General features: G+C 62.7%; 204 protein-coding genes, 3 rRNA genes, 1 other RNA gene and 3 pseudogenes (2 of these 211 cut by a window edge). 134 read left to right on the forward strand and 77 right to left on the reverse strand.

Features of this window, described 5'->3' with window-relative positions:
- The 3 genes from KU43P_RS00625 to rrf (KU43P_RS00635) all read left to right on the forward strand — a co-directional run.
- Positions 1-531, forward strand: a 23S ribosomal RNA gene (locus tag KU43P_RS00625) (it extends 2,361 nt beyond the left edge of the window).
- 136 nt (positions 532-667) lie between these two features.
- A 5S ribosomal RNA gene (gene rrf, locus KU43P_RS00630) occupies positions 668-783 on the forward strand.
- 109 nt (positions 784-892) lie between these two features.
- A 5S ribosomal RNA gene (gene rrf / locus KU43P_RS00635) occupies positions 893-1,008 on the forward strand.
- 144 nt (positions 1,009-1,152) lie between these two features.
- On the opposite strand, the gene KU43P_RS00640 is transcribed toward rrf (KU43P_RS00635), so the two are convergent.
- The 4 genes from KU43P_RS00640 to KU43P_RS00655 all read right to left on the reverse strand — a co-directional run bounded on the left by KU43P_RS00640 (position 1,153) and on the right by KU43P_RS00655 (position 5,972).
- Positions 1,153-3,567, reverse strand: a complete 2,415-nt coding sequence (locus KU43P_RS00640) for a TonB-dependent siderophore receptor (RefSeq protein ID WP_317663690.1) — start codon at positions 3,565-3,567, stop codon at positions 1,153-1,155.
- 168 nt (positions 3,568-3,735) lie between these two features.
- A complete protein-coding gene (locus tag KU43P_RS00645; RefSeq protein WP_411567231.1) occupies positions 3,736-4,713 on the reverse strand; it encodes a FecR domain-containing protein in 978 nt (325 codons plus the stop codon).
- Positions 4,697-5,200: a sigma-70 family RNA polymerase sigma factor gene (locus tag KU43P_RS00650; RefSeq protein WP_317660590.1), complete on the reverse strand. Its 504-nt coding sequence runs from the start codon at positions 5,198-5,200 to the stop codon at positions 4,697-4,699. The genes KU43P_RS00645 and KU43P_RS00650 overlap by 17 nt, the downstream gene beginning before the upstream one ends.
- Before the next feature lie 82 nt (positions 5,201-5,282).
- Positions 5,283-5,972, reverse strand: coding sequence for a GntR family transcriptional regulator (locus KU43P_RS00655; protein WP_317660591.1), 690 nt, complete (start codon positions 5,970-5,972; stop codon positions 5,283-5,285).
- Between the two features lie 274 nt (positions 5,973-6,246).
- On the opposite strand from KU43P_RS00655, the gene lapG reads away from it, so the two are divergent.
- Complete coding sequence (gene lapG / locus KU43P_RS00660) at positions 6,247-6,939, forward strand: cysteine protease LapG (protein WP_317660592.1); 693 nt, start codon at positions 6,247-6,249, stop codon at positions 6,937-6,939.
- Positions 6,940-6,949: 10 nt separating this feature from the next.
- Positions 6,950-8,896, forward strand: a complete 1,947-nt coding sequence (gene lapD, locus KU43P_RS00665; RefSeq protein ID WP_317660593.1) for a cyclic di-GMP receptor LapD — start codon at positions 6,950-6,952, stop codon at positions 8,894-8,896.
- Positions 8,897-8,964: 68 nt separating this feature from the next.
- On the opposite strand, the gene KU43P_RS00670 is transcribed toward lapD, so the two are convergent.
- Entirely contained in the window at positions 8,965-9,306 is a 342-nt protein-coding gene (locus KU43P_RS00670) for a tryptophan synthase subunit beta (protein ID WP_317660594.1), read from the reverse strand.
- A 214-nt stretch (positions 9,307-9,520) separates the two neighbouring features.
- Here KU43P_RS00670 and KU43P_RS00675 point away from each other — a divergent pair, with 214 nt between their 5' ends.
- The gene (locus KU43P_RS00675; RefSeq protein WP_317660595.1) at positions 9,521-10,468 is read left to right on the forward strand and encodes a DUF4434 domain-containing protein; all 948 of its coding nucleotides are present in this window, start codon (positions 9,521-9,523) and stop codon (positions 10,466-10,468) included.
- A 30-nt stretch (positions 10,469-10,498) separates the two neighbouring features.
- Here the strand turns inward: KU43P_RS00675 and KU43P_RS00680 are convergent, their stop codons facing one another.
- The 11 genes and pseudogenes from KU43P_RS00680 to wecB form a co-directional block, all read right to left on the reverse strand.
- Positions 10,499-11,626 (reverse strand): acyl-CoA dehydrogenase family protein, encoded by a 1,128-nt coding sequence (locus KU43P_RS00680; RefSeq protein ID WP_317660596.1) that lies wholly within the window; start codon positions 11,624-11,626, stop codon positions 10,499-10,501.
- A gap of 6 nt (positions 11,627-11,632) precedes the next feature.
- On the reverse strand, positions 11,633-12,292 hold the full coding sequence (locus KU43P_RS00685; RefSeq protein WP_317660597.1) for an alginate O-acetyltransferase AlgF: 660 nt from the start codon (positions 12,290-12,292) through the stop codon (positions 11,633-11,635).
- The gene (locus KU43P_RS00690) at positions 12,289-13,761 is read right to left on the reverse strand and encodes an AMP-binding protein (protein ID WP_317660598.1); all 1,473 of its coding nucleotides are present in this window, start codon (positions 13,759-13,761) and stop codon (positions 12,289-12,291) included. The genes KU43P_RS00685 and KU43P_RS00690 overlap by 4 nt, the downstream gene beginning before the upstream one ends.
- Before the next feature lie 31 nt (positions 13,762-13,792).
- On the reverse strand, positions 13,793-14,026 hold the full coding sequence (locus tag KU43P_RS00695; protein ID WP_317660599.1) for an acyl carrier protein: 234 nt from the start codon (positions 14,024-14,026) through the stop codon (positions 13,793-13,795).
- 18 nt (positions 14,027-14,044) lie between these two features.
- Positions 14,045-15,622, reverse strand: coding sequence for an MBOAT family O-acyltransferase (locus KU43P_RS00700; protein WP_317660600.1), 1,578 nt, complete (start codon positions 15,620-15,622; stop codon positions 14,045-14,047).
- Positions 15,612-16,739 carry an alginate O-acetyltransferase AlgX-related protein gene (locus KU43P_RS00705; protein ID WP_317660601.1) on the reverse strand — a complete coding sequence of 376 codons (1,128 nt, stop codon included), beginning with the start codon at positions 16,737-16,739 and terminating at the stop codon, positions 15,612-15,614. Before KU43P_RS00705 ends, KU43P_RS00700 begins: the two co-directional genes overlap by 11 nt.
- 3 nt (positions 16,740-16,742) lie before the next feature.
- Positions 16,743-17,738 (reverse strand): alginate O-acetyltransferase AlgX-related protein, encoded by a 996-nt coding sequence (locus KU43P_RS00710; protein ID WP_317660602.1) that lies wholly within the window; start codon positions 17,736-17,738, stop codon positions 16,743-16,745.
- A gap of 12 nt (positions 17,739-17,750) precedes the next feature.
- Complete coding sequence (locus tag KU43P_RS00715; RefSeq protein WP_317660603.1) at positions 17,751-20,531, reverse strand: NfrA family protein; 2,781 nt, start codon at positions 20,529-20,531, stop codon at positions 17,751-17,753.
- Positions 20,532-20,614: 83 nt separating this feature from the next.
- A pseudogene (locus tag KU43P_RS00720) lies at positions 20,615-22,261 on the reverse strand (glycosyl transferase family protein); the annotation flags it as partial.
- A 16-nt stretch (positions 22,262-22,277) separates the two neighbouring features.
- Positions 22,278-24,458 carry a hypothetical protein gene (locus tag KU43P_RS00725; protein WP_317660604.1) on the reverse strand — a complete coding sequence of 727 codons (2,181 nt, stop codon included), beginning with the start codon at positions 24,456-24,458 and terminating at the stop codon, positions 22,278-22,280.
- Between the two features lie 316 nt (positions 24,459-24,774).
- The gene (gene wecB, locus KU43P_RS00730) at positions 24,775-25,911 is read right to left on the reverse strand and encodes a non-hydrolyzing UDP-N-acetylglucosamine 2-epimerase (protein WP_317660605.1); all 1,137 of its coding nucleotides are present in this window, start codon (positions 25,909-25,911) and stop codon (positions 24,775-24,777) included.
- 316 nt (positions 25,912-26,227) lie between these two features.
- On the opposite strand from wecB, the gene KU43P_RS00735 reads away from it, so the two are divergent.
- The 7 genes and pseudogenes from KU43P_RS00735 (at position 26,228) to KU43P_RS00765 (ending at position 31,931) form a co-directional block, all read left to right on the forward strand.
- Positions 26,228-27,127 (forward strand): TauD/TfdA dioxygenase family protein, encoded by a 900-nt coding sequence (locus KU43P_RS00735; RefSeq protein ID WP_317660606.1) that lies wholly within the window; start codon positions 26,228-26,230, stop codon positions 27,125-27,127.
- Between the two features lie 17 nt (positions 27,128-27,144).
- Positions 27,145-28,164: an ABC transporter substrate-binding protein gene (locus tag KU43P_RS00740; RefSeq protein WP_317660607.1), complete on the forward strand. Its 1,020-nt coding sequence runs from the start codon at positions 27,145-27,147 to the stop codon at positions 28,162-28,164.
- A 6-nt stretch (positions 28,165-28,170) separates the two neighbouring features.
- Entirely contained in the window at positions 28,171-29,034 is an 864-nt protein-coding gene (locus tag KU43P_RS00745) for an ABC transporter ATP-binding protein (RefSeq protein ID WP_317660608.1), read from the forward strand.
- A 14-nt stretch (positions 29,035-29,048) separates the two neighbouring features.
- Positions 29,049-29,912, forward strand: a complete 864-nt coding sequence (locus KU43P_RS00750; protein WP_317660609.1) for an ABC transporter permease — start codon at positions 29,049-29,051, stop codon at positions 29,910-29,912.
- A gap of 166 nt (positions 29,913-30,078) precedes the next feature.
- A pseudogene (locus KU43P_RS00755) lies at positions 30,079-30,567 on the forward strand (Hcp family type VI secretion system effector).
- Between the two features lie 9 nt (positions 30,568-30,576).
- Positions 30,577-31,551, forward strand: coding sequence for a hypothetical protein (locus KU43P_RS00760; RefSeq protein ID WP_317660610.1), 975 nt, complete (start codon positions 30,577-30,579; stop codon positions 31,549-31,551).
- Positions 31,548-31,931 carry a hypothetical protein gene (locus tag KU43P_RS00765; protein ID WP_317660611.1) on the forward strand — a complete coding sequence of 128 codons (384 nt, stop codon included), beginning with the start codon at positions 31,548-31,550 and terminating at the stop codon, positions 31,929-31,931. The genes KU43P_RS00760 and KU43P_RS00765 overlap by 4 nt, the downstream gene beginning before the upstream one ends.
- A 142-nt stretch (positions 31,932-32,073) precedes the next feature.
- Here the strand turns inward: KU43P_RS00765 and KU43P_RS00770 are convergent, their stop codons facing one another.
- Entirely contained in the window at positions 32,074-32,637 is a 564-nt protein-coding gene (locus KU43P_RS00770) for a WYL domain-containing protein (RefSeq protein WP_317660612.1), read from the reverse strand.
- Between the two features lie 205 nt (positions 32,638-32,842).
- Here KU43P_RS00770 and KU43P_RS00775 point away from each other — a divergent pair, with 205 nt between their 5' ends.
- The 6 genes from KU43P_RS00775 to KU43P_RS00800 all read left to right on the forward strand — a co-directional run bounded on the left by KU43P_RS00775 (position 32,843) and on the right by KU43P_RS00800 (position 38,898).
- Complete coding sequence (locus KU43P_RS00775) at positions 32,843-33,637, forward strand: tetratricopeptide repeat protein (RefSeq protein ID WP_317660613.1); 795 nt, start codon at positions 32,843-32,845, stop codon at positions 33,635-33,637.
- Between the two features lie 228 nt (positions 33,638-33,865).
- Entirely contained in the window at positions 33,866-34,318 is a 453-nt protein-coding gene (locus tag KU43P_RS00780) for a MarR family winged helix-turn-helix transcriptional regulator (RefSeq protein ID WP_317660614.1), read from the forward strand.
- Positions 34,315-36,402, forward strand: coding sequence for an FUSC family protein (locus tag KU43P_RS00785; RefSeq protein WP_317660615.1), 2,088 nt, complete (start codon positions 34,315-34,317; stop codon positions 36,400-36,402). The genes KU43P_RS00780 and KU43P_RS00785 overlap by 4 nt, the downstream gene beginning before the upstream one ends.
- Positions 36,399-36,611: a DUF1656 domain-containing protein gene (locus KU43P_RS00790; RefSeq protein WP_054902446.1), complete on the forward strand. Its 213-nt coding sequence runs from the start codon at positions 36,399-36,401 to the stop codon at positions 36,609-36,611. The genes KU43P_RS00785 and KU43P_RS00790 overlap by 4 nt, the downstream gene beginning before the upstream one ends.
- Positions 36,608-37,483: an HlyD family secretion protein gene (locus KU43P_RS00795; protein ID WP_317660616.1), complete on the forward strand. Its 876-nt coding sequence runs from the start codon at positions 36,608-36,610 to the stop codon at positions 37,481-37,483. Before KU43P_RS00790 ends, KU43P_RS00795 begins: the two co-directional genes overlap by 4 nt.
- Positions 37,480-38,898 (forward strand): efflux transporter outer membrane subunit, encoded by a 1,419-nt coding sequence (locus tag KU43P_RS00800; RefSeq protein ID WP_317660617.1) that lies wholly within the window; start codon positions 37,480-37,482, stop codon positions 38,896-38,898. The genes KU43P_RS00795 and KU43P_RS00800 overlap by 4 nt, the downstream gene beginning before the upstream one ends.
- Positions 38,899-38,987: 89 nt before the next feature.
- Here the strand turns inward: KU43P_RS00800 and KU43P_RS00805 are convergent, their stop codons facing one another.
- Positions 38,988-39,443: an REP-associated tyrosine transposase gene (locus KU43P_RS00805; RefSeq protein ID WP_317660618.1), complete on the reverse strand. Its 456-nt coding sequence runs from the start codon at positions 39,441-39,443 to the stop codon at positions 38,988-38,990.
- A gap of 522 nt (positions 39,444-39,965) precedes the next feature.
- Here KU43P_RS00805 and KU43P_RS00810 point away from each other — a divergent pair.
- From KU43P_RS00810 to KU43P_RS00825, 4 genes are all read left to right on the forward strand, one after another.
- Positions 39,966-40,196, forward strand: a complete 231-nt coding sequence (locus tag KU43P_RS00810) for a hypothetical protein (RefSeq protein WP_317660619.1) — start codon at positions 39,966-39,968, stop codon at positions 40,194-40,196.
- Entirely contained in the window at positions 40,193-40,447 is a 255-nt protein-coding gene (locus tag KU43P_RS00815) for a DUF3077 domain-containing protein (RefSeq protein ID WP_317660620.1), read from the forward strand. Before KU43P_RS00810 ends, KU43P_RS00815 begins: the two co-directional genes overlap by 4 nt.
- A 201-nt stretch (positions 40,448-40,648) precedes the next feature.
- Positions 40,649-42,580 carry an FTR1 family protein gene (locus KU43P_RS00820; protein ID WP_317660621.1) on the forward strand — a complete coding sequence of 644 codons (1,932 nt, stop codon included), beginning with the start codon at positions 40,649-40,651 and terminating at the stop codon, positions 42,578-42,580.
- Positions 42,581-42,699: 119 nt separating this feature from the next.
- Entirely contained in the window at positions 42,700-43,152 is a 453-nt protein-coding gene (locus KU43P_RS00825) for a YaiI/YqxD family protein (protein WP_317660622.1), read from the forward strand.
- On the opposite strand, the gene elbB is transcribed toward KU43P_RS00825, so the two are convergent.
- Positions 43,153-43,818: an isoprenoid biosynthesis glyoxalase ElbB gene (gene elbB / locus KU43P_RS00830; RefSeq protein ID WP_317660623.1), complete on the reverse strand. Its 666-nt coding sequence runs from the start codon at positions 43,816-43,818 to the stop codon at positions 43,153-43,155.
- 113 nt (positions 43,819-43,931) lie between these two features.
- Here elbB and KU43P_RS00835 point away from each other — a divergent pair.
- Positions 43,932-44,558: pseudogene (locus tag KU43P_RS00835) on the forward strand (sterol desaturase family protein); the annotation flags it as partial.
- 501 nt (positions 44,559-45,059) lie between these two features.
- On the opposite strand, the gene KU43P_RS00840 reads toward KU43P_RS00835, so the two are convergent.
- Complete coding sequence (locus KU43P_RS00840; RefSeq protein WP_317660624.1) at positions 45,060-45,704, reverse strand: DedA family protein; 645 nt, start codon at positions 45,702-45,704, stop codon at positions 45,060-45,062.
- A 216-nt stretch (positions 45,705-45,920) separates the two neighbouring features.
- Here KU43P_RS00840 and ppk1 point away from each other — a divergent pair, with 216 nt between their 5' ends.
- Positions 45,921-48,152, forward strand: a complete 2,232-nt coding sequence (gene ppk1 / locus KU43P_RS00845) for a polyphosphate kinase 1 (RefSeq protein WP_317660625.1) — start codon at positions 45,921-45,923, stop codon at positions 48,150-48,152.
- Here ppk1 and ppx read toward each other — a convergent pair.
- Positions 48,139-49,641 (reverse strand): exopolyphosphatase, encoded by a 1,503-nt coding sequence (gene ppx, locus KU43P_RS00850; protein ID WP_317660626.1) that lies wholly within the window; start codon positions 49,639-49,641, stop codon positions 48,139-48,141. The genes ppk1 and ppx overlap by 14 nt on opposite strands.
- Positions 49,642-49,885: 244 nt before the next feature.
- Here ppx and trxA point away from each other — a divergent pair, with 244 nt between their 5' ends.
- From trxA to KU43P_RS00875, 5 genes are all read left to right on the forward strand, one after another.
- Complete coding sequence (gene trxA, locus KU43P_RS00855; RefSeq protein WP_317660627.1) at positions 49,886-50,215, forward strand: thioredoxin TrxA; 330 nt, start codon at positions 49,886-49,888, stop codon at positions 50,213-50,215.
- Positions 50,216-50,442: 227 nt separating this feature from the next.
- Entirely contained in the window at positions 50,443-51,702 is a 1,260-nt protein-coding gene (rho, locus tag KU43P_RS00860) for a transcription termination factor Rho (protein WP_003253661.1), read from the forward strand.
- Between the two features lie 205 nt (positions 51,703-51,907).
- Positions 51,908-53,374 carry a 4-hydroxy-3-polyprenylbenzoate decarboxylase gene (gene ubiD / locus KU43P_RS00865; protein ID WP_054902455.1) on the forward strand — a complete coding sequence of 489 codons (1,467 nt, stop codon included), beginning with the start codon at positions 51,908-51,910 and terminating at the stop codon, positions 53,372-53,374.
- The gene (locus KU43P_RS00870) at positions 53,374-54,342 is read left to right on the forward strand and encodes a CDP-6-deoxy-delta-3,4-glucoseen reductase (protein ID WP_317660628.1); all 969 of its coding nucleotides are present in this window, start codon (positions 53,374-53,376) and stop codon (positions 54,340-54,342) included. The genes ubiD and KU43P_RS00870 overlap by 1 nt, the downstream gene beginning before the upstream one ends.
- A 247-nt stretch (positions 54,343-54,589) precedes the next feature.
- Positions 54,590-55,240: a gamma-glutamylcyclotransferase gene (locus KU43P_RS00875; RefSeq protein WP_317660629.1), complete on the forward strand. Its 651-nt coding sequence runs from the start codon at positions 54,590-54,592 to the stop codon at positions 55,238-55,240.
- Positions 55,241-55,367: 127 nt separating this feature from the next.
- Here KU43P_RS00875 and KU43P_RS00880 read toward each other — a convergent pair whose 3' ends face one another.
- Positions 55,368-56,345 carry an NADPH:quinone oxidoreductase family protein gene (locus KU43P_RS00880; protein WP_317660630.1) on the reverse strand — a complete coding sequence of 326 codons (978 nt, stop codon included), beginning with the start codon at positions 56,343-56,345 and terminating at the stop codon, positions 55,368-55,370.
- Between the two features lie 157 nt (positions 56,346-56,502).
- On the opposite strand from KU43P_RS00880, the gene KU43P_RS00885 reads away from it, so the two are divergent.
- Entirely contained in the window at positions 56,503-56,907 is a 405-nt protein-coding gene (locus tag KU43P_RS00885) for a flagellar basal body-associated protein FliL (protein WP_317660631.1), read from the forward strand.
- Positions 56,908-57,016: 109 nt separating this feature from the next.
- Here KU43P_RS00885 and KU43P_RS00890 read toward each other — a convergent pair whose 3' ends face one another.
- Positions 57,017-57,469 (reverse strand): EVE domain-containing protein, encoded by a 453-nt coding sequence (locus KU43P_RS00890; protein ID WP_317660632.1) that lies wholly within the window; start codon positions 57,467-57,469, stop codon positions 57,017-57,019.
- Between the two features lie 177 nt (positions 57,470-57,646).
- Here KU43P_RS00890 and KU43P_RS00895 point away from each other — a divergent pair, with 177 nt between their 5' ends.
- Positions 57,647-57,796 (forward strand): hypothetical protein, encoded by a 150-nt coding sequence (locus tag KU43P_RS00895; protein ID WP_317660633.1) that lies wholly within the window; start codon positions 57,647-57,649, stop codon positions 57,794-57,796.
- 16 nt (positions 57,797-57,812) lie between these two features.
- On the opposite strand, the gene KU43P_RS00900 is transcribed toward KU43P_RS00895, so the two are convergent.
- From KU43P_RS00900 to KU43P_RS00915, 4 genes are all read right to left on the reverse strand, one after another.
- Complete coding sequence (locus KU43P_RS00900; RefSeq protein WP_317660634.1) at positions 57,813-58,421, reverse strand: 5-formyltetrahydrofolate cyclo-ligase; 609 nt, start codon at positions 58,419-58,421, stop codon at positions 57,813-57,815.
- Positions 58,422-58,476: 55 nt separating this feature from the next.
- Positions 58,477-58,656: non-coding RNA, 6S RNA (gene ssrS / locus KU43P_RS00905), on the reverse strand.
- 17 nt (positions 58,657-58,673) lie between these two features.
- Entirely contained in the window at positions 58,674-58,994 is a 321-nt protein-coding gene (locus KU43P_RS00910) for a cell division protein ZapA (protein WP_317660635.1), read from the reverse strand.
- Complete coding sequence (locus KU43P_RS00915; RefSeq protein WP_317660636.1) at positions 58,991-59,200, reverse strand: TIGR02449 family protein; 210 nt, start codon at positions 59,198-59,200, stop codon at positions 58,991-58,993. The genes KU43P_RS00910 and KU43P_RS00915 overlap by 4 nt, the downstream gene beginning before the upstream one ends.
- Before the next feature lie 155 nt (positions 59,201-59,355).
- Here KU43P_RS00915 and KU43P_RS00920 point away from each other — a divergent pair, with 155 nt between their 5' ends.
- The 10 genes from KU43P_RS00920 to gcvP all read left to right on the forward strand — a co-directional run bounded on the left by KU43P_RS00920 (position 59,356) and on the right by gcvP (position 71,836).
- Complete coding sequence (locus KU43P_RS00920) at positions 59,356-59,910, forward strand: YecA family protein (protein ID WP_317660637.1); 555 nt, start codon at positions 59,356-59,358, stop codon at positions 59,908-59,910.
- A gap of 22 nt (positions 59,911-59,932) precedes the next feature.
- The gene (pepP, locus tag KU43P_RS00925; RefSeq protein WP_317660638.1) at positions 59,933-61,267 is read left to right on the forward strand and encodes a Xaa-Pro aminopeptidase; all 1,335 of its coding nucleotides are present in this window, start codon (positions 59,933-59,935) and stop codon (positions 61,265-61,267) included.
- On the forward strand, positions 61,264-62,463 hold the full coding sequence (gene ubiH, locus KU43P_RS00930; RefSeq protein ID WP_317660639.1) for a 2-octaprenyl-6-methoxyphenyl hydroxylase: 1,200 nt from the start codon (positions 61,264-61,266) through the stop codon (positions 62,461-62,463). Before pepP ends, ubiH begins: the two co-directional genes overlap by 4 nt.
- Positions 62,460-62,942 carry a DUF4442 domain-containing protein gene (locus KU43P_RS00935; RefSeq protein ID WP_317660640.1) on the forward strand — a complete coding sequence of 161 codons (483 nt, stop codon included), beginning with the start codon at positions 62,460-62,462 and terminating at the stop codon, positions 62,940-62,942. Before ubiH ends, KU43P_RS00935 begins: the two co-directional genes overlap by 4 nt.
- Positions 62,943-62,951: 9 nt before the next feature.
- A complete protein-coding gene (locus tag KU43P_RS00940) occupies positions 62,952-64,169 on the forward strand; it encodes a 2-octaprenyl-3-methyl-6-methoxy-1,4-benzoquinol hydroxylase (protein WP_317663694.1) in 1,218 nt (405 codons plus the stop codon).
- A gap of 190 nt (positions 64,170-64,359) precedes the next feature.
- Positions 64,360-65,361 (forward strand): extracellular solute-binding protein, encoded by a 1,002-nt coding sequence (locus tag KU43P_RS00945; RefSeq protein ID WP_317660641.1) that lies wholly within the window; start codon positions 64,360-64,362, stop codon positions 65,359-65,361.
- A gap of 160 nt (positions 65,362-65,521) precedes the next feature.
- On the forward strand, positions 65,522-67,144 hold the full coding sequence (locus KU43P_RS00950) for an ABC transporter permease (protein ID WP_317660642.1): 1,623 nt from the start codon (positions 65,522-65,524) through the stop codon (positions 67,142-67,144).
- A 123-nt stretch (positions 67,145-67,267) separates the two neighbouring features.
- Positions 67,268-68,350, forward strand: a complete 1,083-nt coding sequence (gcvT, locus tag KU43P_RS00955; RefSeq protein WP_317660643.1) for a glycine cleavage system aminomethyltransferase GcvT — start codon at positions 67,268-67,270, stop codon at positions 68,348-68,350.
- 48 nt (positions 68,351-68,398) lie between these two features.
- Entirely contained in the window at positions 68,399-68,782 is a 384-nt protein-coding gene (gcvH, locus tag KU43P_RS00960; protein ID WP_317660644.1) for a glycine cleavage system protein GcvH, read from the forward strand.
- Between the two features lie 180 nt (positions 68,783-68,962).
- Positions 68,963-71,836 (forward strand): aminomethyl-transferring glycine dehydrogenase, encoded by a 2,874-nt coding sequence (gene gcvP, locus KU43P_RS00965; protein ID WP_317660645.1) that lies wholly within the window; start codon positions 68,963-68,965, stop codon positions 71,834-71,836.
- 38 nt (positions 71,837-71,874) lie between these two features.
- Here gcvP and KU43P_RS00970 read toward each other — a convergent pair whose 3' ends face one another.
- The 3 genes from KU43P_RS00970 to KU43P_RS00980 all read right to left on the reverse strand — a co-directional run bounded on the left by KU43P_RS00970 (position 71,875) and on the right by KU43P_RS00980 (position 74,378).
- Positions 71,875-72,189, reverse strand: coding sequence for a DUF2388 domain-containing protein (locus tag KU43P_RS00970; protein WP_317660646.1), 315 nt, complete (start codon positions 72,187-72,189; stop codon positions 71,875-71,877).
- A gap of 89 nt (positions 72,190-72,278) precedes the next feature.
- Positions 72,279-73,964 (reverse strand): GspE/PulE family protein, encoded by a 1,686-nt coding sequence (locus tag KU43P_RS00975; protein WP_317660647.1) that lies wholly within the window; start codon positions 73,962-73,964, stop codon positions 72,279-72,281.
- 96 nt (positions 73,965-74,060) lie between these two features.
- Positions 74,061-74,378 (reverse strand): hypothetical protein, encoded by a 318-nt coding sequence (locus KU43P_RS00980; RefSeq protein WP_317660648.1) that lies wholly within the window; start codon positions 74,376-74,378, stop codon positions 74,061-74,063.
- A gap of 126 nt (positions 74,379-74,504) precedes the next feature.
- Here KU43P_RS00980 and KU43P_RS00985 point away from each other — a divergent pair, with 126 nt between their 5' ends.
- Positions 74,505-74,975: an Lrp/AsnC family transcriptional regulator gene (locus tag KU43P_RS00985; RefSeq protein WP_317660649.1), complete on the forward strand. Its 471-nt coding sequence runs from the start codon at positions 74,505-74,507 to the stop codon at positions 74,973-74,975.
- An 84-nt stretch (positions 74,976-75,059) separates the two neighbouring features.
- Here the strand turns inward: KU43P_RS00985 and KU43P_RS00990 are convergent, their stop codons facing one another.
- A complete protein-coding gene (locus KU43P_RS00990) occupies positions 75,060-76,436 on the reverse strand; it encodes a CYTH domain-containing protein (protein WP_317660650.1) in 1,377 nt (458 codons plus the stop codon).
- 115 nt (positions 76,437-76,551) lie between these two features.
- Here KU43P_RS00990 and argE point away from each other — a divergent pair, with 115 nt between their 5' ends.
- A complete protein-coding gene (gene argE / locus KU43P_RS00995) occupies positions 76,552-77,694 on the forward strand; it encodes an acetylornithine deacetylase (RefSeq protein ID WP_317660651.1) in 1,143 nt (380 codons plus the stop codon).
- 125 nt (positions 77,695-77,819) lie between these two features.
- Positions 77,820-79,118, forward strand: a complete 1,299-nt coding sequence (gene argA, locus KU43P_RS01000) for an amino-acid N-acetyltransferase (protein ID WP_317660652.1) — start codon at positions 77,820-77,822, stop codon at positions 79,116-79,118.
- Between the two features lie 146 nt (positions 79,119-79,264).
- Here the strand turns inward: argA and KU43P_RS01005 are convergent, their stop codons facing one another.
- Positions 79,265-80,641: a glutamine synthetase family protein gene (locus KU43P_RS01005; RefSeq protein ID WP_110734219.1), complete on the reverse strand. Its 1,377-nt coding sequence runs from the start codon at positions 80,639-80,641 to the stop codon at positions 79,265-79,267.
- Between the two features lie 574 nt (positions 80,642-81,215).
- On the opposite strand from KU43P_RS01005, the gene KU43P_RS01010 reads away from it, so the two are divergent.
- From KU43P_RS01010 to KU43P_RS01110, 21 genes are all read left to right on the forward strand, one after another.
- Positions 81,216-82,574, forward strand: a complete 1,359-nt coding sequence (locus tag KU43P_RS01010) for a glutamine synthetase family protein (RefSeq protein WP_317660653.1) — start codon at positions 81,216-81,218, stop codon at positions 82,572-82,574.
- Positions 82,575-82,623: 49 nt separating this feature from the next.
- Positions 82,624-83,985, forward strand: a complete 1,362-nt coding sequence (locus KU43P_RS01015) for an aspartate aminotransferase family protein (RefSeq protein WP_317660654.1) — start codon at positions 82,624-82,626, stop codon at positions 83,983-83,985.
- A gap of 169 nt (positions 83,986-84,154) precedes the next feature.
- A complete protein-coding gene (locus tag KU43P_RS01020) occupies positions 84,155-85,252 on the forward strand; it encodes a polyamine ABC transporter substrate-binding protein (RefSeq protein WP_317660655.1) in 1,098 nt (365 codons plus the stop codon).
- Between the two features lie 160 nt (positions 85,253-85,412).
- Positions 85,413-86,507: a polyamine ABC transporter substrate-binding protein gene (locus KU43P_RS01025; RefSeq protein WP_317660656.1), complete on the forward strand. Its 1,095-nt coding sequence runs from the start codon at positions 85,413-85,415 to the stop codon at positions 86,505-86,507.
- Positions 86,508-86,567: 60 nt separating this feature from the next.
- Positions 86,568-87,710 (forward strand): polyamine ABC transporter ATP-binding protein, encoded by a 1,143-nt coding sequence (gene potA, locus KU43P_RS01030; protein ID WP_317660657.1) that lies wholly within the window; start codon positions 86,568-86,570, stop codon positions 87,708-87,710.
- Positions 87,707-88,627 carry an ABC transporter permease subunit gene (locus KU43P_RS01035; RefSeq protein ID WP_317660658.1) on the forward strand — a complete coding sequence of 307 codons (921 nt, stop codon included), beginning with the start codon at positions 87,707-87,709 and terminating at the stop codon, positions 88,625-88,627. The genes potA and KU43P_RS01035 overlap by 4 nt, the downstream gene beginning before the upstream one ends.
- Positions 88,624-89,517, forward strand: coding sequence for an ABC transporter permease subunit (locus KU43P_RS01040; protein WP_317660659.1), 894 nt, complete (start codon positions 88,624-88,626; stop codon positions 89,515-89,517). Before KU43P_RS01035 ends, KU43P_RS01040 begins: the two co-directional genes overlap by 4 nt.
- A 194-nt stretch (positions 89,518-89,711) precedes the next feature.
- Complete coding sequence (locus tag KU43P_RS01045) at positions 89,712-90,800, forward strand: efflux RND transporter periplasmic adaptor subunit (protein ID WP_317660660.1); 1,089 nt, start codon at positions 89,712-89,714, stop codon at positions 90,798-90,800.
- The gene (locus KU43P_RS01050; RefSeq protein ID WP_317660661.1) at positions 90,797-91,864 is read left to right on the forward strand and encodes an efflux RND transporter periplasmic adaptor subunit; all 1,068 of its coding nucleotides are present in this window, start codon (positions 90,797-90,799) and stop codon (positions 91,862-91,864) included. Before KU43P_RS01045 ends, KU43P_RS01050 begins: the two co-directional genes overlap by 4 nt.
- Positions 91,861-94,914: an efflux RND transporter permease subunit gene (locus KU43P_RS01055; protein ID WP_317660662.1), complete on the forward strand. Its 3,054-nt coding sequence runs from the start codon at positions 91,861-91,863 to the stop codon at positions 94,912-94,914. The genes KU43P_RS01050 and KU43P_RS01055 overlap by 4 nt, the downstream gene beginning before the upstream one ends.
- A gap of 253 nt (positions 94,915-95,167) precedes the next feature.
- Positions 95,168-95,350 carry a sulfur starvation response protein OscA gene (gene oscA, locus KU43P_RS01060; RefSeq protein ID WP_003248957.1) on the forward strand — a complete coding sequence of 61 codons (183 nt, stop codon included), beginning with the start codon at positions 95,168-95,170 and terminating at the stop codon, positions 95,348-95,350.
- 48 nt (positions 95,351-95,398) lie between these two features.
- Positions 95,399-96,406 (forward strand): sulfate ABC transporter substrate-binding protein, encoded by a 1,008-nt coding sequence (locus tag KU43P_RS01065; RefSeq protein ID WP_317660663.1) that lies wholly within the window; start codon positions 95,399-95,401, stop codon positions 96,404-96,406.
- Between the two features lie 185 nt (positions 96,407-96,591).
- A complete protein-coding gene (gene cysT / locus KU43P_RS01070; protein WP_317660664.1) occupies positions 96,592-97,410 on the forward strand; it encodes a sulfate ABC transporter permease subunit CysT in 819 nt (272 codons plus the stop codon).
- 13 nt (positions 97,411-97,423) lie between these two features.
- Positions 97,424-98,296 (forward strand): sulfate ABC transporter permease subunit CysW, encoded by an 873-nt coding sequence (gene cysW, locus KU43P_RS01075; protein ID WP_317660665.1) that lies wholly within the window; start codon positions 97,424-97,426, stop codon positions 98,294-98,296.
- Between the two features lie 3 nt (positions 98,297-98,299).
- On the forward strand, positions 98,300-99,289 hold the full coding sequence (locus KU43P_RS01080) for a sulfate/molybdate ABC transporter ATP-binding protein (protein ID WP_317660666.1): 990 nt from the start codon (positions 98,300-98,302) through the stop codon (positions 99,287-99,289).
- A gap of 382 nt (positions 99,290-99,671) precedes the next feature.
- Complete coding sequence (locus KU43P_RS01085) at positions 99,672-100,460, forward strand: energy transducer TonB (RefSeq protein ID WP_317660667.1); 789 nt, start codon at positions 99,672-99,674, stop codon at positions 100,458-100,460.
- A gap of 30 nt (positions 100,461-100,490) precedes the next feature.
- On the forward strand, positions 100,491-101,210 hold the full coding sequence (locus KU43P_RS01090) for a MotA/TolQ/ExbB proton channel family protein (protein WP_317660668.1): 720 nt from the start codon (positions 100,491-100,493) through the stop codon (positions 101,208-101,210).
- Between the two features lies 1 nt (position 101,211).
- Entirely contained in the window at positions 101,212-101,613 is a 402-nt protein-coding gene (locus tag KU43P_RS01095) for an ExbD/TolR family protein (RefSeq protein ID WP_317660669.1), read from the forward strand.
- Between the two features lie 243 nt (positions 101,614-101,856).
- Complete coding sequence (locus KU43P_RS01100) at positions 101,857-102,438, forward strand: alpha/beta hydrolase (protein ID WP_317660670.1); 582 nt, start codon at positions 101,857-101,859, stop codon at positions 102,436-102,438.
- A 64-nt stretch (positions 102,439-102,502) separates the two neighbouring features.
- A complete protein-coding gene (locus KU43P_RS01105) occupies positions 102,503-103,333 on the forward strand; it encodes a sigma 54-interacting transcriptional regulator (RefSeq protein ID WP_317660671.1) in 831 nt (276 codons plus the stop codon).
- Between the two features lie 175 nt (positions 103,334-103,508).
- A complete protein-coding gene (locus KU43P_RS01110) occupies positions 103,509-104,294 on the forward strand; it encodes a MetQ/NlpA family ABC transporter substrate-binding protein (protein ID WP_317660672.1) in 786 nt (261 codons plus the stop codon).
- Positions 104,295-104,464: 170 nt separating this feature from the next.
- Here KU43P_RS01110 and KU43P_RS01115 read toward each other — a convergent pair whose 3' ends face one another.
- Positions 104,465-105,283 carry an alpha/beta fold hydrolase gene (locus KU43P_RS01115; RefSeq protein WP_317660673.1) on the reverse strand — a complete coding sequence of 273 codons (819 nt, stop codon included), beginning with the start codon at positions 105,281-105,283 and terminating at the stop codon, positions 104,465-104,467.
- 30 nt (positions 105,284-105,313) lie between these two features.
- Positions 105,314-107,680, reverse strand: coding sequence for a penicillin acylase family protein (locus KU43P_RS01120; RefSeq protein ID WP_317660674.1), 2,367 nt, complete (start codon positions 107,678-107,680; stop codon positions 105,314-105,316).
- Positions 107,681-107,767: 87 nt separating this feature from the next.
- Between KU43P_RS01120 and KU43P_RS01125 the strand changes: the two genes are divergently transcribed.
- Complete coding sequence (locus KU43P_RS01125) at positions 107,768-108,334, forward strand: sugar O-acetyltransferase (protein ID WP_317660675.1); 567 nt, start codon at positions 107,768-107,770, stop codon at positions 108,332-108,334.
- On the opposite strand, the gene KU43P_RS01130 is transcribed toward KU43P_RS01125, so the two are convergent.
- Positions 108,313-108,882: a DUF6436 domain-containing protein gene (locus KU43P_RS01130; RefSeq protein ID WP_317660676.1), complete on the reverse strand. Its 570-nt coding sequence runs from the start codon at positions 108,880-108,882 to the stop codon at positions 108,313-108,315. The genes KU43P_RS01125 and KU43P_RS01130 overlap by 22 nt on opposite strands.
- A 211-nt stretch (positions 108,883-109,093) precedes the next feature.
- On the opposite strand from KU43P_RS01130, the gene KU43P_RS01135 reads away from it, so the two are divergent.
- Positions 109,094-110,020 carry an alpha/beta hydrolase gene (locus tag KU43P_RS01135; RefSeq protein WP_317660677.1) on the forward strand — a complete coding sequence of 309 codons (927 nt, stop codon included), beginning with the start codon at positions 109,094-109,096 and terminating at the stop codon, positions 110,018-110,020.
- Here the strand turns inward: KU43P_RS01135 and KU43P_RS01140 are convergent, their stop codons facing one another.
- Positions 110,021-110,773 (reverse strand): DUF2059 domain-containing protein, encoded by a 753-nt coding sequence (locus KU43P_RS01140; RefSeq protein ID WP_317660678.1) that lies wholly within the window; start codon positions 110,771-110,773, stop codon positions 110,021-110,023. It abuts the gene before it with no gap.
- Positions 110,774-110,886: 113 nt separating this feature from the next.
- On the opposite strand from KU43P_RS01140, the gene KU43P_RS01145 reads away from it, so the two are divergent.
- Together KU43P_RS01145 and KU43P_RS01150 are read left to right on the forward strand one after the other, a co-directional pair.
- Positions 110,887-111,519, forward strand: coding sequence for a 2OG-Fe(II) oxygenase (locus KU43P_RS01145; RefSeq protein WP_317663696.1), 633 nt, complete (start codon positions 110,887-110,889; stop codon positions 111,517-111,519).
- A complete protein-coding gene (locus KU43P_RS01150) occupies positions 111,506-112,003 on the forward strand; it encodes a DUF523 domain-containing protein (protein WP_317660679.1) in 498 nt (165 codons plus the stop codon). Before KU43P_RS01145 ends, KU43P_RS01150 begins: the two co-directional genes overlap by 14 nt.
- A 109-nt stretch (positions 112,004-112,112) precedes the next feature.
- Here the strand turns inward: KU43P_RS01150 and KU43P_RS01155 are convergent, their stop codons facing one another.
- Positions 112,113-112,601: a substrate-binding periplasmic protein gene (locus KU43P_RS01155; protein ID WP_317660680.1), complete on the reverse strand. Its 489-nt coding sequence runs from the start codon at positions 112,599-112,601 to the stop codon at positions 112,113-112,115.
- Between the two features lie 202 nt (positions 112,602-112,803).
- Between KU43P_RS01155 and KU43P_RS01160 the strand changes: the two genes are divergently transcribed.
- On the forward strand, positions 112,804-113,280 hold the full coding sequence (locus KU43P_RS01160; protein WP_317660681.1) for a DUF4399 domain-containing protein: 477 nt from the start codon (positions 112,804-112,806) through the stop codon (positions 113,278-113,280).
- A gap of 72 nt (positions 113,281-113,352) precedes the next feature.
- Here KU43P_RS01160 and serA read toward each other — a convergent pair whose 3' ends face one another.
- On the reverse strand, positions 113,353-114,582 hold the full coding sequence (gene serA / locus KU43P_RS01165) for a phosphoglycerate dehydrogenase (protein ID WP_317660682.1): 1,230 nt from the start codon (positions 114,580-114,582) through the stop codon (positions 113,353-113,355).
- Positions 114,583-114,753: 171 nt separating this feature from the next.
- Between serA and KU43P_RS01170 the strand changes: the two genes are divergently transcribed.
- The 4 genes from KU43P_RS01170 to KU43P_RS01185 all read left to right on the forward strand — a co-directional run bounded on the left by KU43P_RS01170 (position 114,754) and on the right by KU43P_RS01185 (position 119,020).
- Positions 114,754-116,151, forward strand: a complete 1,398-nt coding sequence (locus KU43P_RS01170) for an FAD-binding oxidoreductase (RefSeq protein ID WP_317660683.1) — start codon at positions 114,754-114,756, stop codon at positions 116,149-116,151.
- A 25-nt stretch (positions 116,152-116,176) separates the two neighbouring features.
- On the forward strand, positions 116,177-116,842 hold the full coding sequence (locus KU43P_RS01175; protein WP_317660684.1) for a fumarylacetoacetate hydrolase family protein: 666 nt from the start codon (positions 116,177-116,179) through the stop codon (positions 116,840-116,842).
- Positions 116,843-117,099: 257 nt separating this feature from the next.
- Positions 117,100-118,032, forward strand: coding sequence for an SdiA-regulated domain-containing protein (locus KU43P_RS01180; protein ID WP_317660685.1), 933 nt, complete (start codon positions 117,100-117,102; stop codon positions 118,030-118,032).
- Positions 118,033-118,117: 85 nt separating this feature from the next.
- On the forward strand, positions 118,118-119,020 hold the full coding sequence (locus tag KU43P_RS01185) for an SdiA-regulated domain-containing protein (protein ID WP_317660686.1): 903 nt from the start codon (positions 118,118-118,120) through the stop codon (positions 119,018-119,020).
- Positions 119,021-119,105: 85 nt separating this feature from the next.
- Here the strand turns inward: KU43P_RS01185 and rpiA are convergent, their stop codons facing one another.
- Positions 119,106-119,780: a ribose-5-phosphate isomerase RpiA gene (gene rpiA, locus KU43P_RS01190; protein ID WP_013974672.1), complete on the reverse strand. Its 675-nt coding sequence runs from the start codon at positions 119,778-119,780 to the stop codon at positions 119,106-119,108.
- A 132-nt stretch (positions 119,781-119,912) separates the two neighbouring features.
- Between rpiA and ilvA the strand changes: the two genes are divergently transcribed.
- Complete coding sequence (gene ilvA / locus KU43P_RS01195; RefSeq protein WP_317660687.1) at positions 119,913-121,427, forward strand: threonine ammonia-lyase, biosynthetic; 1,515 nt, start codon at positions 119,913-119,915, stop codon at positions 121,425-121,427.
- A 38-nt stretch (positions 121,428-121,465) separates the two neighbouring features.
- Entirely contained in the window at positions 121,466-121,891 is a 426-nt protein-coding gene (locus tag KU43P_RS01200; RefSeq protein ID WP_317660688.1) for a DUF2269 domain-containing protein, read from the forward strand.
- Between the two features lie 116 nt (positions 121,892-122,007).
- Here KU43P_RS01200 and KU43P_RS01205 read toward each other — a convergent pair whose 3' ends face one another.
- Positions 122,008-122,664 (reverse strand): HAD family hydrolase, encoded by a 657-nt coding sequence (locus KU43P_RS01205; protein WP_317660689.1) that lies wholly within the window; start codon positions 122,662-122,664, stop codon positions 122,008-122,010.
- A gap of 141 nt (positions 122,665-122,805) precedes the next feature.
- Here KU43P_RS01205 and KU43P_RS01210 point away from each other — a divergent pair, with 141 nt between their 5' ends.
- The gene (locus KU43P_RS01210) at positions 122,806-123,285 is read left to right on the forward strand and encodes an RNA pyrophosphohydrolase (protein ID WP_003249017.1); all 480 of its coding nucleotides are present in this window, start codon (positions 122,806-122,808) and stop codon (positions 123,283-123,285) included.
- A gap of 22 nt (positions 123,286-123,307) precedes the next feature.
- Positions 123,308-125,587: a phosphoenolpyruvate--protein phosphotransferase gene (gene ptsP / locus KU43P_RS01215; protein WP_317660690.1), complete on the forward strand. Its 2,280-nt coding sequence runs from the start codon at positions 123,308-123,310 to the stop codon at positions 125,585-125,587.
- Positions 125,588-125,656: 69 nt separating this feature from the next.
- Here ptsP and KU43P_RS01220 read toward each other — a convergent pair whose 3' ends face one another.
- Positions 125,657-126,403, reverse strand: coding sequence for an NRDE family protein (locus KU43P_RS01220; protein WP_317660691.1), 747 nt, complete (start codon positions 126,401-126,403; stop codon positions 125,657-125,659).
- A gap of 130 nt (positions 126,404-126,533) precedes the next feature.
- On the opposite strand from KU43P_RS01220, the gene KU43P_RS01225 reads away from it, so the two are divergent.
- Genes KU43P_RS01225 through KU43P_RS01235 form a run of 3 tightly spaced genes read left to right on the forward strand, consistent with a single transcriptional unit; the run spans position 126,534 to position 129,163 of the window.
- Positions 126,534-127,316, forward strand: coding sequence for a sulfite exporter TauE/SafE family protein (locus tag KU43P_RS01225; RefSeq protein WP_317660692.1), 783 nt, complete (start codon positions 126,534-126,536; stop codon positions 127,314-127,316).
- A 16-nt stretch (positions 127,317-127,332) separates the two neighbouring features.
- Positions 127,333-128,142 (forward strand): prolipoprotein diacylglyceryl transferase, encoded by an 810-nt coding sequence (gene lgt, locus KU43P_RS01230; protein WP_317660693.1) that lies wholly within the window; start codon positions 127,333-127,335, stop codon positions 128,140-128,142.
- Between the two features lie 49 nt (positions 128,143-128,191).
- On the forward strand, positions 128,192-129,163 hold the full coding sequence (locus tag KU43P_RS01235; RefSeq protein WP_317660694.1) for a thymidylate synthase: 972 nt from the start codon (positions 128,192-128,194) through the stop codon (positions 129,161-129,163).
- A gap of 106 nt (positions 129,164-129,269) precedes the next feature.
- On the opposite strand, the gene cadR is transcribed toward KU43P_RS01235, so the two are convergent.
- Positions 129,270-129,713 carry a cadmium resistance transcriptional regulator CadR gene (gene cadR / locus KU43P_RS01240; RefSeq protein ID WP_317660695.1) on the reverse strand — a complete coding sequence of 148 codons (444 nt, stop codon included), beginning with the start codon at positions 129,711-129,713 and terminating at the stop codon, positions 129,270-129,272.
- 83 nt (positions 129,714-129,796) lie between these two features.
- Here cadR and KU43P_RS01245 point away from each other — a divergent pair, with 83 nt between their 5' ends.
- From KU43P_RS01245 to KU43P_RS01270, 6 genes are all read left to right on the forward strand, one after another.
- Positions 129,797-132,049 (forward strand): heavy metal translocating P-type ATPase, encoded by a 2,253-nt coding sequence (locus tag KU43P_RS01245; RefSeq protein ID WP_317660696.1) that lies wholly within the window; start codon positions 129,797-129,799, stop codon positions 132,047-132,049.
- Between the two features lie 29 nt (positions 132,050-132,078).
- Positions 132,079-132,948 (forward strand): LysR family transcriptional regulator, encoded by an 870-nt coding sequence (locus tag KU43P_RS01250; protein ID WP_317660697.1) that lies wholly within the window; start codon positions 132,079-132,081, stop codon positions 132,946-132,948.
- A gap of 160 nt (positions 132,949-133,108) precedes the next feature.
- The gene (locus KU43P_RS01255; RefSeq protein ID WP_317660698.1) at positions 133,109-134,167 is read left to right on the forward strand and encodes a putative 2-aminoethylphosphonate ABC transporter ATP-binding protein; all 1,059 of its coding nucleotides are present in this window, start codon (positions 133,109-133,111) and stop codon (positions 134,165-134,167) included.
- A 1-nt stretch (position 134,168) separates the two neighbouring features.
- Positions 134,169-135,893: a putative 2-aminoethylphosphonate ABC transporter permease subunit gene (locus tag KU43P_RS01260; protein ID WP_317660699.1), complete on the forward strand. Its 1,725-nt coding sequence runs from the start codon at positions 134,169-134,171 to the stop codon at positions 135,891-135,893.
- A gap of 30 nt (positions 135,894-135,923) precedes the next feature.
- Positions 135,924-136,949 (forward strand): putative 2-aminoethylphosphonate ABC transporter substrate-binding protein, encoded by a 1,026-nt coding sequence (locus KU43P_RS01265; protein ID WP_317660700.1) that lies wholly within the window; start codon positions 135,924-135,926, stop codon positions 136,947-136,949.
- A 136-nt stretch (positions 136,950-137,085) separates the two neighbouring features.
- The gene (locus KU43P_RS01270) at positions 137,086-137,634 is read left to right on the forward strand and encodes a phosphonate degradation HD-domain oxygenase (protein ID WP_317660701.1); all 549 of its coding nucleotides are present in this window, start codon (positions 137,086-137,088) and stop codon (positions 137,632-137,634) included.
- A 152-nt stretch (positions 137,635-137,786) separates the two neighbouring features.
- Here the strand turns inward: KU43P_RS01270 and KU43P_RS01275 are convergent, their stop codons facing one another.
- Both KU43P_RS01275 and KU43P_RS01280 read right to left on the reverse strand, forming a co-directional pair.
- Positions 137,787-139,151, reverse strand: a complete 1,365-nt coding sequence (locus KU43P_RS01275; protein WP_317660702.1) for a GTPase/DUF3482 domain-containing protein — start codon at positions 139,149-139,151, stop codon at positions 137,787-137,789.
- Complete coding sequence (locus KU43P_RS01280) at positions 139,144-140,535, reverse strand: DUF2868 domain-containing protein (RefSeq protein ID WP_317660703.1); 1,392 nt, start codon at positions 140,533-140,535, stop codon at positions 139,144-139,146. Before KU43P_RS01280 ends, KU43P_RS01275 begins: the two co-directional genes overlap by 8 nt.
- A 54-nt stretch (positions 140,536-140,589) precedes the next feature.
- Here KU43P_RS01280 and KU43P_RS01285 point away from each other — a divergent pair, with 54 nt between their 5' ends.
- Positions 140,590-141,105: a dihydrofolate reductase gene (locus KU43P_RS01285; RefSeq protein ID WP_317660704.1), complete on the forward strand. Its 516-nt coding sequence runs from the start codon at positions 140,590-140,592 to the stop codon at positions 141,103-141,105.
- Between the two features lie 36 nt (positions 141,106-141,141).
- Here the strand turns inward: KU43P_RS01285 and KU43P_RS01290 are convergent, their stop codons facing one another.
- On the reverse strand, positions 141,142-142,533 hold the full coding sequence (locus KU43P_RS01290) for an L-cystine transporter (protein ID WP_317660705.1): 1,392 nt from the start codon (positions 142,531-142,533) through the stop codon (positions 141,142-141,144).
- A gap of 241 nt (positions 142,534-142,774) precedes the next feature.
- Here KU43P_RS01290 and KU43P_RS01295 point away from each other — a divergent pair, with 241 nt between their 5' ends.
- Entirely contained in the window at positions 142,775-143,830 is a 1,056-nt protein-coding gene (locus tag KU43P_RS01295) for a haloacid dehalogenase-like hydrolase (protein ID WP_317660706.1), read from the forward strand.
- A gap of 162 nt (positions 143,831-143,992) precedes the next feature.
- On the opposite strand, the gene ilvD is transcribed toward KU43P_RS01295, so the two are convergent.
- Positions 143,993-145,834, reverse strand: a complete 1,842-nt coding sequence (ilvD, locus tag KU43P_RS01300) for a dihydroxy-acid dehydratase (RefSeq protein WP_046787021.1) — start codon at positions 145,832-145,834, stop codon at positions 143,993-143,995.
- A gap of 319 nt (positions 145,835-146,153) precedes the next feature.
- Between ilvD and KU43P_RS01305 the strand changes: the two genes are divergently transcribed.
- Positions 146,154-147,230 (forward strand): phosphatidylinositol-specific phospholipase C, encoded by a 1,077-nt coding sequence (locus tag KU43P_RS01305; protein WP_317660707.1) that lies wholly within the window; start codon positions 146,154-146,156, stop codon positions 147,228-147,230.
- Positions 147,231-147,288: 58 nt separating this feature from the next.
- Here the strand turns inward: KU43P_RS01305 and KU43P_RS01310 are convergent, their stop codons facing one another.
- The gene (locus KU43P_RS01310) at positions 147,289-148,485 is read right to left on the reverse strand and encodes a class I SAM-dependent rRNA methyltransferase (RefSeq protein WP_317660708.1); all 1,197 of its coding nucleotides are present in this window, start codon (positions 148,483-148,485) and stop codon (positions 147,289-147,291) included.
- A 205-nt stretch (positions 148,486-148,690) separates the two neighbouring features.
- On the opposite strand from KU43P_RS01310, the gene KU43P_RS01315 reads away from it, so the two are divergent.
- Complete coding sequence (locus tag KU43P_RS01315; RefSeq protein WP_317663698.1) at positions 148,691-149,509, forward strand: HDOD domain-containing protein; 819 nt, start codon at positions 148,691-148,693, stop codon at positions 149,507-149,509.
- 3 nt (positions 149,510-149,512) lie between these two features.
- Positions 149,513-150,325, forward strand: coding sequence for a bifunctional DNA-formamidopyrimidine glycosylase/DNA-(apurinic or apyrimidinic site) lyase (mutM, locus tag KU43P_RS01320; protein ID WP_317660709.1), 813 nt, complete (start codon positions 149,513-149,515; stop codon positions 150,323-150,325).
- Positions 150,326-150,449: 124 nt separating this feature from the next.
- On the opposite strand, the gene KU43P_RS01325 is transcribed toward mutM, so the two are convergent.
- From KU43P_RS01325 to KU43P_RS01345, 5 genes are all read right to left on the reverse strand, one after another.
- Positions 150,450-150,701 (reverse strand): YfhL family 4Fe-4S dicluster ferredoxin, encoded by a 252-nt coding sequence (locus KU43P_RS01325; protein WP_008095804.1) that lies wholly within the window; start codon positions 150,699-150,701, stop codon positions 150,450-150,452.
- 108 nt (positions 150,702-150,809) lie between these two features.
- The gene (coaD, locus tag KU43P_RS01330) at positions 150,810-151,289 is read right to left on the reverse strand and encodes a pantetheine-phosphate adenylyltransferase (RefSeq protein WP_054901891.1); all 480 of its coding nucleotides are present in this window, start codon (positions 151,287-151,289) and stop codon (positions 150,810-150,812) included.
- A gap of 111 nt (positions 151,290-151,400) precedes the next feature.
- A complete protein-coding gene (locus KU43P_RS01335) occupies positions 151,401-152,999 on the reverse strand; it encodes a GMC family oxidoreductase (protein WP_317660710.1) in 1,599 nt (532 codons plus the stop codon).
- A gap of 22 nt (positions 153,000-153,021) precedes the next feature.
- Entirely contained in the window at positions 153,022-153,507 is a 486-nt protein-coding gene (locus KU43P_RS01340; protein ID WP_317660711.1) for a twin-arginine translocation pathway signal protein, read from the reverse strand.
- 10 nt (positions 153,508-153,517) lie between these two features.
- On the reverse strand, positions 153,518-154,948 hold the full coding sequence (locus KU43P_RS01345) for a coniferyl aldehyde dehydrogenase (protein WP_317660712.1): 1,431 nt from the start codon (positions 154,946-154,948) through the stop codon (positions 153,518-153,520).
- Between the two features lie 151 nt (positions 154,949-155,099).
- Between KU43P_RS01345 and KU43P_RS01350 the strand changes: the two genes are divergently transcribed.
- Together KU43P_RS01350 and KU43P_RS01355 are read left to right on the forward strand one after the other, a co-directional pair.
- Positions 155,100-155,765 carry a TetR/AcrR family transcriptional regulator gene (locus KU43P_RS01350; protein WP_317660713.1) on the forward strand — a complete coding sequence of 222 codons (666 nt, stop codon included), beginning with the start codon at positions 155,100-155,102 and terminating at the stop codon, positions 155,763-155,765.
- A gap of 34 nt (positions 155,766-155,799) precedes the next feature.
- The gene (locus tag KU43P_RS01355; protein WP_317660714.1) at positions 155,800-156,654 is read left to right on the forward strand and encodes a sulfurtransferase; all 855 of its coding nucleotides are present in this window, start codon (positions 155,800-155,802) and stop codon (positions 156,652-156,654) included.
- 96 nt (positions 156,655-156,750) lie between these two features.
- On the opposite strand, the gene KU43P_RS01360 is transcribed toward KU43P_RS01355, so the two are convergent.
- The 5 genes from KU43P_RS01360 to KU43P_RS01380 form a co-directional block, all read right to left on the reverse strand.
- Entirely contained in the window at positions 156,751-157,743 is a 993-nt protein-coding gene (locus tag KU43P_RS01360) for a hydrolase (protein ID WP_317660715.1), read from the reverse strand.
- Between the two features lie 60 nt (positions 157,744-157,803).
- On the reverse strand, positions 157,804-160,407 hold the full coding sequence (locus tag KU43P_RS01365; RefSeq protein WP_317660716.1) for a M16 family metallopeptidase: 2,604 nt from the start codon (positions 160,405-160,407) through the stop codon (positions 157,804-157,806).
- Positions 160,408-160,506: 99 nt separating this feature from the next.
- Positions 160,507-161,109, reverse strand: coding sequence for a 16S rRNA (guanine(966)-N(2))-methyltransferase RsmD (gene rsmD / locus KU43P_RS01370; protein WP_317660717.1), 603 nt, complete (start codon positions 161,107-161,109; stop codon positions 160,507-160,509).
- A complete protein-coding gene (locus tag KU43P_RS01375) occupies positions 161,109-162,590 on the reverse strand; it encodes a M16 family metallopeptidase (protein WP_317660718.1) in 1,482 nt (493 codons plus the stop codon). The genes rsmD and KU43P_RS01375 overlap by 1 nt, the downstream gene beginning before the upstream one ends.
- Entirely contained in the window at positions 162,583-163,938 is a 1,356-nt protein-coding gene (locus KU43P_RS01380) for a M16 family metallopeptidase (RefSeq protein ID WP_317660719.1), read from the reverse strand. Before KU43P_RS01380 ends, KU43P_RS01375 begins: the two co-directional genes overlap by 8 nt.
- 230 nt (positions 163,939-164,168) lie before the next feature.
- On the opposite strand from KU43P_RS01380, the gene ftsY reads away from it, so the two are divergent.
- The 4 genes from ftsY (at position 164,169) to rpoH (ending at position 168,426) form a co-directional block, all read left to right on the forward strand.
- A complete protein-coding gene (gene ftsY / locus KU43P_RS01385) occupies positions 164,169-165,767 on the forward strand; it encodes a signal recognition particle-docking protein FtsY (RefSeq protein ID WP_317660720.1) in 1,599 nt (532 codons plus the stop codon).
- On the forward strand, positions 165,764-166,435 hold the full coding sequence (ftsE, locus tag KU43P_RS01390; protein WP_011531723.1) for a cell division ATP-binding protein FtsE: 672 nt from the start codon (positions 165,764-165,766) through the stop codon (positions 166,433-166,435). Before ftsY ends, ftsE begins: the two co-directional genes overlap by 4 nt.
- Positions 166,432-167,460, forward strand: coding sequence for a permease-like cell division protein FtsX (ftsX, locus tag KU43P_RS01395; protein WP_317660721.1), 1,029 nt, complete (start codon positions 166,432-166,434; stop codon positions 167,458-167,460). The genes ftsE and ftsX overlap by 4 nt, the downstream gene beginning before the upstream one ends.
- Before the next feature lie 111 nt (positions 167,461-167,571).
- Positions 167,572-168,426 carry an RNA polymerase sigma factor RpoH gene (gene rpoH / locus KU43P_RS01400; protein ID WP_317660722.1) on the forward strand — a complete coding sequence of 285 codons (855 nt, stop codon included), beginning with the start codon at positions 167,572-167,574 and terminating at the stop codon, positions 168,424-168,426.
- Positions 168,427-168,546: 120 nt separating this feature from the next.
- Here rpoH and mtgA read toward each other — a convergent pair whose 3' ends face one another.
- Positions 168,547-169,257 (reverse strand): monofunctional biosynthetic peptidoglycan transglycosylase, encoded by a 711-nt coding sequence (gene mtgA, locus KU43P_RS01405; protein ID WP_317660723.1) that lies wholly within the window; start codon positions 169,255-169,257, stop codon positions 168,547-168,549.
- 64 nt (positions 169,258-169,321) lie between these two features.
- On the opposite strand from mtgA, the gene KU43P_RS01410 reads away from it, so the two are divergent.
- The 4 genes from KU43P_RS01410 to trmB all read left to right on the forward strand — a co-directional run bounded on the left by KU43P_RS01410 (position 169,322) and on the right by trmB (position 171,577).
- Complete coding sequence (locus tag KU43P_RS01410) at positions 169,322-169,693, forward strand: DUF423 domain-containing protein (RefSeq protein ID WP_176510946.1); 372 nt, start codon at positions 169,322-169,324, stop codon at positions 169,691-169,693.
- A 102-nt stretch (positions 169,694-169,795) separates the two neighbouring features.
- Entirely contained in the window at positions 169,796-169,996 is a 201-nt protein-coding gene (gene thiS / locus KU43P_RS01415; RefSeq protein ID WP_008092964.1) for a sulfur carrier protein ThiS, read from the forward strand.
- Between the two features lie 54 nt (positions 169,997-170,050).
- Positions 170,051-170,845 carry a thiazole synthase gene (locus tag KU43P_RS01420; protein WP_008092966.1) on the forward strand — a complete coding sequence of 265 codons (795 nt, stop codon included), beginning with the start codon at positions 170,051-170,053 and terminating at the stop codon, positions 170,843-170,845.
- Positions 170,846-170,854: 9 nt separating this feature from the next.
- The gene (trmB, locus tag KU43P_RS01425; RefSeq protein WP_317660724.1) at positions 170,855-171,577 is read left to right on the forward strand and encodes a tRNA (guanosine(46)-N7)-methyltransferase TrmB; all 723 of its coding nucleotides are present in this window, start codon (positions 170,855-170,857) and stop codon (positions 171,575-171,577) included.
- Positions 171,578-172,208: 631 nt separating this feature from the next.
- Here trmB and KU43P_RS01430 read toward each other — a convergent pair.
- From KU43P_RS01430 to KU43P_RS01470, 9 genes are all read right to left on the reverse strand, one after another.
- On the reverse strand, positions 172,209-172,535 hold the full coding sequence (locus KU43P_RS01430; RefSeq protein ID WP_016393360.1) for a DUF3392 domain-containing protein: 327 nt from the start codon (positions 172,533-172,535) through the stop codon (positions 172,209-172,211).
- Positions 172,536-172,544: 9 nt separating this feature from the next.
- Positions 172,545-173,729, reverse strand: coding sequence for a radical SAM family heme chaperone HemW (gene hemW, locus KU43P_RS01435; RefSeq protein WP_317660725.1), 1,185 nt, complete (start codon positions 173,727-173,729; stop codon positions 172,545-172,547).
- A complete protein-coding gene (rdgB, locus tag KU43P_RS01440) occupies positions 173,726-174,322 on the reverse strand; it encodes an RdgB/HAM1 family non-canonical purine NTP pyrophosphatase (RefSeq protein ID WP_317660726.1) in 597 nt (198 codons plus the stop codon). Before rdgB ends, hemW begins: the two co-directional genes overlap by 4 nt.
- Positions 174,319-174,753 carry a DUF4426 domain-containing protein gene (locus KU43P_RS01445; protein ID WP_317660727.1) on the reverse strand — a complete coding sequence of 145 codons (435 nt, stop codon included), beginning with the start codon at positions 174,751-174,753 and terminating at the stop codon, positions 174,319-174,321. The genes rdgB and KU43P_RS01445 overlap by 4 nt, the downstream gene beginning before the upstream one ends.
- Before the next feature lie 22 nt (positions 174,754-174,775).
- On the reverse strand, positions 174,776-175,396 hold the full coding sequence (gene metW / locus KU43P_RS01450) for a methionine biosynthesis protein MetW (RefSeq protein WP_008092977.1): 621 nt from the start codon (positions 175,394-175,396) through the stop codon (positions 174,776-174,778).
- A 7-nt stretch (positions 175,397-175,403) separates the two neighbouring features.
- Positions 175,404-176,543 carry a homoserine O-succinyltransferase MetX gene (gene metX, locus KU43P_RS01455; RefSeq protein WP_317660728.1) on the reverse strand — a complete coding sequence of 380 codons (1,140 nt, stop codon included), beginning with the start codon at positions 176,541-176,543 and terminating at the stop codon, positions 175,404-175,406.
- An 88-nt stretch (positions 176,544-176,631) separates the two neighbouring features.
- A complete protein-coding gene (locus KU43P_RS01460; RefSeq protein WP_317660729.1) occupies positions 176,632-177,222 on the reverse strand; it encodes a YggT family protein in 591 nt (196 codons plus the stop codon).
- A gap of 10 nt (positions 177,223-177,232) precedes the next feature.
- The gene (gene proC, locus KU43P_RS01465; protein WP_317660730.1) at positions 177,233-178,051 is read right to left on the reverse strand and encodes a pyrroline-5-carboxylate reductase; all 819 of its coding nucleotides are present in this window, start codon (positions 178,049-178,051) and stop codon (positions 177,233-177,235) included.
- A gap of 39 nt (positions 178,052-178,090) precedes the next feature.
- Positions 178,091-178,777, reverse strand: a complete 687-nt coding sequence (locus KU43P_RS01470) for a YggS family pyridoxal phosphate-dependent enzyme (RefSeq protein WP_317660731.1) — start codon at positions 178,775-178,777, stop codon at positions 178,091-178,093.
- Positions 178,778-178,842: 65 nt separating this feature from the next.
- Here KU43P_RS01470 and KU43P_RS01475 point away from each other — a divergent pair, with 65 nt between their 5' ends.
- Positions 178,843-179,841 carry a type IV pilus twitching motility protein PilT gene (locus KU43P_RS01475; RefSeq protein ID WP_317660732.1) on the forward strand — a complete coding sequence of 333 codons (999 nt, stop codon included), beginning with the start codon at positions 178,843-178,845 and terminating at the stop codon, positions 179,839-179,841.
- Between the two features lie 109 nt (positions 179,842-179,950).
- Here KU43P_RS01475 and KU43P_RS01480 read toward each other — a convergent pair whose 3' ends face one another.
- A complete protein-coding gene (locus tag KU43P_RS01480) occupies positions 179,951-180,580 on the reverse strand; it encodes a C40 family peptidase (protein WP_317660733.1) in 630 nt (209 codons plus the stop codon).
- A gap of 169 nt (positions 180,581-180,749) precedes the next feature.
- Here KU43P_RS01480 and KU43P_RS01485 point away from each other — a divergent pair, with 169 nt between their 5' ends.
- Positions 180,750-181,169: an NINE protein gene (locus KU43P_RS01485; protein WP_317660734.1), complete on the forward strand. Its 420-nt coding sequence runs from the start codon at positions 180,750-180,752 to the stop codon at positions 181,167-181,169.
- Positions 181,170-181,218: 49 nt separating this feature from the next.
- Here KU43P_RS01485 and KU43P_RS01490 read toward each other — a convergent pair whose 3' ends face one another.
- From KU43P_RS01490 to KU43P_RS01500, 3 genes are all read right to left on the reverse strand, one after another.
- The gene (locus KU43P_RS01490; RefSeq protein ID WP_317660735.1) at positions 181,219-181,917 is read right to left on the reverse strand and encodes an SPOR domain-containing protein; all 699 of its coding nucleotides are present in this window, start codon (positions 181,915-181,917) and stop codon (positions 181,219-181,221) included.
- A gap of 1 nt (position 181,918) precedes the next feature.
- The gene (argS, locus tag KU43P_RS01495) at positions 181,919-183,655 is read right to left on the reverse strand and encodes an arginine--tRNA ligase (RefSeq protein WP_317660736.1); all 1,737 of its coding nucleotides are present in this window, start codon (positions 183,653-183,655) and stop codon (positions 181,919-181,921) included.
- Positions 183,656-183,838: 183 nt separating this feature from the next.
- Complete coding sequence (locus KU43P_RS01500) at positions 183,839-186,058, reverse strand: primosomal protein N' (protein WP_317660737.1); 2,220 nt, start codon at positions 186,056-186,058, stop codon at positions 183,839-183,841.
- 167 nt (positions 186,059-186,225) lie between these two features.
- Between KU43P_RS01500 and rpmE the strand changes: the two genes are divergently transcribed.
- From rpmE to KU43P_RS01515, 3 genes are all read left to right on the forward strand, one after another.
- Complete coding sequence (gene rpmE, locus KU43P_RS01505) at positions 186,226-186,441, forward strand: 50S ribosomal protein L31 (RefSeq protein ID WP_008092997.1); 216 nt, start codon at positions 186,226-186,228, stop codon at positions 186,439-186,441.
- 2 nt (positions 186,442-186,443) lie between these two features.
- Positions 186,444-187,265, forward strand: coding sequence for a thermonuclease family protein (locus KU43P_RS01510; RefSeq protein WP_317660738.1), 822 nt, complete (start codon positions 186,444-186,446; stop codon positions 187,263-187,265).
- 180 nt (positions 187,266-187,445) lie between these two features.
- Complete coding sequence (locus KU43P_RS01515; RefSeq protein WP_317660739.1) at positions 187,446-188,714, forward strand: malic enzyme-like NAD(P)-binding protein; 1,269 nt, start codon at positions 187,446-187,448, stop codon at positions 188,712-188,714.
- Positions 188,715-188,878: 164 nt separating this feature from the next.
- Here the strand turns inward: KU43P_RS01515 and KU43P_RS01520 are convergent, their stop codons facing one another.
- On the reverse strand, positions 188,879-191,329 hold the full coding sequence (locus tag KU43P_RS01520) for a penicillin-binding protein 1A (RefSeq protein ID WP_411567242.1): 2,451 nt from the start codon (positions 191,327-191,329) through the stop codon (positions 188,879-188,881).
- 182 nt (positions 191,330-191,511) lie between these two features.
- Here KU43P_RS01520 and pilM point away from each other — a divergent pair, with 182 nt between their 5' ends.
- From pilM to KU43P_RS01640, 24 genes are all read left to right on the forward strand, one after another.
- Positions 191,512-192,369 (forward strand): type IV pilus biogenesis protein PilM, encoded by an 858-nt coding sequence (gene pilM / locus KU43P_RS01525; protein WP_317660741.1) that lies wholly within the window; start codon positions 191,512-191,514, stop codon positions 192,367-192,369.
- Entirely contained in the window at positions 192,366-192,902 is a 537-nt protein-coding gene (locus KU43P_RS01530) for a PilN domain-containing protein (RefSeq protein ID WP_317660742.1), read from the forward strand. The genes pilM and KU43P_RS01530 overlap by 4 nt, the downstream gene beginning before the upstream one ends.
- Positions 192,899-193,402, forward strand: coding sequence for a type 4a pilus biogenesis protein PilO (gene pilO / locus KU43P_RS01535; protein WP_317660743.1), 504 nt, complete (start codon positions 192,899-192,901; stop codon positions 193,400-193,402). The genes KU43P_RS01530 and pilO overlap by 4 nt, the downstream gene beginning before the upstream one ends.
- Before the next feature lie 33 nt (positions 193,403-193,435).
- Positions 193,436-193,894 (forward strand): pilus assembly protein PilP, encoded by a 459-nt coding sequence (locus KU43P_RS01540; protein ID WP_317660744.1) that lies wholly within the window; start codon positions 193,436-193,438, stop codon positions 193,892-193,894.
- Positions 193,848-195,092, forward strand: coding sequence for a type IV pilus secretin PilQ (locus KU43P_RS01545; protein ID WP_317660745.1), 1,245 nt, complete (start codon positions 193,848-193,850; stop codon positions 195,090-195,092). Before KU43P_RS01540 ends, KU43P_RS01545 begins: the two co-directional genes overlap by 47 nt.
- A gap of 4 nt (positions 195,093-195,096) precedes the next feature.
- Complete coding sequence (gene aroK / locus KU43P_RS01550; RefSeq protein ID WP_317660746.1) at positions 195,097-195,615, forward strand: shikimate kinase AroK; 519 nt, start codon at positions 195,097-195,099, stop codon at positions 195,613-195,615.
- Between the two features lie 94 nt (positions 195,616-195,709).
- Positions 195,710-196,807 carry a 3-dehydroquinate synthase gene (gene aroB, locus KU43P_RS01555; RefSeq protein WP_317660747.1) on the forward strand — a complete coding sequence of 366 codons (1,098 nt, stop codon included), beginning with the start codon at positions 195,710-195,712 and terminating at the stop codon, positions 196,805-196,807.
- Between the two features lie 15 nt (positions 196,808-196,822).
- Positions 196,823-198,436 carry an SPOR domain-containing protein gene (locus KU43P_RS01560; RefSeq protein WP_317660748.1) on the forward strand — a complete coding sequence of 538 codons (1,614 nt, stop codon included), beginning with the start codon at positions 196,823-196,825 and terminating at the stop codon, positions 198,434-198,436.
- Positions 198,437-198,809: 373 nt separating this feature from the next.
- Positions 198,810-203,255 (forward strand): glutamate synthase large subunit, encoded by a 4,446-nt coding sequence (gene gltB / locus KU43P_RS01565; protein WP_317660749.1) that lies wholly within the window; start codon positions 198,810-198,812, stop codon positions 203,253-203,255.
- A 106-nt stretch (positions 203,256-203,361) separates the two neighbouring features.
- Positions 203,362-204,780 (forward strand): FAD-dependent oxidoreductase, encoded by a 1,419-nt coding sequence (locus KU43P_RS01570; protein WP_317660750.1) that lies wholly within the window; start codon positions 203,362-203,364, stop codon positions 204,778-204,780.
- Between the two features lie 228 nt (positions 204,781-205,008).
- Positions 205,009-206,073: a uroporphyrinogen decarboxylase gene (gene hemE, locus KU43P_RS01575; RefSeq protein WP_317660751.1), complete on the forward strand. Its 1,065-nt coding sequence runs from the start codon at positions 205,009-205,011 to the stop codon at positions 206,071-206,073.
- A 190-nt stretch (positions 206,074-206,263) separates the two neighbouring features.
- Positions 206,264-207,733 carry an N-acetylglucosamine-binding protein GbpA gene (gene gbpA / locus KU43P_RS01580; protein WP_317660752.1) on the forward strand — a complete coding sequence of 490 codons (1,470 nt, stop codon included), beginning with the start codon at positions 206,264-206,266 and terminating at the stop codon, positions 207,731-207,733.
- A 135-nt stretch (positions 207,734-207,868) separates the two neighbouring features.
- On the forward strand, positions 207,869-208,369 hold the full coding sequence (locus KU43P_RS01585; RefSeq protein WP_317660753.1) for a hypothetical protein: 501 nt from the start codon (positions 207,869-207,871) through the stop codon (positions 208,367-208,369).
- A complete protein-coding gene (gene gspD, locus KU43P_RS01590; RefSeq protein ID WP_317660754.1) occupies positions 208,369-210,183 on the forward strand; it encodes a type II secretion system secretin GspD in 1,815 nt (604 codons plus the stop codon). Before KU43P_RS01585 ends, gspD begins: the two co-directional genes overlap by 1 nt.
- Positions 210,180-211,643, forward strand: coding sequence for a type II secretion system ATPase GspE (gspE, locus tag KU43P_RS01595; protein ID WP_317660755.1), 1,464 nt, complete (start codon positions 210,180-210,182; stop codon positions 211,641-211,643). Before gspD ends, gspE begins: the two co-directional genes overlap by 4 nt.
- Before the next feature lie 2 nt (positions 211,644-211,645).
- A complete protein-coding gene (gene gspF / locus KU43P_RS01600) occupies positions 211,646-212,851 on the forward strand; it encodes a type II secretion system inner membrane protein GspF (RefSeq protein ID WP_317660756.1) in 1,206 nt (401 codons plus the stop codon).
- A 1-nt stretch (position 212,852) separates the two neighbouring features.
- Positions 212,853-213,299 (forward strand): type II secretion system major pseudopilin GspG, encoded by a 447-nt coding sequence (gene gspG / locus KU43P_RS01605; RefSeq protein WP_317660757.1) that lies wholly within the window; start codon positions 212,853-212,855, stop codon positions 213,297-213,299.
- Positions 213,300-213,310: 11 nt separating this feature from the next.
- Positions 213,311-213,757, forward strand: coding sequence for a type II secretion system minor pseudopilin GspH (gene gspH, locus KU43P_RS01610; RefSeq protein ID WP_317660758.1), 447 nt, complete (start codon positions 213,311-213,313; stop codon positions 213,755-213,757).
- Entirely contained in the window at positions 213,735-214,115 is a 381-nt protein-coding gene (gene gspI / locus KU43P_RS01615) for a type II secretion system minor pseudopilin GspI (RefSeq protein ID WP_317660759.1), read from the forward strand. Before gspH ends, gspI begins: the two co-directional genes overlap by 23 nt.
- Positions 214,105-214,689 (forward strand): type II secretion system minor pseudopilin GspJ, encoded by a 585-nt coding sequence (gene gspJ / locus KU43P_RS01620; RefSeq protein WP_317660760.1) that lies wholly within the window; start codon positions 214,105-214,107, stop codon positions 214,687-214,689. Before gspI ends, gspJ begins: the two co-directional genes overlap by 11 nt.
- On the forward strand, positions 214,686-215,543 hold the full coding sequence (locus tag KU43P_RS01625) for a type II secretion system protein GspK (protein ID WP_317660761.1): 858 nt from the start codon (positions 214,686-214,688) through the stop codon (positions 215,541-215,543). The genes gspJ and KU43P_RS01625 overlap by 4 nt, the downstream gene beginning before the upstream one ends.
- Complete coding sequence (gene gspL / locus KU43P_RS01630) at positions 215,536-216,636, forward strand: type II secretion system protein GspL (protein WP_317660762.1); 1,101 nt, start codon at positions 215,536-215,538, stop codon at positions 216,634-216,636. The genes KU43P_RS01625 and gspL overlap by 8 nt, the downstream gene beginning before the upstream one ends.
- Positions 216,636-217,097 carry a type II secretion system protein GspM gene (gspM, locus tag KU43P_RS01635; protein WP_317660763.1) on the forward strand — a complete coding sequence of 154 codons (462 nt, stop codon included), beginning with the start codon at positions 216,636-216,638 and terminating at the stop codon, positions 217,095-217,097. Before gspL ends, gspM begins: the two co-directional genes overlap by 1 nt.
- 64 nt (positions 217,098-217,161) lie before the next feature.
- Positions 217,162-217,509 (forward strand): NirD/YgiW/YdeI family stress tolerance protein, encoded by a 348-nt coding sequence (locus KU43P_RS01640; RefSeq protein WP_317660764.1) that lies wholly within the window; start codon positions 217,162-217,164, stop codon positions 217,507-217,509.
- A 100-nt stretch (positions 217,510-217,609) separates the two neighbouring features.
- Here the strand turns inward: KU43P_RS01640 and KU43P_RS01645 are convergent, their stop codons facing one another.
- A complete protein-coding gene (locus KU43P_RS01645) occupies positions 217,610-218,854 on the reverse strand; it encodes an MFS transporter (protein ID WP_317660765.1) in 1,245 nt (414 codons plus the stop codon).
- Between the two features lie 108 nt (positions 218,855-218,962).
- On the opposite strand from KU43P_RS01645, the gene KU43P_RS01650 reads away from it, so the two are divergent.
- Positions 218,963-219,862, forward strand: a complete 900-nt coding sequence (locus KU43P_RS01650; RefSeq protein ID WP_317660766.1) for a LysR family transcriptional regulator — start codon at positions 218,963-218,965, stop codon at positions 219,860-219,862.
- Here KU43P_RS01650 and KU43P_RS01655 read toward each other — a convergent pair.
- Complete coding sequence (locus KU43P_RS01655) at positions 219,855-221,396, reverse strand: aromatic amino acid ammonia-lyase (RefSeq protein WP_317660767.1); 1,542 nt, start codon at positions 221,394-221,396, stop codon at positions 219,855-219,857. The genes KU43P_RS01650 and KU43P_RS01655 overlap by 8 nt on opposite strands.
- 133 nt (positions 221,397-221,529) lie before the next feature.
- Here KU43P_RS01655 and KU43P_RS01660 point away from each other — a divergent pair, with 133 nt between their 5' ends.
- Positions 221,530-222,303, forward strand: coding sequence for a ParA family protein (locus KU43P_RS01660; protein WP_317660768.1), 774 nt, complete (start codon positions 221,530-221,532; stop codon positions 222,301-222,303).
- Here KU43P_RS01660 and trxC read toward each other — a convergent pair.
- The 3 genes from trxC to mscK all read right to left on the reverse strand — a co-directional run.
- Positions 222,300-222,734, reverse strand: coding sequence for a thioredoxin TrxC (trxC, locus tag KU43P_RS01665; protein WP_317660769.1), 435 nt, complete (start codon positions 222,732-222,734; stop codon positions 222,300-222,302). The two genes, KU43P_RS01660 and trxC, sit on opposite strands and share 4 nt — an antisense overlap.
- Before the next feature lie 104 nt (positions 222,735-222,838).
- Positions 222,839-224,299 carry a protein adenylyltransferase SelO gene (gene selO / locus KU43P_RS01670; RefSeq protein WP_317660770.1) on the reverse strand — a complete coding sequence of 487 codons (1,461 nt, stop codon included), beginning with the start codon at positions 224,297-224,299 and terminating at the stop codon, positions 222,839-222,841.
- Between the two features lie 161 nt (positions 224,300-224,460).
- Positions 224,461-226,327 carry the 3' portion of a mechanosensitive channel MscK gene (gene mscK / locus KU43P_RS01675; RefSeq protein ID WP_317660771.1) on the reverse strand. The gene runs 1,442 nt beyond the window's last position, so the window shows 1,867 of its 3,309 coding nt (coding positions 1,443-3,309); the start codon falls outside the window, past its right edge; it ends in the stop codon at positions 224,461-224,463.

Consider the following 226,327-nt stretch of genomic DNA (forward strand, 5'->3'; position numbering starts at 1 on the left):
CGAAAGTAGGTCTTAGTGATCCGGTGGTTCTGTATGGAAGGGCCATCGCTCAACGGATAAAAGGTACTCCGGGGATAACAGGCTGATACCGCCCAAGAGTTCATATCGACGGCGGTGTTTGGCACCTCGATGTCGGCTCATCACATCCTGGGGCTGAAGCCGGTCCCAAGGGTATGGCTGTTCGCCATTTAAAGTGGTACGCGAGCTGGGTTTAGAACGTCGTGAGACAGTTCGGTCCCTATCTGCCGTGGACGTTTGAGATTTGAGAGGGGCTGCTCCTAGTACGAGAGGACCGGAGTGGACGAACCTCTGGTGTTCCGGTTGTCACGCCAGTGGCATTGCCGGGTAGCTATGTTCGGAAGAGATAACCGCTGAAAGCATCTAAGCGGGAAACTTGCCTCAAGATGAGATCTCACTGGGATCTTGAATCCCCTAAAGGGCCGTCGAAGACTACGACGTTGATAGGTTGGGTGTGTAAGCGCTGTGAGGCGTTGAGCTAACCAATACTAATTGCCCGTGAGGCTTGACCATATAACACCCAAGCAATTTGCTGACGCAGATTGCGGTGGTGAAGACGAAACGAACCGAAAGTTCGCAAGCAACATCACAAATATCGCATATCCGAATTCGCTGGGCTGTCCATCTGGACATTCTGGCAACAGAATTTCTTGACGACCATAGAGCATTGGAACCACCTGATCCCATCCCGAACTCAGCAGTGAAACGATGCATCGCCGATGGTAGTGTGGGGTTTCCCCATGTGAGAGTAGGTCATCGTCAAGATTCATTTCGCAAAACCCCTATCTGCGCGAGCAGGTAGGGGTTTTGTCTTTAAGTAGAAGCCATAGAGATTCGCAGGCACGTCCAACGGACGGGCCAGCACACAGAATTTCTTGACGACCATAGAGCATTGGAACCACCTGATCCCATCCCGAACTCAGCAGTGAAACGATGCATCGCCGATGGTAGTGTGGGGTTTCCCCATGTGAGAGTAGGTCATCGTCAAGATTCAAACCCCAAAGCCCCTGTCTGCACCGCAGACAGGGGCTTTGTCTTTTCTGGATAAGGCATAGCAACCTTAGCCCCTCAAGCACCAGAAACGAGAAAGCCAGCCCCTGGAATCAGGCGCTGGCTTCACTACGCAATCATCTGTCAGAACTGATAGCTGACTGTGGCGCTGACATTGCGCTCTTCACCCATGTAGCAGTAATTGAGGCTGGCACATGAGGTGATATAGCTCTCGTTGGTGAGGTTGTTGGCATTCAGACGTATGTCCGCGCCCTTGAGGCCAACTTTGCCCAGGTCGTAGCCAAGTGAGGCGTCGAGCAGGGTATAGGAGGGCACCTTCATGCTGTTTTCCGCATCCACCCAGCTGTAGCCCACATATCGTACACCGCCACCCAGACGCAGGCCGTCAAGTGGCCCTTGGCGGAAGTTGTAGTCAGCCCACAGTGAGTACATCTGCTTTGGGGCCTGGGTTGGCGAATTGCCTTTGTTGTCGAGCTGGTCGGACACCAGGCTCGGCATTGACTTGGAATACTCGATATCGGTGAAGGTGTATCCACCCAGGAGCTTGAGGTTGTCCGTCACCTGCACATGGGCCTCCAACTCCAGGCCTTGCGATCGTACTTCGCCAACCGGGCGATAGAAGTCTTCGTTCGGCTGCTTGGACGCCAGGTTCTCCTGCTCGATGCGAAACACCGACGCTGTGAACAAGTTGTCGCTGCCAGGCGGTTGGTACTTGATGCCCGCTTCCCATTGGGTGCCTTCGGTTGGTGCCAACGGGCGGCCGTCCTGATCGGACACTGTATTGGGGTTGAACGATTCCGAGTAGCTCACATAGGGCGCTAAACCATTCTCGAACAAGTAGAGCACGCCGGCGCGGGTGGTGAATTTCGTGCGGTCATCGCTGGCGTTGGTGTCGCTGTCGCGATTCTCTTCCGAAACCTTCACCCAGTCCTGACGCAGGCCCAACGAGAAGCGCCACTGGTCCAGTTCGACCAGGTCCTGCAGGTACACTCCGGTTTGCTGCAAACGACGTTGGTAGCGGTTTTCACCGAGTACCTGAAGATTGCCATTGCCGTACTGCGGGTTAGCGGCATCAAGTGGGTCGACGGTGCCGTACCGCCAGGCTACATCGGCCTTGCGCCGCTGATAGTCGGTGCCCAGCAAAAGCGTGTGTTTGGCCGCGCCAGTGAAGAACTCTGCCTGCAGCATGTTATCGATGATGTAGGAGTGCAGGCGCTCGTCACCGCCGGTGTAGGCGCGATTAAGGATATTGCTGTCGGCATCCGCCCAACCTGCCGAGTAGACCTGATCCATCGATACGTCAGAGTCCTGGTAACGGAAATTCTGCCGCGCTGTGAAGACGTCGTTGAAGCGGTGTTCGAACTGGTAACTGAACGACTGCTGGGTACGCTCGTAGTTGTCGATGCCCGGCTCACCCTCGAAAAAGTGATCGGACAAGCGCAGGCCGTTTCGCTTGTGCAGCATGCCGTCGGCGGGGTTGCCGCCGTGGTAGCCACCGTTGGGGTCGTGCTGCAGGTAAGCTTGCAAGGTCAGCGACGTGTTCTCGGTGAAGTCGATACTGAGGGCTGGCGCGATGGCGTAGCGTTCTTCCTTGTTATGATCGAACTGTGTGTCCGAGGCATCTGCCAGGCCCGTCAGCCGATAGGCAAGACGCTTGTCGTCATCCACAGGGCCGCTGAGGTCGAACCCCATTGCGCGCTGCCCCTGTGTGCCCACAGTAGCCTGTACCTGGTGATAAGCCTCGAACATTGGCTTCTTGGTCGTCAGTGCCACCAGCCCACCCGGTGAGCTACGGCCGTAGAGCACCGAGGAAGGGCCCTTCAGAATGTCGATACGCTCAAGGAAATACGGATCGACCTGCATGGTGCTGTAGGTGCCGTTGTCACCCATCGATTTCAGGCCATCGACGTAGATGTTGTCCACCGAGCCATCATTGAAACCGCGCATGGCAACATAGTCATAGCGATGCGTTGCGCCGTAAGGGTTGGTTAGCACACCGGGCGTGTAACGCATGGCCTGGGCAACGGTTTGCGAACCCTGATCATCGATTTGCTGCCGTGTCACCACGGACACCGATTGCGAGGTTTCCACCAGCGGCATGCTGGTCTTGGTAGCGACCTGGCTGTGGGTGGCGTTGTAACCATCCATGCTGCCCAGCGCGTTGCCCAATGTGAAGCCGCGCACATCAGTATCGGGCAGCGACAGTGCTGCGTGTTCCGGCTGGGTGCGCAGTACATAGTTGCGACCGTCCTGGCTGACGGCCTCCAGGCCTGTGCCATTGAGCAAGTGGTGCAACGCCTGATCGTTCGAGTATTGGCCCTGCAGCCCGTTGGACTTCAGCTCCCCGGTCATCTGCGGGGTGCTCGACAGGGTGATCCCCGCCTGGCGAGCGAACTGGATCAGCACATCATTCAACGGGCCTGCTGCGATCGTATAGTGCTGGCTAATTTGAACAGGCTCATCGGCCAGTGCCAGCGTTGGCGTGCCGACCATGCCAAGGGCTGTACCGAACAGGGCGGCACGTACGGCCTTGCGCAGTTTTACTGAATTCAAGACAGGTCGAAAATCATTCTCAATGGCAAGGTGTGCTGAAGGCGTAGCGATGGGCATGTCGAAGTCCGTGGGGTCATTTAGGTCAGAAGGCGTTGCTTACTGTCCTAGCCGGACGTGCCCCCAAAACCCGCCAGAAATTTCTGCAGTGTTGAATCAAGCCACAGGTTCCAGTCGTATCCACCAGCGCGTACGCCGCCGAAGCCGCACTGGCAAAGCCTGTGGCAGCAGTTGCAGCAGTTGATCCGGGTCCTCCAGGCGATAGACCCCCGACAAGCGCAGGTCGGCGATTTCATCACTGCAGCTGAGGTAGCCGTGCCGATAACGGTTCACCTGAGAAAGGAAATCGGCCAGACGCATATTGCGTGTGACGATCAGCCCTTCTGTCCAGGCTCCGGCGTCCATGTCCACCTGTTCCAGGCGTTCTGCGCTCAATGCATCAACTCGCCAGTCTTGTCCGCTGCTTATCCACTGCAGCCCGGCCGATCCTGGACGTTGAAACGCGACTCTGCCTTGGCTGACGCTGATCCTCGTGCAGTCGTCATCCTGGCGTACCACAAAGCGCCCTTCGAAGCCTTCAAGCAAGGTGTCACGCGTCTGTACCAGCAACGGGCGCCCTTGGTACGGCGTGGGGCTACAGGTCAGCATCAGTTCGCCGTGATTGAGGCGGATCATCCGCTGGTGATCGGTAAAGGCAACGTCCACAGCGCTGCGCGTATTCAGCTGAAGCAACGATCCATCTGGCAAACCGATGGTGCGAATCTCGCCAGTCGCAGTGACATAGTCCGAGACCAACCCGCTGACGCTTTCCAGATCCTGCGCGAGCCAGCTCGCGGAACCCACCAGGGCAGCACCGCCCAGCAGCTTGAGCGCCTGTCGCCGATGCAGTCGTCGCTGGCTGGTTTCCAGTGTCTGCAAGGCTACGCCAGCCCCGGGTATGGTGCGCAAGTCCAGATCCTGATGCAGGCTGATCACCCGTTGCCAGGCCTGCTCATGCTCCTGATTGGCTTTACGCCATCGATCACACCGCTGCGACAATGCGGGATCGTCGCCGCTTTCGCGCAGGCTGAGCATCCAGTGAATGGCCTGTTTGACGGCCTTGGGGGAGGGCGTCATTTCAGCGCTCGTCTTCATAGCGCAACAGGTAGCAATGGTAGAGCGCATCGGCCACATACCGTTCGACCGAGCGCAGCGAGATGCCCATCTGCTCGGCAATGGCCTTGTGACTCAACCCCTCGCATTGGGCCAGTAGGAACGCCCGGCGTACCTTGGGCTTGAGCCCGTCGAGCATCTGCGCAATGCGTTCGAGCAGCTGAAGCAGCAATTCGCGGGCTTCGGGCGACGGAACCTGTCCATCGGGCAAGTGTGCCAAGGCTTCGAGGTAAGCCCTGTGCAGCTCTTCACGCCGCCAGTGGTCAATGACCAGGCCGCGTGCAATGGTGCGCAGGAAAGCACGCGGCGCGTTCAGCTGCGGTTGCTCATGGCGCTGCAGCAACCGTACGAAGGTATCTTGGGCCAGGTCCGCAGCATCCGCGGCATTGCCCAGCTTGCTGCGCAGCCATGTGTTCAGCCAGCTGTGATGGTCACTGTAGAGCGTGTGCACGGAGTCATTGGAGGGCATGACGAGCAATCGGCATAAATGATAATTAGTCTCATTGTTTGCCGGGGGCGGGTGAGATTGCAACCGTCATTTGCAGGGGCAGTCACGGCGTCAGTTGTGTATCCAGATAATTGCGAATCACCCGAGCGCCATTGTTCAGGTGCTGCTCCAGTACCCTCACGGCCTCATCTACCCGCTTGTCGCTGGCTGCGTCCGCCAGCGCGTTGTGATCATCCTGGGTAAGCTTTCCCAGCCCCATCGACGACAGATGGAACCGCAAGAAGCGCTCTTCCTCGTTGAGTTCGTTCTCGATCAGGCGCAGTAGCTTCTGGTTGGGTGCCTTGCCATACAGAGCCATGTGGAACAGCCGGTTGAGGCGTCCGATTTCGGCATGGCGTGTTTCGTTTTCCAGCTGCTGTATGTAACCACGGGCCCGGGCGATATCGTCGGCCTCGAGCAGGGGAATGGACTGGCGTAGTGCCTCGGACTCCAGCAACACCCGCAAGGCGTAGGTATCGACTGCGTCTTCGCCGATCAAGGGCGCCACGACTGCGCCTTTGTGCATCTCCACTTTCAGCAACGATTGCGCCTCCAGCTGGCGCAAGGCCTCGCGCACAGGCATTCGGCTAACCCCATACAGGGTGGCGAGTTCCTGTTGGCGCACGGCGGTGCCTGGCGGCAGGCGACCATCGAGGATAGCGTTGCGCACGCGCTCTTCGATCACGGCACGGGCCAGGTGCGCCGGCAGTTGTTCGCTGGCCAGCACGTTGCTCAGTTTGATTTTCTCGGCCACGCGAAGTCTGCCTCGACGACTAAAGTTGGATCCAATGACACTAGTGATAGGCAAGGGGGCTTGTCAAACCAACGCACGCAGTGGGGCGAGCGAAGCAAGACCATGGGATATGGTGGATTAAGTCACAGGGCAAAGGAAGCGCCACATAACAAGTACTAATAAGAAAGTTATAGCCCGTGGACTGTCAGCCATCTTCGTCGGCGGGTGTCATTGTCTTTTACCGTGGCAGGCCGCACCATCGCCTGACTTCGATTCGTCTGAACAGGTTTTCGCAGTGGCGATACCCTGGGTACTCACAACCGCGGTGCGACGTGTCGGCCTTGCTGCCCTGTTGGGCAGCTTGTTGCTGGGCGGCCTGCACGCGGATTGGGATTTTTCCGCGATCAGTCGCAAGTCCCAGGCGCTGTATGGCCAACTTGGCGCGGGCAAGGGCCGTATCGATGCCTGGCAGAACCTCATGGCCACGCAAGACCAGGGTTCGGAGCTCCAGCGGCTGCAGGTGGTGAATCTGTTCTTCAACCAGCAGTTGCGCTACGTCGAAGACATCGACCTGTGGCACGAAGTCGACTACTGGGCCACCCCCATACAGGCCCTGATCAAAGGCGCGGGCGATTGCGAGGATTATGCCATCGCCAAGTATTTCACCCTGAGGCGGATGGGCATCCCCAGCGACAAACTGCGCATCACCTACGTCAAGGCCCTGCGCCAGAACCGCGCGCACATGGTGCTGACCTATTATTCAAACCCACAGGCACAGCCACTTGTGCTCGACAGCCTGATGGATGCGATCAAGCCGGCTAACCAACGGACCGATCTGTTGCCGGTTTACGCGTTCAACGGCGAAGGCCTGTGGCTGACCGGCGCGACAGGCAACAAGAAAGTCGGTGACACCAAGCGCCTGTCCCGCTGGCAGGACTTGCTGAAGAAAATGCAGGCCGAAGGGTTCCCGGCCGAACCGGTTTACTGAGGGAGCATGAATGTCACTGTTCAAACAATTGCTGTTGGCTATTTGCCTGTTCCTTGTGGTCGCGTTCGGCGGCAGTTTCATGGTCAGCCTGGAAAGCTCGCGCAGCCAGTACGTCAACCAGTTGCGCTCGCATGCCCAGGACGCGGCCACCGCGTTGGCGTTGTCGTTGACGCCGAACATCGATGACCCCGCCATGGTAGAGCTGATGGTCAGCTCGATCTTCGACAGTGGCTACTACGCGAGCATCAAGGTCATCGACCTTGGCTCGAATGCCGTCCTGGTGGAGCGCCACGCCGAGCCGGACCCCGCGGGTGTTCCGGCTTGGTTCATCCGCATGATCGGTCTGGAGGCAGCCGGTGGCGATGCCATCGTCAGTCGTGGCTGGCAGCAGGCCGCGCGGGTCGAGGTAATCAGCCACCCGATGTTCGCCATTGCCAAGCTCTGGCAGAGCGCGCTGGGCAGCCTGGGCTGGTTACTGCTTTGTGGGGTGGCGAGCGCGGTGCTCGGCGCGTTGCTGCTACGCCGTCAGCTGCGGCCTCTGGACTACATGGTCGAACAGTCCCATGCCATTGCCCGCCGTGAGTTTCTCAGCCTGCCGGAGCTGCCGCGCACGCCCGAGTTGCGCCGGGTGGTGCAGGCAATGAACCAGATGGTCGAGAAGCTCAAGGCATTGTTCTCCGAGCAGGCCGAACGCAGCGAGCGGCTGCGTAACGAGTCCTATCAGGACAGCCTGACGGGGCTGTCCAACCGGCGTTACTTCGAGATGCAGCTCAGTACTCGAGTCAGCAACCTGGAGGAAGGGCGTGCCGGTTACCTGCTGTTGCTGCGTGTTCAGGACCTCACCGGACTTAACGCTCGCCTGGGCGGCCAGCCTACCGATCAGCTGTTGCAGGCAGTAGGCGAACAACTGCGGCGTACCTGTGCCAAGTTCCCGGAAACCAAAGACCTGATTTCCCGCATTCGCGGTGGTGAATTCGCCGTGCTGGCGCCCGGCATGGTGCACGAAGAGGCGGTGCAGCTTGCTCAGGCTCTGGAGGCGACGTTGCAAACCCTGCGCGAAACCGGCGCCACTGATGTCGATCCGGTGGCGTGTATCGGCCTTGCGCCGTTCAGCCCCGGCGATGCACCGCAAGCGTTGTTGAAACTTGCTGATGAGGCCCTGGCCCGTGCCGAGAACCAGCCGACACCGGGCTGGGTGTGCCTTGAGCAAGGTGCAGCAACGGTGGCGGGCGACAATCATCACGAATGGCATGCACGACTCGATCAGGCCTTCGTCAACGGCCAGTTCGAGTTGTATTTCCAACCGGTAGTGGATTGCCAAGCGACACAGCGTGTATTGCATTACAAGGTCATCTCGCGGCTGCACGATGCCCAGACCGAGGCATTGTCCGCCGGCCGTTTCCTGCCCTGGCTGGAGCGTTTTGGATGGATGCCGCGGCTGGATGTATTGGTATTGGAAAAAGTGCTGGCGCACCTGCATGGCCATGATCAGGTGCTGGCGCTCAACCTGTCGGCGGCAACCCTGGCCGATCCAAAGGCGCTGCAACGGATTTATGAGCTACTGGGGCAGCACTCGGCATTGGGCGCGCGCTTGATCTTTGAAATCGGCGAGGAACAGCTGCCTGAGCAAAGCATGCTCGAGCTCCTGACCCGGCGCCTGCGCGAGCTTGGTATTGGGCTGGGGCTGCAGCGCTTCGGTGGCCGGTTCAGCATGATTGGCAATCTGGCGCACTTGGGCTTGGCCTACCTGAAGATCGACGGAAGTTATATCCGCAACATCGACCAGGAGCAGCACAAGCGCTTGTTCATAGAGGCGATCCAGCGCGCGGCGCACAGTATCGACCTGCCGCTGATTGCCGAGCGAGTCGAGACGCGGGGGGAGCTCCAGATTTTGCAGGAGATGGGTGTGGAAGGGGTTCAGGGCCAACTGATCGGTGAGCCTGCGCCCTGGCGCTGAGTTTCTTTGCAGCAGGCACTCTGTGTGAGCGGGCCATTCGCTCACACAGTTACGGCTGATCGGGTGAGTCAGATCAACCCGCCTTCCTCTTCGTCTTCGATCAAGTTGTTCAAGCTGCCCAACGCCTTTCGCGCCGTGGAGCGGCTGAGCAGCTTGGCCTGGGCGCCTGGCGGCAGATCGGTGATGCTGAACACGCCTTTGGCGGTCAGCACCTCGATCACGTCTTCAAGCACGCGGATCATGTCCAGGTCGCTCTGCTTGAGCTGCTTCAGGCTGTTTCCCACGACATCATCGGCAAACCATCGCTGTATTTCGGCATGGTCGGCCGGCAGAACCTCCGTGTATTCGGCGTAGGGCGCGACTTCCACCCGCAGCAACTGCCCTTGATCATCGCGTTGCACGTAGAACATGGCGTCCATCCTCGTCACGTTGATTCCCTGATTGTGGGCTCTGGCGCAGCATAGGCAAACTTGTCGTATCGCGCCTGCCAATCAATTGCCGGAGTCGACGCGAGGCGCTCATAGCACGCCAAGTACGGGGGGTTTCAGGTATTCTGCGATCTTCCCTTCGTGGTGCAGCCAAAAGGATTTCACCATTTCCAGTCCCGCCCTCACGCGTCGCAACTTGCTGTGTTTGCTGGCTGCAACGCCCTTCATCGCCAGCCTGCCGGGTTGTACGCGCTCCACCGGGCTGCAAGGCAGTTTCCTGCAACTTTGGAAGAGCCACGCCGATCTCAAACCCGAGCAGTGGCGCCAACGCCTCGCGGCGATGGCCGACATGGGGTGTCAGACCGTCACCCTGCAATGGGTTGGCCTGATTGGCGGCGATTCGCCCTGGATGATCCCCGAGGACATGCTGCGCACCCTGTTCGACATCGCTCACGAACAAGGGATGCAGGTGCAGGTTGGCCTGCCGTTCGACAACGCGTGGTGGCAGGCACTGTCAGCGGATGAACAAGGCCAGCAGCGCTTCTTCGACCAGGCGCTGGGTGGAGCACAGCGCTACATGTCCAGCGCCCCCTGGCCACAGCACAAGGCCTTTGCCGGCTGGTACATACCCTATGAGCTGGAGCAGTACCACTGGGCGAGCACCGACAGCCAGCAGCGTTTGGCGCAGTGGTTGGCGGCGATGGCCAGCAGTACTCGGCAGCACAGCGATCGGGTGCCGTCGATTTCCACGTATTACAGTGTTCTGCCCACCGACGGCTCGCTGTTGCAGCTATGGCGCACGTTACTCGATACGACTCAACTGCGGCCGGTGGTGCAGGATGGGGTGGGCGTGGCCGGCTGGGCCAACCTGCAGGCTATCGAGCCACTGCTGCTGGAACTGCGCCGACGCCAGGTACCGTTCGACGTGGTGGTGGAGCTGTTCGAGCAACTGCCATCGCAGAAGAACGACGGGAGCGAGTTCAAGGCACGCTCTGCAGACTATGACCGGGTACGCCGCCAGTTGGAGTGGGCCCGTACCACAGGTGCAGAGCAGATCGTGGCGTTTGCCCTGGACCCGTGGGCATTGGGTGACGATCCGCGAGCACGAAGGCTGCGCGAGGACTGGCTGCGTGGGCACGGCTGAGGCTGAGTGCCGTGCCCGGCAGCAGCGGTACTAAATGCTACGCCCGATGATCTCCCGCATGATCTCGCTGGTGCCTCCAAAGATGCGCAACGCACGGGCATCGGCCCAGGCGCGGCCGATCCCGTATTCGCTGCTGTAGCCATAACCCCCGTGCAACTGCAGGAGTTGATCCAGTATCTGCCCCTGCATCTCGCTGGCATTGAGCTTGGCCATCGCTGCCACTACAGGGTCAAGGTCGCCTTGCATCAGCTGCCGTGCGCAGTCGTCGAGAAACACTCGCAGCATGGTCAGTCGCGCGTGGGCGTCGGCGAGAATGAAGCGGTTGTGTTGGTGGTCGCTGACACGTTTGCCGAACACCTTGCGCTCGCGGGTATATGCCAGCGTTTGTTCTAGCATGCCCTCGGCATGGGCAGCTGCGCGCAGGGCAATGGCCAGGCGCTCGCGAGCCAACTCCCGCCCGAGGTACTCGAACCCGGCGTTCTCTTCGCCCAACAGGCAGTCGGCGGGCAGCCGCAGATCATCGAAGAACAGCTCGCAGGTGTCTTGGGCATGTTGCCCGATCTTGGCCATTGCCGGGCCTTTGGTCAGGCCGTTTGACCCAGCCTCTACACAGAACAGCGACAGCCCGCGGGCGCCGAGGTCTGGCTCGGTGCTGGCAACGACAATGATCAGACCAGCGTTGACGCCGTTGGTGATGAACGTCTTCTGGCCATTGAGCACATAGTGCTCACCATCGCGTTGGGCACGGCAGCGCACAGCCTTGAGGTCACTGCCTGCACCTGGCTCGGTCATGGCGATGGCGCCGATCAGCTCGCCGGCGGCCATGGCGGGTAGCCAACGGTCTTTCTGTGCCTGGGTGCCAAGGTTGAACAGGTAGGGTGCAACCATGTCGGAATGGATCGAAAAACCGATACCCAGGCAATTGGCCCGGGCCAACTCCTCGATTACCACCATGGCATGGCCAAAATCGCCTCCGGCACCATAAGGGGGCGGTAGTGCCGAGCAAAGAAGCCCTTGTGCGCCTGCTTCACGCCACAACAGGGCCGGCGTCAGGCCGTCGCGTTCCCAGTCGGCGTAGTGGGGCAGAATCCGCTCTTCGACAAAGCGTCGAACCTGCTCACGAAACAACAGATGATCTTCACGAAAAAGTGTTCGCATGGGGGCCTATCGCTCAAAGGGCGCGGTACTGCCCAGTTCGCCGCGCAGTACGGGGTGGCTGGCGGTGCCGGTCAGGAACAGTGCGTAGTGGTCACCCGGCTGCAACTGCGGTAATGCCAAAGCTCTGGCCTGGCTGGCACCGCACCCCGCAGTGAGGCTGGCGCTCACCGGGTTGATTGCCCGCGCCTGGCTGGCGTTGGGTTTGACGTCGGCGAACAGGACCGGACCACCTTCCACCTGCAGTTGGCCAGCCGTGCAGTCGCTGGCCAGGTTGTAGAAGCGCAATTCGGCTTTCAGCGCGTCGTCGCTGGCAGCACTGTCGTCCAGAACCAGTAGCTTGCCGTCTTTAAACACCAAGCTCTGGTAGCTGTCCGGTGCCACGCTCAGGCTACCTACTGTCTGGCCTGCGATGCGCACGGTGAAGGGCTCTGAGCCCTTGACCACGTTGTAGCTGCTGGCCAGCCTGTCCGCTCCCAATTGTTGCGGCTGGTTTTGGCCAATCTGCACCTGCACGGCGGTGTCGGCAGGGTGCAGCACGCGCACAAAAGCTGACCCCGCCGGTGGGCGCGGCGCATACAGCTGAGCCAGCTTGCCTTCGGCCTGGGCCGCACCAGGCAAGGTGCTGCCAATCAGCAGGGCGGTAGTGAACAGGGTGAGGGCTTTCATGCGGTCTCCTTGGGGCGCTTCATCCGGGCTTCCTGGTACAGCGCCGCCAGGCGCTTGCGGTCGACCTTGTCGGACAACGTAGCGGGGAATTGCCCGCAGGCCAGCAGTTCGGACGGAATCATGTAGGCAGGCAGGCTACCGGAGAGCCGTTGTTTCCAGTCGGCCAGCGCCGCAGGCAAGGGCCCGAGGGTAGCTGGGGGCAATTGCTCGGGCGTTTCGACGAAACCGATCATGCGCACCAAGGTGCCGTCTGGTCGACGCAAGGCGATGGTGGCGGCCGTGGTGACCCCCGGCAAGGCGGCAAGACCGGCATCCACCTCGCCCAGTTCGATACGATACCCATGCAGCTTGATCTGGTCGTCGCGGCGGCCATGGAAGAACACCCGCCCCTGCGCGTCGATCTCGGCCAGGTCCCCGCTGCGGTAGGCGCGCTTGCCGTTATGCTCGAACAGTACGGCCTCGCTGAGGTCTGGGCGGTTCAGGTAGCCGCGCATTACATGGTCACCGGCGATACATAATTCGCCGTCGTCCAGGAACAGCTCGGCGTAGGGCTTGGCCCTGCCGATCGACAAAGGCTGCACGCCTGCTTCCAAAGGCGGCACGATTTCGATCCAGGTCGTGGAACAGGTGGCCTCGGTAGGCCCATACGAGTTGATGATCCTTGCTTCGGGGAACCGTTCCCAAAGCTGCCTTGCGAGGACCGGGGTGAGCGATTCGGCGCCGAACACGAATACTTGCAGGGCCGGCAAGTGCTCGGCAACGAACGTGTCGTTGAGCAATTGCTGGCGCACGAACGATGGCGTCGAGGCCCATACCTGTACTTGGCTATCGGCCAGGTAGCCGACAAAGGCCTCAGGGTCGGCGATAACCTCGCGCGGGCACAGCACGCACTGGCCACCCAGCGCCAACGCGCCGCAGAGGTCGAACAGCGAAAAATCGAAGCTGAACAGCATCTGGTTCATGAACGCAGGTTTCTGGCCCAATGCCAGGCAATCGCGGATCCAGCCGGCGAAGAGTGCCAGACTGTCGCGGCCTATCTGCACACCCTTCGGGTCGCCTGTGCTACCCGAGGTGAACATGATGTAGGCCAGCCCCGGCACCGTCAGCGGCGCGGCCGCCGCCATGCCCGTGCGGAAGCTGTCCAGCTCGGCATCGTAGCAATGGCTCGAACCTACCAGTTCGATGATGCGTTGCAGGCGCTGAGGCGGGTTGATGCTGTCCAGTGGCACATAGGTCACGCCCATGCGCAGGCAGCCGAGCATGGCCACGACGAACTCGATCTGCTTGTGGCCACTTAGTACCAAGGCAGTACCTGGCTCGATGCCCTCGCGGGTGGCGCGCACCACCCACGCCTCGACGGCGGCCTGCAAACCAGACCAGTCCAGTACGCGCCGGCTATCACGCAGGGCTGGGTCACTGCCGCCCTTGGTGCATTCGGTGAACTCACAACGGTCGAAATCGAAGTGCATCCGAGCCTCCTCGGCACGTAGCTGTCAGGGTTCAGCGGTTGTTCTGGACGAATGCGGCCAGTGCGTCCACAGATTCCAGGTGCTCGTCGATCTCGGTGGCCGGCACTTTGCAGCCAAAGGCATTCTTGACTGCCATCACGATGTCCACTGCGGTCATCGAGTCGACGAGGCCGGATTCGATCAGCAGGTCGTCGTGGGCAACGCGGGTGCCAATCACGTTTTCGATAATTTCGGCCAGTTGTTGCTTGAGGCTCAGGTCGCTCATGTCGATCACTCTGTAAGGTCAGAATTGGAAATACAGGAAGCGTGCTTCCTTGTGCAGGTTCATGAGGCACAGCAACAGCAGCAGCGCCATGATTACCAGCCACTTGGCGTTCGGCGCCCAACGCAGGGCGGCCGGGCCGTCCAGTTGCGCGCGCGCGAGGGACGGCGAGAAGTTGCCCATGATCTGTTGCGAGTTGGGCAGGAACCAGGCCACTGCCAGCACTGCTAGCACATGCAGTGCCTCAAGGTGACGGCCAATCAGCATCCGCCAGGCATCGCCCCAGGCAACACCGGCTGGATACAGGACGTCTGGCAGGCTGCCCAGGCCACGCAGGCCGAACATGCCCTCGACGAGCAGTACGGCATCGTGCGTGGACTCGGCGCGGAAGAACGCCTGGGCGACGATCACCGCCGCGAAGGTCAGCAGCACGTAACCCGCTACTTTCAAGGGGTGCTGCCTTCCTTTGCCACTATTGCGGCCGACCACGAATATGCGCCAGGCATGGTTGATCGACAGGTAACCGGCATGCAACAGACCGAAGATCAAGAATTGCAGGCCGGCGCCGTGCCAGATGCCGGCCAGGCCCATGGTGAACGTGGTTGGCAGGATGATCGCAGCGGCAAACCCGCCGGGCGTTGCTGCACCTTGCGTACCGACCGGCAACCCTCGTTTGCCACGCCATTCCGACACTGCCATGGCCACTGGGTAATACAGGTAAGCCGTCAGGTAGCGCGTGAGGGTCATGTGCCAGCGAGCCCAGAAATCAATGATGTTGCTGGCCTTGTACGGCGAGTTGAAGTTGAGCGGAAAGCGGATGCCGAACATTTTCGCCAAGCCCAAGGCCATGTCCGAGTAGCCGGAAAAGTCGAAGTAAAGTTGCAGCGCATAGGCGATGCCCGTGCCCCAGGCTGCCCAGAAGCCCAAGGTGCCGGGCTCGGCGAAGCCTGCATCGGCATATGGCGCGATCGGGTCGGCCAGCAGCACTTTCTTGGCAAGGCCGATGACGAACAGCATGCCCCCAACGCTCAGATTCTCGGCGCGGAACCGGTAGTTATCGGGCTTTGCGAACTGCGGCATCATCTCTTTGTGGTGCAGGATGGGGCCAGCGATCAGGTGCGGGAAGAACGTTACGAACAGCACGTAACTGAGCAGGCTGCGCTCCTTGACGATGCCGGCGCGGCAATCGAGCAGGTAGCCGATCTGGGTGAACGTGAAGAACGAGATGCCCAGGGGCAGAATGATGTCGTCCAGCCGCGTGCCGGCAAGGCCCCAGTCCTGGGCGAAGTTCACCAGCGTGACGAAGTACTTGTAATGGAACAGCAAGGCCAAGTCTGCAGTCACCCCTGCTGCAGTGATCGCCAATTGCAGTTTGTTCCTGCCAGCGCAGCCCAGGATCAGAAGACTCACCAGGTAGTTGAAGGCAATCGAGCCGATCAGCAGCAGCACGAACTGCGGGTTCCACCAGCCGTAGAACACGATCGACGTCACGCACAGCCATAACGCCGCACCGCGCAGGCTGCGCGCTGCGATCAGGTAATGCGCTGCCAATGTCAGCGGCAGGAACAGCAGCAGGAACAGATAAGAGTTAAAGAGCATGGTCGGCCTGCTTTTCAGGTAGCGATGCCAGCACGGCGCGCTCGTCGGCGGTCAGGGGTAGCGACAGGGCGCTTTCGGAGAACTCCCAGATCACCAGCTTGAGGCTGGTTGGCCAGCGCTCACGTTTGTTCAGTGCTGCGAGCAAGGCGCCGCAGAACTGGCCGCCGTCCAGGCTTTGGTTCCAGACCTGCTGGCCGAGGTTGCGGCCCAGGCGTTCGGCGAAAGCGCTGCGCCGGCCATTGGAGCTGCCGGCCAGCATCACTTCGACAGCAGGGGTATCGTCCAGCAGACCGCCACCGCGTTGCGCCTGGATCTGTTCGGCGTACTCATCTTCCAGGGCCGGGCGCCAGGCTGCTGCCGCATGTTCAAGGCCGGCGAGTACGATCAGGTCACCCATGCGTGGCTGCGCGGTGCCTGCCAGGCGCTGGGTGAATACCTGCTCGCGCTTGCCGGCCAGCAGGGGCAAAGCGCCGGCAGCCACGGCGTCGGCCGCTCGCTGGGCGCCGCTGGCGTTGAGATGGACGTCGGTACGGAAGAACTGCGCTGGCTGTCGAGGTGCTTCGGCCAGTGCGCTACCCAGGTCGACATAGGGTACGCCGAGGCTGGCCAGCCGGGCCTGCCACTGCCCCAGGCGCGCCTGCAGTTGTGCAGATTGGCGAAGGCCGCAGAGGGCGTGGGTTTCGATGCGCGATTTATCTGGCACCGCCACCAGCAGCACCTGCAGGCCTTGAGCGCGCAGTTGCCCAACCCAGTGTTGCATCAAGCGCTGGCGCGCCTCGTAGGCGCCGTTCACACCAGGTTGCGCGCGCAGGCCGTCACGGTAGAACAGCCAGCCGGGGCACCCCTGCACCACTTGGTCACCCAGGTCGCCCAGCAGGCGATAACGCGCAGCGGCGCTCAGGGTGTCGGCGTCTTTTTGCAGCGCTGGCTGTAATGCATCGCCCAGGGCTTTGCCTGCCTCGCCATCGAGCCAGGCGCTAGGCTTGAGCTGCGCGGCATCGAGCTTGCCGTTGAACAGCAGCCACAACCCGCAGGCCTGGGCCAGCAGCAGCAAGGCAATCACTGCGGCGGTGTAGCCACGGTGCGACGGCGTGGCGGGAGTGCCCTTTTCAGCCATGGTTCACTTTCCGATCGCCGCGCGCAGGCGCTGGCGCCAGGCATCGGTGCTCATGATCGACGCGTTGTCCCACAATCCACTGGCTTGAGGGCCTTGGGCGTAGGTGGGCTCGAACATCTGCCACACCAGCACCTGCGGTGGGTTGCGCTTGAAGTCCGGCGACTCCAGGTATTCCAGCAGCATGATCCACTGGCCGACGTTGCCTGGTTTCCAGTTCACCGAGACCGGACGGTCGATGCTATTGGACAGCTTCTGCGGGAAGCCGAAATAGGGCTGTACCATGCTGTGGCCGGTTACATGCAGCGGGGCCGGAGCGTCGTCGAGCAGGCCGTTGGCAGCGGCCTGGCGGCGTACGGTGAACGTTTCGCGGCCGGTCTGCTTGCGCTGCTCGGGAGTAAGGAAGCGCTCGGCCAGGTCACCGTAGCGGCGCTCCTTGAACTCGCTGCCCAGCGCCATGCCGCTACCGGCATTGCCCTTGAGAGCCGGTACGTCACGTCTGGCTTGTTCGGCAGTTGCCACTGCAGTGGCGTCGGCAGCGGCTTGGGTCCAGTGCTGGTCAGTGCGGTAGAAGACGTCCTTGCCGTTGTCCTTGACCTGGCGCAGCACCGCTTCGTCGTCAATGGCACTGATGCCGGCCTTGTGCAGGCTGGCGAGGATGGTCTGATAGCGCTGCTGCACTGGGGCGCTCAGGGCTTTGCCGGCAGGCAGTTTGTCCTGGTAGAAGCGGGTCTTGTCGGGCAGCACCAATACCTGCAAGTGCACCCCACGGCCAGCCAGAGCCTGCTGCGCGTCCTTGATCAACGCGGTGGAAGCTTCGATGCCGCGGCTGTCGACTTCGGTCAGGCTGCCCCAGCCAGGGAACAGCCAGCCGTCGTTGCCACGCAGTACGATCGACGAGTCATCGGCCTGAGCGGGCGGTAGAGCAAGCCCCAGGCTAGCGGCCAGCAGGCTTGCGGCCAAGCCTCTACGGGAGCGGTTGAGCAGAGAAGACGGCAACATGGGCAGTGGTCCTCAATACGACAGAGTCAGGTTCATGAACAGCCCCTCGGCCCGATCGCTGGCACCGCCGCCGATGGCGAAGCGGTACTGGGCGGTCCAGTCCAGGTAGGAGCGGGGGGTGTGATAGTGGTCTTCGCGGAAGTAGTAGCGCAGGGCGACACCAGGGCCGGTGGCCATCGACCAGGAGCCCTGGTCGCGAGTCAGGGAGAAGCTTTCACCGTCGATGTCGTCTGCAAAAATGCCGCTTTTCCCTTTGAGATCACGGGCCTCATCCTTTTGCCAAATCACATCGGCCGCACCCACCAGGTGGGGGAAAAGGACAAGGTTGGGTGAGATACCGGCAAGCCGGAAACTGCGCCCCAGGCGAATCTCGTTGCTCAAGAAAAGCTGTTGGCGCTTCAGTCGACCTGAAGCTTGAGCGAGTTCGTCGGTCCGCGACCCTTCAGTGTCGACATCGTACATTGTGAATTTCGCGGAGTTGTCTTCCAACGAATAACCCAGCTGCGAGTATGCATCGACTGTCCACCAGTCGGGCTCCATGCGCAGCTCAGTCCCTCGGTAGAATCCGTAGGTGGCATAGGCCAACCAACCGCCAGCGCTGTCCTTGAGCTTGTAAGTCATCAATGCGCCGTTGATGCGATTGATACCTTGCTCATCACGCCTTGCATTCTCTTGTGCAATCGCAGTCTGGATCTCACATCTGACGCTGTTCTTGGCAGGGTTGGCAGTACCTTCTCGAGTAGCCGAGCCCAAGAGGAATCGCCGCTCCAGGCCAAAGGTGAAGCCGGTGTCGGACAACGCGTAGCGCACGCCAAGAGAGCCAATAGTGCTCGGGAAGCCACTAACGGACTTCGAGTCACTCGTGCCGTTGTCGTCTACTGCCTGCTTGCTGCACGGGTCTATCGCGCCTTCGGATTTGAACCGTCCCCCCTCGTCCCACAAGGTATTGCTCAACCGCCCATACACTTCCAGCACACCGTTTTGGTCATTGAACTGGCTTGGCCGCCAGTAAAGCTCCGCAGTGCTGAACACCGAGTCGCCCGCAGAGCTTTGCCCGGCGTTGGCGATGGTGGTGGTGGGGCGTGCGCCACGGTAGCTCGTGGTCACGGTTGCGCCCCACTCTCGGTCGAATCCGGTGATGGCGCTGCGCGTGTTGTGGCGTTGCTGTTCATCCAGTTCGAGCGTGCCGTGATCGTCCATGTCGATTGCGTGCTTGAGCTGACGCACTGCGGCAGGTTTATCACCCATGGCCGATAGCGCGTAGGCTTCATCGAGGATCGCTGTTTTCGGCGCCTTGCCAGTGTCGCGGGCTGCGCGAAAATCTTCGCGCGCCCGCTCGGGTTGAGCGGTGCGCATGCGCAGGTAACCCCGCTGCATCAGCAGGTCGGCGTCACTGGGCGTGCGCGCAATGGCGTCGCTCAGGCGCTGCTCTGCTTCTGCGGCCTGGCTGGCATTGCCCGCTGCCAGCGCGGTGGTGAGCAGGCGCTGGAACTCCAGGTTGTCCGGGGCTTGTTCGGCGGCTTTGCGCGCTTGGCGAATAGCCTCCTGGTAGTCCTGCCGGGCATACGCTGCATAGGCTTCGGTTGCCGGGCCCGCAGCGCCACCGGCATCGGCAGGCAGCAGTTCGCACTGGGTGCCATAGGGCGTGTCCTGGCAGGACTGACGCGGGGCCGGGTAGTTGCTCAGGTTCAGCGCGGCAGCCGGGGCACGTGTATCGGCAATGGCTTCCTGGCGCTTGGCCACAGCTTCATCGGTGGCTTCCATCGGCGCCAGCAACTGCGTGGCGCGGGCCTTGTCGCCGCCAGCCAGGGCGGCATCGATGGCAATCAGGCGCACGTTGCGCCGCTGCTCTTCGTCGAGCCAGTCCTGAGCCAGGGCGCTGTCGAAGTCTTCATCGGCCCCCTGGGCATTACCCTGGAATTGGCGCAGGTAACCGCGCATCACGATCATCACGGTGCTTTCGTCATCGGCCTCCAGCGCCTCATTGGCAGCCTGTTCGGCCGCAGCGGGCTGATTGTCCAGCAGCAGCACGGTTACCAGCAGCAAGCGGTGGCTGGCGATGTCCGGCGCCAGGCGTACCGCTTCATGGGCCAGAGGTACGGCATCGCCCGGGCGGTTGGCGATCAGCGCTTGGTAGGCCTGTTCGGCGGGACGTACGGCCATGCGGCGGTTCAGCGTCTGGCGGCGTGCTTCCAGGTCACTGGTGTTGGGCGCGCCCAGGCTGATTGCCGTGCCAGCAGCCTGCGCCGCCTCCGGCCAACGCTGTTGTGCCTCGAGGCTGTCGAGCCAGAGCAAGGCCCACGCGCCCTGGCTCGGGTCGATACGGAAGGCCCGCTCGGCATCGTGCTCGGCTGCGGGCATGTTACCGGCGTTATAGGCAGCGTAGGCCTTGGTGGCGAGCGGAAAGCCCCGCTGGAAAGCTGCTGACGGCGCCTTGCCTGCGCTGACGGTAGTGTCTTGCAGGTTGGACACTGCTGCCTGCAGGCCTGGGTCACGAACGCCCCGCTTGATGGCGCTCTGGGCGGCTTGGCGGGCCTCATTGCGGCGGCCGAGTTTCTGAAGGGTATAGACTTTGAGCAAGTTCAGCCGCGGTACTTCAGGGCGCAGCTTGAGGGCGGCGTCTACTTGCTGCAGCGCATCGCGGTAGCGCCCCAGCTGATAGCTTCGGTAGGCAAGGTCGGCCTGCTCCCAGGCCACACCTTCCAATGGCGCCTCGGCGGCCAGGGCATTGGAGAGAGTGGCGCAGCTGAGCAGGGCACCGAACAGCAAGTGGGCGGGGCGAACGGAAATCATGTCAGTGCGGCAACCTGCTTCTGCTCTGTCGCTGGCGCGGCAGTGGGAGCTGTCATCGGGGCGGGCGCTTCGGGCTCGCCATTTTCCTGCTGGAAGAGAATCGCTTCCTGGAGCGTGTCGGCGTCCAGGTAACCGTGCTCGAGCAGGATCTGCCCCAGAGGCTTGTGTTGTTCGGCCTGTGCCTTGAGCGCATGGCCTAAGGTTTCTTCATCGATGGCTCGCCACGACACCAGCAGTTCGCCAAGACGCAGGCGCTGTTGCTGCAGCTGGTCGGCCGATGGGAAGTCGTGCATGGTCTTGTCCCATACCAGCGGCTTGCCGAGGAACAGGTAGCCCAGGTACAGGCGCCAGGCGCGCGCTGCAGCCATCGCGTTGATGAAATTGCCGATGATCATCCTCGGCCCTGACAGCAAGGCATGTTCCCAGCCATACAGGCTGCCGACAAAATAGGCGCGCTGAAGGATACGCAGGCTCAACGCCAGTGTGTTGGCCCACATCAGGTCGAGCAGGCCGCTGTTGGGTGCGAACGCCGAGGGGAAGAACACCTTCCAGTGCCCGGTAGCGCTGATGGCCAGAAACACCAGGTGCTGGGCCAGCAATACGTAGGCAAGGATCGCGATGAACGAGGTGATCAGCCCCTTGCGGTCGCGGAACAGCAGGTACTTGGTCGCAAGCGAGCCTTCCCAGCCTACCTGGCTCCAGCCCTGCAGGCCGATGCCAAGGGTCCACCGGGCCTTTTGTCGGTAGGCGGTGCGGAAGGTGTCGGGGAAGTATTCACGTACCCCTAGCGGCATATGTACCGCCACCATCTTTTCCTTGCCGTTGCCGAACCAAGTGGTTCGCTTGGCCACATAGTCCACCGGGAACTTGCCGAAAATCTGCTTCATCCCGCGCCGCGCCAGGCGCGCGCCGATGTCGTAGTCTTCGGTGAGGGTGTCGGTGTTGAAGGGCTGGTTGTTGGTTTCCGCCGACAATTCCAGCAGCGCCTTGCGCGAGAAACAGGTACCCACGCCAGCGGATGGCACCATGCGCGACATGCTTTCGCGCACCACCAGGTCTTTGGTGTGCCACTCGGCAAACTCGTCCATGTAGGTACCGGCCACCAGTTCGTACCAGTCACGCTCAAGGGAGGTTACCGGCAGCTGAATGAAGTCGATGCGAGGCAGCAGGTAGTTGAAGTAGTGCAGTTCCAGGCGGTGCAGTACATCTTCGCTGTCGTGCAGGATGACCCCGGCGAACGGCTCGGGCATGCGCGCATCCTGGGCGAAGATAGCCTGGATGATCCAGTTCAGGCAGTCGGCCTTGCAGGTGGGGCCGTCATGGGGCACCTCCACACGTATCAACTGCTTGTAGCGGCGCCGCATGCGCTCCACTTCATCGATGGTGCGCTGATCGTTGCAATATGTGCCGACGAAAATGTAGTAGTTCTTGTAGTCCAGCGAACCGACCATGTTCTCCAGCATTGGCGCGATCACGTCGTACTCCAGCCAGGCTGGAATCATGATTGCCAAGGGTTGCTCTGGCTTGGCGCGCAGCTGCTCCACCGTCAGCGCCTGGTAGCGCTTGCGACGGATCAGCAGCTTGCGGTAAGTCTGGCGTACCCAGTACCAGATATCGATGAACAGGTCATCGAGGCTGGAGAGCAGAATCAGTACCCCGACGCACGCGGTGACGATCTCCAGGATGCGGTAGTAGTCCGCCAGCAGGTACGGCCAGTAAAGAGAGGACATGGTCGTTTACCTGGCCTTATTTGCCTTTGTGTTTCAGGCGCATTCTGCGCGCCACCACACCCAGCACCAGCAGGATCAGGACGATGCCGGAAAGGGTCGGCAGTGCCCACACCAATTGCTTGCGCCACTGATGGAACGGCGTGCCGCTGAGGTTGAGCTCTGGATCACTGGTGTCGACCCAGGTCAGCGGCCCCTGTTCACCCACGACCACGGCATTGCCCTGGGTCAGCAGGAACGGTACCTGCGGGACCATGTCGGGGTTGCCGAGGCTGTTCCACAGCACACCGTTCTGGCCGCTGGAACTGACCACCGACAACGTACCCAGGCCCTGCGGGCCTTGCAGGTCGAGGGCCAGGCGCTCATCGCCCTGGGCTTGCAGGCGCTGTAGCTCGGCAACGCCCAGCACCGGCTTGGCGCCTGGCAGTTGAACGTCCATCGCCAGGAAAGGTTTTGCTGGCGCTATCTCACTTTTGCCATCACCAAACACCAGTTCGGCATTGACGGGTGACACCGACGCAGCGCTGGCCAGGCGGATCAGTTTGCCGAGGCTAGCAACGGGAGTGTTCAGGACCGATGGGTTGACGATCACCTGAGGCTTGCCGGCCAGCAGCGGCAGCAGGCCGATAAAGGTGCCGTCGGGTTCGGCATCTGCCGAGGTCAGGTAGCTGCTGGGCAGCACGTTGACCGGATAGGCTTGCGGTACTTCGGCACAATGTGGCGAGGAGGGCTGGCGCTGGAAGCGTACTTGCACGGTGTTGGTCACACCCATCGCGTAGCCGGGGATGCGCGCCTTGAGGCGCTCGGGGCTGCCGTCGGCATCCAGTTGTGCGGCGTTGAGCAGTACGTTGTTCCAGATCACGGAGGCCACCGGCGGGGTGCTGCCAGCACCCGGCGCGGCTGCCAGGTCGAGGTTCAACTCCCCCGGCATGCGGCCGTTCACCGATACGGCGCTGAGCGGGAAGGTGGCGGTCCACTCACCGCGGCTTACCACATCGAACGTGCCGAAATTGCCGCCCAAAGTGCTCAGGCGCAGATGCCCGTGCTCGTTTCGCAAGGTTTCGCCTACATCCTTGACCTCTGCCTGGCGCGACACCAACACGTTACGCCAGTGGCCATCGAACACACCGGCGGCCTTGGCGCCAGCGTCGGCAGCCACAGCTACCAACGCCTGGCGGCCCAGGCTCAAGAGCTGCATCTGCTGGGTTGGCAATGCACCGGCGGCAAGGCTGGCGCGCTGCTTGCGCCATTGCGCCAGCGCGCCGAGCGCATCCTGGTCACCTTGCAGCTGCTGGTCCAGGGCATCCAGGGCGGTATTGATCTGACTGACCAGCGCGGCATCGGCGATAGCCAGGTCAGCGCGAGTGGCAGGTGTGTCGAGCAGCAGCAGGGCACCCAGTTCGGCAGGGTTGGCCAGCGTATGCGACTGCTTGCCGGCAAGTGCTGCAAACGCCGGGACTTTTGCCAGGGCGGCCGGTACGTCAACACCCGCCAGTTGAACGTTGTCACCCACTTGAGGGAATGCGCGGACCAGCGCACGGCGCGAGCTGCGCTCCAGTGCCACGCCCAGGCGCCACGCGCTGTCAAAGCTGTTGCGCTCCAATGTTCCTGCAGCCACGAGTATTACCGATTCGCCGGGCAGGGAGCTCCAGGCTTCGGCCAGACTGCTCAGCGCAGACATGGAATAGCGGTAGCTCAGGCGCGTCTGCGGTGACAGGGTGAGCACGTTCGCTGTAGCCCGTGGCGGGGTGCAGAAGTCCTGGGAAACCGGCGAGCTCCAGTCCAGGGTGAAGCTGACGAAGCCACTGGCGTGCTTGCCACTGTCCACTGGCAAGGTGCGGCCCAGATCTCCTTCAGCGCGGTTGACGCGTTCGGCCACGCGGGGTTGGCCATCCACGGCCAGGCGCAGGGTTGCAGGTTGCTCTTCGCCTTTTATGAACTGGCCCTTGAGTTCGATCTGCGCTTCGCTGATCGCCACTCCTCTGGGTACGGGCAGGAAAAACGCCTGGCGGTTGTCGGCCTGGTCGAGCACTACCGGGTTGGTGATCCCCAGGTCCTTGAGCGACACGCTACGCGAAACCCAGTCTTGTGCTGTCAGTGCCTGCAAGGCATCGCTGACAGGTGTGGCTTGGGCGAGCAGAGGGGAGGTCAGGGCAGCGCTCAGAACGGCGAACTGCAAACGGCGAGGCGTGTGGCTCAACGATCTAGTCCTTGCAAATATTCAGTGGCGTTGGCAGCCGTCAAAAGGCATGCAAACGTGTGCGCAGACAGGCGCGAAAATGCGCACGTCTTTGCGTGGGGCTCTGGAAAATCAGTAGGAGCTGGGGGCGCGAAAGGCCATGGATCCTTCCTATGAGCGCGATGCCACTTCCTGAAGACATCGGATGCGTACTCTCTAATATCAAAGTGCCTATGTCAATATTTTGGTGCTTATTGGTATGCCAATGCGATAAATGGGGGGTGCGCAAAAAAGTCGCCGTCGTTTTTTTGACGGCGACCCGTATTTTCAAACCGTTTCAGTGCCCACGAAAAGGTTCAAATGGCCGTCCCAGCAGGGCGTTGACGATGCGCTGGCTGGCTTTGCCATCACCATAGGGATTCACGCTGCGCGCGACCTGGGCATATAAGCCGGCATCATCCAGAAATGCTTGCACCGCCTGCACGATGCGATCGCTGTCGGTACCTACCAGCTTCACTGTGCCGGCTTCCACCGCCTCAGGGCGCTCGGTGGTATTGCGCATTACCAGTACCGGCTTGCCCAGATGGGGTGCTTCTTCCTGTACACCACCAGAGTCGGTAAGCACCAGGTAGGCGCGGCGCATGAACCACACGAACTCCAGGTAATCCAGCGGGTCGATCAGGTGCACATTGGGGTTGTCACCCAGCACCGTCATGACCACATCGCGGACTTGAGGATTGAGGTGTACCGGATAAACGATCTGTACATCGTCGCGTTGGGCGAGCTGGCCCAGCGCCTGGCAGATCTGCCGGAATCCGTCGCCGAAATTTTCGCGGCGGTGGCCAGTCACCAGCACTAGGCGACGGCGTGCATCGAGCCAAGGATAGCGACGCGCAAACCCTTCGCCGATCTGCGGCTCACGGTCCAGTTTCTGCACGGTCAAGTCCAGCGCGTCGATCACGGTATTGCCAGTAATGTGAATCTGCCCTTGCAGATTTTCCTGCAGCAGGTTGTCGCGCGATGTAACGGTGGGGGCGAACAGCCAGCGGCCCATCACGTCCACCACCCGGCGGTTCATCTCCTCGGGGAATGGCTGGGTCAGGTCGCCAGTACGCAGGCCTGCTTCGACATGGCCGATGGCGATGCCTCGGTGAAAGGCCGCCAGGCAGCATGCTGTTGCAGTGGTGGTATCGCCATGCACCAGCACGCAGTCGGGTTTCAGCTCTTCGAGCAGGGCATCGATGCGCGTCATCAGGCGGGCGAAGAGGCCGTTCAGCGTTTGCCCCGGGACCATCACGTCCAGGTCGTGGTCTACCGGAATGGCAAACAATTGAAGCACTTGATCGAGCATCTGCCGGTGCTGGCCAGTACTGCAGACGATACTTTCGACGCCCTCAGTCTGTGCCAGGGTCTTGACCAGAGGTGCCATTTTTATGGCTTCTGGGCGAGTGCCGAACAGCGTCAGAACTTTCATCTAGCACGACTCCACGAGTAAACGGTTGGTTGAAGGTGGCAAATGATACCGGATTGCCATTAACCGAAATTGACATGACCACCAGAAGTAACGTTTTTCCCATGCCGGCATCAACTGGCCTCCCTGGCGGGTCATGGGTAGTCATATTGATATGCACTATGGGTATTTAAATAATTTTTCTTATGCCTTTATAGTTCATCCCACTGCGTACCCGTCGACCAATCGATGCGCCGCACGACTTGAACCCACACGGGAAATCCCCGTGCGTTTCTGATCGTTGCGCGCCATGAAGTCGCGCACTGCGTGGGAGTGAACAATGTCCGCCGCCTCGAACGCCTTGTCGTCCATCGACAGCGCCCAGCCGCAAAGCTTCGAAATCCGTCCGTTCTCGGGCGCCGTCGGCGCCGAGATCATTGGCCTGGACCTGGCCAAGCCGGTCAATGCCGTGGATTTCAGCCGTATCCACCGTGCCCACCTTGACCACCACGTGCTGGTGTTCCGTGACCAGCGAATCAGCCCACAGCAGCAGATCGCCTTCAGCCGCCGCTTCGGTGAGCTGCAGATCCACGTGCTCAAGCAGTTCCTGCTGGTTGGGCACCCCGAGATCCTGATCGTTTCCAACATCATCGAGAATGGCCAGAACATCGGCCTGGGCGATGCTGGCAAGTTCTGGCACTCGGACCTCTCCTATAAAGAACTCCCAAGCCTCGGCTCCATGCTCCACGCGCAGGAATTGCCCAGCGAAGGTGGCGACACCCTGTTCGCCGACATGCACAAAGCATGGGACGCCGTGCCTGAAGCGCTGCGCAAGGTGGTCGAGGGCCGCGATGCCGCGCACTCCTACACCGCCCGTTACGCCGAGACCAAGTTCGAAGGTAACTGGCGACCGACGCTGACCGCCGAGCAACTGGCCCAGGTTCAGGAAGTGATCCACCCGGTCGTGCGTACCCACCCGGAAAACGGTCGCAAGGCGCTGTTCGTCAGCGAAGGCTTCACCACCCGCATCGTCGGGCTGCCCGCCGATGAAAGCCGCGATGTACTGCAGCAGCTCTACGCCCTGAGCGTGCTGGAGCAGAACATCTACCGCCACCAGTGGCAGCCCCACGACCTGGTGTTCTGGGATAACCGTTCGCTCATCCACCTGGCCACCGGTTGCCCCGCGCACCTGCGGCGCAAGCTGTTGCGCACCACCATCCAGGGCGATGCCCCGTTCTGACGACTGAGGAATACATCATGCGCAAATCCATCAGCCGCCTGGCGGCAAGCATCGGCCTGGGCGCCAGTCTGGTCGTTGGCAGCCTTGCGGCGCCCACCGTGGCTCATGCCGAAGGCAAGATCCGCATCGCCGAGCAATTCGGCATCGTCTACCTGCTGCTCAACGTGGTGCGTGACCAGCACCTGATCGAAAAACATGGCAAGGAGCAGGGCATCGACATCGATGTCGACTGGGCCCAGCTCTCCGGCGGCGCCGCGATCAACGATGCGCTGCTGTCCGGCTCGGTGGACATCGCCGGTGCCGGCGTCGGCCCGCTGCTGACCGTGTGGGACCGCACCCAAGGCCGGCAGAACGTCAAGGCCGTGGCTTCGCTGGGCAACTTCCCGTACTACCTGGTCAGCAGCAACCCGAACGTGAAGACCATCGCCGATATCTCCGACAAGGACCGCATTGCCGTACCTGCGGTGGGTGTTTCGGTGCAGTCGCGCTTCCTGCAGTACGCCGCTGCCCAGCAGTGGGGCGACAAGGAATTCAACCGCCTCGACAAGTACACCTTGGCCGTGCCGCACCCGGATGCCACCGCCGCCTTGCTGGCCGGCGGCACCGAGCTCAACGGGCACTTCTCCAACCCGCCGTTCCAGGACCAGGCGCTGGCCAACAAGAATGTGCATGTGGTGCTCAACAGCTATGACCTGCTCGGCCCCAACTCGCCGACCCTGCTGTTCGCCACCGAGAAATTCCGCAACGACAACCCCAAGACCTACAAGGCCTTCGTCGATGCCTTGGCTGAAGCCGCAGACTTCGCCCAGAAGGACAAGGCAGCCGCCGCCGATACCTACATCCGCGTGACCAAGGCCAAGATCGACCGCGACGCGCTGATCAAGCTGATCGACAACCCGCAGTACGAGTTCACCGTCACGCCGAAGAACACCTACAAGCTCGCCGACTTCCTTTACCGGGTGGGCGCCATCAAGCACAAGCCGGAATCGTGGAAGGACTACTTCTTCCAGGACGAACGCCCGCTGCAGGGGAGCTGACCACCGATGACCGCCCCATTGCCAGGCCACACGGCCAGCAACCTGAGCCGTGTCGCTACACCCGCGTTGCTCAAGGTGGATAACCTGAGCCTCGAATACCGCACCGCGCAGCGCGTGGTGCGGGCCACTCACCAGGTCAGCTTCGAAATCGACCGGGCCGACCGCTTCGTGCTGCTCGGCCCGTCCGGTTGCGGCAAGTCGACCTTGCTCAAGGCTGTGGCCGGCTTCATCAGCCCCCAGGAAGGGCAGATTCTGCTGCAGGGCCAGCCGGTCAAGGGCCCCGGCCCCGATCGCATCGTGGTGTTCCAGGAGTTCGACCAGCTGCCGCCGTGGAAGACGGTGAAGCAGAACGTGATGTTCCCGTTGCTGGTCTCCGGCCAGCTCAAGCGCGCCGAGGCCGAAGAGCGGGCGCTGCATTACCTGGACAAGGTTGGCCTCGCGGCATTTGCCGATGCCTACCCGCATACGTTATCGGGCGGCATGAAGGCGCGCGTGGCGATTGCCCGGGCCCTGGCCACCCAGCCGAAGATCCTGCTGATGGACGAACCGTTCGCCGCCCTCGATGCGCTGACCCGGCGCAAGATGCAGGAAGAGTTGCTGCTGCTGTGGGAGGAGGTGCGCTTCACCTTGCTGTTCGTTACCCACTCCATCGAAGAAGCGCTGGTGGTCGGCAACCGCATCCTGCTGCTGTCACCGCACCCTGGTCGCGTGCGGGCCGAGGTGCACAGCCACCAGTACGACCTCGGCAGCCTCGGCGCCAGTGACTTCCAGGCCAGCGCCCGGCGCATCCATCGGCTGCTGTTCGACGAGGCCCAAGCCCCTGAACAGGCCGATGACCTCGGCTTCAACGACATCCGTATCGCCTACTGACAGGAGCTTCAGCCATGACCACTACCCCTGTAAGGCAGGAATACGAGGTGCAGCTGGAGCCGCTGCTCAGTGTGCCTGTGGAACGCAACCTGCCGCTGGCCCAGCGCCTGTGGCAGCACGGTTGGCTACGCAAGGCGCTGATCCTCGTGGTGATCGCCGCGCTGTGGGAGGGCATCGCCCGCTACCAGGGCAACGACCTGCTGCTGCCGACCTTCCTGCAGACCGCAGCCGCCCTTTGGGACGGCCTTGTCAGCGGGGAGCTGCCGGCCAAGGTCGGCGTGTCGCTGGTGATCCTGCTCAAGGGCTATGTGCTGGGTATCGTCCTGGCCTTCGGCCTCACCAGCCTGGCTGTGTCGACCCAGCTAGGCCGCGATCTGCTGGGCACGCTGACGTCGATGTTCAACCCGCTGCCGGCCATTGCCCTGCTGCCGTTGGCCCTGCTGTGGTTCGGGCTGGGCGACAACAGCCTGATTTTCGTGCTGGTGCATTCGGTGCTCTGGGCGCTGGCGCTCAATACCTACGCGGGCTTTCTCGGCGTCTCGGAAACCTTGCGCATGGCCGGGCGCAACTATGGCCTCAAAGGGCTGCGGCTGGTACTGCACATCCTGGTGCCGGCGGCGCTGCCGTCGATCCTGTCGGGGCTGAAGATCGGCTGGGCCTTCGCCTGGCGCACCTTGATCGCTGCCGAACTGGTGTTCGGCGCCAGCAGCGGCAAGGGCGGGCTGGGGTGGTACATCTTCCAGAACCGCAACGAGCTGTACACCGACAAGGTGTTTGCTGGGTTGGCGGTGGTGATCCTGATCGGGCTACTGGTGGAGGGGTTGGTGTTCAATACCCTGGAGCGGCTGACTGTGCGGCGCTGGGGGATGCAGCGGTAAACAGCAAGGTACTCGCTATCGGTGCATCTGTAGGAAACGTCTGAAATTATCGCTGATCTCCTTTAAACGATTGCGGGTCTCCCTCCTCGAGCCTAGCCTTCTCCTCTCGCGACGGTCGCATCAAGTGACCTTCACCCCCTCCAATCGTTTACAGGGAGCAGTGAACATGGCTTTCGATGCCTACATTCAAATCGCCGAAATCCCGGGCGAAGCAAAGGACGAGCAGTACACCCACTGGATCGAGATTCTCGGCTACACGTTCGGTACCAGCTAAAGCACGTCGGCTACCGCCAGCTCCGCTGGCGGCGCCACTTCCGGGCGCGTCAGCCTGAGCAATCTGACCTTCACCAAGTACCTGGACAGTGCCAGTTGCAAACTGCTCGAAGCCAGTTGCGCCGGGCAGCATCTGAAAGAAGTGAAACTGGTCGTCTGCCGGGCCGGTAGTGACAAGCTCAAGTACTACGAAGTGGTGCTCGAAGAAGTGCTCATCGCCGACTACGCACAAAGTGCGCACGCAGGCGTGCCGACCGAAATCGTCCAGCTCGACTACGGCCGTATCAAGACCACCTACACACGGCAGCAGCGCGTCGATGGTGGTGCGGGCGGCAACGTGACCGGTGGCTGGGACCGGATCGCCAACAAGAAGTTTGCGTGAGGGATGGCCATGTCAGAGGCACGCAGCTTCATAAATCCCAGGGCGCAAAACTACGCCACGCTCAAGAACGGCACGCCGATGAACGCCAATCAGCGCGCCAAGTTCGATGTGTTGAATGCGCATATTGTCAATACAGTGGTATTTGCGGGCGAACTGGTGATCGTGGGTGACCCGAGCACACCATCCTGCACCAGCCATGAGGCCTTTCTCATGGCCAAGGCGGTGGGCATCCACCATGACATCGTGTTCAACGGCGGGGGCGTTGATGGTTTTCTGCTGGAGAACTTCGAGATGCTGCAGAGTTTGCTGGCCCATGCATCGATGGGGGCAGGGGCAGCGAGCGATGGCTGGGCTCGGCATCTGGGTGCGATCAAGAAGACGCTGGAACAGATCGAGCAACTGCACCGTGAGCATATGAGTGGAGGTGCATTCAGGGCGCGGGAAGCGTTCTATGCCAAGCGTGCGGTGCTGTTCAGCACGCTGGATGAACAGCTTGGGAAGACCGCCGCTTATGGCTCTGGTCTACGAAACCAAGGATCGATCAAGCGGCTGCTGCAGCTTTCCACCAAGCGCTTTTTGAGTAGCGGGGAGATTTCCGGATACGCCGAGAAGGTAACGGGAGTGGCGAGGGCTGCGAATCTGATCAAGAAAGGGGCATACATTGGGGTTGCATTGGATGTGGCGGCGACCGGGTTGTCTATTCACAATGCATGTACCCTAGGTCGTGAAGATGAGTGCAGGAAGGCAAAGTACGTCGAGTTGAGCGGTTTGACAGGAAGCCTATCTGGCAGCGCTGCTGGAGGGGTCATAGGGGGCGCTATAGTAAGTGCCGCGTGTGTGGCACTCAGTATTCCCTCTGCTGGTAGTGCCGGTGTTGCATGCGCTGTTATTGGCGGTGCTGTAGGGGGTAAGTACGGAGGTGATTTAGGGAAGGAGTGGTTCGGCGCGCTCGGGGAGATAGTGTATGAAAGGACGCTCGAATGAAGTCGACAGCCGAAGTAATGATAATGTCTATGTTGCTAGTCTGGATGATGATCGGCGTGGTCCTTATGATTTATTTTGCATGCAGGTATCTCGATCTGATTGAGTCAAAGCTTTCAGGGTGTAGTTATGTGCGTGATAATCAGCTGAATTTTTCATCAGCGGGGCTTTTAGGCAGGGTGTTGCGTACCTGCTTGGCCGCTAACATGCTTATGATGCCTTGGATCTTTGTCCGCAGAGGCGTTGCGGATGCTTCCGAAATATTGCGTTTTCCAAGGCGTTTGAAAGTTAAGATATTGCTCTCTTGGGGAGGGTTAATGGCTTCTACGATTCTATTTTTTGTTTCTCACAATGTTCTGAAGCTTTTAAGCTTGCCCAGTTGATTCCCTCAGCTCTATCTGTTCTTCGTAGGGGGTTAAAGTGTCTTTCAGCTATAAGCGGCTTGTACTCTACCTTCATGTCGCGATTGCAGGCCAGGTTATTAATCATGGGAAATCGAGACGTGCTGGTTGGTGAGCAGCAAGCTCAATGGACATCCTGATACTGTGCTGCCGCTTCAGCGAGTGTCCTGGCAATTTCCATGCGTAGCTGGCTCGGCTGCTCGATCACTACGCCTGCTCCCTGACTCAGTACCCACCAGCGCAACGCCCAGCCATCTTCCACGGTGGCCCGCAGCCGATGGCCCTGGTCCAGTGCTGTCAGCTGCATATCAATGCTCAACGGCGCTTCACGCAACTGCCGGGCCAAAGGGTCGCTGATCCAGGCCTGTATCTCGAAGCCTTCACCCTGCGCCGGCTGAAGCGACTCTTCGCGCAAATACCCCTGCAGATCGAAATTCCCACGCAACTCGCCAGCAACGTTTGCCGACCAATGCCAGCCAAACGGAATGCTCTTGTCATTACGCTCCAGCGGAAAGATCAGCGACAACTCGTTGAGGTCGCGCTCGACCGTGCGTTTGCTGACATGGAAGCCCACATCGCGCAGGCGCCACACCAGTTCGGCGCTGGTTATGCCCGGAGAGCGGCTGGGCAGCTGGCGCAGCATTGCCCATTGACGGCTGAGGGTGGCGCGGGTGGTGGCGAACGGCAAAAGGTAACGTCCTTGTCTAGGCTTGCCGCATTAGCATGGCGGCATGATCGGGTCATGGCAATTAGCCATGAATCGATCAGATCAACGAATACGCAATTGGTTGCCCCCGCCGATTCGTTCGCGACAGGTTTTGACGTGACGTCACGCAGAATCACGCCTCATCACAGCCGCGGTCGGGCCTGTGGGTCGTTCAATGAGGATGAACATGTCTGCTGTCAGCAATATCCATTCGCTGCTCGCCCGTCTCCTGCCTGAGCAGGTCATTTGCGCACCGACACCGCCGCGCAGGCGGCAGCGGCTGTTCGCAGGCGTCGGGTTGCCCAGCCAACGGGCATTGCTGGTCAGCCGGCTGGATGAAGCTGCCGACCTGCAGGTGGTGTATGCCGATCTGCGGCAACTGGCGCTGGCAGGTAATGTGGCGGCGCTCAATGACTTGGGCTGGATCTGGCTCAACGGCAAGTATTGGCGCGCCGACACCGTGCTGGCCGGGCACCTGCTGCGTATGGCTGCGCTGCAAGGCAATGCAGCAGCCTGGTTCAACCTGGGCCAGCAGCATTACTTCGGCAAAGGCGTCGAGACGTCCTACGTGCAGGCGGCAGAGTGTTATCGGCAGGCTTTCGAGCGCGGCATGCTGCATGCGGCAGCTGCGCTTGGCGATCTGTACGAGGAAGAGGTGTGCGATGCCGCTTTTGGCTGGCAGGTCGATCTGGTGCAGGGCTACCAGTGGTTCTTCCGTGGCGCTGAAAGGGGAGAAGCGCGTTGTCGTTTCGAGGTGGGCTATCGTTTGCTGCATGGCCTGAGTGTGGATGCGGATATCAAGGCCGGGTTGTACTGGCTGGAGCTGGCGGCGGCCACCGGGGTGATGCAGGCGGCCGAGGAGCTGGCGGTGCATTTCAGCCGCAGCGATGAGGCGCGCTACCTGGACTGGCGGGATCGGGCGGTACAAATGGGCAGTACGCTGGCGTTGGCGATGAAGCTCGAGGATCAGGTTCAGCCGTAGCGGCCCTATCGCCGGCAAGCCGGCTCCCACAGATACTCCGCTTTAGCTCACAGCAGCGGGGTACCTGTGGGCGCTGGCTTGCTAGCGATAGGGCCAGCGCAAACACCTTCAGGCTTCCAGAATGAACAACAATTCATCCATTCCCCCCGTCGCCCCCGGTTGACGACAGGGGGAGGGCAAGGCGTATATTGATAGTTAGCAAACTATGAATATCCTTGGTTCTTCTACATGACCCTTGACTCCCTGCGCCTGCAGGTCAGCACCGGTATGGTCGTTGCCGCCCGCCACTGGCGCCGGATCTGCCATGCGGCGCTGACCAGCTACGGTATCTCCGAGGCCTGCGCCGCGCCGTTGCTGATGATCGTGCGCCTGGGCGATGGCGTGCATCAGGTAGCCGTGGCCCAGGCCGCGGGCCTGGAAAGCCCATCGCTGGTGCGTCTGCTCGACCAGCTGTGCAAGGCCGGCCTGGTGTGCCGCAGTGAAGACCCCCTGGACCGCCGCGCCAAGGCCCTGAGCCTGACAGCCGAGGGCCGGCGCCTGGCCGAAGCCATCGAAGCGGAACTGGTGCGGGTACGCCACGAAGTCCTTCAGGGCATCGATGAGGCCGACCTGCAAGCCACCCTGCGCGTGCTGCGCGCCTTCGAAGCGGCTGGCCTGGGCACGGCAGGCGGGGTGTCATGAACGGTTTCTTCAGCTCGGTGCCGCCCGCCCGCGACTGGTTCTATGGCGTGCGCACCTTCGCCGCATCGATGATCGCCCTGTACATCGCCCTGCTCATGCAGCTGCCGCGTCCGTACTGGGCCATGGCGACCGTCTACATCGTCTCCAGCCCCTTCGTCGGGCCGACCAGCTCCAAAGCCCTGTATCGCGCCCTGGGTACCCTGCTTGGTGCTGGCGGGGCGATCTTTCTGGTGCCGCCACTGGTGCAGTCCCCGTTGCTGCTGACGGTGGCCATTGCCCTGTGGACAGGTACCTTGCTGTACCTGTCGCTGAACCTGCGCACGGCCAACAACTACGTGCTGATGCTGGCCGGCTATACCTTGCCGATGATCGCCCTGGCCGTGGTCGATAACCCTTTGGCGGTATTCGACGTGGCCTCCTCGCGGGCCCAGGAAATCTGCCTGGGCATCGTCTGCGCCGCAGTGGTTGGTGCAATTTTCTGGCCCCGGCGCCTGGCACCGGTGGTGGTCGGCGCAACCGGTAGCTGGTTCCAGGAGGCGATCCGCTACAGCGATACCTACCTGGCCCGTGACGTGGCTGCCGACAAGGTCGGCGGCATGCGTGGCGCGATGGTCGCCACGTTCAACTCGCTGGAGTTGATGATCGGCCAGCTCGGCCATGAAGGCGCCGGCCCGCACACCCTGAAGAACGCCCGCGAGCTGCGTGGCCGGATGATTCACCTGCTGCCGGTGATCGATGCCCTCGACGATGCCCTGGTCGCCCTCGAAGGCCGCGCCCCGGCGCACTTCGCCCAGTTGCAGCCCGTACTGGATGCGGCACGCGAATGGCTCAAGGGCACAGCCGAGAATGCCTCGGTGGCGCGCTGGACGGCGCTGCACGAACAGATCGACCGCCTTCAGCCGGGCGCCGCCGCCCTCGACCATAAAGCCGAACTGCTGCTGTCCAATGCCTTGTACCGCCTGACCGAATGGGCCGACCTCTGGCAGGACTGCTGCACCTTGCAACACGCCCTGCGTACCGACGACGCCACACCTTGGCGCGCGGTCTATCGGCATTGGCGTCTGGGCCGCCTGACGGCCTTCTTCGACCGTGGGCTGATGCTCTATTCGGTGGTCTCCACGGTGCTGGCGATCATCGTCGCCTGTGGCCTGTGGATCGGCCTGGGCTGGAACGACGGCGCCAGCGCGGTGATCCTCGCTGCCGTGTCGTGCAGCTTCTTCGCCGCCATGGACGACCCGGCGCCGCAGATCTACCGGTTCTTCTTCTGGACGCTGATGTCGGTCATCTTCTCCAGCCTGTACCTGTTCCTGGTGCTACCCAACCTGCACGACTTCCCGATGCTGGTGCTCGCCTTCGCCGTTCCGTTCATCTGCGTCGGCACCCTGACGGTACAGCCGCGCTTCTACCTGGGTACCTTGCTGACCATCGTCAACACCTCGACCTTCATCAGCATCCAGGGCGCCTACGACGCCGACTTCTTCACCTTCCTCAACTCCAACCTTGCCGGCCCGGTCGGGTTGCTGTTCGCCTTCATCTGGACCTTGGTGATGCGCCCGTTCGGCGTGGAACTGGCGGCCAAGCGCATGACCCGTTTCCTCTGGCGCGACATCGTCGAGATGACCGCGCCGGCCACCCTGGCCGAGCATCGTCAGGTCGGCGTGCAGATGCTCGACCGCCTGATGCAGCACTTGCCGCGCCTCTCGCAGACTGGCCAGGACAGCGGCGTGGCCCTGCGCGACGTGCGCGTGGGCCTGAACCTGCTCGACTTGCTGGCCTACCTGCCGCGGGCCGGCACCCAGGCCCGTGAACGCCTGCAGACGGTGATCGAGGAAGTCGGCAGCCACTACGCGGCCTGTTTGCGCGCGGGCGAGCGCCTGCATGCTCCGGCCGCACTGCTGCGCAACATGGAACGTGCACGGCAGGCGCTGAACCTGGATGAACTGTACGAACGCGGCGACGCCCGCACCCACCTGTTGCATGCCCTGAGCGGCCTGCGCCTGGCGCTGTTGCCGGGTGTCGAGGTGATGCTCGAGCCTGCCGAACAACCGCAACTGCCCCCCGGGCTCGACGGAGCGCCCCTGTGATCGGTGAACTGGATATCAGTGGGGTGTTCCTGCCCACGCTGCTGGTGATGATGTTCTGCACCTACCTGCTGTTTCTCGGGGTGCACGCCGTGCTGGTACGCCTGCACTTCTACCGCCTGGTCTGGCACCGGGCGCTGTTCAACGTTGCTTTGTATGCCGTGCTGCTTGGCGCGGTGGACCACTTTTGCCGAAGCCTGATGCTGCCATGAAAAAACCTTTGCTGACCCTGGGCCGTGTGGTCCTGACCTTGCTGGTAGTGACCTTCGCCGCCGTGCTCGTGTGGCAGATGGTGGTGTACTACATGTTCGCCCCCTGGACCCGCGACGGCCACATCCGCGCCGACGTGATCCAGATCGCCCCGGACGTTTCTGGCTTGATCCAGAAAGTCGAGGTGCGTGACAACCAGACCGTCAAGCGCGGCGACGTGCTGTTCACCATCGACCAGGACCGCTTCAGCCTGGCCCTGCGCCAGGCCAAGGCCACCCTGGGCGAACGCCAGGAAACCCTGGCCCAGGCCTCGCGCGAGGCGCAACGCAACCGCAAGCTGGGCAACCTGGTGGCGGCGGAGCAGCTGGAAGAGAGCCAGTCCCGCGAGGCGCGTGCCCGCTCGGCGGTCAGCGAGGCCCAGGTGGCGGTCGACACCGCCCAGCTCAACCTCGACCGCTCGGTGGTGCGCAGCCCGGTGGATGGCTACCTCAACGACCGCGCCCCGCGTAACCACGAATTCGTCACCGCCGGCCACCCGGTGCTGTCGGTGGTCGACAGCGCTTCGTACCATGTCGATGGCTACTTCGAGGAGACCAAGCTGGGCGGCATCCACATCGGCGATGCCGTGGACATCCGCGTGATGGGCGACAACACCCGCCTGCGCGGCCGTGTGCAGAGCTTTGCCGCCGGCATCGAAGACCGCGACCGCAGCAGCGGTGCCAACCTGCTGCCCAACGTCAACCCGGCGTTCAGCTGGGTGCGCCTGGCCCAGCGGATTCCGGTGCGGATCGCCTTCGATGAAGTGCCGGCAGATTTCCGCATGATCGCCGGGCGTACGGCCACGGTATCGATCATCGAGGGCCAGCACCCATGAAACAGCTGATCCTGGTGGGTTTCTGCCTGTCGCTGGGTGCCTGCATGATGGTCGGCCCGGACTATGAAGTGCCCAAGGACGCGGCCGTACAGCGCAGCGACCTCAACGGCCCGCTGCGCCAGGATGCCGACAGCGTGGTGTCGGCGCCGGTGCCCGAGGACTGGTGGCAGCTGTATCAGGATCAGCGCCTCAACGAACTGGTACGCCAGGCGCTGAGCGCCAACACCGAGCTGCGCGTGGCGGCGGCCAACATCGCCAAGGCCCGTGCCCAGGTCGAAGTGGCCGAGTCGCAAGGTGGCTTCAACGGCGGCATCAAGGCCGGCGCGCAACGTTTGCAGGAGTCTGGCGAAGCCTTCCTGCTGCCCGAGAAGGTGCCAGTGGCCAACATCGGCGAAGCGATCATCAGCGCGTCCTACCAGTTCGACCTGTGGGGCACCTTCAAGCGCGGTACCGAGGCGGCCAAGGCCAATGCCGACGCCGTACAGGCTGCCGCCGATACTGCGCGCATCACCTTGGTGGCGGATGTGGTCAAGGCCTACACCCAGGTCTGCTCGGCCAACGAGGAATACCATATCGCCCGCGAGTCGCTCGACTTGCAGGAGCAGAGCGTACAGCTCAATCAGCGTCTGCGTGATGCGGGCCGCGGTGATGAAACCCAGGTCACCCGCTCGCAGACCCAGTTCAAGTCGCTGCGTGCCGAACTGCCAAGATTCAAGGCCGAGCGAGAGACCGGCATGTACACCCTGGCAGCCCTGCTGGCCAAACCGGTGGACCAGCTACCTGCCGGTACCGCCGATTGCGCCGAGCTGCCTCACCTGAACCAGCTGGTCCCGGTTGGCGATGGCACTGCGCTGCTCAAGCGCCGCCCGGATGTGCGCCAGGCAGAACGCCAGCTGGCGGCCGCCACCGCGACTATTGGTGTGGCCACGGGCGCGTTATACCCGGACGTGAGCTTTGGCGCTCAGGTCGGCACCATCGGGATCCTCGAAAACCTTGGCGAGCCTTCGACCAACCGTTGGGGCTTCGGCCCGCAGATCAGCTGGACCATCCCTACCAACGGCACCCGTGCCCGTATTCGCATGGCCGAGGCCTCGACACAGGCGGCGTTGGCGCATTTCGACGGTGTGGTGCTGAACGCCATTCGCGAGACCCAGACCCGCCTGGCCCAGTACAGCGCCTTGCTCGACCGGCGCGATGCGCTGGCAGAGGCGGAGAAGTCGGCGAAGGAAGCGGCGGACCAGACGCATCGGTATTACCAGGCGGGGCGTGAGTCGTTCCTGGCGGACTTGCAGGCGACGCGGACCTATACCGATGTGCGTGCACAACTGGCCGCGGCGAACAGCCAGGTGGCGTTGGGGCAGATCGGGGTGTTCCTGGCGCTCGGTGGTGGTTGGAAGGATACCGCCAAGCCTTGAGGCCCAATCGCCGGCAAACCGGCTCTCACAGGATTGGCAGCGCTGCTGTACCTGTGGGAGCCGGCTTGCCGGCGATTGGGCCCTGCCAGTCAAACCCAGATCGCATCCCAGTGCGGATAATCACCCAGTCGCTCAACCAAACCCGCCCGTTTTGGGTTCAGGACGATATACCGCGCCACCTCTTGTACATCCTCTTCCCGCCGCAAGGCCCGGTCATGAAAGCCTTTCTGCCAAAGCCGTCCGTAGCGCCCCTGATAGCGGTTGATGACGCAGGTGCTACGCGACTTAACCCGGCGCATCAAAGTCTTCAGGCTTACCGGCCCGAGTTCGATAAGCCAGTGGAAATGATCAGGCATCACTACCCAAGCCAGAGAACGGGCTGCGCCTTCTGCCTCGGCCTGGCGAAACTGGTGGATCAACAGGCGGGCTGAGTGGAACCCGCTCAGCACAGGGGCCCTGTGCAATGTGGCGCTGGTGAGTAGGTACAACCGGTTTCTTTCCGAAAACCGGCCGATTCTCAGATGACTCGAATGGGGACGATCCATGTGCCCTGCCTCCTGATGGTCAGCTCATCAGGCTAGTAGCAGTGGACCTGCTGTGGTGGATTGCAATCGGCACCTGATGTTTCAGCTGCGCTCCCATCGCCGGCAAGCCGGCTCCCACAGGTACCCCATTGAGCTTGAGCCTTGCGCTGTACCTGTAGGAGCTGGCTTGCCAGCGATCGAGGGCGAAGCCCTCGCCAAGGCCTTCTGCTGTAGGACATTTCTGAATCCGAAACCAAATGCTTCAGTTCCAGTTCTCTGCCGAATTATCCTACGGCACCTGTCGGAAGGTGCTGTCTTGGCTGGGAAGTGCTCTCGGACTACTGTCCTCGGGTCGCCTCGCAAGGCGATCGGGCGTGAGACACCCGGATGGTTACAGGTCGCACCGCTCTATGGCGGTCGTGCGTGGGCAGGCTTCGGTCTGGCCGGGTTCCTGTACCCCGGGTCTCACCCCATGCACGACTGCCACCCAAATCCGTGAGACGAAGAGGAAGGCAGAATCTTTCCGAGTACAGGAGATCCGCCATGAAAAAGCTCGTCCCCGACCCGCCTGCCATCTCGCTCTCTGCCCCGCCCAGCCCCGAGGACTGCAACACGCTCATCCATGTCCTGACACTCACCCTGCAGCAATCCGCCAACGTGCTGCTCGACAGCCCACAAGGCCCTCAGCGAGACGCGATGGGCATGAACATCCGCGTGCTATGCCGGATGATCAACGCCTTGAACGAGCACGCCACTGCGCAGGGGGCGACATGAAGAGTAAAGCCCCGGACCACGCCTCGACCGCAGGCGTTGAAACCTTCGATCTGTTCAGCCTGAAACCCGATGTGCCGTTCAATCATGCCTTCTCGCAGCTGTCGGTGCTGCTCGGTTGCATCCGCCACCTCACCACCGAGGCCGAAATGAAAAATGACCGCGTCGCAGGCAGTGCGGCGAGGATCCTCAGCGAGATGGCCAAGGCTTTGATCGATGATCTGGAGCGGGGGATGAACAAGGTTCCTCAATAAGTTTCGAGCATCTGGGGCGGACTTGCGGCCATCGCCGGCAAGCCGGCTCCCACAGGTACCCCATTGAGCCTGAGCCTTGCGCTGTACCTGTAGGAGCTGGCTTGCCAGCGATCGAGGGCGAAGCCCTCGCCAGACAGTTGTCTCAAGATTTTTCATGAAATCCGCCCACAAACCTTGAGGGAAGCTGAGTGGAAGTGAACAATGTTCTCTTTCGTATTCCCTTCGAGATTGGCCATGAATTCCCGTTCCCGTCTGCTTGCCTGGTTGCTGTGGCCCATGCTGGCGCTGTGCAGCACAGTGGTGCTGGCCGAATCCCCTGCCGAGGCCGGCAAGGCCCTGCATTTGCTCGACTACATCGGTGCTGACTACCCGCCGACCGTACGCGATGGCAAGGTGATCGACGGCGGTGAATACCGCGAGCAGCAGGAATTCAGTGCAGTGTTGGCCGATCTGGTCAAAGGCTTGCCGGCTCATACCGAACAAGCGGCATTGGAGCAGGGCGTTCAGGCGCTGCGCCAGGCTATCGACGAACGCCAGGAGGGCGCTGCAGTCGCCAAGCAGGCTCGCCAGCTTGGTGCTCGCCTGGCGGTGGCCTACGAGGTCAGCCAAGCCCCGGTGATTACCCCGGACCCGGCCCGCGGCGCTTCGCTGTATGCGCAGAACTGCTCGATCTGCCACGGTGACACGGGGGCCGGCGATGGCCCGGCGGGCGTCGGGCTGGAGCCGGCTCCGGCCGATCTGCGTAACGCCGAACGCCTTGATCAGCTGAGCCTGTACGACCTGTACAACACGCTCGGCCTGGGTATCGACGGCACCGAGATGCCTTCCTTCGCCGAGGAGCTCGACGAGCGTCAGCGTTGGGATGTGGCGGTGTATATCGCCAGTTTTTCGGCCAACCCGCAGGCTGCCAAGGGCGAGAAGACCTGGAACATTGCCGAGCTGGCCCGTCAGACCCCGGCTGAAGTGGCTGCCAACGAAGGCGCGGGCGCGGTGGAAGGATTCCGCGCCCAGCGCGCCCGGCCGCCGCAGGTCAAGCGTGGTCCGGCCCAGTTGCTCGAGTACACCGCCAGTACTCTGGACAAGAGCCTGGCAGCTTACCGCGCAGGCGATCATGACCAGGCCTACGACCTGTCGGTAGCCGCCTACCTGGAAGGCTTCGAGCTGGTGGAAAGCTCGCTGGACAACATCGATACCCAAACGCGCAAGGACACTGAGAAGTCCTTGATGGCTTACCGCCAGTCACTGCAGGACGGCTTGCCGGTCGCGCAAGCCGAGCAGCGGTTGGCCGAAGCCAAGGTCAAGCTCGAGCAGGCAGCCAAGCTGCTGGGCAGCGACGGCCTGAGCTGGTCGCTGAGCTACATTTCCGGCTTGCTGATCCTGCTGCGCGAGGGCCTTGAAGCCATTCTGGTGCTGGCCGCGATCCTCGCCTTCCTGCGCAATACCGGCCAGCAATCGGCGGTGCGCAGCGTGAATATCGGCTGGGGCCTGGCGCTGGTCGCCGGCTTTGCCACATGGGCCGTGGCGGCTTACGTGATCGACGTCGGCGGCGCCCAGCGCGAACTGCTCGAAGGCTGCACGGCGCTGTTCGCCTCGGTGATGGTGCTGTGGCTGGGTGTATGGATGCACGACCGCCGCCACGCCGCGGCCTGGCAGGACTACATCAAGAGCAGCCTGGTCAGCGGCGGCGGGCGCTTCGGCTTTGCCGTGCTGGCGTTCTTCTCGGTGTACCGAGAGTTGTTCGAGGTGATCTTGTTCTACGAAACCCTGTGGCTGCAGGCTGGGCCTGCCGGGCATCAGGCGGTACTGGCGGGTGGCGCCACGGCGCTGGTGCTGCTGGTGGGCCTGGCCTGGGTAATCCTGCGCGGCTCGGCCAAGCTGCCGCTGGCACTGTTCTTCAGCATCAACGCCGCCTTGCTGTGTGCGCTGTCGGTGGTGTTCGCCGGGCATGGCGTGAAGGCACTGCAGGAGGCGGGCGTGCTGGGCACGCGGCCGGTGGCGTTCTTCGAGTTCGACTGGCTGGGGATTCATGCCGATGCCTATTCGCTGGCCGCACAGGCGGTGGCGTTGCTGGCTATTGTGGTGTTGTATGGACGCAGTCGCCTGGCCGAGAAGCGGCGGGCTGCGGCGAACTGAAGCCGCTTTGCGGCCTATCGCCGGCAAGCCGGCTCCCACAGGGATGGACCGCACCGAGCCCTGTGGGAGCCGGCTTGCCGGCGATGAGGCCAGTGCAGATCTAAAGAGAGAATTGCTTCATGCGCATATGGATCGACGCCGACGCCTGCCCCAAGCCGGCCAAGGACCTGATCGTCAAGTTCGCCCTCAAGCGCAAGCTCGAAGTGGTGATGGTGGCCGGCCAGGCCGTGGCCAAGCCGGCCTTCGCCGTGGTGCGGCTGATCGTGGTACCCAGCGGCATGGACGCCGCCGATGATTACCTGGTCGAGCACGCCGAACCCGGTGAGCTGGTGATCTGCAGCGACGTACCGCTGGCCGACCGCCTGATCAAGAAGGGCGTGGCAGCCCTTGACCCTCGTGGCCGCGAGTTCGATGAACGCAACATGGGCGAGCGCCTGGCAGTGCGCAACCTGTTCACCGAACTGCGCGAGCAGGGGCAGGTCGGGGGCGGGCAGGCGCCCTATGGCGAACGCGAGAAGCAGGCGTTCGCCAATGCGCTGGATCGTATCCTCACTCGCCTGGCCAAAGGCTGATCACTCACCTTCGTGGGTCAGCTCCAGCACACGGTCCACCAGCTTGTAGATGCCACCTGCCGCTTCACTGATCGACTTGGCCACCATGTAGGCCGGCGTAGTCACCAGCTTGCGCTGGGTGTCTTCGACGATGTCATGCACATCGCACTCTTGGTGAGTAGCACCCATCTTGACCATGGCGTCGGCGGTGCCGGCATCGTTCCCAATGGTGCAGACCACGCCTGGGCCGTAGATCTTCGCCGCCAGCGCCGGTGAGATGCAGATCAGGCCGACCGGCTTGCAGGCTTCGGCGAAGGCTTCGGCCAGGGCCAGCACATCCGGATTCACACTGCACTCGTGGCCATCCACGGCGAAGCTGGACAGGTTCTTGGCCGCACCGAAACCGCCGGGCACGATCAATGCGTCGAAATCCTCGGCCTTGGCTTCGCGGATGTCTTTCACTTCGCCACGGGCAATGCGCGCCGACTCGGTCAGCACGTTGCGCGACTCGGGCATTTCCTCACCGGTCAGGTGGTCGATCACATGCATCTGCGCGATGTTCGGCGCAAAGCACTGCACCTGCGCGCCGCGCTGGTCGAGGCGCAGCAGGGTGATCACGCTTTCGTGGATTTCGGCGCCGTCATACACGCCACAGCCGGAAAGAATCACCGCTACTTTTTTCGTCATGCTCATTACTCCCGTTTCGAGGCGCTAAATGTCCTCTAGTTTGGCAGATGTGGCCATAGGGGTTCGCACGGGTGCATCCTAATCTCTGTGCATAACCTTCGAGGCTATCGTCCATGGACCTTATTCTGCTGGCTGTGCCGTTCTTCTTCGTGCTGATCGCGGTGGAGCTGATTGCCGATCATGTACGCGGCCAGCGCAATTTCACCGTGGCCGATTCGATCAACAGCCTGAGCACGGGGGCGCTGTCCACCAGCACTGGGCTGTTGACCAAAGGGGTAGGGCTGCTCACCTATGCACTGGCCTGGGAACACCTGGCGCTGGTGCGCTTGCCGGAGCAGGCCTGGTGGGTGTGGCTGCTGGCGTTCGTGCTGTATGACCTGTGCTACTACTGGCTGCACCGCCTGGGGCACGAACGCAACGTGCTGTGGGCCGCCCATTCGGTGCACCACCAGAGCGAGGAATACAACCTCACTACCGCGTTGCGCCAGACTAGCAGCGGCTTCATCTTTTCCTGGATCTTCTACCTGCCGCTGGCGTTGATCGGCGTGCCGCCGGTGGTGTTCATCACCGTGGCTTCGTTGAACCTGCTGTATCAGTTCTGGGTGCACACCCGGCACATCCCCAAACTGGGATGGCTCGAATGGATACTGATTACACCGTCCAACCATCGCGTCCACCATGCGCAAAATCCTGTCTATTTGGATCGCAACTACGGCGGTGTGTTCATTCTCTGGGACCGCCTGTTCGGCACCTTCAAGGAAGAAGACCCGGCCGAACCGGTGGTGTTCGGCGTGACCACGCCGCTGGCGAGCTGGAACCCGCTGTGGGCCAATCTGCAGTTCTATGCCCAGCTCTGGGACGATGCCCGGCTGACCCGCAGCTGGCGGGACAAGCTGCGTATCTGGTTCATGCCCACCGGCTGGCGGCCGGCGGATGTCGCGGCGCGTTATCCACAGGCCAAGCAGAGCCTGGCGCTTTTCCGCAAATTCGAGGTTGCGCTGGGGCGTTCGCAGCAGGTGTACGTGGCCGTTCAGTTCGCGGCCTATATCGCCTTGGGCAGCTACTTGATGGATGTGGCCGAAAAGGTGCCGGGCGCCGCGCTGGTGCTGGGCTGGGCAGTCATGGCATTTGGCTTGTTCGTGCTGGGTGCGGCGCTGGAGAACCGGCCGTGGGCCGTGCGCCTGGAGCTGGCGCGCATACTGTCGAATGCGCCGGCGCTGTACCTGGCCGGCGCGTCTGGTTTAGTGCTGGTCACGCCCCTGGCGTGGTTCCTGCTCGGGGGTTACAGCCTCATCAGCCTGTGGGGTCTGGCCTTCTGCCGCCGCCTTGCGCTCCGCGCGCAGGGTGCGGAAGCGTCGGCGCAACCAGAGCAGGCCACCCAGCAGCAACAGGCCACCGAGCACCCATAGCTCGTACTTCTTCACGTTGCCCAGCATGCCTTCGAGGATTGCGCCGAAGTGGTAGGCGGCTGCACCCAGGGCCAGCGCCCAGATGGCCGCACCGATACCGTTGAGCAGCAGGTAGCGCCGTGGTGGGTAGCCGGACAGGCCGATGGCCACGGGCATCACCGTGCGCAGGCCGTAGACGAAGCGGAAACTCAGCACCCAGATGTCCGGGTGGCGGCGGATATGCTCCAGGGCCCGATCGCCCATGGCCTGCCAGCGCGGCTTGCGGGCGAGGATCGCGCGGCCGTGACGACGGCCCATGAAGTACCAGAGCTGGTCACCGGCATAGCTGCCGAAGAACGCAACGATCACCACCAGGCTGATGTCCATGTACCCGCGAAACGCAAGAAATCCCGCAAGCACCAGGATGGTCTCGCCTTCGAAAAAGGTGCCAAGAAAAAGGGCAAAGTAGCCGAAATCCTGCAGGAATTGTTGAAGCATTTTCTGAGGTGCTGGCGAAATGAACGCGCAGCCTACCCCTTCGCGCGCTTTCGTGAAAGTGTCCAAATGTGTCTCGACGTGAACTATTCCTACGCCGACAATGCCTTCGGCCACAAGTCGCGGGGTTGCCTCAAGGTGTAACACAGGCGTCATAATGGCCGCTTATCGTCCCGCTCAATTGATGATAGGGCGTTAACGTCCTCCAGGAACGTCCAGATGAATAATGAAGTGCTCACCCCAGTCGCGATCAAGGATGCCCAGGCCGTCCCCGAAGAGCTGGTGCAAACACCGCCAGACCTGCCCGAGGCCCCGGAGCCTGTGATAGAGGCCGCAGCGCCTGCCCCGGCACCGACCCCTACCATCGCCATTCCGAGCCTGGACGACAGCAGCCTTTACATTCATCGTGAACTGTCGCAGTTGCAGTTCAACATTCGCGTGCTGGAGCAGGCCCTGGATGAATCCTATCCGCTGCTCGAGCGCTTGAAATTCCTGCTGATCTTCTCCAGCAACCTCGACGAATTCTTCGAGATCCGCGTTGCGGGCCTGAAGAAGCAGATCAACTTCGCCCGTGAGCAAGCCGGCGCCGACGGCCTGCAGCCACACCAGGCGCTGGCGCGCATCAGTGAGCTGGTGCACATAGAAGTGGAGCGCCAGTACGCAATCCTCAATGACGTGCTGCTGCCGGAGCTGGAAAAGCACGCGATCCGCTTCATCCGTCGCCGCCACTGGACGCCCAAGCTCAAGACCTGGGTGCGCCGCTTCTTCCGCGACGAGATCGCACCGATCATCACCCCGATCGGCCTCGACCCGACCCACCCGTTCCCGTTGCTGGTGAACAAGAGCCTCAACTTCATCGTCGAGCTTGAAGGTGTCGACGCCTTCGGCCGCGATTCTGGCCTGGCGATCATCCCGGCGCCGCGCCTGCTGCCGCGCGTCATTCGCGTGCCGGAAGACGTGGGCGGTGCGGGCGACAACTACGTGTTCCTGTCGTCGATGATCCACGCCCACGCCGATGATCTGTTCCAGGGCATGAAGGTCAAGGGCTGCTACCAGTTCCGCCTGACCCGCAACGCCGACCTGGCGCTGGACTCCGAAGAAGTCGACGACCTTGCGCGGGCCCTGCGCGGTGAATTGTTCTCACGCCGCTACGGCGATGCCGTGCGACTGGAAGTGGCCGACACCTGCCCGAAACACTTGTCCGATTACCTGCTCAAGCAGTTCAGCCTGAGCGAGAGCGAGCTATACCAGGTCAACGGCCCGGTCAATCTGACCCGCCTGTTCAGCATCACCGGGTTGGACAGCCACCCGGAGCTGCAGTACACGCCGTTCACCCCGGCGATCCCCAAGCTGTTGCAGAACGCCGATAACATCTTCAGCGTGATCGGCAAGCAGGACATCCTGCTGATGCACCCGTTCGAGTCCTTCACCCCGGTGGTCGACCTGCTGCGCCAGGCCGCCAAGGATCCGCATGTACTCGCCGTACGGCAGACCCTGTACCGCTCCGGGGCCAACTCGGAGATCGTCGACGCTCTGGTGGACGCAGCGCGTAACGGCAAGGAGGTCACCGCGGTGATCGAGCTGCGTGCGCGCTTCGATGAAGAGTCCAACCTGCAGATGGCCAGCCGCCTGCAAGCGGCAGGCGCGGTAGTGATCTACGGTGTGGTCGGTTTCAAGACCCACGCCAAGATGATGCTGATCCTGCGCCGTGAGCATGGCGAAATCGTGCGCTATGCGCACCTGGGCACCGGCAACTACCACGCGGGCAACGCCCGACTGTACACCGACTACAGCCTGCTGACCTCCGACGATGCCCTCACCGAGGACGTCGGCAAACTGTTCAGCCAGCTGATCGGCATGGGCAAGACCCTGCGCATGAAGAAACTGCTGCACGCGCCGTTCACCCTGAAGAAGGGCATGCTCGACATGATCGCGCGCGAGACTCAGTTCGCCCTGGAAGGCAAGCCTGCGCACATCATTGCCAAGTTCAACTCGCTGACCGACGCGAAGGTCATCAAGGCGCTCTACAAGGCCAGCCAGTCAGGGGTGAAGATCGACCTGGTGGTGCGTGGCATGTGCTGCCTGCGCCCGGGCATTCCGGGTGTGTCACACAACATCCAGGTGCGCTCGATCATTGGTCGCTTCCTGGAGCACACGCGGGTGTTCTACTTCCTCAACGGTGGTGAGGAGCAGATCTATCTGTCCAGTGCCGACTGGATGGAGCGCAACCTCGACAAGCGTGTCGAGACCTGCTTCCCGGTTGAGGGCAAGAAGCTGCTGCTGCGGGTGAAGAAGGAACTCGAAGGCTACCTGACCGACAATACCCACGCCTGGACGCTGCAGCCAGACGGGCGCTACGTGCGCAGCAGCCCGACCGGCAACCAGAACCCGCGCAGTGCCCAGGCGACGCTCCTGGAGCGCCTGAGCAACCCGGTGCTCAACGTACGCTGAGCACGAAATTGACCCGGGCCAGCCACTCCGCCTCGTTGGCGAAGTCGGCCTGGGTCAGTTGGTTCTGCTCCAGCCAGCCCTCTGGGAAGACCACCTCCAGGCTGTTTTCGACCGCTTGCAGCTGCACCTTCGGCATCTGCTGGGTGCCACGGATGTGGTGGAACAGGATGGCAAAGCGCAGCAGCACGCACAGACGCAGCAACTTCACGCCTTCATCGCCCAGGTCGGCGAACTTGTCCTTGGGAATGTTGCGGCGGTGCCCACGCACCAGCAAGGCCATCATCTGCTGGTCTTCGCGAGAAAAACCCGACAGGTCAGAGTGCTCGATCAGGTAGGCGCCGTGCTTGTGGTAGTGATAGTGAGCGATATCCAGGCCTATTTCGTGGATTTTCGCAGCCCAACCCAGCAGATCGCGCCAGTTTCCATCCTCCAGATCCCATGCCTTGGCTACTTGGTCGAACGCATGCAAAGCCTTGCGCTCGACACGCGCGGCCTGGCCCTGGTCGACGTGATAGCGCTCCATCAGCGAATTCAGGGTGCGTTCGCGCACGTCTTCATGGTGATGGCGGCCCAGCAGGTCGAACAGCACGCCTTCGCGCAGGGCGCCGTCGCAGTGGTCCATGCGCTGCAGTTCCAGCGCGTCGAAGATCGCTTCGAGAATCGCAAGGCCTGCCGGGAAGATGGCGCGGCGGTCTGGCTTGACGCCTTCGAAGTCGATCTTGTCGACCTCGCCAAGCTTGAACAGCTTGCGTTTGACCCACGCCACGCCTTCGGCGTTGACTTCACCGTTGCCCAGGCCGCCGGCCTTGATCGCGGCACCGATCGCGCGGATCGTGCCGGACGAGCCGATGGCTTCGTCCCAGGTAAGGCGATGCAGGGCGTTCTCGATGCTCATCAGTTCCAAGCGTGCAGCGGTGTAGGCCTGGGCGTAGCGAGCCGGGGTGATCTTGCCGTCACGGAAATAGCGCTGGGTGAAGCTGACGCAGCCCATCTGCAGGCTTTCGCGCAGCAGCGGTTCGAAGCGCTGGCCGATGATGAACTCGGTACTGCCGCCGCCGATGTCGGCGACCAGGCGCTTGCCCGGTGTATCGGCCAGGGTGTGGGATACGCCGAGGTAGATCAGGCGCGCTTCTTCCCGGCCGGAAATCACCTCGACCGGGTGGCCGAGGATGGCCTCGGCGCGCTGGATGAATGTGTTGCGGTTGCGTGCTTCGCGCAGTGCGTTGGTACCGACGATGCGCACGGCGCCGGCAGGCATCCCGTTGATCAGTTGGGCAAAACGCTTGAGGCACTCCAGGCCCCTCTCCATGGCTTCTTCGCTGAGCAGGCGCGATTCGTCGATGCCGGCGGCCAGCTGAACCTTTTCGCCGAGGCGCTCGAGAATACGAATCTCGGTATGGTGAGCCTTGGCCACGACCATGTGAAAACTGTTGGAGCCAAGGTCGATGGCGGCGATCAGAGACAGGTTCTTCGCGGAGGTATGCGGCATGGTCTGAATGTTCTCGGTCGTTAACCCGGCAATCCTGCCACGATACTTGGCTGTCGCCAACGCGCGGTACGCCAAGGGTTGATGCAAGGCAATGTGCCATTCGATGCTATGACACTTGTGTGACGGTTTCGATTCGCGACGTCTTGCACAACTATAGTTACACTCAATCGTCCGTGACTTCCTGTAGCGCCAGGGTCCGGCTATGATGGGCCACGTTTTTTTGCTTACGACCCTGGAGATATCCATGAGCAGCGATCTGATCAAACACGTCACCGACGCCTCCTTCGAAGCCGATGTACTGAAGGCCGAAGGCGCCGTACTGGTCGACTACTGGGCTGAATGGTGCGGTCCATGCAAGATGATCGCGCCTGTTCTGGACGACATCGCTTCCACCTACGCCGGCAAACTGACCATCGCCAAGCTGAACATTGACGACAACCAGGAAACCCCGGCCAAGCACGGCGTGCGTGGCATCCCGACGCTGATGCTGTTCAAGAACGGCAACGTCGAAGCGACCAAGGTCGGCGCCCTGTCCAAGTCGCAGCTGGCCGCGTTCCTCGACGCCCATCTGTGATGTGAAAAAGCCCCGCAAATGCGGGGCTTTTCTTTTGCAACGCACTAGACGCAGAAAAAAGCAAGTGTTACATTCGGCCTCGCACTGCTTCTCCAGTGCCCTCTGCACGCCGTCGCCGAAGCATCCCTAATTCGAATCAGTACGCGATCCTGTCGCCATCTAGCGGCGCGGCCTCATTAAGCCAAAGCTTAAATCTCCCTTCCTTACATGATTACGTCATTCCCCTTATGAACCTGACTGAACTCAAGCAAAAGCCGATTACCGATCTTTTGGAAATGGCCGAACAGATGGGCATCGAAAACATGGCCCGTTCGCGCAAACAGGACGTGATTTTCGCCCTGCTGAAGAAGCATGCGAAGAGCGGCGAAGAGATCTCGGGTGACGGCGTGCTGGAGATTCTCCAGGATGGTTTCGGTTTCCTGCGTTCTGCTGATGCGTCCTACCTGGCCGGCCCCGACGATATCTACGTTTCGCCCAGCCAGATCCGCCGCTTCAACCTGCGTACCGGCGACACCATCGTCGGCAAGATCCGCCCACCGAAGGAAGGGGAGCGTTACTTCGCCCTGTTGAAGGTCGACACCATCAACTTCGACCGTCCGGAAAACGCGAAGAACAAGATCCTGTTCGAAAACCTGACGCCGCTGTTCCCGAACAAGCGCCTGAAGATGGAAGCCGGCAACGGTTCCACCGAAGACCTGACCGGCCGCGTCATCGACCTCTGCGCGCCAATCGGCAAGGGTCAGCGCGGCCTGATCGTCGCCCCGCCGAAAGCGGGCAAGACCATCATGCTGCAGAACATCGCGGCCAACATCACCCGTAACAACCCCGAGTGCCACCTGATCGTCCTGCTGATCGACGAGCGCCCGGAAGAAGTGACCGAAATGCAGCGCACCGTGCGCGGCGAAGTGGTTGCCTCGACCTTCGACGAGCCGCCAACCCGTCACGTGCAAGTGGCCGAGATGGTCATCGAGAAGGCCAAGCGCCTGGTCGAGCACAAGAAAGACGTGGTCATCCTGCTCGACTCCATCACCCGTCTGGCGCGCGCCTACAACACCGTGATCCCGAGCTCCGGCAAGGTGCTGACCGGTGGTGTCGATGCCCACGCCCTGGAGAAGCCGAAGCGCTTCTTCGGCGCTGCGCGTAACATCGAGGAAGGTGGTTCGCTGACCATCATCGCTACCGCGCTGGTCGAAACCGGCTCGAAGATGGACGAAGTGATCTACGAAGAGTTCAAGGGTACCGGCAACATGGAGCTGCCCCTGGACCGTCGCATCGCCGAGAAGCGTGTGTTCCCGGCCATCAACATCAACCGTTCCGGTACTCGCCGCGAAGAGCTGCTGACTGCCGACGACGAACTGCAGCGCATGTGGATCCTGCGCAAGCTGCTGCACCCGATGGACGAAATCGCCGCCATCGAGTTCCTGGTCGACAAGCTCAAGCAGACCAAGACCAACGATGAGTTCTTCCTGTCGATGAAGCGCAAGTAAGCGGTTCGATCGTTCAGGCAATGAATGGGGCTGCTTCGCAGCCCATCGCTGGCAAGCCAGCTCCCACAGGGTCCGCAGTGATCGTTGTGGGAGCTGGCTTGCCAGCGATGGGGTGCGAAGCGGCCCCAAGTCATTTTTGGCCATTGGGCCCTGAACGGCGCTACACTCTGCACCCCGACCGATACGGCCAACACGAGGCACATGCATGCAGTATCGCGATTTGCGCGACTTCATCCGTGGCCTGGAGCAGCGCGGCGAACTCAAGCGCATCCAGGTCCCGATTTCCCCTGTCCTGGAGATGACTGAGGTCTGCGACCGCACGCTGCGCGCCAAGGGCCCGGCGTTGCTGTTCGAAAAGCCTACGGGCTTCGACATTCCGGTACTGGGCAACCTGTTCGGCACCCCGGAGCGGGTGGCCATGGGCATGGGCGCCGAGTCGGTCGACGAATTGCGCGAAATCGGCAAGCTGCTGGCCTTCCTGAAAGAGCCCGAGCCGCCGAAAGGCCTCAAGGACGCCTGGTCCAAGCTGCCAATCTTCAAGAAGGTCGTGTCGATGGCGCCGAAGGTGGTCAAGGATGCGGTGTGCCAGGAAGTCGTGGTCGAGGGTGATGATGTCGATCTAGGCCAGTTGCCGATCCAGCATTGCTGGCCGGGCGACGTGGCACCGCTGATCACCTGGGGCCTGACCGTCACCCGTGGTCCGAACAAGGACCGCCAGAACCTCGGCATCTACCGTCAACAGGTAATCGGCCGCAACAAGGTCATCATGCGCTGGTTGAGCCACCGTGGCGGCGCGCTGGATTACCGCGAATGGTGCGAAAAGCACCCGGGCCAGCCGTTCCCGGTAGCCGTGGCCCTGGGTGCCGACCCTGCCACCATTCTCGGCGCTGTGACACCGGTGCCCGATACCCTGTCCGAATACGCCTTCGCAGGCCTGCTGCGCGGCAACCGTACCGAGCTGGTGAAGTGCCGTGGCAGCAACCTGCAAGTGCCGGCCACCGCCGAAATCATCCTCGAAGGCGTGATTCATCCGGGCGAAATGGCGCCTGAAGGCCCGTACGGCGACCACACCGGCTATTACAACGAAGTGGACAGCTTCCCGGTGTTCACCGTCGAGCGCATCACCCATCGGCAGAAGCCGATCTACCACAGCACCTACACCGGCCGACCGCCAGATGAGCCGGCGATCCTCGGTGTGGCGCTGAACGAAGTGTTCGTGCCGATCCTGCAGAAGCAATTCCCGGAAATCGTCGACTTCTACCTGCCGCCGGAAGGCTGCTCCTACCGCATGGCGGTGGTGACCATGAAAAAGCAGTATCCAGGCCATGCAAAGCGCGTGATGCTGGGTGTGTGGTCGTTCCTGCGACAGTTCATGTACACCAAGTTCGTTATTGTTACCGATGACGATATCAACGCCCGCGACTGGAACGACGTGATCTGGGCCATCACCACGCGCATGGACCCCAAGCGTGATACGGTGATGATCGACAACACGCCGATCGACTACCTGGACTTCGCGTCGCCGGTGTCTGGGCTGGGGTCGAAGATGGGCCTGGATGCCACGCACAAGTGGCCGGGCGAGACTACACGCGAATGGGGCCGGGTCATCGTCAAGGACGAGGCCGTCACCCGCCGTATCGATGAGCTGTGGGATCAGTTGGGAATAGATTGATGCAGGTAACGTTGCAGCCGTCCGGGGCGGTGCTGGCGCTCGAACCCGGGGAACGGATCCTGGAAGGTGCGCGGCGGTTGGGCTATGACTGCCCGAGCAGCTGCCGAAATGGCAATTGCCACGTCTGCGCCGCGCTGTTGGTCGAGGGTCGTGTGCGTCAGGATGGCGAGGTCCGCGACCATGGCGAGCTGTTCACCTGCATTGCCGAACCGCTGGAGGACTGCGTCTTGCTCTGGGATGGTGTGCTGGCCCTGGGCGAGCTGCCGGTGCGCAAGCTCGCCTGCACGGTGACCGAGTGCGTCGAAGTTGGAGGCGACGTCTGGCGCGTGCGCCTTCGTGCGCCTGCGGGCAAGCCTCCGCGCTATCACGCCGGGCAGTACCTGATGATCGAGCGTGAAGGCGGTAAGCAGGCGGCCTTCTCGCTGGCATCTGCACCCCATGGCGGGCGTGATCTGGAGCTTCACGTGCTAGGCCGTGAAGACAGTGCCCAGCAGTTGTTGGCGCAGTTGCAGCGCAATGGCATTGCCCGCATCGAAATGCCGTTTGGAGACGCGCACCTGGCCGAATTGCCCGAAGGGCCGCTGGTGCTGATTGCCGCAGGCACTGGTATGGGGCAGATGCACAGCCTGGTCGAGCATTGCCGTGCCCAGGGCTTCAAGCACCCGGTGCACCTGTACTGGGGTGTTCGCCGCCCGGAGGATTTCTACACCATCGAGCACTGGGACGAATGGCAGCGCCTGCCAAACCTGTTCCTGCACAAGGTGGTCAGTGACCTGTGTGGCTGGGAGGGCCGCTGCGGCCTGCTGCATGAGGCGGTTTGCGAGGATGTCGAAGACCTCAACGCCGTCCACGTCTATGCCAGCGGCTCACCCAACATGGTCTACGCCACCCTCGATGCGCTGGTGGAGGCGGGCATGGATGCGCACCGGATGCGCGCAGATGTATTTGCCTACGCACCACGCGGTTAATAACCGAAGTTTCAGTTAGTGGGTATAAGGCGGTAACTGTTACCGCCTTCGCCAATAACTATCGCATAACTTGGAACAATGCTCTCCAATCGTCGGAAGTGTGCGTAAAACTTTGCCCGCGGGGCTTGAGTACTGGGGTGTTTGTATCCTAAGGTAAATGCATGCACCCATGATGTGGAGGCGCAAGCCCCGCCACACAGCGGTTCTCGCACCATGCGTAGTTCACAGGGAATAATGGCGGCAGCTTATGTCGGCACTTGAAAGTTTATCCTGGGAAGTTTCATACCCTCCGTCGCTCGACTTCGGCCAGCAACTGACTCACGAGCAACTGTTCAATTCCATGCAGTCGACCATGTCGCGGCATCAGGGCGGGCCCGTGTGGTTGTTCGCCTACGGATCGCTGATCTGGCGCCCCGAGTGCAATTCGGTGGAGCGTCAACGGGCGAGGGTGCATGGTTATCACCGCGGGCTTTACCTGTGGTCGCACGAACACCGTGGCACGCCTGAAACACCCGGGCTGGTGTTCGGCTTGGATCGGGGTGGTTCCTGCAGCGGTTTTGCCTATCGTCTCGACGAAAGCAACCTGGACGACTCGCTGATGGCCCTGTGGCAGCGGGAGATGCCTTACCCGGCCTATCGGCCGCATTGGTTGAGCTGCCGTTTGGGTGATGGCAACAAGGTGCAGGCCTTGGGCTTCGTGCTGGAGCGACATTTACCGTGTTATGCCGGCAACCTGCCGGATACCTTGCTCAGCCAGATTCTGGCCAGCGCCAAGGGGCGGTATGGCTCGACGCGTGATTATGTCGAACAGACGTTGAATGCCTTGCGCACGCATCAGATGCCGGACCGCAACCTGGAGGCGCGTTTCAGGCGCTGTCATAACCTGCGCGAAGTCTGACTGAGCCTGTGGTGGCCCTATTGCCGGCAAGCCGGCTCCTACACCGCAAATCCTGAAAATTGCGGGGTACCTGTGGGAGCCGGCTTGCCGGTGATAGGGCCTGCTTGTACACCCTCGGCCAACAGCCTTACCTGGCCAGCACCACCAACTTACCCACAGCCTTGCGCTGCCCCAGCTGTTCGATCGCCGCCCCTGCCTCAGCCAGTGGATAAGTCTTCGATACCAGCGGCTTGAGCTTGCCCTCGGCATGCCAGGCGAACAGCTGCTTGAAGTTGTCCGCGTTATCCTGCGGCTGGCGCTGGGCAAACGCTCCCCAGAAGACCCCGAGCACCGCAGCGCCCTTGAGCAGCACCAGGTTTGCCGCCATCTGTGGAATCGTGCCGCTGGCGAATCCGACCACCAGCAATCGGCCATTCCACGCCAGCCCGCGCACAGCCTGATCGAACAGCTCGCCACCGACCGGATCGTAGATCACATCCACGCCTTGGCCGCCGGTCAGCCGTTTGATTTCGTCCTTCAGGCTGGCCTGGCTGTAGTCGATGACTTCATCGGCACCTGCTGCCTTGGCTACGGCAAGTTTTTCCGCACTGCTGGCGGCGGCGATCACCTTAGCACCCATGGCCTTGCCGATTTCCACCGCCGCCAGGCCGACACCACCGGAAGCTCCCAGCACCAGCAGCGTTTCACCCGGCTGCAACTGGCCGCGCTGCCTGAGTGCATGCATAGAGGTGCCATAGGTCATGCCGAAAGCGGCGGCGGTGGTGAAATCCATGCTCTCGGGGATCGGCAGCACGTTGTAGAACGGCACCGCCACCTGTTCGGCAAAGGCCCCCCAGCCGGTCAGGGCCATCACTCGATCACCCACCTTGAATGCGCCGGCCTTTTCGCCGACGGCCGCGACCACCCCTGCAGCCTCGCCACCCGGGGAGAACGGCAGCGGCGGCTGGAACTGATATTTGCCTTCGATGATCAAGGTGTCGGGGAAGTTGACCCCGGCCGCTTGCACGTTGAGCAGCACCTCGTTTTTCTTTGGCGTCGGGCTGGCCACTTCTTCCAGTACCAGGTCACGTGCCGGACCCAGGGTTTTGCACAACACAGCTTTCATCGGGCCTATTCCTTTGCGGGTAGTGGCCGATAAGTGTAGGAGGGCAACCTGCCCGGTCAACGAGCATGCCCGGCCCTGATGTGCCGGCATAAGCCCGGGCTTGGGTTTCAGTGGTGTGCTGGGTAAGCTGGCGCCAATCGTGTTGAGGAGCGAATTCGTGAAAGCGTGGATCTTGATGGTGCTGGCCCTGATGCTGCCAGCGGCGGCGATGGCCGAGGAGGCCAGCGAAGGAGCCCCGAAGGTTTCCTACATCAGCCTGAGCCCGCCCTTCGTCGGCAACTACGCCCTCGATGGCGGCCCCAAGCTGCGGGTATACAAGGCAGACGTGGCGCTGCGCGTGACCGGCGATGCAGCGGCGGCGGCGGTGAAGCACCATGAGCCGCTGATTCGCAACCAGCTGGTGGCGCTGTTTACCCAGCAAGGTGTGGATAACTTGAGCAACGTCGAGGCCAAGGAGAAGCTGCGCCAGGAAGCCTTGAAGCAGGTGCAGCAGGTGATGGAAACGGAAGAGGGCAAGCCGATTGTCGAGGATCTGCTGTTCAACAACCTGATTGTGCAGTGATGGTTTTGCCGCGCCTGCCGCAGGATATGCGGTGAGGTTGAAATCAAGCGCCGCGCGGGCGGCGCTCGATCGCAAGAACGCTTCAGATCCCCTGTCGGGACAACCCCATTCAGCGCGCCAGCGCAATAATCGCCGCCCACTGCTCGTCGGTCACCGGCATCACCGACAATCGTGTCCCCTTCTGCACCAGCGGCAACTCAGCCAGTGCACTCTGCTGCTTGAGCAGCCCCAACCCCAGCACTTGCCTGAACGTCTTCACATGCGCCACGTCCACCGCGCTCCATGGGTTCTTCTCGGCATTGGCCTTGGCGTCGTAGTAGTGGCTCTCGGGGTCCAGCGCGGTAGGGTCGGGATAAGCCGCCGCGGTAATGCGGGCAATGCCAGCAATGCCGGGTTGCGGACAACTGGAGTGGTAGAAAAAGAATTCGTCACCTACGCTCATGGCCCGCAGGAAATTTCGTGCCTGATAGTTGCGCACGCCGTCCCAGCGCGCTTCGCCCAGTCGGCCAAGCCCCTCGATCGACAGCTCGTCGGGCTCGGATTTCATCAGCCAATAGGCCATGGATGCTGCTCCTGAAAAGGTTTGAAATAACCTGTTGCACGAAACCGACAGCCGGTTGGCGTCAACGTTTGCGTGTCGACTCAGGTTGTCGGAAAATGCGCCGATTTTAAAGCTAGACGCTCCGGCGACACCAAGAAGGTCGCCGAGCCTGAACAGTGCCTAGGGGGGCATGCTTCGATGAATCAACGCAAACCGGATCTACTGTGGATCCTGGTCTTCATCTTTGGCCTTGGGGTTGTCACCACCGGTTATGCCCAAGGTATCTGGGAGCGCAAGCTGGACACCGCCTACCAGACCCCAGCCGACGCTGGCCAACCACAACGCTAAGAAGCGCTGACGCCGCTCAGTTCGGCGCCAGGTACCAGCCACGGTCCGAAACCGTGCCCTGCAACGGTACATCCCAGCTGGCCTGGGCCAGTCGTTCGACCTTCTGGCATTCATGGGCCAACCCTAGCAGCAAGGGCTTCTTCCACGCCTTGCGGCGTGCCTGATAAGCCAGGCTGCGGTCATAGAAGCCGCCGCCCATGCCCAAGCGCCCGCCCACTTCATCGAAACCCACCAACGGCAGCAGGATCAGGTCCAGTGACCAGATCGGGCGCTGGCGCTTGCGGTCGGTTACCGGTTCGGGAATACGGAAGCGGTTGCGCTTGAGTTTTTCGCCCTGTTCGAAACGCTGGAACACCATGCGCGTGCGCGGCCAGGCGTGCAGAACCGGCAGGTAGGTGTGTTTGCCACGGCGCTGAGCCTCGCGCAGCAGCAACTGCGGGTCGATTTCACCGTCGTTGGGCAGGTACAGGGCAATATGGCGAGCGCGGCGGAACAGCGGATGCTGGGCCAGCTGACGATACAGCCCGCGAGCGGCCTGTTGCTGCTGGGCAGGCGTCAGCGCGCGGCGGGCATTACGAAGCAGGCGACGAAGCTGGGGGCGAGTGAGCGGCGCAGTTTCGGTCATGGCACTGGCTGTCCCAGGTGTCGAATTGCCTGCCGAGACGGCAGGCAAAGGAATCAGGCTCCCCGATAAGACCGCTATCGGTGTAGCCCTTGAACCCGAAAGTTCAAGGTGGAGATTGCAGGGGGCGTTAAGGCTTTCCGTCGGGCGGACATGCACACCGGCCCCAGCGTGCAACCCCCGTGGTTGTGCGTATCGGCTCAGGGACATAACCGACTGGCGCATCCCCCAGGGAGTGGCGCCAGTATACCAATCTCAGCTGATTTTGGTATCCGCATCGTCGGACAGAGCCTTGTCGACGCGATCGAGCAGGTCGCGGACCTGTTCGCGGGTGGTGCCACCGGCGGGTGCATCGTTGCGGTCTTCCTGGCGGTGAAGCATCTCGTGGGTGATGTTCAAAGCGGCCATCACCGCGATGCGGTCGGCGCCAATCACCTTGCCGCTGCTGCGGATCTCGCGCATCTTGCCGTCCAGGTAGCGTGCGGCGCTGACCAGGTTGTTGCGCTCTTCCGGCGGGCAGATGATCGAGTACTCCTTGTCGAGGATCTGCACGGTGACGCTATTGCTTGAACTCATGAGTCTTGCTCCAGGGCCTTCAGGCGTAAAATCATCGACTCGACCTTGCGCTTGGCGATTTCGTTCTTTTCGATGAGGTGGGCGCGTTCCTCGCGCCAGGATTTTTCCTGAGCTACTAGGAGTGCATTTTGCCGTTTTAGTTGCTCGACACGTGCGATCAGCAACTCGAACCGGCTCATCAGCGCTTGCAGGTCGTTCTCTTGCATGGGTTGCACTCGATTCGCTCCGTCATTGAATCACCCGGCGATGATGCCTCTCCCTGTACGGCGACGGCCAGTGCCGATGGTCTTGGCGCGCCTGCCGATGCTAGGATACAAGGTCTTCATTCTAGTCAAATGCGCCGTCTGGCGCCTAGCCGACCATGCCTAATACCCAATCGCCTTATACCGCATTCGCCGCGCTGCTCTCGAGCAACGGCCACCCTGTTTCCCCTGCCGAGCTGCATGGCCTGCTGATTGGCCGTAGTTGCGCCGGTGCCGGCTTCGATGCCGACGCCTGGCTGGCCGACGCCGCCGGCCTGTTGGAAAACGAACCCGAAGACACCGTGCGCGCAGCCCTGATCGGCCTGCAGGAGATGGTCAAGGCCGAGCTCACCGGCGAAGACATCGCCATTGTCCTGCTGCTGCCGGGCGACGAAACCTCGCTGAGCGAACGCGCCACCGCGCTGGGTCAGTGGTGCCAGGGCTTCATCACCGGCTTCGGGCTGAACGCAGGTGGCAAGGACATGTCCACCGATGCCAAGGAAGTGCTTCAGGACCTGGTGGCCATTTCCCAGGTACAGGAAGCGCTGGAAGAGTCCGAGGACGGCGAGAGCGACTACATGGAAGTCATGGAATACCTGCGTGTCGCACCGCTGCTGCTGTACACGGAACTGGCAGCACCCGCCGCGCCTGCGCCAAAACCATCGCTGCACTGATCAACCGGGGGTAGTTCTGCCCATGAGCCACATTCCCAAGGCCGAGTATGCCCGTCGGCGCAAGGCGCTGATGGCGCAGATGGTCCCCAACAGCATTGCCATCCTGCCGGCTGCCGCGGTCGCCATCCGCAACCGCGACGTCGAGCATGTGTACCGCCAGGACAGCGACTTCCAGTACCTCAGCGGCTTCCCCGAGCCTGAGGCGGTGATTGCGCTGATCCCAGGGCGCGAGCATGGCGAGTACGTGCTGTTCTGCCGCGAGCGCAACCCCGAGCGCGAGCAATGGGACGGCCTGCGTGCCGGGCAGGAAGGCGCGATCCGTGATTTCGGCGCGGACGATGCCTTCCCGATCACCGACATCGACGAGATTCTCCCCGGCCTGATCGAAGGCCGCGAGCGGGTCTACAGCGCCATGGGTAGCAACCCCGAGTTCGACCGCCGGCTGATGGACTGGATCAACGTGATCCGTTCCAAGGCCCGTCTCGGTGCCCAGCCGCCGAACGAGTTCGTTGCGCTGGATCATCTGCTGCACGACATGCGCCTGTATAAATCGGCTGCAGAAGTGAAGGTGATGCGCACTGCTGCGGCGATTTCCGCACGGGCCCATATGCGGGCCATGCAGGCCTGTCGAGCCGGGCTGCACGAATACAGCCTGGAAGCCGAACTGGACTACGAGTTTCGCAAGGGCGGGGCGAAGATGCCTGCCTACGGCTCGATCGTCGCCGCCGGTCGCAATGGCTGCATCCTGCATTACCAGGAAAACGACGCCCCACTGAAGGACGGCGACCTGGTGCTGATCGATGCCGGCTGCGAAATCGACTGCTATGCCAGCGACATCACCCGCACCTTCCCGGTCAGCGGGCGCTTTTCACCCGAGCAGAAGGCCATCTACGAGCTGGTACTCAAGGCCCAGCATGCGGCCTTCGCCGAGATCGCACCAGGCAAGCACTGGAACCATGCCCACGAAGCGACCGTACGTGTCATCACCGAGGGCCTGGTGGAACTGGGGCTGCTCAAGGGTGAGGTGCAGGCACTGATCGACAGTGAGGCCTACCGGGCCTTCTACATGCACCGCGCCGGGCATTGGCTGGGCATGGATGTACACGATGTCGGCGAATACAAGGTTGGCGGCCAGTGGCGGGTGCTGGAGCCTGGCATGGCCCTGACCGTCGAGCCCGGCATCTACATTGCCGCCGATAACCAGAATGTCGCGAAGAAATGGCGCGGTATTGGCATCAGGATCGAGGACGACGTGGTGGTGACCAGGCAAGGTTGTGAAATTCTGACCACGGGCGTGCCCAGCACGGTCGCCGAGATCGAGGCGCTGATGCAGGCTGCTCGTAAGGACGCGGCATGAGTCGTGTCAACCTGGCAATCATTGGCGGCGGGCTGGTGGGCGCGAGCCTGGCGCTGGCGCTCCAGGCAGGTGCCAAGGCGCGCGGCTGGAAAATCGTGCTGATTGAGCCTTTCGCCCCCGGCGACAGCTTCCAGCCGAGCTACGACGCACGTTCTTCGGCGTTGTCGTTCGGCACCCGGCAGATCTATCAGCAGCTCGGCCTGTGGCAGGCGATCAGCCCGCGGGCTGAGCCGATCCAGCAGATTCATGTCTCCGACCGTGGCCGATTTGGCGCCACCCGCCTTGATGCGCAGGACGAAGGCGTGCCGGCGCTCGGTTATGTGGTCGAGAACGCCTGGCTTGGCCAATGTCTGTGGCAAGGGCTGGACCGCGAGGTGGTGAGCTGGCGCTGCCCGGCCGAAGTCCGTGCCATGCAGGCCATCGAAGGTGGCTACCGGCTGCAGCTGGAAGACGACACCCTTCTCGAATGCGACCTGGCGGTACTGGCTGATGGTGGACGCTCGGGTTTACGCGAGCAACTGGGCATCCACGTGCGCCGCACGCCGTATGAACAGAGCGCCTTGATCGCCAACATCACACCCGGCGAGGCCCACCGCGGCCAGGCATTCGAGCGGTTCACCGAGCAGGGCCCGATGGCCCTGTTGCCGTTGCCGGAGAACCGCTGTGCCCTGGTCTGGACCCGGCAGGGCATGGATGCCAAGCGCCTGGCGGAAATCGACGAGCGAAATTTCCTGCGCGAGCTGCAGGATGCCTTCGGCTATCGCCTTGGCGCGTTGCGCCAGGTCGGCGCCCGGCATCTTTATCCGCTGGCGCTCGTCGAAGCACAGGAGCAGGTACGCCCGCATCTGGTGGTGCTTGGTAATGCCGCGCACAGCCTGCACCCGATCGCCGGGCAGGGGTTCAACCTGTCGTTGCGCGACGTGCAGTCACTGGCCGATGCGCTGCTTGCCGGCCCGCAGCAGCCAGGCGACCTTGCGACCTTGCAGGCTTACCACCAACGCCAGCGCCTCGATCAGGCCCTGACCATTGGCTTCTCCGACCAGGTCACTCGCCTGTTCGGCAGCAATCAGCCGCTGCTGGCGGCCGGGCGCAATATCGGCCTGCTCGGGCTCGACCTGCTGCCACCGGCAAAAAGCTGGTTCGCCCGTCAGGCCATGGGCCTGGGTACCCGCCCTGATCCGCGGGGCCAGGCATGAGCAACCCACGCAAGCTGGCGCGCCGAGCGCGCATGTTGCGCTGGCTGCTGAACCTCTACCCGCCGTACCTCGGCGCCGGGATCCGCATCCAGCACATCAGCCCGGACATGCGCAGCGTAAAGGTGTGCATGAAACTCACCCGCTGGAACCGCAACTACGTCGGTACCCAGTTCGGTGGCAGCCTTTACTCCATGGTCGACCCGTTCTACATGCTGTTGCTGATCGAGCAGTTGGGCCGTGAGTACATCGTCTGGGACAAGGCCGCGAGCATCGATTTCATCGCGCCTGGCAAGGGCCCGGTGTATGCCGAATTCCACGTCGATGACGCGCTGCTGGATGAAATTCGCCAGCAGACCGCCAGCGGCAAGAAGTACCTGCCCCGTTTGCAGGTCGATATCCGCGACGGTGCCGGCGAGCTGGTGGCGCGGGTCGATAAAACCCTATACGTGCGGCTCAAGCCGCAAGCGAGGCAGGCGTAAGGCATGGAAATGCGCGCAGATGTGTTGATTGTCGGTGCCGGTATGGTCGGCAGCGCCCTGGCCCTGGCGTTGCGCCACAGCGGCCTGGAAATTCTCCTGCTCGATGGCGGCCCGCTGTCGGTCAAACCGTTCGATGACCAGGCGCCGTTCGAGCCGCGGGTCAGTGCCCTGTCGGCGGCAAGCCAGCGCATTCTTGATCGCCTCGGTGCCTGGGACGGCATCGCCAACCGGCGTGTCGCACCCTATACCGACATGCATGTGTGGGATGGCAGCGGCACCGGGCAAATTCATTTCTCGGCCGCCAGCGTGCATGCCCAGGTACTCGGCCACATCGTCGAGAACCGGGTGGTGCAGGACGGCCTGCTGGACCGTCTGCACGACAGTGATATCGGCCTTCTGGCCAATGCTCGGCTGGAGCAGCTGCGCCGCTCGGGCGACGAGTGGTTGCTGACCCTGGCAGATGGGCGCCGCCTGCGTGCACCGCTGGTGGTGGCCGCCGATGGTGCCAATTCTGCAGTGCGGCGCCTGGCTGGCTGCGAAACACGCGAGTGGGATTACCTGCACCACGCCATCGTCACCAGTGTGCGCTGCAGTGCGGCACACCAGGCCACGGCCTGGCAGCGCTTCACCGATGAGGGGCCATTGGCATTTCTGCCATTGTTGCGGGACGGCAAGCAGGATTGGTGTTCGATTGTGTGGTCGACTACGCCGGAGCAGGCCGAGCAGCTGATGGGGTTGCCTGACGATGCCTTCCGCAAGGCCCTGGAGCGCGCCTTCGAGGGGCGTCTGGGCGAGGTGCTGGAGGCAGATCCGCGCGTCTGTGTTCCGCTGCGCCAGCGGCACGCCAAGCGCTATGTGGATGAGGGCCTGGCGCTGATCGGTGATGCTGCGCACACCATCCACCCGCTGGCTGGCCAGGGCGTCAACCTGGGGTTCCTCGACGCCGCCGTGCTGGCGGAGGTGCTGGTGAATGCCTGTGAGCGCGGCGAGCGCCTGGCCGATGTGAAGGTGCTCAGCCGCTACGAGCGCCGGCGCATGCCGCACAACCTGGCGCTGATGGCGGCGATGGAAGGGTTCGAGCGGTTGTTCCAGGCCAATCCGTTGCCGTTGCGCTGGCTGCGTAACAGCGGGCTGAAGCTGGTGGAGCAGATGCCGGAGGCCAAGGCGATGTTCGTGCGGCAGGCGCTGGGGCTTTCCGGGGACCTGCCAGAGTTGGCCAAGGCTTGATGCTGTAGCGCGCCCATCGCCGGCAAGCCAGTTCCCACAAGGTCACCTCGAACCTCTGTAAGAGCCGGCTTGCCGGCGATTAGGCTGCAGAGCAGCCCCCCTGCAACATCCGGTAACGGCTCCGAGGGTGAGCGCTAAAATGGGATTCACTACCATTTGCGCCTCTCATACGATCCGAGGAGTGCTTCCCATGTTGCCACGCAAGCCCCTACTGGCCGCCCTGGCCTTGACCCTGTTCGGCGGCACCGCCCAGGCAGCGGACGAAGTGGTGGTGTACTCTTCGCGCATCGACGAGCTGATCAAGCCCGTGTTTGACGCCTACACCAAGGAGACCGGGGTCAAGGTCAAGTTCATCACCGACAAGGAAGCCCCGCTGATGCAGCGCATCAAGGCCGAGGGCGAGAACGGCGTTGCCGACCTGTTGCTGACCGTGGATGCCGGCAACCTCTGGCAGGCCGAACAGATGGGCATCCTGCAGCCGATCAAGTCGGACATCATCGACCGGAACATCCCGTCGCAGTACCGCGCTTCGTCCCATGACTGGACCGGCCTGAGCTTGCGCGCACGCACCATCATCTACTCCACCGAGCGGGTCAAACCCGGAGAACTGACCACTTACGAAGCCCTGGCCGACAAGCAGTGGGAAGGGCGCTTGTGCCTGCGCACGGCGAAGAAGGTCTACAACCAGTCGCTAACGGCCACGCTGATCGAGAACCACGGCGAGGCCAAGACCGAGCAGATCGTCAAAGGTTGGGTCAACAACCTGTCCACCGACGTGTTCTCCGACGACAACGCCGTGATCAAGGCCATCGAGGCGGGCCAGTGTGACGTGGGGGTGGTCAACACCTACTACTACGGCCGCCTGCATAAGCAGAACCCGAACCTGCCGGTGAAGATCTTCTGGCCTAACCAGGGCGACCGGGGTGTGCACGTGAACCTCTCGGGTATCGGCCTGACCAAGCATGCGCCGCACCCAGAAGCGGCGAAGAAACTGGTGGAGTGGATGACCGGAGAAGAGGCGCAGAAGCTGTTTGCCGACATCAACCAGGAGTTCCCGGCCAACCCGAAGGTCAAGCCGTCGGAGGAAGTGGCGGCGTGGGGCAGCTTCAAGGCGGACAGCATTCCGGTGGAAGTGGCTGGCAAGCGTCAGGCCGAGGCCATCCGGCTGATGGATCGGGCTGGCTGGAACTAAGCGCCAGGCCTTATCTTACCGGGGCCTGACAGGGTGCTATCGCCGGCAAGCCGGCTCCCACAGGTAATGTGCAACCCTTGCGGGCGCCGTACCCCTGTAGGAGCGGGCTTGCCCGCGATCGACCGCAAAGCGGTCGCCATCACCACCGAGATTCCCAACCTTGCCCCATACCCACCAACGCCGCTGGTACCTACCGGTCACCCTGATCGCCGCCCTGGTGCTCCTGCCCCTGAGCGTCCTGCTGCTGGCCTGGCAATCGGTCGACCTGCAAATCTGGTCGCACCTGCTCGACACCCAGATGAGCCGCCTGCTCGGCAATACCGTCACCCTGGTGCTGGGCGTGGGCGTGGGCGTCACGGTGCTCGGCGTCAGCCTGGCCTGGCTCACCAGCCTCTGCGAATTCCCTGGCAGACGCTGGTTGGACTGGGCACTGATGTTGCCGTTCGCGATTCCCGCCTATGTGCTGGCCTTCGTCTTCGTCGGCCTGCTCGACTTCTCCGGCCCAGTGCAAAGCGCCCTGCGCGAAGTGTTCGGGCCGATGCGTCTGCCGCGGGTGCGCTCCACCGGTGGCGTGATCACGGTGCTGGTGTTGGTGTTCTACCCCTACGTCTATCTGCTCGCGCGCACGGCGTTCCTGGCCCAGGGCAAGGGTTTGATGGAGGCAGCGAGAGTATTGGGCCTGTCGCCGCTGCAGGCGTTCTGGCGGGTGGCCTTGCCCATGGCGCGTCCGGCCATTGGCGCGGGCATCGCCTTGGCTCTGATGGAAACCCTGGCCGATTTCGGTGCGGTGGCGGTGTTCAATTTCGATACCTTCACCACCGCCATCTACAAGACCTGGTACGGCTTCTTCAGCCTGTCCAGCGCGGCCCAGCTTGCCAGCCTGCTCCTGCTGGCAGTGATGCTGGTGCTGTACGGCGAACGGCGCGCACGGGGTGCGACCCGCAGTGGCAACGAGCGACCTCGCGGGCAGGCGCTGTATCACCTGCGCGGCATCAAGGCGTTGCTGGCCAGTGGCTGGTGCCTGTTGGTGTTCGCCTTCGCCTTCGTCATCCCGCTGCTGCAGCTGCTGGTGTGGTGCTGGCAGCGGGTGCGACATGACCTGGACGAACGCTACATCGGCCTGGTGCTTCACACCCTCTACCTGGGCGGCATGGCCGCGCTGATCACCGTGTCTGTGGCCTTGCTGCTGGCGTTCGCGCGGCGGCAGGCCCCGACCGGCGGTATTCGTGCAGGGGTTGGCCTGGCCAACCTGGGCTACGCCTTGCCCGGCTCGGTGCTGGCGGTGTCGATCATGCTCGCCTTCAGTTACCTCGATAATCACCTGGTGATTCCGCTTTCCAACTGGCTGGGCGGGGCGGGCAAGCCGTTGCTGCTGGGCAGCCTGGCGGCCCTGCTGCTGGCCTACCTGGTGCGCTTCATCGCTGTGGCATATGGGCCGTTGGAAAGCAGCCTGGAACGCATCCGTCCGTCGTTGCCGGAAGCCTCGCGCAGCTTGGGTGTCGGTGGGGTGAGATTGTTTTTCAAGGTGTATCTGCCATTGCTTGTGCCGGGCGCCCTGAGCGCTGCACTGCTGGTGTTCGTCGACGTGCTCAAGGAGATGCCCGCCACCTTGCTGATGCGACCGTTTGGCTGGGACACCCTGGCGGTTAGGGTGTTCGAGATGACCAGCGAAGGCGAGTGGGCAAGGGCATCATTGCCTGCCTTGACCCTGGTGCTGGTGGGCCTGCTGCCGGTCATCGGGCTGATTCGCCGTTCCGCTCGTCGCCCCGGTCACAGTCACTGAGGATGCCAGCCCGCGCCCTTGCGGCTACAATGCGCGGCATTCGCGCGGCGGGTCCTACAAGAAGAGCTGACGATTAAACGTCATCGACCGCCGCCGCTTCGCCACGCCCGGAAGGAGAAACCCATGGGACAGCGCACGCTCTTGTACGACTTGCACCTGGCGCTTGGCGCCAAGACGGTCGATTTCGGTGGCTGGGACATGCCCCTGCACTATGGCTCGCAGGTCGAGGAGCACCATCAGGTGCGCAGCGACTGTGGGGTCTTCGATGTTTCCCATATGACCGTGATCGACATCAGTGGCCGTGATGCCACCGTTTGGCTACAGCGCTTGCTGGCCAACGATGTCGCTCGGCTCGATGCTGTCGGCAAGGCCCTGTACAGCCCGCTGCTCAACGAAGAGGGCGGGGTCATCGATGACCTGATCGCCTATCGCACCGAGGCCGGCTATCGCCTGGTCACCAACGCCGCTACCCGGGCCAAGGTGCTCGCATGGCTCAAGACCCAGGAAGCCGGGTTCTCGGTCGATTTCGAGGTCCGCCCTGATCTGGCCATCCTCGCTATCCAGGGCCCGCAGGCCCGTGAAAAGGTTGCGGCGTTGCTCAGCGCCTCGCGCGCTGCACTGATTCGTGAACTGCGCCCGTTCGAGGGCATTGCCGACGGTGACTGGTTCATTGCCCGTACCGGTTACACCGGTGAAGACGGCCTGGAAATCATCCTGCCCGGCCATGAGGCCGTTACCTTCTACAACGACCTGGTGGGTGCAGGCATCGCCCCCAGCGGCCTGGGCGCTCGGGACACCCTGCGCCTCGAGGCCGGCATGAACCTGTACGGCCAGGACATCGACGAAAGCCACACCCCGCTCACCTCCAACCTGGGCTGGAGCGTGGCCTGGGAGCCTGCCGAGCGCGACTTCATCGGCCGCGCCGGCCTGCTGTTGGAAATCGAGCGCGGCGTGCAGGACAAGCTGGTTGGCCTGGTGCTGGAAGAACGGGGTGTTTTGCGTGCCCATCAGGTGGTTCGCGTTGCCGGCATTGGCGAAGGGGAGATCACCAGTGGTAGTTTCTCTCCTACGCTGAGCAAATCCATTGCCCTGGCGCGTGTGCCCATGGCCACCGGCGACCGTGCCGAGGTCGAGATTCGCGGCAAGTGGTACCCGGTGCGAGTGGTCAAACCGACCTTCGTGCGCCAAGGAAAGATTCTGATCTGAACAATTAACGGCGGGCCGAACCGCTGACCCAAACGAGGAATTCAAGACATGAGCAATATCCCCGCCGATCTGCGTTTTGCCGAAAGCCACGAGTGGGCGCGCCTGGAAAGTGACGGCACCGTGACCGTGGGCATCAGCGACCACGCCCAGGAGGCCCTGGGTGATGTGGTGTTCGTCGAACTGGCCGACGTCGGCAAAACCTTCGAGGCTGGCGATGCGGCGGGTGTGGTCGAGTCGGTCAAGGCCGCTTCCGACATCTACGCCCCAGTGGGTGGCGAAGTGATCGCGGTCAACGAAGCGCTGGCCGAAAGCCCGGAGCTGCTCAACGAAGAACCCTACGGCGCTTGGATTTTCAAGCTCAAGCCGAGCAACCCGGCGGAGCTGGAAAAGCTGCTGAATGCTACGGGTTACCAAGCCGCTATCGGCGAATAAGCCTCAGGCCTCATCGGGCTTCCACAGGGACTGCACATAGCGCAAAGCTTGCACCTGTCCTGTGGGAGCCGGCTTGCCGGCGATGAGGCCGGGCCTGCAAGCAAGTTTTCCCGCACTCTCGGCAATCCTTCCTAGACTTATAAGTCTCCATGAGACCTGGTCTAGGAAGAGAGCGTCGTCATGTCCCAGTCGCCATCCCTGCATCAACTGCAAGAGCTCAACCCTTTCCTGCGCCGCCACCTGGGGCCCGATGCCTCGGAGCAGCAGGCCATGCTCGAGGCTCTCGGCCTGAAGCACCGTAGCGAGTTGATCGAGCAGACCGTGCCACCGGGCATCCGCTTCAATCGCGCCCTTGACCTGCCGCCCGCCCTTGACGAGCAGGCCGCACTGGCCAGGCTCGCCAGCTATGCCGAGCAGAACCAGGTCTGGACCAGCCTCATCGGCATGGGGTACCACGGCACAGTCACCCCCACCGTCATTCTGCGCAACGTGCTGGAAAACCCCGGCTGGTACACCGCCTATACGCCCTATCAACCCGAAATCGCCCAAGGCCGGCTGGAAGCGCTACTGAATTTCCAGCAGATGGTCATCGACCTCACCGGCCTCGCCCTGGCCAATGCCTCGCTGCTCGATGAAGCCACCGCAGCGGCCGAAGCCATGGCACTGGCCAAGCGCGTGGCACGCAACAAGAGCAACGCGTTCTTCGCGGACGAGCACTGCCATCCGCAGACGCTCTCGGTGCTGCGCACCCGTGCGGAAGGGTTCGGCTTCGAACTGATTGTCGATTCTGTGGATAACCTGGCCCAGCACCAGGTGTTCGGTGCTTTGCTGCAATACCCGGACACGCATGGCGAGGTACGCGACCTGCGTCCGCCGATCGACCAGTTGCATGGCCAACAGGCCGTGGCCTGCGTGGCCGCCGACCTGCTCAGCTTGGTGCTGTTGACGCCGCCTGGCGAACTCGGCGCAGATGTGGTGCTGGGCTCGACCCAGCGTTTCGGCGTGCCGATGGGTTACGGCGGCCCGCACGCCGCCTATTTTGCCTGCCGCGACGACTACAAGCGAGCCATGCCCGGGCGCATCATCGGCGTGTCTCGCGATGCCCGTGGCAACACCGCGCTACGCATGGCGCTGCAGACCCGCGAGCAACACATCCGCCGTGAAAAGGCCAATTCCAATATCTGTACGGCCCAGGTGCTGCTGGCCAACATGGCCGGTTTCTATGCCGTCTACCATGGCCCTGAGGGCCTTCAGCGCATCGCCCAGCGCGTGCACAGGCTGACCTTCGTGCTGGCCGCCGGCCTCGAAGCCAAAGGCATCAAGCGCCTCAACCAGCACTTCTTCGACACCCTGACCCTGGATGTCGGCGGTGCCCAGGCGGCGATCATCGAAAGCGCCGAAGCGGCACGCATCAACTTGCGCATCCTCGGGCGCGGGCACCTGGGGGTTAGCCTCGACGAAACCTGCTCCGAGCAGACCGTCCTGAAGCTGCTCGACATCTTCCTGGGCGTGGACCATGGCCTGGACATCGCCACACTCGACCAGCAGGCGCTGCCCGAAGGCATTCCTGCCGCCTTGGTGCGGCGCACGCCGTTCCTGGCCCACCCGGTGTTCAACCTGCACCACAGCGAAACCGAGATGCTGCGTTACCTGAAGCAGTTGGAGAACAAGGACCTGGCGCTGAACCAGTCGATGATTCCGCTGGGCTCCTGCACCATGAAGCTCAATGCCACCAGCGAAATGATCCCCATCACCTGGCCTGCCTTCGCCCAGCTTCACCCCTTTGCACCCGCGGCCCAGGCCATGGGATACAAGGCAATGATCGATGAGCTGGAAGGCTGGTTGTGCGCCATTACCGGCTTCGATGCCATCTGCATGCAGCCCAACTCCGGTGCGCAGGGTGAATACGCCGGCCTGATGGCGATCACCCGTTATCACCGCAGCCGCCACCAGCCCAAGCGGACCCTGTGTCTGATCCCGTCATCGGCGCACGGCACCAACCCTGCGTCGGCGCAGATGGCCGGCATGGAAGTGGTGATTGTCGAGTGTGACGATGAGGGCAATGTCGATCTCATCGACATGAAGGCCAAAGCACAAGCGGCAGGGGATAGGCTGTCTTGCCTGATGATCACCTACCCCTCGACCCATGGTGTTTACGAGGAGGGCATTCGGGAAATCTGCGAGGTCGTGCACCAGCAGGGCGGCCAGGTATACATGGACGGTGCCAACCTCAACGCCCAGGTCGGGCTGGCGCGGCCTGCGGACATTGGTGCCGATGTTTCCCACATGAATCTGCACAAGACCTTCTGCATTCCCCACGGAGGCGGCGGGCCCGGCATGGGGCCGATTGGTATTCGTGCCCACCTCAAGCCGTTCGTCGCCAGCCACCCCGTGGTGCCGGTGCCGGGCCTGGACCCAAACAACAACGCGGTCAGTGCTGCACCTTGGGGTAGTGCGAGCATCTTGCCGATCAGCTGGATGTACATCGCCATGATGGGGCCGCAACTGGCCGATGCCAGCGAGGTAGCGATTCTCTCGGCCAACTACCTGGCCAGCCAATTGGGTGGGGCATTCCCCGTGCTTTACCGTGGCCGCAATCAGCGTGTGGCGCACGAATGCATTCTCGACCTCAGGCCGCTCAAGGCGCAGACCGGCATCACCGAAGAGGATGTCGCCAAGCGCCTGATGGACTATGGCTTCCATGCCCCGACCATGTCGTTCCCGGTACCGGGAACACTGATGGTCGAACCGACCGAGAGCGAGTCGAAAGCAGAGCTGGACCGCTTCATCGAGGCGATGCTGGCAATTCGTGCGGAGATCGATCAGGTGCAGGAGGGCAACTGGCCAGCGGAGGACAACCCTCTCAAGCATGCACCCCATACCCTGGCCGACGTGCTGGCACCGTGGAGCCGCCCCTACAGCCTGGAGCAGGCGGTAGCGCCCAGTGCTCACGTGCGCCAGCACAAGTACTGGCCTGCGGTGAACCGGGTGGACAACGTCTATGGGGACAGGAATCTGTTCTGCGCGTGCGTGCCGGTGGAGGCTTATCGCTGAGAACGGTGTGGCGATCGGGGGCATAGCCCCCGCAGTACTTATTCGGCTACAGCGTTTTTCGCCAGGATGGCGTTCGCCAGTTCCATGTCGGAGGCCTGCAGGCCGGGGTTTTCTGCCCGCACCTGGCGCAGGGCGGATTCCAGGAACGGCCCGCGAATTGCGCCTTCACTGGCCACGAAGCTGCCTGCGTCGTCTTGTGCCGCGAGCACCAGCTTGTGGTCGCGCGAGGTCAGGTAGGTCGATGCCGTGGTTGCGCCCGAGGACAGGACGTTGCGCCAGAAGGTATCGGCCATGGCGGAGCCAATGGGCAGCGAGATCAAGGCAGCGGCTGCGATGGCGGTTTTGAGACGCATGTTGAAACACCTCGAAGGGTGAGGGTTGAAGATGCCCGGTTTGATCCTGTGAGATGTGCGCAAGTTCCTTGAATACAAGGGTTTTTTGTTCAGGAACAGACCCTCAGGACCTCTTCGTGGCGGGTCAGGCCCCGGGCCACTTTAGCCTCTGCGCAGCGTCGCAGGTCCTGCAACCCTTCATCTAGAGCCATTTGCCGCAAGCTGGCCAGGTCGGCACCGGCACCTATCTGTGCGCGCAGGTTGTCGCTGGGCACCAGCAGCTCGAACACGCCCGTGCGGCCATGAAAACCAGTGCCGCGACACACCTGGCACGCCTGGCTACCGGCGGCCGATGCGACGCCCTGGCATTCCCGGCAAAGTACGCGCACCAGGCGCTGGGCCATCACGCCACCGAGGGTGGCCCTGATCAAGTAGTCGGCCACGCCGAGTTCTTGCAGGCGGGTAATGGCGCCGCAGCTGTCGTTGGTGTGTAGCGTCGACAGCACCAGATGCCCGGTCAGCGCCGCCTGCACTGCTACCTGGGCGGTTTCGCGGTCGCGGATCTCGCCGATCATGATGATGTCGGGGTCCTGGCGCAGCAGTGCGCGCACGCCATTGGCAAACCCCAGGTCCAGCGCTGGTTGTACCTGCAATTGGTTGAAGGTGGGCTCCAGGCGTTCGATCGGGTCTTCGATGGTGCACAGGTTGACCTCGGGCGTGGCCAACAGCTTGAGGCTGGCGTACAGCGTGTTGGTCTTGCCGGAACCGGTTGGGCCGGTGACCAGCAGAATGCCCTGGCGCCGCTGCAACAGTGCCTGCCACTGCGCCAGCTGCTCGCCTTCCAGGCCGAGCTGGTCGAAGTCTTCCTGCAACTGCTGTGGGTCGAAGAGGCGCAGCACCAGTTTTTCGCCGAATGGCGTCGGTAAGGTCGACAGGCGCAACTCCAGTTCACTGCCGCCGGGAAGGCTGCTCTTCACCCGGCCATCTTGTGGCCGGCGTTTTTCCGCCACGTCCATCCGCCCCAGGTGCTTGAGCCGGCTGACCAGCGCCAGCGTGACGCCGGCCGGGAAGGTGTAAACAGTGTGCAGCAGGCCGTCTATGCGGAAGCGCAAGTGACCTTGATCGCGGCGGGGTTCGAGGTGAATGTCGCTGGCGCGCTGCTCGATGGCGTACTGCAGCAGCCAGTCGACTATGTGCACGATATGCGCATCATCGGCACCGGCTTCTGCCTGGCGTTTGCCCACCTCCAGCAACTGTTCCAGTTCGCCGACACTGGCCGGTTGCTGTTGCTGGGCGCCTTGAACCGAATGGGCCAGGCGGAACATCGACTGGCCCATCTGGCGTATCTGCAGCGGGCTTGCCAGCACTCGCCGGATCGGCTTGCCCAGGCTGCGGCTGAGGTCGGCCTGCCAATGGTCCTGGTAGGGCTGTGCGCTGGCCACAGTGATGCCGTTGGCATCGCTGGCGACGATGAAGATACCGTGGCGCCGCGCGAAGGCCGGGGATATCAGCCCGTTGACCTGGACCAGGTCGAGCTGCATGGGGTCGATGTGCAGGTAGGGCTGCCCAACCTTGCCGGCGAGCCATTGGCACAGGCTGTCCAGGTGCAGGTGCTGGCCGGGGTTGCGGCGGTCCTCGATGTGCAGGGCGGCGATGGTTTCGAGCGGGTGGCGGCCAGGGTGGGTGGCGGCAGCCCCGAGTACCCGCTGGGCGTCGTTGGCGGTGAGGTGCTGCTCGGCCTGCAGGGCATTAAGCAGTAGCGTCAGGTCGAGGGCGTGATCGTCCTTGGTGTGCATGATGGCGTCCGTGCCAGATGATAAGTGCCTGGCAAGGCTAGCCGGGCAGGGTCATATCAGGATCAAAAAAAGGTTTCGAAGTCTTGCTGCGCCTGATCAGACCGCTGCCATCTCCATGCGCGCCTGATTTTCCAGGCTGACCTCCCCGACACACACCAGATTGCGCAGCTTCTGAGCGATGACCTCGGCTCGATGCCAACTGAGCCCGCCAATGTCGATTGCGATGTCGAGCAGGTCATCGTGCTGGCTGACATGCACGCTGTGCGGTGTGAGGAACTGCAGGGCGAACAGGTTGAGTACCCGGCACAGGCTGTCTGGCTCGGCCTCGGCCTGCAGGCAATAGCGCACGGTGCTGTGGCTGGCGTGGGCTGCCCAGGCATCGCTACGGGGAAAGGGGCGTTCGAGTGCGTTCATGCTGGTCTCCACGAATGTGGAAGAAATTGTTACAGGTTTAAGCTGGCATTTTTTCGCTATGATTCGATCATTTTTCGGTAATCACGAAGAGATTTATTCGTAAATATCAGCTTAAGAGGATTGATCATGCTGAGCGAGTTGGACGCCTATGACCGACGCATTCTCGAACTGCTGCAGGCGGATGCTTCGCTGTCGAGCGCGCAGATCGCCGAGCGGGTAGGGCTGTCGCAATCGCCTTGCTGGCGCCGCATACAACGGATGAAGGAGGAGGGCATCATTCGTGGGCAGGTGACCTTGCTCGACCGCAAAAAGGTGGGCCTGAACACGCAGATTTTCGCCGAAGTGAAACTCAACGCCCACGGCCGCTCCAACTTCACCGAGTTCACCGAGGCGATCCGCGGCTTTCCAGAAGTGTTGGAGTGTTATGTGCTGATGGGGTCGGTGGATTTTCTGCTGCGCATCGTCACGTCGGACATCGAAGCCTATGAGCGCTTCTTCTTCGAAAAGCTGTCGAACGTGCCGGGCATCCAGGAGGTCAATTCGATCGTGGCGCTGTCGGAAATCAAATCCACCACCAGCCTGCCACTGATGCGGTGAAGCCATCGCCGGCAAGCCGGCTCCCACAGGGATCACTGGAGTCTTTGTGGGAGCCGGCTTGCCGGCGATGGCAGCGCTATGCAATCAAACCTTGAGCAGATGCTTCCAGCCACGGCTCTGATCGATCGCCCGAGCCTGCTCGATACGCGCTTCAAGCAGCTCGTCAGGCTCTTCGCCCAGCGGTTGCTCCGCCAGCTCGTGCAGCTTTTTCAGGTCGCCGTACAGGCGGTCCATCTGCGGCGCTTCCAGCACCTGGCGCGCATGGTGCAGCCAGGCCAGCAGCTGCTCGATACGCGGCAACTGTTCGGCCAGGTCTTCCGGGCGCTGGGTGTACAGCGGCAGTTTCAACGCACGGCCTTCTTCGCCCAGCAGGTGCGCCAGCCAGCTTGCCAGTTGTGCTTTGCCCTGACGCTCGCCACGGCCCTTGCGTTCCACGGTCCAGGTACGGGCCAGCAGCCAGCGCGAGGTTTCCAGGGAGAACTGGCCCCAACGCACGTCTTCCAGCTCATCGACGAACTGCTCGGGGGCAGCGCGACGGATGTCTTCGTCATCGTTGCCGGCTTGCACCAGCGGGCGCCAGTCTTCCAGCAGCGCGTCGAGGCTGGCGCGCAGTTCACGGGTGGTGGCCCGAGGTGCGGCCTGGCCCAGGCTGCTGACCAATGCGCGCAGCTCGCCCAGGCACTGCACCCAGTCCTGCAGCAGGCGCCAGTGGCCATTGTGGCGATACTGCTCGGCCAGGCGCTGGCTGCTGCCCAGCAACTGCCAGGCCAGGGCGGTGAAGGCCTCGTCCAGGGCCATTTCAGCGTTCAGTTCCGAGCTCGGCAGGCTCAGCTCGTAGCTGTCCGGCTCCAGCAGGCGGTAGCCGCGCTCGGCCTTGCTGATGTCGCAGGGCATCAATGGCAGGCTGGCGGCCAGCTCGGCGGCCAGCTCCAGCAGCGCTTCGGGAGCGCCTTCACGCAGCTCCAGTTCCAGTTCGCAGATTTCTTCCTTTTGCTTGCCGGCTATCACGAAGCCCTGGTCCAGCGCGGCTTCGATCACCACCTTGCTCTTGCCACGGCCCCAGGCGATTTCCGCGTACTCGCGGGTGAAGTCGGTGGTGAACAGCGGCTTGATGGTTTTCTTGTCCAGTTCGGCCAGTTGCTCGGGCCAGCAGGTGGCATCAAGCTTTTTCAGGTCGAGCTTGACCTTGTCCAGGTGCCACTCGTACTCGTTGCGCTCGGACAGGCCGGCGACGCTCTGGCCACGGCACTTCAGGGTCTGGATGACGTCCTCGCCATCGCGGCGCAGGCGCAGGGCGACACGGGCGGCGGCAAGGTCACGCTCGGGGGTGTCGAAGTACTGGTTGAGCAGTTCGCGGGTCTGCCAGCCGGACTTGTTGCGCTTTTTCAGCAGAGGGTGCTCGCGCAGGGCGGCGAGGGTATCGCGGCTGGCGCGGAGCTTGAGTTCGGTTTCTTTGTGCATCGCAGGCTCGAAGGGAGGGCGTGATAGCCGTGCAGTCTACAGGACTGGGCCGGCAACGGTTTATTCCTTACGGCGGATGGCCCTATGATGGGCAACGCTTCCGAGGAGTACGCGCATGCCGTTGCCCACGCTCAAAGACCAGTTTGCTGCCTTGATCGCCGCGCCCTCGGTCAGTTGCACCCAGCCTGCGCTGGACCAGTCCAATCGCCAGGTCATCGACCTGCTGGCGAGCTGGCTCGGTGACCTGGGTTTCCATTGCGATATCCAGCAAGTCAGCCCAGGCAAGTTCAACCTGCTGGCCAGCCGTGGCACCGGCCCTGGAGGGCTGGTGCTGGCCGGGCATAGCGACACGGTGCCCTACGACGAACAGCTGTGGGCCAGCGACCCGCTCAAGCTGAGCGAGGTCGACGGTCGTTGGGTAGGTCTTGGCAGCTGCGACATGAAGGGCTTCTTCGCCTTGATCATCGAGGCTGTGATCCCTTTGCTCGAGCATGACTTCAAGCAGCCGTTGCTCATCCTCGCCACTTGCGACGAAGAAAGTTCGATGTCCGGCGCCCGTGCCCTGGCCGAGGCAGGGCAGCCGTTGGGCCGCGCGGCGGTAATTGGCGAGCCTACGGGCCTGAAGCCTATCCGCATGCACAAAGGCATCCTGATGGACCGCATCGACATCCTCGGGCGCAGCGGCCATTCGTCGGACCCGAGTCTCGGTCATAGCGCCCTGGAAGCCATGCATGCGGTTATGGGCGAACTGATGGGCCTGCGCCGGCAGTGGCAGGATACCTATCGCAACCCGCAATTCAGTGTGCCCACGCCGACCATGAACTTCGGCTGCATCCACGGCGGCGACAACCCCAACCGCATCTGCGGGCAATGCGCCCTGGAGTTCGATCTGCGCCCGCTGCCGGGCATGGATGTAGAGCAGCTGCGCCAAGCCATTCGCGCAAAACTGCAACCGGTGGCCGAGCGCCACGAAGTTCGCATCGACTATGCACCGCTGTTCCCCGCCGTGCCGCCGTTCGAGCAGGCCGCCGATACCGAGCTGGTACAGGTGGCCGAACGCCTTACCGGGCATCGGGCCGAAGCAGTGGCGTTCGGTACCGAAGCGCCTTATCTTCAGCAGCTTGGTTGCCAGACCATCGTGCTGGGGCCTGGCGATATCGCCTGTGCCCACCAGCCCGGCGAATACCTTGAAATGTCACGAATCGAGCCTACCGTGCGTCTATTGCGTGACCTGATCCGGCACTATTGCCTCCAGTAAACGTCCACCCTGTTGATTCGTTCTTGCCTAGAGGAGACCGCGCGTGACCGCAAGCCTGTTCCGACGATGATCCTGAACGCCGTGTCATCTACCGTTCTCCGTCCACTTTATCCACAGGCCCTGTCATGCCCGATTACGTCAACTGGCTGCGTCATGCCTCCCCGTACATCAATGCCCATCGCGATTGCACCTTCGTGGTCATGCTCCCCGGCGATGGGGTAGAACACCCGAACTTCGGCAACATCGTCCACGACCTGGTGTTGCTGCACAGCCTGGGCGTGCGCCTGGTGCTGGTGCATGGTTCGCGCCCGCAGATCGAAAGCCGCCTGGAGGCCCGGGGCCTGACCCCGCACTACCACCGCGGCATGCGCATCACCGATGCCGCCACGCTGGACTGCGTGATCGATGCGGTCGGCGCCCTGCGCCTGTCCATCGAGGCGCGCCTGTCGATGGACATCGCCGCTTCGCCGATGCAGGGTTCACGGCTGCGCGTAGCCTGCGGCAACCTGGTGACCGCTCGCCCGATCGGTGTGCTCGAAGGCGTGGATTACCACCATACCGGCGAAGTGCGCCGCATCGACCGCAAGGGCATCAGTCGGCTGCTCGATGAGCGCTCCATCGTGCTGCTGTCGCCTTTGGGTTACTCGCCCACCGGTGAGATTTTCAATCTGGCCTGCGAAGACGTGGCCACCCGCGCCGCCATCGAGCTGGGTGCCGACAAGCTGCTGCTGTTCGGTGCCGAGCCTGGCTTGCTCGACGAGCACGGCAAGCTGGTGCGCGAACTGCGGCCGCAGCAGATCGCGCCGCATCTGGCGCGCCTGGGCAGCGATTATCAGGCCGAGTTGCTGGATGCGGCTGCCGAGGCGTGCAAAGGCGGCGTGGCGCGCAGCCATATCGTCAGTTATGCCGAAGACGGCGCCTTGCTTACCGAACTGTTCACCCGGGGCGGTGGCGGTACGCTGGTGTCGCAGGAACAGTTCGAAGTGGTGCGCGAGGCGACCATCGAGGATGTTGGCGGCTTGCTGGAGCTGATCAGCCCGCTGGAAGAGCAGGGCATCCTTGTACGGCGCTCGCGTGAAGTGCTGGAGCGGGAGATCGAGCAGTTCAGCGTGGTCGAGCGTGAAGGCATGATCATCGCCTGTGCGGCGTTGTACCCGATTGCCGATTCACAGGCCGGTGAGTTGGCGTGCTTGGCCGTGAGCCCGGAGTACCGCCATGGCAGACGCGGGGATGAGCTGCTCGAGCGCATCGAGGGCCGCGCGCGGGCGTTGGGCTTGAATACCTTGTTCGTGCTTACCACGCGGACCGCGCACTGGTTCCGTGAGCGGGGCTTCACGCCCAGTGGCGTGGAGCGGCTGCCGGCGGCGCGGGCGTCGCTGTACAACTACCAGCGCAATTCGAAGATTTTCGAGAAACCGTTGTAAGTCTGCACCGGCCCTATGGCCGGCAAGCCGGCTCCCACAGTGATCACGCCTAACCATTGTGGGAGCCGGCTTGCCGGCGATAGGGCCGGTAAAGCCCGCACATTCCCCGAAATGAAAAACGCCGCCCTGATGGGCGGCGTTTTCACTTACACAGTGTGCAGATACCAGTTGTACTCGAGGTCGGAGATCGAATGCTCGAATTCCTCCAGCTCGCTCTCCTTGCACGCGACGAAGATGTCGATGTACTTCGGATCGATGTACTTGTTGAGGATCTCACTGTCGTCCAGCTCGCGCAGGGCATCGCGCAGGTTGTTCGGCAGGCTCTGCTCCAACTGCTCGTACGAGTTGCCTTCGATCGGCTCGCCTGGCTCGATCTTGTTGGTCAGGCCATGGTGCACGCCAGCCAGCACGGCAGCCATCATCAGGTACGGGTTCGCATCGGCACCCGCCACGCGGTGCTCGATGCGCACGGCATCCGGCGAGCCGGTGGGCACGCGCAGGGCCACGGTGCGGTTGTCCAGGCCCCAGCTCGGCGCGTTCGGTACGTAGAACTGCGCGCCGAAACGGCGGTACGAGTTGACGTTCGGGCAGAGGAACGCCATGGACGCGGGCAGGGTCTCGAGCACACCGCCGACAGCGTGACGTAGCGCGGCGTTCTGCTCGGGATCCTCGCTGGTGAAGATGTTGTTGCCATCTTTGTCCAGCACGGAAATATGAACATGCAGGCCGTTGCCTGCCTGGCCCGGGTAGGGCTTGGCCATGAAGGTAGTGTCCATTTCATGGTCGTAGGCGATGTTCTTGATCAACCGCTTGAGCAGCACGGCGTAGTCACAGGCCTTGAGCGGGTCGGCAACGTGGTGCAGGTTGACTTCGAACTGCGCCGGGGCGCTTTCCTTGACGATGGCGTCAGCCGGGATACCTTGCTCTTTGGCACCCTCGAGGATGTCCTGGAGGCAGTCTGCGTATTCGTCGAGGTCGTCGATCAGGTACACCTGGGTCGACTGCGGGCGTTTGCCGGAGATTGGCGAGCGTGGTGGCTGCGGGCGGCCATTCACGTTCTCCTGGTCGATCAGGTAGAACTCCAGCTCGAACGCGGCGCAGATGGTCAGGCCCATGTCGGTGAACTTGCTCACCACCTGGCGCAACACTTCGCGTGGGTCGGCGAAGAACGGCTCGCCTTCGATTTCGTGCATGGTCATCAGCAGCTGCGCGGTCGGGCGCTTCTGCCAGGGTTCGTTGGAGAGGGTGCCAGGGATCGGGTAGCAGATGCGGTCGGCATCGCCGATATCCAGGCCGAGCCCGGTGCTTTCGACGGTGGAACCGTTGATGTCGAGGGCGAAGAGGGAGGCCGGCAGGTTGATGCCTTTCTCGTAAACCTTGTGGAGGCTGGTGCGCTCTATGCGCTTGCCACGCACCACACCATTCATATCTGCAATCAGAAGGTCAACGTAGAGAACCTCAGGATGTTCCTTAAGGAACGCGTTCGCTTCGTTAAGCTGAACGGCACGCGGGGGTACCGACATGATGCAACACCTTTGTTGTTAAAAATATCAATCAAGGGGGGCTTGCAGGACCAGTCAATCGAAAAGCCCTACTGATGTCAAGCCAACCCCATGATGCCCTGAAATGGCACATCGACGGCAGATTTGCTGCATATCGGGGCGTGCCATTATCCGCTATTTCCGTTGCTCAGGGCTATCTCCGACATGCCGTGTTTTATTTTTTACGGAGGTGTTGTGTAAAAAAATGAACAAGGCTAAGCTCGGGTTCAACCCAGAACACAATAATACGAGGGTCACATGGTCCGCTTGTCGCGACCTGAAAGCGCTGCCTATGCAGTGCGCTCGGGTATACCTGCCATTCCTGCAAGCTTCAATCGCGCTGTGGCCGCCCTGGCCGCAATAATTGACGCTGTGCGCGCCCGGACCTCACCTCGTAGCATCATTTCGCTGCGCTTCTTGTCTTCCTGCCTTTCGAACTCATTACGGACTCGCTGGTTTCCAGTGTATCCACTGTGCTCCTGCGTGGGTGTTTTTGCTTTAGCAATCCACTCCATCCAGAATCAATGCGCGGACCACATTACCTCCTGAGGTATCTATGAGTAACAACCTCGACCAGCTCACCGATTGGTTGAAAGAGCACAAGATCACCGAAGTCGAATGCCTGATCAGCGACCTGACCGGCATTACTCGCGGCAAGATCTCGCCGACCAACAAGTTCATCGCCGAAAAAGGCATGCGCCTGCCCGAAAGCGTGCTGCTGCAGACCGTGACCGGCGATTACGTCGACGACGACATCTATTACGAACTGCTCGACCCGGCCGACATCGACATGATCTGCCGCCCTGACGAAGACGCCGTGTTCCTCGTGCCTTGGGCCATCGAGCCGACCGCGCAGGTCATCCACGACACCTACGACAAGAAGGGCAACCCGGTCGAGCTGTCGCCGCGCAACGTCCTCAAGAAAGTACTCAAGCTCTACGCCGACAAGGGCTGGCAGCCGATCGTCGCGCCGGAGATGGAGTTCTACCTGACCAAGCGCAGCGAAGACCCGGACTTCCCGCTGCAGCCGCCGGTGGGCCGGTCGGGCCGCCCGGAAACCGGCCGTCAGTCTTTCTCCATCGAGGCCGCGAACGAATTCGACCCGCTGTTCGAGGACGTCTACGACTGGTGCGAACTGCAGCAGCTCGACCTCGATACGCTGATCCACGAAGACGGCACGGCGCAGATGGAAATCAACTTCCGTCACGGCAATGCCCTGCACCTGGCCGACCAGATCCTGGTGTTCAAGCGCACCATGCGCGAAGCCGCCCTCAAGCACAACGTGGCCGCCACCTTCATGGCCAAGCCCATGACCGGCGAGCCGGGCAGTGCCATGCACCTGCACCAGAGCGTGGTCGACGCCGCCACCGGCAAGAACATCTTCAGCAACGAAGACGGCAGCATGAGCGAATTGTTCCTGCACCACATCGGTGGCCTGCAGAAGTTCATCCCCGAGGCTCTGCCGCTGTTCGCGCCCAACGTCAACTCGTTCCGCCGCTTCCTGCCGGACACCTCGGCACCGGTAAACGTCGAGTGGGGCGAGGAGAACCGTACCGTCGGCCTGCGTGTGCCGGATGCCGGCCCACAGAACCGCCGCGTCGAGAACCGTCTGCCGGGCGCCGACGCCAACCCGTACCTGGCCATCGCCGCGAGCCTGCTGTGCGGCTACATCGGCATGGTCGAAGGCATCGCGGCCAGCGCCCCGGTCGTTGGCCGTGGCTACGAGCGACGCAACCTGCGCCTGCCGCTGACCATCGAAGACGCCCTGGAACGTATGGAAGTCAGCCGTGCGCTGACCCAGTACCTGGGCAAGAAATTCATCACCGGCTACGTCGCTACCAAGCGCGCCGAGCATGAGAACTTCAAGCGTGTCATCAGCTCCTGGGAGCGTGAGTTCCTGCTGTTTGCTGTGTGATCAACCCCTGAGGCCGCCCAACGGCGGCCTGCGGACCCTGGAGAAGCACATGAGCGTCAAAAACCCGCAAACCCGTGAATGGCAAACCCTGAGCGGCGAGCACCACCTTGCACCTTTCAGTGATTACAAGCAGCTGAAGGAGAAGGGGCCGCGCATCATCACCAAGGCGCAGGGCGTGCATTTGTGGGACAGCGAGGGGCACAAGATCCTCGACGGCATGGCCGGCCTGTGGTGCGTGGCGGTCGGCTACGGCCGTGAAGAGCTGGTGCAGGCTGCCGAGAAGCAGATGCGCGAGCTGCCGTACTACAACCTGTTCTTCCAGACTGCCCACCCGCCGGCACTGGAGCTGGCCAAGGCCATCACCGACGTGGCGCCCGAGGGCATGACCCACGTGTTCTTCACCGGCTCTGGCTCCGAGGGCAACGACACCGTGCTGCGCATGGTGCGTCACTACTGGGCGCTCAAGGGCAAGCCACAGAAGCAGACCATCATCGGCCGCATCAACGGCTATCACGGCTCCACCGTCGCTGGCGCAAGCCTGGGCGGCATGAGCGGCATGCACGAGCAGGGTGGCCTGCCGATCCCGGGCATCGTGCATATTGCGCAGCCGTACTGGTTCGGCGAAGGCGGCGACATGACCCCGGACGCATTCGGTGTCTGGGCTGCCGAGCAGTTGGAAAAGAAAATTCTGGAAGTGGGCGAGGACAACGTCGCCGCCTTCATCGCCGAGCCGATCCAGGGCGCCGGGGGTGTGATCATTCCGCCTGATACCTACTGGCCGAAGATCAAGGAAATTCTGGCCAAGTACGACATCCTGTTCGTCGCCGACGAAGTGATCTGCGGCTTCGGCCGTACCGGCGAGTGGTTCGGTTCCGATTACTACGACCTTAAGCCCGATCTGATGACCATTGCCAAGGGCCTTACCTCCGGTTACATCCCCATGGGCGGTGTGATCGTGCGTGACACCGTGGCCAAGGTGCTCAGCGAAGGCGGTGATTTCAACCACGGCTTCACCTATTCCGGCCACCCGGTGGCTGCCGCGGTAGGCCTGGAAAACCTGCGCATCCTGCGCGACGAGAAGATCGTCGAGCACGCTCGCACGGAAGTGGCACCCTACTTGCAAAAACGTCTGCGGGAACTGCAGGACCACCCGCTGGTGGGCGAGGTTCGCGGCCTGGGCCTGCTCGGCGCGATCGAACTGGTCAAGGACAAGGCCACCCGCAGCCGCTACGAAGGCAAGGGCGTGGGCATGGTGTGCCGCAACTTCTGCTTCGAAAACGGCCTGATCATGCGCGCGGTAGGCGACACCATGATCATTGCACCACCCCTGGTGATCAGCCACGCGGAGGTCGACGAGCTGGTGGAAAAGGCGCGTAAGTGCCTGGACCTGACGCTCGAAGCGATCCGGTGAGCCTTTGCTAGGCTAGCGTTGTGACATTAGTTGGTTACAAGGGGCTGCTTTCCTTGAAACAGCGCCTTGTAACTTGCCAGACTAGCGACTGTTTCAGTCGCCCAACGCGTGTACTGCGGGACCTGGCAGCTGAACGGATGGCAAATCAAAAAAATCTGGAGCATGACGCATGAAGAAAATGGGCAAGACGTTGCTGGCCGCCGCCCTGATGGGTGCCATGGCGACCGCAGTTCAGGCTGAAGACAAGGTATTGAACGTCTACAACTGGTCGGACTACATCGCTCCGGACACCATCGCGAAGTTCGAGAAGCAGACCGGCATCAAGGTCAAGTACGACGTCTTCGACAGCAACGAAACCCTGGAAGCCAAGCTGCTGGCAGGCAAGTCGGGTTATGACATCGTCGTGCCGTCCAACAACTTCCTGGCCAAGCAGATCAAGGCGGGCGTCTACGAGGAGCTTGACCGCTCCAAGCTGCCGAACTGGAAGAACCTCGACGAAGACCTGCTCAAGGCCGTTGGCGATGCCAGCGACAAGGGCAACAAGCACGCCTTCCCGTACATGTGGGGCTCGATCGGCATCGGCTACAACCCGGAGAAGGTCAAGGCCGCGCTGGGTGTGGACAAGATCGACTCGTGGGACGCCGTGTTCAAGCCTGAGAACATCGCCAAGCTCAAGAGCTGTGGCGTGAGCTTCCTGGATGCCCCGACCGAAATGCTGCCGGCTGCACTGCATTACCTGGGCAAGCCGACCAACAGCACCAGCAAGGAAGACCTGAAGGCTGCTGAGGATCTGTTCCTCAAGATCCGTCCTTCGATCACCTACTTCCACTCGTCCAAGTACATTGGCGACCTGGCCAACGGCAACATCTGCGTGGCCGTCGGTTACTCGGGTGACGTCGAGCAGGCCAAGGCCCGTGCCCACGAGGCTGGCGACAAGGTCAAAGTGGACTACATCATTCCGAAAGAAGGTGCCGGTACCTTCTACGACATGGTTGCCATCCCCAAAGATGCCGAACACAAGGAAGCTGCCTACAAGTTCATGGACTTCCTGATGCAGCCGGAAGTCATGGCCGAGATCACCAACGCCGTGCGCTTCCCGAACGGCAACGCCGCTGCCACCCAGTTCGTGGACAAGGCCATCACCAGCGATCCGAGCATCTACCCGCCAGCTGAGGTGAAGAAGCAGCTTTACGCGATTACAGCCCCTGAAACTGCTGCCCAGCGTGCTATCACCCGCAGCTGGACCAAGATCAAGTCGGGCAAGTAAGCCCGATGCAGCACCTCTGGGCCGGGCTTTTCCGGTCCAGAGCCAGTGAATGGCAATTGATGATTGCGGCATCGAAGCTGCGAAGGTAAGTTGCGCGCCGGTTTTGCCTGCGCGGCAGCACTGCGCCGTTACCAAGGCACTGATTGTGAGGACCACCCACTTGTCTATTTCTGTATTACGCAAGGCCTTGATGGCTGGAGCGGGCCTGACGCTGGCATGCAGCGTCCAAGCGGCGCCTACGGTGCATTTCTACAACTGGTCGGACTACATCGGCCCGAACACCCTCGCGGATTTCGAAAAAGCCACCGGCATCAAGCCCGTGCAAGACGTGTTCGACTCCAACGAAACCCTGGAAGGCAAACTGCTGGCCGGCAACACCGGCTATGACGTGGTCGTGCCGTCCAACCATTTCCTCGGCAAGCAGATCAAGGCGGGCGCGTTCCAGAAGCTCGACAAGAGCCTGCTCCCCAACTATGGCAACCTCGACCCGGCGCTGATGAAACGCCTGGAAAAGAACGACCCGGGCAACCAGTACGCCGTGCCTTACCTGTGGGGCACCAACGGCATCGGTTACAACGTCGACAAGGTGAAGGCCGCGCTGGGCGTGGACACTATCGACTCCTGGGCCGTGCTGTTCGAACCCGAGAACATGAAGAAGCTCTCCAAATGCGGCGTGGCCTTCCTCGACTCGGCAGACGAAATGCTTCCGGCGGTGCTCAACTACATGGGCCTGAACCCCAACAGCACCGACCCCAAGGACTACGAAAAGGCCGAGAAGAAGCTGCTGGCAGTACGCCCGTACGTGACCTACTTCCACTCGTCCAAGTACATCACCGACCTGGCCAACGGCGACATCTGCGTCGCGGCAGGTTTCTCCGGCGATGTGTTCCAGGCCAAGGCCCGCGCCGAAGAGGCGAAGAAGGGCGTGAACCTGGCCTACGCGATTCCCAAGGAAGGCGGCAACCTCTGGTTCGACGTGCTGGCGATCCCCAAGGACGCCAAGAACGTCAAGGAGGCCCACGCCTTCATCAACTATTTGCTGAAACCTGAGGTTATCGCCCAGGTCAGTGATTACGTCGGTTACGCCAACCCGAACCCCAAGGCTGGCGACCTGATGGACCAGGCCGTGAGGACTGACGCCGCGGTATACCCACCGCAGGAAGTGCTGGACAAGATGTTCGTCAACAGTGAGTTGCCGCCCAAGGTGCAACGTTTGATGACCCGCAGCTGGACCAAGGTCAAGTCGGGCAAGTAACAATCCAGGCCCGCCACTGACGCAGCGGCGGGCAACAAAATCTTGTTGGGAGTTTCACTCATGGCAGTTGCCTCCGGTGCCTATAAGAAAGCCCTCGAGGGTGGCCAGCAACCCAAGCAGGTGCTGGTCAAGATCGACCGGGTCACAAAAAAATTCGACGAAACGGTAGCCGTGGACGATGTGTCCCTGGAAATCCGCAAAGGCGAGATCTTCGCCCTGCTGGGTGGCTCCGGTTCTGGCAAATCGACCTTGCTGCGTATGCTGGCTGGCTTCGAGCGTCCGACCGAAGGGCGGATTTTCCTCGATGGCGTCGACATCACCGACATGCCGCCCTACGAGCGGCCGATCAACATGATGTTCCAGTCCTACGCCCTGTTCCCGCACATGACCGTGGCGCAGAACATTGCCTTCGGCCTGCAGCAGGACCGTATGCCCAAGGCCGAGATCGACGCCCGTGTGGCCGAGATGCTCAAGCTGGTGCACATGACCCAGTACGCCAAGCGCAAGCCGCATCAGCTCTCCGGTGGCCAGCGCCAGCGCGTAGCCCTGGCCCGCTCACTGGCCAAGCGCCCGAAACTGCTGCTGCTCGACGAGCCCATGGGTGCGCTGGACAAGAAGCTGCGTTCGCAGATGCAGCTGGAGCTGGTGGAGATCATCGAGCGCGTGGGTGTGACCTGCGTGATGGTGACCCACGACCAGGAAGAGGCCATGACCATGGCCCAGCGCATCGCCATCATGCACCTGGGCTGGATCGCCCAGATCGGCTCGCCGGTGGACATTTACGAGACCCCCACCAGCCGCCTGGTGTGCGAGTTCATCGGCAACGTCAACCTGTTCGAGGGTGAAGTGGTCGACGACGCCGAAGGCCACGCGATCATTGCCAGCCCGGAGCTGGAGCGCAAGATCTACGTGGGGCACGGCATCACCACCTCGGTGGAAGACAAGCACATCACCTACGCCCTGCGCCCGGAAAAGCTGCTGGTGACTACCAAGCAGCCGGAGTTCGAGCACAACTGGTCGCGCGGCAAGGTCCACGACATCGCCTACCTCGGCGGCCACTCGGTGTTCTACGTCGAGCTGCCGAGCGGCAAGGTGGTGCAGTCGTTCGTCGCCAACGCCGAGCGCCAGGGCACCCGGCCAACCTGGGGCGATGAAGTGTACGTGTGGTGGGAAGACGACAGCGGCGTGGTACTGCGGTCATGAAACTTCGCAAGCTCAAGCGAGCATTCCAGCGTCTTACCCCGGAGGGGCGGCACTTGGTGATCGGCGTGCCGTTCATCTGGCTGTTCCTGTTCTTCATGCTGCCATTCTTCATCGTATTGAAGATCAGCTTTGCCGAAGCCGACGTGGCGATCCCGCCGTATACCGAGATCTACAGCTACGTCGAGGACAAGGTCCAGCTGGTGCTGAACCTGGCCAACTACGGGCTGTTGACCGAGGATGAGCTGTACATCTCGGCCTATCTGGGTTCGCTGAAGATGGCCTTCTTCAGCACCCTGCTGTGCCTGCTGATCGGCTACCCGATGGCGTACGCCATTGCCAACGCCAAGAAGGAAACCCAGACGGTCCTGCTGCTGCTGATCATGATGCCGACCTGGACCGCGATCCTGATCCGCGTCTACGCATGGATGGGCATTCTCAGCAACAACGGCCTGCTCAACGCCTTCCTGATGTGGATCGGCCTGATCGACCAGCCGCTGCAGATCCTCAACACCAACCTGGCGGTGTACATCGGTGTGGTCTATTCGTACCTGCCGTTCATGATCCTGCCGCTGTTCGCCAACTTGGTGAAGCACGACCAGAGCTTGCTCGAAGCGGCCTCGGACCTGGGTTCGAGCACCTTCAACAGCTTCTGGAAGATCACCGTGCCGCTGTCGAAGAATGGCATCATCGCCGGCTGCATGCTGGTGTTCATCCCGGTGGTGGGCGAGTTCGTGATTCCTGAACTGCTCGGCGGCCCGGAAACCCTGATGATCGGCAAGGTGCTGTGGCAAGAGTTCTTCAACAACCGTGACTGGCCGGTGGCTTCCGCCCTGGCAGTGGTGATGCTGGCAATCCTGATCGTGCCGATCCTGCTGTTCAACCGCAGCCAGGCTAAAGAAATGGAGGGCAGAGCATGAAGCGCTTCGGTTTCTCAAAGCTGATGCTGGTGCTCGGCTTGCTGTTCATCTACCTGCCGATGTTGATCCTGGTGATCTACTCGTTCAACGCCTCCAAGTTGGTGACGGTGTGGGGCGGCTGGTCGGTGAAGTGGTACGTCGGCCTGCTCGACAACACCCAGCTGATGGGTTCGGTGATGCGCTCGCTGGAAATCGCCTGCTACACGGCGGTGGCTGCAGTCGCATTGGGCACCCTGGCGGCCTTCGTGCTGACCCGGGTCACCCGCTTCAAGGGCCGCACGCTGTTCGGTGGCCTGGTCACCGCGCCGCTGGTAATGCCCGAGGTGATTACCGGCCTGTCGCTGTTGCTGCTGTTCGTGGCCATGGCGCAGATGATCGGCTGGCCGCAGGAGCGTGGCATCGTCACTATCTGGATCGCCCACACCACGTTCTGCGCAGCCTATGTGGCGGTCGTGGTGTCGGCGCGCCTGCGTGAGCTGGACCTGTCGATCGAGGAAGCGGCGATGGACCTGGGTGCCAAACCGTGGAAAGTGTTCTTCCTGATCACCATCCCGATGATCGCGCCTTCGCTGGCGGCGGGCGGCATGATGTCGTTCGCCCTGTCGCTGGACGACCTGGTACTGGCCAGCTTCGTGTCCGGGCCGGGTTCGACTACCTTGCCGATGGAAGTGTTCTCTGCGGTGCGCCTGGGCGTGAAGCCGGAGATCAACGCGGTGGCCAGCCTGATCCTGTTGTCGGTGTCGCTGGTGACCTTCTTTGTCTGGTACTTCAGCCGCCAGGCCGAAGAACGTCGTCGCAAGGCGATCCAGCAAGCCATCGAGGAAGGTGCTGCGGCCAACGTGTCTCAGCCCCAGGTCAAGCGCCCGACGCCGGCGGCTGCGTCTGTCTGATTGACTCCAAAGGGCCGCATTGCGGCCCTTTCTGGTTGTTGGTCACGAGATTGAGCGCCGCTCGATCTGCGCATCACCCTATAAACCCAGCCAAGCCCCTCAGATCCTGATCCCCATCAGTGTCGTTTATCGAACCCTGAACTACGCTGACAGTCGCATCTCACAAATCATTTGTGCGCAAGCTAGGAGCCTGCATGAGGGTGACGCGTCCACTGTTACTAGCAGGCATGGGTCTGCTGTACCTGCTGACCGGCTGTAGCAAGGAGCAACCCCCGGAACCGAAGCCCCGGGTCGGGGTGCTGCAGGTTCAGCCCACCGACTTCGCGGCCCGGGTCACCCTTACCGGGGATGTTCAGGCACGGGTACAGACCGACTTGTCGTTCCGTGTGGGCGGCAAGATCATTTCACGCAGCGTCGATGTGGGCGATCACGTCAAGGCCAACCAGGTGCTGGCGCGGCTCGATCCCAAGGACCTGCAAAACAACGTCGACTCGGCCAAGGCCGAAGTGTTCGCCGCCCAGGCACGGGTGACGCAGACCAGTGCGGCCTTCGTGCGGCAACAGAAACTTCTGCCCAAGGGCTACACCAGCCAGAGCGAATACGACTCCGCCGGAGCATCGCTGCGCAGCAACCAGAGCGCGCTCAAGGCCGCCCAGGCGCAACTGGCCAATGCCAATGAACAACTGAGCTACACCGCCCTGGTGTCCGAAGCCGATGGCGTCATTACCGAGCGCCAGGCCGAGGTCGGCCAGGTGGTGCAGGCGACCATGCCGATCTTCACCCTGGCACGCGACGGCGACCGCGATGCGGTGTTCAATGTCTACGAATCACTGCTGGTCGCCCCGCCCAGCGAGGCAGGTGTGATCGTCAGCCTGCTGGACAACCCCAAGGTCCAGGCCCAGGGCTTCGTCCGCGAAATTACCCCCACGGTGTCTGCGCAAAGCGGCACGGTGCAGGTCAAGGTGGCCTTGCGCAACGTGCCCCAGGCCATGCAACTGGGTTCACCGGTGACCGCCACCGCCAATGCCCAGGGGCGCCCGAGCATCGAGCTGCCCTGGGCGGCACTGACCAAGGCTGTGCATGAGCCCGCCGTATGGGTGGTGGGCGAGGGCGACAAGGTCGAATTGCGCAAGGTCCAGGTCACCCGTTACCTCACCGGCAAGGTTGTAATCGCCCAAGGCGTCAAAGACGGCGAAACCGTCGTGGTCAGTGGCGGCCAGCTGTTGCATCCGGGCATGGAAGTGGAAAAGGTCGATGCCAAGGATGGGGGGGCTGCACCATGAAGCGGATGATCTGTGTGCTCGCCACTGGCTTGCTGCTGACGGCCTGCAGCCAGGAAGAGGCGCCGCCCGAAGCCGTACGGCCAGTGCTTTCGACCCTGGTCGAGGCCCAGGCCCAGTCGCAGCTGGGGCGCTTCGCCGGCAGCATCCAGGCGCGTTTCGAAAGCACCCTGGGCTTTCGTGTAGCGGGGCGTATCGCCCGCCGCTGGCTCGACGTGGGCGCCCAGGTCAAGCCAGGCGACACCCTGGCCACGCTCGACCCGACCGACCAACAGAACCAGCTACGTGCCGCCGAGGGCGACCTGGCCAAGGTCCAGGCGCAGTGGATCAACGCCCAGGCCAATGCCCGCCGCCAGCAGCAGCTCTATGACCGTGGCGTGGGTGCCCAGGCACAGTTGGACATCGCCCAGACTGACCTCAAAACCACCGGCGCGAGCCTGGAGCAGGCGCGTTCGGCGGTAAGCCAGGCCCGCGACCAGCTCGACTACAGCACCTTGCGCACCGACCATGCGGCGGTCATCACCGCCTGGCAGGCAGAAGCCGGGCAGACGGTCACGGCAGGCCAGCCGGTAGTAACCCTGGCCCGTCCTGATATCAAGGAAGCGGTCATCGATCTGCCGATCGGCATCGCCGAAGCCTTGACCAAAAACCTCACCTTCACCGTCGCCTCGCAGCTCGACAACAGCATCAACACCACCGCCACCCTGCGTGAGCTGGAGCCCCAGGCCGACGCCGCCACCCGTACCCGACGCGCCCGCCTGACCCTGGCCAGCACCCCCAGTGCCTTCCACCTGGGGACCGCGATCAGCGTCACCCTGACTTCGGCCATTTCCCCGCGTAGCGAGCTGCCCTTGACTGCACTGTTGGAACGCGACGGCAAGACGCAGGTGTGGGTGATCGACCCGCAGCAAAAAACGGTTGCCACCCGCGACGTGGCATTGATCGAGCGTACGGCCGACAGCATCGTGCTGGCGTCCGGCGTACAACCCGGCGAGCGTGTGGTCACTGCTGGCGTCAACAGCCTCAAGCCCGGCCAGAAGGTCACATTCGACGAGGATGCACAATGAAAGGAAGCTTCAACCTCTCCGAATGGGCACTGCGCCATCAGTCTTTCGTGTGGTACCTGATGTTCGTTGGCCTGCTGATGGGCATTTTTTCCTACTTCAACCTGGGGCGGGAGGAGGACCCGTCGTTCACCATCAAGACCATGGTGATCCAGACCCGCTGGCCAGGCGCGACCCAGGACGAAACGCTTTACCAGGTCACCGATCGCATCGAGAAGAAGCTTGAGGAGCTCGACTCGCTCGATTACACCAAAAGCTACACGCGCCCCGGCGAATCCACGGTCTATGTCTACCTGCGAGACACCACCAAGGCGGCCGACATCCCGCAAATCTGGTACCAGGTGCGCAAGAAGATCCAGGATATCCGTGGCCAGTTCCCGCAAGGCATACAGGGGCCGGCGTTCAACGACGAGTTCGGCGACGTGTACGGCTCGATCTACGCGTTCACTGCCGACGGATTGACCCTGCGTCAATTGCGCGACTACGTGGAACAGGCCCGCGCCGAAGTGCGGGAGGTGCCCAACATCGGCAAGATCGAGCTGGTCGGTACCCAGGACGAAGTGCTCTACCTGAAGTTTTCCACCCGCAAGCTGGCGGCCCTGGGCATCGATCAGCGCCAGGTCATGCAGGCCCTGCAACAGCAAAACGCAGTAACCCCTGCCGGGGTGATCGAGGCAGGTCCCGAACGCATCTCGGTGCGCACCACCGGGCAGTTCGCCTCGGAGAAAGACCTGCAGACGGTCAACCTGCGCATCAACGACCGCTTCTTCCGCCTCAGCGATATCGCCGATATCGAGCGCGGCTACGTCGATCCGCCTTCGCCGATGTTCCGCTACAACGGCCAGACCGCCATCGGCCTGGCGATCGGCATGAAGGCGGGCGGCAATATCCAGGTGTTCGGCGCGGCGCTGAAGAAGAAGATGGACAGCGTCGTCAACGACTTGCCGGTGGGCATTGGCGTGCACACCGTGTCGGACCAGGCGGTGGTGGTGAAAGAGGCTGTTGGCGGCTTCACCAGTGCGCTGTTCGAAGCGGTGGTCATCGTGCTGGCGGTGAGCTTCGTCAGCCTGGGCGTTCGCGCCGGGCTGGTGGTGGCCTGTTCGATCCCGCTGGTGCTGGCCATGGTCTTCGTGTTCATGGAATACAGCGGCATCACCATGCAGCGGATTTCGCTGGGTGCGCTGATCATCGCTCTGGGCCTGCTGGTGGACGATGCGATGATCACCGTGGAGGTGATGGTCACACGCCTGGAAATGGGCGAGAGCAAGGAACAGGCGGCCACTTTTGCCTACACCTCCACGGCCTTCCCCATGCTTACCGGTACTTTGGTGACCGTGGCCGGCTTCGTGCCGATCGGCCTCAACGCCAGTTCGGCCGGTGAATACACCTACACCCTGTTCGCGGTGATCGCCGTGGCGCTGATCGTGTCCTGGGTGGTCGCGGTGTTCTTCGCTCCGGTGCTGGGCGTGCACATTCTCAAGGCCGACAAGCTCAAGGCCCACGAGGCCGAGCCGGGCCGGGTAGGGCGGGCGTTCGAGGGCGGGCTGTTGTGGTGCATGCGCAACCGCTGGCTCACCATCATCGGCACCGTGGTGCTGTTCGTGCTCTCGCTGGTGTGCATGCGCTTTGTGCAGAACCAGTTCTTCCCGTCTTCGGACCGACCGGAAATTCTCGTCGACCTCAACTTGCCGCAGAACGCCTCGATCGAGGAGACGCGCAAGGTGGTCGACCGCCTGGAGGCGCGGATCAAGGACGACCCGGACCTGGTGCGCTGGAGTACCTACATCGGCCAGGGCGCCATTCGCTTCTACCTGCCACTGGACCAGCAACTGCAGAATCCCTACTACGCGCAGTTGGTAATCGTCAGCAAGGGCTTCAAGGAGCGCACGGGCATGATAAAGCGCCTGCAGAAGCTGCTGCATGAGGAGTTCGTTGGCGTCGGCACCAACGTCCAGTCGCTGGAAATGGGTCCGCCGGTAGGGCGGCCGATCCAGTACCGGGTCAGTGGCAAGGACATCGACCAGGTGCGCAAGCATGCCATCGACCTGGCCACCCTGCTCAACAGCGACGAGCACATCGGCGAGATGATCTACGACTGGAACGAGCCCGGTAAGGTGCTGCGGATCGAGATCGCCCAGGACAAGGCGCGCCAGCTGGGGCTGTCGTCCGAAGACGTGGCCAACGTGATGAACAGCATCGTCAGCGGCGCACCGGTGACCGAGGTCAACGACAATATCTACCTGGTGGATGTGGTCGCCCGTGCCGTGGACAGCGAGCGGGGTTCGCCCGACACCCTGCAGAACCTGCAGATCGTCACCCCGAGCGGCACCTCGATACCGCTGCTGGCCTTCGCCACCGTGCGCTACGAGCTTGAACAGCCGCTGGTATGGCGCCGTGATCGCAAGCCGACCATCACCATCAAGGCGTCGGTCAACGGTGACATTCAGCCGACCGACCTGGTGGCCCTGCTCAAACCGAAGATCGACGAGTTCGCCAGCAAGCTGCCGGTGGGTTACGAGGTGGAAACCGGCGGTACAGTGGAGGAGAGTGCCAAGGCCCAGGGCCCGATCCGCAAGGTCATTCCGCTGATGCTGTTCCTCATGGCGACCTTCCTGATGATCCAGCTGCACAGCATGCAGAAGCTGTTCCTGGTGGTCAGCGTGGCCCCCCTGGGGCTGATCGGCGTGGTACTGGCGCTGGTGCCCACGGGGACGCCGATGGGCTTTGTGGCGATCCTGGGGATTCTTGCCCTGGCGGGCATCATCATCCGCAACTCGGTGATCCTGGTGACCCAGATCGACGAGTTCGAGGCCCAGGGGTATTCGCCCTGGGATGCGGTGCTGGAAGCCACCAACCATCGCCGCCGGCCGATCTTGCTGACGGCAGCGGCAGCCAGCCTGGGCATGATCCCGATTGCCCGCGAAGTGTTCTGGGGGCCGATGGCCTATGCCATGATCGGCGGCATCATCAGTGCAACGCTGCTGACGCTGTTGTTCCTGCCGGCGCTGTATGTGGCCTGGTACAAGATCCGCGAGCCGAACAAGGCCGAGTGACAGATAGTGTGACAAGCCCCTATCGCCGGCAAGCCGGCTCCCACAGGTACAGCACAGGTCTTGAAGCTTGTGCTGTACCTGTGGGAGCCGGCTTGCCGGCGATAGGGGCTCCCCAGAACAAGAAAAACAGTTATATAAACATTCTTAAACAGTATTTTTAAGAATATCTGCGCCTCACTACTATTGCTTTCAAGCCAGGCGCAAATCCCCTTCAAACCTCTGCCCGGCACCCTTGTTCAACAGGAGAACGAGCATGAGCGCATCGCTGCGAAGCATCGACGGTCAGGACGAAGCCACCATTCTGCGTGAAATCCAGAGCGCCCTGCGCGACCTGCGTTTCGGTGCGGTGGAGATCACCGTGCACAACGCCCAGGTCGTGCAGATCGAGCGCAAGGAGAAGTTCCGCCTGCAACAGCCCGGCAACAAGCCCGGCTGATACCGCCCCACCTTCACAACTAGAAAAATGCCAATCGGGAGCTTCACCATGTCCATCCGCCGTTATGCGCTCGCCGCCCTGGCCAGTGCCGTTTTTGCCGGTTCCGCCATCGCCAAGGACTACGAACTGCTGAATGTGTCCTACGACCCGACCCGCGAGCTGTACCAGCAGTACAACGCTGAATTCATCAAGCACTGGCAGCAGGCTCACCCGGATGACAAGGTGAAGATCCAGCAGTCCCACGGTGGCTCGGGCAAGCAAGGCCGTGCCGTGATCGACGGCCTGCGCGCCGACGTGGTGACCCTGGCCTTGGCAGGCGATATCGACGAAATCGCCAAGCTCGGCAAGACCCTGCCTACGGACTGGCAGAAGCGTCTGCCGGACGCGAGCACCCCATACACCTCGACCATCGTGTTCCTGGTGCGCAAGGGCAACCCGAAAGGCATCAAGGACTGGGGCGACCTGATCAAGAAAGACGTCTCGGTCATTACCCCGAACCCGAAAACCTCCGGCGGCGCCCGCTGGAACTTCCTGGCCGCCTGGGCTTACGGGCTGAAGTCCGGTGGCAGTGAAGACAAGGCCAAGGCCTACGTGCAGGAGCTGTTCAAGCACGTGCCGGTGCTCGATACCGGTGCCCGTGGCTCGACCATCACCTTCGTCAACAACGGCCAGGGCGACGTGCTGCTGGCTTGGGAAAACGAAGCCTTCCTGGCACTGAAGGAAGACGGCGGCGCCGACAAGTTCGAAATCGTAGTGCCTTCGCTGTCGATCCTGGCAGAGCCACCGGTGGCCGTGGTCGACAAGAACGCCGAGAAGAAGGGCAACGAGCAGATCGCCGAGGAATACCTCAAGCACCTGTATAGCCCGGCTGGCCAGAAGATCGCTGCCGAGAACTTCTACCGCCCGCGTGACGAGAAAGTCGCTGCCGAATTCGGCAAGCAATTCCCGAAACTGGACCTGGTCACCATCGACAAGGACTTCGGTGGCTGGAAGACTGCACAGCCGAAGTTCTTCAATGATGGCGGTGTGTTCGACCAGATTTATCAGGCCCAGTAAGCGGGCGTGGAGAAGCGGGGCCGCGTCGCGGCCCATCGCCGGCAAGCCGGCTCCTACAAGGTTCACCGCTGACCTCCTGTGGGAGCTGGCTTGCCGGCGGTGGGCTGCGCAGCAGCCCCAGGATTCAGAAGCTTGCACCGGCCCGGGATTTGTCCCGGGCTTCGTGCGTTCAACCAGGGATATTTATGTCACGTCGCATTTCCCCCGTCATACCCGGCTTCGGGCTGACGCTGGGCTACACCTTGGTGTACCTCAGCCTGATCGTGCTGATACCGCTGGCCGCCATGTTCGTGCATGCCGCGCAGCTCACCTGGGAGCAGTTCTGGAACGTCATCAGTGCCCCGCGGGTGATCGCCGCGCTGCAACTGAGTTTCGGCACCGCCCTGTTCGCCGCCATCATCAACGGTGTGATCGGCACCCTGCTGGCCTGGGTGCTGGTGCGCTACAACTTCCCCGGGCGCAAGGTCATCGATGCAATGATCGACCTGCCCTTCGCCTTGCCCACGGCCGTTGCCGGTATCGCCCTGACCGCGCTGTATGCGCCTTCGGGCTGGGTCGGCCAGTTCGCCACCGATCTGGGATTCAAGATCGCCTACACGCCCCTGGGCATCACCCTGGCGCTGACCTTCGTCACCTTGCCGTTCGTGGTGCGCACGGTGCAGCCGGTGCTTGCCGACATCCCGCGTGAGGTCGAAGAAGCCGCCGCTTGCCTGGGCGCGAAACCCCTGCAGGTGTTCCGCCACGTGCTGGCGCCGGCCCTGCTGCCGGCCTGGCTTACCGGCTTCGCCCTGGCGTTCGCCCGTGGCGTGGGGGAGTATGGTTCGGTGATCTTCATTGCCGGCAACATGCCGATGAAGACCGAGATCCTGCCGCTGCTGATCATGGTCAAGCTGGATCAGTACGACTACACCGGCGCCACCGCCATCGGCGTGTTGATGCTGGTGGTTTCCTTCATCCTGCTGCTGCTGATCAACCTGCTGCAGCGCCGTATCGAAACCCCTTGAAGGAGGCCCGGCTATGTCCAGTTCATCCCTGAGCGCCAGTGCCGCCGCCAATGCCGCGCGGCGTGGCAGCACCACCTCTCGGCGCATTCTGATCGGCCTCGGCTGGCTGGTATTCGCGCTGTTCCTGCTGCTGCCGCTGGTGATCGTGGTTTCGCAGGCATTGAAGAACGGCTTCGGCACCTTTTTCGAAGCCATCTTCGAGCCCGACGCCTTGTCGGCGCTGAAGCTGACCCTGCTGGCCGTGTTCATTTCGGTGCCGCTGAACCTAGTGTTCGGCGTAAGTGCCGCCTGGTGCGTGAGCAAGTACACCTTCCGTGGCAAGAGTGTGCTGGTGACCCTCATCGACCTGCCGTTCTCGGTGTCGCCCGTGATTGCCGGCCTGGTCTATGTGCTGATGTTCGGTGCCCAGGGCCTGTTCGGGCCGTGGTTGCAGGATCACGACATCCAGATCGTGTTCGCCCTGCCGGGCATCGTCCTGGCGACCATTTTCGTCACCGTGCCCTTCGTTGCCCGTGAGCTGATTCCGTTGATGCAGGAGCAGGGCACGCAAGAAGAAGAGGCCGCACGGCTGTTGGGCGCCAACGGCTGGCAGATGTTTTGGCACGTGACATTGCCCAACATCAAATGGGGCCTGATCTACGGCGTGGTGCTGTGCACCGCCCGGGCCATGGGCGAGTTCGGCGCGGTGTCGGTGGTGTCCGGCCACATCCGTGGGGTCACCAACACCTTGCCGCTGCACGTGGAGATCCTCTACAACGAGTACAACCACGTCGCGGCCTTCAGCGTGGCCAGCCTGCTGCTGATCCTGGCGCTCTTCATCCTGCTGCTCAAGCAGTGGAGCGAGAACCGTATTAACCGCCTGCGCCATAGCGCCGCGGAGGAATGATTCATGTCGATCGAAGTTCGTAACGTCAGCAAGCGCTTCAACAGCTTCCAGGCCCTGGACAATATCAACCTGGATATCCACAGCGGCGAGTTGGTGGCCCTGCTCGGCCCCTCCGGCTGCGGCAAGACTACCCTGCTGCGCATCATTGCCGGCCTGGAAACGCCAGATGACGGTAGCATCGTGTTCCATGGCGAGGATGTGTCCGGCCATGATGTGCGAGATCGCAACGTCGGTTTCGTGTTCCAGCACTACGCCCTGTTCCGCCACATGAGTGTGTTCGACAACGTCGCCTTCGGCCTGCGCATGAAGCCCAAGGGCGAGCGCCCGAGCGAGAGCAAGATTGCCGAGAAGGTGCATGAGTTGCTGAACATGGTGCAGCTCGACTGGCTGTCCGACCGCTATCCCGAGCAACTTTCCGGTGGCCAGCGCCAACGTATCGCCCTGGCGCGCGCGTTGGCGGTGGAGCCCAAGGTGCTGCTGCTCGACGAGCCATTCGGTGCCCTCGATGCCAAGGTGCGCAAGGAGTTGCGCCGCTGGCTGGCGCGGTTGCACGAAGACATCAACCTGACATCGGTGTTCGTGACCCACGATCAGGAAGAGGCCATGGAAGTCGCGGACCGCATCGTGGTGATGAACAAGGGCGTGATCGAGCAGATCGGTTCGCCGGGCGAGGTGTACGAGCAGCCGGCCAACGATTTCGTCTACCACTTCCTTGGCGATTCCAACCGCCTGGCCTTGAGTGAAGGGCAGCACGTGCTGTTCCGTCCGCACGAGGTGTCGCTGTCGCGGCATGAGACCGAGGGGCACCATGCTGCCGAGGTGCGGGATATTCGCCCGCTGGGCGCGACCACTCGGGTAACGTTGAAGGTGGAAGGGCAGAGCGAGCTGATCGAGGCCGAGGTGGTCAAGGACCACGACAGCCTGACCGGGCTGGCGCGAGGGGAGACGCTGTTCTTCAGGCCGAAGGTGTGGCAGAAGGTGGCGGATATCTGAGCCCGCTGTGAATGAAGAACCCGGGCATGGTCCCGGGTTTTTTATTGGCTGTCCGTTGGCTGGGGCTGCTTTGCAGCCCATCGCCGGCAAGCCGGCTCCCACAGGTGCAGCGCTGATCTGTGTGGGAGCCGGCTTGCCGGCGATCGAGGGCAAAGCCCTCGCAGCAATCCCATGCCTTGCACGAATATTTCAAATGCCTCGAATGCATGCTGCGTTCCCCATTCGCCCCAAACCCGCGAACGGCGCGGCTTTGCAAGATCTAGAAAAATTCTATATTCACAAATGATCTAGCTTTAATTTTAAACATTACTTTAAGAGATAAGCCTCTGGCCCCGATGATTCAGGCACACACCTGATTCAAGAACCCCCAGGAGTTTGATCAATGGGTAATGTCCAGACGGCCGTCAGGGCCTACGACCAGCCATGGCGCCCGGCACCGGGTGACCTGGTCGAGCTTGGACGGACGCTACGCCTGCCATTGGGCCAATTGCGCCTGCAACGCACCCCGGTCAGTGGCCTCAAGCGCCGCGACAAACTGGCCCTGGGCCTGTTGGTACTGGCGCTGCATGGCGCGGCAGCCTACTGGGTCAGCCAGACGCCGACGCCCGCGCTGCCCGTGGTGCCACCGCAGATTCCACCGATGACCATCGAGTTCGCCGCCCCCGCGCCGCCCGTGGTTGAGCCGCCACCGCCCGCCCCGGCACCGCCGGTGGTCGAGCCGCCACCGCCGGTGGTCGACGAGCTGGCTGCCAAGCCCAAACCCAAACCAAAACCGCTGCCCAAGCCTGTGGCCAAGCAGCCACCCAAACCACAGCCCAAGCCAGTTGAAGCGCCGCCCCCTGCGCCAGTCGCGACACCGGCACCGCCCGCGCCACCCGCGCCAGCGCCAGTCACGCCACCTTCGGCCAGCGCCGCCTACCTGAAGAACCCTGCGCCGGAATACCCGCAGATGGCCCAGCGCCGGGGCTGGGAAGGCACCGTGCTGCTGCGGGTCGAGGTGCTGGCCAGCGGCAAGCCGGGGCAGATCCAGATTCAAAAAAGCAGCGGCCGCGACGCACTTGACGCCGCCGCGCTGGCCGCGGTCAAGCGCTGGAGTTTCGTCCCCGCCAAACAGGGCGATGTGGCCCAGGCTGGCTGGGTGAGCGTGCCGATCGATTTCAAGCTTCGTTAACTTTTTCGCAGAACACAGGAAGACATCACCATGAGCCTGCTGGCATCCCCCCTCGAATCCGTTGAAAGCGCAGTCATCTGGCTGCTGGTCGGTTTTTCCATTGCCACCTGGGCGCTGGCCCTGGTCAAAGTCGTGCAGTTCGCGCGGCTCAAGCGCCAGGACAAACGCTTCCACCAGCAGTTCTGGGCGGCGTCGAGCCTGGACTCGGCTGCCGAAATCAGTCACGAGTCGCCTGGCCCGGCGGCCCGTGTCGCGCAATCCGGCTACGCCGCGATTGCCGTCGGAGATACCCAGGCCAGCGACCTGAGCCACGCCATCAACCACCAGGACCGCCTCGAGCGGGCCCTGCGCCAGCAGATCGTGCGTGAGCGTCGTTCGCTGGAAACCGGCCTGGCAGTCGTAGCCAGTATCGGCAGCACTTCGCCCTTCATCGGTCTGTTCGGCACGGTGTGGGGCATCATGGAGGCCCTCAAGGGCATCAGCGCGGCGGGTTCGGCCAGCCTTGAAACCGTTGCCGGCCCGATCGGTGCGGCGCTGGTGGCGACCGGCGTAGGTATCGCCGTCGCAGTACCTGCGGTGCTGGTCTACAACTACTTCCTCCGACGCCTCAAGCTCACCGCCGCCGACCTCGATGATTTCGCCCACGACTTCTACAGCCTGGCGCAGAAGAGTGCCTTCCGCGTGTTGGTGCACCCGGCCGTGAACAAGGCCCAGCCTGGATTCACTCAGCCTGTGAAGGAGGCTTCCTGATATGGCCTTTTCGACCCAGGACAGCGACGAAGTACTGAGTGAAATCAACGTGACGCCCTTGGTAGATGTGATGCTGGTGTTGCTGGTGGTGTTCATCGTCACCGCGCCGTTGCTGACCAACGCCATTCCCATCAACCTGCCCAAGACCGAAGCCGTGGCCCCGGTAGAGCAGAAGGACCCGCTGGTGGTGAGCATCGACGGCAGCGGCAAGCTGTTCATCAACAAGGACGAGATCCAGCCGGAGCTGCTGGAGACCAACCTCAAGGCAGCCAAGGACAAGGACGCCCAGGTACGCGTGCAGCTTCAGGCCGACGACGGCGTGAACTACGGCGAAGTGGCACGTGCCATGGCGGCCATCGAACGCGCCGGGATCAGTAAGCTGGCGGTGATCACCGCGCGCTGACCGGCATACCTTCTTCAGGCAAGTGCTTAGGGCCATATCTCTTGGCAGGGGATGGCCCTTTTTTTATAGGTGAAATCTGTTGTGAGTGCTGTGCGAATCCCTGTGGGAGCCGGCTTGCCGGCGATAGGACCACGCGCTTCAATATCTATTATGGTTATTAACAAATAGCTTCTTATTCCTTTACTGATATAACTCCCGCCCTATACTGGACCCCAAGCACGCAAACTTACTGGAGGCGTCCCCATGCGCAATGAGTCGATTCGTTACCTGATTGTGCCGGGCTGGCAGGGATCGCCAGACAACCATTGGCAAAGTCACTGGCAGCGCAGCCTGCCCAACAGTGCCCGGGTCGAGCAACACGACTGGTTGACCCCGCAGCGCCAGGACTGGGTGCAAGCGTTGGAGCAGGCCATCGCCGCCGAACGCTCGCCGGTGATTCTCATCGCTCACAGCCTGGGTTGCATCACCGTTGCCCATTGGGCAGCGCAGGCCAGCCCGGCATTGCTGCGCCTTGTACGCGGTGCCCTGCTGGTGGCGCCGGCGGATGTCGAGCGCCCGACCTGCGCACCGGCCTTGCGCAACTTCGCACCGATTCCGATGCAGGCATTGCCATTCCCGAGCCAGGTAGTCAGCTCGGACAACGACCCCGCCGTCAGCGTGCCGCGCGCGCTGTACCTGGCCCAGGCCTGGGGCGCCGAAGCGGGGCTGCTGAGCAATGCCGGGCACATCAACGTGAAGTCCGGGCATGAACGTTGGGAGCAAGGTTTCGCCTACTTGTATCGCCTGCAAAGCCGGGTTGAGCAGCGCGCGCTGCGTCGCGCCTGATCCACCCCTACCGATCACCTTTGCCTGACGCCCGGCCACCCACAGCCCGGGGCGGGAGCTACGCATGACCTTTCAAAACCCTTTTGGCCAGCCGCTGCTGACCTTCCCTGAACTGGACAAGAGCCCGCTGAGCATCCGTGCCAAGGCCCTGGTGTTCATCGACCCGCGCTCGCAGCAGTTGCGCCAGGCACTGGAGCAGCTGGCGCCGCAAGGGTTGCCGGTATTGATCCGCGGCGAGACCGGCACCGGCAAGGAGTTGCTGGCGCGGCAGATCCACCGCGCCAGCGACCGTGCAGGCCTGTTCGTGTCGGTCAATTGTGCCGCCATCAGCCCGACCTACGCCGATGCCGAGCTGTTCGGTTACAGCGCTGGGGCTCAAGGGGGCACTGCCAGCAGCCGCGCCGGTTGGTTCGGTTCGGCCAATGGCGGCACCTTGTACCTGGACGAAATCGCCGACCTGCCACTGGAGATCCAGGGCAAGCTGCTGGCAGCGCTGGAAAACCGTGAGGTCACCCGGGTTGGCGCGCAGCAGCCGCAGGCCGTGGACGTTCGCCTGGTGGCCGCGACCAGCATCGACCTGGCGCGGGTCGTGCGTGCGGGCCGTTTCAACGAGCGCTTGCACCAATACCTGCTCGAAGGTGCGCTGGAGCTGCCGCCGTTGCGTGAACGGCGCGGCGATATTCTGCCGTTGGCCGAGTACTTCGTGGGCATCTATTGCGTGCGCCTGCAGCGACCGCTGCCGCTGATCAGCGAGGCGGCGCAACGCCTGCTTGAGGGCCATGCCTGGCCGGGCAACACTCGCGAGCTGGAGAACGTCATCCACTTCGCGTTGCTGGTCAATGACGGTGAAGAACTGCTGCCCGAGGATCTCGACCTGCCAGAGGTCGCGCGCTAGACGACGCTATAAGCAAATGCCGTAATGGCTATTTGTTTTTGGCATAAGCAGCGAATTAAAAGATATTGTTCCGGAATAAAAAATGTCGGTATTGTCCGCCTCACGCCCCCGGTGAACCGGTTGGGCAACCGACTTCAGCCATCGCCGATGGCTCAGATACAGAACAAGGACCACCATGAAGAAGACCCTGCTGACCACGGCCCTGGCCGCTGCCCTGTCGTTCTCCGGCCTGGCCGCCGCTGCCGAAAAACTGGTGGTCGCTGCCACTCCGGTACCCCACGCCGAGATTCTCGAACTGATCAAGCCTACCCTGGCCAAAGAAGGCGTGGACCTGCAGATCAAGGTCTTCACCGACTACGTGCAACCTAACGTGCAGGTCGATCAGAAGCGCCTGGACGCCAACTACTTCCAGACCCTGCCCTACCTGCAGAACTTCAACGAAGGCAAGGGCACTCACCTGGAAACCGTGGTCGGCGTGCACGTCGAGCCCTTCGGTGGCTACTCGAAGAAGGTCAAGAGCCTGAACGAGCTGAAAGAAGGCGCCACCGTTGCCATCCCTAACGAAGGTAGCAACAGCGGCCGTGCCCTGCTGCTGCTGCAGAAGGCCGGCCTGATCACGCTGAAAGACCCGAAGAATGCCCTGGCCACGCCGAAAGACATCGCCGAGAACCCGAAGAAGCTGAAGTTCCGCGAGCTGGAATCGGCCATGCTGCCGCGTGTACTGGATCAAGTCGACCTGGACATGATCAACACCAACTACGCCCTGGAAGCGGGCCTGAACCCGGCCAAGGATGCGCTGGTGATCGAAGGTGCCGACTCGCCTTATGTGAACTTCCTGGTAGCACGCCCGGATAACAAAGACAGCGAAGCGATCCAGAAGCTGGCCAAGGCGCTGACCAGCCCTGAGGTGAAGGCATTCATCGCCAAGAAGTACAGCGGTGCGGTACTGCCGGCGTTCTGATCGACGCCTGCATCGCTCTGACATGAAAAACGCCGACGCATTGTGCGTCGGCGTTTTTGTTTGTGGTGAGCTTTACCGGCCTCATCGCGGGTAAACGCGCTCCTGCAGTGACCGCGCCAATCCGGAGCAGTGGCAGGGTTGATCGGGGCCGCTTTGCGGTCCCGGGAAGCTCACCGGTTACGCGGTAGCCAATTCAGCAGAAACGCATTCACCACCTGCGGGTTCTCCAAGCTGGAGATATGCCCCGCATTCGGAATCTGTGCCGCCAGGCAGCCAATGATCCGTGACATTTCACCCGACTCCTCAGGAGGCCGCGGAATATCCTGGTCGCCACACAGCACAATGGTCCGCTCTCCCGGCAATTCAGCCAGCCGCGGCAGCAGGTCGGGCCTGCCGAAAATCACCCGGCCCAGTGGGTCCAGGCTTTGGCGAATGGTCTCGGTGCTGCTCGCCTTGAGGTCGGCGCGAAATCGCTCGCGAATTTCGGGCACGGTCTGCCCACCGGCATGGAAGAAAATCGGCACGATGATATCGAGCAGGGCATCGCTGAAACTGTCTGCAGCGCTCGCGGCATCCAGCAGGGCGAAGTACTTCAGGCGAGTCGCCTCGGGCTCCGCGCCCAGGTAGGTGTCCATCAGTACCAGGTGATCGATCCGCGTCGGATGGTCGGCGGCCAGTTCCGCGCCCCACATGCCGCCGACCGATAGGCCGACCAGGTGGCACTTGGGGATATCCAGCGCGTCCAGCAACGCCAGGTGCTGGCGGGCAAGGGCGCGCATGTCGGTGGTGGCGGCGGGTGGCGCAGCGGAATCGCCGTGCCCCCACAGCTCGGGCACGATCACCCGAAAATAGCGAGACAGTGCGTCGATCTGCGGTTGCCACATTGCGGCCGACCACAGGTAGCTGTGACCGAGCAAGACGGGGAAGCCTTGCCCCTGATCGACATAGCTCATGCGCGCGCCGTCGATTTCGATGAAGTTCTTCTGCATTGCCGTACCTTCAGAGGTAAAGGAGAGGTCTTAACGTGCCGGGTTCAAGCGTAACGTGCTCTGGGCTGGAATAACGCCCATTTGCGCTTTGGAATATCGCCCGTTTATGTAGTCCTCTGCCTGGTCGGCGTAATGACGGTCGAATGGGACCCCGCTTTGCCCGACCGGATTGCTGGTCAACGTTTGGCCTGCATCGGCAAAGTCGATCAGCCGCCGCGTCGAGGGGCCGTAGGTCACGGGCCACGGCGCCGGGCCGATCTTTGCCGAGAGGTTGTTGGGCACTTCATGGGTTCCCGGAGCTGCGAACGGGCCAACGTTGAACAGCAGGTTGAGCGGTTTCTTCACCCCCAGCGGATGGTTGTGCGTCAGGGTATGCGCTTTGCCCCACTGCCAATTGGACGGATCGTTGCCAAAGGTGTCGCGCAGGTGCTTGAGGCTTTGTTGCCAGGCCAGGCGAACGACACTGGTGCGGTCGCTGCGCTGATTCGAACCCCGGGTATTCCACCACGGTGACTGGGCATCGGCGGCCAGGCGCGGCAGCGCGGCATCGATGGCACGGGTGCTGATCAACACCGGGAACCAGGTGTCGCCCAGCTCGTCATGCAGCGCCGCATAGGCCAGGTCGTAGAGGAACTGGTTGAACAGCGTGGCGCTGGTGGAGTCCAGCGGATAATCGCCGCGCCAGGCCGCCAGTTGCTCGACCAGTTCTTTCTCCTCGTCGCCCTGGGCGACCTTGCGCAGGGTCGCCAGCAGCGGTGCCAGCGTGCGCGGGCCGTAGTCGCTGGCGGTATCGAGCTGAAGGGCCTGGCTATTCTGCGTGTCCCATTTCACGTCCGGGTTGGCCAGGTGGCGATCGAGCTGGCGCCCCCGGTCTGGCAAGTTGTAGTAACCCGGAATGGCTACCACGGCAGGCGGCTGGAAGTTGGCCGAGACGATATAGCCACTGGCCGGGTTTTCCTGCTGCGGGTTGACGCTGAACGGGTAGAAACCCAGTTTGTCGGCCTGGGCGCTGGCGCCGTCGAGGATGAACGCCGGATTGACCCCGTCTGGGCGAATGGGCAGCTGTGCGGCAGCCCACCAGCCGATATCACCACGGGCATTGGCCCAGACGAAGTTGAGCCCAGGCGCCTGCACCTTGGCCGCCGCCTCGCGCATCTTGGCCAGGGTATCGGCGCGATTGAGCTGGTAGAAACCGTCGAGGATCGGGTTTTCGGTCTCCAGGAACGCCCACCACATGGCGATGGGGGTAGTACCCGCAGTGGTGCCAAGTACCTCGTTGACGATTGGCCCGTGGGGTGAGCGGCGCAGGCTGATGCTGACAGGCTGCTCGCCCTTGACTGCAATCTGCTGATCGGTTTTTTCCAGCGTTCGCCATTGGCCATCGACCATGACCTGTTCGCTGTTGGCAGGGTTGGTCTTTTCTGCGATCAGGTCGACGTCGTCGTTCTGGAACATGGTCAGGCTCCAGCCGAAATCGCGGTTGTGTCCGAGCAGTGCGAACGGGTTGAGGGCCTGGAAGTAGCCATACAGGTTGAAGCCCGGGGCCGACAGCTCGGCCTCGTACCACACGGCCGGCACTGCAAAGCTGATGTGCGGGTCGCCCGCCAGCAATGGCTTGCCGCTGCGGGTGCGGCTGCCGGAAATGGCCCAGGCGTTGCTGCCCTCGAACTGCGCAATGCCGGCTTCGCTCAAGGCCTCGTGGCTGAGGCGGGCCAGTGCTTCCAGGCTCTGCCAGTCGGCTGTCGCCAGCGGGGTGGCCAGCGCACCTTCAGGCTGCCAGCCGAGGTCGAAGATCTTCAGGTACTGCGTGCCAAGCTGGTCGCGGATATAGGTGAGGGCGGGTTCGGTGCGGAAGGCGGCGGCGAAGCTGTAGGCGAGGTAGCCGGCGATGCTCAGGGTGTCTTCTGCGGTGAACGGCCTTGGCGTAATGCCGAGCAGGTCGAATTCCATGGGTTTGCGGTGGCCAGCCTGCCAGGCATTGATACCGTCGAGGTAGGCTTGCAGTGCTTGCCAGGCGGGTGATTGGCGATCCTGGCGCTGCACCATCAAAGCCGCTTGCTCGCGGATGCGCAGGCTGCGGAAGAGCTTGTCGGTCGGCAGCAGTTTGTCGCCCAGTACCTCGGCCAGTTCGCCTCGAGCCAGGCGGCGCATGATCTCCATCTGGAACAGCCGGTCCTGCGCGTGCACGTAACCGAGGGCGCGGTACAGGTCCTGTTCGCTCTGGGCCTGCACGTGCGGTACGCCGCGCGCATCGTAGCGCACGCTGACCGGCGCCTGCAGCCCGGCGATGGTCACCTCGCCCTCGCGCTGCGGCTGCTTGCTCTGCACGTACCAGTAACCGGCACCGGCGGCCACGGCTACCACTACCACGGCCAACAGGGTGAGGCTGCGTTTCATCGAGACTCCTTGTGCATTCGAGCGGAAACTGTGGTCCGATCATCGACGGATTCGCGAACAGAGCATAGCCCCCGACAGGAGTTTCCCATGTCCCTCAGCGAGAAACAGAAAATGCTCAGTGGCCAGCTCTACCACGCTGGCTGTCCCGAGCTGCAGGCCGAGCAGATCGCCAACAAGCACTGGATGCACCGCTACAACAACAGCGTCGAACTGCTCAACGATGCCCGCAATGGCCTGCTCGCCGAGCACTTCGGCCATGTCGGCGAAGGCACGGTGATCCGCCCGCCGTTCTTCTGCGACTACGGCTACAACATCAGCGTCGGCTGCAACACGTTCATGAACTTCAACTGCGTGATTCTCGACGTGCTGCCCGTGCAAATCGGCGACGACTGCCAGATCGGCCCGGCGGTACAGATCTACACCGCCGACCACCCGCTGGACCCCGATCTACGGCGCACCGGCCTGGAGAGCGGGCGACCGGTGAGCATCGGCAACAACGTGTGGATCGGCGGCGGAGCCATCATCTTGCCCGGCGTGACCATTGGCGACAACGCCGTGGTTGGCGCCGGCAGTGTGGTGACCCGTGATGTACCGGCAGGCGTGGTGGTGGTGGGCAACCCTGCGCGGGTGCGTCAGCCGGCCCAGGGGCAATAGCAGCCTACCGCCAGCGTGTTGGACGCTGTGACCTGACGGCCGTCGAGCAGTGCCTTGAGGATCGGTTCGATGAAGCTGTTGCTGGCGTTGCATACTGCGCCCTCGCTGTAGGGGCCGAAGTAGGCTAGGTTGCCCTGGCGATCCCAAATCGCCACGGCGGGTGATGCAGGCAGGTGTTCGCTGCCTGGTAGCTGGGCGATAGGCTGCAAGCTGCTGAGGTTGGCGGGCAACTGGCCGTGGGTACCCGGTTTCTGCACTACGTGGAAGGTTACGCCTTGGCGGGTGAACTGGCTGACCAGATCGCCCAGATGCTGCTGGTTGCCGACGTTGCACGGGCAGGTCGGGTCCCAGAAGTGCACCACGCGGATCGGGCCGGGGCCGGCGAGCTCGGTGGGCAGGTGCAGTTGGCTGCCGTCGAAGAAGGTGGTCTGGTTGTCGAAGGGGCGCAGGTAGCGAGATTGGAAGCTGGAGTAGGCCTGCCAGAGGATCGCGGCGCCCAGGAGCAAAGCGAGTGTGGTCAAGGCAGGTTTGACTAGTCTGGTCTGCATGTGTGTACGCGTGGGCCTTGTGGTGGGTTCGCGGGCCCTATCGCCGGCAAGCCGGCTCCCACAGGTACCAGGCGAGAAAGTGGTGATATCCCTGTGGGAGCCGGCTTGCCGGCGATAGGGCCGTGCTGGTGACACATGTCCCAAGCTTGCCATGATGAAGGCGAGAGCTGAATATCCCAAATCAATACTCGCTTCGCTGTGGATGTACCCCATGCCTGCTGCTTTTCACCCCGACCGCCTGCGCACGAGCCTTGCGCCCCTTGGCGCACGCCAGCCGTTGTCCACGCAAGCGCAGGATTATCAGCGCTTCTATGGTCTCGACCTGCCGGTGCAAAGCTGGCTGGGCGGCTTCAAGGGCGCGGGTTTCGAGCTGGTCGGGCAGGTGTGGGTGCCGAAGCAGCCGGTTGCGACCCTGTTTCTGTTGCACGGTTACTACGACCACATGGGCCTGTATCGCCATGTGATCGCCTGGGCCCTGAAGCTGGGCTATGCGGTCATCAGTTGTGACCTGCCGGGGCATGGCCTGTCCAGCGGCGAGCGCGCCAGCATCAGTGATTTCGCGTTGTACCAGCAGGTGCTGGATGCTCTGTTCGAGCAGGCGCAGCTGCTGGGCCTGCCACGGCCCTGGCATTTGTGCGGACAGAGCACAGGCGGTGCCATTGCCGTCGATCACTTGCTGCACAAGGGGGTTCAAAGCCCGATCGACGGCCAGACGATCCTCTTGGCGCCGCTGGTGCGGCCGCGCGCCTGGCGGTGGTCCAAGTTCAGTTATCGAGTGCTGCGCCACTTCGTCAGCGGTATCGAGCGGCGCTTCAGCGAGAACACCAATGACCCGACCTTCCTGCCCTTCCTGGAGGCCGACCCCTTGCAACCCCGGCGACTGCCAACGGCGTGGGTGGGAGCGTTGATGGCTTGGGTGAAACGTATCGAGGCCGCGCCTGCCAGCGCTCGGCGCCCATTGATCGTGCAAGGCGAGGCGGACGGTACGGTGGATTGGCCATACAACCTCGAGGTGCTCAAGGCCAAGTTCGATGAGCCGCAGATCCTGCTGCTGCCTGACGCCCGTCACCACCTGGCCAACGAGCTGCCGGGTATCCGCCAGCGTTATTTCGACTTCATCGGCCAGCGCCTGGGCTGACTACTTCAGGTCTGCGCCGTTCTGGCCGACCGCCAGGCCTGCGCGCACGGCGGCCACGGCGGCCTGGTAGTAGGCCTTGCCTTGCGGCGATTCGGCGAAGGTGGCGAACTCTTCGAGTTCGGCGTCGGACAGGTCGCGATAGACATACAGCAAGGTGTTGTTGAGGTCTTCGCCGATCTGGTTCATCAGCCGTTGCCGTTGCCCATCGAGCAGGCCCTGGGCTTGGCCGCCGCCGAACAGGCCGGGGATCATCGAACTCAAGCTGTCGGCAGCCACCCCGGCAATCGCCAGGCTGACTTCGGCACCCGCTTCGCGTGCGGGCAGGGCCTGTGCCAGGTGGCCGATGATCAGCGTGCGGTTGTCGCTGGCCTGCATCTTCGGCAGGCCTTTGGCATTCTTGGCCAGTTGATCCTTGCGCGTGGCCAGCAGTTCGGCGGCGACGATCTTGCGCCCCAGCGGAGACTGGAAGAAGGCCAGCGCCGGTGCCGGATCAGGCAGGGCGGCACGTAGTTGTGACTGGGCCCGCCGGTCCATGGCTTGGGCCTGGAAGCGTTGATTGCTGTTGTTGACCAGCGCCTGGTAGACCGCTGGCGGCAGGCTGTTGCGGTAGCGCTGCTGGGCGGCGCTCAGGGCGTGGCTGAAATGGGCGCGCTGATCGGGCCAGCCGGCAGCCTTGTACAGTTGATCGAGGCTGTCTGCCCAGACAGGCACGGTGCAGATCATCAGCAAAAACAGGGAAAACAGACGGCGCATTAAGGACTCCTGTCGGCAGGTGGCTATTGTCCGTGGCTAAATGCCGGTTTGTCGAGATAGGCGCGTGTTTCTCGGCCAAGTGGCGCTGTGCGAGTGCAGGGCTTATGGATATGATGCGCGCCATGCACATATCCCCTGAACACCCGATGCTTGCGGCCGTCGTCGACGATCTGGCCACCCATGGCTGGTCGCAGCAGGCGCTGTTCTTGCCTGCCGATCTGGTGCGCGCGCTGGCAACTGAATGCCGGCGCCGCGATGCCGAAGGCGAACTCAACCCCGCCGGGGTTGGGCGCGGTGTCGCCCAGGAAGTGCGCGAGGCCATCCGCGGTGATCAGATCCAGTGGATCGACCCTGGCCAGGCCGAAGCCTGCGACCAGTACCTGCAAGCCATGGATCAACTGCGCCTGGCCATCAACCAGGGACTGTTCCTGGGCCTTGAAGACTTCGAATGCCATTTCGCCCTGTACCCACCGGGGGCGTTCTACCGCCGGCACCTGGACCGCTTCCGCGACGACGACCGACGCATGGTATCGGCGGTGCTCTACCTCAATGAAGACTGGCAGCCCCAGGATGGTGGCCAGCTGCGCATGTTCCTGGCAGACACCGTGGAGCACGATGTGCAGCCGCTGGCTGGGACTCTGGTAGTGTTTCTGTCCGGCGAAGTGCCCCATGAAGTGCTGCCTGCCGGGCGTGAGCGGCTGTCATTGACGGGCTGGTTCAGGCGCCGTGGCAATGACCCGTTCTGACCTGCCCAAGGTGCTGGTCAGCGCCTGCCTGCTGGGGCAACCGGTGCGCTATGACGGGCGCAGCAGCGGCCATCCTGATCTTTTGCAACGCTGGCAGGCCGAGGGTCGCGTAGTGCCGTTGTGCCCGGAAGTGGCCGGTGGGTTGCCAACACCCCGGCCAGCTGCGGAAATTCCTGGCGGGCAGGGTGGTGCGGTGCTCGATGGCAATGCGCAGGTGCTGACGGTGGCGGGCAAGGATGTCAGTGCGGCCTTTCTGGCCGGGGCGCAGCAGGCGCTGGCGTTGGTGCGCCGGCATGCCATCCGCGTGGCGGTGCTCAAGGCTGGCAGCCCTTCGTGCGGTAACCGGTTGACCTACGATGGCACCTTCGGTGGGGTGAAGGTGCCGGGGGAGGGGGTGACCACGGCGTTACTGCGGCGCGAAGGTGTGCTGGTGTTCAGCGAGTTGGAGCTGGAAGAGGCGCAGCGGGCATTGGCTGAAGTGTGATGTTGACTGTGCTGGCGCTATCGCCGGCAAGCCGGCTTCTACATGGACAGCGTGGAACCCTGTGGGAGCCGGCTTGCCGGCGATAGGGCCGCTACGGTCAAGAAAGCCCTTACTGCCCGGTAGCCGTCTCCTGCACGCCCTTGAACCACTTCTGCTCAAGCTCCGACGTGTACCCCTTGTCCTTGAGCCGCTGCAGGGCGTTGTTCAATGCGCTCTTGAACGCCGGGTTGTCCTTCTGGAACGGGATCACGAACTTCTTCTCGCCGAACGGCTGGCTGACATCGAACGGGCCTTGCGCCTCGGCTGAACCACCAGCAGCACTAAAGGCCACATCGTACTTGCCACCTTCGACGCCCGGCAGCAATTCTGCCGCCTGCGCCTCGATGAATTCGGCGCGCAGGTCGAGTTCCTTGGCCAGCGCCTGGCCGAACTCGATCTCGAAACCGGTCAGGTGGTCATTTTCCTTGAACGCGTATGGCGGGCTATCGGCCTGCACGGCAATTCGCAGTTCGCCCCGGTCGGCGATTTCGTCTATCAGCTCAGCTTGAGCCAATGGCGTGATCAGTACTGCCAGCAGTACGCCTATGGTCGAACGCATCTAATGCCCCTTTTCTTTTTTGGCAGTTGAATAACTAACGCCGCAACTTTGTTCCCTCGTCGCGGTCGAGCGCAGCCTATGACCTTGAAGCCTTGGCGAGGTTTAACCCTAACTGAAATATTTCTCTTTGTGGGCTATGGTGAACTTCCGCCGCCGTCGATCTTTCTGGTTGCGGTCTTTAAGTGAATCACAGGAGAAGTGAATGAACAGCCTATTTTCGCGTGCTGCCGTTGCCGGTCTGCTGATGGGAGCCGCCGTAGTGGCCAGCGCCGCAGATGCGCTGAAGAGCCAGGAACCGCCCAAGGGCGCCGAGGTCTTCATCGTTTCCCCCAAAGATGGCGCAACGGTCGACAAGACCTTCACCGTCAAGTTCGGCATCAAGGGCATGAAGCTCAAACCAGCGGGTGACCAGACGCCACACACGGGCCATCACCACTTGCTGGTGGATGTGAAAGACAAACCTGCTGCCGATCAGCCACTGCCTACCAGCCTCATGCCAGAGAGCGGTGTAGCGCTGCCGGCCGGCCCGCAAGTGCTGCATTTCGGCAAGGCACAGACCGAGACCACCATTACCCTGACGCCCGGCAAGCACACCCTGCAACTGGTGCTGGGTGACCAGTACCATGTGCCGTTCAAGCCGATGGTCGAGTCGCAGAAGATCACGGTTACGGTCAAGTAACGTCAGTACATAAGCAGCAGCTAAAGAAAAGGGAGGCCACCAGGGCCTCCCTTTTTCATACAGCGGTCACACTCAGAACAGTACGCGCGAGCGGATGGTGCCCTTGACCTGTTGCAGCTTCTCTTGCGCAAGGTCGGAGTACTCGGCGTCGACGTCGATTACCACGTAACCGACTTTCTCGTTGGTCTGCAGGAACTGACCGGAGATGTTGATGCCGTTCTCGGCGAAGACTTTGTTGATCTCGCTGAGCACGCCCGGGATGTTTTCGTGGATGTGCAGCAGGCGGTGCTTGCCTGGGTGGGCCGGCAGGGCCACTTCCGGGAAGTTGACCGACGACACGGAGGTACCGTTGTCGCTGTACTTGACCAGCTTCTCGGCCACTTCCAGGCCAATGTTGGCCTGGGCTTCGGCGGTGGAACCACCGATGTGCGGGGTCAGGATCACGTTGTCCAGGCCACGCAGTGGGCTTTCGAACTCTTCGTCGTTGGAGCGCGGCTCGACTGGGAACACGTCGATAGCGGCGCCGATCAGGTGCTTGTCCTTGATCGCTGCGGCCAGGTGGTCCAGTTCGACCACGGTACCGCGGGCGGCGTTGATCAGGATCGAGCCCTTCTTCATCGCACGGATTTCTTTCTCGCCGATCATCCACTGGGTGGACGGCAGCTCAGGCACGTGCAACGACACGATGTCGGCCAGGCCCAGCAGTTCGAGCAGGCTGGTGACCTGAACGGCGTTGCCCAGCGGCAGCTTGGTCAGCGGGTCGTAGAAGTAGACCTGCATGCCAAGGCTCTCGGCCAGTACCGACAGCTGGGTACCGATCGAGCCGTAACCCACGATACCCAGCTTCTTGCCACGGATTTCGAAGGAGTTCGCCGCGCTCTTGATCCAGCCGCCACGGTGGCAGGAAGCGTTTTTCTCAGGAATGCCGCGCAGCAGCAGGATGGCTTCGGCCAGCACCAGTTCGGCTACCGAACGGGTATTGGAGTACGGCGCGTTGAACACGGCGATACCGCGGGCGCGGGCAGCTTCCAGGTCGACTTGGTTGGTGCCGATGCAGAAGCAGCCGACAGCGACCAGTTTCTTGGCGCAGTCGAAGATTTCTTCAGTCAGCTGGGTGCGCGAACGGATGCCGATGAAGTGGGCATCAGCGATCTTTTCCTTCAGCTCGGCTTCCGGCAACGAACCAGTGAGGTATTCGATGTTGGTGTAGCCGGCAGCCTTGAGGGTATCGACCGCGTTCTGGTGCACACCTTCAAGAAGAAGGAACCTGATCTTGCTCTTGTCGAGAGAAGTCTTGCTCATCTGCGTAAACCTGTATCCCGGAGAAAAAATGGCGAGGAGTGATGCTAGGCGCAGCGGCGGCCTTAGCATGAACAGCGGGAGGGCTATGCTAGCATACGCGACACAATCTGAGCTTATCCCGACAGGTGAAGAGTGCTCAGGGTGACTATGAATAAGTCGAGAGTTCCAGCGATGACCCACCCCGCGGTAATTGATGAACTGATGACCCTTGTCGACCCTGGCAAGGTCCTGACTGACGCGGCTTCGCTGGAAGCCTACGGCAAAGACTGGACCAAGCATTACCCGCCAGCGCCCACGGCCATCGTGTTTCCCAAGACTGTGGAACAGGTGCAGGCGATCGTCGGCTGGGCCAATCGCCATCATGTCGCGCTGGTGCCGTCGGGTGGTCGCACCGGGCTGTCCGCCGGGGCCGTGGCGGCCAATGGCGAGGTTGTCGTTTCCTTCGATTACATGAACCAGATTCTCGCTTTCAATGCCTTCGACCGCACCGTGGTCTGCCAGCCTGGCGTCATAACCCGCCAGTTGCAGAGCTTTGCCGAGGAGCAAGGCTTGTATTACCCGGTGGACTTCGCCTCCAGTGGCTCCAGCCAGATCGGCGGCAACATCGGCACCAATGCGGGCGGCATCAAGGTGATTCGCTACGGCATGACCCGCAACTGGGTGGCCGGGCTGAAAGTGGTCACCGGCAAGGGCGAGCTGCTCGAACTGAACAAGGACCTGATCAAGAACGCCACCGGTTATGACCTGCGCCAATTGTTCATCGGCGCCGAAGGCACCCTGGGCTTCGTGGTCGAGGCGACCATGCGCCTGGACCGTGCCCCGCGCAACCTCACCGCGATGGTGCTGGGCACGCCGGATTTCGACTCGATCATGCCGGTGCTGCATGCCTTCCAGGGCAAACTCGACCTCACCGCGTTCGAGTTCTTCTCCGATAAAGGCCTGGCCAAGATCATGGCGCGGGGCGATGTGCCGGCGCCGTTCGCCACCGACTGCCCGTTCTATGCCTTGCTGGAGTTCGAGGCCAGTACCGATTCGGTGGCCAATGAAGCGTTGGCCACCTTCGAGCACTGCGTGGAACAGGGCTGGGTGCTGGACGGGGTGATGAGCCAGAGCGAAACCCAGCTCAAGAACCTGTGGAAGCTGCGCGAATACCTGTCGGAAACCATCTCTCACTGGACGCCGTACAAGAACGACATTTCCGTCACCGTATCCAAGGTGCCGGCGTTCCTGCGCGACATCGACGCCATCGTCAGCGAGCACTACCCACATTACGAAGTGGTCTGGTACGGGCATATCGGCGACGGCAATCTGCACCTGAACATCCTCAAGCCCGAGCACATGAGCAAGGATGACTTCTTCGCCTCGTGCACCAAGGTCAACAAGTGGGTATTCGAGATCGTCCAGCGCTACAACGGGTCGATCTCTGCCGAGCACGGTGTGGGCATGACCAAGCGTGACTACTTGGGATACAGCCGCTCGCCGGATGAAATTGCCTGCATGAAGGCAATAAAGGCCGTCTTCGACCCTAACGGCATCATGAATCCGGGTAAGATCTTCGCTCCTGAATAAAAAGCAGCAAGCCTAGGAGTCGGCCATGAGTTACCAGCACCAGTACGTAGACGGCACGCGCATCCACTTCCCGCTGGGCAAGGTGGTGTGTATCGGCCGCAACTATGCCGAGCATGCCAAGGAACTGGATAACCCCATCCCCAGCGAGCCGCTGCTGTTCATCAAGCCGGGTAGCTGCGTGGTGCCGCTGGAAGGTGGCTTCAAGATCCCGACCGACCGTGGCTCGGTGCATTACGAGGCGGAAATTGCCGTACTACTGGGCAAGTCGCTGTCTCCTCATGCCTCCGAGGAAGAGGTGCTCGACGCCATTTCAGGCTATGCCCCGGCACTGGACCTGACCCTGCGCGACGTGCAGGCCAAGCTCAAGGAAAAGGGCCTGCCGTGGGAGCTGGCCAAGAGCTTCGATGGCGCCTGTGTGCTGCCACCGTTCGTGTCGGCTGCTGCCTTTGAGGATGTCACCGATATCCCGGTACGCCTGACCGTCAACGGTGAAGTGCGCCAGGATGGCAACAGCGCCATGATGCTCAACCCAATCGTGCCGATGATCCAGTACATGGCGCGGCATTTCTCGCTGCAGGCGGGGGATGTGATCCTCACTGGCACGCCGGCTGGCGTCGGGCCGTTCAATGTCGGCGATGAACTGGTGCTGGAACTGCCGGGTGTGAGCCGCTTCGAGAGCCGGGTGCTCTGATTCGGGGCCAGCCTTCTCCCCTTCCCGTGTGGCAGAGGGCTTGCCCATAATCGTGAAGACTGGTGCGAAACCCCTGTGGGAGCCGGCTTGCCGGCGATGAGGCCGGGCCAGGCACAGTTGGGCTGCCTGCCAGGGCCCTATCGCCGGCAAGGCGGCTCCCACAGGGGGGATCACGCAAAGCAAGCGGTTTACCGTTTTTTTCACAATCCATCCGGATAATGCGCCAACCTTCGCTCATTTCCCCAGGACCACCTCGCATGGCATCTCCCTCCAGCGCCCCTGCTTCCCCAAGGCCAAAACGCCGCTTTTATCTGCGCTGGCCCTTCGCCCTGGCCGTGGTGGCAGTGATCGGTTACGGCGTAGCGGTGGCCATGCACTGGGATGATCGCGGCCTGCTGTGGGTCAAGGAAGGTTTCGAGAGCAGCGCCGAGCGCAGCGAAAGCGTGTGGCTACCGGAATACCAGGTCGACATCGATGCCAAGCCCTTGCCGGGCATGGACGATGACGAAGCTTCGGACGTAGCGTTCAACCCACAGACCCGTACGCTGTTCGTGGTAATGGGCAAGAACCCCTTCCTCGTGGAGCTCAGCCTCGACGGCGATGTGCTGCGACAGATTCCTCTGGTGGGCTGGAACAACCCGGAGGGTATCGCGGTGCTCGAAGATGGCCAGCTGGCCATCACCGATGAACGACTGCACGACCTCACCGTGGTCAAGGTAGATGCGCAGACGCGAACGCTGAACCATGCTGACTTCCAAAGCCACGACCTGGGCCAGTCGGTAAAGAGCAACAAAGGTTTCGAGGCCCTGGCCTGGGATCCGATGCGCCAGCGCCTGGTGATCGGCGAGGAGCGACCGCCAAAGTTGTACACCTGGGCTACCGACGGGCGCAGCCCGCTCAAGGGTGACAAGCAGGCACTGGCCAACGAAGAGCTCGACGTGCGCAACCTCTCGGCACTGGCCGTCGACCCGCGCACTGGCCATCTTTTGGTCTTGTCTGCCGACTCCAACATGCTGCTGGAACTCGACGAGCAAGGTCAGCAAGTCAGCTTCATGACTCTGCTGGGCGGCTTCAATGGCCTCAAGGGCACGATTCCGCGCGCCGAAGGGGTGACCTTGGATGACCAGGGCAACCTGTACATGGTCAGCGAGCCCGCGCTCTTCTATCGCTTCAAAAAGAACGGGCAGTAGCTTCAGATCATTCTGACGCTGGGATTAAGCTTTACTTCATGCATCCATGGTTAGATTCGCCACCCCCTGAGCCGAGTCTGCCGTTATGCGTCGTTTTGCCCGCCTGCCAATGGTCCTCGCCCTAGCCGTGCTCCTGTTGATAGGCGTGGCCGGGCAGGAATTTCGCCTGTTCGAGCGAGCCTGGTTCAACCTCAAGACCTGGTGGCTGCCGGCCGAGCAAAGTATCGGCCTGGACCGTTATCGCGTAGTGGTCGAGGCGCAGCCCGTGGACGGTCTGAATGACGACCTTTCGGCGCTGACCTACGACCCGGACCGCAAGACCCTGTTCACGGTCACCAACGCCCGTTCGGAGCTGATCGAGCTGTCGCTCGATGGCCGCATCCTGCGCCGTATCCCCTTGATCGGCTTTGGCGACCCGGAGGCTGTGGAATATGTCGGTCACAACAGTTACGTGATTACCGATGAGCGCCAGCAGCGGCTGATTCGCGTGCGCGTCGAGGACGACACGCCGTACCTCGATGCCGGCGATGCCGAGCAACTGTCACTTGGCATCGGGCTGAACGGCAACAAGGGCTTCGAGGGCCTGGCCTATGACTCTGCAGGCAAGCGCTTGTTCGTAGCCAAGGAGCGCGACCCGATGCTGATCTACGAAGTGCTGGGCTTCCCTCACGAGAACCCCGAGCAGCCCTATGCGGTACATGTGGTGCAGGACCACAAGCGTGATTCGCGGATGTTCGTGCGAGATCTTTCCAGCCTGCAGTTCGATGAGCGCAGTGGGCACTTGCTGGCGCTATCGGATGAGTCGCGGCTGGTGCTGGAGCTGGATGTGGAGGGCAGGCCGCTGAGTACCTTGTCGTTGCGCAAGGGGTTCCAGGGGCTGAAGGCGACGGTGCCGCAGGCGGAGGGAATTGCCATGGACGAGGCGGGGACCATCTACCTGGTCAGTGAGCCGAACCTGTTCTATGTGTTCAAGCAGCCGGCTGATTGAGTGTTCTTTATGGCCTCATCGCCGGCAAGCCGGCTCCCACAAGGGCAATGCAGATTTTGTGGGAGCCGGCTTGCCGGCGATGGCATCACTCGGCCTTGAGGCTCTTCACGCCTTCCGAGGTGCCCAGCAGCAGCAAGTCGGCCGGACGCGCCGCGAACAGGCCATTGGTGACCACGCCGACGATGGCATTGATTTGCGCTTCCAACTCCACCGGGTTGGTGATCTGCAGGTTGTGCACATCGAGGATCACGTTGCCGTTGTCGGTTACCACGCCCTCGCGGTACACCGGGTCACCGCCCAGCTTCACCAGCTGGCGCGCCACGTGGCTGCGGGCCATCGGGATGACCTCGACCGGCAGCGGGAAGGCGCCCAGTACCGGTACCAGTTTGCTCGCATCGGCGATGCAGATGAAGGTCTTGGCCACGGCCGCGACGATCTTCTCTCGAGTCAGCGCCGCGCCGCCGCCCTTGATCAAGTTCAGGTGTGCGTCGCTTTCGTCGGCGCCGTCGACGTAGAACTCCAGCTCGCTGACGCTGTTCAGCTCGTAGACCGGGATGCCATGGCCCTTCAGACGCTGTGCGGTGGCCTCGGAGCTGGCGACCGCGCCGTCGAAGGCGGTCTTGTGCTGGGCCAGGGCGTCAATGAAGAAGTTGGCGGTCGAACCGGTACCGACGCCGACGACGCTCTTTTCATCCAGCTTGGGCAGAATGAAGTCGACAGCGGCCTGGGCGACGGCCTGTTTGAGTTGGTCCTGGGTCATGCGGGCTCCGAAAGGGGCAGGGCGGTTTCAAAGTTGCCTAGTATAACGGCTTGGGCGGCTTTGCTGTGGTCGCCCGACGTAGCGCTGGGGTAGACTCGCAGCCCTTGTCCCGCGGCCAGTGATGCTTTCCCGATGCTCGAACAGTACGTCAAGAAGATCCTCACCTCGCGCGTCTACGACGTCGCCGTCGAAACCCCGTTGCAGAGCGCCCCACAGCTGAGCAAACGTCTGGGCAACCAGATTCTGCTCAAGCGCGAAGACCTGCAGCCGGTGTTTTCCTTCAAGATCCGCGGGGCGTACAACAAGCTGGCACAGTTGACCCCTGAAGAGCTGGCCCGTGGCGTGGTCACCGCCTCGGCGGGCAACCATGCCCAGGGTGTAGCCCTGGCGGCCCGGGAGCTGGGTATCAAGGCCACCATCGTGATGCCCAAGACCACCCCGGAAATCAAGGTCGAAGGCGTGCGTTCGCGCGGCGGCAAAGTGGTGCTGCACGGTGACTCGTTCCCGGAAGCGCTGGCCTATTCGCTGAAGCTGGTCGACGAGAAGGGCTACGTCTATATCCACCCTTATGACGATCCGCACACCATCGCCGGCCAAGGCACCGTGGCCATGGAGATTCTCCGTCAACACCCTGGCCAGCTTGACGCGATCTTCGTACCGGTCGGCGGTGGTGGCCTGATCGCCGGTATCGCTGCGTACGTGAAGTACCTGCGCCCTGAAATCAAGGTGATTGGCGTCGAGCCAGATGATTCCAACTGCCTGCAGGCGGCCATGGCTGCAGGCGAGCGTGTGGTGCTGCCGCAGGTCGGGCTGTTCGCCGATGGCGTGGCGGTGGCGCAGATCGGCCAGCACACCTTCGACATCTGCCGCCTGCATGTGGATGAAGTGGTCACCGTCAGCACTGACGAAATCTGCGCCGCAATCAAGGATATCTACGACGATACCCGCTCGATCACCGAACCTGCTGGTGCGCTGGGTGTTGCCGGCATCAAGAAGTATGTCGAGCTCAAGGGTGTGACCGGGCAGACCCTGGTGGCCATCGACTCGGGCGCCAACGTCAACTTCGACCGCCTGCGCCACGTGGCCGAGCGTGCCGAGCTGGGTGAGAAGCGCGAAGCGATCATCGCCGTGACCATTCCCGAGCGCCCGGGCAGCTTCAAGGCCTTCTGCGAGGCCATCGGCAAGCGCCAGATCACCGAATTCAACTACCGCAAACACACCTCCGACGAGGCCCATATCTTCGTTGGGGTGCAGACCCACCCTGAAAACGACCCGCGGGCCGCGCTGGTTCAGCAGTTGACCGAGCAGGGCTTCCCGGTGACGGACCTGACCGATAACGAGCTGGCCAAACTGCACATTCGTCATATGGTCGGTGGCCATTCGGCCGGTGCCAGCGATGAAATCGTGCTGCGCTTCGAGTTCCCCGAGCGGCCTGGTGCGTTGTTCAACTTCCTCAATAAGCTGGGCGGTCGCTGGAACATCTCGATGTTCCACTACCGCAACCACGGAGCCGCTGACGGGCGCGTGGTGGCTGGGTTGCAGGTGCCAGAAGACGAGCGCCACCTGGTGCCGGCGGCGCTTGCCAAGATCGGCTACCCGTACTGGGACGAGACCGATAACCCGGCCTACCGGTTGTTTCTGGGCTGAGCGGCTAAGCTTGCCTTACCGCTCAAGGATGTGAAGCCATGGAACACCTGACCACCCTCAAGACCTTGCACATCATCGCCACCGCGCTGCTGCTCCTGGGCGCGCTGGGCCTGGCGATCTGGACGGTGCGCGCCCGTCGACAGGGTGACGCCGAGGCCTATGGCAAGTTGCTGCGCCGGCCGCTGGTCTTCATCTGGTTGCTGATGGGCGTATGCCTGGTGAGCATGCCGTTCACCGGTTGGTGGCTGGTGCATCTGGTCGGCTGGCCGCTGGGGCAGACCTGGGTGCTGGCCTCCAGCGTCATCTATACGCTTGGGGCATTTGCGGTCTGGTGGTTGCTGGTGCGCCTGAACCGGCTGCGCAAGGCCGAGGTGGTGGGATTGCGGTTTACCCTGGCCTTGGCGGTGTTCAGTGGGGTGTGCTTCCTGTCCATCGCCGGGCTGATGGGCGCAAAGCCGGTCTAGGCCTATTGAGGCTGATCTGCAGCCCAATCGCCGGCAAGCCGGCTCCCACAAGGACTCCACTGAACCTTGTGGGAGCCGGCTTGCCGGCGATTGGGTCGCAAAGCGGCCCCGAACAATCAATCCCTCAGCGAAATCACTGGCCACCCGCGCCGCTCAGCTTCCGCCTGCAGATTAGGGTCCGGATCCACCGCCACCGCATGGCTCACCCGCTCCAGCAGCGGCAAGTCATTCATCGAGTCGCTGTAGAAATAGCTGTCCTCTAGATCGAAGCCGTTCTCCAGCATCCATCGCTCAAGCCGCGTCACCTTGCCTTCACGAAAGCACGGTATATCGGTACTACGCCCGGTGTAGCGGCCATCGCGCATCTCGCATTCGGTGGCCAGGAGCACGCGTACACCCAGGCGGCGCGCGATCGGAGCGGTCACGAAGCGATTGGTGGCGGTGATGATCACCAACTGGTCACCGGCCTCGCGGTGCTGCTGCAGCAGGGCCAAGGCCCTTGGCAGGATGATCGGCTCGATGCAGTCGTGCATGAACTCACGGTGCCACTGGTCGAGTTGTGCAGGCTCGGTAGTGGCGAAAATTTCCATGGAAAAAGCCAGGTAGGCCTGCAGGTCCAGGGTGCCCTTCAGGTAGTCCTGGTAGAAGGCATCGTTGCGTTGCTTGTAAACGACCGGGTCAAGAATGCCCCGCTCGCACAGGTAGTCACCCCAGGCATGGTCGCTGTCGCCACCGAGGAGGGTATTGTCCAGGTCGAATAAAGCCAGGCGCATCGCGGGTACTCGCTTCAGCTACAGGGTAGGCCCGCAGAATACGGAGTTTTCACCTCGCTGCACATAAGCTTGGCGGGCGCGTTGCTGCGCTCGCAGGCTTTGTGGAACAATGCGGTGACATGCGTTTGCGAGGTTGCTGCCGTGATCGACCCGGATGGTTTTCGCCCCAATGTCGGGATCATTCTCACGAATGATGCCGGGCAGGTGCTATGGGCTCGGCGGATCAACCAGGATGCCTGGCAATTCCCGCAGGGTGGAATCAACCCTGACGAGACGCCGGAAGATGCCCTGTACCGCGAGCTGAACGAAGAAGTTGGCCTTGAACGCGATGATGTGGAAATTCTTGCCTGCACCCGCGGCTGGTTGCGTTATCGTTTACCCCAGCGACTGGTCCGTACCCATAGCCAACCGCTGTGCATCGGCCAGAAGCAGAAGTGGTTCCTGCTGCGCCTGGTGAGCAACGAGCAACGGGTGCGGATGGACCTGACCGGCAAACCGGAATTCGACGGCTGGCGTTGGGTCAGCTATTGGTATCCGCTGGGCCAGGTGGTGACATTCAAGCGCGAGGTATACCGCCGCGCCCTGAAAGAGCTAGCACCGCGTCTGCTGACGCGCGACTGACGACGGAGTTCGACCCCGAGCCATGCTCAATACGCTGCGCAAGATCGTCCAGGAAGTGAACTCCGCCAAAGATCTCAAGACGGCGTTGGGGATCATTGTCTTGCGCGTCAAGGAGGCCATGGGCAGCCAGGTCTGCTCGGTCTACCTGCTCGACCCGGAAACCAACCGTTTCGTGCTGATGGCCACCGAAGGCCTGAACAAGCGCTCCATCGGCAAGGTCAGCATGGCGCCTAACGAGGGCCTGGTCGGCTTGGTCGGTACCCGTGAAGAGCCGCTGAACCTGGAAAACGCCGCCGATCACCCGCGTTACCGCTATTTCGCCGAAACCGGTGAAGAGAAATTTGCCTCCTTCCTCGGCGCCCCCATCATTCACCACCGTCGGGTGGTGGGCGTACTGGTCATCCAGCAGAAAGAACGCCGCCAGTTCGACGAAGGCGAAGAAGCCTTCCTGGTCACCATGAGCGCGCAGCTGGCCGGGGTTATCGCCCATGCCGAGGCTACCGGTTCGATCCGTGGCCTGGGCCGCCAGGGCAAGGGTATCCAGGAAGCACGCTTCGTCGGCGTGCCTGGCTCGCCAGGCGCCGCAGTCGGGCGGGCAGTGGTCATGCTGCCGCCGGCCGATTTGGAAGTGGTGCCGGACAAGACCGTCGAAGACATCGACGCCGAACTCAAGCTGTTCCACAACGCCCTCGAAGGTGTGCGCGAAGACATGCGCAAGCTGTCGGCCAAGCTGGCCACCCAGCTGCGCCCGGAGGAGCGCGCGCTGTTCGACGTGTACCTGATGATGCTCGAAGATGCTGCGCTCGGCGGCGAGGTGACGGAAGTCATCAAGACCGGCCAGTGGGCGCAGGGCGCCCTGCGCCAGGTGGTCGGCGAGCACGTCAACCGCTTCGAGCTGATGGACGACGACTACCTGCGCGAACGTGCCTCGGACGTCAAGGACCTGGGCCGCCGCCTGCTGGCCTACCTGCAGGAAGCCCGCTCGCAATCGCTGGTGTATGCCGACAACACCATCCTGGTCAGCGAAGAGCTGACCCCGGCCATGCTCGGCGAGGTGCCGGAAGGCAAGCTGGTGGGCCTGGTTTCGGTACTGGGTTCGGGTAACTCCCACGTCGCCATCCTGGCCCGGGCCATGGGCATCCCCACGGTGATGGGCCTGGTCGACCTGCCGTATTCCAAGGTCGACGGCATCGAAATGATCGTCGACGGCTACAAGGGCGAGGTGTTCACCAACCCCAGCGACGTGCTGCGCAAGCAGTACAGCGAAGTAGTAGAGGAAGAACGCCAGCTGGCGCAGGGCCTCGACGCCCTGCGCGAACTGCCGTGCATCACCCCTGATGGCCATCGCATGCCACTGTGGGTCAATACCGGCCTGCTCGCCGACGTGGCTCGTGCCCAGCAGCGTGGCGCTGAAGGGGTTGGCCTGTACCGCACCGAAGTGCCGTTCATGATCAACCAGCGCTTCCCCAGCGAGAAGGAGCAGCTGGCGATCTACCGCGAGCAACTGGCGGCCTTCCACCCGTTGCCGGTGACCATGCGTACCCTCGACATCGGCGGTGACAAGTCGCTGTCGTATTTCCCGATCAAGGAAGAAAACCCGTTCCTGGGTTGGCGCGGCATCCGCGTGACCCTCGATCACCCGGAAATCTTCCTGGTCCAGACCCGCGCCATGCTCAAGGCCAGCGAGGGCTTGAACAACCTGCGCATCCTGCTGCCGATGATCTCGGGCATTCACGAGCTGGAAGAGGCGCTGCACCTGATCCATCGCGCCTGGGGCGAGGTGCGAGACGAGGGCACCGATGTGCCGATGCCGCCGGTGGGCGTGATGGTGGAGATTCCGGCGGCGGTGTACCAGACCAAGGAGCTGGCGCGCCAAGTAGATTTCCTGTCGGTCGGATCCAACGACCTGACCCAGTACCTGTTGGCGGTCGACCGCAACAACCCGCGAGTCGCGGACCTTTACGACTACCTCCACCCGGCGGTGCTGCAGGCCTTGAATACCGTAGTGCGCGACGCCCATGGCGAAGGCAAGCCGGTGAGCATCTGTGGCGAAATGGCCGGTGACCCGGCGGCAGCGATCCTGCTGATGGCAATGGGCTTCGACAGCCTGTCGATGAACGCCACCAACTTGCCGAAAGTGAAGTGGATGCTGCGTCAGATGAACTTGAGCAAGGCCAAGGAATTGCTCGATGAGGCCATGAGCCATGACAACCCGCAGGTTATCCACAGTTCGCTGCAGCTGGCGCTGAAGAACCTTGGGTTGGCACGGATGATCGGGCCCGGGGCCAACAAGTCCCTCTGAGGTCTCACTGGCCCTCTCGTCGGCAAGGTACCTGTGGGAGCCGGCTTGCCGGCGATAGGGCCAGTGCTGTCAGACCATCAACTCGACTTCCCCCAAATGCCCCCCAAACGGCCCGAAGCTGCGCTCAATGAGCCGTCTTCTGCCCTGATCATCCACGATCAGCACCGTACTCGCCCGCGTCCCGTAGTTCTGGCTGGCAATGAACACGCTCGACAGCAGCTTCTCGGTCGCCACCCCCACCCCCGTCTCCGGCAATTCGCTGTCCGCTGCCGGTTCGGGGTCGGCAAGCAACGCCAGCAACCGCTGTGGATCAGCCGCATCCAGCAACCCCGCGAGCCCATTGCGGGCCTTGATCAGCTTCGGCCACGGCGTATCAAGCCCAGCGTTTGAAAGCCCGTAGACCCCGGCCTTGAGCAGCCGCGGTGCTGCCTCGCGTGCATGCAGGTAGCCCAGCTGCTTTCTGTCACCCACCAGCAAGTTGAAACCGGAGTAGTGACCGCTGCGGCTCGCGACCTGGTCCAGATAAGCCTCCAGCCCCATTTCACCCTGCAGATACCCCGCCACCAGCTCGCCGCGGCTGCGCGGCCCGAGCGGTTGGCCGGGTTCGCGGATATTGGTCAACGCCGCAAAGCGCCCCTGTGGCCCCACGCCAAGCCAGGTTCCCCCTGCTTCAAGGTCACGCCCGGCATGCACGCCAGGTGCATCTTCCCACGCAGCCAGGGCCTGCGTAGGCCGGGCATAGAACTCGTCACGGTTGGCCGCGACGATCAGCGGCAGGGCATGCCCCGGCCGCCAGGCGAATACGATCAGGCACATAGGTTTGGCCTCTGTGTTTTTCGCCACTGTACCCACTGCGGCGGTGGTGATCCATCCTGACGCAGAGTTCACTAGAGCCTCGAGCCCGCCTTCCGTTACCATGCCGGATTGTTTTTCTCGGGGACGACGAATGGAGTTCGTACTCTATCTACTGTTGGGCGCCTGCGCGGGTGTATTGGCCGGGCTGTTCGGCGTGGGCGGTGGCATCATCATCGTGCCGGTCCTGGTGTTCAGCTTCACCTTGCAGGGCTTCGATGCGTCGATTCTGACCCACCTTGCAGTCGGTACTTCGCTGGCTACCATCGTCTTCACCTCCATCAACGCCGTGCTCGAGCACCACCGCAAGGGTGCGGTGCAGTGGCCGATCTTCGCCTGGATGACCCTCGGCATCCTGCTCGGTGCCGGTATCGGTGCCAAGACCGCCTCGCTGATCCAGGGCCCGCAATTGCAGAAGATCATCGGTGTGTTCGCCCTGATCATCGCCGTGCAGATGGCCCTGGACCTCAAGCCCAAGGCCAGCTTGGGCGTTCCCGGTAAGCCCGTGCTGGTGGGGGCGGGCGGCGTGATCGGCTGGGCCTCGGCGATCTTCGGTATCGGCGGCGGCTCGCTGACCGTGCCCTTCCTGACTTGGCGCAGCCTGCCCATGCAGCAGGCGGTGGCGACGTCGTCGGCCTGCGGGCTGCCGATTGCCGTGGCCAGCGCCCTGAGCTTCATGTGGCTGGGCTGGGGTGAAACCCACCTGCCCGCCCACAGTGTGGGGTATGTCTACCTTCCAGCGTTGGTCGGCATTGCCGTGACCAGCATGTTTTTCGCCCGCTTCGGCGCGCGCCTGGCGCACAGGTTGTCGCCGCGTCTGCTCAAGCGTCTGTTCGCCGCGCTGCTGTTCTGCGTCGGGCTGAGCTTCCTGATTTGAACCAAGAGGAATATCCATGCTGCCTTACCCGCAGATAGACCCCGTGGCCGTCGCCATCGGGCCGCTGAAAATCCACTGGTACGGCCTGATGTACCTGATCGGTATTGGCGGTGCCTGGCTGCTTGCCTCGCGCCGGCTCAACCGCTTCGACCCGACCTGGTCGCGCGAGAAACTCTCCGACCTGGTGTTCTGGTTGTCGATGGGGGTGATCGTCGGTGGGCGCCTGGGCTACGTGCTGTTCTACGACCTGCATGCCTACCTGGCCAACCCGACGCTGATCTTCGAAGTGTGGAAAGGCGGCATGTCGTTCCACGGAGGCTTCATCGGCGTGATGCTGGCGGCCTTGTGGTTCGGCAAGCGCAACAACAAGTCGTTCTTCGAGCTGATGGACTTCGTCGCGCCGCTGGTGCCGATCGGCCTGGGGGCCGGGCGTATCGGCAACTTCATCAATGCCGAGCTGTGGGGCAAGCCGACCGATGTGCCGTGGGCAATGATCTTCCCGCCGTTCAGCGACCCAGCCCAGCTGCCGCGTCATCCGTCGCAGCTTTACCAGTTCGCCCTGGAAGGCGTGGCGCTGTTCGCGATCCTCTGGCTGTTCTCGCGCAAGCCGCGGCCGACCATGGCTGTTTCCGGCATGTTCGCGCTGTTCTACGGTATCTTCCGGTTCATCGTCGAGTTCGTTCGGGTGCCGGATGCCCAGCTTGGGTACATCGCCTTCGGCTGGCTGACCATGGGTCAGTTGCTGTGCGTACCGATGATACTCGGTGGCCTCGGATTGATCTGGTGGGCTTATAATCGCAAGCCTACGGCGAAACCCGCCATCTGAATCCCGACGGCAGGGGCGATCCCCCTGCCGTTCTTGCTACAGGTAAGCCATGAAACAGTATCTGGACCTGGTCCGCGACGTCATCGAAAACGGCACGCTGCAAGGCAACCGCACCGGCATTCGCACCATCAGCCTGCCGGGCGCCATGCTGCGTTTCGACCTGCAGAAAGGCTTCCCAGCCATCACCACGCGCAAGCTGGCGTTCAAGTCGGCGATCGGCGAGATGGTCGGCTTTCTGCGTGGCGTGAAGAACGCCGGTGAATTCCGCGAGCTGGGCTGCAAGGTCTGGGACCAGAACGCCAACGAAAACGCACAGTGGCTGGCCAACCCGTTCCGCCAGGGGCATGACGACCTGGGCGAGATCTACGGCGTGCAGTGGCGCCAGTGGCCGGGCTACAAGCGCATCCCGCTGAGCAACCCGGCGGCCATCGAGATGGCTGAAAAGGCAGGCTTCCGCCAGATTGCCAAGGACGAGGAGGACGGCCAGGCGTTCGTCATCCTGTACAAGGCCATCGACCAGGTGCGTCAGTGCCTGGACACCATCGCCAACGACCCGGGCAGCCGGCGCATCCTGTTCCATGGCTGGAACTGCGCACAATTGGACGAAATGGCCTTGCCGCCATGCCACCTGCTGTACCAGTTCCACCCGAATGTCGAGACCAGGGAAATTTCCCTGACCCTCTACATCCGCTCGAACGACCTGGGCCTGGGCACGCCGTTCAACCTCACCGAAGGCGCGGCGTTGCTGTCGCTGTTCGGCCGCCTCACCGGCTACACCCCCCGCTGGTTCACTTACTTCATCGGCGATGCCCATGTGTACGAGAACCATCTGGACATGCTCAATGAGCAGCTCAAGCGCGAGCCGTTGGCAGCGCCGAAGCTGGTGATCAGCGATCGCGTGCCAGAGTTCGCCAAGACCGGCAAGTACGAGCCGGAGTGGCTGGAGAAGATCGAACCGAGCGACTTCAGCCTGGAAGGATACGAGCACCATGCGCCGATGACGGCGCCAATGGCTGTTTGATTTCGTTGGCCCTATCGCCGGCAAGCCGGCTCCCATAGGTACTGCACAGGTCTGCAAATGGGTGGATTTCCTGTGGAGCCGGCTTGCCGGCGATGAGGCCGCTGGATCAGTGCCCGTGACTACGCCCCACATGTGAATGTTCGGTGTCCGGCACCGATACCGCCCCATTCACCTCCAGTTGCTGCAAGATCGCGCACTCATCTCCTTGCGCGTTGCAGCGCTGGCGCAACTCCACCAGCTGCGATTGCAGCGCCACCAAGCCATCGATTCGCGCCTGCACATGCTCGATATGCTCGTCGATCAATGCATTCACGCTTCCGCACGAGCCTTCCGGGCTGTCGCGCAGGTTTAACAGGCTGCGGATTTCATCCAGGGTCATGTCCAGCGTGCGGCAGTTGCGGATGAAGGTCAGCCGCTCGACGTGGGCCTGGGTGTAGAGCCGATAGTTGCCATCGGTACGCGCCGGTTCCGGCAGCAGTTGCTCACGCTCGTAGTAGCGAATGGTTTCCACGGCGCAGTCGGTGGCCTTGGCCAGTTCTCCGATCCTCATGGCAAATTCTCCAGCAGGTGGCTTGACCCTATAGTGGCTACAGGGTGTTCACTTGGCAACAGGCGAACATTAAGGATGACCCCATGAACCAGCCTGTCAGCCCCGACCACAAGCATTCCCACGATCACGCCCACGGCGATGACAACCACAGCCATGCCGCGCACGCCCATAGCTGCTGTGGCGCCAGCGCGGCGCCGGCCTTGGTGCAGGTGACCGAGAAGGCCAGCGCGCAGGCGCAATTCAGCCGATTTCGCATAGACGCCATGGACTGCCCTACCGAGCAGACGCTGATCCAGGACAAGCTCGGCACGCTGGCGGGCATCGAGCAACTGGAGTTCAACCTGATCAACCGCGTGCTTGGCGTGCGCCATACCCTGTCCGGCACCGAAGCGATCGAGCGTGCCATCGACAGCCTGGGCATGAAGGCCGAGCCGCTGACGGCCGAAGGCGACGCCGCAGACGCCGCACCCCAGCCGCACAAGCCCCGCTGGTGGCCGTTGGCGCTGTCGGGTGTTGCCGCGATCGCTGCCGAAATCGTGCACTTTACCGCCCTGGCGCCAGAGTGGGTGGTCGCCGCGCTGGCCCTGGCGGCGATCCTCGGTTGCGGCCTGGGCACCTACAAGAAGGGCTGGATCGCCCTGAAAAACCGCAACCTCAACATCAACGCGCTGATGAGCATCGCCGTGACCGGCGCGGTGCTGATTGGCCAATGGCCGGAAGCGGCCATGGTCATGGTGCTGTTCACCATCGCCGAGCTGATCGAAGCCCGCTCCCTGGACCGTGCGCGTAATGCCATCAGCGGCCTGATGCAACTCACCCCGGACACCGCCACCGTGCAGCAGGCCGACGGCCAGTGGCGCGAAGTGGATGTGCGTGAAGTAGCCATCGGCGCACAGGTGCGGGTGCGTCCAGGTGAGCGCATCGGCCTGGATGGGGAGGTGCTCAGCGGGCAATCCAGCGTCGATCAGGCGCCGATCACCGGCGAAAGCCTGCCGGTCGAGAAAGCTGTTGGCGACAAGCTGTTCGCCGGCACCATCAACCAGGCTGGCGCACTGGAATACCGCGTGACCGCTGCTGCCGGGCAATCCACCCTGGCGCGCATCATCAAGGCCGTCGAGGAGGCCCAGGGCGCGCGTGCACCGACCCAACGCTTCGTCGACACCTTTTCGCGCATCTACACCCCTGTGGTGTTCGCCCTGGCTCTGGCTGTGGCGGTCATCCCGCCGCTTTTCATGGCTGGCGCCTGGTTCGACTGGGTCTACCGCGCCTTGGTGCTGCTGGTGGTGGCATGCCCATGTGCACTGGTGATTTCGACCCCGGTGACCATCGTCAGCGGCCTGGCCGCTGCGGCGCGCAAGGGCATCCTGATCAAGGGCGGGGTCTATCTGGAGGGCGGGCGCAAGCTGGATTACCTGGCCCTGGACAAGACCGGCACCATCACCCACGGCAAACCGGTGCAAACCGATGCCAAGGTGCTGGAGCCGCTGTTCGAAGGCCGCGCTCAGGCGCTGGCTGCCAGCCTGGCTGCGCGCTCCGACCACCCGGTTTCGGGCGCCATTGCTCAGTTCGCCAAGGCGCAGAATCTGCCATTGAGCGAGGTAAGCGAGTTTGCCGCCCTGGCAGGCCGCGGCGTGCGCGGTGACATCGACGGCGAAACCTATCACTTGGGCAACCACCGCCTGGTCGAAGAACTGGGCCTTTGCTCACCTGAGCTCGAAGCACAGCTCGATGTGCTGGAGCGCCAGGGCAAGACCGTGGTGCTGCTGCTCGACCGGTCCGGCCCGCTGGCGCTGTTCGCCGTGGCCGACACGGTCAAGGACAGCAGTCGCGAGGCTATCGCCGAGTTGCATGCGCTGGGCATCAAGACTGTCATGCTCACCGGCGACAATCCCCACACTGCCGAGGCCATCGCCGCCCAGGTAGGCATCGACCGGGCCGAAGGCAACCTGCTGCCCGCCGACAAGCTGGCCACCATCGAGCAGTTGTATGCCCAAGGCCACCGGGTCGGGATGGTGGGGGATGGCATCAACGATGCGCCAGCCCTGGCCCGTGCCGAAATCGGCTTTGCCATGGCCGCTGCTGGTACCGACACCGCGATCGAGACCGCCGATGTGGCGCTGATGGATGACGACTTGCGCAAAATCCCGGCGTTCGTCAGGCTGTCGCGCCAAAGTGCGGCGATTCTGACGCAGAACATCGTTCTGGCGCTGGGCATCAAGGCGCTGTTTCTGGCGATCACCTTTACCGGCATGGCCACCCTGTGGATGGCCGTATTCGCCGACATGGGCGTGAGCCTGCTGGTGGTATTCAACGGTCTGCGCCTGCTGCGCAAGTAGCGTGGGCTGCGCACAACAGAGGTCCTGCAATGCTGAGTGCCGAGCTCAAAGCCTTCTACATGGTGGCCCGCCTGGGCAGCATCACCTTGGCAGCGAAGAAGCTCGGGCTCAGCCAGCCCACGGTGACCACGCAGATTCGCAACCTGGAGAGCCAGTACGCGGTGGAGCTTTTCTACCGCGGTGGCCGGCGCCTGGTGCTGAGCGAAGAGGGCGTGCGCCTGCTGCCGATGGTCAAGGCGCTGCTGCAGCAGGAAGCCGACATCGAGTTCGAGCTGCGCAACAGCGGCCATGCCCAGGGCAGCCTGCGCATTGCCGCCACTGCGCCTTACTACATCCTCGACCTGGTGAAGATCTTCCGTGAGCGCCTGCCGCAGGTGGAAGTGGCGGTGGAGATCGGCAACTCACAGCAGGTGCTGGAGATGCTTGAGGATTACCGCGTCGATATCGCCGCTTCGTCGCAGTTGCTCGAAGATGCCCGACTTGTGCGGCGGGTGCTGGGCACCGACCCGCTGGTGGTGGCGGTGCACCGCAATCACCCGCTGGCGCACCGTCAGACGGTGTCCATCGATGTGGTGGCCGGGCATTGTCTGTTGGTGCGGGAAAAGGGCTCGACCACACGCAAGCTGACCGAGCAGATGCTGCAGGAGGCCGGTGTGAAGGCCGGGGCCTTGCTGGAGATTGGTAGCCGAGAGTCGATCCGCGAGGCGGTGCTGCGCAATATCGGCATCAGCGTGATTGCCCGGCACGAGGTGCCACACAACCCCGAGCTGCGGGTGCTGACGCTGGAGCATGCGCCGGTGATGCATGAGTACCTGTATTGCCTGAAGGAGCGGCGTCAGGCGCGCTTGCCGGCGGCTTTCCTTGGGGTGGCACAGGAAGTGGTGGGTTCGCAATTCTAGCGCTGCGGTGGCTTCATCGCCGGCAAGTCGGCTCCCACAAGGTCGGCGCAAAGCCACTACAAAATCTGCCTATACCACTATCACTCGCTTTTGCCCCAAAGCCACAGAACCTTCGCACAGCCTTCCTAGCATGGCCCCATCTCTTCGATGAGGCCTTGCCATGAACCACGTCACCTCGGGCGCACAGATGAAAGTGCGCGGTATCCACAAGCGCTTCGGCGCCTTCACCGCGCTGAACGACGTTTCCCTGGACATCACCGCCGGCGAGCTGGTCTGCCTGCTCGGCCCTTCCGGCTGTGGCAAGACTACTTTGCTGCGCTGCATCGCCGGCCTCGAGCGCCAGGACCGTGGCACGCTGTACATCGGCGAGCGCGATATCTCAGAACTGCCGCCCCAGGCCCGTGACTACGGCATCCTGTTCCAGTCCTACGCGCTGTTCCCCAACCTTACCGTCGAAGCCAATATTGCCTACGGCCTGACCGGCAGCAGCCGCGAGCAGAGCCGCCAGCGCGTGGCCGAGATGCTCGAACTGGTGGGCCTGACCGGTAGCGAAAAGAAGTACCCCGGGCAGCTTTCCGGCGGCCAGCAGCAACGCGTGGCCCTGGCCCGGGCGCTGGCACCGGCCCCGTCGCTGCTGTTGCTGGATGAACCGATGTCGGCGCTGGATGCCCGTGTCCGTGAGCACCTGTGCACCGAGCTGCGCCAGCTGCAACGCCAACTGGGCATCACCACGCTGATGGTGACCCACAATCAGGATGAAGCCATGCTCATGGCCGACCGCATCGCCGTGATGAACAACGGCCAGGTCGAGCAGTACGCCACGCCCCAGGAAATCTACGACCAACCAGCCACGCCGTTCGTTGCCGAGTTCGTCGGCCAGGGCAACTGGCTGCCGTTCCAGCGCAGCGGCGACAGCCATGCCCAGGTCGGCGCCATGAGCATGCGCCTGGCCGCTGGCGCGCCACGGGCCAGTAGTGGCCGATTGTTCTGCCGCCCGGAGGCGATCACGGTCAATCCGGTGGCGCACGAAGAGAACCTGTTCCCGGCGAAAGTGCGCGAGATCACCTTCCTCGGCAATCGCTGCCGCATGAGCTTCGAACTCCAGGCCTTGCCAGGCCACGCCCTGCTCGCCGAGCTGACGCCGGAAGCCATGCCGCGCCTGGGTTCGCAGGACATCTGGGTGGCGCTGCCGCCTCAGAGCCTGCAGGTGTTCGCCTGAGATGGCCGCGCCAATGTCCCTGCCGCTCACCCAGGCCAAGCGCGCACCCGGCAATGATGTCGCCCTGGGTGATCGCCTGTTCGTCGTCGGTGGCAAGAGCCTGCTTCTGATCCTTCTGCTGTTGGCCGTACTGATGCCATTGCTGGCGATCTTCTGGCGCGGCTTCAGCGGTGATGCCGGCCAGGGAGGTGGCCTGCTCGCGGCGCAGGCACTGTTCGCCAGCGACAACTTCCATTGGCTGCTCGGCAACAGCCTGTCGGTGGCTTTCACAGTGGCCGCCATCGTGGTCCCGCTGGCCTACCTGTTCGCCTACGCACTGCAGCGCACGCTGATCCCGGCCAAGGGCCTGTGGCGGGGCATTTCACTGCTGCCACTGCTGGCGCCGTCGATGCTGCCGGCCATTGCCCTGGTCTACCTGTTCGGCAACCAGGGCCTGCTGCGCGGGCTGCTCAGCGACAACATCTATGGCTTCTGGGGCATCGTCCTGGGTGAGGCCATCTACACCTTTCCGCATGCGCTGATGATCCTGCTTTCGGCGTTGTCGCTGGCCGACGCCAGGCTGTTCGACGCGGCTTCGAGCATGGGCGCAGGGCCCTGGCGGGCGTTTCGCAGCATCACCTGGCCGGCCACGCGCCAGGCGGTGTTCGCGGCCTTCTGCCTGGTGTTCACCCTGACCATCACCGATTTTGGCGTGCCGGTCGTGGTCGGTGGCGATTACCAGGTGCTGGCGCTGGAGGCGTACAAGGCGGTGGTGGGGCAGCAGCAGTTCGGCCGTGGTGCCTTGATCGGTATGGTGCTGTTGGTGCCGGCGTTGCTGAGCTTTGCGGTCGATGCCTGGTTGCGCCGCCGCCAGGGCGATGCCATGAGCGGCCGGGCCCAGGTGTTCGAGCCCAAGCCCTCGCGTAGCCGTGATGCCTGCTACCTGGCCCTCGTGCTGCTGGTGTGCATGGTGCTGGTGGGGGTGATCGGCATGGCGGTGTACTCGTCGCTGGTGACCTTCTGGCCCTACAACATGACCTTGTCGTTCAAGCACTACATGTTCGAGGACACGGCGGGTGGCGGCTGGCTGGCCTATCAGAACAGCGTGACCATGGCGGTTGCCACTGCGCTGATCGGCAGCCTGGTCATCTTCACCGGCGCCTACCTGATGGAGAAAACCCAGGGCCAGCGCCTGCTCAACCAAGCACTGCGCCTGCTCAGCTTCATCCCCATGGCGGTGCCGGGGCTGGTGCTGGGCCTGGGTTATGTCTTCTTCTTCAACCTCACCGGCAACCCGCTGCATGTGTTCTACGGCAGCATGGCGCTGCTGGTGGTGTGCACCATCGCCCATTACCTGACCACCGCGCAGATGACCGCGACCACCGCGCTGCGCCAGCTCGATGGCGAGTTCGAAGCGGCCGCGCTGTCGCTCAAGGCGCCGCTGTACAAGCACTTCGTGCGGGTCACCGTGCCGATCTGCCTGCCCGCGCTGCTGGACATCATCCGCTACCTGTTCGTCTCGGCAATGACCACCGTCTCGGCGGCCATCTTCCTGTACAGCCCCGACACCATCCTCGCCGCCGTCGCCGTGCTGAACATGGACGATGCCGGCAACGTCGGCGGCGCTGCTGCCATGTCCACCCTGATCCTGCTGACCAGCGCCGCCGCATCCCTGCTGCTGGCAGCTGCATCCCGCGGCCTGCTGCGCCGCTCCCAGGCCTGGCGCCAACGCGCTGCCGGCCATTGACCGACTGCCCACACTGATAGGAACCGCATCATGTTCAAGCCACTCGCACTTGCCGCTGCCGTATCCGCCGTCTTCAGCCTGCAGGCCTCGGCCGCCGGCACCCAGCTCACCGTGTACACCGCCCTGGAGGCCGAACAACTCAAGAGCTACAAGCAGGCGTTCGAGAAGGCCAACCCGGATATCGAGATCAAGTGGGTGCGTGACTCCACCGGCATCATCACCGCCAAGCTGCTGGCCGAGAAAGACCGCCCGCAGGCCGATGCGGTCTGGGGCCTGGCCGCCTCCAGCCTGGCCATCCTCGACCAGAACGGCATGCTCGAAGCCTATGCGCCGAAGGACCTGGGCAAGATTTCCGCCAACTACCGTGATGCCGCCAATCCGCCGGCCTGGGTCGGCATGGACGTGTGGGCAGCGACCATCTGCTTCAACACCATCGAAGCCGAGAAGCAGGGCTTGAGCAAGCCGGTGAGCTGGCAGGATCTGACCAAGCCCGAGTACAAGGGCAAGATCGTCATGCCCAACCCGGCCTCTTCCGGCACCGGTTTCCTTGATGTGAGTGCCTGGCTGCAGACCTTCGGCGAGCCTCAGGGCTGGGCCTACATGGACGCCTTGCACCAGAATATCGGCCAGTACGTCCATTCCGGCTCCAAACCGTGCAAGCTGGCGGCCGCGGGTGAGTTCCCGATCGGTATTTCGTTCGAGTACCCGGCCGTGCAGCTCAAGCGCCAGGGCGCCCCGCTGGAAATCGTGCTGCCGAAGGAAGGCCTGGGCTGGGAAATCGAGGCCACAGCGGTGATCAAAGGTTCGCCGAAGGCGGATGCGGCCAAGCGCCTGGCCGATTTCTCGGCAAGCCCGGCGGCCATGGAGCTGTACAAGGAGAACTTCGCGGTGCTCGCAGCACCAGGGATCGCCAAGCCGCAGACGGAATTGCCGGCTGACTATGAGCAGCGTCTGATCAAGAACGACTTTGCCTGGGCCTCGAAGCATCGTGACGAGATCCTGAGCGAGTGGCGCAAGCGCTATGACGGCAAGTCGGAGAAGGTGGCGCAGCAGTAAGCGCCGCGAGGCCTTTGGCCTCGATCGCTGGCAAGCCAGCTCCCACAATGAGGAACAGTGCTATAGCTGTGGGAGCCGGCTTGCCGGCGATAGTGACTGACAGGCACCTTACATTACACCTGAGGAAATCCAATCGATGCTCACTCCCGACAAGATCATCGACAACACCTTCGCCATCTACGAGCGCCACGGCAGCGACGACTACATCGGCGAAGCCATCACCCAGCTCGAGCACATGTCCCAGGCCGCGCAACTGGCCATGGCCGAGGGCTTCGACGACGAGGTGGTGCTGGCCGCGTTCTTTCACGACATTGGCCACCTGTGTGGCGGTGAAGGGGACATGGGCGGCTACGGCGTGGTCAGCCATGAACGCATCGGTGCCGAGTACCTGCGCCGCTGCGGCTTCAGCGAGCGCATGGCGCGGCTGGTGCAGTATCACGTGGAGGCCAAGCGTTACCTGACTTTGCGCCAGCCGGGGTATTACGCACGGCTGAGTGAGGCGAGCCGACGTACCCTGGAGTACCAGGGAGGGGTGATGACGGAAGCCGAAGCGGATGACTTCGAGCGGGATCCGCTGTTCAAGGTGAGCTTGCGGATGCGTGAGTGGGACGAGCAGGCCAAGGAAGTGGGTGTGCCGGTGATCGATCTGGCGGTGTTGAAGGGCAAGGCTTTGGCGTTGCTTTAAGCGTGCGGGGTGTCATGCAACAGCAGTTCAACCTGTGGGAGCCGGCAAGCCGGCGATGAGGCCGGAGCAGGCAAAAACCGAATAGCCTGTTTGGGCCCTATCGCCGGCAAGCCGGCTGCCACAGGTGTCTTGTTGGTTTCAGGCCTCGACCTTCAAATCTGCAAGACCAACGCTTCCAGCTGCTCCTGCCGCTCCGCCTGGTTCACCCGCGCCCCAGGATTGAGCGTCGACCACTGCGGATGCGCTCGCGCCTTGTGCAACGCCTCGGGCAGCTTGCCTTCGCGCCAGGCCTTTTCATCCAGCGGCCCCAGGCGAATGCTGTCCTGCGCCGCATGCCCACGATTGTCCAGCGCCACCATCAACTGCTGCTGACGCAAGGCCAGCAGGCGCAGCACGTTGTCGTCCACGGTCAGTTCACGTTGGCCCTTGAGCTTGCCCATCAACCTCGACCCGTAGTTGCGCGCGGTCTGCAACGCCCCGCCGGCAATGGCACCCGCCAGCGCGGCGGCGCCGAGGGTGATGCCGCCGACCAGCAGGTCGACCCCCGCGCCCGCTGCAGCCCCCGCCGCCACGCCGCTGCCCAGGCGCACGCCCAGCAGCTTCAAGGTTTCGGGGTTGAACAGGTCATCGCCCCAGCGCCCGTCGAGCAGCGGCAGGTCACTCGCATTGGCATCCTCGCGGCGGAATGCGTACAGCTTGAGCAACGCTTCGACACAGCGCTGCTCGCGCTGACGCACGTCCTGGCGCAGTGCTTCGATGGCTTTGGCTTGCGCCGCTGGTTCGGCAGCCACGCTACGCCGGCAGGCTGCGCAGTCGAGCAGCAGCTCGGCGATCAGGCGTTTGCCGCTGTGCTGGCGGGCCAAGCGTTGCGCTTGCTGGTCGTCGATCAGCCGTTGCAGGGCCGGGCGGGCTTCCTCCAGCAGCAAGGCGAGGCTTTCGTACAGGCGGCGCTCGCCATCTTCGGGCGGCGCCACGCTGTCGAAGCGCACCAGTGCGTGCAGGCCTAGTCGTGCCAGGGCTTCACGCCACTGTGGCTCGCGGTGCTGACTGCTAGCGACGAAGTTGAGCACCGGCAGCAGCGGCTTACCGCAACTGGCCAATACCTCCAGTTCGTCGCGGTACTTGGCCAGCACCGGCTCGCGTGCGTCGATCACATACAGGCCGGCATTGCTCGACAACAACTGGCGCAGCACCTTGGCCTCCTGCTCGAAACGCTGGCGCGCCTCGCTGCCTTGAAGGAAACGCTCCAGCCGTGCCGGGCCGTCCAGGCGTTCGCCGGGGCGCTCCAGGCGCTCCAGGTAATCGAGCAGGGCGATGGCGTCTTCCAGGCCGGGGGTGTCGTAGAGCTCCAGCAGCGGCTCGCCATCCACCGACAGCCGCGCGCCCTCCACGTGGCGCGTGGTGCTGGGGCGGTGGGACACTTCGCCGAAACCGACGTCACGGGTGAGGGTGCGCAGCAGCGAAGTCTTGCCGACGTTGGTATGGCCGACCACGGCCAGTTTCAGCGGCTCAGTCATGGCCATGCTCCAGCCAGGTCAGGGGCGAGGTGTCGGCATGGGGCAGGCCGAGGCGGTCCAGCGCCTCGTGCCAGTCACCCAGGCGCTCGGCGTCCAGGGCCTGGCCCGGAGCTGCCTGCAGCAGCCAGATGCGGGTGGCGCCGGCGTTGCGCGCCAGCTCCGCGAGCAGCGCCAGGCTGCCCCGGTCCGGCGAGCGGCGGGGGTCGCAGGCGATGGCCAGGCGAGCAGGAGGGAAGCGGCTGAGTTGTTCGAGCAGTTTGTTGCGCGACTCACGGCTGTCGAGCACGCCGGCATCGGTCACTGTCTTCGGCAGGGTGGGCGGCCACGGGCGCTGGTCGTCCAGCTCCAGGCCGACCAGCAAGGCACCGCTGCTGCCAGCGTCCAGCTGGCCGGCCTGGAACTGCGGTAACGCCTCGGGCGCGGCATCCTGCACGCCGATGCGCTCGCTGCGAGGCATCAGGGGTTCGCGCAGTTGCGCATAGCCGGGCAGGCTGAGGTCCAGGGCCAGCCGCTGACGGCCCTGACGCCAGCGCCACAGGCACAGCCCGAACAGCACCAGGCGCGGCAGCAGGCCATAGACCAGAACGACGCCGAGCAGCCAGCTGGCCCATGCCTGGCGGGCCAGGTCCAGCGCTGGCAGGGTGTCGCCGCTGGCGCGGATCATGGCCTCGTCGGGCACCGCGAAGCCGAGCAGCGAGGGCAGCGCGCCGAGTGCGCGGGTCAGTTGAATGAACGGCTCGGCAGCGAGCAGGGTAGTTTCCCAGACGAAGCCATAGCGCCGGGTGGCGAGCAAGGCCAGCAGCAGCACCAGCGCGCTGAGCATTGCCAGCAGCCACAGGCCGTGCACCAGCATGCCGAGCAGCCAGCGGTTCAGGCGCTGGCGCTGCAGCAGCACCAGCAGGGCTGGTGCCAGGTGCGCAGCCTTGGCATCACGAGCGAAGCGTTCGCTCAGCCATAACCACAGGCGCCCCAGGCTGGCGCCACTTTCACCGCTCAACGCCAGCCCGGCGGCCCAGCCAAGCAACAACAGCAGGTTCAGCCCGAGCAGACTGCCCAGGGCCCAGAACACGTTGACCGGGCGTTGCCCGTCACCAAGAGCGGCGAAAGCCAGGCCCGCGCCGCTGAGCACGGCCATCAGCAGCAACGCCAGCAGCGCCAGGCGAGCGCCTTGCTTCCAGTGGCGCAGGGCAGTGGCGATGCCGTCACGTTCGGCAAGGAACAACGCGCGCGCTTCGATGCGCGCCGCCAGGTCGCCGCCCTGCTGACGGGCGTGGCGATTGGCCTCCTGATCTTCCAGGGGGCCGGCGTGTTCTTCGCGCAGGCGCACCGCTTCGGTGAGCCAGCGTTTGTCCAGAGCAGTCAGTGCAGTCACAAGGTCTTCCATTGCACGGTTCAGGGCAGAAGCATAACCCACACGCCGGGTGCTATCCTCGCGGGCATGAATACATCACTCCCCCTCAGCCTGATCGCGGCGCATGCCGAGAACCGCGTGATCGGCATCGACAACTCCATGCCCTGGCATCTGCCGGGGGATTTCAAGTACTTCAAGGCCACCACCCTGGGCAAGCCGATCATCATGGGCCGCAAGACCTGGGACTCCCTCGGCCGGCCGCTGCCGGGGCGCTTGAACCTCGTGGTCAGCCGCCAGCCGGGGCTGCAACTGGCAGGTGCCGAGGTGTTCGCTTCGCTGGAAGCGGCGCTGGTGCGAGCCGAGCAGTGGGCGCGGGAGCAGGGCGTTGACGAGTTGATGCTGATTGGCGGGGCGCAGCTGTATGCACAGGCGCTGGAGAAGGGGCTGGTCAGCCGCATGTACCTGACGCGCGTGGAGTTGGCGCCGGACGGGGATGCGTGGTTCCCGGAGTTCGACCAGGCCCAGTGGCGGCGGGTATCGACTGAGGCGCAGGTCGAAGTGGATAAGCCTGCATATCACTTTGAGGTGTGGGAAAAGGTTTGAAAGAGCAGGGGCTGCATGTGCAGCCCCTGTCTATTTTTAGCTATGGCTCAACTCGGCGTGCTCGTCACCGGCAAGCACATCTTTGTCAGTCTCTTTCAGCAACTGGCTGGTCACTACCCCCGCTGTCATCGAACCGTTCACGTTCAACGCCGTGCGGCCCATGTCGATCAACGGCTCAACCGAAATCAGCAGCGCCACCAGCTCCACCGGCAAGCCCATGGCCGGCAGCACGATCAGTGCGGCGAAGGTCGCCCCACCACCCACGCCGGCGACACCGGCCGAACTCAGGGTGACGATCGCCACCAGGGTTGCGATCCACAATGGGTCGAAGGTATCGATGCCCACCGCTGGCGCCACCATGACTGCCAACATCGCCGGGTACAGGCCGGCGCAGCCGTTCTGGCCGATGGTCGCGCCGAACGAGGCACTGAAGCTGGCGATCGACTGCGGTACGCCCAGGCGGCGTGTCTGCGCCTCGATGTTCAGCGGGATGCTGGCCGCGCTGGAGCGGCTGGTGAAGGCGAAGGTCAGCACCGGCCAGACCTTGCGGAAGAAACGCAGCGGGCTGACCCCAGTGATGGCGAGAATGATGCCGTGCACCACGAACATCAGGCCCAGGCCGATGTACGACACCACCACGAAGCTGCCCAGCTTGAGGATGTCGTCGAAGTTGGAACTGGCCACCACTTTGGTCATCAGCGCTAGCACGCCGTAAGGGGTCAGCTTCATCACCAGGCGCACCAGGCGCATCACCCAGGCTTGCAGGGTGTCGATGGCCGACAAGGCGCGCCCGCCTTTCTCGGCATCGTCCTTGATCAGTTGCAGCGCCGCCAGGCCGACGAACACGGCGAAGATCACCACGCTGATGATCGAGGTCGGCTTGGCCCGCGCCAGGTCGCCCACCGGGTTGCTCGGCACGAACGACAGCAGCAGCTGCGGGATGTTGAGGTCGGCGACCTTGCCGGCGTAGTCGCTGTGGATGGCCTGCAGGCGAGCGCTTTCCTGTGCGCCGGCCACCAGCCCTTCGGCGCTCAGGCCGAACAGGTTGGTCAGGGCCACGCCGATCAGCGCGGCGATGGCGGTGGTCAGCAGCAGTGTGCCGATGCTCAGCACGCTGATGCGGCCCAGCGAGGAGGCGTTGTGCAGGCGAGCCACGGCGCTGAGGATCGAGGCGAAGATCAGCGGCATGACGATCATCTGCAGCAGGCCCACGTAGCCATTGCCGACCAGGTCGAGCCAGCCGATGGTGGCCTTGAGCACCGGGTGGCCGGCGCCGTAGACAGTGTGTAGCACCAGGCCGAAGACCACGCCCAGCACCAGGCCGAGCAAGACCTTCTTGGCCAGGCTCCAGTCGGTACGGCGGGTTTGCGCCAGGCCCAGCAGCAAGGCCAGGAACGCCAGCAGGTTGAGAGACAGCGGCAGGTTCATTGAAGCTCCAGGAAAAAGCAGAAGAGGCATCGCCTCTGTGAGCGATTGCGAACGGAAATGCTAACAGCCTGAAAACAAACGAATTTATACCCAAAAGTAATTTGCTTAGTCGCATATGGAATAACGCCCTGTCGCAAATAGCAATAAACGCGGCGTTTATGGCTGTTCAAAGGTCGCTATGAGGGGCTCTTGGTGGGCTTTCCTGGACTAATTTTTCCGGATCATTTCAGGAGATTCGCACATGAAGTTCGCTCCGAGAGCCATCGTCATCGGCCTGTCCTTGCTGTTCAGTGTCGAAACTTGGGCCGCCGAGCTCAAGCATTGGCCGGCAGAAGCTGCCAAGCAGCTCGATGCCATGATCGCCGCCAATGCCAACAAGGGTAACTACGCGGTTTTCGACATGGACAACACCAGCTACCGCTACGACCTCGAGGAGGCGCTGCTGCCCTTCATGGAGAACAAGGGGCTGCTGACCCGTGAAAAACTCGATCCTTCGCTCAAGCTGATCCCGTTCAAGGACACCGCCGAGCACAAGGAAAGCCTGTTCAGCTACTACTACCGACTGTGCGAGATCGACGACATGGTCTGCTACCCGTGGGTGGCTCAGGTTTTCTCCGGCTTCACTCTCAAGGAGCTCAAGGCCCAGGTCGACGAGCTGATGGCATCGGGCAAGCCAGTGCCCAGCACCTATTTCGAGGGTGACCAGGTCAAGCCGATCGAGGTGCAGCCGCCCAAGGTCTTTACCGGCCAGGCCGAGCTGTACAACAAGCTGATGGAGAACGGGATCGAGGTCTACGTGATCTCGGCCGCCTCGGAAGAACTGGTGCGCATGGTCGCCTCGGACCCCAAGTACGGCTACAACGTAAAGCCCGAGAATGTGATTGGCGTCAGCCTGCTGCTCAAGGACCGCACCAGCGGCCAGCTGACCACGGCGCGCAAGCAGATCAGCGCCGGGCACTACGATGCCAAGGCCAACGAAGGCCTGGAGCTGACGCCCTACCTATGGACGCCTGCCACCTGGATGGCCGGCAAGCAGGCGGCCATCCTCACTTATATCGATGAATGGAAGAAGCCGGTGCTGGTGGGTGGGGACACGCCAACCAGCGATGGCTACATGCAGTTCCATGGCGTGGATGTGGACAAGGGCGGTATCCACCTGTGGATAAACCGCAAGGCCAAGTACATGGATCAGCTCAACGGGATGATCGCCAAGCATGCGGCGGCCCAGGCCAAGGAAGGGTTGCCGGTGACGGCGGACAAGAACTGGGTAATCGTGACGCCGGAGCAGATTCAGTAGGTGTCTGCTGCCTGCAGCGGTCCTGTCGACGGCAAGCCGGCTCCCACAAGTGATTGCAGCGCTGCATGAACCTGTGGGAGCCGGCTTGCCGGCGATAGGGCCCGTACAGGCAAAAAAAACCGGCGCTCAAGGCGCCGGTTCTCGCTTCACACCTTCAGAGCCTCACAGCCCTTCCAGCATCGCCTTGTTCCGCACAGCACCCTTGTCGGCACTGGTCGCCAGCAGGGCGTAGGCCTTCAGCGCGGTGGTCACCTTGCGCGGGCGCACTTCGGCCGGTTTCCAGCCCTTCTTGTCCTGCTCAACGCGACGCGCCGCCAGCTCTTCATCGCTGACTTGCAGGTTGATCGAGCGGTTAGGGATGTCGATCAGCACCTTGTCGCCGTCGCGCACCAGGCCAATGGCGCCGCCCGCGGCAGCTTCTGGCGAGGCGTGGCCGATGGACAGGCCCGAGGTGCCGCCCGAGAAGCGGCCGTCGGTGAGCAGGGCGCAAGCCTTGCCCAGGCCTTTCGATTTCAAGTACGAAGTCGGGTAGAGCATCTCTTGCATGCCCGGGCCGCCTTTCGGGCCTTCGTAACGGATGATGACGATGTCACCGGCCTTCACTTCATCGGCGAGGATGCCACGCACGGCGCTGTCCTGGCTTTCGAAGATCTTCGCATTGCCTTCGAACACGTGGATCGACTCGTCGACACCGGCGGTCTTCACCACGCATCCATCCAGGGCGATGTTGCCGTACAGCACGGCCAGGCCGCCTTCTTGCGAGTAGGCGTGTTCGAAACTGCGGATGCAGCCGTTCTCGCGGTCGTCGTCGAGGGTTTCCCAACGGGTCGACTGGCTGAACGCGGTCTGGGTCGGGATACCGGCCGGGCCGGCCTTGAAGAAGGTGTGCACCGCTTCGTCATCGGTCTGGGTGATGTCCCACTTGGCGATGGCTTCTTCCATGCTGCGGCTGTGCACGGTCGGCAAGTCGGTGTGCAACAGGCCGCCACGGGCCAGCGAGCCGAGGATGCTGAAGATGCCACCGGCGCGGTGGACGTCCTCCATGTGGTACTTCTGGATGTTCGGCGCCACCTTGCACAGCTGCGGCACCTTGCGCGACAGGCGATCGATGTCGCGCAGGTCGAACGCTACCTCGCCTTCCTGGGCTGCGGCGAGCAGGTGCAGGATGGTGTTGGTGGAACCGCCCATGGCGATGTCGAGCATCATGGCGTTCTCGAACGCCTTGAAGTTGGCGATGCTGCGCGGCAGCACCGACTCGTCGTTCTCGCCGTAGTAACGCTTGCACAGCTCGACGATGGTGCGGCCGGCGGTGAGGAACAGCTGCTCACGGTCGGCGTGGGTGGCCAGGGTCGAACCGTTGCCCGGCAGGGCCAGGCCCAGGGCTTCGGTCAGGCAGTTCATCGAGTTGGCGGTGAACATGCCGGAGCAGGAACCGCAGGTCGGGCAGGCGCTGCGCTCGTACTCAGCGACTTTCTCGTCGGAGGCCGAGGAGTCGGCGGCGATGACCATGGCGTCTACCAGGTCCAGGCCGTGGCTGGCGAGCTTGGTCTTGCCGGCTTCCATCGGGCCGCCAGAGACGAAGATCACCGGAATGTTCAGGCGCAGGGCGGCCATCAGCATACCGGGGGTGATCTTGTCGCAGTTGGAGATGCAGACGATGGCGTCGGCGCAGTGGGCATTGACCATGTATTCCACGGCGTCGGCGATGATCTCGCGGCTCGGCAGGGAATAGAGCATGCCGTCATGGCCCATGGCGATGCCGTCGTCGACCGCGATGGTGTTGAATTCCTTGGCCACGCCACCGGCGCGTTCGATCTCGCGGGCGACCAGCTGGCCCAGGTCCTTCAGGTGCACATGACCCGGGACGAACTGGGTGAACGAGTTGGCGATGGCGATGATCGGTTTCTTGAAATCTTCATCCTTCATCCCGGTGGCGCGCCACAGGGCACGGGCGCCGGCCATGTTGCGGCCTTGGGTGGAGGTCTTGGAACGATAATCAGGCATGAAGCACTCCTGGCGGCTGAATCAGGTCACAAAAAGGGAAGTGAGCTTCTCTTGTCCTTTGCACCGCAGGCCGGTTGCCACTGGCACGGATGGGGGCCGAAGACACTACGGGATCGCCGCGTGCTTGGCCAGAGCTCATAAACCCGCCGGGGGATGACTGGCGATGAATAGCCCGATTCTACACCGCTGGCGCGGCGAGGGAACGAGTAAGCGCACGTTAGCCGAGGTGTGGTCGTGTGGCCCACTAACTATCTAGCGCCTTTTGCAGCGCATGGTCCTTAGCGTGGCGAGTGCCAATCGCCCTCCAGAGGATCTGATCATGCGAGCGATCTACCCACTCGGCTGCTTCTGCGGCCTGCTTTTGTGCCTGGCCACAGCGGCCCAGGCACACCCGGACGACGCCTACTCACACAGTGCGCTTGACCCGTTCACCGACAAGAGCGACTGGATGAGCGCGATACGTGACGACGTGAAACTGAGTGAACTGGCATTGCCGGGTACCCATGATTCTTCAACGTTCGACAAGCAGCTGTTTCCGATCCTCGATGACATCGTTGTCACCCAGTCACTCAACTTCGATGACCAGCTGAAATACGGCATCAGGGTGTTCGACCTGCGTTTGCGGCGCACCGGTGATGCCTTGGCCCTGCATCATGGCCCGATCTTTCTCGACAAGATGTTCGGCTCGGCATTGCGCTCGATCGAGCGATTTCTCCAGGCCAACCCCAGCGAGACCGTGCTCTTCCGGGTCCGGGAAGAACACCAGGCGGACAGCAATGCAACCGCCAGCTTGGCGGAAGTATTCGACCGCTACATGAAGCAGTTTTCCAGCACTCACCTGCAGGCCCCGCGCAGCAACGTCACGCTAGGCGAGGCGCGTGGCAAGTTCGTGGTGCTTTCCAATGTTTCCAACCTGAACCCCTACGGGCTCAGCTATGGCAATTTCGACGTCCAGGATGCCTACGCGCTGGCCACCAACTGGGACCTGCACGAGAAGTACATCAAGGTCATGCATCAGCTCTACCGCGCGGCCGCGGGCGACCCGGACAGGTTCTATGTGAACTACCTGTCCGGCAGCGTGGGTGCCTTCCCCTATTTCGTCGCCAGCGGGCATGTTTCGCCTGCCACGGACGCTCCCAGGCTGGCGACAGGGCTCATTTCGGTAGGTGACGTCGCCTGGTACACGAGTTTTCCCAGAACGACCTGTGTGCTGCGGGTGTGCACCATTTCCTTTGAAGGTACCAATGTACTGACGCGCGACGATCTGAAGGAGCTGAACGCGATGGGAACGAGCAAGCGGACCGTCGGCATCATCATGGCGGACTTTCCCGGAGAGTCGTTGATTGCCAACGTCATCGCCAATAACCATCACGTGGTGCATGACCTGGGGAAGTGAGCACTGCACTGGAAACGAAAAAGGGGCCGCAAATGCGGCCCCTTTCCTTGATTGCCAGTTAGCTGTTGGGCAGCAGACGGCAGGTGATGCTCTTGATGTAGCGGGTTTCGGCAATGGCCGGGTGCACCGGATGGTCCGGACCCTGGCCGCCGCGCTCGAGCAGCTGCAGGTTGCGGTCCAGATGGCGGGCGCTGGTCAGCAGGATGTTGTGCAGGTCGTCCTCGGGCAGGTGCATCGAGCACGAGGCGCTGACCAGGATGCCGTCCTTGGTCAGCATGCGCATGGCCTGTTCGTTGAGGCGGCGATAGGCCGCTTCGCCGTTTTTCAGGTCTTTCTTACGCTTGATGAAGGCGGGTGGATCGGCAATGATCACGTCGAAACGCTCTTCGGCGGCCTTCAGCTCGCGCAGGGCCTCGAACACGTCACCTTCGATGCAGGTCAGCTTCTCGCTGATGCCATTGAGCGCGGCGTTACGCTCGACGCCGTCCAGGGCAAAGCCCGAGGCATCGACGCAGAACACTTCGCTGGCGCCGAATGCACCGGCCTGCACACCCCAGCCACCGATGTAGCTGAACAGGTCGAGGACGCGCTTGCCTTTGACATAGGGCGCCAGGCGCGCGCGGTTCATGCGGTGATCGTAGAACCAGCCAGTCTTCTGCCCTTCGCGGACCGGGGCTTCGAACTTGACGCCGTTCTCTTCCAGGGGCACCCAGTCCGGCACTTCGCCGTAGACGGTTTCGACATAGCGCTGCAGGCCTTCGGCATCGCGGGCTGCGGAGTCGTTCTTGAACAAGATGCCGCTTGGCTTGAGGACCTGTACCAGGGCGGCGATCACGTCATCCTTGTGCAGCTCCATGGTGGCCGAGGCCAGCTGGACCACGAGGATGTCGAAGAAGCGGTCGACCACCAGGCCCGGCAACAGGTCGGAGTCGCCGTAAACCAGGCGATAGCACGGTTTGTCGAACAGGCGCTCACGCAGCGACAGCGCGACGTTCAGGCGGTGCACCAGCAGCGACTTGTCCAGCGGCAGCTTGGCGTCGCGCGACAGCAGGCGGGCGCAGATCAGGTTGTTCGGGCTCAGCGCCACGATGCCCAGCGGCTTGCCACTGGCAGCCTCGAGGACCGCCTGCTGGCCGGCCTGGAAGCCTTGCAGCGGGGTCGCGGTGACGTCGACTTCGTTGCTGTAGACCCACAGGTGGCCGGCGCGCAGGCGGCGGTCGGCATTGGCTTTGAGGCGAAGGCTGGGCAGGGACATGACGTCGCTCCGGGAAAAAAGAGCGGGAGTATAACGGGTTGGCCCGGGGATTGGGGCGGGGCTCGACAAAGTGCTGGCTTCATCGCCGGCAAGCCGGCTCCCACAGGTTCTACCGGTGCTAGAATCCCGCTTCCTCAAGGAGTGTGCACGCATGTCCCAAGAACTCAGCGCCGAACAGATCCAGCAAGCCCTGCAAGGCATCACCATTCCGCCGCAACCGCAGATCATGGTCGACCTGCAGTTCGAGCAGTACATGCCCGACCCGGACCTGGAAACCATCGCCAAGCTGATTTCCCAGGATCCCGGCCTTTCCGGTGCGTTGCTCAAGCTGGTCAACTCCCCGCATTTCGGCTTGTCCAACAAGATCGGTTCGATCCAGCGGGCGGTCAACCTGCTGGGCAGCCGCTCGATCATCAACCTGATCAACGCCCAATCGATCAAAGGCGAAATGAGCGACGAGACCATCGTTACTCTCAACCGCTTCTGGGACACCGCCCAGGACGTGGCCATGACCTGCCTGACCCTGGCCAAGCGCACCGGCATCCAGGCGGCGGACGAGGCCTACACCCTTGGGCTGTTCCATGACTGCGGCGTGCCACTGATGCTCAAGCGCTTCCCCAATTACATGGACGTGCTGGAGCAGGCCTACGCCTGTGCCGACGCAGATACCCGGGTGGTCGATACCGAGAACCGCGCCTTCAACACCAATCACTCGGTGGTCGGCTATTTCACCGCCAAGTCCTGGCGGTTGCCGGAGCACATCAGCGCAGCCATCGCCAATCATCACAACGCACTGGCGGTATTCCGTGAGGAATCGTCGCGCAATACCCAGAGCCAGCTGAAGAACCTGCTGGCGGTGCTGAAGATGGCGGAGCACATCTGCGCCTCGTACCGCGTGCTGGGCAACCAGAACGTCGATCACGAATGGCTGGCGGTCGGCCCGCTGGTACTCGACTACATCGGTTTGTCGGAGTACGACTTCGAGAACCTCAAACAGAACATTCGCGAGTTGGGCGGGCACTGACCGATGCCAGAACTACCCGAAGTCGAAACCACCCGGCGCGGTATTGCGCCGCACCTGCAAGGCCAGCGCGTCAGCCGCGTGGTGGTGCGTGACCGGCGCCTGCGCTGGCCGATCCCCGAAGATCTGGACGTGCGGCTGTCCGGGCAGCGCATCGTCAGCGTCGATCGACGGGCCAAGTACCTGTTGATCAATGCCGAAGTGGGCACGCTGATCAGCCACCTGGGCATGTCGGGCAACCTACGCCTGGTCGAGGTGGGGCTGCCGGCGGGCAAGCATGAGCATGTCGACATCGAGCTGGAGTCGGGGCTGATGTTGCGTTACACCGACCCACGGCGTTTCGGCGCCATGCTCTGGAGCCTCGATCCGCTCAACCACGAGCTGCTACTGCGCCTGGGGCCCGAGCCGCTGACCGACCTGTTCGACGGCGAACGGCTGTTCCAGCTGTCGCGCGGGCGGTCGATGGCGGTCAAGCCGTTCATCATGGACAACGCCGTGGTGGTGGGGGTGGGCAACATCTACGCGACCGAGGCGCTGTTCGCGGCGGGCATCGACCCTCGTCGGGAAGCGGGCGGAATTTCGCGGGCGCGTTATCTGAAGCTGGCCATCGAGATCAAGCGCGTGCTGGCGGCGGCCATCGAGCAGGGCGGAACGACCTTGCGCGATTTCATCGGTGGCGACGGGCAGCCGGGGTATTTCCAGCAGGAACTGTTCGTCTATGGGCGGGGCGGGATGCCGTGCAAGCTGTGCGGCACGACCTTGCGCGAGGTGAAGCTGGGGCAGCGGGCCAGCGTGTACTGCCCGCGCTGCCAGCGCTGAATTCGAGGGCCTTATCGCCGGCAAGCCGGCTCCCACAGAGCGCGGTGTGATCCATCCGGCTCCCACAGAGCTCGGTGTGATCCATGTGGGAGCCGGCTTGCCGGCGATAGAGACGCTGCTGAAATCAGGCCTTGCCGGTAATCCGGCGATACTTGGCCATCAGCTCGTCTTCGGTTTCCGGGTGCGCTTCATCCAGCGGGATGCAGTCGACCGGGCAGACCTGCTGGCACTGCGGCTCGTCATAGTGACCCACGCACTGGGTGCATAGGTTAGGGTCGATCACGTAGATCTCTTCGCCTTGGGAGATGGCCTCGTTCGGGCACTCGGGTTCGCAGACGTCGCAGTTGATGCAATCGTCGGTGATGATCAGGGACATGGGGACTCCGGCCGGGGCTCTGCGCCCGGGCATGTTCAACGCAATGGGCACAATTGTGCCGCATTCGCGCCCGCAGTGCACGCGGGCGCGATAATCAGGCGTGCGAGCTTACTTCTTGAACCGTTCGGTCAGCGCCTCGGCCACAACCGGGTGGACGAACTTGGTGATATCGCCGCCCAGCGCCGCAATTTCACGGACCAGGGTCGAAGAAATGAACGAATACCGCTCCGACGGCGTGAGGAACAGGCTCTCGACGTCGGGCGCCAGTTGCCGGTTCATGTTCGCCAGCTGGAACTCGTACTCGAAATCGGACACGGCACGCAGGCCACGCAGGAAGACGTTGGCGCCCTGTTCCTTGGCGAAATGCGCCAACAGGGTGGAGAAGCCGATGACTTCGACGTTCGGCAGGTGCTTGGTTACCTCTCGGGCCAACGCCACCCGTTGTTCCAGCGGGAACAGGGGGTTTTTCTTCGGGCTGGCCGCCACCGCGATGATCACGTGGTCGAAAAGCCGCGAGGCGCGTTCGACCAGGTCGCCATGGCCTTTGGTAATGGGGTCGAAAGTACCCGGGTACAACACTCGGTTCATCGCGTCATCCTGGCTGGAGTGCGTTGGGGAGTCGGATGGTAGCGCAGCGATTGCGCCCGGCCAAGTCATGCGGCCGGCTGATGGCACTATAGACAGGCGGTGTATTTGTTGTCATGCACTCTGTGCCAGGCGGCTGGAAAGGGCGTCGGTGAGCTTCGCGCTGAGGGCGTACACCGACAATTGCGGGTTGGCCCCGATGCTGGTGGGGAACAGCGATCCGTCGTGGATCGACAGGTTTTCCAGCTGATGATGGCGTCCCAGGCTGTCGCATACCGCCTGGCGCGGGTCTTCGCCCATGGCGCAGCCGCCCATCACATGGGCGCTGCCCAGGCGTGTGCGGAACAGCTCCAGGCGCAATCCGTCGATCATCTGCTGCGCCTGTGCCAGGCTGCTGGCGGCGCGGGCATCGCTGTGCACCGGGGTCACCTGGGTGGCGCCGGCGGCGAACTGGATCTGCGCCATGCTGTGATAGGCCCGGCGCAGGCCGTCACGCAGGTAATCGCTGACCGGGTAATCGAGCACCGGCGAGCCATCGCCCCGTAATTGCACCTTACCGCCCGGGCTTTGTGGGTGGAAACCGTCGCGCAGCAGCGCCAGCATCACATGGGTATGCGGCAGCTCGGCCATGCGCTGGGCATTGTCGCTGCCGTGGCCGCCGAGCAGGGTGCTGGCCAAGGCCGGGTGCAGTGGCGGAACCTCCAGCTTGTAGCCCACCGCACCGTCGACCCCGTTCTGCCACTGGAAGTGGTCGCTGTAGATGGACTGTGGGGCACCGTAGAACGGGTCGATACGTTCGTCGAAACGCGCGGCACTGAAGTTGACCAAGTGCAGGAAGGTGCGCTGGCCCAGGCGGCCGTGAGGGTCGGGCGCCTTGGAACGCAGTAGCAGAGCAGGGCTGTTGATGCCACCTCCAGCCAGAATGTAATGCCGAGCCTGCACCCTTATGCTGCGCCCTGTCGGCTGTATACCCTGGGCATCCAGGGCCTGGCAGTGGAGTTGAGCTATGCGTTCACCGTTGTGCTCGAAGCGCTCGGCCCGCGCCAGGTACAGCAGTTCGCCGCCGTTTTCGAGCAGGGCGGGAATGCGCGTCACCAGCATCGATTGCTTGGCATTGACTGGGCAGCCCATGCCGCAGTAACCGAGGTTCCAGCAGCCGCGCACGTTGCGCGGGATCACCGCCCAGCGGTAGCCGAGCTGCTCGCAGCCCCGACGCAGCACGTCGTTGTTGGCATTGGGCGGCATGGCCCAAGGGCTGATTCCCAGTGCCTGCTCGATGTTTTCGAACCAGGGGCGCATGGCATCCTCACCCAGGCCTTTCACCTCGTGCGCAGCGGCCCAGTGCGCCAGAGTCTGCGCGGGTGTGCGAAAGCTCGATGTCCAGTTGACCAGGGTAGTGCCGCCCACGGCGCGGCCCTGGAGGATGGTGATGGCGCCGTTCTTGCTCATTCGGCCCAGGCCTTCCTGATACAAAGTGGCGTAGGCCTCGTTCTCCAGCAGGTGGAAATCGCTGCTGGTCTTCAGCGGGCCTTCCTCGATCAGCAACACCTTGAACCCCGCGGCGCTGAGCATCTGCGCGCTGGTGGCGCCTCCGGCACCGCTGCCGATCACGACGATGTCGGCCTGCAGGGTGAGGTCGTGTTCCAGGCGTGAGCCGTCGTGGGTGATCCAGCCGCGCTCGAGGCCTTGGCGAAACGGGTCGGTGACAGGCATAGGAAGGGAACCTTGCGGTGGGTCAGATTTTCGGTGGGCCGGGGTAGCCACAGGCAGCCCAGGCTTCCGGCCGCTCGTACCAGGCCATTTGCAGCAGTTGCAGCAGCGAGGCGTGGCCCATGCGCAGCAAATTCAGCGAACTGTCCTGCCAGCGCTGCAGGAAGGCCGTGACTTGCGCAGGGCCGGCCTGTTCCCAGGCACCCCAGATACCCGTCAGTGGCCCTCGGGTCAGGGGCAGGCTGAGCACGTCGAACAGCTGCCGGGTGAGCTTGAGCATTTCCGGCGACAGCGCGGCCAGCTTGTGGTCCAGGCTGTGCAACACCAGCACCTCATTGGCCGCCGTGCCCGCAAGTACTACCGGGATCATTGCCCGCAGCAGTGGCAGGTCATCGGCGCGCAGCACCTGATAACCGTTGGTCGGCGACTGGGGGCTACAGCCGATCAGGCTGGCAGTGGCGAGAAAGGCGCTGGCGCCCAGGCTGAAACGCAGCAGATCGCGACGATGCATGGCGCCGGCCTCAGCGGATGAAAAGCTTGTAGACCAGGCGCTGCAAGGTTTTGCCGTAAGGCGGGTAGATCAGCCGCGCAGCGTTCAGGCGTTGCTTGGCAAGCACCGCCTTGGCCTTGCTGAAAGTCAGGAAGCCCTCGTGGCCGTGGTAATGGCCCATGCCGGAAGGGCCAATGCCGCCAAATGGCAGATCGTCCTGGGCCACATGCAGCAGCGTGTCGTTGAGGCATACGCCGCCGGAGTGGCTGCGCTGCAGCACATGTTCCTGCTCGTCGCGGGAATAGCCGAAGTAGTAAAGCGCCAAGGGTCGCGGGCGCTGGTTGATATAGGCCAGTGCCTGGTCGAGGCTGTCGTAGGGGACCAGTGGCAGCAACGGGCCGAAGATCTCGTCCTGCATCACCTGCATGTCGTCGCTCACCTGCAGCAACAGGTGTGGCGCCAGGCGCCGGCCCTTGCGGGGTTCGTCGGGATACAGGTCGACGACCCGGGCGCCCTTGGCCTGTGCATCGTCCAGCAAGTGCTGCAACCGCTGCAGTTGGCGCGGGTTGATGATGGCGCTGTAGTCGGGGTTGTCGGCGATATGTGGGTAGAACCGGTGGACAGCGTCGCGGTAGGCATCGCTGAAGGCCTCCAGGCGTTCGCGCGGTACCAGCACGTAGTCGGGCGCAACGCAGGTCTGGCCGGCGTTGAGGGTCTTGCCAAAGGCGATGCGCTCCGCGGCCGTTTCCAGCGGCACGGTGGCGGAGACGATGGCTGGCGACTTGCCGCCCAGTTCGAGGGTCACCGGCGTCAGGTTTTGCGCGGCCGCCAGCATGACCTGTCGGCCAATGCTGGTGGCGCCCGTGAAGAGCAGGTGGTCGAAGGGCAACCTCGCGAACGCCTGGCCCACTTCGACCTCGCCGAGCACTACGCTGACAAGATCTTCCGGGAACACCCGTTCGAGCAGAGTTTTCAACGCCTGCGCACTGACCGGCGTGGCCTCGCTGAGTTTGAGCATGACCCGGTTGCCGGCGGCCAGGGCGCCGGTCAGCGGCCCGATGGCGAGAAACAACGGGTAGTTCCACGGCACGATGATGCCCACCACCCCCAGCGGTTGGTACAGCACGCGCGCACTGGCAGGCTGGAAGGCCAGGCCCACTGCTCTACGGGCAGGGCGCATCCAGCGCCGCAAGTGGCGTTCGGCATGGCGGATGCCTTGTACCGAAGGCAGCAGCTCGGCCAACAGGGTTTCATCGGCGCTGCGCCCGGAAAAGTCCGTATCGATGGCTTCGATCAGCCGCTGCTGATCCTCCAGCAGCGCCTCGCGCAAGCTTTTCAGCCACTGCCGCCGTTGCGCCGCAGGTGGCATCGGGTTGCCGGCGAACGCCAGGCGCTGGGCGGCGAACGTCGCTGCCAGGTCGGTGTCGGAATGCACAGGAGGCAAGGCGATGGGCGAGGTCACGAAGGCATCCTCTGTGGGTTGAGAATGCCTAGAGCCTATACTCTAATTCGTACCATGGTGCGAATTTTTTAACCCTGCCCAACCGTGCATCCATGGCGTGATACACCGTAAGATGAGCCATTATCGAAAGCTTGCAGACTGGGAGCTGAGCATGGCCCCGCGCATGAAGACCCGAGAGCGCATCGTGCAGAACAGCCTGGAGCTGTTCAATCAGCAGGGTGAGCGCAGCGTGAGCACCAACCATATCGCCGCGCACATGGAGATTTCGCCCGGCAACCTGTATTACCACTTCCCCAACAAACAGGCGATCATCGCGTTGCTGTTCAGCCAGTACGAAGAGCTGGTGGACAGCTTTCTGCGCCCGCCCCAAGGGCGTGCCGCCACGGTGGAAGACAAACGTTTTTATCTCAAGGCGCTGCTGGCGGCGATGTGGAATTACCGCTTTCTGCACCGCGACCTGGAGCATTTACTGGACAGCGACGCCGAGCTGGCCGCCCGTTACCGGCGGTTTTCCGAGCGTTGCCTGCGCCAGGGCCAGGCGATCTACCGTGGCTTTGTCGATGCCGGGATCCTGACCATGGAGCCTGCACAGATCGAATCGCTCACCATCAATGCCTGGATCGTGCTGACGTCCTGGGTCCGCTTTCTCAGTACCACCCGCGAGCATTCCGCCCATCTGGGTGAAGAAGCCTTCAAGCGCGGCGTCTATCAGGTGCTGGTGCTGGAGCTCGGCTTCGTCACCAGCAATGCCCGCGGCGCAGTGGATGCGCTGTGTCAGGAATTCCACGTACCGTTCAACCAGGCCCTGGAACAGTAGCCAGAGCCTTCGTGCCATCGATCAGGAGATTGTCATGCCCCTTGCGCAATTGATCACCCCGCAGCAGCTGGCCGAGCGTCTGGACTCGCCCAAATTGGTGATCCTGGATTGTCGTTTTGCCTTGGAGGATGTGGATTACGGCCAGCGCAGCTATGCCGAAGGGCATATCGCCGGTGCGCACTTCGCCGACCTTGAAAGGGACTTGAGCGGGCCGGTGAGCAAGGGCCGGACCGGCCGCCACCCGCTGCCCGATCCGCAGCGCCTGGTCGAGCGCCTTCGTGAATGGGGCCTGGATAACGACAGCGAGGTGGTGCTCTACGACGACGGCCCTGGAGCCTTCGCAGCCCGTGCCTGGTGGTTGCTGGCCTGGTTGGGCAAGCGCAGTGGCGTGGCCATTCTCGATGGCGGCCTCAAGGCCTGGCACGCGGCGCACCTGCCCTTGAGCCTGGACGCCCCGCAAAAACGAGAAGGTTCGTTCAGCGGTGAGGCGGATGCCAAGTTGCTGATCGACGCCGAGCACCTGGCCAAGCGCCTGGGCAACCCGGACCTGACCTTGATCGATGCACGGGCCTTGCCGCGTTTTCGCGGTGAAGTAGAGCCGATCGACCCGGTGGCCGGGCATATTCCCGGCGCCCAATGTGCGGCTTTTACCGACAACCTGGATGCGGATGGGCGCTTCCTGGCGCCGGAGCTGCTCAAGCAGCGCTTTGCCGAGAAACTGGCAGGGCGTTCGCCCGAGCAGTTGGTCGCGTATTGCGGATCGGGGGTGACGGCCTGCCATAACCTGTTCGCCCTGGCGTTGGCGGGGTATCCGTTGGGGCGGTTGTATGCCGGGTCATGGAGCGAGTGGATCAACGACCCGAAGCATGGTGTGGCGACCGGCGAGTAAGCAGGCCCGGCCTCATCGCCGGCAAGCCGGCTCCCACGGATTGGACGGTGGATGACCCTGTGGGAGCCGGCTTGCCGGCGATGAGGCCGGTCAGGTCTACCTGCCCTCGACCAGCCACTGCGGAATCCGCCGCTCCAGGTAATACCCCGGATTTCGCAGGCTGCCCTCGACAAACCCCACATGCCCGCCTCGCTGATGCAGCTCGAAGTGTGTCTGCGCCGCCAGTTCACTGGCGGCGGGCAGGCTGTTGCCGTGCACGAACGGGTCGTCGGTGGAGTGGATGATCAGTGTCGGCGTTCGGTTTTGCCCGAGGAAGTAGCGGCTCGACGAGCGGCGATAGTAGTCGTGGGCGTCGTCGAAGCCATTGAGCGGTGCAGTGATCCTGCCGTCGAAATCCCAGAAGGTCTTCAGTTTACGCAAGGGGCCAAGGCGGTGGAGCGCGGCCAGCCCCTCATGATGCCCCTTGTCCTGGAAATGCCGTTGTTTCACCTGCACATAGGCCATCATTTCGCGCATGAAATGGGCCTGATACACCTTGGAAAACCCTTGGCCGATGCGGTCCGCACACTGGTCCAGGCGAAAGGGCACCGAAACCGCCACCGCTGCCTCCAGCTGGCTTGCCGTGCCGCTCTCGCCCAGGTACTTGAGCAGCACATTGCCGCCTAGCGAATAGCCGACCGCATACAGCGGTGCCAGCGGACGCTCGGCGCGCAGGTGGGCGACCACTTCGGCCAGGTCCTCGCTGGCGCCGGAATGGTAGCTGCGCGCCAGCAGGTTGGGCTCGCCCGAGCAGCCGCGCCAGTTCACCGCCACGCTGGCCCAACCGCGAGCCTGCAGTGCCTGCTGCAAGCCTTTGACATAGGGTGAATGGGACGAGCCGGTCAGGCCGTGCAGCACCAGCACCAGTGGCGCATCGGCCTGGTGCGGGCCGTGCCAGTCGAGGTCGAGGAAGTCGCCATCGGCCAGCCACAGGCGCTCGCGGTTGCGTTCCAGGGCGGGCAGCCTGCGCCACAAGGGCCCCCACAGCGTCTGCAGGTGGGGGTTGGACAGGCCGATGGCCGGGCGGAAGGTGGCGGTGAGGCTGGGCATGCTGGGCGACTCGTGTTGTGCCTGCCTAGAGTGCCATGAAACACCGCCGTTGTACCTGCGCTATTGGTCGGCAGTCGGCCCGACGCTGACAATCAGTTTCTGCGTGGGGTCCACGTGAGATTTGAATGCAGCGTGTGCCATTTCGGGCGTAACCGCCAGCAGGCGCTCGATGTAGGTGGGCAAGGCGTCGGCGGGGAGCCAGTGATCGCCATGCGCGGCGATGAGCTTGACCCGTGAATAGTTGGTCGCCAGCTGACGGCGCAAGTCACCGATCATTGCCTGTCTGGCCAACTCCAGCTCCGCAGCACCCGGGCCTTCGCTGATGTAGGTGAGGAGCACGTCCTCGACCTGCTTTCGTGAAGCCTCTGCAAACGCCGTGGCGACCTCCCAGTTGATGCACAACAAGTGGTTCAGTGGCGCTAGCTGCGAGCCGATAGCGTAGGTCATGCCGTGGTGCTGGCGAAGGTGGGCGAAGAGGCGCGAGTCAACCATGCCTCCCAGCACATGGTTGGCCAGCACCAGTGCAGGGTGGTCGGCTTCGCCCGGCTGCACATCCGCAGGCATGAGCATCAGCAATGTGGTGCCGGGGCTGTCATGTTCCAGGTGCAGGTTGCCACTGTTGAACGCGGGCAGAGCCTGTTCGGCGGCGGCCCAATGCTGGGGTAGCGCCAGGCAAATGCGGCTGGCAATGCTCTCTGCCTCCAGCCGTGTCAGGTCGCCGACCAGGGAAATGTGCAGGTTGTTGGCCGAATAGGCTTGGCCATGGAAGTCGCGCACATCCGACGAGGTAATGGCTCCGATACTTTCGGCGGTACCGTATACCGGCGAGCCATAGGCGTGACTGCCATACAGGTGAGTGAATGCGGCTTGCTGGGCACGCTGTCGGGGATCGGCCTGTTGTTGCCTGTTCATTCGCAATAGCTGTGGCTTGATTGCATCGAGCTCGCCTGAATTCAAGGCCGGCCTCGCAACCATGTCGATGATCAGATCCAGTGCTGGATCAAACACATCGCTTGTCATGCTGCGCAAGTGGATGGTTACCTGGCTGAGCGAGATGCTCTTGGCGTATTTCGCGCCGAGCTGCTCGAAGCGTTCGGCAAACTGCCTGGCGTCCAGGTCCTGAGTGCCTTCGTCGAGCATGCCCATGGTCAGAGCAGCGAGCCCTGGTTTGTCACCGTCCAGGCGGCTACCGGCGTTGAAGTTGAGGATCAGGTCGACCATCGGCAGTTGGTGGGTCTCCACCAACGTGACCTGCGTGCCTTCTTCGGTCCGCCAGGTATGTACTTCAGGGGCGGTAAGCTTGAGCTTTGCAAGGTCTGCGTCGCCCAGGGTGCTCAGTGCCGTCGAGCTCTGCTCATGGGGGCCTTCGGGCGCCGGGTCTGAGGGTTGTGCTTCACCCTGCAGGTAGGTGATGGTCAAGCGCTCGTGGCTGAGGAAGTCGTGAGCGGCAGCACGCACCTCTTCGGCCGTGACGTTCTCGATCCATCGCTGTTCCTGGTCGAGCTGCGCCGGGTCCAGGCCGCTCACGGCGTATGTACCGATGGTATTGGCCTGCTTGTCCATGTCGTCGCGATCGAACACCCGTTGCGCCAGCAGGTGATTCTTGGCCCTGGAAAGTTCGTTCGCGTCAGGTGCATTCAAGCGCAGTTGCTCGATCTCCTGCAGCACCCTCGCCGTTGCCGACTGTGCCGTGGCGTTCGCCAGGTTGGCCGCCAGTTCGAATGTCAGCAGGCTGTCACCGCGCTGCAGGTGCTGGTAGTCAGCGCTAATTTGCAGGAGTGATTCATCGCCGCGCACGCAACGCGAGAACAGCCGTGAGCTATAGCCCTTGGCCAGTAAGTATGGAATGAGGCGCAGCGCTTGTGCCTGCGCAGGGGTGGCGGCGGTGGCCAGGCTCGGGACGTTGAAACTCAATATGGCGCCGGGATGCAAGCCTTTCAGTGCAATGGTCTGGCAGCGGTGCTTGAAGTGTCTGTCAGGCTCGGGAGTCCAGCGCTTGGGCAGCGTGGCGCGGGCTATCGAGCCGAATTGGCGCTCGGCCATGGCGCGCAGGGCTTGCAGGTTGGTGTTGCCCACCACCACCAGCGTTGCGTTGTTGGGCTGGTACCAATCGTCGTACCAGGCCCGCACAGCGCTGATGTCCAGGTGCTGCAGGTCATTCTGATGGCCGACCGTAGGGGTGGCATAAGGCATGTGACTATTGGCAAGGATCAGTGCGCGTTCCCTGGCCAGGTTCATCGGGACACTGTCCGTTTGCTCGCGGCGCTCGGCTTTGACCACGTTGAGTTCGCGTGCAAACACCGCTTCACCCAAGGTGGCAGTGACCATCGAGTCGGCCATGATTTCCAGCACGACTTCCAGGCGATCTGCCGGTAGCGTCACGGGGAAACAGGTGGCGTCGGGTGATGTGAATGCATTGGGATTGCCGCCCAGTTGGGTTATCACCTTGTTGTACTGACCAGGGGCAAGCTTGCTGCTGCCTTCGAACATCAGGTGCTCGACCAGGTGGCAAAGTCCGGATTGCCCTGTTGCCTCCTGGCTCGATCCGACGTGATACCAGAGTTGCACTGACACCAACGGTGCCCGCTGGTCTTCCCGCAAGTAGACCGTCAGGCCGTTAGCGAGGGTGAAGTGCTGCAGGGGGGGGGAGAGGGATGTACGCATGGACAAAGTGCTCCGGTTGGTCAATGAACCGGAGCAGCTTCAGTCACCCTGCATGCCTGCCTGCGTTACATACATACAGATCCGGGCAGGTGAGGTGGATCAGCCTCGTTGCCAGAGCGCGTAATGCACCTGGCCGGTCTTCTTCTCGCGGTGCAGGCGCCAGTTGCCGGGCATTTGCAGGGTCGATGGCGCCGCTTCGCTTTCGGTGTAGACCCAGGCCTGTTCGCGCAGCCACTGGTTCTGTTCCAGCAGGTTGCAGGTGTTGGCCAGCAGGTCCTGATGGAAGGGCGGGTCGAGGAACACCACATCGAACTGTTGCTTGGCCGGGCCTTGCAGGTAACGCAGGGCGTCGGTCTGCAGGATCTGCCCACGCGGGCAGCGCAGGAGTTCCAGGTTGTTCTTCAGGTTGCCGATCGCGGCCGGGTTGCTGTCCAGCGCCACAGCATCCTCGGCGCCGCGGGACAGCGCCTCCAGTACCAGGGCGCCGCTGCCGGTGAAGGCATCCAGCACCCGGGCGCCTTCGATGTAGGGCGCCAGCCAGTTGAACAGGGTTTCGCGCACACGGTCGGGCGTCGGTCGCAGGCCTTCCCCTTCGGGTACTGCCAGGCGGCGGCTGCGCCACTCGCCGGCGATGATGCGCAGGTGACCCTGGCCCTTGCTTTGGCCCGGCTGCGGGCGGGCAGGAGGGGTGGATCTAGGCATTAGTGCTCCGGTACGCCAAGCGGTTGCTCGGCGGGTTTGTCTGTGGGGGCTGGCAGTGGCTTCTGCGGCACGCTCGGGCCAACGGTGACGATCACCAGCTTGTCGGCTGCCAGGTGCTTGTTCATGGCGGCCTTGACCTGCTCGACGGTGAGCGCCTGGGACTGCTGCATGAAATCTTCCAGCCAGGTCAGCGGCAGGTTGTAGAAGCCGATGGCGCCCAGTTGGCCGACGATGCTGCCATTGCTGGCGTTGGACAGCGGGAAGCTGCCTGCCAGTTCGCGCTTGGCATCGTCCAGCTCTTGCTGGGTCGGGCCGCTTTTCAGGTAATCGGCAAGGATACCCTCAACCAGCTTCAATGTGCCTTCGCTGAGTTCGGCGCGGGTCTGCAGGTTGATCATGAACGGGCCGCGCACCTGCATCGGGCTGAAGACCGAGTACACGCCGTAGGTCAGGCCGCGCTTTTCCCGTACTTCGCTCATCAGGCGGGTGCCGAAGGCGCCACCGCCGAGAATCTGGTTGCCCAGCGACAGGGCTGGCCAGTCCGGGTCCTGGCGGTCGATGCCGAGCTCGGCGAGCATCAGGTGCGTCTGCTTGCTCGGGAAGTCGATGTGAGTGATGCCCGCCTTGGGTTCGACCGGCTGGGCGGGTTTCGCCAGCGCTGGGCCTTTGGGCAGGGCGGCGGACACCTGGGCAGCGACGGCTTCGGCTTCCTCGCGGCTGAGGTCGCCGACCAGGGCGATCACGGCGTTGCCGGCGGCATAGGCCTTGGCGTGGAAGGCGCGCAGTTGCTCCAGGGTGATGCCCGGGATGCTTTCGGCACTGCCATCGCTTGGCTGGCCGTAGGGGTGGTTGCCATAGAGCTTGGCGAACAGCGCCTTGCCAGCGATCTTGCCAGGGTTCTGCTTGTCGTACTCGAAACCGGCCAGCAGCTGGTTCTTGATGCGTTTGAGCGCGTCTTCGGGGAACGTCGGCTTGCCGGCCACCTCGGCGAACAGCTTGAGCGCGGGCTCGCGCTTGTCCTTGACGCTCAGGCTGCGCAGCGAGGCCACGGCCATGTCGCGGTAGGAGCCGTTGCCAAAGTCTGCACCGAGGCCCTCGAAGCCTTCGGCGATGGCAGTCACGTCCTTGCCGGCCACGCCCTCATTGAGCATGGCGTTGGTCAGGGTGGCCAGGCCCGGCGTGTTGCCGTCCTGGCTGCTGCCGGCGGCGAAGGTCACGCGCAGGTCGAACATCGGCAGCTCGCGGGCCTCGACGAACAGTACCCGGGCACCTTCGGCGGTGGTCCAGTTCTGGATGTTCAGCCGGCGCCGGCTCGGTGCCTTGCCATCCAGTTCGGCCAGCGACTGCAGGGTGTTGGCAGGACGTGCCGCACTTTCGGCCTCGGAGTGTGCAGGGCGGGCGAGTACGGCGGCTACCGCCACCACCAGCGCGATGATGCCCGTGCCGATCAGGGTGTAGCGTGGTGCGCTGCGATCACTCATGAGCGGACTCCTCGGGCAGTACATGGGCAACGCTCAGGCGTTCGCGGGTGAAGTAGGTGCGTGCGGCGTTCTGGATGTCCTCGGGGGTGACGCGATTGAGTTCGTCGAGCTCGCTGTCGATCAGCTTCCAGGACAGGCCGACGGTTTCCAGCTGGCCAATGGTGGTGGCCTGGCTGCTGATCGAGTCACGGTCGTAGACCAGGCCGGCGATCACCTGGGCGCGGACGCGCTCCAGCTCTTCGGCGCTGGGCGGGGTGGTCTTGAGCTCTTCGAGCAGCTGCCAGACGCCTTTCTCGACATCGGCCAGGGTCTTCTGCTTCTGCACGTTAGGCGTGGCCGAGATGAGGAACAGGCTGTCACCACGGGTAAAGGGGTTGTAGCTGGACGAAGCACCGGCCACCAGTTCCTGGCCACGCTCCAGGCGCGCCGGTAGGCGGGCACTGTAGCCGCCGTCGAGCAGCGCCGAGATCAGTCGCAGGGCGTGCACGGTGCGAGGGTCCTTGGCCGTGGCCAGGCCGGGCGCGTTGAACCCGTAGATCAGGCTCGGCAGCTGGGTGCGCACATGCAGGGTCAGCTGGCGCTCGCCGGGTTCGGCGAGTTCGAGCGGCAGCTTGGCCGCAGGCACGCTGCGCTTGGGGATGGCACCGAAGTACTTCTGCGCCAGGCCCTTGACCTCGTCGGCGGTGACGTCGCCGACCACCACCAGGGTCGCGTTGTTCGGCGCATACCAGGACTCGTACCAATGGCGCAGCTCCTCGACCTTCATGCGTTCGAGGTCGGCCATCCAGCCGATGGTCGGCGTGTGATAACCACTGGCCGGAAAAGCCATGGCGCGGAACAGCTCGAAGGCTTTCGAACTGGGCTGATCGTCGGTGCGCAGGCGGCGCTCCTCCTTGATCACCTCGATTTCGCGGGCGAATTCGTCGGCCGGCAAGCGCAGGCTGGCCAGGCGGTCGGCCTCAAGCTCGAAGGCCACCGGCAGGCGGTCGCGGGCCAGCACCTGGTAATAGGCGGTGTAGTCGTCGCTGGTGAAGGCATTCTCTTCCGCGCCGAGGTCGCGCAGGATGCGCGAGGCCTCGCCGGGGCCGATCTTGGCGCTACCCTTGAACATCATGTGCTCGAGGGCGTGGGACAAGCCGGTCTGGCCCGGCGTCTCGTAGCTGGAGCCGACCTTGTACCAGATCTGTGAAACGACCACCGGCGCGCGGTGATCCTCCCGCACGACCACCTTGAGGCCGTTGTCGAGGATGAACTCGTGGGTAGGTTGCACATCGGCGGCGAAGGCCATCAGTGGCAGGCAGAGTGTGCTGAGCAACAGGCCAGCGGCGCGGCGGGCTAGAGCATTCATACGGTGATTAACCTGTTCGGCGGCCCGCTGGTTTAGCGTCGGCGGGCCAGGAGGTGCTAGGATACTGATCCGGTTGCCTGGCGACCATGCCTGTCGCCGTTCTGGCCTCCAGGCCTATATAGACAAACATTGCGCATGAACCAGCCGGATTCAAAATAGTCTGTTCTGCGTTTAGAGAATTCCCGATGCGCCACTGCTGGCCCATCGCTACCCTGAGATAGCCGTCTTCCATGTTTGGTTCCAACGACGACAAAAAAGCGCCGGCCGAGGCTGGCGAGAAAAAAGGCCTGTTCAGCTGGTTTCGCAAGAAGCCGCAGCAACCTGTCGCCGAACAGCCACCAGTACCTGATGCTCAAGCTGCCGAGCCCGTAGCTGCGCAGCCCGCCGTCGAGCAGCCCGCAGCCGCTCCGGCAGAGCCGCCGGTTGCCCAAGCCCCTGAGGCGCCTGCTGTCGCCGAGGCACCGCGCCCAGCCGAGCCTGAGCCGGTTGCGGTTGTTGAGCCTGAGCCGGTCGCGGTTCCTGAACCTGAACCTGAGCCAGTCATCATCCCTGAGCCGGCCGCTGCCCTTGAGCCAGTACCCCAGGCCCCTGTGGGCGCCGGCTTGCCCGCGCAAGCGGCACCGGTCCAGGTACAGGTCGAGGCCCCGGCACCGGTCGTTGTGGCCCCGCAAATCCCGGTTGCCCATCCGGTCGAGCCGCCCGTCAGCAACCTGGTCCTGCCGGTTGCCGAGGAGCCTGTCGCGCTGGTGCCGGACCTAGAGCCCATGGCGCCGCCCGCGATCCCCGAGCGTCCTGCGCCGGAGCCCGTCGCCGTCGTAGCCCCAGCCCCGGCCCCGGCAGTGGTCGAGCCCGAGCCAACCCCGGTGGTTGCAGCGTCGGCCACCGCCGAACAGGCCAAGCCCGGTTTCTTCGCCCGCCTCAAGCAAGGCCTGTCGAAGACCAGTGCCAGCATTGGCGAAGGCATGGCCAGCCTGTTCCTGGGCAAGAAGGTCATCGATGACGACCTGCTCGACGAAATCGAAACCCGCCTGCTGACCGCCGACGTCGGCGTGGAAGCCACCTCGGCCATCGTCCAGAACCTGACCCAGAAGGTCGCCCGCAAACAGCTGGCCGATGCCGATGCCCTGTACAAGTCGTTGCAGGACGAACTGGCGGCATTGCTGCGCCCGGTCGAGCAGCCGCTGAAGGTCGAGGCACAGAACAAGCCATACGTGATCCTCGTGGTCGGCGTGAACGGCGCCGGCAAGACCACCACCATCGGCAAGCTGGCCAAGAAGCTGCAGCTTGAAGGCAAGAAGGTCATGCTGGCCGCGGGCGACACCTTCCGTGCCGCTGCCGTGGAGCAGCTGCAGGTATGGGGTGAGCGCAACCAGATCCCGGTCATCGCCCAGCACACCGGCGCCGACTCCGCCTCGGTGATCTTCGATGCCGTGCAGGCCGCCAAGGCCCGTGGCGTCGATGTGCTGATCGCCGACACCGCCGGTCGCCTGCACACCAAGGACAACCTGATGGAAGAGCTGAAGAAGGTCCGTCGGGTGATCGGCAAGCTCGATGCCGAGGCGCCGCACGAGGTGCTGCTGGTGCTCGACGCTGGCACTGGGCAGAACGCCATCAGCCAGGCCAAGTACTTCAACCAGAGCGTCGAGCTGACCGGCCTGGCCCTGACCAAGCTGGACGGCACCGCCAAGGGCGGCGTGATCTTCGCCCTGGCCAAGCAGTTCAACATCCCGATCCGCTTCATCGGTGTCGGTGAAGGCATCGACGACCTGCGCACCTTCGAAGCCGAGCCGTTCGTCAAGGCTCTGTTCGCCGAGCGAGACCATCCATGATCCGATTCGAACAGGTTGCCAAGCGCTATCCCAACGGCCATGTCGGCTTGCATGAGCTGAGTTTCCGGGCGCGCCGGGGCGAATTCCTGTTCGTCACCGGCCATTCCGGCGCCGGCAAGAGCACCTTGCTGCGCCTGCTGTTGGCCATGGAGCGCCCGACCAGCGGAAAACTGCTGCTGGCAGGGCAGGACCTGGGGCAGATCAGCAATGCGCAGATCCCGTTCCTGCGTCGTCAGATCGGGGTGGTGTTCCAGAACCACCAGCTACTGTTCGACCGTACTGTGTTCAACAACATCGCTCTGCCGCTGCAGATTCTCGGCTTGTCGAAGGCCGAGATCGCCAAGCGCGTCGATTCGGCCCTGGAGCGCGTCTCGCTGAGTGACAAGGGCGAGCTGTTCCCGGCTGACCTGTCCACCGGTCAGCAGCAGCGCGTCGGCATCGCCCGCGCCATCGTGCATCAGCCAGCCCTGCTGCTGGCCGACGAACCCACCGGTAACCTTGATCCGCGCCTGGCTGCGGAAATCATGGGGGTGTTCGAGGACATCAACCGCCTCGGCACCACGGTACTGATTGCCAGCCATGACCTGGCACTGATCGCGCGCATGCGCCACCGCATGCTGACCTTGCAGCGCGGCCGTCTGATCGGCGATGGGGAGGCCGGGCAATGAGCACTACACGTACACCAAAGGTTTCCGAACGGGTCGCGCCGAAGCCTGCCGACCCGCAGCCGGCGAAGAAAAAGCGCGGCGAACATGATGATGACGGTCCGGATTTCCGCACCTTGCTCCACGCCTGGCTAGAAAGTCACCGTGCCAGCCTGGCCGATAGCTTGCGCCGTCTGGGCAAGCAGCCGATCGGCAGCTTCTTCACCTGCCTGGTAATGGCTGTGGCCTTGAGCATGCCCATGGGGCTTTCGCTGCTGCTCAAGAACGTCGAGAAGCTCGGCGGCTCCTGGCAGCGCGCGGCGCAGATCTCGCTGTACCTGCAGCTCGATGCGGGCGGCAAGGAAGGCGAAGCGCTGCGGGATGAGATCAAGAGCATGCCGGGCGTGTCCGATGCCCAGTACGTCAGCCGCGAGCAGGCGCTGGAAGAATTCCAGCAGCAATCCGGGTTGGGCGAGGCCCTGCGCGAACTCCCTGACAACCCGCTGCCCGGTGTGGTGGTAGTGACACCGACCGAAGTCGACAAGCCGGCGCTGGAGGCTCTGCGTCAACGCCTGGCCGAGCTGCCACGCGTGGAGAACGCGCAGCTTGACCTGGTTTGGGTCGAGCGCCTGGCGGCGATCCTCAAGCTGGGCGACCGATTTGTCTTCGGCCTAGCGGTGATGCTGATTTCGGCCCTGCTGTTAGTAATCGGTAACACAATTCGTCTACATATTGAAAACCGCCGTGTCGAGATCGAAGTGATCAAGCTGGTCGGCGGTACCGACAGCTATGTCCGGCGGCCTTTCCTGTACATGGGCGCCTTGTACGGCCTGGGTGCGGGCGTGTTGGCCTGGGGCATACTGGCGTTCGGCCTGAACTGGCTGAACGAGGCCGTGGTAGGGCTGTCCGGGCTGTATGACAGCGACTTCGCCCTGGGTGGGGTGCCTGCTGCCGATGGTCTGTCGCTCTTGATCGGGGCGGTGCTGTTGGGGTATATCGGTGCATGGATCGCGGTGGCCCGTCACTTGAACGAGTTGGCACCACGATAGTTTTTCTGTGCCAGCATTGACATTTTTTTCATTTTGGAACTTGTACCGTCGTTCCGGGTCAATGTTGGCAGCGCCCACAAGGCGCGAGTTTTGTAAGTCGGAGGTTCTTGAATGACCACATCGTTGCAACCTGCCTATGCCCTGGTTCCTGGTGCAAACCTGGAAGCCTACGTGCACACGGTCAACAGCATCCCGCTGCTGACGGTCGAGCAGGAGCGTGATCTGGCCGAGCGTCTCTACTACGAGCAGGATCTCGAGGCCGCTCGGCAAATGGTGATGGCCCACCTGCGTTTCGTCGTACATATTGCGCGTAGCTATGCAGGCTACGGGCTGGCCCAAGCCGACCTGATCCAGGAAGGCAACGTTGGCCTGATGAAGGCGGTCAAGCGCTTCAACCCGGAAATGGGCGTGCGTCTGGTGTCCTTCGCGGTGCACTGGATCAAGGCCGAGATTCACGAGTTCATCCTGCGCAACTGGCGCATCGTGAAGGTGGCCACCACCAAGGCCCAGCGCAAGCTGTTCTTCAACCTGCGCAGCCAGAAGAAACGCCTGGCCTGGTTGAACAATGACGAAGTGCATCGTGTGGCAGAAAGCCTTGGCGTCGAGCCACGTGAAGTGCGCGAGATGGAAAGCCGCCTGAGTGGCCAGGACATGGCCTTCGACCCGGCCGCCGAAGCCGATGACGACAGCGCCTTCCAGTCGCCTGCGCATTACCTGGAAGACCACCGTTACGACCCTGCCGTGCAGTTGGAAGACGCCGATTGGAGCGACAATTCCACCAGCAACCTGCATGAAGCACTGCAGGGTCTGGACGATCGTAGCCGCGATATTCTCTATCAGCGCTGGCTGGCCGAGGAGAAAGCGACATTGCATGAGCTGGCAGACAAATACAGCGTCTCGGCTGAGCGTATTCGTCAGCTGGAGAAGAATGCGATGAACAAGGTCAAGGCATTGATCACGGTCTGATCACGTTCTGGTAACAATTGAAAAGCCGCTGGCCTTTGAAGGGCCAGCGGCTTTTCTGTTTGTGCTGATTTTACCGGCCCTATCGCCGGCAAGCCGGCTCCCACAGGTACACCTATTGCCTCAAGGCCTGCGCGAGGAATTCAGCTGCACAAGGTAGCTCGGCCCGCCCAGCTGGCTCATTTGCCGGCGAATCCAGCCTGCCCGGCTGGCCACATAGGCGCTCGGCCTACTGGCGCTCCACTTGATCGGGCTTGGCAGCACCGCCGCCAGTTGCGCCGCCTGCTGCCGATTTAGCCGGCTGGCATCGATACCGAAGTGATAGCGCGCCGCAGCCTGGGCGCCAAACACCCCTTTGCCCCATTCCGCGCTGTTCAGGTAGACCTCAAGGATGCGCTCCTTCGACCACAACAGTTCGATCAGCGCTGTGAACCAGGCCTCCAGACCCTTGCGCAACCAGCTGCGCCCAGACCACAGGAACAGGTTCTTGGCCACCTGCTGGGTCAACGTGCTGGCGCCGCGAATGTTGCCACCGCGCTCGTTGTAGGCCAGCGCTGCCTGGATGGCCGGGACGTCGAAGCCCCAATGCGTGGCGAACTTCTGGTCCTCGCCTGCAATTACCGCGACCTTGAGCTCGTCGGAGATATTCTCCCAGGGCTCCCAGTCGCGCTGCAGGTCGATCGGCTCGCCGCTGATCCATGATTGCACCTTGCGCTCGAACATCAGTGCTGTGCCCGGTGGCGGCACCCAGCGAAACACCAGCACCAGCACGATGCTGCCGGCAGCGAACCAGAGCAGGGCGCGGGCGAAGCGGCGGATGAGGGATGAAAGCATGGCGATAGCTTGGCCGGACCAGTGGAACGGGCCATTATACAGACCCGATCCAAGGAGTCGTCCCATGCTTCGCAGCTTCCTGATGCTCGCTGCCTTTTTCGGTTTTACCGGTGTCGCTCTGGGTGCGTTTGCCGCGCACGGCCTGAAAAACCGCCTATCGGCCGACTACCTGGCGATCTTTCATACCGGCGTGACCTACCAGTTGGTGCATACCCTGGCGATCTTCGGTGTGGCGCTGCTGGCGGCGCACCTGCCGGGGCGTCTGGTGGGCTGGGCTGGGGGCCTCTTCGCCGTGGGCATCGTGCTGTTCTCCGGCAGCCTGTACCTGCTGACCCTCAGCGGGTTGGGCAAACTGGGCATCATCACACCCATCGGTGGCCTGTGCTTTCTGGCCGGTTGGCTGTGCCTGGGGCTGGCAGCCTGGCGGCTGGGCTGACCAAGCGGTCCACAATCGCGACTAATGGCGCCTGTCGCCCTTGGGTAAACGCGTGGATCGGCGCTAGAATGCGGGCCCCAAAGAACAATGGTGGCCGTGCGCATGCGCATTCAACTGAACGGTGAACCTTACGAAGTGCCAGCCGGCGAAAGCGTCGCGGCCCTGCTGACGCGTCTGGAGCTGACTGGGCGCCGGGTCGCGGTGGAACTCAACCTGGATATCGTGCCGCGTAGCCAGCACGACAGCACGCAGCTGAACGAAGGCGACCAGGTCGAAGTGGTCCACGCCATCGGTGGTGGCTGATTCCGCTCCGGCGCTTCACCTGTAAGCCCAGCAACCTTTTCCCGAGGAACAACGATGAGCAACGTTCGTAGCGACAAGCCTTTCACCCTGGCCGGACGCACTTTCCAGTCGCGCCTGCTGGTCGGCACCGGCAAGTACCGTGACATGGAAGAAACCCGCCTGGCCATCGAGGCCTCGGGTGCTGAAATCGTTACTGTCGCCGTGCGCCGCACCAACCTTGGCCAGAACCCAGGCGAGCCGAACCTGCTCGACGTGTTGCCGCCGGACCGCTACACCATCCTGCCGAACACCGCCGGCTGCTATGACGCGGTCGAGGCCGTGCGCACCTGCCGCCTGGCCCGCGAACTGCTCGATGGCCACAACCTGGTCAAGCTGGAAGTGCTGGCCGACCAGAAAACCCTGTTCCCCAACGTGATCGAAACCCTGAAGGCCGCCGAAGTGCTGGTCAAGGACGGGTTCGACGTGATGGTCTACACCAGCGATGACCCGATCATTGCCCGTCAGCTGGCAGAAGCCGGCTGCATCGCGGTGATGCCGCTGGCCGGCCTGATCGGCACCGGCCTGGGTATCTGCAACCCGTACAACCTGCAGATCATCCTGGAAGAGTCCAAGGTGCCGGTGCTGGTTGACGCCGGTGTAGGTACTGCCTCCGACGCCACCATCGCCATGGAGATGGGCTGCGAAGCCGTGCTGATGAACTCGGCCATCGCCCACGCCCAGCAGCCTGTGCTGATGGCCGAGGCCATGAAGCACGCCATCGTTGCCGGCCGCATGGCTTACCTGGCCGGGCGCATGCCGAAGAAACTCTATGCCAGCGCCTCTTCGCCGCTGGATGGTCTGATCAAGTAAGAGCCCCCGATGACTGAACCGCAAGATACGCCGACCACCCCTGACGGCGAAGCGCGCCCCCACCGCCGCATCAAGAGCTTCGTGATGCGCGCAGGGCGCATGACCGAAGGCCAGCAACGCGGCCTTGACCAGGGCGGTCCGCTGTACATCCTGCCACTGGCCGATAGCCCGGTGGACTACGACCAGGTGTTCGGCCGCTCGGCGCCGCGCACCCTGGAGATCGGCTTCGGCATGGGCCATTCCCTGCTGGAGATGGCCGCTGCTGCGCCTGAGCTGGATTTTATCGGTGTCGAAGTGCACCGTCCGGGTGTGGGTGCATTGCTCAACGGCGTGCTGACCCAGGGCCTGAAGAACCTGCGGGTTTACGACTGCGACGCCATCGAAGTGCTCAACCGCTGCGTGGCCGACAGCAGCCTCGACCGCTTGATGCTGTTCTTCCCCGACCCGTGGCACAAAGCGCGTCATCACAAGCGCCGCATCGTGCAGCTGGAGTTTGCCGAGCTGGTACGGCGCAAGCTCAAGCCGGGTGGCGTGTTCCACATGGCGACCGACTGGGAGCCGTATGCCGAGTACATGCTGGAAGTGATGAGCGCTGCGCCGGGTTACCGTAACCAGGCGGCGGATGGGGCCTACGTGCCGCGTCCGGAAGAGCGGCCGATCACCAAGTTCGAGCGCCGTGGTGAGCGCTTGGGGCATGGGGTCTGGGATTTGAAGTTCGAGAAGGTGGACTGATCGGCTGTTTGAGCCTGTCGTGCCGCGAGAGCCTGCAGAAATGCAGGCGAAAAAAACCGCTCTGACAAGAGCGGTTTTTTTATGTGAACGATAGGACTGAGTATCCTTCGTTCAGCGGCTTCACTGAAAACTCTCCACATGAAGACGATCATAGGCAGCTCAATTGGGGGCGTCAATGTCCAGAAATATCCCGCATCACGTGTGTCAGAGTGGTTAACAGCCTTGGGTAAATATTCCAAGTAAGATCGCGCTGCTCCTCTGTGGATCAATTCAGTGATGGGCCGGGTGAGAGAAGAATTCTGCTTTCCGGCCCCTTCGACATGGCCTGAGAACCGTGCCGGTTGATGTTTCTCGAAGGGCCATTGACCTGGCCACTTCACTGAAAACTCTCCACATTGTTTTCGAAGGCATCGAAGCGCCGGTTAGATGCTGGAAGATTGGCCCGCCAACACGGAGGCCATGGCATATGAAGCGAATGCTTGATGCGCTGAGCCGCGTTTGGAAACTCATCCGGATCTTGTTTGTACTCAAGACCGTTCGGGACTTCATGCGCGATCACTTCGACGATGCCCAGTAAGGGCTAGTCAGGTGGTCGGGCTGCCCTGGTTCTCCGGGGCAGATTTTAGCAATCTCACCCCCGCCGATCGGCCACCACGCCAATCAACACCAGCACCACCAACAACACCGGTGCCAACGCATAGTTATTGAACTGGCTCAGCCCCTTGACCACCCAAGGCGTGGCATAGATCAACGCCGCACCGCTGCCGATCATCACCAGCAGGGCCATGAACGGCACGCGCAGGGCGCCTGCCAGGCCACCCAAGCGTTGTTCCACCCAGGCCTTGATGTCGGTGCCGAACAGCACCAGCAGGCAGCCTACCAGGGCCAGGGAAATCTCCGACAGGTTGCTACGGCTCCAGCGGGAAACTGTCGCCAGCAGATCAAGTACCAGATCCATGGGTCATCCTTAGGTCAAGAAATACTGCAGCAGGTCATTGAGAAACAGCTGGCCGCGAGGCGTGGCCACCAGCCGATCAGGTTCGACCTGCAGAAGGCCCTTTTGTTCGGCGGCGCGGCGCGCCTCGGCCAGTTGCGCCAAGGGTAGGCCGGTACGCTGGGTGAACAGCTCGGCTTCCACGCCATCGGTGAGGCGCAGGGCGTTCATCAGGAACTCGAACGGCAGCTCATCGACCGGCAGCAGTTTCTCGCCAGCCTTGAAGGGTTTGGCGAGGTTCAGGTAATCCTTCGGCAGGCGGGTTTTCCAGGTGCGCAGGATGCGCCCATCGGCGAAGGTCAGCTTGCCGTGGGCGCCGGCACCGATGCCGATGAAATCGCCGAAGCGCCAGTAGTTGAGGTTGTGCCGTGCCGGCCTGCCGGGCTGGGCGTAGGCCGACACTTCGTATTGCTTGAAGCCATGTTCGGCCATCAGGGCCTGGCCGGCTTCCTGAATGTCCCAGAGGATATCGTCTTCCGGAAGCTCCGGTGGCTGGTTCCAGAACACCGTGTTCGGTTCAACGGTCAACTGGTACCACGACAGGTGCGTCGGCCCCAGGTCGATGGCCTGGCGCAGGTCACCGAGCGCGTCGTCCAGCGACTGGTCGGGCAGGCCGTGCATCAGGTCCATGTTGAAGTTGTCGAAGCCGGCTGCGCGCGCCATTGCCGCCGCGCGGATGGCCTCGTCGCCATTGTGGATGCGGCCCAGTGCCTGCAGCTTGGCGGGCTGAAAGCTCTGCACGCCGATGGACAGGCGGTTGATGCCTGTTTGCCGGTAGGCCTTGAACTTCTCCTGTTCGAACGTGCCAGGGTTGGCTTCCAGCGTGATCTCGATGTCCGGGGCGAACGGAATGCGTTGCTCCACCCCTTGCAACAAGCGCCCGAGCGCATTGGCGCTGAACAGGCTGGGCGTGCCACCACCGAAGAAGATCGACGAAATAGGGCGGCCCTGTACGGCAGGCAGTTCCTGGTCGAGGTCGGTTAGCAGGGCATCAACATATGCCTCTTCCGGCAGCTCAGGGCCGGCGGCGTGGGAGTTGAAGTCGCAGTAAGGGCATTTGCGCACGCACCACGGAATGTGGATGTAAAGGGCCAGGGGCGGCAGCGTGGCAAGACCCGCCGCACCTGGGCGCGGCTGGGTGGACAGCGTTGTGATCATGCCAGGCCCAGGCGTTGACGCAGCAGGGCCATGGCGCGTGCGCGATGGCTGAGCTGGTTCTTGTCGGCAGGGCTGAGGTCGGCACTCGAACAATTGCGCTCAGGCACCCAGAACAGCGGGTCGTAGCCGAAGCCATGCTCGCCGCTGGCTTCGAACAGGATGCGCCCTTGCCACAGGCCTTCGCAGAGGATCGGCAACGGGTCATCGGCATGTCGCACCAGTGCCAGCACGCAGACGAACTGGGCGCCGCGCTGATCTTCTGGTACATCCTTGAGCGCTTCGAGCAGCTTGGCATTGTTGGCTGCATCGCCTTTTCCATCTGCATAGCGTGCCGAGTAGATACCTGGCGCCCCCCCGAGGAAGTCCACTGCCAGGCCCGAATCGTCGGCCAGCGCCGGCAGCCCGGAGATGCGGGCTGCGTTGCGGGCCTTGAGGATGGCGTTCTCGACGAACGACAAGCCGGTTTCTTCAGGCTCGATCTGGCTGAACTCACCGATCGAGCGCAGTTGCACCGACTGGCCGAGCATGGCCTGGAGTTCCTTGAGTTTGCCGGCGTTGTGGCTGGCCAATACGAGTTGCTGGAAATTCATCATTCGCCTGGGAACACTTCCTGGTTGAAGCTGAGTTGATGGCTGACCCCGCCGGTTTCGACGTTCAGGTCGAAGGTCAGGGTCTCGGCCTGTTCGATCTTGAACTGGGCGATGTAGTAGATCGCCCCTTGGTCGGTAATCTGCTTGAACGACAGCGGGTTGGTGCGCCCGGTCAAGTCTTTCACCGTGCCACTGACCACGCCCATGGCCGGCTTGCCGGCCTTGAGCAGGGCAATGTTGAGCACGCCCTGGTTTTTGCTGCGGGTAAGCCCGGTGGCGGCGGCAATGTCGGGTTGCAGCATGCTCGAGGTAAAGGCGCTGTAGTGCACCGTCACGTCGCCGAAGTCTTCCTTGCGATCGGGCCTGGCGGCATCGGCAGCCAGGACTGGCAGGGCCAGGCACAGGCTGATCAGGAACAGGGCTAGACGACGCATGGTGCGATTCCTCCGGTGAGCGTCAGACCGCGAGCTGGTGCTCCTGCAGGCCTGGGCTGCTGACGCGATAAATGCCGATTTCACCTAGAAGATTAGGCCAAAGCCGGCCACCCCACCCGTTGCGGTGCAAGTGGTCGACGGCCAGGCGGTCGAGCACCTTGGCGTGGCGCTCATGGCACAGCTCTTCGAAGTCGGCGAAGGTGCAGAAGTGGATGTTCGGCGTGTTGTACCAGGTATACGGCATGAAGTCCGAAACCGGCATGCGGCCTTTGGTCGCCAGGTACCAGCGGCAGCGCCAGTGGCCGAAGTTGGGGAAGGTGATGATGCACTGACGGCCCACCCGCAGCATCTCGTCGAGAATGCGGTCGGGGTACTCCACGGCCTGCAGGGCCTGGGTCATGATTACCACGTCGAAGCTGTTGCTGGCGAAGTTGCCCAGGCCCTTGTCGAGGTCCTGCTCGATCACGTTGACGCCTTTGGCCACGCAGGCGGCGATGTTGTCGGCGTCGATTTCCAGGCCGTAGCCGGTGACTTGTTTGCGATCGCGCAGCGAAGCCAGCAGCTCGCCACTGCCGCAGCCCAGGTCGAGTACCCGGCTGCCGGCGGGAATCCAGTCGTGGATGATTTCCAGATCGGCTCTCATGCTGTCCTCAGATGGCGATGCGGTTCATGTAGTTCGAGAAACCCTGCATGTAGCGAGGCGTCGGTATCAGGAAGGCATCGTGCCCATAGGGCGAGTCGATCTCCAGATAGCAGACGTTCTTGCGCGCGGCCATCAGGGCGTCGACGATCTCGCGCGAGCGAGCCGGCGAGAAGCGCCAATCGGTGGTGAACGACATGATGCAGTAGTCCGCCTTGACCTCGGCCAGAGTGGCCGCCAGGTCACCGCCATGGTTCGCGGCCGGATCGAAGTAATCCAGGGCCTTGGTCATCAGCAGGTAGGTATTGGCGTCGAAGCGGCCGGAGAACTCTTCGCCCTGATAGCGCAGGTAGCTCTCGACCTGGAATTCGACGCTGTGGAAATCGTAGTTGAGCTTGTCGCTCTTGAGCTCACGGCCGAATTTCTCGCCCATCGAGTCATCCGACAGATAGGTGATATGGCCGACCATGCGCGCCAGCATCAAGCCACGCTTGGGGATCACGCCCTGGTCCTGGAACGAGCCGCCGTGGAACTCCGGGTCGGTGAGGATGGCCTGGCGCGCCACTTCGTTGAAGGCGATGTTCTGCGCCGACAACTTGGGGGCCGAGGCGATGTCGACGCAATGGCGCACGCGATCGGGGTAGGTGATGGTCCACTGCAGTGCCTGCATGCCACCCAGGCTGCCACCGACGATCGCGGCCCATTGCTGGATGCCCAGGCGATCGGCCAGGCGTGCCTGGCTGTGCACCCAGTCTTCCACGGTCAGCACCGGGAAGTCGGCGCCATAGGGTTTGCCGGTAGCCGGGTTGACGCTGCTCGGGCCAGTGCTGCCGTTGCAGCCGCCGAGGTTGTTCAGACTGACCACGAAGAAGCGGTTGGTGTCGATCGGTTTGCCAGGGCCGATGCAGCTGTCCCACCAGCCCGGCTTGCGGTCGGTGGCGGCATGGTAGCCAGCGGCATGGTGGTGGCCGGACAGGGCATGACAGATCAGCACGGCATTGCTCGCACTGGCGTTCAGGCTGCCATAGGTTTCGTATACCAGCTCGTAGCTGGCCAGGGAACGGCCACAGGCCAGGGCCAGCGGTTCTTCGAACCGGGCAGTTTGCGGTGTAACCAGACCGACGGAATCTTCGGGAAGGACAGTGGACATCGACCCTGCTCACGCTTGACGGAGGCGTAAGTCTAAAGAGCGCTACCCCCAGCGGCAAGCGAAGGCTTGCCGCCAGGTGCAGGTGGGGTCAGATCATCCGCCACAGTTCCTGCGGCATGCCGGCATAGGTGGCCAGCGGTGGCATGACGAACGACTGGATCACCTGGATTGCCAGGAAGGCGAAGATCGGCGAGATGTCCATGCCGCCCAGGTTCGGCACGATGCGGCGAAACGGTGCCAGCACCGGTTCGCTGATCTGGTAGGCCAGCTCCGCAGCCGGGTTGTGGCTGTTCGGCGCGACCCAGGAGACGATCACCATCACAATCATCGCCACCCAGAAGATCTTCAGGAACAGCGAGGTTATCCCGATGATCGCCCACATCAGCAGGTGCAGGACATCACCGAAAGTGCCATAGGTGACCATCAGCACGAAGCCCATCAGCAGCGCCTGGATGACGATGGCCAGCAGCAGCGACGAGGTGTCCAGGCCGCCGACGCTGGGAATCACCCGGCGAATCGGCTTGAGCAGCGGCTGAGTGGCGCGCACGGCGAACTGGCACAGCGGGTTGTAGAAGTTGGCCTTGACCAGCTGCAGCACAAAGCGCAGCAGGACGATCACCAGATACAGGCTGACCAGGGTTTGCACCACGAAGATCGCGGCGCCTGACAGTGCATTCATCAAGAACTCCTTATTTGCCCAATTGCTCGGCCAGCTCGGCGGAGCGCTTGGCCGCAGCTTCCAGCGCCTGCTCGACGATGGCTTCGAATCCATTGCCCTGGAACGACTTGATCGCTGCCTCGGTGGTGCCGGCAGGCGAGGTGACGCGGCGGCGCAGTTCGGCAGCGTCGACGTCGCTGGCCACCGCCATGTGCGCGGCGCCCAAGGCCGTCTGCAAGGTCAGTTGCGAAGCGATTTCGCGCGGCAGGCCGAGTTTTTCACCGGCGGCGGTCATGGCTTCGATCAACAGGAAGAAGTAGGCCGGGCCGCTGCCGGACACGGCGGTGACGGCATCGAGCTGTTGTTCCTGCTCCAGCCACAGGGCTGTACCGACGGCCGACAGTAGCTGTTCGGCTTGCTGGCGCTGCTCGCTGGTAACCTCGGCCGTTGCATACAGGCCGCTGACGCCCTGGCGCAGCAGGGCCGGCGTGTTGGGCATGCAGCGCACCACCGGGTGGGCGCCGAGCCAGGCTTGCAGGCTCGCGCAGGTAATACCGGCGGCGATGGAGACGATCAGCTGGCCTGGCTGCAGGTTCGGCTGCAGGGCCTGACAGACGGCCTTCATTACCTGCGGTTTGACTGCCAGAACGATCACGTCGGCATCGGCGATGGCGCTGGCGTTGTCTTCGAAGGTTTCAATTCCGTGCTCGGCCTGCACCCGGGCGCGGGTTTCGGCGCCAGGGTCGCTGGCGCGAATCTGCGACGCGTCCAGGCCTTGGGCACGCAGGCCGCCGATCAGGCTGGCGGCCATGTTGCCGGCGCCGATAAAGGCAATACGTGTCTTGCTCATATCAGGTCCTTGAGGGAAAGAGTGAGTAAAGCATGGAAATCAGACGGAGCCGTAGTTGCGGGCGCCGAACAGGGCGGTACCGATACGTACCCAGGTCGCGCCCTGTGCAATCGCGGCTTCCATGTCGTGGCTCATGCCCATGGACAAGGTGTCCAGGCCGAGATTCAGGCCCTCCTGCAACTGGCGCAGGCTGGCGAAGGCGGCTTCCTGCTCTGTGCGATCGTCGGTTGGCTCGGGGATCGCCATCAACCCACGCAGGCGCAGGTTCGGCAGTGCGGCCACGGCATGAGCCAGCGCTGGCAAGTCAGCCGGGGCGCAACCCGACTTGCTGTCTTCACCGCTGACATTCACCTGCAGGCAGATGTTCAACGGTGGCAAGCCCGCCGGCCGCTGTTCGGATAGGCGTTGGGCGATCTTCAGGCGGTCCACGGAATGTACCCAGTCGAAATGTTCGGCAATTGCTTTGGTCTTGTTCGACTGAATGGGGCCGATGAAGTGCCAGATCAAGGGCAGGTCACGCAGTTCATCCTGCTTGCTCAGCGCTTCCTGAAGGTAGTTCTCGCCCACGTCACGCACGCCTGCTGCATGGATTTCGCGGATGGCGCTGGCCGGTTTGGTCTTGCTCACCGCCAGCAGCTGGACGCTGGCCGGGTCGCGTCCAACGGCCCGGGCAGCGCTATCGATGCGTTCGGCGAGGGCGGAAAGGTTGTCTGCTATGGTGGACATGGATCGATGCCGTCGGCTCTAGGGTCTGCGGCATTCTACCTGCTTGATGGCCTTTGGGGAGTCTCATGGACGTGACCGACCTGCTGGCCCGGGCGACGGAGGCAGGGGCGAGCGACCTGCACCTGGCCGCGGGCGAATTACCGATGTTGCGCCTGGATGGCGAACTGCAACGGCTGGACCTGCCGTGTTTGCGGTCTGCTGAATTGTATGAGGGCTTGGCGCCTCTGCTCGAGGAGGGGCGGCGCCAGTGCTGGGAAAGGGGCGATGAGCAGGATCTGGCCCTGGAGCTGGCGCCATTGGGACGCTTTCGTCTCAATCTGTTTCGCCAGTTGAATGGCCCTGCGGCGACCTTTCGCCTCATTCCCAGACGTATCGCGACACTGGGTGAGCTGGCGCTGGAAGAAGTGTATCGAGCTATTGCGCGGCACACCGATGGCCTGGTGCTGATCGGAGGGCCAACCGGCAGCGGCAAGTCCAGCACCTTGGCGGCCCTGATCGATCAGCTCAATCGTGAGCGATGCCTGCACATCATTACCCTCGAAGACCCTGTCGAAGTTATCCACAGCGGGCAGCGCTGCTTGGTCAATCAACGCGAGATCGGCCGACACTGCCGGGATTTTTCCCACGGCTTGCGCAGTGCGCTGCGTCAGGACCCGGATGTGATCATGATCGGCGAGTTGCGAGATCTCGAGACGATACGCCTGGCGTTGCGCGCGGCGGAAACGGGGCACCTGGTGCTGGCAACCGTGCATACGCGCTCGGCGGTGAGCAGCATCGACCGCTTGGTGGATGTGTTTGCGGCAGAGGAAAAGCCATTGGTACGGGCCATGCTGGCGGAGTCGCTGCGCATGGTGGTGGCGCAGGTGCTGGTCAAGCGTGTAGGGGGTGGGCGAGTGGCGGCCAGGGAAGTGCTGGTGGCGACGCCGGCAGTGCGCAACCTGATTCGCGAAGGGCGCATGGCGCAGTTGTGTTCGGTGATGCAGGCGGGGGCTGGGGAGGGGATGCGGACGATGGCGGGGGCGATGAGTCAGCTGAAGATCGATGGGGTGATCGGGCTTGCGTGAAGCCTGCGGGCCCTATCGCCGGCACGCCGGCTCTTACAGGTGCAACACACATTTCGAGTGCGGTGATGCCCCTGTGGGAGCCGGCTTGCCGGCGATAGGGCCAGCGCGATCAGCGCTTGGCCAGCGCCAGCTGCTGCTGTTCCTTCGGCAACACCCGCTTGGCAACGACATAGTGCTTCTGCCAGTAAGGCTTGCTCAGGTTGTCGATGCTCACCCGCTTGCCGCGACGCGGAGCGTGGATGAAGCGATCGTTGCCCAGGTAGATGGCAACGTGGTTGACCCGGCGGCTCTTGATATTGAAGAAGATCAGGTCGCCTGGCTTGAGGTCGCCTTGTGCCACTTTCACACCGTGGCCCTGAGCCATGGCGTTGGAGGTGCGCGGCAGGTCGACGTCTGCTACGTCATTGAAGGCATACTTGACCAGCCCGCTGCAGTCGAAGCCCTTTTTAGGGCTGCTGCCCCCCCATACATACGGCGTGCCGAGCACGTTCACGGCGCGGCTGAGCACGTCACTGCTCTGCTTGGGCGACATCGCGGCAACGGCGGGCAGGTTATGGGCCTTGGCCGAGGCGTTCTGACGCGCGCGCAGCGCAGTCTGTTTGACCGGCGCGTGATTCACCGAAGCGTTGCTGGTGTAGCCGGTAAAGCCGTTGGGAAGACGCTGCTCACGATTGGTGGCGTGGGCGGCCAGGGGCAATAATAGGCAGAGGGTCAGCCATGTCTTGAGTAAAGGCGGCATAGATGAAGCTCTTTATGAATGTTTTATGTGTGTTGGCGGGCAACTTTATAACAGCTTTTTGATCACTTTCTGATCCGTTGGTCGATTGTCATGCTGCCGTACGTCGGTCTGCGCCGGAAAAGTCACATTTTTTTTTAGAAAATTTTTGGATAACCCAGGAGGGCTATGAATGAACAGTTATCAACAAGGGGCGCCGAACCACGACACCCACAGCAAGGTGATCGGGTATCTGCTTTGGATCTTCGGCTTTACCGGCTCGCACCGCTTCTATTACGGCAAGCCCATCACCGGGACCATCTGGTTCTTCACCCTGGGCCTGCTCGGCATCGGCTGGCTGATCGACCTGTTCCTGATCCCGTCGATGGACCGCGAGGCCGACATGCGCTTCCAATCCGGTCGCATCGACTACAACATCGGCTGGATCCTGCTGACCTTCCTTGGTGTGTTCGGTATTCACCGGCTCTACCAGGGCAAGTGGATCAGCGCGATCATCTACTTCTTCACCGGGGGCTTGTTCCTGCTGGGCGTGCTGTACGACTTCTGGACGCTGAACAGTCAGATCTCCCAGGCCAACGCCGAGCGCCGCTGAGGCAGGTAGAAAAAAGGCCTTGTCGCATCGCGCGGCAAGGCCTTTTTCGTTACTGGCGGGTCTGTCGCTGCTGCAGGAGCAGGTTGCTGAAGCCTGCCCCTGCCAACTGCTTCTGGGCCCCGGTCAGCTGTTCGCGGTTGCTGAACGGGCCGACCAGCACGCGGTACCAGGTTTCATCCTTGACCGTCCCTGACTCAACCTTCACGGCCTGGCCCAGCAGGATGATCTGCGCGCGCACCTTGTCGGCATCCGCCTGCTTGCGGAACGAACCCGCCTGCAGGAAGAACTGCGTGGTTGCAGCCGGCTTGATCACAGGCGGCGCCGGCGGTGGCGTCTGCCCCAGCAGCGCCGCCTGGGCACGCGCAGTGTCGATCTTGGCGGCTTCCGCCGGGGTAACCGGTGCCACCGGTTGGGCCGGTACGGGCGGCGTCTTCTCAGGCACGGCCTCTGGCGGCACGATCACCTCGGACTCCGGCAGCAGCGTGTAGAAGTCGTATTTCGGTTTCACGGGCTGTTGCGGGGTGGCAGGGGCGGACTTGCCGGCCTCGGCCACCTTCTCCGGCTTCTGCTGCTCGGGCTTGGTGCGCTGGATGTCACCACCGCCAGGTTCGAGCTTCATCAGGAAGACGATGAAGGCGCCGACGGTAAGGCCGACCGCCAACCATACCCAGCCGGGGATCGGCTGTTTGGCCGGTGCCTGGGTGCGGCTTGCGCCGCGCTTGGGTGCTGGTTTTTTCTTGGCAGCCAACTTACATACGCTCCAGGGTTTCCAGGCCGAGCAGTTCCAGACCTTGCTTGAGGGTGCGACCGGTCAGGGCAGCCAGGCGCAGACGGCTCTGCTGCTGCTCCGGGGTATCGGCGGCGAGGATCGGGCAATTCTCGTAGAAGCTGGAGAACAGGCCGGCGAGGTCGTACAGGTAGCTGCACAGCACGTGCGGCGTGCCCTTCTCGGCGACGTTGTTGAGGATCTCGCCGAACTGCGCCAGGCGTGCGGCCAGGTCCTGTTCGTGAGGCGCTTGCAGGACGATGCTGCCTTCGACTTCGTCGAAGCCCTTGCCCAGCTTGCGGAACACGCCAGCCACGCGGGTGTAGGCGTACAGCAGGTAAGGCGCGGTGTTGCCTTCGAAGTTGAGCATCAGCTCGAAGTTGAAGCTGTAGTCGCTGGTGCGGTGCTTGGACAGGTCGGCGTATTTCACCGCGCCGATGCCGACCACTTTACCGATGGTGCGCAGTTCTTCTTCGGCCAGGCTCGGGTTCTTTTCCTTCACCAGCGCGTAGGCGCGGTCCTTGGCCTCGTTGAGCAGGTCGATCAGCTTCACGGTGCCGCCGTCACGGGTCTTGAACGGGCGGCCGTCGGCGCCGTTCATGGTACCGAAGCCCATGTGCTCCATCTGCATCGGATGGCCGACGAAGCCGGCGCGGCGGGCCACTTCGAACACCTGGTTGAAGTGCAGTGCCTGGCGCTGGTCGACGAAGTACAGGGCGCGGTCGGCCTTGAGCACATTGCTGCGGTAGCGCACGGCTGCCAGGTCGGTGGTGGCGTACAGGTAGCCGCCGTCGGCCTTCTGCACGATCACCGGCAGCGGCTCGCCTTCACTGTTCTTGAACTCGTCGAGGAACACGCACTGGGCGCCTTGGTCCTCGACCAGCAGGCCCTTGGCCTTGAGGTCGTTGATCACGTTGGCGAGATCGTCGTTGTAGGCGCTCTCGCCCATCACGTCGGCCATGGTCAGCTTGACGTTGAGCAGCTCGTAGGTCTTCTGGCAGTGCGACAGCGAAATGTCCTTGAAGCGTGTCCACAGCGCCAGGCACTCAGGGTCGCCAGCCTGCAGCTTGACCACCAGGCCGCGGGCGCGGGTGGCGAATTCCTCGGACTCGTCGAAGCGTTTCTTGGCCGCGCGGTAGAAGTTTTCCAGGTCCGACAGCTCGTCGCTGGTGATCGGGTTCTCTTCCAGGTAGGCCATCAGCATGCCGAACTGGGTGCCCCAGTCGCCCACGTGGTTCTGGCGGATGACCTCGTCGCCGAGGAACTCCAGCACTCGGGCGACGCTGTCACCGATGATGGTCGAACGCAGGTGGCCGACGTGCATTTCCTTGGCCAGGTTCGGTGCCGACATGTCGATCACCACCTTCTGCGCGGGGCCGGCCTTGCGCGCGCCCAGGTGGGCGTCGGCGAGGGCGGCGTCCAGGCGGTGGGCCAGCGCGTCGGTGTTCTGGAAGAAATTCAGGAAGCCTGGGCCGGCGATTTCGACCTTGCTGATGTCGGCGCTGGCCGGCAGGGCATTGATCAGTTTTTCGGCCAGGTCACGCGGCTTCATGCCGGCCGGCTTGGCCAGCATCATGGCGATGTTGCTGGCGAAGTCGCCGTGGGTCTTGTCCCGGGCGTTTTCCACCTGGATCGCCGGCGACAGCCCTTCAGGCAGCACACCGTCTGTGACGAGTTGGGTGAGGGCTTGCTGGAGCAGCTGGCGAATGGTGTCTTTCATGGGGATCTCTTTTCGACCGCAAGCGCGGTGGGGCGCTTGGATGCGCAGGTGGAAAAACTGGGCATTATCCGTTGCTGGGGCCAGGTTGCCAACCTTTGAAGGCCCTATCGCCGGCAAGCCGGCTCCCACAGGTGGGGGTGCGCACCCGTGGGCGCCGGCTTGCCGGCGATAGGGCCAGTAGATTCAGTACAGGTCTACCGGATCCACATCCAGCGACCAGCGTACCTGGCGCCCGCTCGGCATCTGCTCCAACACTAGCAACCAGGCACTGATCAGTCGATGCAAGGGTGCCCGTGTATTGGCCTGGATCAACAGTTGCGCGCGGAAGCGTCCCGCCTTGCGCTCCATCGGAGCCGGTACCGGGCCCAACAGTTCAATGCCCGCCAGTTGTTGCTCGGCCACCAGGCGCTCCGCTGTGCTGCAGGCCTCGTCGAGAAAACCCTCTGCCTGGCCTGGCTTGTGCGCTTCGGCGCGCAGCAGGGCCAGGTGCGAGTAAGGCGGCAGGCCGGCTGCGCGGCGTTCGTCCAGGGCCTGTTCGGCGAAGGCGAAGTAGCCTTGCTCGGTCAACTGCACCAGCAACGGGTGGTCGGCCAGGTGGGTCTGGATGATCACCTTGCCGGGCTCCTCGGCACGGCCGGCGCGGCCGGCGACCTGGACGATGAGCTGGGCCATGCGCTCGCTGGCGCGGAAATCACCTGAGAACAGCCCTCCATCGGCATCAAGGATTGCCACCAGCGTTACCCGCGGGAAATGGTGCCCCTTGGCCAGCATCTGGGTGCCGACCAGGATGCTCGGCTGGCCGCGCTGGATGGTGCTGAACAAGTTCTGCATGGCGTCCTTGCGCGCCGTGCTGTCGCGGTCAATGCGCAGGATCGGGTAATCGGGGAACAGCACTTTCAAGCGTTCCTCGGCACGTTCGGTGCCGGCGCCGACCGGTCGCAAGTCCACGTGGTTGCACTTGGGGCACTGGTGCGGCAGGCGTTCGTCATAGCCGCAGTGGTGGCAGCGCAGCACACCGGAGCGTTGGTGCACCGTCATGCGCGCATCGCAACGCGGGCACTCGGACAGCCAGCCGCAGTCATGGCACAGCAAGGTGGGAGCGAAGCCGCGGCGGTTGAGGAACACGAGCACTTGCTGGCCGGCTTCCAGGGTAAGGCGGATGGCCTGCTGCAGCGGGCCACTGATGCCGCTGTCCAGCGGCAGGCTCTTCACGTCCAGGCGTAGCATGCGTGGTGGGCGTGCGCCACCGGCGCGCTGGTTCATGCGCAGCAGGCGATAACGGCCGGTCAGGGCGTTGTGCAGCGTTTCCAGTGAGGGAGTGGCGGAGCCAAGCAGGATCGGGATGTTTTCCTGATGTGCGCGCACCAGCGCCAAGTCGCGGGCGTGGTAACGCAGGCCCTCCTGCTGTTTATAGGAGCCGTCGTGTTCCTCGTCGATGATGATCAGACCTGGGTTCTTCATCGGCGTGAACAGCGCCGAGCGTGTGCCGATGATGATGTCGGCCTCGCCGTCGCGCGCTGCCAGCCAGGCATCGAGACGCTCGCGATCGTTCACCGCCGAGTGCAGCAGGGCGATGCGGGCATTGAAGCGCTGCTCGAAGCGCGCCAGGGTCTGCGGGCCGAGGTTGATCTCGGGAATCAGTACCAGTGCCTGCTTGCCGGCTTCGAGGGCCTCGCGGATGAGTTGCAGGTAGACCTCGGTCTTGCCGCTGCCGGTGACGCCTGCCAGGAGAAACGCGCCGAACTCGCCAAAGCCCTCGCGCACGGCGTCGAAGGCATCGCGCTGTTCTTCGTTGAGCGGCAGCTCCGGCTGGGCCAGCCAGTGTTCATGGCGCTCTGCCGGGCGCTGGCGGCGCACTTCCACCTGCACCAGCTCCTTGGCCAGCAGCAGGTCGAGGCTGTCCTTGTTCAGGTTGAGCTTGGCCAGCAGGCTATGGGCCACACCATGGGGGTGCTGGGCCAGGGTTTTCAGGGCGTCGCGTTGACGTGGGGCGCGGGCGATGCGCGGGTCTTCCAGGCGGGCACCGGGGGCAACGTGCCAGAAGCGCTCCTGGCGCATCTCGGCGGGCTCACCCTGGCGCAGCAGCGTGGGCAAGGCCCAGCTCAGGGTGTCGCCCAGGCTGTGCTGATAATACTGGGCTGTCCACAGGCACAGCTTGAAAAGGGCCGCAGGCACCGGCGTTACCGGGTCGAGCAGGGCAATGGCGGGCTTGAGCTTGTCGGCCGGCACTTCACTCTGCTCGCACACTTCCACCAGCACGCCGATCATCTCGCGGCGGCCGAACGGCACGCGGATCCGCATGCCCGGTACCAGGGCCTGGCGCGCCATGCTCGCCGGCGCTCGGTAGTCGAACAGGCGACGCAGAGGGGAGGGCAGGGCAAGGCGCAGGATGACGTCGGACACGCGGAAGGTCTCGCAGGGCGTTTCAAAGATGGGCGAGCCTAGCAGACGACGGTCGGTGCAAGCGACAACTTGCGCTGGCGTGACACTCTGGTAATATTCGCCGCCTAATTACGTGCGGTATTCAACAATTGGTGTTGGGTGGCGGCACGCAGCTCGAGGAAGTGACCATGAAAGCAGATATTCATCCGAACTACGAAGTAGTTGCAGTCACCTGCAGCTGCGGCAACAAGTTCGAAACTCGTTCGACCCTGGGCAACACCCTGGCGATCGACGTTTGCAACCTGTGCCACCCGTTCTACACCGGTAAGCAAAAAGTCCTGGACACCGGTGGTCGCGTACAGAAGTTCGCCGACCGCTTCGGCATGTTCGGTACCAAGAAGTAATCATGCGCATGGCGAATCCTTCGGGTTTCGCGTTGTTGCTGAAAAAGGCGCCCCTTGTGGGCGCTTTTTTTGTGGGCGCGATTTGGCAGCTGCCGGCGCTGGCTTTCTGCCCGCTACCGGACCGGCCGCAGCCGGTAGCCGTGCGCCAGGTGGTGGACGGCGATACCCTACGCCTGACCGATGGCCGCAGTGTGCGCATGATCGGCATCAACGCCCCGGAGATCGGTCGCAAGGGCCGAGCCAGCGAGCCTTATGCCGAAGCCGCCAAGCGGCGCCTGGAGGGGTTGGTCAAGGCCAGCGATGGGCGCGTCGCCTTGGTGCCGGGCAAGGAGGCCAAGGACAGGTATGGCCGCACCTTGGCGCATGTTTACGCGGGCAACGGTGACAATCTCGAAGCACGTTTGCTTAGCGAAGGGTTGGGTTATCGCGTTGCAGTTGCGCCCAATGTGAGCCTGGCGGGTTGCCAGCAAGCCGCCGAGCAGGCCGCGCGGCAGGCGGGCTTGGGCCTATGGCAGCGCACCCCGGTGCTGCGTGCTGCCGACGTGAAGCAGTCGGGCTTCGCGGTGATCGCGGGCAGGGTCGGCAGCATCGAACGCAATCGCGCCGGCATCTGGCTGGAACTGGACGCTGGCGTGGTGTTGCAGATACCCGCTCGTCTGCAACGCAACTTCCCCGCCAGCTTCTTCGATAACCTCAAGGGACGCCGTGTTGAAGCGCGTGGCTGGGTGCTGGATCGTTCCCGCAAGGGTGGGCTGAAGCCTGGGCAGCGACGCTGGCTGTTGCCGTTGACCGATCCAAGCATGCTGGAGCGCGTTCCAGGCTGAAAAGATGTAGACATTTCGCTATCGGATTGTACACACTGTCAATCCCAATGCCCCCGCGGGTTATAGCGTAAAGTCGTAGGCTAAAGGCCTTGACACAAGTGACCGACCAGTCTTGTGGCTCCCCGGCTCTTTGCGTATCCTCGGCGGTCCGTCAGAACAGTAAATAGCGGAATGCCCACCATGTCAGACCTGAAAACCGCCGCTCTCGAATATCACGCTCAACCTCGTCCGGGGAAACTGAGCGTCGAGCTCTCCAAGCCCACCGCCACCGCCCGTGACCTCGCCCTGGCCTACAGCCCAGGTGTTGCCGAGCCCGTGCGCGAAATCGGCCGTGATCCAGAGCTGGCTTACAAATACACCGGCAAGGGCAACCTGGTTGCGGTGATTTCCGATGGTACCGCCATCCTCGGTCTGGGTGACCTCGGCCCACTGGCCTCCAAGCCGGTCATGGAAGGCAAGGGCGTTCTGTTCAAGCGTTTCGCAGGTATCGATGTGTTCGACATCGAAGTCGAATCTGAAAGCCCGCAGGCGTTCATCGACACCGTACGCCGCATCTCCATCACCTTCGGTGGCATCAACCTCGAAGACATCAAGGCACCTGAGTGCTTCGAGATCGAGCGCACTCTGATCGAGCAGTGCGACATTCCGGTCTTCCACGATGACCAGCACGGCACCGCGATCGTTACCGCGGCCGGCATGATCAACGCCCTGGAAATCGCTGGCAAGAAACTGGAAGACGCCAAGATCGTCTGCCTGGGCGCCGGCGCTGCCGCCATCTCCTGCATGAAGCTGCTGGTGAGCATGGGTGCCAAGGTCGAGAACATCTTCATGATCGACCGCAGCGGCGTGATCCACGCTGGCCGCGACGACCTGAACCAGTACAAGGCCCAGTTCGCCCACGCTACCGACAAGCGCACCCTGGCCGATGCCCTGAACGGTGCCGATGTGTTCGTTGGCCTGTCCGGCCCGAACCTGCTGAGCCCGGAAGGCCTGAAGTCGATGGCTGCCAACCCGATCGTGTTCGCCTGCTCGAACCCGGACCCGGAAATCAAGCCGGAACTGGCGCACGAAACGCGCAGCGACGTGATCATGGCTACCGGTCGTTCCGACTATCCGAACCAGGTCAACAACGTGCTGGGCTTCCCGTTCATCTTCCGTGGTGCCCTGGACGTTCGCGCCAAGCGCATCAACGAAGAGATGAAAATCGCGGCCGCCATCGCCCTGAAAGACCTGGCCAAGCTGCCGGTGCCGAAGGAAGTGTGCGACGCCTACAACGTCCAGGCCCTGGAATTCGGTCGTGAGTACATCATTCCGAAGCCACTGGACCCACGCCTGATCACCGTCGTTTCCGACGCCGTGGCCAAGGCCGCCATCGAATCCGGTGTGGCTACCCTGCCGTATCCGAAGCACTACCCACTGAACAACGTGGACGAAGTGTTCAACGGCTGATTGCAGCTGTAGCGACGCAAAAAAGCCCCGACTCGTGAGAGTCGGGGCTTTTTGTTTGCCTGCCTTTTTGGAGTGCCGTACCGGCCCTTTCGCCGGCAAATACCGCGCGGCCCCCCACTGAGGGGGCTGGTTTGCCAGCGGTAGGGCTTACGCAGGCATCAATGTCAGAACAGATCCATCGGCGCTGCTTCATCCGCCGGCAACGGGCTGCCTGGTGCCGCGCCATTACCCAGCTCATCCACCGACGGTGGCGAGTCTTCGGCCTTGAACAGCTCGAAGTAGGCATTCGGCGTGCTAGGCGAGGCCGCACGGCCGCTGACCGGGTCCACACGCAGGCTGAGGATGCCTTCCGGCTCGGCCGGCGGGTGGTTTGGTTTGTCCTTGAGTGCCGCGCCCATGAAGCTCATCCAGATCGGCAGTGCCGCGGTGCCACCGTATTCGCGGCGGCCCAGTGTTTCCGGCTGGTCGAAGCCGACCCACACGGTGGTGACGTAGTCGGCGTTGTAGCCGGAGAACCAGGCGTCCTTGGACTCGTTGGTGGTGCCGGTCTTGCCCGCCAGGTCGGTACGACCCAGGGCCAGCGCACGGCGACCGGTACCGCGCTTAATCACGTCCTGGAGCATGCTGGTGAGGATGTAGGTGGTGCGGCCGTCGATGATCTGCTCGGCGGTGACAGGAACCTGCGGAGCAGGTGCGACCTGGCCAAAGGCCGAAGGGGCTTCGCCAGGCAGTGCCGCCGTGCTGATCGGTTGCTCCGGTGCAGCCAGGCCGGCGTGGTCTTCGCTGCCTTGCGGCACACGGGCAGGATTGGCGGTGAACAGGGTCTCGCCGTTGCGGCTTTCGATACGATCGATCAAGTACGGGTTGACCTTGTAGCCACCGTTGGCAAAGGTGCTCCAGCCCGTAGCGATCTCCATTGGGGTCAGGGTCGCGGTGCCCAGCGCGAGGGACAGGTTGCGCGGCAGATCCTGCTTGTTGAAGCCGAACTTGGCGATGTAGTCGATGGTCCGGTCCACGCCCATGGCCTGCAGCAGTCGGATCGACACCAGGTTGCGCGACTTGTACAACGCCTCGCGCATGCGGATCGGGCCAAGGAAGGTGTTGGTGTCATTCTTCGGCCGCCATACCTTGTCCAGGTACTCGTCCACGAACACGATCGGGGCATCGTTCACAAGGCTGGAAGCGGTATAGCCACTGTCCAGTGCGGCGCTGTAGATGAACGGTTTGAAGCTCGAGCCCGGCTGGCGCTTGGCCTGCATGGCGCGGTTGTAGTTGCTCTGCTCGAACGAGAAGCCGCCGACCAGGGCCCGAATGGCACCGTTGTAAGGGTCGAGCGTGACCAGCGCGCTCTGCGCCCCAGGCACCTGGCTGAACTTGAGCTTGCCGTCATCCAGGCGCTGCAGGCGCACCAGGTCGCCTATCTGGGCTACGTCAGCAGGGGATTGCGGTGCGCGGCCCTGGGAATTGCTGTTGATGAAAGGGCGGGCCCACTTCATGGTGTCCCAGGCCACATGTTCTTCTTCACCGCCACGGGTCAGCACCTTGATGCCGCTCTTGTCGACCAAAGTGACGATGGCCGGCTCCAGGCCGCCGAGGGTGCGCTGCTTGTTCAGCTCCTGCAACCAGGCCGCGTGGGTCTTGCCTGGGAAGCGTGCTTCCGGGCCGCGGTAGCCGTGGCGCTCATCGTAGTCGGAGAGGCCATTGAGAACGGCCTTGTTGGCCATGTCCTGCATGTCGCTCGGCACGGTCGTGGTTACGCGGAAACCTTCGGTGTAGGCATCGCTGCCATAGCGGCCGACCATTTCGGCGCGAGCCATTTCGGCGACATAGGGCGCGTTCACTTCCGGCGTCGGCACGTGATAGCTGGCATTCAGCGGCTCGGCCAAGGCGGCCTGGTAGCTGGCCTCGTCGATCTTGCCGAGCTTGTACATGCGGCCGAGGATCCAGTCGCGGCGCTCTTTCGCTCGCACCGGGTTGGCCAGCGGGTTGAAGCGCGAAGGCGCCTTCGGCAGGCCGGCGATCATCGCCATCTGTGCCAGGCTCACGTCTCGGATCGACTTGCCGTAGTAGACCTGCGCCGCTGCGTCGATGCCGTATGCGCGGTTACCCAGGTAGATCTTGTTGACGTAGAGCTCAAGGATTTCGTCCTTGGTCAGCTCGCGTTCGATCTGCAGGGCCAGGAGAATTTCGTTGGTCTTGCGCGAGAAGCTGCGCTCGCTGGTGAGGAAGAAGTTCTTCGCCACCTGCATGGTGATGGTGCTGCCGCCGGTCTGAATGTGGCCGGTTTTCACCAGTTGGGTCGCGGCACGCATCAGGCTGCTCGGGTCGACCCCATAGTGGTTGAGGAAGTTATCGTCCTCGGCCGACAGAAGCGCCTGGATGAATTGTGGGGGAATTTCCGCGAAGCGAATGGGCGAGCGGCGCATTTCGCCAAACTCGGCAATCAGCTTGCCGTCGCTGCTGTACACCCTCAGGGGGATCTGCAACTGGATGCTTCTGAGCGAATCGACCGACGGCAGGCTCGGGCTAAGATACAGAAACGCACCGCTCACACCGAGTACGAGCGCGCTAATGACTGCGACGAAAGACCACCAGAAGAACTTCAGCAGGCGTATCAAGGCTTTTGGGTGTCCAGTGTTGAGGGGTGAATTGCGCACGGGGCCGGCGGACGAAAAAACGCTGGGCATTATAAGCATTTTTCGCCTCGCCGGGTGACCGGCCAGGCGGCTCGCTGCACCGCCTGGCCGTCAGCGGCTGGCGATGATGCGGGTTTTCAGGCTGCAATGAGGAAACAGCGATGCTTGGACGCTGGGGCAAGGATGCCGGTTCACTGTTGGGGGTGGAAATGACTGCCGATTCCATCCACATGCTGCAGGTGCGCCGACGCAGAGGGCGCTACGAGCGGGTTGCCTGGGCGCGTGAGCCGTTCGAGCCGTTCGCCGCAGGCGACTGGCAGCAGGACGTTGCTCGGGTCGAGGCGGCCCTGCGTGACGCTTATCGACGCTGTGGCAGTCGCCAGCGACGGGTTGCGGTGGCACTGCCTGCCTCTCAGGTCATCTGCAAGTTGTGCCAGGTATCGGCAAGCCAGGCTGAAGCTGAGATGGAGGCGCAGCTGCTGACTGATGCAGACACCTTGTTCCCTTTTCCTCTGGACGATCTGGTCATTGATTTTCAGCCCATGGGTGCCTCGTTGGGGCGAGCGGGCTACAGGGACGTTCTGGTCGCTGCTTGTCGACAAAGTGCGTTGCAGCCGTTGGAGGCATTGTTCGAGGCCGTGGGGCTCGAGTTGGATACGGTGGAAGTCGACAGTATCGCTTTACGCCGATTGATGCCGCCGCAATGCACGCCTACAGCGGCGTTGCTGCATGTGGAGCCCGGTGCGGTAACGCTGCATGGCTGGTCACGAGAAGGGCTGCCACAGCGCCACGAAATGCATGCACACGCCTGTGCAGGGCAGCTTGGCAAGTTGCTGGAGGGCGGGCTGCAGCTGGATGAGCTGCTGGTTTGCGGCACCGCGCTGGCGGGGCACGACTGGCTAGCAGAGCTTGGCCAGCAACTGAGCGTGCCGTGCCGCATGCTGCCGCCGGTCGTAGGGCTCGACTGTGGCGAGAGCAGCCTGGCCTGCGCACTGGCGTTGGGAGGGCTGCGTCGATGATGCGCCTCAATCTGATGCCATGGCGTGAACGGCAACGCCTGGCAGCACTGCGGCGGCTGCGCCTGATGTTGCTTGGCAGCGCGATCCTGGCGCTCTGCGCGGTGCTGCTCATGGACCAATTGGCCCGTGATCGCGCACAGCGCCAGGCTGTCGGCAACGCTGCCCTGCAAGTCGCCGTGGCGGGGCTGGATGAGCAACTGGAGCAGTTCGAGCCGGTCAACCAGGCCTATGAGTCGGTGCGTGCGCAAATTGCAGCGGTGGCAGCCCTGCGTGCCGACCAAGGGATTGTGGTTAACCTGCTCGCTGATCTGGAGCGGGCGCTGCCGGAAGGCATTCAGCTGACAGAACTCAAGCTCGAACGCTCACGGCTGCACATTGGCGGCCTGGCTGCGTCTGGCGCGGTGGTGGCGCAATTCATGCGTGACCTCGAGCGCGCTGGCAGTCTGCTCGACCTGGAGCTCAAGCGCGTGCAAAGCACTGCAGGTGGCGAGGCGTTCCTGCTGGCCGCTCGGATGTCGGCGGATTGGTCGTGAAGCTGCTGAAGTGGCAGGCATTCGTCGAGCGCTGGCGGGGCACCTCATATGTGCTGGCAGTGATCACGGCATGTCTGGTCTTGGCGCTCGGCGCCCTGGTTCGCCTGCCTGCGTGGCGGCAAATTCAAGCAGTCGAACAGGCAAGGCAAGCGGCCTTGGCGCTCGAGCATGCCGCAAAGGCCGGGCAGGTGGTGGTGTTGAGGCAGCGCCAGGTAGCCCTGACCGAGGCTGAGCACCGTCTGCAGGATGTGCGTTGGCAGCTTGCGGCGGGCGGCGGTATGAGTGACCTGCTGGAGCAGTTGGCGGTATCAGGGCAGTCGTTGGGTCTGCAGTTCGAACACCTGGAGGTGCTTGAAGAGCTGATGCAAGCCGGCTATCGGCAAACGCCCATGAATATGCAGGTTGTCGGGCGATATTCGGCATTGCGCATGTGGCTTGACGACTGGCTTGGTCAGCTTCGGCTGCTGCGCGCCGAAGAAATGCATTGGCATGCCGCCTAAGACAGGCCCGGGTTTGTAAAGCTGCGTTTGAAAGTGAACGCCTACCAGGCCGATGCGCCTGTGCCGGAGCCTGCCTCGCTGGCGGATATACCCGCTCGGGCACGGGTGCAGATCGCAGCGTTCGACCCGTTTGCTGCCTGGGCGGGCCGCGCTTCTCGGGAGGGGCTCGGCAATGTTCCCTTGGCGCAACTGGTGATGGTAGGAAGTTTGTCGCGCAGAGGCGAGCATGAGGCGCTGCTGGAATCTGCCGGTCGGCTGTTTCGTGTAAGCCGCGGCCAGCGTCTTGGGCGCGACCAGGGTGTGGTGGAGCGTATCGACGAGCAGCAGGTGGAGGTGCGCGAGCGGCTATTCGTGGCCGGGGAGTGGCACGAGCGCACCACGTTCTTGGCGCTCAGGAAGGGCGTCGGCAGGGAGGCAAGTGCTGATGAAATGGCTGGCGATAGGGATGGCAGCGATGCTGATACCGGTTCACGGGCTGTCAGCCTCTTATAAGGGGGAGCCGGTTTCGTTGAATTTTCAGGATGTGGAGGTGCGCTCGGTGCTTCAGGTCCTGGCGGACTATGCGGGCATCAACCTGGTGGCCAGTGACCAGGTGCAAGGCAACATCACCCTGCGCTTGCAGGATGTGCCATGGGACCAAGCCTTGGCACTGGTGCTGCGCAGCAAAGGCCTGGTGCGGCGCGAAGAGGGCAACGTGCTGTTGGTGGCGCCTGCGGGTGAGCTGCACGAGCAATCTTTCGGCGATTCGTTCGGGCAGGCACTCGATGCTCAGTTACTGCCTTTGCGCAGGGAGCTGTTTGCGATTCATCACGCTGATGCCGCCGAGCTTGCGGAGGTATTGCTGGCAGCGCTGGCGGACGATGGCATCCTCGCGGGGCGCGGTAGCCTGAGCGTCGATGCGCGTACCAATACGCTGGTAGCGCACCAACCCGAGGAGCGGCTGGCCGAGTTGCGCCAACTGGTGGCGCAACTGGATGTGCCGGTGCGCCAGGTGGCAATCGAGGCGCGCATTGTCGAAGCCAATGTCGATTATGAAAAAAGCCTAGGCGTGCGTTGGGGTGGCGCCTTGCATGAAGAAGTCGCGCGTATGGGCAAGGATGTGTTCGTCGACCTTGGCGTGGAACGCTCCGGTTCAGCGGTAGGGTTGGGCCTGTTGCGGGGCGATGTATTGCTGGACCTTGAGCTCAGCGCCATGGAAAAGAGCGGCAATGGCGAGATCATTTCCCAGCCCAAGGTGGTTACCGCTGACAAGGAAACGGCGAGGATCCTCAAGGGAACGGAGGTGCCTTACCAGGAAACCAGCTTGAGCGGCGCTACCTCGGTTTCTTTCAGGGAGGCTTCGCTGTCGCTAGAAGTTACCCCGCAGATCACCCCGGACGGCAAGGTCATCATGACCGTCAAGGTGACCAAGGACGAGCCGGACTTCGTCAATGCCTTGAACGACGTGCCGCCGATTCGCAAGAACGAGGTCAACGCCAAGGTGCGTGTGGCCGACGGTGACACCATCGTCATTGGTGGCGTGTACTCGACCACGCAAAACAATGTGGTCGACAAGGTGCCATTTTTCGGCGATCTGCCGTATGTTGGGCGGCTGTTTCGACGCGATGCATTACAAGAGAAAAAATCCGAGCTGCTGGTCTTCCTGACTCCGCGTATCATGAGTGACCAGGCGATTGCTGTGAGTCGTTGATTCTGTGCGAAATTTGATACTTGTAGGGCCCATGGGCGCTGGAAAGAGCACCATCGGGCGCCTGTTGGCCAAAGAGCTGCGCCTGCTGTTCAAGGATTCCGACAAGGAAATTGAGCTGCGTACTGGCGCCAACATCCCGTGGATCTTCGATAAAGAAGGCGAGCCGGGCTTCCGCGACCGTGAGCAGGCGATGATCGCTGAGCTCTGCGCGCTTGATGGCGTGGTCGTGGCAACAGGTGGCGGCGCGGTGATGCGCCCGGAGAACCGCCAGGCGCTGTACGCTGGCGGGCGGGTCATCTACCTGCATGCTTCGGTGGAACAGCAGGTCGGGCGTACCGCGCGCGACCGCAACCGCCCATTGCTGCGCACCGCCAACCCGGAGGCGACCTTGCGTGCCCTACTGGAAGCACGCGATCCGCTCTACCGTGAGATCGCCGACCTGGTGGTGGAAACCGACGAGCGGCCGCCGCGCATGGTGGTGCTCGATATTCTGGAGCGCTTGCAGCAGTTGCCGCCCCGGTAAGCCGGGACTATTCTCGGCCAGCGCCGAGGCGAGGTTCAACGTTACCGCGTGGGTCGCTCAGCCGGCACCGCGCCCAAGTACATTGTGGGGATACATGCAGACACTAAAGGTCGACCTGGGCGAGCGCAGCTACCCGATCTACATTGGCGAAGGCCTGCTGGACCAACCTGAACTGCTGGCGCCGCACATCGCCGGGCGGCAGGTTGCCATCGTGTCCAATGAAACCGTCGCACCTCTGTATCTCGACCGCCTGAGCAAGACACTCGGTGCCTACTCGGTGCTGCCGGTGATTCTTCCGGATGGCGAGGCCCACAAGAACTGGCAGACCCTGCAACTCATCTTCGACGGGCTGCTCGGTGCACGTCATGATCGCCGTACCACCGTGGTCGCCCTGGGTGGCGGGGTGATCGGTGACATGGCCGGCTTCGCTGCGGCTTGCTATCAACGTGGTGTCGACTTCATCCAGGTGCCCACCACCCTGTTGTCCCAGGTCGACTCCTCGGTGGGCGGCAAGACGGGGATCAACCACCCGCTGGGCAAGAACATGGTCGGTGCGTTCTACCAGCCCAATGCGGTGCTGATCGACACTTCCAGCCTGAAGACGCTGCCCCAGCGCGAGCTGTCGGCAGGCCTGGCCGAAGTGATCAAGTATGGCCTGATCTGCGATGAGCCATTCCTCGGCTGGCTCGAAGACAACATGCAAGGGCTGCGTGCTCTGGAGCCTGTGGCCCTGACCGAAGCGATCCGTCGTTCGTGCGCGGCCAAGGCTGCTGTGGTTGGTGCCGATGAGCGCGAGTCCGGCGTGCGTGCGACCCTGAACCTCGGGCATACCTTTGGGCATGCCATCGAAACACACATGGGCTACGGTGTCTGGTTGCACGGCGAAGCCGTAGCAGCGGGCACGGTGATGGCCCTGGAGATGTCCATGCGCTTGGGTTGGATCGACCAGCCTGCGCGTGATCGTGCAATCCGCCTGCTGCAGGACGCAGGTTTGCCGGTGGTGCCACCACAGGAAATGACCCCGGCGCATTTCATGGAGCATATGGCGGTCGACAAGAAGGTGCTCGACGGTCGCCTGCGGCTGGTGCTGTTGCGCCAGCTCGGCGAGGCCGTGATTACCGACGACTATCCGAAAGAGATTCTTCAGGCCACGCTGTCGGCGGACTACCGCGCGATCGTGGCCCAGCTTTGAGGTTGTGACAGCGCAATGACCAGTTTGCATGCCGATGAGGCGTTTCTCGACCATTACCAGTTGAGCCACGATCCGTTCGCGCCGCGTGTGCCCGGCTTCAAGTTCTTTCCCGCCCAGCGCAAGCCTGTGCTCGGCCAGTTGCACCACCTGGCCCGTTACAGCCAGCTGATGCTGGTGGTCACAGGCCCTGTAGGCAGTGGCAAGACGCTGTTGCGCCAGGCCCTGGTGGCGAGCACCAACAAGCAGTCGGTGCTGAGCGTGGTGGTGTCCGCCCGTGGCGCCAGCGATGCTGCCAGTGTGTTGGGCCAGGTGGCTCAGTCGCTGGAAGTCGCCCAGCCCGAAGTCCAGGCGATTCTGTCCAAGGTGGTTCAGTTGGCCTTGACCGGACAGGAAGTCTATTTGCTGGTCGACGATGCGGAACAACTCGACGAGTCGGCACTCCAAGCGTTGCTGGAATTGGCGGCGGGTGTTCCGGAAGGGCGCCCGCACGTGTTCCTGTTCGGTGAGCCGTCGCTGATTGCCGGGTTGGATGAGATCCATGTCGAGGAAGAGCGTTTCCATGTCATCGAGCTCGCCCCCTACAGCGAGGAAGAGACCCGCGAGTACCTGGAGCAGCGCCTGGAAGGTGCCGGCCGGGGCATCGAGGTGTTCAGCCGTGAGCAGCTCGTCGATATCCATGAAAACTCCGACGGTTGGCCTGGCAACATCAACCAGGTCGCCCGCGATACTTTGATCGAAGCCATGATCGCCAGCCGTACCACGGCCAAGCGACCAGCCATGGGGTTCAAAATGCCTAAGAAACACGTGCTCGCGCTGTCTGCTGTCGTCGTGGTGGCCGTTGCTGCTGCGGTGCTCATGCCCAAGAAAGGCGACAAGGCCCCCGCCGAAGCGCCGACGGCCCAGGCTCAGCTGCCTCTGGGCGACGGCAAGTCCAACGGTGGTAACCCTGCCATCGAATTCTCCGGCTCATCGCAGCCGATGCCACTGCCGCTGGTTGGCCAATCGCAGCCAGTGATGCGAGAGCCGCTGGCCCAGGCCGCCGGCATGGGTGATGGCGAAGAAGGCGGCCCGGCTGACAATACTGCGCTGCAGCCAGGCAACCCGCCACCTACCGTGACCACCACCGCACCTCCACAAGGCGTGGCTGCCGGCCCGGCACCTACCATGGCCCAGTCGACACCTGTAGCGCCTGCCCAGCCGGTTGCCCCGACGCCCAAGCCTGTTGCAACTCAGCCTGCCAAGCCGGTTGCACCTGCCAAGCCGGCCCAGGCGCCGACTCAGGTCGCCGCAGCCAAGCCCGCTCCCAAGGCTGCCGAAAAAGCTACCACAGGCGGCACTGGCAACAGTGGCTGGTATGCCGGGCAGAAACCTGGCAATTATGTGGTACAGATCCTGGGTACCAGCTCCGAAGCGTCGGCCCAGGCCTTCGTCAAGGCGCAGGGTGGCGACTATCGCTACTTCAAGAAAAACCTGCAGGGCAAGCCGCTGTACGTCATCACCTACGGCAGCTTTGCCAACCGTGACGCAGCGGTCGCTGCAATCAAGAACTTGCCAGCGAAGGTCCAGGCTGGTAAACCTTGGCCACGTACCGTCGCCAGCGTCCAACAAGAGCTGGCCTCGGCCCGCTGATACCTTCCGGGCGGCAGCACCCCGCCGCCCAGTTGCTGAGCGAATACTGACTTTCGTCTAGCCTGCTGCGCCCGAGCGCGGCAGGCTTTTCTGTCCCAGACTGCCGGCCACAAGCCTTTCTTGCAGTCATGGCTGAAACGCTTCAGACTCGAGCTGATCCGCTATCACGGAATCTGGCGCAAAAACATTCAAAATAGCGACATAAATTTTCAATGGTGAGACATGAAAATTTGTGAGTATCGCTGTCGCTGTGCAACAATGGTTTTCCATGGCCACCGCAAAAAAGCTGGCATTTGATCGGCGTGGATGGTAAGTGGTTGTACTAAAAAGAGATTTACCTCCGTTGAGAGGTGAACCTGGTGAGAAAGTGTCTATGAAAACAGGTCTGTACCATCCCGAAGAATTCAAGGACAACTGTGGCTTTGGCCTGATCGCCCATATGACGGGCGAACCGAGCCACCACCTTCTGCAAACCGCCATGCAGGCACTGACCTGCATGACCCACCGCGGCGGTATTAACGCCGACGGCAAGACCGGTGACGGTTGCGGTCTGCTCATGCAGAAGCCCGATCAATTCCTGCGTGCCGTGGCCCAGGAGCACTTTGCCGTCGAGCTGCCCAAGCAGTACGCCGTCGGCATGGTGTTCTTCAACCAGGATCCGGTAAAAGCCGAAGCCGCGCGGGCCAACATGGACCGCGAAATTCTCGCTGCCGGCCTCACGCTGGTGGGCTGGCGCAAAGTCCCGATCGACACCAGCGTGCTGGGCCGCCTGGCGCTGGAGCGTCTGCCGCAGATCGAGCAGGTGTTCATCGGCGGCGAAGGCCTGAGCGATCAGGAATTTGCCATCAAGCTGTTCAGTGCTCGTCGCCGCTCGTCCGTGGCCAATGCCCACGACGCCGACCACTACATCTGCAGCTTCTCGCACAAGACCATCATCTATAAGGGCCTGATGATGCCGCGTGATCTCGCGGCCTTCTACCCGGACCTCGATGACGAGCGCCTGCAAACCGCAATCTGCGTGTTCCACCAGCGCTTCTCCACCAATACGCTGCCGAAATGGCCGCTGGCTCAGCCATTCCGCTTCCTCGCCCACAACGGCGAGATCAATACCATCACCGGCAACCGCAACTGGGCCATGGCCCGTCGCACCAAGTTCGCCAACGACCTGATCCCTGATCTGGAAGAGCTCGGCCCGCTGGTCAACCGCGTGGGCTCCGACTCCTCGAGCATGGACAACATGCTGGAGCTGATGGTCACCGGCGGCATCGACCTGTTCCGCGGCGTGCGCATGCTGGTACCACCAGCGTGGCAGAACGTCGAGACCATGGACGCCGACCTGCGCGCCTTCTACGAATACAACTCCATGCACATGGAGCCGTGGGACGGCCCGGCCGGTATCGTCATGACTGAAGGTCGCCACGCGGTATGCCTGCTCGACCGCAACGGTCTGCGCCCGGCACGCTGGGTCACCACCAAGAACGGTTATATCACCCTGGCTTCGGAAATCGGCGTCTGGGATTACAAGCCCGAAGACGTATTGGCCAAGGGCCGGGTCGGCCCGGGCCAGATCTTCGCGGTCGACACCGAGACCGGTCAGATCCTCGACACCGATGCCATCGATGACCGCCTCAAGTCGCGCCACCCGTACAAGCGCTGGCTGCGTCAGCACGCCTTGCGCATCCAGGCAACCCTGACCGATGACCAGGGCGCGGCCAGCTACGACGCCGACCAGCTCAAGCAATACATGAAGATGTTCCAGGTCACCTTCGAAGAGCGTGACCAGGTACTGCGCCCGCTCGGCGAGCAGGGCCAGGAAGCCGTGGGCTCGATGGGTGACGACACGCCGATGGCGGTGTTGTCCCAGCGTGTGCGTTCGCCTTACGACTTCTTCCGCCAGCAATTCGCCCAGGTCACCAACCCGCCGATCGACCCGCTGCGCGAAGCGATCGTCATGTCGTTGGAAATCTGCCTGGGTGCCGAACGCAACATCTTCCAGGAGTCTGCGGAGCATGCTTCGCGGGTGATCCTCAGCTCGCCGGTCATCTCGCCTGCCAAGTGGCGTTCGCTGATGAACCTGGAGCGCGAAGGCTTCGACCGCCAGCTCATCGACCTCAACTATGAAGAGGGCGTCGGCCTGGAAGCGGCCATCCGCAACATCGCCGACCAGGCCGAGGAAGCAGTACGCAGCGGCAAGACCCAGCTGGTGCTCAGTGACCGTTACATCGCTCCGGGCAAACTGCCGGTGCACGCTTCGCTGGCCGTCGGCGCGGTGCACCACCGCCTCACCGAGCAGGGCCTGCGCTGCGACAGCAACATCCTGGTGGAAACCGCCACTGCCCGTGACCCGCACCACTTCGCCGTGCTGCTGGGCTTCGGCGCCTCGGCCGTGTACCCGTACCTGGCCTATGAGGTGCTGGCCGACCTGATCCGCACCGGCGAAGTGCTGGGTGATCTGGACGAAGTCTTCAAGTACTACCGCAAGGGCATCTCCAAAGGCCTGCTGAAGATCCTGTCCAAGATGGGTATCTCCACCATCGCCTCGTACCGTGGCGCGCAGCTGTTCGAAGCCGTGGGCCTCGCCGAAGAAGTGGTCGGCCTGAGCTTCAAGGGCGTATCCAGCCGCATCAAGGGTGCACGCTTCGTCGACCTGGAAGGCGACCAGAAGCTGTTGGCGGCCGAAGCCTGGAGCGCGCGCAAGCCGATCCAGCAAGGTGGCCTGCTGAAGTTCGTCCACGGCGGCGAGTACCACGCTTACAACCCTGACGTGGTCAATACCCTGCAGGCCGCCGTGCAGCAGGGCGACTACGCCAAGTTCAAGGAATACACCACGCTGGTCGACCAGCGTCCGGTGTCGATGATTCGCGACCTGCTGAAAGTAAAAGTGGCCGAGCAGGCCCTGGCGCTGGATGAGATCGAGCCGTTGGAAGCGATCCTCAAGCGTTTCGACTCCGCCGGCATCTCGCTGGGCGCGCTGTCGCCAGAAGCCCACGAAGCGCTGGCCGAGGCCATGAACCGCCTGGGTGCGCGTTCCAACTCCGGTGAGGGCGGTGAAGACCCGTCGCGCTACGGCACCATCCGCAGCTCGAAGATCAAGCAGGTGGCCACCGGCCGCTTCGGCGTCACCCCGGAATATCTGGTCAACGCCGAAGTGCTGCAGATCAAGGTGGCCCAGGGTGCCAAGCCCGGCGAAGGCGGCCAGCTGCCAGGCGGCAAGGTCAACGGGCTGATCGCCAAGCTGCGCTATGCGGTGCCGGGTGTAACCCTGATCTCGCCGCCGCCGCACCACGACATCTACTCGATCGAAGACTTGGCCCAGCTGATCTACGACCTCAAGCAGGTCAATCCGCAGGCCCTGGTGTCGGTCAAGCTGGTCGCAGAAGCCGGTGTGGGTACCATCGCCGCTGGCGTGGCCAAGGCCTATGCCGACCTGATCACCATTTCCGGCTACGACGGCGGCACCGGCGCTTCGCCGCTGACCTCGATCAAGTATGCCGGCGCCCCGTGGGAGCTGGGTCTGGCCGAAACCCACCAAACCCTGCGTGGCAACGACCTGCGCGGCAAGGTGCGAGTGCAGACCGACGGTGGCCTGAAAACCGGCCTCGACGTGATCAAGGCCGCCATCCTCGGCGCCGAGAGCTTCGGCTTCGGCACCGCGCCGATGATCGCCCTGGGTTGCAAGTACCTGCGCATCTGCCACCTGAACAACTGCGCCACCGGCGTGGCCACCCAGAACGACAAGCTGCGCAAGGATCACTACATCGGCACCGTCGACATGGTGATCAACTTCTTCACCTTCGTCGCCGAAGAAACCCGTGAGTGGCTGGCCAAGCTGGGTGTACGCAGCCTGGGCGAGCTGATCGGCCGTACCGATCTTCTCGAGGTACTGCCAGGCGACACCGAGCGCCAGCAATATCTGGACCTGACGCCGCTGCTGGGCAGCTCGCACATCCCGGCCGATAAGCCGCAGTTCTGCGAAGTCGACAAGAACCCGCCGTTCGACAAGGGCGAGTTGGCCGAGAAAATGGTTGAAATGGCCCTGCCGGCCATCCGTGACCAGGCCGGTGGCGAGTTCGCGCTCGACATCTGCAACTGCGACCGTTCCATTGGCGCCCGTATCTCTGGCGAAATCGCCAAGCTGTACGGTAACCAGGGCATGGCCGACAAGCCGGTCACCTTCCGCTTCAAGGGCACTGCCGGCCAGAGCTTCGGCGTGTGGAACGCCGGTGGCCTGAACCTGCACCTGGAAGGCGACGCCAACGACTACGTCGGCAAGGGCATGACCGGTGGCAAGGTCACCATCGTGCCGCCTGCTGGTAGCCCGTTCAAAACCCAGCTCAGCGCCATCGTCGGCAACACCTGCCTGTATGGCGCCACGGGCGGCAAGCTGTTCGCCGCCGGCACCGCGGGCGAGCGCTTCGCTGTGCGTAACTCCGGGGCCCACGCCATTGTCGAGGGTACTGGCGATCACTGCTGTGAATACATGACCGGTGGCTTTGTCTGCGTCCTGGGCAAGACCGGTTACAACTTCGGTTCTGGCATGACTGGCGGCTTCGCCTACGTGCTCGACATGGACAACACCTTCGTCGACAAACTCAACCACGAGCTGGTGGAAATCCAGCGCATCAGTGGTGAGGCGATGGAGGCCTACCGCAGCCACTTGGCGCGCGTCCTTGCCGAGTATGTGGAAGAGACTGGCAGCGAGTGGGGGCGTGAGCTCTCGGAGAACCTGGACGACTACGTGCGGCGCTTCTGGCTGGTCAAGCCGAAAGCGGCCAACCTCAAGCAACTGCTGTCCAGCACCCGTGCCAACCCGCAGTAACAACAGCTGCAAGTGACGGCCCTGTACGCGGGGCCCGTCGTGCTCAAGTGATCGTCTTGCAGCTTGCAGCCTGAGGCTGGCAACTGCGGTAAAGAGGTTTTGAAAAATGGCTGAACGTCTGAACAACGACTTCCAGTTCATCGAAGTGGGCCGCAAGGACCCGAAGAAGAAGCTCCTGCGCCAGCGCAAGAAGGAGTTCGTGGAAATCTACGAACCCTTCAAGCCGCAGCAGTCCGTGGAGCAGGCACACCGTTGCCTGGGCTGTGGCAACCCGTACTGCGAGTGGAAGTGCCCGGTGCACAACTTCATCCCAAACTGGCTGAAGCTGGTTTCCGAGGGCAACATCCTGGCTGCTGCGGAGCTTTCGCATCAGACCAACACCCTGCCGGAAGTGTGCGGCCGCGTGTGCCCGCAGGATCGTTTGTGCGAGGGCGCCTGCACCCTGAATGACGGTTTCGGTGCAGTGACCATCGGCTCGGTGGAGAAGTACATCACCGATACCGCATTCGCCATGGGCTGGCGCCCGGACATGTCCAAGGTCAAGCCAACTGGCAAGCGCGTGGCAATCATCGGTGCCGGCCCGGCGGGCCTGGGCTGTGCCGACGTGCTGGTGCGGGCCGGCGTGACCCCGGTGGTGTTCGACCGCAATCCCGAGATTGGCGGCCTGCTGACTTTCGGTATCCCCGAGTTCAAGCTGGAAAAGACCGTGTTGAGCAATCGCCGCGAAGTCTTCACCGGCATGGGCATCGAGTTCCGCCTGAACACCGAGGTAGGCAAGGACATCACCCTGGAGCAGCTGCTCGCCGAGTACGACGCAGTATTCATGGGTATGGGTACCTACACCTACATGAAGGGCGGCTTCCCAGGGGAAGACCTGCCGGGCGTGCATGACGCGCTGGACTTCCTTATCGCCAACGTTAACCGCAACCTGGGCTTCGAGAAGTCGCCGGAAGATTTCGTCGACATGCAGGGCAAGAAAGTGGTGGTACTGGGCGGTGGCGACACCGCGATGGACTGCAACCGCACCTCGATCCGCCAGGGCGCCAAGTCGGTGACCTGTGCCTATCGCCGTGATGAAGCCAACATGCCGGGTTCGCGCAAAGAGGTGAAGAACGCCAAGGAAGAGGGCGTGAAGTTCCTCTACAACCGTCAGCCGATCGCCATCGTGGGCGAAGACAAGGTCGAAGGCGTGAAGGTGGTCGAGACCCGTCTCGGCGAGCCGGATGCCCGTGGCCGTCGCAGCCCCGAGCCGATCCCAGGCTCTGAAGAGATCCTGCCGGCCGATGCCGTGGTGATCGCCTTCGGCTTCCGTCCAAGCCCGGCCCCCTGGTTCGAGCAGCATGGCATCCAGATGGACAGCCAGGGCCGCGTGGTAGCGCCGGAGAAGGGCAAGTTCAAGCACCAGACCAGCAACCCGAAAGTGTTTGCCGGTGGCGATATGGTGCGCGGTTCTGACCTGGTGGTGACCGCCATTTTCGAAGGACGTACCGCTGCCGAAGGCATCCTGGACTATCTGGAAGTCTGATTTTGGCTGAACCGGCCCCATCGGCGGCAAGCCGGCTCCCACAGGTTCTGTGCGGTACTTGTGGGAGCCGGCTTGCCGGCGATGAGGCCCTCAGCAACAACCTGCCACCCCGAGTTGTATACAAAATCGCTTGATCCAACGCATCCAATAGACAAAACGCATGGTCTCATCCGTGCCTTTTGCGCTGGCGTCTGAGAAAATGCCCGCACTTTTTTGCCGGATGCCGACATGACTGCCCTGAAGAACGACCGTTTCCTGCGTGCACTGCTCAAGCAACCCGTAGACGTCACCCCGGTGTGGATGATGCGCCAGGCTGGCCGCTATCTGCCGGAGTACCGCGCCAGCCGCGCCAAGGCCGGCGACTTCATGAGCTTGTGCATGAACCCGCAGTTCGCCTGCGAGGTCACCCTGCAGCCGCTGGACCGCTATCCGCTGGATGCGGCGATCCTGTTCTCGGACATCCTCACCATTCCTGACGCCATGGGCCTTGGCCTGTACTTCGAAACCGGCGAAGGCCCGCGTTTCAAGAAAGTCATCAGCACGCCAGCCGACATCGAGGCTTTGCCGATTCCCGATCCGCAGAAAGACCTCGGATATGTGATGGACGCCGTCAGCACCATTCGCCGCGAGCTCAACGGTCGCGTACCGCTCATCGGTTTCTCCGGTAGCCCTTGGACGCTGGCCACCTACATGGTTGAAGGCGGCTCGTCCAAGGACTTCCGCAAGACCAAGGCGATGGCCTATGACAACCCACAAGCCCTGCACCTGCTGCTGGACAAGCTGGCCCAGTCGGTCACCAGCTACCTGAACGGCCAGATTCTCGCCGGTGCCCAGGCCGTGCAGATCTTCGACACCTGGGGCGGCAACTTGTCGGCGGCGGCCTACCAGGAGTTCTCCCTGGCCTACATGCGCAAGATCGTCAGTGGCCTGATCCGCGAGCACGAAGGCCGCAAGGTGCCGGTGATCCTGTTCACCAAGAACGGCGGCCTGTGGCTGGAAAGCATCGCCGAAGCCGGTGCGGATGCGCTGGGTCTGGACTGGACCTGCGAGATCGGCGATGCCCGCCGCCGTGTCGGTGACAAGGTGGCGCTGCAAGGCAACATGGACCCGACGGTGCTGTACGCCAAGCCAGAAGCCATCCGCCACGAAGTGGCACGCATTCTGGCCAGCTATGGCAAAGGCACTGGCCACGTATTCAACCTGGGGCATGGTATTACTCCCGAAGTCGACCCGGAACACGCGGGTGTGTTCATCAATGCGGTCCATGAGCTTTCAGCGCAATATCATCAGTAAGCTTTTCAGCACAAGAAAACCGGCCCAGAGCCGGTTTTTTTCAAACTCGCCCTATTCCTCGTCAACTTCTGATTTCACCTACTTAGTTGCTTTGCATACCTCCTTATTGTCTCGGGGTTCCTGTCAGGCGGCTCAATGACGTGTCGTCGAGCCTCTAGATCTACCACCAGAGATGCAGTTGGAGGTATTTATGAGTTTGAATGGAGTATTCAGCAAGCGGCTGTTAGGCAGCAGCGTCTGGCTGGCCATTGCAGGTGCAGGGCTACATACGCAATTGGCCAACGCTCATGGCTACACCAGTGAACCGCCCTCGCGGGCCTACGCGTGCAGGTTGGGGCTAAATACTGGCTGTGGTCAGCCGATGTATGAACCGAATTCTGTTGGTGAGGCTCCGAAAGGCTTTCCTTCCGCAGGCCCCGCTGATGGCAAGCTAGCCAGTGGCGGCGTCAGGCAGGATTTTGCCTTGCTTGATGAACAAACGGCCAATCGCTGGCATTTGACTTCAATCAAAGGTGGAGCCATCGCATTCGACTGGTACTACAGCGAAGGGCATAACACTACCGGTTGGGAGTACTTCATCACTAAAGCGGGTTGGAACCCTAACGCTGCGTTGAGCCGTGAAGCATTCGAATCCACGCCATTCTGCAAAGTGGACGGGCACGGCAAGCCGGCTCGCGGTGAGGGCGTACCTACCAATGGACCGGCACCCGAAAAACATCGCTGTACACTGCCGGCTGACCGTGTTGGTCACCATGTGATTCTTGGCATCTGGACTATCTCCAACACTCCTGCAGCGTTCTACAACGTCATGGACGTGGATATCCAGGCTGACGGCGGTGATCCGCAATGGCCTCAAGTCGGTTCCATCACGCCTCACAATGACCTGCAGGCAGGTGACAAGGTCAAGGCGCGAGCTTTCATTTCCGGCGTGGAAAGTGAGCCGCACAGCGTCACGGTGAGCATCGACAGTGCGAATGAAGGTATTGGTGCCAACTGGTCGTACAAACTCGCCCAGCGCATCAACGAAACCCAATCTCAGATCAAGTCGGGCCAGCGTGATGAGAAGGGTAATATTCAGCCGGTACATGGCTCTAACCTGATCTTTGCCAACGTCGACAGTGGTGTGACCAACTACCAACTGGATATCGACAGCAAGCCGGGCGATGACGCGTACCTGCACCTGCATGACCTGAAAGCCGACTACACCCTGACTGACGGCAAGGGCAGCGTTGATTTCACCCTAATGACCAACCGCAAACTGCAGGTTACCTCGAAGTTGTTCGACGCGAACAACAACCAGGTTGGCCATGTACGTCAGCAGGTTGAGGTCGGCACAGCGCCTGTCGCGCTGGAAGCGAACAGCTCCGCTGGTAAACATCTACTCAAAGTAGTCGGTGTGGACAAGCAAGGCCGCGAAATGCTGCAGCAAGAGCGCGAAGTTCTGTTGCTGGAAGGCGGTGACGCGCAATACGACTTCGTGTACCCACAGTCGATGGCCGCTTACAAAGAAGGCACGCGGGTGCTGCAGGGCAAGACCGGTGAGGTCTTCGAGTGCATGCCATTCCCTGCTGAGGGCTGGTGCCGCATTTACTCCGAGAATGCCAACAACTACGAGCCGGGTGTTGGTAGCAACTGGCAGGACGCCTGGATCAAGCGCTGATTGAGTGCGCTGGCGCCATGCTTGAGTGGTGCCAGCCTCTTGGTGGATTCTTTGTATGCATGAGCAAACAGACTTCTGGCAGCAGGCTCTGCTTCTTGAGCCTCGTGGCCGGCGAGTGTTGCGCAGGATGCTGCCGTGATCTTGTGGTCGCCAAAAATGCTGTGGCTGATCGCTGCTCTGCTGGCCATTGCCGCATTGGTTGTCCGAGAAGCCCGTTATCGCGCAAGCCCAATGCCGCTGGCGAATGATGCTGTCGTCGTGGCGCCTGCCCCTCAACAAAAGCCATTCGCGGCAGACGCATTGCGCCTGGCGTTCGGCTTCCAGCCGGCAAATGAGCCGCAGGCAAGAGAGTTGACGCTGAAGCTCAAAGCCAGCTTCGTCTCCAGCCGCGGTGAGGCGCGGGCGCTGGTTGCCGGTTCGCAAGGCGAGGCCATTTACCGTATTGGCGATCGCCTCCCTGACGCTAGCGTGCTCAGGCGGGTGGACAACCAGTCCATAACCGTTTGGCTCGACGGCCGCGAACATCGCGTGCCCTTGGCTGCGAGCCAGCCATCCTTGCTTGTCCCTACTGCTTCATCGAGCGCTGGTCGCCCGGTTTCTACCCTTGATACCCGCTTGCTGCGGGAGGTGCCTTGATGTTCAAACACTACCTGCGCGCGGTTTCGCTTGGCGCCTGTCTTTTCATCTGCGGCAACCCGGTAACGGCGCAGGAGCCGACCTGGCAACTGGCGATGAATGATGCCGATGTTCGCGATGTGGTACGTGAAGTGGGGGCGCTTCTCGACCAGACCATTATCCTCGACCCTCGCGTGCAGGGGCGAATCACCGTGCTGTCCAGTGAGCAGTTGGACCGGGAGGGCATCCGGCGTCTGTTCTACTCCGTTCTCAATGCCCAGGGTTTTGCGGCAGTGAACGATGGGGACCGTTTGCTGGTGCTGCCGGCCAGTGAAGCAAAAGCCTGGGCCAACCATCAGGTTGACGCCATCCCGGCAGCGTTCACCACACAGGTGTTCACGCTGTCCGGCAGTATCGCCGCTGACCTTGCAGGGCTTCTGCGGCCTCTGGTTTCCAGCAATGGTTACATCGGCCCGTCGAGTTCGGCGAATGCGTTGGTGGTCACCGACTCGGCGGCCAACCTGGAACGGTTAGGTGAGCTGATAGGGCAACTCGACAGCGGTCAAAGGCATGATCATGAGTTGGTGAACCTGCGCCATGCCGTGGCCAGCGCGTTGCTTCCTGTACTTGAGGCCGCTGCCGGGAGTGCCGATAGTGGGGTGAAGGTCATGGCTGATGCGCATGGTAATCGCCTGTTGATCCTTGGGCCGAATAGGTCTCGTCAACGCTTGGTAAAACTGGCGCACTCACTGGATAAGCCGGCTGCTGTCACTGCACAGAATTGGCGGGTGGTGCGGCTGCAGCATTCGAATGCCGAGCAGCTTGCCGAAGTGCTGTCGGAAGTGGGCAAGCGCCTGGACGGTAAGCCGGTTGCCGACAATATGGACAGCGCTGCGCTGGGGCAGGCAGTCATCAAGGCCGATGCCAACCAGAACGCGCTGGTGTTGCTGGGCGCGCCGCAGACCTTGGGTAGCGTGGTCAAGATCATCGAGCAACTGGACCAGCCAAGGGCGCAAGTACTCATCCATGCGGCGATTGTCGAAGTCAGTGGCGACATCAGTGAAGCGCTGGGCTTGCAGTGGGGTATCAACAGTGGCCGCCTTAACGGCGGTGTGACATTCCCGGAAAGCGATTTCACCCTGGCCAAGATGTTGGGCGGTGAGGCTGTCTTGCCTGGCGGTGCTGCCTTGGCAGTGGGCTCCGACCGTTTCGCCGTTCTGGTTTCGGCGTTGGCCAGCAATAGTCGCAGCAACCTGCTGTCGACTCCAAGTCTGCTTACCCTCGACAACCAGGAGGCACACATCCTGGTAGGCCAGAACGTGCCGTTCAAGACAGGCGCTTACACCACTTCCGGCAATGGTTCGGACAACCCGTTCACTACAGTCGAGCGCAAGGATGTGGGCGTCAGCCTGAAGGTGCGCCCACACATCAATGAAGGGCGAAGCTTGCGCCTGGAGGTCGAGCAGGAGAGTTCAGAGGTGATCCCCAGCCTGCTGGCAGATGACCTCATCACTAACAAGCGCTCGCTCAAGAGCACCATCCTGGCCGAAGACGGTGAAATTATCGTGATCGGAGGGTTGATAAAGGACAGCGTCAAGACTGAAGAGCGCGGTGTACCGGGTTTGCGTCGGTTGCCGTGGATTGGTGGTCTGTTCCGTTGGAACCGTGATGTACAGGAAAAGACCAACCTCATGGTCTTCCTGCGGCCCACGATTCTGCGAACCCAGCACCCGCTGATAGAAGCGGGCGAAAAGGCCTGGCAGGAACTGCGTAGAGCGCCGGCGGCCAGGTTGCCCGAGGATGCTCGGCAATTGTTCGAAAGTGGCCAGCCGTGAGCAGCCTGTTGCCATTCGGCTTTACCAGACGTTACGGCATCCTGTTCGACCAGCAAGCGGACGAGCCTGCCCTGCTGCTGCGCGACGGTGCAACGTTGACTGCCTTATCCGAAGCCTGTCGCGTGGTTGGCAGTGGTTGGCCGCTCAGCTGGGTGGATGCCGAAGTATTTGCCGAACGCTTGGCCATTTGCCATGCAGGTGCTCAGGATGCCGCACAAACGGTGGTGCGGGGGATGGATCAAAGTATCGATCTGGAAAGCCTCGCAGATGCCTTGCCGCAGACCAGCGACTTGCTTGAGCAGCAGGACGATGCGCCGATCATCCGTCTGCTCAATGCCTTGCTCAGCGAGGCTGTGCGTTCGCGTGCCTCGGATATCCACCTGGAAACCTTCGAGCAGTCACTGCGCGTGCGCATGCGCATCGACGGTGTGCTGCGCGAGGTGCTGAGCCCGCCACGTGCGCTCTCGGCTTTGCTGGTATCGCGGATAAAGGTCATGGCGCGCCTGGACATCGCCGAGCGTCGGGTACCGCAGGATGGCCGCATCGGCTTGCGCCTTGCCGGGCACGAAGTGGACGTGCGGGTATCCACGCTGCCTGCGGCCCATGGTGAGCGCGTGGTACTGCGCTTGCTGGACAAGCAGGCGGTGCGCCTGGACATCGAGCACATGGCCATGCAACCCCAGGCCCGTGAAGATTTTCTGCGCATGCTGGCGCGCCCACACGGTATTTTTCTGGTCACCGGGCCCACGGGGTCAGGCAAAACCACCACGTTGTATACCGCGCTGTCACAGCTCAACAAGGTGTCGCGCAATATTCTCACGGTCGAAGACCCAGTGGAGTATCACTTGCCCGGCATTGGCCAGACGCAGGTCAACACCAAGGTCGACATGACCTTCGCCCGTGGCCTGCGAGCCATTCTGCGTCAAGACCCCGACGTGGTGATGGTCGGCGAAATCCGTGACCGGGAGACCGCCGACATTGCTGTTCAAGCGTCGTTGACGGGCCACCTCGTGCTTTCCACCCTGCACACCAACAGCGCCTTGGGGGCTATCACTCGTCTGGCCGACATGGGGGTCGACACCAGCTTGTTGGCTGCCTCTCTGGCAGGGGTGATGGCCCAGCGCCTGGTACGCAAGTTGTGTGATCACTGCAAAGAGGCCTGCCCGCTCGATACCCTGACCGCGCAAAGGCTGGGAATCGAGCTGGAGGCTGCCAGAAGCGTTTATCAGGCGCAGGGTTGCGAGCGATGTCAGCACGGCTATAGCGGTCGTCTGGCCTTGCAGGAAATGGTCGTGGTGACACCTGAGCTGGCACAGGCGATTCACTCGCAGGCTTCTGAAGCACAGATGCTTGCGGTACTCCGTCAAGGTTCGGTGAGCCTGTTCGAGCACGGCGTACAGCGGGTTATGCAAGGTGAAACCAGTACTGCCGAATTTTTTCGCGTTGTGGGCCAGGACTGACCGTGGTGGTGTTCAGCTACCGGGCGGTGGATGCCGCCGGGCGTTCACGGCGAGGTTGCGTGGAGGCAATCAGCGCACAACAGGCGCGTCAGCAATTGCGCGAGCGAGGGTGGCAGGTATTGGCTGTGCGCCCGGCGCGTCACCCTTGGCGGGTGACGCTGAGGCCAGCGGGATCCCTGAGTGCGTCACAGCGTTCACTGCTGACTCGGCAGCTGGCAACACTTCTGCACGCAGGTATGCCGTTGGCTGAAGCGCTGCAGGCACTGGCGGCACAAAGCGAGGAGCGGCGAGTACGGCAGGTGATCGGCGGCGTCGCAGCCAAGGTGGCCGAGGGCAACTCCCTTGCTGAGGCTTTGGCCCATTACCCGCGCGGCTTCCCGATGGTGTTTCGTGCAACGGTCGCGGCTGCTGAGCGCACTGGCCATCTGGCCAGTGTGTTCGAGCGCCTTGCCGAGCATGGCGAGCAGCAGCAGGCGATGCGTCAGAAGGTTCAGCTTGCGTTGGTCTATCCGGTGATTCTGCTGATTGTGTCAGTGGCGGTGGTGGGGTTTCTACTCGGCTATGTGGTGCCGGATGTGGTGCAGGCATTCGCCCGCGACCACGCCAACCTGCCGACCCCGACCCAAGTGCTCATCGTTCTTAGCGATGCCACAAGGCGGTTTGGCCTGGCACTCGTGGTGGGGCTCTTGTTGCTGGTTCTGCTGGCTCATCGTGCGCTAGGCCAGCCGGACTGTCGGCGTCGTTGGCACAGCGTTGTGTTGCAGTTGCCGTTGTTCGGGGCCTTCATCCGGGCCAGCGAAGCCGCTCGGTTTGCCAGCACGTTGGCCATCCTCAGCCGCAGTGGCGTGGCGCTGGTCGATGCAATGCAGATCAGCGCGGCAGTGGTTGGCAACCTTGCCACCCGTGAGCGCCTGGAGGTGGCCGCGCGCCTGCTCAGCGAAGGCCGCAGCCTGGCCGGCTGCCTGACGCAAAGCGCGGTATTGCCACCGTTGATGCTGCAGATGATTGCCAGCGGTGAACGCTCGGGTGAACTCGACAGCATGCTGGAGCGGGCCGCCGAAATGCAGGCAAGCCAGTTGTCCGCGCGCATTTCGTTGCTGGTCAGCCTGTGTGAACCGCTGATGCTGCTGGTGATGGGAGGCATCGTACTGTTCATCGTCCTGGCGATTCTCCTGCCCATCCTCAACCTCAACCAACTGGTGAACTGATATGTCTTTTCACGCTTCGCGTCGCGCCCAGCGTGGCTTTACCCTGATCGAGATCATGGTGGTGGTGGTCATCCTTGGTGTGCTGGGCGCGCTGGTACTGCCCAATGTCATGAGCCGTCCGGACCATGCCAAGCTGACGGCGGCTCGTACCGATATCCAGTCGATCAACACGGCCCTTGAAATCTACCGGCTGGACAACGGTCGTTATCCAAGTACTGCCCAAGGCCTGGAAGCGTTGGTCAAACGCCCTACGCTGGCCCCGCTGCCACGCCAGTGGAACGCACAAGGCTACCTCAAGGCCGTACCGATCGACCCGTGGGGCATGGCCTACCAATACGCCAGCCCAGGCACACGTTCCAACCAGGGGCATGACCTGTATTCGCTGGGAGCCGACAACCAGCCCGGTGGCGAAGGGCTGGATGCCGACATCGGTAACTGGGCCGAATGAGTACCCGAAGTATGCGGGGGTTCACCCTGCTGGAGCTGCTTGTGGTACTGGCAGTGCTGGGGCTGGTCGCCGGTATGGCGGGGCTTTCCCTTGGGCGTGACCCGCAGCGTCAGGCTTTCCAGGAGGCCAACTTCTTCGTGCAGGTGCTGCAGCACGCGCGGCAGCGGGCCGTGCTTGAGGGCATGCTGCTGGGCATTCGCCTGGATGCCCAAGGCTATCAGTTACTCAGGCGCACTGCCCTGGGTTGGGACAATGCTGGCCAGCGCCATGATGCAGGTATCGATCTGCGTTTGGTGATAGATGATGTGTTCATTGAGCCAAGCCGTAGCGGTTCGCCTCAACTGCTCATTCACAGCAATGATCAGTACAGCGTTTTCACCTTGCATTTCGAACAAGTCGGCGTGCGCTTGGTATCAGTGTCGAGCGATGGGCTCAATGATCCGCAAGTCGACCACTGAGCGTGGTTTTACCCTGCTGGAAGTCTTGGTCGCCCTGTCGATTTTCGCAGTGTTGGCGCTTGCCATGGGCAGCGCTGCCCAGCATTTGCTGGCGCAGGCCCGACAACTGGAAGACCGGCTGCTCGCCAACTGGCTGGCGGACAATCATATGGCATTGCTGCGTTTGCAGCCTGTTCCCGCGCCTGGCCGCCAGCAAATCGAGGTCGACTTTGCCCAACGCCGGTGGCGGCTGGATGAAACCCGTTGGAACCTTCCGGGCGGGTTGTTGCAGATTGAGTTGCTGGTGCGCCCTGCAGGCGATCTGGCCGTATTGCATCGGGCGAGCACCTGGCGGGTGAGGGCAGGCGATGAGGGCTGAATACGCAAGGGCGCAGCGCGGCTTCACCCTGATTGAACTGCTGCTGGCTGTGGCCATCTTCGCACTGTTGGCACTGGGTAGCGCGCAGCTGCTCGACAGCCTGGTCAGGGCTGATGGCGCCCGCCAGCAGCAGGTAGAGGGTTCGCGTGCCTTGGCAAGGGCACTGAGTGTGATGCAGCGTGATGCCTTGCAGGTGAAGTCGGGGGCCGAGCTGCAAAGCGCTGCTTTCGCCATGTCGCTACAGGGCTCACGGATGCGCTGGTTGATAAGTGTCCGCCAGCAGGATGCAGTTTCGTCCGTGAGTGACCTGCGGATAGTCGAGTACTGGCTTGAGGACGGCACGCTGTGGCGGCGTGAGCTCACGCTGGAAAACGGGGCGATGGGCAGCCAGAGGTTGCTCGACGGTGTTCGCGAACTGCGCTGGCGCGTGCACGCGCCCGGCCTGGGTTGGGTTGAACATTGGTCGAGCGATGCTAAGCACGAACAGGCGGCGAATGCGCTGGAGGTGACCTTGTCCACCGCGCGTTATCAACAACTGCGTCGGGTGCTGACAATGGCTGGAGGGCGCACATGAACCGTGTTCGTCAGCAAGGTCTGGCATTGGTGACGGTACTGCTGGTAATGGCACTGCTGACGCTGCTGGTGGCAGGCATGTTACGCAGCCAGCAGCTGGTGGTGGCTGGAGTTGGCCAGCAGATCGCGTTCTCACGTCTGTCGCAATTGGCCCTGGCGGGAGAGGCGTTGATGCAACAGCAACTCGCTAGCCAGGTACCTGAGGTACTTCAGCGCAGCCATTCGAACCAGGACTGGGCCAAGCCACAGAAAATGGCCTTGGCTGATGGGGTGCTGTGGATGCGCATGGAAGACCTCACCGCACGGTTGAATCTTGCGGCTCTGGTCGGGCGTACGTCGCTCGAGCCGACGTTGCTGGCGCGGTGGCAAAGGCTTTGTGACTCGTTGGATATCGACCCGCCTGACCTTGAACCGTTGGTCGGCCGGCGATTGCTCGACGTCAGCCAATTGCGAGCGTTGCGCGGTGTGGACACGGAAGCATTCGAGCGGTTACGACCCTGGATAGTGGCCCTGCCTGTCGAGGCGGGGCTGAACGTCAACACCGCGCCTTCGCGCCTGCTGGCTTCTTTGGAAGGGGTTGCCCCTTCGGCGGCCAGGCAGGCGGTCGACGCACGTCCAGAACAGGGGTATGCGAGCGTGCAGCAGTTTTTTGCCAGCCCTGAGATGAGTGGGCTGGGTATTCAAGCACGTGGGTTGGGTGTTGCCAGCCGTTGGTTCCGCTTGGAGTTGCAAGCCGAGTGGGATCAACAGCGGCTGTTCCTGTACAGCGACCTGGAGATCGACGCGAAGACTCACCGCGTGCAGGTGGTGGGCAGGACATTCTCTGCAGTGCGGGAGCAAACACGCAATGAATGAAGCAGGTGTGTACCTGTTGCCTGAGGGCATCCGGCAAGCCGACTCGGCTTGGCCGGTGATCGCGTGGACGGCACAAGGGCAGGTCTGCCGGACACAACTGGCCGAGACGGGAGCACTGCTGGCAGGGGCGCCAGTGATCGTGGTGTTGCCCATGGAGTTGCTGAGCAGTTGCCAGGTGCCTGCGATACCTGGCCGCAAAGTCTCCCGGGAGGCGATGGGGTATGCGCTGGAAGAGCAACTGGCGACGCCGCTGGACACCCTCCATCTGGCGTACTCAAGCGCCGACGTGCAAGGCCGTCGCCAGGCACTGGCGATCGAGCAAGACCGTTGGCAATGCCTGCTCAAGCTGCTGCTGGAGCAAGGGCTAGACCCCGTCGCCGTACAGGCGGACGCCGATCGATTGTTTGCTGCGCCCGCTGCTCTGTGGCTGGAGGGCCGCTGGTTGCTTGGCGGTGCAGACCTGCCGCTGATGGCCGCCACGGATGCAATGGCCAATGCGCTATCGCAACGCCTTGCGCCCATGAGTTGGCAGGCTGACGTGCCGAACCAGTTGAGCAACCAGCGGATCGACAGCGCAATCGCCAGATTGATCGACGGTCGGCCTGGGGCGATTGACCTGCGCCAGGGGGCTTCGCGCAGGCGCCGCCGTTCGTTGCCATGGCAGCGGGCGTTGGCCGGGGTGGCGATGATCGGGTTGCTGGCGGGCGTGGTAGATCAGCTGCGTGCGGCCTGGGTACAGCAGCGCGCCAATCAGTTGAGAGCCGACAATCAGTTGCAGTTTCAGCGCTGGGCACCCGGTCACGCTGGGGGCAGCGACCTGTCGAGGCTGGTGGAGGCATTGCGGCAGCAGCCGCCACCGGCAACGGCGATCCAGCGTTTGCTGGTACTGGCCGGGCAGGTGGTGGAAACCGGAAACCTGACGTTCGAACGTGCGGAGCTGATGCCTGATCAAGGCTGGCGTGTCGAGGTCACCGGGGTGCGCTTCGATGACCTTGAGCGCTTGCGCGAACGCATGCCTGATCTGGTCGTGGGGCACGCAAGGCAGGACGAGCAGGGAGTACAGGCAACGTTGACCTGGGCGGGAGGGGCATGATGTCGCGTATTCCTCAGCACCTGCGCGAGCACTGGGAGCGGATCCCGTATCGAAGGCGATGGATGCTGCAGGGCGCTGCTTGGGCGGTTGTACTGCTGGTGCTCTGGCAGTGGGGTTGGCTGGATAGCCGGTGGAAACTTCAGCAAGCCGAGCGCAGCCTGACCGATGAGCAGATGCTGAGCCGGCAACTGCATTCGGTGATGGCATCCCCCAACCCAGGACGTTCGCAGCCCTTGAGCCCTGGTCGTTTGAGCGAGCATGCACAGGCTGCCGGGCTGCGGGTTGTCGGCATGGATACTCACGAGGGACGTGTCGACGTTCAGCTCGAAGGCCAACCCGACGCCCTGTTGCACTGGCTGCACGAAGTGGAGCGAGAAGGGACCCAGGTGGGGCAGTTGCAATTGCAGCGCAGCGGCAACCTGCTGCAGGTACGCCTTGGGGTGGTGCCGGGCCCGTCCTGATTAAGTTTGGCTTCAGCCACCCGCGTTACGCTTTGCCCATCGGAAACCAGACAGGACATACTCCATGAAAGCCCATTACCTTGCCTTTATCCTTGCCCCGCTTGTCAGTACTGCTGCCTTGGCTGCTGGCTATACCGGCCCGGGTGCCCAGCCAGTGACCACTGTGTCCGCCGCCAAGGATGCTGCCGATGACACGCCGGTGGTGCTGCAGGGCTACGTGACCAAGAAGATCAACAACGACGACAAGTACGAGTTCAAGGACAACACCGGCACCATCACCGTCGAGATCGACAACGAAGATCTGCCGCCGACACCGTTCAACGAAAAGACCAAGGTGAAGCTGACCGGCGAGGTGGAGAAGCACCTGATGAGCCGTGAAGTGGATGTGGATATCGTCGAGATCGTGAACTGATCCAAAGGCCTCATCGCCAGCAAGCCGGCTCCCACAGTTACCCTACGGTCTCTGTGGGAGCCGGCTTGCCGGCGATGGGCTGCAAAGCAGCCCTGCAGCCTCAAGCTTTCTTCGGTTCAAGCCTGCTCAGGTGCAACGCCACCAGCAACGCCACCGTCAGCAAGCTGCCGATGAACAACCCGATGCCATTCCATCCCCAGTGATGCCAGAACATCCCGCCTGCCGTACCGGCCACGCTCGATCCCGCGTAATAGCAGAACAGGTACAGCGACGACGCCTGCCCCTTGGCCTTCAGCGCCCGCCGGCCAATCCAGCTACTGGCCACCGAATGCGCTCCAAAGAAGCCGAATGTGAATACCAGCATGCCGAGGATGATCAGCATCAACGGCGTGGCCAGTGTCATCAGCAAGCCGCCCGCCATCACCACGATACTGGCCCAGAACACCTTGCGCCGGCCCAGCTTGTCGGCCAGTGCTCCGACCTGCGCCGAACTGTAGATACCCGACAGATAAACCACGGACAGCAACCCGACCAACGCCTGGTTCATGTGATAGGGGCCGGCCAGCAGGCGGTAGCCGATGTAGTTGAACAGCGTGACAAAGGCGCCCATCAGCAGGAAGGCTTCGAGGAACAGCCAGGGCAGGCCGGCGTCCTTGAAGTGCATGACGAAACCCTCCAGCAAATTGCGCGGCTTGAGCGACTGCGTGCGGAAGTTGCGTGACTCCGGCAGCACTTTCCAGAACACCAGTGCCGCCACCAGTGCCAGGCCGCCGATGATCAGCATTGCCGTGTGCCAGCTGACGAAGTCGATCAATACGCCAGTGATCAGGCGGCCGCTCATGCCGCCGATGGCATTGCCGCCGATGTACAGCCCCATGGCCAGGCCGATGTGCTGCGGGTGAATTTCTTCGCTCAGGTAGGTCATCGCCACGGCGGCCAGGCCGCTGAGCGACAGGCCGACCAGCGCCCGTGTGGCCAGTACCCACTCCCAGCTCGGCATGACGGCACTGACCATGGTCGACAGGGCCGCGCAGAGCAGAGCGAACACCATTACCGGCTTGCGCCCGATGCGGTCGGAGATCGGCCCGGTGATCAGCAGCCCAAATGCCAGCATCGCGGTCGACACCGACAGCACCAGGCTACTTTGCGCGGCGTTGATCGAATACTCCTGGGACAGCAGCGGCATCATCGGCTGTACGCAATACAGCAGGGCGAACGTGGCAAAGCCGCCGCTGAACAGCGCCAGCACGGTTTTCATGAAGGCAGGGGTGCCTTTTTCGATCCAGATTTCGTTCAGCGGGGCAGGGTCGGGGTCGACGGGAAGGGGGGCTACAGCAGTTTTCACGGGTGGGTACCTCTGGGGCAATGAAAAAAGCATATAGCTGCCTAATGATTAGATCCAATATATTGTTCGACCTATTTGAGAGGTTTTGCGACCTAGTTGGAGTTGACCATGGAACTGCGCCACCTGCGTTACTTCATTGCCGTTGCCGAAGAACTGCACTTTGGTCGTGCAGCCCAGCAACTGGGCATTTCCCAGCCTCCCCTGAGCCAGCAGATCCAGGCACTGGAGCAGGAGCTGGGGGCGCGTCTGTTCGAGCGTACCAATCGTCGGGTGGAGCTGAGCGAGGCCGGCCGTCTGTTCCTCGATGAGGCGCGGCAGGTGCTGGCGCAGGTTGAGAAAGCAGCCGATGTGGCACGCCGCGCGCAGTTGGGAGAGCTGGGCGAGATGAAGATTGGCTTCACCGCGTCGGCGCCTTTCACGTCGAAAATTCCCAAGGCAATCCATGCATTTCGCCAGCGTTTTCCTGCCGTGCACCTGAACCTTCAGGAAATGAGCAGCCGTGACGTGGCTGACGGGGTTTTCGACGAGTCCATCGAAATCGGGCTGATGCGGCCGATGCCGCTGCCAGAGGGCCTGATCGCCACCGAACTGTTTCGCGAGCCGCTGGTGGCAGTGATCAATGCCTCGCACCCGTTGGCCGAAGGTACCGAACACGGCGTGCACATGGTCGCGCTGGCCCATGAACCCTTCGTGTTCTTTCCGCGCAGCTATGGCAGCGGTTTGCACGCGCAACTGCTGAGCCTGGCGCGCCAGGCGGGCTTCAGCCCACATTTCGCCCAGGAAGCGGGCGAGGCTATGACGATTATCGGGCTGGTGTCTGCAGGCCTCGGGGTATCGGTATTGCCGGCCTCGTTTCAGCGGATGCGCATCGAGGGCGTGGTCTATCGAACCTTGCTCGACGAGGGCGCCACCTCGGCCGTCTGGCTCGTGCAACGTGAGCGGGGTAGCTCGGCGATGGCCAAGGCATTCGCCGAGCTGGTGACCGACGCGACGTCTGCTGCTAGCTGAGGTGCAACGGCCAGTGCCGCTCACCGATGCGTCGCAGGCACAGGCGCAGGTCGTTTTCCAGGGCGCGGTCCTCGGTCACCGGGGCGAAGTCTTCGAGCAACGCTTCGTGCATCCGCGCCAGGGGTTGTGGCAATGCCCGGCTGCCTGGCTGGCGGCCGCGTAGCCAGACAGCCTGGTTGGCTGCCAGCAAGGTAGCTGCGGCGACTTGTTCGGTCAGTTCCAGTACCCGCAGGGCATCCCGCGCAGCGATGGTGCCCATGCTCACCTTGTCCTGGTTATGGCATTCGGTCGAGCGCGAGAACACGCTGGCGGGCATGGTTTGCTTGAGGGCTTCGGCGGTCCAGGCGCTGGCGCCGATCTGCACGGCCTTGAAGCCGTGATTGAGCATGGCTCGTTCGGCCTCGGCGCCCGACAGGTTGCTCGGCAGGCCGTGGTTGTAACGTACATCCACCAGCAACGCGAGCTGCCGGTCGAGCAGGTCGGCAACGTTGGCCACCAGGGTCTTCAGGCTGTCCATGGCGAAGGCGATATGGCCGCCGTAGAAGTGCCCACCATGCAACACGCGTTCGGCGTCGCCATCGATGATCGGGTTGTCGTTGGCGCTGTTGAGCTCGGTTTCGATGAAGCCCCGCAGCCAGCCCAGGCTGTCGGCCAGCACGCCCAGCACATGCGGCGCGCAGCGCAGCGAGTAGCGGTCCTGCAAGCGGTGCAGCGGGGGCAGCGGCGCGTCGATGGCCAGGTCCTGGCGTAGCCAGGCGGCAACCTGTGACTGACCTGGGTGGGGCTTGGCAGCGAACAGCCGTGCGTCGAAGTGTTCCGGGTTACCCTGCAGGCCGATGACATTCAGGGCGGTGATGCGCGTGGCCAGCTTGAGCAGGTAGTCGGCCCGGGCGAAGGCCAGGCAGGCCAGGCCGGTCATCACCGCCGTACCGTTCATCAACGCCAGTGCTTCCTTGGGACGCAGCACAAGGGGCTGCCAGCCCAGCTCCTGGTGCACGTCGGCACTGCTGCGGCGCACACCCTGGTACAGCACTTCGCGCTCACCGGCCAAGGCGGCGGCAACGTATGACAGGGGTGTCAGGTCTCCGCTGGCGCCCACCGAGCCCTCCTCGGGGATCAACGGCAGGATGTCGTGGGCCAGAAAGTCGCGCAGGCGCTCCAGCAACAGCCGGCGTACGCCCGAGACACCATGGCTGAGTGAGCGCAGGCGGGCCGCCAGCACCGCGCGGGTGGCCGTGGCGTCGAGCAGGCGCCCGAGGCCACAGCCGTGGAAGGTGTAGAGATGGCGCGGCAGGGCTTCGACATGCTCCAGCGGCACGGCCACCACGCAGGAGTCACCGTAGCCGGTAGTGACGCCATAGATCACGCCTTCCTTGTCCAGCAAGCTGTCGAGAAAGCGTGCGCCGCGGTCGATGTAGGCGCGGTACCCGCTGTCGTCCTGCAGGCAAGGCGTGGCGCGACGCTCGGCCAGGGCCAGAACGTCTTCAATCGCCAGCTGCGATTGGCCAAAGGTTACAGCCGGGTGCATCGTCATCGGTCTTCCCTGGAGTGTGGCGAAGGTTTTCGCGGGGCAGGGTAGCGCTGCCGTCGGCGCCCGGCAAATGCCGCTGGCCATTGCCGCCGCGTCGCCACATACTCGGTCATTCGTTGATACACGGAGGTCTCTCATGCGGCGCGTGGTGTTCAATCAGAAAGGTGGCGTGGGCAAGTCGAGCATCGCTTGCAACTTGGCGGCAGTGAGCGCCAGCGAAGGCTATCGGACCCTGCTGATCGACCTGGATGCCCAGGCCAACTCGACTCAGTACCTGACCGGTCTCACGGGTGACGACATTCCCATGGGCATCGCCGATTTCTTCAAGCAGAGCCTGTCCAGCGGGCCGTTCAGCAAGAAGAACAAGGTCGATATCTACGAAACTCCCTTCGACAACCTGCATGTGGTCACCGCCACGGCGGAATTGGCAGACCTGCAGCCTAAGCTTGAGGCCAAGCACAAGATCAACAAGCTGCGTAAGTTACTCGACGAGCTGGACGAGGATTACGAGCGGATCTACATCGATACCCCGCCGGCGTTGAACTTCTATGCAGTTTCTGCGCTTATCGCCGCTGATCGTGTGCTTATCCCCTTCGACTGTGACAGCTTTTCGCGCCAGGCGCTGTATGGCCTGCTGGCGGAAATCGAAGAGCTCAAGGACGACCACAACGAGGACTTGATGGTCGAAGGCATCGTGGTCAACCAGTTCCAGTCCCGCGCCAGCCTGCCCCAGCAGATGCTCGACGAGCTGCTGGCCGAAGGCTTGCCGGTGCTACCGGTGTACCTGGGTAGCTCGGTGAAGATGCGCGAGTCGCACCACGCCAGCCTGCCGCTGATCCACCTGGAGCCACGGCACAAGCTGACCCAGCAATTTGTCGAGTTGCACTCGCTATTGGAAGAAAACGGCTAAATCCCCTGACTACGTAACCACTCCAGCAACGACTGGAGTGGAAACGCTCCGGCCTGGCGGCTGATTTCGCGGCCGCTCTTGAACAGGATCAGGCTGGGGATCGAGCGGATGCCCAGCTGCCCGGCCAGGTTGCGGTTGGCTTCGCTGTCGAGCTTGGCCAGGCGGCACCGGCCGCTGAGCTGGCGGGCGGCCTGTTCGAAGGTGGGTGCGAAGGACTTGCATGGGCCGCACCAGTCGGCCCAGACATCGACCAGCAGGGGCAGGTCGCCTTTGATCTGGCTGGCGTAGCTGCTTTCGTTGAGGTCGAACGGTTTGCCGAGCAGTACATCCTGTTTGCAGCGGCCGCATTTCGGGGTATCGCCCAGGCGTTCGGCGGGCAGGCGGTTGAGTCCGTTGCAGTGGGGGCAGGGGATCAGCAGTGGGTCGGTCATGTCGTCTCCTTGAGGTGTTTGTTCGGGCCCTATCGCTGGCAAGCCAGCGCCCACAAGGGGGGCACTGCTGCTCTCTGTGGGAGCCGGCTGGCCGGCGATGAGGGCTATGAAGAACAGCTGATTTCCAGATGCTTGCCCCACTCAGGCGGCCGCTCGGCATAGGCCTGCATCCCTTGCTGCTCTTCGAACGGCCGGCTCAGCACCTGATGCAGTCGCCGCACTTCACTGTAGTCTCCCGCTTCGGCCGCTTCGATGGCTTTCTGCGCCAGGTAATTGCGCAGCACATACAGCGGGTTCACCGCGTGCATGCGCTCACGCCGCCCGTCGGCATTGCCAGCTTCGCGCTCGCAGCGGGCCTGGTAGTCCGCTGCCCAGGCATCGAAGCCGGCGAGGTCGATGAAGTCGTCGCGTACCACGTTCAGGGCCGCTGCCAGCGGTTGATCGCCCAGCCTGCGGAAGAACAGGGTGTAGTCCACGCCGCCGCTCTGCATGCCCTGCAACAGTCGCTCGACCAATGCCATGTCGTCGTCTTCGCCAGTGGTCAGGCCCAGACGCCGTCGCATCAGGTCCAGGTAGTGCGCCTGGTACAGCGGCAGGAACATGCCCAGCGCTTCTTTGAGCGGCTCTACCTCAATCACCGTTGTCAGCGCCTGGGCCAGGGCGCTGAGGTTCCAGTGGGCGATCGGCACCTGGTTGGCGTAGCTGTAGCGGCCGCGGTCATCGGAATGGTTGCAGATGAAGTTGGCGTCGAAGTCGTCGAGGAAGGCGAACGGGCCGAAGTCGAAGGTGATGCCCAGGATCGACATGTTGTCGGTGTTCATCACTCCATGGCAGAAGCCATAGGCCTGCCAGTGGGCAATCAGCTCGGCGTTGCGCTCGACGATGGTGCGGAACATGGCCAGGTAGGGTTGTTCGGCCTCGCGACATTCCGGGTAGTGCTGGTCCAGCACGTGGTCGATCAGCACGCGCTGCTGTTCGGGCTGCTTGGTGTAGTAGAAGTATTCGAAATGGCCGAAGCGCACGTGGCTCTGCGCCAGGCGGGTGAGCATCGCCGCACTCTCGCGGGTTTCGCGCCATACTGCGGTGCTTGAGCCGACCACGCACAGCGCCCGGCTAGTGGGGATGCCCAACGCATGCAGGGCCTCGGAGGCAAGGAATTCGCGGATCGACGAGCGCAGCACGGCACGGCCGTCACCCATGCGCGAGTACGGGGTCTGGCCGGCTCCCTTGAGGTGCAGGTCCCAGTGTTCGCCCTTGTCGTTCAGCACTTCGGCCAGCAGCAGGCCACGGCCATCGCCCAGACGGGGGTTGTAGGAACCGAACTGGTGGCCGGAATAGACCATAGCGCGTGGGTCGGCTTCTTCCCACAGCTTCTGACCGCTGAACAGCTCGGCGAAGATTGGCAGCTCGGCTTGGGCAGGGTCCAGGTCGAGCAGGGCCATGGCCGACTCGCTGGTCACTACCAAGCGTGGGTCTGCAATGGGGTCTGGCAGCACCTGGGTGGAGAACGCGTCGCCCAGGCGGGCGAAGCGGTTGTCGAAGCTGAGTTGGTCGAGGGCTTTCACGGGGTGCTCCTGGGGTCGGTGCCATGGGGGCCGCTAGGCGGCCCATCGCCGGCAAGCCGGCTCCCACAAGGTTCAGCGCAGTCCCTGTAGGAGCCGGCTTGCCGGCGATCGAGGGCAAAGCCCTCGCCAGCATTCTGGCGGTCATGCCCGTTGGAGTCCACTCAGCTTGGCGCAGTGCCATCCACTTTCGGCTGTTCCATCGGAATCAGCTGCTGCTTGCCGCCCTTGGCGTCCATCAGGAACACCTCGACCTGGCGCACGGATATCTTGATGTCGTGCGCCTTGAACTCGCGATTGATGTAGCGGTTGATCTCGTCCAGCGTCGGGTTGCGGTCGCCCAGGTCGCGCACGTGCATGCGCAGCTCGTGGTCCAGCGAACTTTCGCCGAAGTTGAGGAAGTACACGATCGGCTCCGGATCCTTGAGCACCCGTGGGTTCTGGTGGGCACCCTTGAGCAGCAGGTCACGCACAAGGTCCAGGTCCGAGCCGTAGTCGATACCCAGTTTCAGCGTCACCCGGGTGACCGTGTCGGTCAGCGACCAGTTGATCAGCTGGCCGGTGATGAAGGTCTTGTTGGGGACGATGATGTCCTTGCGGTCGAAATCGGTGATGGTGGTGGCGCGGATGCGGATCTTGCTTACCGTGCCGGACAGGTTGCCGATGGTGATGGTGTCGCCGATGCGTACCGGGCGCTCGAACAGGATCATGATGCCGGAGATGAAGTTGGCGAAGATTTCCTGCATGCCGAAACCGAGGCCTACCGACAGCGCTGCCACAAGCCATTGCAGCTTGTCCCAGCTCACCCCAAGGGTAGACAAGGTGCTGACGATGCCAACGCCGACGATGATGTACGACAGCAGTGTGGTGGTGGCATAGGCGCTGCCCTGGGCCAGGTTGAGCCGCGACAGCACCAGCACCTCCAGCAGGCCCGGCAAGTTGCGGGCCAGGGCAAAGGTGATACCGACGATCACCAGCGCGCCGAGCAGGTCGCCGAGGCTGATCGGCACCATGCTGGCGGCGGTACCGGTGCCGCTGGTGTACTCGTACAGGGTGAAATTATTGAGGTAGGCGAATACCGAGATCAGATCCGACCATACCCAGTACAGGCCGGCAATGAAGCCACCGAGCAAGGCCAGGCGGATCAGCCGCAGCGACTGCTGGTTGACCTGCTCGATGTCCAGCGTCGGCTCTTCGGTGATGACTTCGCCGTCCAGCCCCTCCTTGGCCGCTGCGCGCTTGCTCAGGGCGCGCTGGTAGGCCAGGCGCCGAGCGGCCACCGACAGGCCGCGCACGAAGGCAGCCTCGATCACCAGCCAGAACAGCAGCAGGTACAAGGTGTAGATCAGGCGGTCGGTGAGCTTCAGAGCGGTGTAGTAGTAGCCGAAGCACACTGCCACGAACAAGGCGATCGGCAAGGCGGTGAAGGCTACCCCGACGGCCTTGCGGAACAGCGAGGTGTCACGGTGCGCCGGGCTGCTCAGCAACAGGCGGCTGAGCAGCCAGGCCATCAGCGCATAGCAGGTCAGCACCACGCCGATGCCGAGTACGTCGTCGGCCAGTGCCGAGGGCTGGTGCTCGGCCACCGCCACCACGCCAACCAAGGCCAGCACCACGGTGCCCAGTCTGCGTACCCAGCCGCGCAGGAATTCGACCTGCGGCTTGTGCCAGCGGAAGTGGATTTCCGCAACGCCGCCAGGTGCGAGGATGCGATAGGCGGTGTAGAACACCAGCCAGGCCTGGGCCAGTTGCCAGAGTGCCGCACCGAGGTTGGCGTTCTGCCCGCGGGCGTCGATCTGCAAGGCGTAGCTGCACAGGGCCAGGCCCAGGCTCACCGGCATCGCCAGGAGAATGTTGATGAGAATGGCCTGGGGCGTATGCCACTGGCTGTCACGGCGGAAGTGACCGATGTCCTGGTGTACCTTGCTCAACCGCTGATACAGGTACTTGCGCCGCCACAGCAGGGCGCCGATCACCAACAGCAGAGGCAGGAACAGCAGCGGGCGCTGGCTCAGGCCGTCGGCCAGCTCC

This window comes from Pseudomonas sp. KU43P (genome assembly GCF_033095865.1).
In the GTDB taxonomy this organism is placed as follows: domain Bacteria; phylum Pseudomonadota; class Gammaproteobacteria; order Pseudomonadales; family Pseudomonadaceae; genus Aquipseudomonas.

Excerpts from the sequence above, each read along its gene's own strand:
- serA (WP_317660682.1), bottom strand. The coding sequence starts at position 114,582 with ATGAGCAAGACTTCTCTCGACAAGAGCAAGATCAGGTTCCTTCTTCTT.
- KU43P_RS01285 (WP_317660704.1), top strand. The coding sequence starts at position 140,590 with ATGAATACATCACTCCCCCTCAGCCTGATCGCGGCGCATGCCGAGAAC.
- rpiA (WP_013974672.1), bottom strand. The coding sequence starts at position 119,780 with ATGACCCAGGACCAACTCAAACAGGCCGTCGCCCAGGCCGCTGTCGAC.
- KU43P_RS01335 (WP_317660710.1), bottom strand. The coding sequence starts at position 152,999 with ATGCCTGTCACCGACCCGTTTCGCCAAGGCCTCGAGCGCGGCTGGATC.
- KU43P_RS00700 (WP_317660600.1), bottom strand. The coding sequence starts at position 15,622 with ATGCTCTTTAACTCTTATCTGTTCCTGCTGCTGTTCCTGCCGCTGACA.
- KU43P_RS01640 (WP_317660764.1), top strand. The coding sequence starts at position 217,162 with ATGAAAGCCCATTACCTTGCCTTTATCCTTGCCCCGCTTGTCAGTACT.
- KU43P_RS00935 (WP_317660640.1), top strand. The coding sequence starts at position 62,460 with ATGAGCAACCCACGCAAGCTGGCGCGCCGAGCGCGCATGTTGCGCTGG.
- ftsX (WP_317660721.1), top strand. The coding sequence starts at position 166,432 with ATGAGCACTACACGTACACCAAAGGTTTCCGAACGGGTCGCGCCGAAG.
- KU43P_RS00740 (WP_317660607.1), top strand. The coding sequence starts at position 27,145 with ATGCGCAAATCCATCAGCCGCCTGGCGGCAAGCATCGGCCTGGGCGCC.
- KU43P_RS00695 (WP_317660599.1), bottom strand. The coding sequence starts at position 14,026 with ATGAGCGACCTGAGCCTCAAGCAACAACTGGCCGAAATTATCGAAAAC.
- mutM (WP_317660709.1), top strand. The coding sequence starts at position 149,513 with ATGCCAGAACTACCCGAAGTCGAAACCACCCGGCGCGGTATTGCGCCG.
- KU43P_RS01095 (WP_317660669.1), top strand. The coding sequence starts at position 101,212 with ATGGCCTTTTCGACCCAGGACAGCGACGAAGTACTGAGTGAAATCAAC.
- KU43P_RS00940 (WP_317663694.1), top strand. The coding sequence starts at position 62,952 with ATGCGCGCAGATGTGTTGATTGTCGGTGCCGGTATGGTCGGCAGCGCC.
- KU43P_RS00670 (WP_317660594.1), bottom strand. The coding sequence starts at position 9,306 with ATGTTCTACGTGCAACGCGATGATCAAGGGCAGTTGCTGCGGGTGGAA.
- KU43P_RS01275 (WP_317660702.1), bottom strand. The coding sequence starts at position 139,151 with ATGACTGAGCCGCTGAAACTGGCCGTGGTCGGCCATACCAACGTCGGC.
- KU43P_RS00895 (WP_317660633.1), top strand. The coding sequence starts at position 57,647 with ATGAATCAACGCAAACCGGATCTACTGTGGATCCTGGTCTTCATCTTT.
- KU43P_RS01570 (WP_317660750.1), top strand. The coding sequence starts at position 203,362 with ATGGCTGAACGTCTGAACAACGACTTCCAGTTCATCGAAGTGGGCCGC.
- KU43P_RS01130 (WP_317660676.1), bottom strand. The coding sequence starts at position 108,882 with ATGCAGACCAGACTAGTCAAACCTGCCTTGACCACACTCGCTTTGCTC.
- KU43P_RS01105 (WP_317660671.1), top strand. The coding sequence starts at position 102,503 with ATGACCTTTCAAAACCCTTTTGGCCAGCCGCTGCTGACCTTCCCTGAA.
- KU43P_RS00760 (WP_317660610.1), top strand. The coding sequence starts at position 30,577 with ATGTCAGAGGCACGCAGCTTCATAAATCCCAGGGCGCAAAACTACGCC.
- gspM (WP_317660763.1), top strand. The coding sequence starts at position 216,636 with ATGTCGCGTATTCCTCAGCACCTGCGCGAGCACTGGGAGCGGATCCCG.
- KU43P_RS01340 (WP_317660711.1), bottom strand. The coding sequence starts at position 153,507 with ATGCATCGTCGCGATCTGCTGCGTTTCAGCCTGGGCGCCAGCGCCTTT.
- metX (WP_317660728.1), bottom strand. The coding sequence starts at position 176,543 with ATGTCCACTGTCCTTCCCGAAGATTCCGTCGGTCTGGTTACACCGCAA.
- KU43P_RS01365 (WP_317660716.1), bottom strand. The coding sequence starts at position 160,407 with ATGCGTACATCCCTCTCCCCCCCCCTGCAGCACTTCACCCTCGCTAAC.
- KU43P_RS00805 (WP_317660618.1), bottom strand. The coding sequence starts at position 39,443 with ATGGATCGTCCCCATTCGAGTCATCTGAGAATCGGCCGGTTTTCGGAA.
- KU43P_RS01290 (WP_317660705.1), bottom strand. The coding sequence starts at position 142,533 with ATGAACCTGCCGCTGTCTCTCAACCTGCTGGCGTTCCTGGCCTTGCTG.
- KU43P_RS00900 (WP_317660634.1), bottom strand. The coding sequence starts at position 58,421 with ATGACCGAAACTGCGCCGCTCACTCGCCCCCAGCTTCGTCGCCTGCTT.
- KU43P_RS01085 (WP_317660667.1), top strand. The coding sequence starts at position 99,672 with ATGGGTAATGTCCAGACGGCCGTCAGGGCCTACGACCAGCCATGGCGC.
- KU43P_RS01250 (WP_317660697.1), top strand. The coding sequence starts at position 132,079 with ATGCTGAGTGCCGAGCTCAAAGCCTTCTACATGGTGGCCCGCCTGGGC.
- KU43P_RS00705 (WP_317660601.1), bottom strand. The coding sequence starts at position 16,739 with ATGGCTGAAAAGGGCACTCCCGCCACGCCGTCGCACCGTGGCTACACC.
- mtgA (WP_317660723.1), bottom strand. The coding sequence starts at position 169,257 with ATGCTTTCATCCCTCATCCGCCGCTTCGCCCGCGCCCTGCTCTGGTTC.
- wecB (WP_317660605.1), bottom strand. The coding sequence starts at position 25,911 with ATGAAAGTTCTGACGCTGTTCGGCACTCGCCCAGAAGCCATAAAAATG.
- KU43P_RS01140 (WP_317660678.1), bottom strand. The coding sequence starts at position 110,773 with ATGCGCCGTCTGTTTTCCCTGTTTTTGCTGATGATCTGCACCGTGCCT.
- KU43P_RS01125 (WP_317660675.1), top strand. The coding sequence starts at position 107,768 with ATGTCCCTCAGCGAGAAACAGAAAATGCTCAGTGGCCAGCTCTACCAC.
- trxA (WP_317660627.1), top strand. The coding sequence starts at position 49,886 with ATGAGCAGCGATCTGATCAAACACGTCACCGACGCCTCCTTCGAAGCC.
- trmB (WP_317660724.1), top strand. The coding sequence starts at position 170,855 with ATGACTGAACCGCAAGATACGCCGACCACCCCTGACGGCGAAGCGCGC.
- KU43P_RS01270 (WP_317660701.1), top strand. The coding sequence starts at position 137,086 with ATGCTCACTCCCGACAAGATCATCGACAACACCTTCGCCATCTACGAG.
- gspG (WP_317660757.1), top strand. The coding sequence starts at position 212,853 with ATGTCTTTTCACGCTTCGCGTCGCGCCCAGCGTGGCTTTACCCTGATC.
- trxC (WP_317660769.1), bottom strand. The coding sequence starts at position 222,734 with ATGACCGACCCACTGCTGATCCCCTGCCCCCACTGCAACGGACTCAAC.
- KU43P_RS01650 (WP_317660766.1), top strand. The coding sequence starts at position 218,963 with ATGGAACTGCGCCACCTGCGTTACTTCATTGCCGTTGCCGAAGAACTG.
- KU43P_RS01005 (WP_110734219.1), bottom strand. The coding sequence starts at position 80,641 with ATGTCGGTACCCCCGCGTGCCGTTCAGCTTAACGAAGCGAACGCGTTC.
- KU43P_RS00710 (WP_317660602.1), bottom strand. The coding sequence starts at position 17,738 with ATGTTGCCGTCTTCTCTGCTCAACCGCTCCCGTAGAGGCTTGGCCGCA.
- KU43P_RS01355 (WP_317660714.1), top strand. The coding sequence starts at position 155,800 with ATGCCCCTTGCGCAATTGATCACCCCGCAGCAGCTGGCCGAGCGTCTG.
- ftsE (WP_011531723.1), top strand. The coding sequence starts at position 165,764 with ATGATCCGATTCGAACAGGTTGCCAAGCGCTATCCCAACGGCCATGTC.
- KU43P_RS01170 (WP_317660683.1), top strand. The coding sequence starts at position 114,754 with ATGACCCACCCCGCGGTAATTGATGAACTGATGACCCTTGTCGACCCT.
- KU43P_RS01375 (WP_317660718.1), bottom strand. The coding sequence starts at position 162,590 with ATGAGTGATCGCAGCGCACCACGCTACACCCTGATCGGCACGGGCATC.
- ilvD (WP_046787021.1), bottom strand. The coding sequence starts at position 145,834 with ATGCCTGATTATCGTTCCAAGACCTCCACCCAAGGCCGCAACATGGCC.
- KU43P_RS01050 (WP_317660661.1), top strand. The coding sequence starts at position 90,797 with ATGAAGCGGATGATCTGTGTGCTCGCCACTGGCTTGCTGCTGACGGCC.
- ppk1 (WP_317660625.1), top strand. The coding sequence starts at position 45,921 with ATGAATAATGAAGTGCTCACCCCAGTCGCGATCAAGGATGCCCAGGCC.
- KU43P_RS00875 (WP_317660629.1), top strand. The coding sequence starts at position 54,590 with ATGTCGGCACTTGAAAGTTTATCCTGGGAAGTTTCATACCCTCCGTCG.
- KU43P_RS00795 (WP_317660616.1), top strand. The coding sequence starts at position 36,608 with ATGAAAAAACCTTTGCTGACCCTGGGCCGTGTGGTCCTGACCTTGCTG.
- coaD (WP_054901891.1), bottom strand. The coding sequence starts at position 151,289 with ATGAACCGAGTGTTGTACCCGGGTACTTTCGACCCCATTACCAAAGGC.
- KU43P_RS01225 (WP_317660692.1), top strand. The coding sequence starts at position 126,534 with ATGGAGTTCGTACTCTATCTACTGTTGGGCGCCTGCGCGGGTGTATTG.
- KU43P_RS01055 (WP_317660662.1), top strand. The coding sequence starts at position 91,861 with ATGAAAGGAAGCTTCAACCTCTCCGAATGGGCACTGCGCCATCAGTCT.
- KU43P_RS01145 (WP_317663696.1), top strand. The coding sequence starts at position 110,887 with ATGCGCGCCATGCACATATCCCCTGAACACCCGATGCTTGCGGCCGTC.
- KU43P_RS01655 (WP_317660767.1), bottom strand. The coding sequence starts at position 221,396 with ATGACGATGCACCCGGCTGTAACCTTTGGCCAATCGCAGCTGGCGATT.
- KU43P_RS01560 (WP_317660748.1), top strand. The coding sequence starts at position 196,823 with ATGACCAGTTTGCATGCCGATGAGGCGTTTCTCGACCATTACCAGTTG.
- KU43P_RS00775 (WP_317660613.1), top strand. The coding sequence starts at position 32,843 with ATGTCTGCTGTCAGCAATATCCATTCGCTGCTCGCCCGTCTCCTGCCT.
- KU43P_RS00985 (WP_317660649.1), top strand. The coding sequence starts at position 74,505 with ATGCTGAGCGAGTTGGACGCCTATGACCGACGCATTCTCGAACTGCTG.
- KU43P_RS01020 (WP_317660655.1), top strand. The coding sequence starts at position 84,155 with ATGAAGAAAATGGGCAAGACGTTGCTGGCCGCCGCCCTGATGGGTGCC.
- KU43P_RS01110 (WP_317660672.1), top strand. The coding sequence starts at position 103,509 with ATGAAGAAGACCCTGCTGACCACGGCCCTGGCCGCTGCCCTGTCGTTC.
- KU43P_RS01180 (WP_317660685.1), top strand. The coding sequence starts at position 117,100 with ATGGCATCTCCCTCCAGCGCCCCTGCTTCCCCAAGGCCAAAACGCCGC.
- gltB (WP_317660749.1), top strand. The coding sequence starts at position 198,810 with ATGAAAACAGGTCTGTACCATCCCGAAGAATTCAAGGACAACTGTGGC.
- KU43P_RS00645 (WP_411567231.1), bottom strand. The coding sequence starts at position 4,713 with ATGAAGACGAGCGCTGAAATGACGCCCTCCCCCAAGGCCGTCAAACAG.
- KU43P_RS01200 (WP_317660688.1), top strand. The coding sequence starts at position 121,466 with ATGGAACACCTGACCACCCTCAAGACCTTGCACATCATCGCCACCGCG.
- KU43P_RS01090 (WP_317660668.1), top strand. The coding sequence starts at position 100,491 with ATGAGCCTGCTGGCATCCCCCCTCGAATCCGTTGAAAGCGCAGTCATC.
- KU43P_RS00745 (WP_317660608.1), top strand. The coding sequence starts at position 28,171 with ATGACCGCCCCATTGCCAGGCCACACGGCCAGCAACCTGAGCCGTGTC.
- KU43P_RS01480 (WP_317660733.1), bottom strand. The coding sequence starts at position 180,580 with ATGCCGCCTTTACTCAAGACATGGCTGACCCTCTGCCTATTATTGCCC.
- gcvP (WP_317660645.1), top strand. The coding sequence starts at position 68,963 with ATGTCCCAGTCGCCATCCCTGCATCAACTGCAAGAGCTCAACCCTTTC.
- KU43P_RS00800 (WP_317660617.1), top strand. The coding sequence starts at position 37,480 with ATGAAACAGCTGATCCTGGTGGGTTTCTGCCTGTCGCTGGGTGCCTGC.
- ftsY (WP_317660720.1), top strand. The coding sequence starts at position 164,169 with ATGTTTGGTTCCAACGACGACAAAAAAGCGCCGGCCGAGGCTGGCGAG.
- KU43P_RS00820 (WP_317660621.1), top strand. The coding sequence starts at position 40,649 with ATGTTCTCTTTCGTATTCCCTTCGAGATTGGCCATGAATTCCCGTTCC.
- gspI (WP_317660759.1), top strand. The coding sequence starts at position 213,735 with ATGATCCGCAAGTCGACCACTGAGCGTGGTTTTACCCTGCTGGAAGTC.
- KU43P_RS00915 (WP_317660636.1), bottom strand. The coding sequence starts at position 59,200 with ATGCAAGAGAACGACCTGCAAGCGCTGATGAGCCGGTTCGAGTTGCTG.
- KU43P_RS01660 (WP_317660768.1), top strand. The coding sequence starts at position 221,530 with ATGCGGCGCGTGGTGTTCAATCAGAAAGGTGGCGTGGGCAAGTCGAGC.
- KU43P_RS00735 (WP_317660606.1), top strand. The coding sequence starts at position 26,228 with ATGTCCGCCGCCTCGAACGCCTTGTCGTCCATCGACAGCGCCCAGCCG.
- KU43P_RS00920 (WP_317660637.1), top strand. The coding sequence starts at position 59,356 with ATGCCTAATACCCAATCGCCTTATACCGCATTCGCCGCGCTGCTCTCG.
- thiS (WP_008092964.1), top strand. The coding sequence starts at position 169,796 with ATGCGCATTCAACTGAACGGTGAACCTTACGAAGTGCCAGCCGGCGAA.
- KU43P_RS01265 (WP_317660700.1), top strand. The coding sequence starts at position 135,924 with ATGTTCAAGCCACTCGCACTTGCCGCTGCCGTATCCGCCGTCTTCAGC.
- KU43P_RS01625 (WP_317660761.1), top strand. The coding sequence starts at position 214,686 with ATGAACCGTGTTCGTCAGCAAGGTCTGGCATTGGTGACGGTACTGCTG.
- rpoH (WP_317660722.1), top strand. The coding sequence starts at position 167,572 with ATGACCACATCGTTGCAACCTGCCTATGCCCTGGTTCCTGGTGCAAAC.
- KU43P_RS00750 (WP_317660609.1), top strand. The coding sequence starts at position 29,049 with ATGACCACTACCCCTGTAAGGCAGGAATACGAGGTGCAGCTGGAGCCG.
- KU43P_RS01380 (WP_317660719.1), bottom strand. The coding sequence starts at position 163,938 with ATGAATGCTCTAGCCCGCCGCGCCGCTGGCCTGTTGCTCAGCACACTC.
- KU43P_RS01325 (WP_008095804.1), bottom strand. The coding sequence starts at position 150,701 with ATGTCCCTGATCATCACCGACGATTGCATCAACTGCGACGTCTGCGAA.
- lgt (WP_317660693.1), top strand. The coding sequence starts at position 127,333 with ATGCTGCCTTACCCGCAGATAGACCCCGTGGCCGTCGCCATCGGGCCG.
- potA (WP_317660657.1), top strand. The coding sequence starts at position 86,568 with ATGGCAGTTGCCTCCGGTGCCTATAAGAAAGCCCTCGAGGGTGGCCAG.
- KU43P_RS01430 (WP_016393360.1), bottom strand. The coding sequence starts at position 172,535 with ATGGATCTGGTACTTGATCTGCTGGCGACAGTTTCCCGCTGGAGCCGT.
- KU43P_RS00910 (WP_317660635.1), bottom strand. The coding sequence starts at position 58,994 with ATGAGTTCAAGCAATAGCGTCACCGTGCAGATCCTCGACAAGGAGTAC.
- KU43P_RS01245 (WP_317660696.1), top strand. The coding sequence starts at position 129,797 with ATGAACCAGCCTGTCAGCCCCGACCACAAGCATTCCCACGATCACGCC.
- hemE (WP_317660751.1), top strand. The coding sequence starts at position 205,009 with ATGACTGCCCTGAAGAACGACCGTTTCCTGCGTGCACTGCTCAAGCAA.
- KU43P_RS00815 (WP_317660620.1), top strand. The coding sequence starts at position 40,193 with ATGAAGAGTAAAGCCCCGGACCACGCCTCGACCGCAGGCGTTGAAACC.
- KU43P_RS01360 (WP_317660715.1), bottom strand. The coding sequence starts at position 157,743 with ATGCCCAGCCTCACCGCCACCTTCCGCCCGGCCATCGGCCTGTCCAAC.
- gspL (WP_317660762.1), top strand. The coding sequence starts at position 215,536 with ATGAATGAAGCAGGTGTGTACCTGTTGCCTGAGGGCATCCGGCAAGCC.
- KU43P_RS01310 (WP_317660708.1), bottom strand. The coding sequence starts at position 148,485 with ATGTCCCTGCCCAGCCTTCGCCTCAAAGCCAATGCCGACCGCCGCCTG.
- oscA (WP_003248957.1), top strand. The coding sequence starts at position 95,168 with ATGAGCGCATCGCTGCGAAGCATCGACGGTCAGGACGAAGCCACCATT.
- KU43P_RS01160 (WP_317660681.1), top strand. The coding sequence starts at position 112,804 with ATGAACAGCCTATTTTCGCGTGCTGCCGTTGCCGGTCTGCTGATGGGA.
- KU43P_RS00990 (WP_317660650.1), bottom strand. The coding sequence starts at position 76,436 with ATGCACAAAGAAACCGAACTCAAGCTCCGCGCCAGCCGCGATACCCTC.
- KU43P_RS01175 (WP_317660684.1), top strand. The coding sequence starts at position 116,177 with ATGAGTTACCAGCACCAGTACGTAGACGGCACGCGCATCCACTTCCCG.
- metW (WP_008092977.1), bottom strand. The coding sequence starts at position 175,396 with ATGAGAGCCGATCTGGAAATCATCCACGACTGGATTCCCGCCGGCAGC.
- ptsP (WP_317660690.1), top strand. The coding sequence starts at position 123,308 with ATGCTCAATACGCTGCGCAAGATCGTCCAGGAAGTGAACTCCGCCAAA.
- KU43P_RS00825 (WP_317660622.1), top strand. The coding sequence starts at position 42,700 with ATGCGCATATGGATCGACGCCGACGCCTGCCCCAAGCCGGCCAAGGAC.
- gspH (WP_317660758.1), top strand. The coding sequence starts at position 213,311 with ATGCGGGGGTTCACCCTGCTGGAGCTGCTTGTGGTACTGGCAGTGCTG.
- KU43P_RS01530 (WP_317660742.1), top strand. The coding sequence starts at position 192,366 with ATGATGCGCCTCAATCTGATGCCATGGCGTGAACGGCAACGCCTGGCA.
- KU43P_RS00780 (WP_317660614.1), top strand. The coding sequence starts at position 33,866 with ATGACCCTTGACTCCCTGCGCCTGCAGGTCAGCACCGGTATGGTCGTT.
- KU43P_RS00970 (WP_317660646.1), bottom strand. The coding sequence starts at position 72,189 with ATGCGTCTCAAAACCGCCATCGCAGCCGCTGCCTTGATCTCGCTGCCC.
- KU43P_RS01410 (WP_176510946.1), top strand. The coding sequence starts at position 169,322 with ATGCTTCGCAGCTTCCTGATGCTCGCTGCCTTTTTCGGTTTTACCGGT.
- KU43P_RS01510 (WP_317660738.1), top strand. The coding sequence starts at position 186,444 with ATGCGCATGGCGAATCCTTCGGGTTTCGCGTTGTTGCTGAAAAAGGCG.
- rpmE (WP_008092997.1), top strand. The coding sequence starts at position 186,226 with ATGAAAGCAGATATTCATCCGAACTACGAAGTAGTTGCAGTCACCTGC.
- KU43P_RS01485 (WP_317660734.1), top strand. The coding sequence starts at position 180,750 with ATGAACAGTTATCAACAAGGGGCGCCGAACCACGACACCCACAGCAAG.
- KU43P_RS01280 (WP_317660703.1), bottom strand. The coding sequence starts at position 140,535 with ATGGAAGACCTTGTGACTGCACTGACTGCTCTGGACAAACGCTGGCTC.
- gbpA (WP_317660752.1), top strand. The coding sequence starts at position 206,264 with ATGAGTTTGAATGGAGTATTCAGCAAGCGGCTGTTAGGCAGCAGCGTC.
- rsmD (WP_317660717.1), bottom strand. The coding sequence starts at position 161,109 with ATGCCTAGATCCACCCCTCCTGCCCGCCCGCAGCCGGGCCAAAGCAAG.
- KU43P_RS00765 (WP_317660611.1), top strand. The coding sequence starts at position 31,548 with ATGAAGTCGACAGCCGAAGTAATGATAATGTCTATGTTGCTAGTCTGG.
- ubiH (WP_317660639.1), top strand. The coding sequence starts at position 61,264 with ATGAGTCGTGTCAACCTGGCAATCATTGGCGGCGGGCTGGTGGGCGCG.
- KU43P_RS00945 (WP_317660641.1), top strand. The coding sequence starts at position 64,360 with ATGTTGCCACGCAAGCCCCTACTGGCCGCCCTGGCCTTGACCCTGTTC.
- KU43P_RS01295 (WP_317660706.1), top strand. The coding sequence starts at position 142,775 with ATGAAGTTCGCTCCGAGAGCCATCGTCATCGGCCTGTCCTTGCTGTTC.
- KU43P_RS01010 (WP_317660653.1), top strand. The coding sequence starts at position 81,216 with ATGAGTAACAACCTCGACCAGCTCACCGATTGGTTGAAAGAGCACAAG.
- KU43P_RS01035 (WP_317660658.1), top strand. The coding sequence starts at position 87,707 with ATGAAACTTCGCAAGCTCAAGCGAGCATTCCAGCGTCTTACCCCGGAG.
- KU43P_RS01120 (WP_317660674.1), bottom strand. The coding sequence starts at position 107,680 with ATGAAACGCAGCCTCACCCTGTTGGCCGTGGTAGTGGTAGCCGTGGCC.
- KU43P_RS01460 (WP_317660729.1), bottom strand. The coding sequence starts at position 177,222 with ATGAATGCACTGTCAGGCGCCGCGATCTTCGTGGTGCAAACCCTGGTC.
- ppx (WP_317660626.1), bottom strand. The coding sequence starts at position 49,641 with ATGCCGCATACCTCCGCGAAGAACCTGTCTCTGATCGCCGCCATCGAC.
- argA (WP_317660652.1), top strand. The coding sequence starts at position 77,820 with ATGCCCGATTACGTCAACTGGCTGCGTCATGCCTCCCCGTACATCAAT.
- KU43P_RS01220 (WP_317660691.1), bottom strand. The coding sequence starts at position 126,403 with ATGTGCCTGATCGTATTCGCCTGGCGGCCGGGGCATGCCCTGCCGCTG.
- rho (WP_003253661.1), top strand. The coding sequence starts at position 50,443 with ATGAACCTGACTGAACTCAAGCAAAAGCCGATTACCGATCTTTTGGAA.
- KU43P_RS00880 (WP_317660630.1), bottom strand. The coding sequence starts at position 56,345 with ATGAAAGCTGTGTTGTGCAAAACCCTGGGTCCGGCACGTGACCTGGTA.
- KU43P_RS01015 (WP_317660654.1), top strand. The coding sequence starts at position 82,624 with ATGAGCGTCAAAAACCCGCAAACCCGTGAATGGCAAACCCTGAGCGGC.
- cysW (WP_317660665.1), top strand. The coding sequence starts at position 97,424 with ATGTCCAGTTCATCCCTGAGCGCCAGTGCCGCCGCCAATGCCGCGCGG.
- hemW (WP_317660725.1), bottom strand. The coding sequence starts at position 173,729 with ATGATCACAACGCTGTCCACCCAGCCGCGCCCAGGTGCGGCGGGTCTT.
- KU43P_RS01445 (WP_317660727.1), bottom strand. The coding sequence starts at position 174,753 with ATGCGTCGTCTAGCCCTGTTCCTGATCAGCCTGTGCCTGGCCCTGCCA.
- gspD (WP_317660754.1), top strand. The coding sequence starts at position 208,369 with ATGTTCAAACACTACCTGCGCGCGGTTTCGCTTGGCGCCTGTCTTTTC.
- KU43P_RS01080 (WP_317660666.1), top strand. The coding sequence starts at position 98,300 with ATGTCGATCGAAGTTCGTAACGTCAGCAAGCGCTTCAACAGCTTCCAG.
- gspJ (WP_317660760.1), top strand. The coding sequence starts at position 214,105 with ATGAGGGCTGAATACGCAAGGGCGCAGCGCGGCTTCACCCTGATTGAA.
- KU43P_RS00690 (WP_317660598.1), bottom strand. The coding sequence starts at position 13,761 with ATGCACTTCGATTTCGACCGTTGTGAGTTCACCGAATGCACCAAGGGC.
- KU43P_RS01185 (WP_317660686.1), top strand. The coding sequence starts at position 118,118 with ATGCGTCGTTTTGCCCGCCTGCCAATGGTCCTCGCCCTAGCCGTGCTC.
- KU43P_RS00715 (WP_317660603.1), bottom strand. The coding sequence starts at position 20,531 with ATGATTTCCGTTCGCCCCGCCCACTTGCTGTTCGGTGCCCTGCTCAGC.
- cysT (WP_317660664.1), top strand. The coding sequence starts at position 96,592 with ATGTCACGTCGCATTTCCCCCGTCATACCCGGCTTCGGGCTGACGCTG.
- gcvH (WP_317660644.1), top strand. The coding sequence starts at position 68,399 with ATGAGCAATATCCCCGCCGATCTGCGTTTTGCCGAAAGCCACGAGTGG.
- KU43P_RS01150 (WP_317660679.1), top strand. The coding sequence starts at position 111,506 with ATGACCCGTTCTGACCTGCCCAAGGTGCTGGTCAGCGCCTGCCTGCTG.
- KU43P_RS01040 (WP_317660659.1), top strand. The coding sequence starts at position 88,624 with ATGAAGCGCTTCGGTTTCTCAAAGCTGATGCTGGTGCTCGGCTTGCTG.
- aroB (WP_317660747.1), top strand. The coding sequence starts at position 195,710 with ATGCAGACACTAAAGGTCGACCTGGGCGAGCGCAGCTACCCGATCTAC.
- KU43P_RS01135 (WP_317660677.1), top strand. The coding sequence starts at position 109,094 with ATGCCTGCTGCTTTTCACCCCGACCGCCTGCGCACGAGCCTTGCGCCC.
- KU43P_RS01255 (WP_317660698.1), top strand. The coding sequence starts at position 133,109 with ATGAACCACGTCACCTCGGGCGCACAGATGAAAGTGCGCGGTATCCAC.
- KU43P_RS01065 (WP_317660663.1), top strand. The coding sequence starts at position 95,399 with ATGTCCATCCGCCGTTATGCGCTCGCCGCCCTGGCCAGTGCCGTTTTT.
- KU43P_RS00650 (WP_317660590.1), bottom strand. The coding sequence starts at position 5,200 with ATGCCCTCCAATGACTCCGTGCACACGCTCTACAGTGACCATCACAGC.
- KU43P_RS01205 (WP_317660689.1), bottom strand. The coding sequence starts at position 122,664 with ATGCGCCTGGCTTTATTCGACCTGGACAATACCCTCCTCGGTGGCGAC.
- KU43P_RS01115 (WP_317660673.1), bottom strand. The coding sequence starts at position 105,283 with ATGCAGAAGAACTTCATCGAAATCGACGGCGCGCGCATGAGCTATGTC.
- KU43P_RS00870 (WP_317660628.1), top strand. The coding sequence starts at position 53,374 with ATGCAGGTAACGTTGCAGCCGTCCGGGGCGGTGCTGGCGCTCGAACCC.
- KU43P_RS00685 (WP_317660597.1), bottom strand. The coding sequence starts at position 12,292 with ATGAAAGCCCTCACCCTGTTCACTACCGCCCTGCTGATTGGCAGCACC.
- KU43P_RS01515 (WP_317660739.1), top strand. The coding sequence starts at position 187,446 with ATGTCAGACCTGAAAACCGCCGCTCTCGAATATCACGCTCAACCTCGT.
- KU43P_RS00680 (WP_317660596.1), bottom strand. The coding sequence starts at position 11,626 with ATGCGAACACTTTTTCGTGAAGATCATCTGTTGTTTCGTGAGCAGGTT.
- KU43P_RS00810 (WP_317660619.1), top strand. The coding sequence starts at position 39,966 with ATGAAAAAGCTCGTCCCCGACCCGCCTGCCATCTCGCTCTCTGCCCCG.
- lapD (WP_317660593.1), top strand. The coding sequence starts at position 6,950 with ATGTCACTGTTCAAACAATTGCTGTTGGCTATTTGCCTGTTCCTTGTG.
- argS (WP_317660736.1), bottom strand. The coding sequence starts at position 183,655 with ATGAAAGACACCATTCGCCAGCTGCTCCAGCAAGCCCTCACCCAACTC.
- argE (WP_317660651.1), top strand. The coding sequence starts at position 76,552 with ATGCCGTTGCCCACGCTCAAAGACCAGTTTGCTGCCTTGATCGCCGCG.
- KU43P_RS00890 (WP_317660632.1), bottom strand. The coding sequence starts at position 57,469 with ATGGCCTATTGGCTGATGAAATCCGAGCCCGACGAGCTGTCGATCGAG.
- KU43P_RS01475 (WP_317660732.1), top strand. The coding sequence starts at position 178,843 with ATGGACGTGACCGACCTGCTGGCCCGGGCGACGGAGGCAGGGGCGAGC.
- ilvA (WP_317660687.1), top strand. The coding sequence starts at position 119,913 with ATGCTCGAACAGTACGTCAAGAAGATCCTCACCTCGCGCGTCTACGAC.
- KU43P_RS01545 (WP_317660745.1), top strand. The coding sequence starts at position 193,848 with ATGGCAGCGATGCTGATACCGGTTCACGGGCTGTCAGCCTCTTATAAG.
- ubiD (WP_054902455.1), top strand. The coding sequence starts at position 51,908 with ATGCAGTATCGCGATTTGCGCGACTTCATCCGTGGCCTGGAGCAGCGC.
- KU43P_RS01045 (WP_317660660.1), top strand. The coding sequence starts at position 89,712 with ATGAGGGTGACGCGTCCACTGTTACTAGCAGGCATGGGTCTGCTGTAC.
- KU43P_RS00975 (WP_317660647.1), bottom strand. The coding sequence starts at position 73,964 with ATGCACACCAAGGACGATCACGCCCTCGACCTGACGCTACTGCTTAAT.
- KU43P_RS01235 (WP_317660694.1), top strand. The coding sequence starts at position 128,192 with ATGAAACAGTATCTGGACCTGGTCCGCGACGTCATCGAAAACGGCACG.
- pilM (WP_317660741.1), top strand. The coding sequence starts at position 191,512 with ATGCTTGGACGCTGGGGCAAGGATGCCGGTTCACTGTTGGGGGTGGAA.
- proC (WP_317660730.1), bottom strand. The coding sequence starts at position 178,051 with ATGAGCAAGACACGTATTGCCTTTATCGGCGCCGGCAACATGGCCGCC.
- cadR (WP_317660695.1), bottom strand. The coding sequence starts at position 129,713 with ATGAGGATCGGAGAACTGGCCAAGGCCACCGACTGCGCCGTGGAAACC.
- KU43P_RS00980 (WP_317660648.1), bottom strand. The coding sequence starts at position 74,378 with ATGAACGCACTCGAACGCCCCTTTCCCCGTAGCGATGCCTGGGCAGCC.
- KU43P_RS00785 (WP_317660615.1), top strand. The coding sequence starts at position 34,315 with ATGAACGGTTTCTTCAGCTCGGTGCCGCCCGCCCGCGACTGGTTCTAT.
- elbB (WP_317660623.1), bottom strand. The coding sequence starts at position 43,818 with ATGACGAAAAAAGTAGCGGTGATTCTTTCCGGCTGTGGCGTGTATGAC.
- KU43P_RS01350 (WP_317660713.1), top strand. The coding sequence starts at position 155,100 with ATGGCCCCGCGCATGAAGACCCGAGAGCGCATCGTGCAGAACAGCCTG.
- KU43P_RS01305 (WP_317660707.1), top strand. The coding sequence starts at position 146,154 with ATGCGAGCGATCTACCCACTCGGCTGCTTCTGCGGCCTGCTTTTGTGC.
- KU43P_RS01470 (WP_317660731.1), bottom strand. The coding sequence starts at position 178,777 with ATGTCCACCATAGCAGACAACCTTTCCGCCCTCGCCGAACGCATCGAT.
- KU43P_RS00840 (WP_317660624.1), bottom strand. The coding sequence starts at position 45,704 with ATGCTTCAACAATTCCTGCAGGATTTCGGCTACTTTGCCCTTTTTCTT.
- KU43P_RS01155 (WP_317660680.1), bottom strand. The coding sequence starts at position 112,601 with ATGCGTTCGACCATAGGCGTACTGCTGGCAGTACTGATCACGCCATTG.
- rdgB (WP_317660726.1), bottom strand. The coding sequence starts at position 174,322 with ATGATGAATTTCCAGCAACTCGTATTGGCCAGCCACAACGCCGGCAAA.
- pepP (WP_317660638.1), top strand. The coding sequence starts at position 59,933 with ATGAGCCACATTCCCAAGGCCGAGTATGCCCGTCGGCGCAAGGCGCTG.
- KU43P_RS01100 (WP_317660670.1), top strand. The coding sequence starts at position 101,857 with ATGCGCAATGAGTCGATTCGTTACCTGATTGTGCCGGGCTGGCAGGGA.
- KU43P_RS01260 (WP_317660699.1), top strand. The coding sequence starts at position 134,169 with ATGGCCGCGCCAATGTCCCTGCCGCTCACCCAGGCCAAGCGCGCACCC.
- gcvT (WP_317660643.1), top strand. The coding sequence starts at position 67,268 with ATGGGACAGCGCACGCTCTTGTACGACTTGCACCTGGCGCTTGGCGCC.
- KU43P_RS01420 (WP_008092966.1), top strand. The coding sequence starts at position 170,051 with ATGAGCAACGTTCGTAGCGACAAGCCTTTCACCCTGGCCGGACGCACT.